General features: G+C 37.6%; 184 protein-coding genes, 6 tRNA genes and 5 pseudogenes (1 of these 195 running past the window's edge). 60 read left to right on the top strand and 135 right to left on the bottom strand.

From position 1 onward, the window contains the following. Window positions 1-390 precede the first annotated feature (390 nt). On the bottom strand, window positions 391-765 hold the full coding sequence (locus CVS95_RS06170) for a RidA family protein (protein ID WP_107695912.1): 375 nt from the start codon (window positions 763-765) through the stop codon (window positions 391-393). A 96-nt stretch (window positions 766-861) separates the two neighbouring features. On the opposite strand from CVS95_RS06170, the gene CVS95_RS06165 reads away from it, so the two are divergent. Then, window positions 862-1,335, top strand: coding sequence for a cysteine permease (locus CVS95_RS06165; protein WP_107695911.1), 474 nt, complete (start codon window positions 862-864; stop codon window positions 1,333-1,335). Window positions 1,336-1,367: 32 nt separating this feature from the next. On the opposite strand, the gene CVS95_RS06160 is transcribed toward CVS95_RS06165, so the two are convergent. The 3 genes from CVS95_RS06160 to CVS95_RS06150 all read right to left on the bottom strand — a co-directional run bounded on the left by CVS95_RS06160 (window position 1,368) and on the right by CVS95_RS06150 (window position 4,335). Continuing rightward, window positions 1,368-1,928 (bottom strand): Fe-S-containing hydro-lyase, encoded by a 561-nt coding sequence (locus CVS95_RS06160; RefSeq protein WP_072594997.1) that lies wholly within the window; start codon window positions 1,926-1,928, stop codon window positions 1,368-1,370. 9 nt (window positions 1,929-1,937) lie between these two features. Beyond that, the gene (locus CVS95_RS06155; protein ID WP_107695910.1) at window positions 1,938-2,783 is read right to left on the bottom strand and encodes a fumarate hydratase; all 846 of its coding nucleotides are present in this window, start codon (window positions 2,781-2,783) and stop codon (window positions 1,938-1,940) included. A gap of 241 nt (window positions 2,784-3,024) precedes the next feature. Beyond that, the gene (locus tag CVS95_RS06150) at window positions 3,025-4,335 is read right to left on the bottom strand and encodes a hemolysin family protein (RefSeq protein ID WP_223154647.1); all 1,311 of its coding nucleotides are present in this window, start codon (window positions 4,333-4,335) and stop codon (window positions 3,025-3,027) included. 201 nt (window positions 4,336-4,536) lie between these two features. On the opposite strand from CVS95_RS06150, the gene CVS95_RS06145 reads away from it, so the two are divergent. Further along, window positions 4,537-5,850 carry a sodium-dependent transporter gene (locus CVS95_RS06145; RefSeq protein ID WP_107695909.1) on the top strand — a complete coding sequence of 438 codons (1,314 nt, stop codon included), beginning with the start codon at window positions 4,537-4,539 and terminating at the stop codon, window positions 5,848-5,850. Window positions 5,851-5,893: 43 nt separating this feature from the next. Here CVS95_RS06145 and CVS95_RS06140 read toward each other — a convergent pair whose 3' ends face one another. Then, window positions 5,894-6,340 carry a DUF411 domain-containing protein gene (locus CVS95_RS06140; protein WP_103628579.1) on the bottom strand — a complete coding sequence of 149 codons (447 nt, stop codon included), beginning with the start codon at window positions 6,338-6,340 and terminating at the stop codon, window positions 5,894-5,896. A gap of 108 nt (window positions 6,341-6,448) precedes the next feature. Here CVS95_RS06140 and CVS95_RS06135 point away from each other — a divergent pair, with 108 nt between their 5' ends. From CVS95_RS06135 to CVS95_RS06120, 5 genes and pseudogenes are all read left to right on the top strand, one after another. Beyond that, window positions 6,449-7,417 (top strand): putative transporter, encoded by a 969-nt coding sequence (locus CVS95_RS06135; RefSeq protein WP_103624662.1) that lies wholly within the window; start codon window positions 6,449-6,451, stop codon window positions 7,415-7,417. Window positions 7,418-7,539: 122 nt separating this feature from the next. Continuing rightward, a complete protein-coding gene (locus CVS95_RS09880) occupies window positions 7,540-7,674 on the top strand; it encodes a hypothetical protein (RefSeq protein ID WP_265094519.1) in 135 nt (44 codons plus the stop codon). A 2-nt stretch (window positions 7,675-7,676) separates the two neighbouring features. Continuing rightward, window positions 7,677-8,480, top strand: a complete 804-nt coding sequence (locus CVS95_RS06130; RefSeq protein WP_107695908.1) for a M48 family metallopeptidase — start codon at window positions 7,677-7,679, stop codon at window positions 8,478-8,480. A gap of 131 nt (window positions 8,481-8,611) precedes the next feature. Further along, window positions 8,612-8,971 (top strand): annotated as a pseudogene (locus CVS95_RS06125) (N-acetyltransferase family protein); the annotation flags it as partial. Between the two features lie 37 nt (window positions 8,972-9,008). Then, window positions 9,009-9,096, top strand: a tRNA-Ser gene (locus tag CVS95_RS06120). Window positions 9,097-9,286: 190 nt separating this feature from the next. Here the strand turns inward: CVS95_RS06120 and CVS95_RS06115 are convergent. Genes CVS95_RS06115 through CVS95_RS06105 form a run of 3 tightly spaced genes read right to left on the bottom strand, consistent with a single transcriptional unit; the run spans window position 9,287 to window position 11,288 of the window. Next, window positions 9,287-10,096, bottom strand: a complete 810-nt coding sequence (locus tag CVS95_RS06115) for a class I SAM-dependent methyltransferase (protein ID WP_107695907.1) — start codon at window positions 10,094-10,096, stop codon at window positions 9,287-9,289. After that, entirely contained in the window at window positions 10,093-10,839 is a 747-nt protein-coding gene (locus CVS95_RS06110) for an ABC transporter ATP-binding protein (protein ID WP_107695906.1), read from the bottom strand. The genes CVS95_RS06115 and CVS95_RS06110 overlap by 4 nt, the downstream gene beginning before the upstream one ends. After that, window positions 10,839-11,288: a FecCD family ABC transporter permease gene (locus CVS95_RS06105; protein ID WP_234400034.1), complete on the bottom strand. Its 450-nt coding sequence runs from the start codon at window positions 11,286-11,288 to the stop codon at window positions 10,839-10,841. The genes CVS95_RS06110 and CVS95_RS06105 overlap by 1 nt, the downstream gene beginning before the upstream one ends. On the opposite strand from CVS95_RS06105, the gene CVS95_RS06100 reads away from it, so the two are divergent. After that, complete coding sequence (locus CVS95_RS06100; protein ID WP_159071264.1) at window positions 11,221-12,063, top strand: thiamine biosynthesis protein ThiG; 843 nt, start codon at window positions 11,221-11,223, stop codon at window positions 12,061-12,063. The genes CVS95_RS06105 and CVS95_RS06100 overlap by 68 nt on opposite strands. Window positions 12,064-12,282: 219 nt before the next feature. On the opposite strand, the gene CVS95_RS06090 is transcribed toward CVS95_RS06100, so the two are convergent. From CVS95_RS06090 to CVS95_RS06025, 14 genes and pseudogenes are all read right to left on the bottom strand, one after another. After that, window positions 12,283-12,816 (bottom strand): chemotaxis protein, encoded by a 534-nt coding sequence (locus CVS95_RS06090; protein ID WP_107695904.1) that lies wholly within the window; start codon window positions 12,814-12,816, stop codon window positions 12,283-12,285. A gap of 88 nt (window positions 12,817-12,904) precedes the next feature. Next, a pseudogene (locus tag CVS95_RS06085) lies at window positions 12,905-15,019 on the bottom strand (TonB-dependent siderophore receptor). Beyond that, complete coding sequence (locus CVS95_RS06080) at window positions 15,000-16,067, bottom strand: PepSY-associated TM helix domain-containing protein (RefSeq protein ID WP_234400021.1); 1,068 nt, start codon at window positions 16,065-16,067, stop codon at window positions 15,000-15,002. Before CVS95_RS06080 ends, CVS95_RS06085 begins: the two are co-directional and overlap by 20 nt. Before the next feature lie 429 nt (window positions 16,068-16,496). Next, the gene (locus CVS95_RS06075; RefSeq protein ID WP_103618671.1) at window positions 16,497-16,904 is read right to left on the bottom strand and encodes a tetratricopeptide repeat protein; all 408 of its coding nucleotides are present in this window, start codon (window positions 16,902-16,904) and stop codon (window positions 16,497-16,499) included. 135 nt (window positions 16,905-17,039) lie between these two features. Further along, a complete protein-coding gene (locus CVS95_RS06070) occupies window positions 17,040-17,867 on the bottom strand; it encodes an ABC transporter permease (RefSeq protein WP_107695902.1) in 828 nt (275 codons plus the stop codon). Further along, window positions 17,860-18,513, bottom strand: a complete 654-nt coding sequence (locus CVS95_RS06065) for an ABC transporter ATP-binding protein (protein WP_054197251.1) — start codon at window positions 18,511-18,513, stop codon at window positions 17,860-17,862. Before CVS95_RS06065 ends, CVS95_RS06070 begins: the two co-directional genes overlap by 8 nt. A 9-nt stretch (window positions 18,514-18,522) precedes the next feature. Next, the gene (locus tag CVS95_RS06060; protein WP_107695901.1) at window positions 18,523-19,422 is read right to left on the bottom strand and encodes a NapH/MauN family ferredoxin-type protein; all 900 of its coding nucleotides are present in this window, start codon (window positions 19,420-19,422) and stop codon (window positions 18,523-18,525) included. A gap of 2 nt (window positions 19,423-19,424) precedes the next feature. Next, window positions 19,425-19,886, bottom strand: coding sequence for a c-type cytochrome (locus CVS95_RS06055; RefSeq protein ID WP_072595068.1), 462 nt, complete (start codon window positions 19,884-19,886; stop codon window positions 19,425-19,427). Further along, entirely contained in the window at window positions 19,886-20,434 is a 549-nt protein-coding gene (locus CVS95_RS06050; protein ID WP_084109872.1) for a c-type cytochrome, read from the bottom strand. Before CVS95_RS06050 ends, CVS95_RS06055 begins: the two co-directional genes overlap by 1 nt. Further along, entirely contained in the window at window positions 20,431-21,108 is a 678-nt protein-coding gene (locus CVS95_RS06045; RefSeq protein ID WP_107695900.1) for a 4Fe-4S dicluster domain-containing protein, read from the bottom strand. The genes CVS95_RS06050 and CVS95_RS06045 overlap by 4 nt, the downstream gene beginning before the upstream one ends. Further along, complete coding sequence (locus CVS95_RS06040) at window positions 21,101-22,357, bottom strand: nitrous oxide reductase family maturation protein NosD (protein WP_107695899.1); 1,257 nt, start codon at window positions 22,355-22,357, stop codon at window positions 21,101-21,103. The genes CVS95_RS06045 and CVS95_RS06040 overlap by 8 nt, the downstream gene beginning before the upstream one ends. Then, a complete protein-coding gene (locus CVS95_RS06035) occupies window positions 22,350-23,105 on the bottom strand; it encodes a cytochrome C (RefSeq protein WP_072595072.1) in 756 nt (251 codons plus the stop codon). Before CVS95_RS06035 ends, CVS95_RS06040 begins: the two co-directional genes overlap by 8 nt. Before the next feature lie 83 nt (window positions 23,106-23,188). Next, window positions 23,189-25,777 carry a Sec-dependent nitrous-oxide reductase gene (nosZ, locus tag CVS95_RS06030; protein ID WP_107695898.1) on the bottom strand — a complete coding sequence of 863 codons (2,589 nt, stop codon included), beginning with the start codon at window positions 25,775-25,777 and terminating at the stop codon, window positions 23,189-23,191. 12 nt (window positions 25,778-25,789) lie between these two features. Next, window positions 25,790-26,608, bottom strand: a complete 819-nt coding sequence (locus CVS95_RS06025; protein ID WP_107695897.1) for an ATP-dependent protease — start codon at window positions 26,606-26,608, stop codon at window positions 25,790-25,792. 416 nt (window positions 26,609-27,024) lie between these two features. On the opposite strand from CVS95_RS06025, the gene moaC reads away from it, so the two are divergent. Genes moaC through CVS95_RS06010 form a run of 3 tightly spaced genes read left to right on the top strand, consistent with a single transcriptional unit; the run spans window position 27,025 to window position 28,991 of the window. Further along, complete coding sequence (moaC, locus tag CVS95_RS06020; RefSeq protein WP_199906342.1) at window positions 27,025-27,501, top strand: cyclic pyranopterin monophosphate synthase MoaC; 477 nt, start codon at window positions 27,025-27,027, stop codon at window positions 27,499-27,501. Further along, window positions 27,476-27,742 (top strand): DUF493 domain-containing protein, encoded by a 267-nt coding sequence (locus tag CVS95_RS06015; protein ID WP_021091143.1) that lies wholly within the window; start codon window positions 27,476-27,478, stop codon window positions 27,740-27,742. Before moaC ends, CVS95_RS06015 begins: the two co-directional genes overlap by 26 nt. A gap of 10 nt (window positions 27,743-27,752) precedes the next feature. Continuing rightward, window positions 27,753-28,991 (top strand): hypothetical protein, encoded by a 1,239-nt coding sequence (locus tag CVS95_RS06010; protein ID WP_107695895.1) that lies wholly within the window; start codon window positions 27,753-27,755, stop codon window positions 28,989-28,991. Window positions 28,992-29,100: 109 nt separating this feature from the next. On the opposite strand, the gene CVS95_RS06005 is transcribed toward CVS95_RS06010, so the two are convergent. From CVS95_RS06005 to rpsJ, 43 genes are all read right to left on the bottom strand, one after another. Next, the gene (locus tag CVS95_RS06005) at window positions 29,101-29,895 is read right to left on the bottom strand and encodes an undecaprenyl-diphosphate phosphatase (protein WP_107695894.1); all 795 of its coding nucleotides are present in this window, start codon (window positions 29,893-29,895) and stop codon (window positions 29,101-29,103) included. A gap of 57 nt (window positions 29,896-29,952) precedes the next feature. Beyond that, complete coding sequence (tkt, locus tag CVS95_RS06000) at window positions 29,953-31,863, bottom strand: transketolase (protein WP_107695893.1); 1,911 nt, start codon at window positions 31,861-31,863, stop codon at window positions 29,953-29,955. A 133-nt stretch (window positions 31,864-31,996) separates the two neighbouring features. Then, window positions 31,997-32,896: a polyprenyl synthetase family protein gene (locus CVS95_RS05995; RefSeq protein ID WP_107695892.1), complete on the bottom strand. Its 900-nt coding sequence runs from the start codon at window positions 32,894-32,896 to the stop codon at window positions 31,997-31,999. Further along, window positions 32,893-34,002: a PDZ domain-containing protein gene (locus tag CVS95_RS05990; RefSeq protein ID WP_107695891.1), complete on the bottom strand. Its 1,110-nt coding sequence runs from the start codon at window positions 34,000-34,002 to the stop codon at window positions 32,893-32,895. The genes CVS95_RS05995 and CVS95_RS05990 overlap by 4 nt, the downstream gene beginning before the upstream one ends. Further along, window positions 33,999-34,313 (bottom strand): YbaB/EbfC family nucleoid-associated protein, encoded by a 315-nt coding sequence (locus tag CVS95_RS05985; protein ID WP_002941513.1) that lies wholly within the window; start codon window positions 34,311-34,313, stop codon window positions 33,999-34,001. Before CVS95_RS05985 ends, CVS95_RS05990 begins: the two co-directional genes overlap by 4 nt. Before the next feature lie 3 nt (window positions 34,314-34,316). Beyond that, window positions 34,317-34,664 (bottom strand): aspartate 1-decarboxylase, encoded by a 348-nt coding sequence (gene panD, locus CVS95_RS05980; RefSeq protein ID WP_002941539.1) that lies wholly within the window; start codon window positions 34,662-34,664, stop codon window positions 34,317-34,319. Window positions 34,665-34,666: 2 nt separating this feature from the next. Further along, window positions 34,667-35,950: a UDP-N-acetylmuramoyl-L-alanyl-D-glutamate--2,6-diaminopimelate ligase gene (locus CVS95_RS05975; protein ID WP_107695890.1), complete on the bottom strand. Its 1,284-nt coding sequence runs from the start codon at window positions 35,948-35,950 to the stop codon at window positions 34,667-34,669. Beyond that, complete coding sequence (locus CVS95_RS05970; RefSeq protein ID WP_107687355.1) at window positions 35,928-36,482, bottom strand: histidine kinase; 555 nt, start codon at window positions 36,480-36,482, stop codon at window positions 35,928-35,930. The genes CVS95_RS05975 and CVS95_RS05970 overlap by 23 nt, the downstream gene beginning before the upstream one ends. Further along, window positions 36,469-36,744 carry a NifU family protein gene (locus CVS95_RS05965; protein WP_021091089.1) on the bottom strand — a complete coding sequence of 92 codons (276 nt, stop codon included), beginning with the start codon at window positions 36,742-36,744 and terminating at the stop codon, window positions 36,469-36,471. The genes CVS95_RS05970 and CVS95_RS05965 overlap by 14 nt, the downstream gene beginning before the upstream one ends. 206 nt (window positions 36,745-36,950) lie before the next feature. Beyond that, window positions 36,951-37,868 (bottom strand): NrtA/SsuA/CpmA family ABC transporter substrate-binding protein, encoded by a 918-nt coding sequence (locus CVS95_RS05960; RefSeq protein WP_103604577.1) that lies wholly within the window; start codon window positions 37,866-37,868, stop codon window positions 36,951-36,953. A 76-nt stretch (window positions 37,869-37,944) separates the two neighbouring features. Beyond that, window positions 37,945-38,637 carry an ABC transporter ATP-binding protein gene (locus CVS95_RS05955; protein WP_107695889.1) on the bottom strand — a complete coding sequence of 231 codons (693 nt, stop codon included), beginning with the start codon at window positions 38,635-38,637 and terminating at the stop codon, window positions 37,945-37,947. Then, window positions 38,634-39,383: an ABC transporter permease gene (locus CVS95_RS05950; RefSeq protein ID WP_107695888.1), complete on the bottom strand. Its 750-nt coding sequence runs from the start codon at window positions 39,381-39,383 to the stop codon at window positions 38,634-38,636. Before CVS95_RS05950 ends, CVS95_RS05955 begins: the two co-directional genes overlap by 4 nt. Continuing rightward, window positions 39,380-39,988, bottom strand: a complete 609-nt coding sequence (locus tag CVS95_RS05945) for a hypothetical protein (RefSeq protein ID WP_107695887.1) — start codon at window positions 39,986-39,988, stop codon at window positions 39,380-39,382. Before CVS95_RS05945 ends, CVS95_RS05950 begins: the two co-directional genes overlap by 4 nt. A gap of 123 nt (window positions 39,989-40,111) precedes the next feature. Continuing rightward, window positions 40,112-41,116, bottom strand: a complete 1,005-nt coding sequence (locus CVS95_RS05940) for a hypothetical protein (RefSeq protein WP_107695886.1) — start codon at window positions 41,114-41,116, stop codon at window positions 40,112-40,114. Between the two features lie 277 nt (window positions 41,117-41,393). Beyond that, entirely contained in the window at window positions 41,394-41,750 is a 357-nt protein-coding gene (gene rplQ, locus CVS95_RS05935) for a 50S ribosomal protein L17 (protein ID WP_002941584.1), read from the bottom strand. A gap of 11 nt (window positions 41,751-41,761) precedes the next feature. Further along, a complete protein-coding gene (locus tag CVS95_RS05930; protein ID WP_107695885.1) occupies window positions 41,762-42,778 on the bottom strand; it encodes a DNA-directed RNA polymerase subunit alpha in 1,017 nt (338 codons plus the stop codon). Between the two features lie 14 nt (window positions 42,779-42,792). Beyond that, on the bottom strand, window positions 42,793-43,419 hold the full coding sequence (gene rpsD / locus CVS95_RS05925) for a 30S ribosomal protein S4 (RefSeq protein ID WP_054197275.1): 627 nt from the start codon (window positions 43,417-43,419) through the stop codon (window positions 42,793-42,795). 25 nt (window positions 43,420-43,444) lie between these two features. Next, on the bottom strand, window positions 43,445-43,837 hold the full coding sequence (rpsK, locus tag CVS95_RS05920) for a 30S ribosomal protein S11 (RefSeq protein ID WP_107695884.1): 393 nt from the start codon (window positions 43,835-43,837) through the stop codon (window positions 43,445-43,447). A 22-nt stretch (window positions 43,838-43,859) separates the two neighbouring features. Next, entirely contained in the window at window positions 43,860-44,228 is a 369-nt protein-coding gene (rpsM, locus tag CVS95_RS05915) for a 30S ribosomal protein S13 (protein ID WP_002941610.1), read from the bottom strand. A gap of 3 nt (window positions 44,229-44,231) precedes the next feature. After that, on the bottom strand, window positions 44,232-44,345 hold the full coding sequence (rpmJ, locus tag CVS95_RS05910; protein ID WP_002941545.1) for a 50S ribosomal protein L36: 114 nt from the start codon (window positions 44,343-44,345) through the stop codon (window positions 44,232-44,234). A gap of 189 nt (window positions 44,346-44,534) precedes the next feature. After that, a complete protein-coding gene (infA, locus tag CVS95_RS05905; protein ID WP_002848031.1) occupies window positions 44,535-44,753 on the bottom strand; it encodes a translation initiation factor IF-1 in 219 nt (72 codons plus the stop codon). Between the two features lie 32 nt (window positions 44,754-44,785). After that, the gene (gene map, locus CVS95_RS05900) at window positions 44,786-45,544 is read right to left on the bottom strand and encodes a type I methionyl aminopeptidase (RefSeq protein WP_107695883.1); all 759 of its coding nucleotides are present in this window, start codon (window positions 45,542-45,544) and stop codon (window positions 44,786-44,788) included. A gap of 1 nt (window position 45,545) precedes the next feature. Further along, window positions 45,546-46,808 (bottom strand): preprotein translocase subunit SecY, encoded by a 1,263-nt coding sequence (gene secY, locus CVS95_RS05895; protein WP_107695882.1) that lies wholly within the window; start codon window positions 46,806-46,808, stop codon window positions 45,546-45,548. Beyond that, window positions 46,808-47,209 (bottom strand): 50S ribosomal protein L15, encoded by a 402-nt coding sequence (gene rplO / locus CVS95_RS05890; RefSeq protein ID WP_021089212.1) that lies wholly within the window; start codon window positions 47,207-47,209, stop codon window positions 46,808-46,810. Before rplO ends, secY begins: the two co-directional genes overlap by 1 nt. Before the next feature lie 15 nt (window positions 47,210-47,224). After that, the gene (rpsE, locus tag CVS95_RS05885) at window positions 47,225-47,668 is read right to left on the bottom strand and encodes a 30S ribosomal protein S5 (protein WP_002941646.1); all 444 of its coding nucleotides are present in this window, start codon (window positions 47,666-47,668) and stop codon (window positions 47,225-47,227) included. A 15-nt stretch (window positions 47,669-47,683) separates the two neighbouring features. Continuing rightward, on the bottom strand, window positions 47,684-48,040 hold the full coding sequence (gene rplR / locus CVS95_RS05880) for a 50S ribosomal protein L18 (RefSeq protein ID WP_107695881.1): 357 nt from the start codon (window positions 48,038-48,040) through the stop codon (window positions 47,684-47,686). Between the two features lie 10 nt (window positions 48,041-48,050). Continuing rightward, window positions 48,051-48,587 carry a 50S ribosomal protein L6 gene (rplF, locus tag CVS95_RS05875; RefSeq protein ID WP_021091127.1) on the bottom strand — a complete coding sequence of 179 codons (537 nt, stop codon included), beginning with the start codon at window positions 48,585-48,587 and terminating at the stop codon, window positions 48,051-48,053. Window positions 48,588-48,784: 197 nt separating this feature from the next. After that, window positions 48,785-49,180 carry a 30S ribosomal protein S8 gene (gene rpsH / locus CVS95_RS05870; protein WP_035169968.1) on the bottom strand — a complete coding sequence of 132 codons (396 nt, stop codon included), beginning with the start codon at window positions 49,178-49,180 and terminating at the stop codon, window positions 48,785-48,787. A gap of 9 nt (window positions 49,181-49,189) precedes the next feature. Next, complete coding sequence (locus CVS95_RS05865; protein WP_002941532.1) at window positions 49,190-49,375, bottom strand: type Z 30S ribosomal protein S14; 186 nt, start codon at window positions 49,373-49,375, stop codon at window positions 49,190-49,192. Window position 49,376: 1 nt separating this feature from the next. Then, entirely contained in the window at window positions 49,377-49,922 is a 546-nt protein-coding gene (gene rplE, locus CVS95_RS05860) for a 50S ribosomal protein L5 (RefSeq protein ID WP_002941643.1), read from the bottom strand. A gap of 5 nt (window positions 49,923-49,927) precedes the next feature. Then, window positions 49,928-50,164: a 50S ribosomal protein L24 gene (gene rplX, locus CVS95_RS05855; protein WP_107695880.1), complete on the bottom strand. Its 237-nt coding sequence runs from the start codon at window positions 50,162-50,164 to the stop codon at window positions 49,928-49,930. Beyond that, entirely contained in the window at window positions 50,164-50,532 is a 369-nt protein-coding gene (gene rplN, locus CVS95_RS05850; RefSeq protein ID WP_021091075.1) for a 50S ribosomal protein L14, read from the bottom strand. The genes rplX and rplN overlap by 1 nt, the downstream gene beginning before the upstream one ends. Beyond that, a complete protein-coding gene (rpsQ, locus tag CVS95_RS05845) occupies window positions 50,532-50,783 on the bottom strand; it encodes a 30S ribosomal protein S17 (RefSeq protein WP_021091107.1) in 252 nt (83 codons plus the stop codon). Before rpsQ ends, rplN begins: the two co-directional genes overlap by 1 nt. Window position 50,784: 1 nt before the next feature. Continuing rightward, window positions 50,785-50,979 (bottom strand): 50S ribosomal protein L29, encoded by a 195-nt coding sequence (gene rpmC / locus CVS95_RS05840; protein WP_087578020.1) that lies wholly within the window; start codon window positions 50,977-50,979, stop codon window positions 50,785-50,787. Beyond that, a complete protein-coding gene (rplP, locus tag CVS95_RS05835) occupies window positions 50,966-51,391 on the bottom strand; it encodes a 50S ribosomal protein L16 (protein WP_021091116.1) in 426 nt (141 codons plus the stop codon). The genes rpmC and rplP overlap by 14 nt, the downstream gene beginning before the upstream one ends. A 2-nt stretch (window positions 51,392-51,393) precedes the next feature. Next, window positions 51,394-52,092: a 30S ribosomal protein S3 gene (gene rpsC / locus CVS95_RS05830; protein ID WP_002941650.1), complete on the bottom strand. Its 699-nt coding sequence runs from the start codon at window positions 52,090-52,092 to the stop codon at window positions 51,394-51,396. Window position 52,093: 1 nt separating this feature from the next. Then, entirely contained in the window at window positions 52,094-52,426 is a 333-nt protein-coding gene (rplV, locus tag CVS95_RS05825; RefSeq protein ID WP_002941544.1) for a 50S ribosomal protein L22, read from the bottom strand. 11 nt (window positions 52,427-52,437) lie between these two features. Continuing rightward, the gene (gene rpsS / locus CVS95_RS05820) at window positions 52,438-52,719 is read right to left on the bottom strand and encodes a 30S ribosomal protein S19 (protein ID WP_002941639.1); all 282 of its coding nucleotides are present in this window, start codon (window positions 52,717-52,719) and stop codon (window positions 52,438-52,440) included. A gap of 2 nt (window positions 52,720-52,721) precedes the next feature. Beyond that, window positions 52,722-53,555, bottom strand: a complete 834-nt coding sequence (rplB, locus tag CVS95_RS05815; protein ID WP_021091121.1) for a 50S ribosomal protein L2 — start codon at window positions 53,553-53,555, stop codon at window positions 52,722-52,724. A 1-nt stretch (window position 53,556) separates the two neighbouring features. Continuing rightward, entirely contained in the window at window positions 53,557-53,838 is a 282-nt protein-coding gene (locus CVS95_RS05810; protein ID WP_002941535.1) for a 50S ribosomal protein L23, read from the bottom strand. A 1-nt stretch (window position 53,839) separates the two neighbouring features. Continuing rightward, window positions 53,840-54,454: a 50S ribosomal protein L4 gene (gene rplD / locus CVS95_RS05805; RefSeq protein WP_012140561.1), complete on the bottom strand. Its 615-nt coding sequence runs from the start codon at window positions 54,452-54,454 to the stop codon at window positions 53,840-53,842. Further along, a complete protein-coding gene (gene rplC / locus CVS95_RS05800; RefSeq protein ID WP_002941563.1) occupies window positions 54,451-55,029 on the bottom strand; it encodes a 50S ribosomal protein L3 in 579 nt (192 codons plus the stop codon). Before rplC ends, rplD begins: the two co-directional genes overlap by 4 nt. Window positions 55,030-55,049: 20 nt before the next feature. Beyond that, on the bottom strand, window positions 55,050-55,358 hold the full coding sequence (gene rpsJ / locus CVS95_RS05795) for a 30S ribosomal protein S10 (protein WP_009295257.1): 309 nt from the start codon (window positions 55,356-55,358) through the stop codon (window positions 55,050-55,052). Window positions 55,359-55,615: 257 nt separating this feature from the next. On the opposite strand from rpsJ, the gene CVS95_RS05790 reads away from it, so the two are divergent. The 4 genes from CVS95_RS05790 to CVS95_RS05775 all read left to right on the top strand — a co-directional run bounded on the left by CVS95_RS05790 (window position 55,616) and on the right by CVS95_RS05775 (window position 61,193). Then, complete coding sequence (locus CVS95_RS05790) at window positions 55,616-58,570, top strand: Eco57I restriction-modification methylase domain-containing protein (RefSeq protein ID WP_107695879.1); 2,955 nt, start codon at window positions 55,616-55,618, stop codon at window positions 58,568-58,570. A gap of 44 nt (window positions 58,571-58,614) precedes the next feature. Further along, window positions 58,615-59,709 carry an ATP-binding protein gene (locus CVS95_RS05785; RefSeq protein WP_107695878.1) on the top strand — a complete coding sequence of 365 codons (1,095 nt, stop codon included), beginning with the start codon at window positions 58,615-58,617 and terminating at the stop codon, window positions 59,707-59,709. Window positions 59,710-59,787: 78 nt separating this feature from the next. Continuing rightward, window positions 59,788-60,642, top strand: coding sequence for an S-adenosylmethionine tRNA ribosyltransferase (locus CVS95_RS05780; protein ID WP_107695877.1), 855 nt, complete (start codon window positions 59,788-59,790; stop codon window positions 60,640-60,642). Further along, window positions 60,642-61,193, top strand: coding sequence for a ribonuclease HII (locus CVS95_RS05775; RefSeq protein WP_107695876.1), 552 nt, complete (start codon window positions 60,642-60,644; stop codon window positions 61,191-61,193). Before CVS95_RS05780 ends, CVS95_RS05775 begins: the two co-directional genes overlap by 1 nt. 45 nt (window positions 61,194-61,238) lie before the next feature. On the opposite strand, the gene tpx is transcribed toward CVS95_RS05775, so the two are convergent. The 3 genes from tpx to CVS95_RS05760 form a co-directional block, all read right to left on the bottom strand. After that, window positions 61,239-61,763 carry a thiol peroxidase gene (tpx, locus tag CVS95_RS05770; RefSeq protein ID WP_107695875.1) on the bottom strand — a complete coding sequence of 175 codons (525 nt, stop codon included), beginning with the start codon at window positions 61,761-61,763 and terminating at the stop codon, window positions 61,239-61,241. A 14-nt stretch (window positions 61,764-61,777) separates the two neighbouring features. Continuing rightward, complete coding sequence (locus CVS95_RS05765; protein ID WP_107695874.1) at window positions 61,778-62,920, bottom strand: trans-sulfuration enzyme family protein; 1,143 nt, start codon at window positions 62,918-62,920, stop codon at window positions 61,778-61,780. Between the two features lie 216 nt (window positions 62,921-63,136). After that, entirely contained in the window at window positions 63,137-63,592 is a 456-nt protein-coding gene (locus CVS95_RS05760; RefSeq protein WP_107695873.1) for a DIP1984 family protein, read from the bottom strand. A gap of 99 nt (window positions 63,593-63,691) precedes the next feature. On the opposite strand from CVS95_RS05760, the gene CVS95_RS05755 reads away from it, so the two are divergent. After that, on the top strand, window positions 63,692-64,858 hold the full coding sequence (locus CVS95_RS05755; RefSeq protein WP_107695872.1) for a MalY/PatB family protein: 1,167 nt from the start codon (window positions 63,692-63,694) through the stop codon (window positions 64,856-64,858). A gap of 500 nt (window positions 64,859-65,358) precedes the next feature. Here CVS95_RS05755 and sodB read toward each other — a convergent pair whose 3' ends face one another. Further along, on the bottom strand, window positions 65,359-65,976 hold the full coding sequence (gene sodB / locus CVS95_RS05750; RefSeq protein WP_103576421.1) for a superoxide dismutase [Fe]: 618 nt from the start codon (window positions 65,974-65,976) through the stop codon (window positions 65,359-65,361). 442 nt (window positions 65,977-66,418) lie between these two features. Here sodB and CVS95_RS05745 point away from each other — a divergent pair, with 442 nt between their 5' ends. Genes CVS95_RS05745 through CVS95_RS05735 form a run of 3 tightly spaced genes read left to right on the top strand, consistent with a single transcriptional unit; the run spans window position 66,419 to window position 69,248 of the window. Beyond that, entirely contained in the window at window positions 66,419-67,411 is a 993-nt protein-coding gene (locus tag CVS95_RS05745; protein WP_087577416.1) for a DctP family TRAP transporter solute-binding subunit, read from the top strand. After that, window positions 67,411-67,953 carry a TRAP transporter small permease gene (locus CVS95_RS05740; protein ID WP_087586675.1) on the top strand — a complete coding sequence of 181 codons (543 nt, stop codon included), beginning with the start codon at window positions 67,411-67,413 and terminating at the stop codon, window positions 67,951-67,953. Before CVS95_RS05745 ends, CVS95_RS05740 begins: the two co-directional genes overlap by 1 nt. A gap of 11 nt (window positions 67,954-67,964) precedes the next feature. Continuing rightward, window positions 67,965-69,248: a TRAP transporter large permease gene (locus CVS95_RS05735; RefSeq protein ID WP_107695871.1), complete on the top strand. Its 1,284-nt coding sequence runs from the start codon at window positions 67,965-67,967 to the stop codon at window positions 69,246-69,248. 25 nt (window positions 69,249-69,273) lie between these two features. Here CVS95_RS05735 and CVS95_RS05730 read toward each other — a convergent pair whose 3' ends face one another. The 5 genes from CVS95_RS05730 to CVS95_RS05715 form a co-directional block, all read right to left on the bottom strand. Then, the gene (locus CVS95_RS05730; RefSeq protein WP_320205221.1) at window positions 69,274-70,236 is read right to left on the bottom strand and encodes a GGDEF domain-containing protein; all 963 of its coding nucleotides are present in this window, start codon (window positions 70,234-70,236) and stop codon (window positions 69,274-69,276) included. A gap of 82 nt (window positions 70,237-70,318) precedes the next feature. Next, the gene (locus CVS95_RS05725; protein ID WP_234400020.1) at window positions 70,319-71,398 is read right to left on the bottom strand and encodes a GGDEF domain-containing protein; all 1,080 of its coding nucleotides are present in this window, start codon (window positions 71,396-71,398) and stop codon (window positions 70,319-70,321) included. 46 nt (window positions 71,399-71,444) lie between these two features. Further along, entirely contained in the window at window positions 71,445-71,603 is a 159-nt protein-coding gene (locus CVS95_RS09640) for a hypothetical protein (protein ID WP_180997316.1), read from the bottom strand. A gap of 10 nt (window positions 71,604-71,613) precedes the next feature. Further along, window positions 71,614-73,458, bottom strand: coding sequence for a mechanosensitive ion channel family protein (locus tag CVS95_RS05720; RefSeq protein ID WP_107695869.1), 1,845 nt, complete (start codon window positions 73,456-73,458; stop codon window positions 71,614-71,616). After that, window positions 73,451-74,095 carry a carbonic anhydrase gene (locus tag CVS95_RS05715; protein ID WP_072595207.1) on the bottom strand — a complete coding sequence of 215 codons (645 nt, stop codon included), beginning with the start codon at window positions 74,093-74,095 and terminating at the stop codon, window positions 73,451-73,453. The genes CVS95_RS05720 and CVS95_RS05715 overlap by 8 nt, the downstream gene beginning before the upstream one ends. A 170-nt stretch (window positions 74,096-74,265) precedes the next feature. Here CVS95_RS05715 and CVS95_RS05710 point away from each other — a divergent pair, with 170 nt between their 5' ends. The 5 genes from CVS95_RS05710 (at window position 74,266) to frr (ending at window position 77,245) form a co-directional block, all read left to right on the top strand. Beyond that, window positions 74,266-74,964 (top strand): Bax inhibitor-1/YccA family protein, encoded by a 699-nt coding sequence (locus CVS95_RS05710; RefSeq protein ID WP_084109905.1) that lies wholly within the window; start codon window positions 74,266-74,268, stop codon window positions 74,962-74,964. Then, complete coding sequence (locus CVS95_RS05705) at window positions 74,957-75,340, top strand: thiamine-phosphate pyrophosphorylase (RefSeq protein ID WP_107695868.1); 384 nt, start codon at window positions 74,957-74,959, stop codon at window positions 75,338-75,340. The genes CVS95_RS05710 and CVS95_RS05705 overlap by 8 nt, the downstream gene beginning before the upstream one ends. A 66-nt stretch (window positions 75,341-75,406) precedes the next feature. Beyond that, entirely contained in the window at window positions 75,407-75,736 is a 330-nt protein-coding gene (gene secG, locus CVS95_RS05700) for a preprotein translocase subunit SecG (RefSeq protein WP_021091090.1), read from the top strand. Window positions 75,737-75,738: 2 nt separating this feature from the next. Beyond that, on the top strand, window positions 75,739-76,698 hold the full coding sequence (locus CVS95_RS05695) for a polysaccharide deacetylase family protein (RefSeq protein ID WP_084109907.1): 960 nt from the start codon (window positions 75,739-75,741) through the stop codon (window positions 76,696-76,698). Then, entirely contained in the window at window positions 76,688-77,245 is a 558-nt protein-coding gene (gene frr, locus CVS95_RS05690) for a ribosome recycling factor (protein ID WP_072595202.1), read from the top strand. Before CVS95_RS05695 ends, frr begins: the two co-directional genes overlap by 11 nt. Window positions 77,246-78,009: 764 nt before the next feature. Here frr and CVS95_RS09875 read toward each other — a convergent pair. The 5 genes from CVS95_RS09875 to CVS95_RS09585 form a co-directional block, all read right to left on the bottom strand. Further along, window positions 78,010-78,132 (bottom strand): hypothetical protein, encoded by a 123-nt coding sequence (locus CVS95_RS09875; RefSeq protein WP_265094518.1) that lies wholly within the window; start codon window positions 78,130-78,132, stop codon window positions 78,010-78,012. A gap of 81 nt (window positions 78,133-78,213) precedes the next feature. Further along, entirely contained in the window at window positions 78,214-78,621 is a 408-nt protein-coding gene (vapC, locus tag CVS95_RS05685) for a type II toxin-antitoxin system tRNA(fMet)-specific endonuclease VapC (RefSeq protein WP_103593421.1), read from the bottom strand. Next, complete coding sequence (locus CVS95_RS05680) at window positions 78,621-78,872, bottom strand: antitoxin (protein ID WP_087586665.1); 252 nt, start codon at window positions 78,870-78,872, stop codon at window positions 78,621-78,623. Before CVS95_RS05680 ends, vapC begins: the two co-directional genes overlap by 1 nt. 379 nt (window positions 78,873-79,251) lie before the next feature. After that, the gene (locus tag CVS95_RS09870; protein WP_265094517.1) at window positions 79,252-79,377 is read right to left on the bottom strand and encodes a hypothetical protein; all 126 of its coding nucleotides are present in this window, start codon (window positions 79,375-79,377) and stop codon (window positions 79,252-79,254) included. Between the two features lie 66 nt (window positions 79,378-79,443). Beyond that, window positions 79,444-79,665 carry a hypothetical protein gene (locus CVS95_RS09585; protein ID WP_141089894.1) on the bottom strand — a complete coding sequence of 74 codons (222 nt, stop codon included), beginning with the start codon at window positions 79,663-79,665 and terminating at the stop codon, window positions 79,444-79,446. Between the two features lie 403 nt (window positions 79,666-80,068). Here CVS95_RS09585 and CVS95_RS05670 point away from each other — a divergent pair, with 403 nt between their 5' ends. Next, complete coding sequence (locus tag CVS95_RS05670) at window positions 80,069-81,025, top strand: DUF3644 domain-containing protein (RefSeq protein ID WP_199906335.1); 957 nt, start codon at window positions 80,069-80,071, stop codon at window positions 81,023-81,025. A 127-nt stretch (window positions 81,026-81,152) separates the two neighbouring features. Here the strand turns inward: CVS95_RS05670 and CVS95_RS05665 are convergent, their stop codons facing one another. Beyond that, window positions 81,153-81,380 carry a hypothetical protein gene (locus CVS95_RS05665; RefSeq protein ID WP_234400019.1) on the bottom strand — a complete coding sequence of 76 codons (228 nt, stop codon included), beginning with the start codon at window positions 81,378-81,380 and terminating at the stop codon, window positions 81,153-81,155. A gap of 438 nt (window positions 81,381-81,818) precedes the next feature. On the opposite strand from CVS95_RS05665, the gene CVS95_RS05660 reads away from it, so the two are divergent. The 5 genes and pseudogenes from CVS95_RS05660 to CVS95_RS09990 form a co-directional block, all read left to right on the top strand. Next, complete coding sequence (locus CVS95_RS05660) at window positions 81,819-83,234, top strand: hypothetical protein (protein WP_107695867.1); 1,416 nt, start codon at window positions 81,819-81,821, stop codon at window positions 83,232-83,234. 457 nt (window positions 83,235-83,691) lie between these two features. Continuing rightward, window positions 83,692-86,415: a retention module-containing protein gene (locus CVS95_RS05655; RefSeq protein WP_107695866.1), complete on the top strand. Its 2,724-nt coding sequence runs from the start codon at window positions 83,692-83,694 to the stop codon at window positions 86,413-86,415. A gap of 166 nt (window positions 86,416-86,581) precedes the next feature. Continuing rightward, window positions 86,582-87,037 (top strand): hypothetical protein, encoded by a 456-nt coding sequence (locus CVS95_RS05645; RefSeq protein ID WP_159071263.1) that lies wholly within the window; start codon window positions 86,582-86,584, stop codon window positions 87,035-87,037. A 358-nt stretch (window positions 87,038-87,395) separates the two neighbouring features. Next, window positions 87,396-88,289, top strand: a complete 894-nt coding sequence (locus tag CVS95_RS05640; protein ID WP_107695863.1) for a hypothetical protein — start codon at window positions 87,396-87,398, stop codon at window positions 88,287-88,289. Between the two features lie 337 nt (window positions 88,290-88,626). Then, window positions 88,627-88,779 (top strand): annotated as a pseudogene (locus CVS95_RS09990) (hypothetical protein); the annotation flags it as partial. A gap of 1,495 nt (window positions 88,780-90,274) precedes the next feature. Here the strand turns inward: CVS95_RS09990 and CVS95_RS05635 are convergent. Next, window positions 90,275-90,871, bottom strand: a complete 597-nt coding sequence (locus CVS95_RS05635) for a site-specific integrase (protein WP_234400018.1) — start codon at window positions 90,869-90,871, stop codon at window positions 90,275-90,277. 98 nt (window positions 90,872-90,969) lie between these two features. On the opposite strand from CVS95_RS05635, the gene CVS95_RS09575 reads away from it, so the two are divergent. After that, entirely contained in the window at window positions 90,970-91,155 is a 186-nt protein-coding gene (locus CVS95_RS09575; RefSeq protein WP_159071262.1) for a hypothetical protein, read from the top strand. Window positions 91,156-91,171: 16 nt separating this feature from the next. After that, window positions 91,172-91,627, top strand: coding sequence for a hypothetical protein (locus CVS95_RS09635; protein ID WP_018137156.1), 456 nt, complete (start codon window positions 91,172-91,174; stop codon window positions 91,625-91,627). Window positions 91,628-91,922: 295 nt separating this feature from the next. Here the strand turns inward: CVS95_RS09635 and CVS95_RS05625 are convergent, their stop codons facing one another. The 7 genes from CVS95_RS05625 to CVS95_RS05600 all read right to left on the bottom strand — a co-directional run bounded on the left by CVS95_RS05625 (window position 91,923) and on the right by CVS95_RS05600 (window position 95,611). After that, window positions 91,923-93,542, bottom strand: coding sequence for a tyrosine-type recombinase/integrase (locus CVS95_RS05625; protein WP_107695861.1), 1,620 nt, complete (start codon window positions 93,540-93,542; stop codon window positions 91,923-91,925). 62 nt (window positions 93,543-93,604) lie between these two features. Continuing rightward, a complete protein-coding gene (locus CVS95_RS05620) occupies window positions 93,605-94,867 on the bottom strand; it encodes a tyrosine-type recombinase/integrase (RefSeq protein ID WP_107695860.1) in 1,263 nt (420 codons plus the stop codon). 157 nt (window positions 94,868-95,024) lie between these two features. Continuing rightward, window positions 95,025-95,114, bottom strand: a tRNA-Ser gene (locus CVS95_RS05615). A 59-nt stretch (window positions 95,115-95,173) separates the two neighbouring features. After that, entirely contained in the window at window positions 95,174-95,329 is a 156-nt protein-coding gene (locus CVS95_RS09630; protein WP_167496266.1) for a hypothetical protein, read from the bottom strand. Window positions 95,330-95,361: 32 nt separating this feature from the next. Next, window positions 95,362-95,435: transfer RNA gene (locus CVS95_RS05610), tRNA-Cys, on the bottom strand. 6 nt (window positions 95,436-95,441) lie between these two features. Continuing rightward, a tRNA-Leu gene (locus tag CVS95_RS05605) sits at window positions 95,442-95,528 on the bottom strand. Window positions 95,529-95,536: 8 nt separating this feature from the next. Next, window positions 95,537-95,611, bottom strand: a tRNA-Gly gene (locus tag CVS95_RS05600). Window positions 95,612-95,717: 106 nt separating this feature from the next. On the opposite strand from CVS95_RS05600, the gene CVS95_RS05595 reads away from it, so the two are divergent. The 6 genes from CVS95_RS05595 (at window position 95,718) to CVS95_RS05570 (ending at window position 100,164) form a co-directional block, all read left to right on the top strand. Next, a tRNA-Ala gene (locus tag CVS95_RS05595) sits at window positions 95,718-95,793 on the top strand. A 213-nt stretch (window positions 95,794-96,006) separates the two neighbouring features. Continuing rightward, window positions 96,007-97,128 carry a PepSY-associated TM helix domain-containing protein gene (locus CVS95_RS05590; protein WP_107695859.1) on the top strand — a complete coding sequence of 374 codons (1,122 nt, stop codon included), beginning with the start codon at window positions 96,007-96,009 and terminating at the stop codon, window positions 97,126-97,128. 71 nt (window positions 97,129-97,199) lie between these two features. Further along, window positions 97,200-98,222, top strand: coding sequence for a ribonucleotide-diphosphate reductase subunit beta (locus tag CVS95_RS05585; protein ID WP_107695858.1), 1,023 nt, complete (start codon window positions 97,200-97,202; stop codon window positions 98,220-98,222). Further along, a complete protein-coding gene (locus tag CVS95_RS05580) occupies window positions 98,212-98,703 on the top strand; it encodes a hypothetical protein (protein WP_103593398.1) in 492 nt (163 codons plus the stop codon). The genes CVS95_RS05585 and CVS95_RS05580 overlap by 11 nt, the downstream gene beginning before the upstream one ends. Further along, window positions 98,704-99,471: a carbon-nitrogen hydrolase family protein gene (locus CVS95_RS05575; protein ID WP_107695857.1), complete on the top strand. Its 768-nt coding sequence runs from the start codon at window positions 98,704-98,706 to the stop codon at window positions 99,469-99,471. A gap of 60 nt (window positions 99,472-99,531) precedes the next feature. Then, entirely contained in the window at window positions 99,532-100,164 is a 633-nt protein-coding gene (locus CVS95_RS05570) for a protein-L-isoaspartate(D-aspartate) O-methyltransferase (RefSeq protein WP_107695856.1), read from the top strand. Between the two features lie 35 nt (window positions 100,165-100,199). Here the strand turns inward: CVS95_RS05570 and CVS95_RS05565 are convergent, their stop codons facing one another. The 7 genes from CVS95_RS05565 to CVS95_RS05545 all read right to left on the bottom strand — a co-directional run bounded on the left by CVS95_RS05565 (window position 100,200) and on the right by CVS95_RS05545 (window position 107,484). Then, the gene (locus CVS95_RS05565) at window positions 100,200-100,784 is read right to left on the bottom strand and encodes a hypothetical protein (protein WP_107695855.1); all 585 of its coding nucleotides are present in this window, start codon (window positions 100,782-100,784) and stop codon (window positions 100,200-100,202) included. A 262-nt stretch (window positions 100,785-101,046) separates the two neighbouring features. Then, on the bottom strand, window positions 101,047-103,044 hold the full coding sequence (locus CVS95_RS05560; protein WP_107695854.1) for a TonB-dependent receptor domain-containing protein: 1,998 nt from the start codon (window positions 103,042-103,044) through the stop codon (window positions 101,047-101,049). Window positions 103,045-103,269: 225 nt separating this feature from the next. Continuing rightward, window positions 103,270-104,844 carry a single-stranded-DNA-specific exonuclease RecJ gene (gene recJ / locus CVS95_RS05555; RefSeq protein ID WP_107695853.1) on the bottom strand — a complete coding sequence of 525 codons (1,575 nt, stop codon included), beginning with the start codon at window positions 104,842-104,844 and terminating at the stop codon, window positions 103,270-103,272. Then, entirely contained in the window at window positions 104,834-104,956 is a 123-nt protein-coding gene (locus tag CVS95_RS09865; protein WP_257638069.1) for a hypothetical protein, read from the bottom strand. Before CVS95_RS09865 ends, recJ begins: the two co-directional genes overlap by 11 nt. 240 nt (window positions 104,957-105,196) lie before the next feature. Further along, window positions 105,197-105,376 carry a hypothetical protein gene (locus tag CVS95_RS09775; protein WP_234400017.1) on the bottom strand — a complete coding sequence of 60 codons (180 nt, stop codon included), beginning with the start codon at window positions 105,374-105,376 and terminating at the stop codon, window positions 105,197-105,199. 58 nt (window positions 105,377-105,434) lie between these two features. Continuing rightward, on the bottom strand, window positions 105,435-105,746 hold the full coding sequence (locus tag CVS95_RS09770) for an NAD(P)H-dependent oxidoreductase (protein WP_234400016.1): 312 nt from the start codon (window positions 105,744-105,746) through the stop codon (window positions 105,435-105,437). 103 nt (window positions 105,747-105,849) lie between these two features. Beyond that, window positions 105,850-107,484: a CTP synthase gene (locus CVS95_RS05545; protein WP_107695852.1), complete on the bottom strand. Its 1,635-nt coding sequence runs from the start codon at window positions 107,482-107,484 to the stop codon at window positions 105,850-105,852. A 125-nt stretch (window positions 107,485-107,609) separates the two neighbouring features. On the opposite strand from CVS95_RS05545, the gene CVS95_RS05540 reads away from it, so the two are divergent. From CVS95_RS05540 to CVS95_RS05525, 4 genes are all read left to right on the top strand, one after another. Then, complete coding sequence (locus tag CVS95_RS05540; protein ID WP_087580468.1) at window positions 107,610-107,825, top strand: DUF4492 domain-containing protein; 216 nt, start codon at window positions 107,610-107,612, stop codon at window positions 107,823-107,825. Window position 107,826: 1 nt separating this feature from the next. After that, window positions 107,827-109,362, top strand: a complete 1,536-nt coding sequence (locus tag CVS95_RS05535) for a cytochrome ubiquinol oxidase subunit I (RefSeq protein WP_107695851.1) — start codon at window positions 107,827-107,829, stop codon at window positions 109,360-109,362. Next, window positions 109,355-110,479 (top strand): cytochrome d ubiquinol oxidase subunit II, encoded by a 1,125-nt coding sequence (locus CVS95_RS05530; protein ID WP_107695850.1) that lies wholly within the window; start codon window positions 109,355-109,357, stop codon window positions 110,477-110,479. The genes CVS95_RS05535 and CVS95_RS05530 overlap by 8 nt, the downstream gene beginning before the upstream one ends. A gap of 266 nt (window positions 110,480-110,745) precedes the next feature. Next, window positions 110,746-112,515, top strand: a complete 1,770-nt coding sequence (locus CVS95_RS05525; RefSeq protein WP_107695849.1) for an aryl-sulfate sulfotransferase — start codon at window positions 110,746-110,748, stop codon at window positions 112,513-112,515. A 35-nt stretch (window positions 112,516-112,550) separates the two neighbouring features. Here CVS95_RS05525 and CVS95_RS05520 read toward each other — a convergent pair whose 3' ends face one another. Then, window positions 112,551-112,901, bottom strand: coding sequence for a hypothetical protein (locus CVS95_RS05520; RefSeq protein ID WP_107695848.1), 351 nt, complete (start codon window positions 112,899-112,901; stop codon window positions 112,551-112,553). A 74-nt stretch (window positions 112,902-112,975) separates the two neighbouring features. Then, window positions 112,976-113,179, bottom strand: coding sequence for a hypothetical protein (locus CVS95_RS09570; RefSeq protein WP_159071261.1), 204 nt, complete (start codon window positions 113,177-113,179; stop codon window positions 112,976-112,978). 242 nt (window positions 113,180-113,421) lie between these two features. On the opposite strand from CVS95_RS09570, the gene ilvD reads away from it, so the two are divergent. Both ilvD and rmuC read left to right on the top strand, forming a co-directional pair. After that, window positions 113,422-115,095 carry a dihydroxy-acid dehydratase gene (ilvD, locus tag CVS95_RS05515; protein ID WP_107695847.1) on the top strand — a complete coding sequence of 558 codons (1,674 nt, stop codon included), beginning with the start codon at window positions 113,422-113,424 and terminating at the stop codon, window positions 115,093-115,095. 80 nt (window positions 115,096-115,175) lie between these two features. Continuing rightward, window positions 115,176-116,744 (top strand): DNA recombination protein RmuC, encoded by a 1,569-nt coding sequence (gene rmuC, locus CVS95_RS05510; protein WP_107695846.1) that lies wholly within the window; start codon window positions 115,176-115,178, stop codon window positions 116,742-116,744. A gap of 29 nt (window positions 116,745-116,773) precedes the next feature. Here the strand turns inward: rmuC and CVS95_RS05505 are convergent, their stop codons facing one another. The 12 genes and pseudogenes from CVS95_RS05505 to CVS95_RS05450 form a co-directional block, all read right to left on the bottom strand. Next, entirely contained in the window at window positions 116,774-117,064 is a 291-nt protein-coding gene (locus CVS95_RS05505) for a DUF5339 domain-containing protein (protein WP_107695845.1), read from the bottom strand. 100 nt (window positions 117,065-117,164) lie between these two features. Beyond that, window positions 117,165-117,809, bottom strand: a complete 645-nt coding sequence (locus tag CVS95_RS05500; RefSeq protein WP_002940712.1) for a ferritin family protein — start codon at window positions 117,807-117,809, stop codon at window positions 117,165-117,167. 93 nt (window positions 117,810-117,902) lie between these two features. Then, entirely contained in the window at window positions 117,903-118,085 is a 183-nt protein-coding gene (locus tag CVS95_RS05495) for a DUF2798 domain-containing protein (RefSeq protein WP_413784120.1), read from the bottom strand. A 38-nt stretch (window positions 118,086-118,123) separates the two neighbouring features. Further along, on the bottom strand, window positions 118,124-118,684 hold the full coding sequence (locus tag CVS95_RS05490) for an NAD(P)H-dependent oxidoreductase (protein WP_107695843.1): 561 nt from the start codon (window positions 118,682-118,684) through the stop codon (window positions 118,124-118,126). A 15-nt stretch (window positions 118,685-118,699) separates the two neighbouring features. Further along, window positions 118,700-118,846 (bottom strand): hypothetical protein, encoded by a 147-nt coding sequence (locus CVS95_RS09565; protein WP_159071260.1) that lies wholly within the window; start codon window positions 118,844-118,846, stop codon window positions 118,700-118,702. Window positions 118,847-118,972: 126 nt separating this feature from the next. Further along, a complete protein-coding gene (locus tag CVS95_RS05485; RefSeq protein ID WP_107695842.1) occupies window positions 118,973-119,653 on the bottom strand; it encodes a putative quinol monooxygenase in 681 nt (226 codons plus the stop codon). 15 nt (window positions 119,654-119,668) lie between these two features. Further along, entirely contained in the window at window positions 119,669-121,105 is a 1,437-nt protein-coding gene (locus CVS95_RS05480; RefSeq protein ID WP_107695841.1) for a subtype B tannase, read from the bottom strand. 71 nt (window positions 121,106-121,176) lie between these two features. Next, on the bottom strand, window positions 121,177-121,947 hold the full coding sequence (locus CVS95_RS05475) for an SDR family NAD(P)-dependent oxidoreductase (protein ID WP_107695840.1): 771 nt from the start codon (window positions 121,945-121,947) through the stop codon (window positions 121,177-121,179). After that, window positions 121,944-122,582 carry an NAD(P)H-binding protein gene (locus CVS95_RS05470; protein WP_107695839.1) on the bottom strand — a complete coding sequence of 213 codons (639 nt, stop codon included), beginning with the start codon at window positions 122,580-122,582 and terminating at the stop codon, window positions 121,944-121,946. Before CVS95_RS05470 ends, CVS95_RS05475 begins: the two co-directional genes overlap by 4 nt. Before the next feature lie 28 nt (window positions 122,583-122,610). Then, the gene (locus CVS95_RS05465) at window positions 122,611-123,756 is read right to left on the bottom strand and encodes an iron-containing alcohol dehydrogenase (protein ID WP_107695838.1); all 1,146 of its coding nucleotides are present in this window, start codon (window positions 123,754-123,756) and stop codon (window positions 122,611-122,613) included. A 74-nt stretch (window positions 123,757-123,830) separates the two neighbouring features. Continuing rightward, window positions 123,831-124,505 (bottom strand): anaerobic ribonucleoside-triphosphate reductase activating protein, encoded by a 675-nt coding sequence (locus CVS95_RS05460; RefSeq protein ID WP_107695837.1) that lies wholly within the window; start codon window positions 124,503-124,505, stop codon window positions 123,831-123,833. An 84-nt stretch (window positions 124,506-124,589) separates the two neighbouring features. After that, window positions 124,590-126,872: pseudogene (locus CVS95_RS05450) on the bottom strand (ribonucleoside triphosphate reductase). A 331-nt stretch (window positions 126,873-127,203) separates the two neighbouring features. On the opposite strand from CVS95_RS05450, the gene CVS95_RS05445 reads away from it, so the two are divergent. Next, window positions 127,204-127,611 (top strand): hypothetical protein, encoded by a 408-nt coding sequence (locus tag CVS95_RS05445; protein WP_107695836.1) that lies wholly within the window; start codon window positions 127,204-127,206, stop codon window positions 127,609-127,611. Window positions 127,612-127,678: 67 nt separating this feature from the next. On the opposite strand, the gene CVS95_RS05440 is transcribed toward CVS95_RS05445, so the two are convergent. The 3 genes from CVS95_RS05440 to purB are packed head-to-tail and all read right to left on the bottom strand — an operon-like array spanning window position 127,679 to window position 131,976. Next, window positions 127,679-130,054 carry a ribonucleoside-diphosphate reductase subunit alpha gene (locus CVS95_RS05440; RefSeq protein WP_107695835.1) on the bottom strand — a complete coding sequence of 792 codons (2,376 nt, stop codon included), beginning with the start codon at window positions 130,052-130,054 and terminating at the stop codon, window positions 127,679-127,681. A 21-nt stretch (window positions 130,055-130,075) separates the two neighbouring features. Continuing rightward, the gene (locus CVS95_RS05435) at window positions 130,076-130,639 is read right to left on the bottom strand and encodes a hypothetical protein (protein WP_107695834.1); all 564 of its coding nucleotides are present in this window, start codon (window positions 130,637-130,639) and stop codon (window positions 130,076-130,078) included. Window positions 130,640-130,644: 5 nt separating this feature from the next. After that, a complete protein-coding gene (gene purB, locus CVS95_RS05430; protein WP_107695833.1) occupies window positions 130,645-131,976 on the bottom strand; it encodes an adenylosuccinate lyase in 1,332 nt (443 codons plus the stop codon). A 184-nt stretch (window positions 131,977-132,160) separates the two neighbouring features. Here purB and CVS95_RS05425 point away from each other — a divergent pair, with 184 nt between their 5' ends. After that, window positions 132,161-133,075 (top strand): pseudouridine synthase family protein, encoded by a 915-nt coding sequence (locus CVS95_RS05425; protein WP_107695832.1) that lies wholly within the window; start codon window positions 132,161-132,163, stop codon window positions 133,073-133,075. 276 nt (window positions 133,076-133,351) lie between these two features. Here the strand turns inward: CVS95_RS05425 and rlmN are convergent, their stop codons facing one another. Genes rlmN through CVS95_RS05405 form a run of 4 tightly spaced genes read right to left on the bottom strand, consistent with a single transcriptional unit; the run spans window position 133,352 to window position 139,195 of the window. Then, entirely contained in the window at window positions 133,352-134,482 is a 1,131-nt protein-coding gene (gene rlmN / locus CVS95_RS05420; protein WP_107695831.1) for a 23S rRNA (adenine(2503)-C(2))-methyltransferase RlmN, read from the bottom strand. Beyond that, window positions 134,479-135,159: a purine-nucleoside phosphorylase gene (locus CVS95_RS05415; protein WP_107695830.1), complete on the bottom strand. Its 681-nt coding sequence runs from the start codon at window positions 135,157-135,159 to the stop codon at window positions 134,479-134,481. Before CVS95_RS05415 ends, rlmN begins: the two co-directional genes overlap by 4 nt. Further along, window positions 135,159-135,914: an imidazole glycerol phosphate synthase subunit HisF gene (gene hisF, locus CVS95_RS05410; protein WP_107695829.1), complete on the bottom strand. Its 756-nt coding sequence runs from the start codon at window positions 135,912-135,914 to the stop codon at window positions 135,159-135,161. The genes CVS95_RS05415 and hisF overlap by 1 nt, the downstream gene beginning before the upstream one ends. Continuing rightward, window positions 135,911-139,195, bottom strand: a complete 3,285-nt coding sequence (locus tag CVS95_RS05405) for a DEAD/DEAH box helicase (RefSeq protein WP_107695828.1) — start codon at window positions 139,193-139,195, stop codon at window positions 135,911-135,913. The genes hisF and CVS95_RS05405 overlap by 4 nt, the downstream gene beginning before the upstream one ends. A 106-nt stretch (window positions 139,196-139,301) precedes the next feature. Between CVS95_RS05405 and rsmA the strand changes: the two genes are divergently transcribed. The 6 genes and pseudogenes from rsmA to CVS95_RS09985 all read left to right on the top strand — a co-directional run. Further along, window positions 139,302-140,144 carry a 16S rRNA (adenine(1518)-N(6)/adenine(1519)-N(6))-dimethyltransferase RsmA gene (gene rsmA, locus CVS95_RS05400; protein ID WP_107695956.1) on the top strand — a complete coding sequence of 281 codons (843 nt, stop codon included), beginning with the start codon at window positions 139,302-139,304 and terminating at the stop codon, window positions 140,142-140,144. Next, window positions 140,110-142,239, top strand: a complete 2,130-nt coding sequence (locus CVS95_RS05395) for a ribonuclease J (protein WP_199906334.1) — start codon at window positions 140,110-140,112, stop codon at window positions 142,237-142,239. The genes rsmA and CVS95_RS05395 overlap by 35 nt, the downstream gene beginning before the upstream one ends. A 9-nt stretch (window positions 142,240-142,248) precedes the next feature. Then, entirely contained in the window at window positions 142,249-143,202 is a 954-nt protein-coding gene (locus CVS95_RS05390; protein WP_107695827.1) for a KpsF/GutQ family sugar-phosphate isomerase, read from the top strand. A gap of 2 nt (window positions 143,203-143,204) precedes the next feature. Beyond that, window positions 143,205-143,978 carry a pseudouridine synthase gene (locus CVS95_RS05385; RefSeq protein ID WP_107695826.1) on the top strand — a complete coding sequence of 258 codons (774 nt, stop codon included), beginning with the start codon at window positions 143,205-143,207 and terminating at the stop codon, window positions 143,976-143,978. Between the two features lie 125 nt (window positions 143,979-144,103). Then, on the top strand, window positions 144,104-144,238 hold the full coding sequence (locus CVS95_RS09860; RefSeq protein ID WP_265094516.1) for a hypothetical protein: 135 nt from the start codon (window positions 144,104-144,106) through the stop codon (window positions 144,236-144,238). 26 nt (window positions 144,239-144,264) lie between these two features. After that, window positions 144,265-144,498, top strand: a pseudogene (locus CVS95_RS09985) (tetratricopeptide repeat protein); the annotation flags it as partial. A gap of 148 nt (window positions 144,499-144,646) precedes the next feature. On the opposite strand, the gene CVS95_RS05375 reads toward CVS95_RS09985, so the two are convergent. From CVS95_RS05375 to pyrE, 15 genes are all read right to left on the bottom strand, one after another. Then, a complete protein-coding gene (locus tag CVS95_RS05375) occupies window positions 144,647-145,156 on the bottom strand; it encodes a hypothetical protein (protein WP_107695825.1) in 510 nt (169 codons plus the stop codon). Next, the gene (locus tag CVS95_RS05370; RefSeq protein WP_107695824.1) at window positions 145,153-146,106 is read right to left on the bottom strand and encodes a hypothetical protein; all 954 of its coding nucleotides are present in this window, start codon (window positions 146,104-146,106) and stop codon (window positions 145,153-145,155) included. The genes CVS95_RS05375 and CVS95_RS05370 overlap by 4 nt, the downstream gene beginning before the upstream one ends. Then, window positions 146,103-146,771, bottom strand: a complete 669-nt coding sequence (locus CVS95_RS05365) for an ABC transporter ATP-binding protein (RefSeq protein ID WP_103559504.1) — start codon at window positions 146,769-146,771, stop codon at window positions 146,103-146,105. Before CVS95_RS05365 ends, CVS95_RS05370 begins: the two co-directional genes overlap by 4 nt. Beyond that, window positions 146,768-147,877 carry an ABC transporter permease gene (locus tag CVS95_RS05360; RefSeq protein ID WP_085658401.1) on the bottom strand — a complete coding sequence of 370 codons (1,110 nt, stop codon included), beginning with the start codon at window positions 147,875-147,877 and terminating at the stop codon, window positions 146,768-146,770. The genes CVS95_RS05365 and CVS95_RS05360 overlap by 4 nt, the downstream gene beginning before the upstream one ends. Then, a complete protein-coding gene (locus tag CVS95_RS05355; RefSeq protein WP_054197437.1) occupies window positions 147,867-148,052 on the bottom strand; it encodes a hypothetical protein in 186 nt (61 codons plus the stop codon). Before CVS95_RS05355 ends, CVS95_RS05360 begins: the two co-directional genes overlap by 11 nt. A 1-nt stretch (window position 148,053) precedes the next feature. After that, window positions 148,054-149,175 (bottom strand): nitrous oxide reductase accessory protein NosL, encoded by a 1,122-nt coding sequence (locus CVS95_RS05350; RefSeq protein ID WP_107695823.1) that lies wholly within the window; start codon window positions 149,173-149,175, stop codon window positions 148,054-148,056. A 79-nt stretch (window positions 149,176-149,254) separates the two neighbouring features. Beyond that, window positions 149,255-150,079, bottom strand: a complete 825-nt coding sequence (locus CVS95_RS05345) for an SEL1-like repeat protein (RefSeq protein ID WP_107695822.1) — start codon at window positions 150,077-150,079, stop codon at window positions 149,255-149,257. Between the two features lie 8 nt (window positions 150,080-150,087). Continuing rightward, window positions 150,088-152,703 (bottom strand): cytochrome c biogenesis protein, encoded by a 2,616-nt coding sequence (ccsA, locus tag CVS95_RS05340; RefSeq protein ID WP_107695821.1) that lies wholly within the window; start codon window positions 152,701-152,703, stop codon window positions 150,088-150,090. A gap of 14 nt (window positions 152,704-152,717) precedes the next feature. Then, the gene (gene nrfD / locus CVS95_RS05335; RefSeq protein ID WP_087584878.1) at window positions 152,718-153,683 is read right to left on the bottom strand and encodes an NrfD/PsrC family molybdoenzyme membrane anchor subunit; all 966 of its coding nucleotides are present in this window, start codon (window positions 153,681-153,683) and stop codon (window positions 152,718-152,720) included. Between the two features lies 1 nt (window position 153,684). After that, window positions 153,685-154,356, bottom strand: coding sequence for a 4Fe-4S dicluster domain-containing protein (locus tag CVS95_RS05330; protein ID WP_072595319.1), 672 nt, complete (start codon window positions 154,354-154,356; stop codon window positions 153,685-153,687). Between the two features lie 21 nt (window positions 154,357-154,377). Beyond that, window positions 154,378-155,136, bottom strand: coding sequence for an FKBP-type peptidyl-prolyl cis-trans isomerase (locus CVS95_RS05325; protein ID WP_072595292.1), 759 nt, complete (start codon window positions 155,134-155,136; stop codon window positions 154,378-154,380). Window positions 155,137-155,180: 44 nt separating this feature from the next. Next, window positions 155,181-157,247: a cytochrome C gene (locus tag CVS95_RS05320; protein ID WP_103559511.1), complete on the bottom strand. Its 2,067-nt coding sequence runs from the start codon at window positions 157,245-157,247 to the stop codon at window positions 155,181-155,183. A gap of 95 nt (window positions 157,248-157,342) precedes the next feature. After that, window positions 157,343-158,677, bottom strand: coding sequence for a DUF3365 domain-containing protein (locus CVS95_RS05315; protein ID WP_234400015.1), 1,335 nt, complete (start codon window positions 158,675-158,677; stop codon window positions 157,343-157,345). Window positions 158,678-158,759: 82 nt separating this feature from the next. Further along, window positions 158,760-159,449, bottom strand: coding sequence for a response regulator transcription factor (locus CVS95_RS05310; RefSeq protein WP_107695819.1), 690 nt, complete (start codon window positions 159,447-159,449; stop codon window positions 158,760-158,762). A 245-nt stretch (window positions 159,450-159,694) separates the two neighbouring features. Continuing rightward, window positions 159,695-160,303, bottom strand: coding sequence for an orotate phosphoribosyltransferase (pyrE, locus tag CVS95_RS05305; protein ID WP_107695818.1), 609 nt, complete (start codon window positions 160,301-160,303; stop codon window positions 159,695-159,697). A gap of 119 nt (window positions 160,304-160,422) precedes the next feature. Here pyrE and CVS95_RS05300 point away from each other — a divergent pair, with 119 nt between their 5' ends. From CVS95_RS05300 to thyX, 3 genes are all read left to right on the top strand, one after another. After that, the gene (locus CVS95_RS05300; RefSeq protein WP_107695817.1) at window positions 160,423-161,790 is read left to right on the top strand and encodes a Na+/H+ antiporter NhaC family protein; all 1,368 of its coding nucleotides are present in this window, start codon (window positions 160,423-160,425) and stop codon (window positions 161,788-161,790) included. Between the two features lie 119 nt (window positions 161,791-161,909). After that, window positions 161,910-164,354 (top strand): flagellar hook protein FlgE, encoded by a 2,445-nt coding sequence (flgE, locus tag CVS95_RS05295; protein ID WP_107695816.1) that lies wholly within the window; start codon window positions 161,910-161,912, stop codon window positions 164,352-164,354. 127 nt (window positions 164,355-164,481) lie between these two features. Further along, window positions 164,482-165,108 carry an FAD-dependent thymidylate synthase gene (gene thyX, locus CVS95_RS05290; protein WP_107695815.1) on the top strand — a complete coding sequence of 209 codons (627 nt, stop codon included), beginning with the start codon at window positions 164,482-164,484 and terminating at the stop codon, window positions 165,106-165,108. Between the two features lie 10 nt (window positions 165,109-165,118). Here the strand turns inward: thyX and CVS95_RS05285 are convergent, their stop codons facing one another. From CVS95_RS05285 to ruvC, 4 genes are all read right to left on the bottom strand, one after another. Then, window positions 165,119-166,225, bottom strand: a complete 1,107-nt coding sequence (locus CVS95_RS05285; RefSeq protein ID WP_107695814.1) for a DNA adenine methylase — start codon at window positions 166,223-166,225, stop codon at window positions 165,119-165,121. 1 nt (window position 166,226) lies between these two features. Then, window positions 166,227-166,742 carry an S-ribosylhomocysteine lyase gene (gene luxS / locus CVS95_RS05280; protein ID WP_107695813.1) on the bottom strand — a complete coding sequence of 172 codons (516 nt, stop codon included), beginning with the start codon at window positions 166,740-166,742 and terminating at the stop codon, window positions 166,227-166,229. Window positions 166,743-166,876: 134 nt separating this feature from the next. Beyond that, entirely contained in the window at window positions 166,877-167,566 is a 690-nt protein-coding gene (locus CVS95_RS05275) for an MOSC domain-containing protein (protein ID WP_107695812.1), read from the bottom strand. A gap of 17 nt (window positions 167,567-167,583) precedes the next feature. After that, entirely contained in the window at window positions 167,584-168,063 is a 480-nt protein-coding gene (gene ruvC / locus CVS95_RS05270; protein ID WP_178140253.1) for a crossover junction endodeoxyribonuclease RuvC, read from the bottom strand. Between the two features lie 122 nt (window positions 168,064-168,185). Between ruvC and dnaA the strand changes: the two genes are divergently transcribed. The 5 genes from dnaA to CVS95_RS05245 form a co-directional block, all read left to right on the top strand. Further along, complete coding sequence (dnaA, locus tag CVS95_RS05265; protein ID WP_107695811.1) at window positions 168,186-169,496, top strand: chromosomal replication initiator protein DnaA; 1,311 nt, start codon at window positions 168,186-168,188, stop codon at window positions 169,494-169,496. A gap of 154 nt (window positions 169,497-169,650) precedes the next feature. Beyond that, window positions 169,651-170,724: a DNA polymerase III subunit beta gene (gene dnaN, locus CVS95_RS05260; RefSeq protein WP_107695810.1), complete on the top strand. Its 1,074-nt coding sequence runs from the start codon at window positions 169,651-169,653 to the stop codon at window positions 170,722-170,724. A gap of 14 nt (window positions 170,725-170,738) precedes the next feature. Next, window positions 170,739-173,048, top strand: a complete 2,310-nt coding sequence (gene gyrB / locus CVS95_RS05255) for a DNA topoisomerase (ATP-hydrolyzing) subunit B (protein ID WP_107695809.1) — start codon at window positions 170,739-170,741, stop codon at window positions 173,046-173,048. 17 nt (window positions 173,049-173,065) lie between these two features. Beyond that, the gene (gene queF, locus CVS95_RS05250; RefSeq protein WP_234400014.1) at window positions 173,066-173,683 is read left to right on the top strand and encodes a preQ(1) synthase; all 618 of its coding nucleotides are present in this window, start codon (window positions 173,066-173,068) and stop codon (window positions 173,681-173,683) included. Then, a protein-coding gene (locus tag CVS95_RS05245; RefSeq protein WP_107695808.1) for an HD domain-containing protein crosses the window boundary here: on the top strand, window positions 173,683-174,304 show its 5' portion. 614 nt of this gene lie beyond the right edge of the window; only the first 622 of its 1,236 coding nucleotides appear in the window; the start codon lies at window positions 173,683-173,685; its stop codon lies beyond the right edge, outside the window. The genes queF and CVS95_RS05245 overlap by 1 nt, the downstream gene beginning before the upstream one ends.

The raw sequence follows: 174,304 nt of genomic DNA, 5'->3' as shown, positions 1-174,304 counted from the left end.
AACTTTTAGTTTTATTTATTAGTTTGTCTAATCTATTATAATTATAAAATAATAGACTGGCTCAATCGATCACTTGTTTAGATTTCAAAGATTGACTAATAGTTTAACAATTGTAAGTTAAAAGAACAACGATAAAAAGAAAAGGCTTTATTAACCAGTGAAGTTAAAGGTGGTTTCTCGTTTCGTGAGCTGGAATTATATACGAGCAATACTTAAAGATAGTTGAAATAATTAGGGAATTTGAGAAAAAATTGTTGGCGATTAAAAATTTTAAAGTATGTATTTTTATTAGTAGGTTTATAGGGTTTAGTTTTTGAAATATAAATTTGGAGAGTTTTTGCTCTCCATCATATTAAACATTAAAGTATATGAACTTTTACACAATCTCTATTAATAAGCCGCGATAAGCTCTATTTCCACAAGTGCGTCTTTTGGCAAGGTCTTAACAGCTACTGTACTTCTAGCAGGATAAGGCTCTTTAAAAAATTTAGCATATACAGCATTTACTTTAACAAAATCCGCCATATCTGCTAGAAATATTGTAGTCTTTACAGCATTATCAAAAGTAAGCCCTGCCTCAGCCAAGATATTTTTTAAATTTTCAAGCGATTGCTCAGCTTGAGCTTCTACGCTGCTACCTGCAAACTCACCCGCTGGTGTGACACCAAGCTGACCTGAGATAAACAAAAATCCATTTGCGCTAATAGCTTGAGAATATGGCCCAATCGCTTGTGGAGCTTTTTTTGTTGAGATTTGTTTTTTCATATTTTCTCCTTTTGAATTTTTTTAAAATCCTACTATAAATTTTCTAAATTTTTAGTCTCCAAAAGCTATAATGGACAAAATTTCAAAAGGATGAAGATGCAAAATATACTCGCACCAAATGAGTTTTTAGATGATTATGTGCTCGGTGCTGAGTTGGCTAAAAATGCTGGCATCTCATCAAATGCTTATCTTTTTTGGAAAAACGTCATAAGTGCTAAATTTGAAAACTCAAGAATAGTTTTTCTTAGAAAAAATAGCATTCCAGTCAAATTTCAAAACATTATAAAAACCTGTACGCCTTTAAATGGCCTTATTCCAACAGGCGTATTTTGCTCTTTTACCTCACTTGCTCCTTCTCATCTTGTAGCAAAAAATGGCTCTAAGATCTACAAGCTCTTTAAATTTTATGAGATTTGCGGCATCAAATTTATAGACTTGAAGAAATTTTATGATGATTTTAATCTTAGCTATTCTTATAGAATTTACATTGAGAAGTGCAAATTTTTCTCACCTGCACCATTTGAAAAACGCATAAAATTAACCGAAACGATGTGTCTTGGATATTATTAAAGTCCGCTAGCTAGCTTGCTAGCGGGATAAATTTATATCTTTTTGTAAGGTGCTTGGCCAACTTCATAGAAGTTATTACCTTCGCAGTCAATGGCAACTATTGCTGGGAAATCCTCAACTGTAAGCCTAGCAACTGCCTCTGGTCCTAGTTCTGGATAAGCCAGTACTTCATATTTTTTGATACTTTGGCTAATGAGCGCTCCGATGCCACCGATAGCAACCATATAAACACAGCATGATTTTTTCATCGCATCAACTACTGCGTCACTCCTGTAGCCTTTACCGATCATACCATTTATACCAACTTCATTTATCATAGTTGGGGTGTATTTATCCATTCTACCGCTTGTTGTTGGGCCTGCTGCGCCGATAGCTTGGTTTGGCTTGGCTGGAGTTGGTCCGACGTAGTAGATAGTCTCACCCTTTAGCTCAACTGGTAGCTTCTCGCCGCGTGCCAATGTTTCAGTAAGTGCCTTATGTGCAGCGTCACGAGCTGCTATGATAGTGCCTGATATTAGGACATTGTCGCCTGCTTTTAGGCTCTTTACCACCTCTTTATCAAATGGTGCTGTTATTCTTTTTACTTCTGACATTTTCTCTCCTTAAAGCTCAGCGTCTGCGTGGCGTGCAGCATGGCAGTTAATGTTTATAGCAACAGGAAGACCTGCTATGTGGGTTGGATACCACTCGACATTTACTTTAACAGCAGTGGTGTCACCACCAAGTCCTTGAGGACCAACACCAGTTTTACAAGCAAGCTCTAGTAACTCGTCTTCTAATTTGGCATATCTTGGATCAGAATTTTTACTATCGACTGAACGAACTGCTGCTTCTTTTGCCAAAAGTGCTGCCTTATCCATCGTACCGCCTATGCCAACGCCTATTGTTAGTGGAGGACAGGCGTTTGGTCCAGCATATTTTACAGCCTCCAAAAAGACTTTTTTTACACCCTCTATACCATCAGCTGGTACAAGCATTTTTAAAACTGATTTATTCTCACTACCAAAACCTTTTGGAGCTACTTTTATCTTTAGCTTATCTCCTGGCACGATTCTAGTGTGAATGACAGCTGGAGTGTTATTTGTGGTATTTTTTCTCTCAAATAGTGGCTCAGCAACGACTGACTTTCTTAGATAACCTTCAGTGTAGCCTTCCGCAATACCCTCATTTATCGCATCTTCAATATATCCACCCTCAATATGCACATCTTGGCCGATCTGCACGAAAATAACCGTCATACCGGTGTCTTGGCAGATAGGTGCAACGCCCTCTTCCGCAAGCTTAGCATTTTGTAAAATTTTGCCCAAAATATCTTTGCCAAGCGACGAGCTTTCGCTACTTTGAGCCTTTGTAAAAGCAGCCTTTAAATCTGGCGTCACAACATAACAGGCCTGTTTGCAAAGCTTGGCAACGACTTCTCTTATATCTTTTACATTTATTATTCTCATCTTTACTCCTCATAAAAAACAATTTTTAATTATATTAACTATATTTAAAATTTAAGATTAAATTTTACTGCTGTATATCTACTCGAAAAAATTTATATGAGTTTATTTTGTTTGGCCACAACTAGAAGACTTGTCTAAAACAAATTTAATGAAATAAATGGTGGCGAAATTGAGCCTAGAGCATCACAATATTGATAGAAATTTACATAACATGGCTTATTTAAGCCATAAATATATAAATTTAAGATTGAATGCTCTCCTCTTCATTTTTTATCTTTTTTCTAACTTTGACTCGTGATATGCTAGCTCCATCCATCTTTCTTACTTCGTAGTAGCAGTTTTCATCCTCGATCTTGTCCCCAACTACTGGCAAACGACCGATTAAGTTGAAGACATATCCACCGATTGTAACTTGATCCGTCTCTTCATCAAAGCTTATACCAAGAACCTCTTCAACGCTCTCTAGATCATATCTGCCTTGAAATTCATAAATATTGTCATTTATCTTTTTGTAGTGTTGATCAACTTCATCGTGCTCGTCATTAAAATCACCAAGCACCTCTTCCATTATATCTTCCATCGTAAGAAGTCCGGCTGTGCCGCCATACTCATCGACTACGAGTGCTGCTGAAATTTGCTCTTTATTCATCATTACAAGCACTTTTGAAATAGAAAGGCTCTCAGGCACGATGACAAATTTACGAACAATTGAGTCAAAACTCTTTTCTTTGTCTTTACTAAAGTGAAGTTGCAAAATATCTCTAATGTGTATCATGCCCAAAATAATATCTTTTGAGCCGTCTATATAAGGAAAGCGAGTGTATTTTGACTCAAATACGACTTGCAAATTCTCTTCAAAGCTCTTTTGTTTATTTATACAGATCATATCGCGCCTTGGTGTCATGATCTCTTTTGCGACTGTGTCACTAAAATCGACTGCATTTTTAATGATCTCGGTCTCAAAGCTATCAAGCACACCACCCTTTAAACTCTCGCCAACGATGATTTTTATCTCTTCTTCAGAGTGGGCTAGCTCATTTTCTTTAGCTGGCTGGATGCCTAAAATTTTAAGTCCAATGGTCGCTAAAATATCAAAAAGCTTAATTACAGGCGAAAATAGTACCCAGAAAAAGTGAAGTGGACGAGCAATTTTTAACACTGAAGTCTCGGCCTTCGCGATAGCAACTGACTTTGGCACAAGCTCACCCATTACAACGTGAAGTAGGGTAATAAGCGTAAATGCGATCGCAAAACCAACTGTATGAACTAAGATATCGCTAAAATTGAAGAAATTTTTAAGTGGAGCTTCTATAAGTCTTGCAACCGCTGGCTCACCGATCCAACCAAGAGCAAGTGAGCTTAGTGTGATACCAAGCTGAGTGGCACTAAGATAAGTATCAAGTTTGTTTGACATCTCAAAAGCAAGCTGAGCGTTTGGCTTTTTCTCTTTGATAAGCTCTTCAAGTCTAGACTTACGAACTTTAACAAGAGAAAATTCTGATAAAACAAAAAAGGCATTTAGTAAAATGAATACAATGGCAAGTATTACCATTAAAAGCGAATTATCGCTACTGGGGTTCAATTATGATCCTTAAGAGTTAAAAATTTTTGCTTGATTATAGCGAATTTATATTTAGCGGTCAAATTAATCGCGCTCAAAAGTAACAACATTTCTTAAATTTAAGATTTATAAAAAGTTCTTAAATCATATTTTGATAACATTATTTTCATCACTAAATTTATGGATTTTACAATGAGCAAAAAGAATTTTTCATCACGTTGGGCATTTATATTGGCCTGTGTTGGATCAGCAGTTGGCATGGCAAATGTCTGGGGCTTTCCTTACAAACTTGGCACAAATGGCGGTGCAGCGTTTTTACTCATCTATGTTTTTTTCATAGCTCTTTTTTCATACGTTGGTCTAAGTGCGGAGTATGCGATCGGCAGACGTGCAAAAACTGGTACGCTTGGATCTTATAAATTCGCATGGGAGAGTAGAAATTTAGGCATTGTAGGCAGCATTATCGGCTGGCTTCCACTTGCTGGCTCACTTTGTATAGCCATTGGCTACGCTGTCATTATCGCCTACGTACTAAAAGCCCTTACCCAGGCACTTACTGGCTCATTTATGAGCGTTGATACGAACGTTTGGTTTAACTCATTTGCACTTCAAGATTACTCGGTCTTGCCTTATCATTTTATTATCGTTGCTGGCACGCTTCTTACACTATTTTTTGGGGCAAAAAGTATCGAAAAAACAAATCAAATAATGATGCCACTATTTTTCGTATTGTTTAGCATCTTGGCTATAAATGTCGCGATGTTACCAAATGCATTTGATGGGTATAAATTCCTTTTTATTCCTGACTTTAGTAAGCTTACAGACCCGATGGTATGGGTTTCTGCGATGGGTCAAGCCTTTTTCTCGCTCTCTATCACAGGATCTGGCATGATAGTTTATGGAGCTTACCTTTCAAAAGATGAAGATATCGTTGAAAGTGCTAAAACTACGGCCTTTTTTGATACTATCGCAGCTCTTGTAGCAGCTCTTGTTATGATCCCAGCGGTCTTTGCCTACGCTATGGATCCAGCCGAAGGTCCAAAGCTACTTTTTGTAACACTTCCAAAAATTTTACAAAATATGATCGGCGGACAAATTTTTGCCATTATTTTATTTACAGCTGTTATCTTTGGTGGCATCACCTCGCTTCAAAATATGTTTGAAGTAGTCGCCGAGTCACTAATGCATAAATTTCCGCTCCTTAGTAGATTTTGGACACTCACGCTACTTTGTGCAGTTTGCTTTGGCATAGGAGCATTTATGGAGCCTATTAGCAGTTGGGGACCTTGGATGGACTTTGTGTCGATCTATATCATTCCGATCGGTGCGGTAATCGGTGCTATTTCTTGGTTTTGGATTATTAAAAAAGAAGAAATTTTAGACGAGATAAATTCTGGAGCAAATAAGTCTTATGGTAATTTCTGGTATTTTGTAGGCAAATTTATCTATGTTCCGCTAACATTTTTACTTTGTATCATAGCCGTAAGTAAGGGAATTTCTTTTTAAATTTAGCTCACTAAAAATGAGCTAAATTTAAAAATTTTTGAAGTTATCTTAGTTTTTTTGTGCCGATGTAAGTAGCAAAAATTTCTTGCGAGCCATCTTTTTTAAATAAAATAACATCGTATTGCTCAGCTTTACTGCCTTGCTCCATACCTTGACTCTCCATCGGCATGCCAGGTACTGCGATACCAACTACGTCTTTTGGCTTAAGCTCTAGTAGACGTTTTACCTCATCGGCTGGAACGTGACCTTCTATGATATATCCATCGATGATTGCTGTATGGCAGCTTGAAAGCTCTAGCGGTACGTTAAATTCTTTCTTAACTTTAGCTATATCATCTACTTTTATGACCTCTTCGCTAAATCCAGCCTTCTGCATCGCCTCACCCCAACTAGTACAGCATCCACAAGTTGGGCTTTTATAGACCTTCATATCAGCCGCGAATGCAAGTGTTGCAAAAAAGCCAAGAGCCAAAAATACTAATTTCTTCATCATTTTCCTTTACGTAAAATTTGCAAAATGATATAGCTCGCATTTAAATTTTATATAAATGCTTAATATTGCTTGCTATAATTCGCCAAAATTTACAAAAGGCACTTTATGTTTTCATCATTTTTTAAAGATAAAAAATGGGCACTCTGGGCTTATGGCGGAGCGATATTTATCATTTTGCTTCTTGTTTATCAAACACACCTAAATGTCCGTATAAACGAGTGGTATAAAAATTTCTACGACATCGTGCAAAACTCAAAAGATCATGATGTAAGTGAGTTTTGGCGAGAAATTTTTAACTTTATAAAAATCGCTATGCCTTACGTCGTGACTTACACTGTGATCTCTTTTTTTGCTAGCCACTGGGTCTTTCGCTGGAGAGAGGCGATGACGTTTAGATATCTAAAATTTTGGCAAAACTGCAAAAGTGATATCGAAGGTAGCTCGCAGCGTATCCAAGAAGATGTCTACCGCTTTGCCAAAATAATGGAAAGCCTTGGCGTGCAAGTTTTAAGGGCGATCATGACGCTAATTGCCTTTATACCAGTGCTTTGGGAGCTAAGTAAGAGCGTGAGTTTGCCTTACATCAAAGATATCGAGGGCTCGCTTGTTTATATCGCTTTAATAATTAGCATCGGTGGCTTAATTATTTCGTGGTTTGTGGGCATTAAACTCCCACATATCGAGTATAACAACCAAAAAGCAGAAGCGGCATTTAGAAAAGAGCTGGTTTACGGCGAAGATGATAAGTCTAAATTTTGCCAGCCAAACGTCATGCTAGAGCTTTTTACGGGTGTAAAGTTAAATTATTACAAACTATTTTTGCACTACGGCTACTTTAACCTTTGGCTCATCTCTTTTTCACAAATTCTTGTCATTGTACCTTATGTCATCATGGGAAATGGCCTATTTAGCGGCATTATAACGCTTGGTGTGCTTATACAAGCTAGCAACGCTTTTTCTCAAGTTAGAGAGAGTTTTAGCGTCTTTATCGATAACTGGACAACAATAACAGAGCTAAGATCTGTAAATAAGCGTTTGAGAGAGTTTGAGAGAAATATAAACTATAAGGCATAGGCGTAAATTTACGTACCAAATAAACTCTAGTAAATTTTAAAATTTCATGAGCGAGTAATTTCGGCTCTAAAATTTGAGCTAAGCTATAAGCGAAGCCAAATTTTAGTAGTCAATTCTTGCGAGTGAATGAGATTTTAAAATTTGCAAAAAAGCAAATTACTATTTTTGATATCACAAAAATTAAATTTCTCTCATCGTTTAACAATGCATATCCAACACAAGTTATAATACGCGAAATTTTAATCCAAAAAGGATAAAAATGAAAAAATTTTTACTTACATTGCTAGCGACTAGTTTGCTCTTCACTGGCTGCTCAAGCGTTACAAAAGCAGGCGTTGTTGGTGCTGATCGTAAGCAATTTATGCTAGTCTCATCAGAAGCTATGGAGCAAAGCTCAGCCCAAGCCTACGTCAAGACGCTAACAGCTGCTAGAAGTAAAGGCGAGCTAAATGTTGATCCTATCCTTACAAAAAGAGTTCAAGATATCGCCAAAAGGCTCATCGCGCAAACTGGTGTTTTTAGGGATGATGCTCTAAAATGGAAGTGGCAAGTAAATGTTATTAACGAAGATACGCTAAATGCTTGGTGTATGCCAGGTGGCAGGATAGTCGTTTATAGTGGCATTATAAAAAGGCTAAATTTAACAGATGCACAGCTAGCTGCGGTCATGGGACACGAAATCGCACACGCTCTTAGAGAGCACAGCAGAGAGCAAGCAAGTGCTGATCAGATGAAAAGTATCGGCATCTTTGCAATAGCCACAGCTACTGGCCTTGGCGATCTTGGAGCTAATGCTCTAAATTTAGCTAGCGAATACACCATATCTCTGCCGTTTTCTCGCTCACATGAGACCGAGGCTGATCACATCGGTACTGAGCTAATGGCAAGAGCCGGATACGATCCAAAAGAAGCGGTCGAAGTTTGGGTCAAGATGAGCAAGATGAGTGGCGGAAAGGTGCCTGAAATTTTAAGCACTCACCCATCAAATGAGAGCAGGATCAAGGACTTAAAAGAGATCGCAGCAAAGCTTGAATCAGTCTATCAAGCTGCCAAAAGAAGCTAGGCTTGATCGAGCGAGCAAATTTAAGCGACCTTGAAGCAATCACGCAAATTTACAATGACTACATTTTAGATAGAAGTGCGACTGCTGATATGTAGCCAGTTAGCACAAAGGAGCGAGAGCCTTGGTTTAACGCCCACGGCAGCTCGCGCCCTATCTTTATCTACAAAGAAAATGATAAAATTTTAGGCTACTGCTCACTGAGTGACTTTAATCCAAAAGTCGCTTACGATATAAGCGTAGAGATAAGCATCTATGTCGCTAAAAAGGCTCTTAGTATGGGCATTGACAAGCAACTTTTATCCCACAGCCTAAATAAAGCTAGAGAGCTAAATCTAAAAAATATTATCGCTTTAATATTTAGTGAAAATAAAGCAACTCTTAGGCTATTTTTAAAATTTGGCTTTGAAAAATGGAGTGAACTGCCTGGCATTTTCCTAATGGATAATGAGTACAAAAATGTCATTATCTTGGGGCTAAACTTTAAAAGCTAAGCATTAAGTAAATAAAGATATAATTCCACTTCTTCATGGGTAGATGTCCGAGCGGTTTAAGGAGCACGCCTGGAACGCGTGTGTGGGGCAACTCACCGAGAGTTCGAATCTCTCTCTACCCGCCATAAAACTATCTATAACTTAAAGTCTACTGACCTTTATTTTTATTGCTTAAAACATTGGTACTAAGCAAAAGACTACTTTTTAAAACTTACTAAAATCTTGCCAATTATCTTTTACTTTTGTCATAGTTAGACATATAACTAGCATCAAATTTGCTCCATTCTAGGAGAAATTTTAACTATATTCTTCAATTTAAATTCTATTTGCCTTATCGACAGCTACAAATGCCCAGTGCATAAATTCTTGTTTCGGTTTGTATTTGCCGCTGTTAAAATACTCCGCTAGCCGCGCCTCCTCCGCTTCGCTTAGCTCGCCGCCAAGCCCCCAGCGCGTCTTTTGGATGAGCTCTTGCGCGCTTGTTTCGGGGCCCGCATGACACTTAGCTTTTATGTAGCTAAGACTCGGCAAATAGCCCATTTGAAACAAAATGTTTAAAAGATAGACGAAGTCAGGCCTTTGCTCCACTTTGCGCCCTATCGCGTTCAAAATTTCATCGTCTACGAAGCTGCCGCCGACCTTAAAGGTTATATAGAGTGCCTTTTTGGTCTTTGAAAGAAGCTTGTTAAGTGCGGTTTTTAGATCGTCCACCTCAAGGCAGTGCAAGGCCAAAACTACGTCGCAAGCGGGCACGTCCGACCAGTCGTCCTCAAAGGCTTTTTGCGCAAATTTAACGTTTTTAACGCCGTAAATTTGAGCGTTTTGCCTGGCAAATTCTAGCATCTTAGGCGAAAAATCGTAGCCGTAAATTTGATCCGCCCTTTCCGCTGCCAACACGCTTAGCGCGCCCGCTCCGCATGCAAAATCAAGCAGCGTAGAGACGCCCGTAAAATCGACCTTATCTATAAATTCTCGCGCGTAGACGCTTTTCATCACGCCCTCGTTGAAGCTGGGCGCCTTTTTGTCCCAGTCCGCGGCAAATTTCTTACCGAATGAACTTCCTGCCTTTTGCGCCTTATAAAGCGCGTCAAAGTCGATCTCGTCGTAGTTTGAAGGTAAAATCATAATCTATCCTCGTATTTTTCATAGTTTATGCCGTAAATTTTATCAATATTTTCAGCGTTTATGAGCTGCTCGCTACGCCCGAAAGCTAAAATTTCGCCGTCTTTTAAAAACAACGTCAAATTTGAAACAAACTTCGGGTGACGCGGGTAGTGCGTCGTCTGCACGAAGGTGTAGTCCTCGTCGCCTAGAGCTTTTATCATCTCGAGCAGTTTGATTTGATTGCCAAAGTCCAGCCCGTTGGTAGGCTCGTCCATAAAGATCACTTTCGCGCCCTGCACCAGCGTGCGCGCGATGTACGCTAGCTGCCGCTCGCCGCCGCTGACCTTTGTGTAGGGCGTATTTTTTAGATGCGCGATACCCATTTTTTCTAGCGCCTGCTCGGCTAGCTTTTTATCCGCCGCACTAAAGCTAGAAAACAGCGTCGCCCTACACAGCGCGCCCATCAGCACGACGTCAAAGACGCTGTAGTCATAGGATGGCACGTGTGTCTGCGGCACGTAGGCGACGAGGGAGGCGAGCCCCTTTTTGCCATAGTCGCGCACGCTTTTGCCCGCGATTAGCACCTCTCCCTCAAATTTTAAAAATCCGAGTATTATGCGAAGCAGGGTACTTTTGCCGCTGCCGTTGGCACCTAGGATGCTTAGCGTATCGCCCGTCGCGACGTCAAAGCTGATGCCCTTTAGCACGGGCTTATCGCGGTAAGCAAAGCGCAAATTTCGCACTTCTATCAAATTTTCTCGCATCAAAAGCTCCTCTTAGCGCGGTACAGCACGATGATAAACATCTGGATACCAAATAGCGAGGTAATGATGCCGATAGGGATCTCAAAGGTAAAAATGAGCCGTGAGAAGCTGTCGCAAAAGAGTAGAAATATCGCGCCGATCATCGCCGAGCTAGCCAGAACCACGCGGTTGTCGGCACCGAAGATAAAGCGCGCGATGTGCGGCACGATAAGCCCGATCCAGCCGATGATGCCCGCGATCGTCACGCTAAGCGTGCTAACGAATGTGGCAACTAGGATGATGAAAATTTTAACCCGCACCGTATTTACGCCCAGGCTCTTTGCCTCCTCCTCGCCAAGGCTTAGCGCGTTTAGGTATTTGCCGCTAAGCGCTAGCAGCAAAATGCCCGCGCACATGGGCAAGATCGAAATTTGGATGAAGCTTTTGGACGCAAAGCCGAGGCTTCCCATCAAAAAATATGTGATCGCCGGAAGCGCGTCAAAAGAAAGAGTGCAAATGTACTTTGAATTTCTACTATGTATCGACGATACAGACGAGCTTGGCGGAGAAATTTTAACTGGAAGTTTAGCTCAAGAAATAGCCCTAGAAATTAGCTCATTTGCCAAAGTCTCTTTTATTACGCGCCATCAACTTTTACTAGATCCTCGCATCAACTACACCTCGCGCAATAGCTCAATGTGTTTAGTCGCTAAAATTTCAAAAGAACAAAAACAAAAGGCGCTTGACATTGCGCTTGAGCTTTTAACAAATAAATGCGCTAAAAGCGCTGAACCCGGTGTCGCAGCTGTTTTTAAAGACGACATAAAAGATACGAAAGGGCTAATAAATTTTGGCAAAAATGCAAAAAATATGCTCCTAACCACAAAGCAAGCTTTTGAGACGGCGCGCGAGCAAAATGTATTTTTAAAAGCTCTTACGCCAAATGCTAATGGTGTTATCGGTGCGCTTGCCGGTATAGGGCTTAGACTTAGCGGTGATGATGGCAAGATAAGGGGCAAATTTAATCTAAATAAGCCAAAGCTAAGCGTTGCTAAGCTCATAGAGCTTCCATTTATCGAAGCGGTTTTGGACGAGAATTTTAAAGAACTAGCAAAAGATGAGATGATGAATTTAGATGGGGCTTTAAAGCCTATATTCTGGGATCACAAGGCAACTTTACTTGTGCGAAAAGACAAAAATGGCAAGTTTAGAAATTTAAACATAAAAGAGCTTCGGGAATTTTGATGATGCAAAATTTCAATGAGAAAAATGAGTTTAAATACGGCAAATTTAACTACGAAAAAGCTCATCAAATAGCCTAAAACTGCGCTAAATTTAAGCTGGATAACGATGAGGAGGAGACAAGCTGCGGCGGCGAGCGGAGCTGCTATGACTACGCGTTTAGGCGATGGAGTAAAGATAGCTTCATCTGCATGGCGCAAACTAGCAAAGGCTAAGCTAGCTCTATGCGACCATTTTTTTATCTTTAAGTTTTCCGCCGCCTTTAAATTTAAGCTCGCCACAAAATCTCTTTCCAAATTTCGCCTCGATTATAAGAACTAGCACGAAAAATATCTTTTCATCATTCATTCGTGCGATCTGGCGTAAGGTTTGGCTAGTGTCATTAAATTTAACCCCATTTTTACGTAAAGTTTCGCAAAAAATGGCCTCGTCAAAGCCTAACATTTGCGAAATTTCAGTTATGCTATATGGCTCGAGTGAGGCGATGATGCGGTCCATATTGCAAATGCTTGGATTTTTACTGCGTGTTAGCACATCCATTGTTTCATTTATTAGTTTTACTAGCTTCTTTCTACGATTTATAACGTGAAGTGTTGCAGCAAGCAATATTAAAAAACCTGCGATTTTATGGGTATTTAATAGATACTCATTATATTCACCAAGTGCAAAATTTACACCAGAGAATGCGAGCATACAAAGCCCCAAAATAAGAACTAAAACAAGACAGAATTTATAAATAACCTCTACTTTAAACATGACACTCATCCTAAAATATATTTTTCTAATTATATACTTTAGGAGTTGAAATTTATCACCAGCTTATTTAGCTGGTGATTTAATTAGATTAAAAATTGTAGTTAAAGCTTAGGTTAAATGTGCGTGGATCGCCATAAACCATCAAGTTTTTGCCGATGCCCTCGTAGTACTTTTTATTAAAGAGATTGTCGATATTTAGCTGCACGTCAAAGTTTTTACCAAATTTATATCCAAACATCAAATTAGCTAAAGTGTAGCCTTTTTGTGTGATTTCATCTGCGCCTTTGCCAGTGTAAATTTTGCTCTTATACATAGCTCCAGCCCCTACTCTAAAGTCTCTGATCTCATACTTTGCAAATAAATTTGCCGTGCTTCTTGATGAGTCGGTGGCGTATTTCTCGCCTTTAGCATCTTTTGCGTTAAAATGCGTTGCACCAAAGCTAAGGCTTAAGCCTTTGGCGATTTCGCCGTTTAGATCTAGCTCGACACCCTTACTTGTCACACCCTTGCCAGATTCAAATATTTTGGCATTTGTCGCTGGATTTATCTTGCCAGTATCTATGCCAAGCTTGTCTTGCACGATCTTAAAGACGCCAAGACTTGCTTGAAGTGCCCCGTCAAAATACTCGCCTTTGATGCCCACTTCATAGTCCTTGCCTTGGATCGGATCAAGATACTTGTCATTTGCATCCTTTGCGGTTTGAGGTTTAAATATGCTCGTGTAGCTAGCATATAGAGTGTGGTTTGCTCCGATGTCATAAGTGATGCCAAGATATGGCGTGATCTCCTGAGTAAAATTTTTATTGTCTTTGCCACCTTCGATTTCATACTTGTAGTAGCTCATCCTAGCTCCAAGCAAGAGCTTTAGCTCATCAGTTAGCGAGAATTTATTTGCCATATATACGGCTTTTTGTATCGTTTTGTCTTTGTTGTTTTGATCTTCGTAAGGGAGCTTTGGATCATCAAGGTGTAAATTTTTAAAGTCTATCCTGCTTCTAGCCGTATAAGCAAGCCCAGCTGGCGTGGTCTTTTGTAGCCAGTAGCTACTTACCTTATCGCTACTTTTTTTATAGTTGTTATACATCGCGCCAAAGACAAACTCATGAGATAAATTTGCTATCTCATAAGGGATATTTGCGTATGCATCGACGTTGTGGATGTTCTCCTCTCTTTTGTTTGCATAGGCGCTAAGACCACCTATGTTGCCGGTGTCATCTAAATTTACTACTCCGCCGTAGTAGAGTAGATTTGAGTCGGTGTTCGCCCGCCTAAATGAGTAGCTTAAATTTAAGCTCGCTTCATTTTCAAAGTAGTGCTTAAAATCAGCGTAAAAATCAAGCGTTTTTATGTCCCACCTAGTCCAAGACTGAGAGAAAATTTCATTTTTGCCAAAATTTCTCCTAGAGCCATCTGTGTAAAATGCTGGCATACCGCCCCATCTAATGCCGTGACGTTTTAGCTCTTGATAAAACGCACCAAGACTAAGCCATGAGCTGTCGCCTATGTCACTATCTACGACGCCATAAATCGCGCTATTTTTGCGGTTGTAATAATCCATATAAGAGTGCGACTTCTCATGCATAAAAGATAGCCTTGCTCTAACGCTTCCGCTCTCATTTACAGGCGTTTGCACATCGCCATTTACGCCGTATCTATCGTATGAGCCAGCACTTACGCCAAAATTTCCTTTAAGCTCTTTTAAATCTGCTCTTTTTCTTATGAAATTTAAACTTGCAGCTGGGTTGCCAGCATCTGCAAGTAGGCCATTTGCCCCTTTTACCACCTCAACTCTTTCATAAGGTAGCAAGCTCATATCATTTGTGCCAAGGCTAAAGCCGCCAAAGCTAGGCATCGAATCAAGCAAGTAATAATCTATCGCAAAGCCACGAGCTGTCGGATATACGCGCTCATCCCATTTATTTAGCGTGACGCCCGGGACATTTCTAAGAAGCACTTGATAGTCCTTGATACCTTGATCTTTTAGCCTAGCCTATGTTAGCACGGTTAGTGATTGTGGCGTTTGACGAGAGGTTAAATTTAGCCTTATTGTGCTTTTTACAAGCTCTTTTGCAAAGTAGTTTGCATCATCTCTTCTCTCGCTTTCTACAACATCAATTGCTTCTAAAATTTTATCGCTTTGGCTAGCAAAAATTTGAGGTTGCATCAAATTTAATGCAACCAAACTAATTAAAATTTTTTTCATTTTTTCTCCTTTTAAAATTTCTTTTAATCCACAAATAAAGCCCTGAGATACTTAAAATAAGCGGTGAAATACCGACTAAAAACCAGATAAATTTTGTGATTTGGTTGTAGTTGCCAAAGTGCGATTTTCTAAATGCTGAGAGAATTTCTTCGCTTAGATTTGTATTTTTTATGTCCAAAATGCTTACTAATTTGCCGCTATTTTTATCGTAAGTTAATATGCTTGAATATTCGCTATGTAAGAAATTTTGATCTTTTACATAGCCAAAAAGGCGTATGTTTGCTCCTTGCATAAAAGGCAGTGAGATGAAGTGTGGCTCAAAGCCAGCAAGATCATTTTTTGAGCGGGCTACCAGCTCGTCAAGAGATAGGCCTTTGTTATAAATTTTTGCATCTATAACGAAGTCATTTTTAAACTCTGGCATGCGTGCCATTTGAAATTCCCACCAAACACCACTTATGCAAATGAGCAGTAAAATAGGCGTAGAAAAAATTCCTATCATTTTATGAATGTCGCTCATAAAAATATTTAGCCTATTTACACGAAGCCTAAGTAGTGTCAGCCAAAATTTTCTATAAATCACGAAACCACTTATGCAGATAAAAAACGTAAAAATAGCGGTTAGAGTAAGGATAATGTGACCGCTCTTTTCTAGAAATAGCGACTCATGAAGCTCGGTTAAAACTCCAAAAAAGCCCTCATCATGTGCGAGTGGCTCGCTCTTTATCTTACCGCTAAAAGCGTCAAAATAGATAAATTTCCACTCTTTTTGGCTGTCATTGTGCTCGATTAACCAAATTTTGTCGCATTTTTTAAGGTTTGCATCGATATTGATGCCAACCATCTCGTAGCCGTCAAGCTCGCTTGCGATGATCTCTCTTTGCTCATCAAAGCTGATCCTTTTGCTTAAATTTTCTTTGTTTAAATTTACATTTACGACATTTGGGGCAAGAAGGCTGTTTATCTCATTTTTATAAACGAGGATCGCACCGCTAAAACAAACTACTGCAAGTGGAATAAAAAATAAAAGAGATAAATAAGTGTGCACTTTATAAAAAAATTTTTGATTTAGAAATTTCACTTTGTTTTAAAGCCTTTTAATAGTAGGTTTTGATAATGGCTCGCAATCTTACACAAAATTTACTTTGATAATATTTAAAACTATTATCAATTATGATTTCAAAAAAGAAAAATTTTTATAGAATGTAAATTGAAAAAAAATAAATAGATTTGATTTTTAAAAGAATAAACAACTCCTCTTTGTGTATACGAAAAGCCAGAAAAGGGGGAAGCAAAGACTTATCAGTTACAAAAAGGAGGGTCCATTTAGGACGATAAAATAGTATTATTTAAGCATAAATTTTAATAAAATTTTTAGTTAATAAAAAAGAAATTCCAAGTAATACTAAAGTAAATTTAACTTTAAAGAAACTATATTTAAGAAATTTCTTTTAATTAGTACAAGCATAAAATTAGGCTAATTTTTAGGCACAAGCTCTAATACATTGCAAGCTCGTTTACTGCCCATCTTGCAAGCTTTATCAAGAGCGTTTGCAGAAAGATCAAAGCTTTGCTCAGTGCCATTTCCTTGAAGATACTTTATCGCTAGCTCATAGCAAGCTTCACTACTACCGTCATCACAAAGCGATTTAAATATCTCAAAAGATTTTTGCGTATCTTTTTCTGCACCAAGGCCACGCCCTAGCATATCTGCATAGATAAAGCAAGAAATTTTATCTTTATTCTCACACTCACTTGAAAGCTTTTTTGTAAAGCTCTCGCAAGCTTTAGCGTTACTTTTATTAATGCACTCTTGCACATTTATATCCCAGTTTGCATTCAAAGATAGAAGTGCAAATGCTAAAAACAAAATGGATTTTTTCATAAATTTCCTTGGAAGAAGTTAGCTCCCTTTGGGGGAAAGGGAGCTATTACAAAAAGGAGGTTTCTTGTTGGACAAGTGGAATAATACAAGTTTCGTCTAAATTTAAAACCAACTTTTCTTTAACAAAAAACAATCTCAAACCAAATCTTTTTTGCTAAAGGCAAAATAGCCACAAACTAGCAAAATAATGCCTAATAAGAGCGGATAAATAATCGCATAAGCTACAAATGGCGCTTTTGGAAAGGTGCTTAAAATAAAATAAGATGCAGTACCGATAACTGCTAAATTTGGATCAAAAAGACTAAGTGCTGCTATCCTGAAAAGCTCTATCGGATTTAGTATAGCAATAGCGTAAATAACGTACTCATCAACCGAGCTTCGCATAAGAAGCCCAATTAATGCTAGATCAATAAATGCAAGCATTATAAGCCAAAGTAAAAACGCCACACCTTGGCCTGTCTCTTGATTTTTAATCACGCTTGAGATAAAAAATCCAAGCGATAAAAAAATGATACTTAAGCTAAAAAGTAGTCCAAAATAAAGTGTTAATACACTCCAAGGTATTGCAACACCTTTTATAAAACCAACAATAATACAAAGCAAAAGAGCAAACAAAAGTGGTACAAAAACAACAAACGTTCGGCCCAGTGCCTTGCCAAAGTAATACTCTCTAAGGCTTAGTGGAAAGCTAAGGATGTATTCAAGCAAATTTGTATCTCTATCTTGATTTATGCTTCTTACGGTTGAGATGAGAATAAAAATAGGCACAATGATGACACAAATTTGAATAAACAAAAGCAGTGCTCTAGTAAGCCCAGAAAAGCCGAGCACACGTGAGTCAGTCACGCCGCTAAATAAAAATCCTATCATCAAAGCAGAAAAAAGCGCAGCATATATCACAAACCATCTTGAGCGAAAAGACTCTTTTACATCAAGCTTTGCTATTAAAAAAAGATTATTCACTCTTGCTCCTTAAATTTTCTTCTTTGATTATCTTGCCAAGATCCATATAGACGCATCTATCTAATAAATTCGCTATCTCATCGATACGGTGTGAAATAAAAACAAGTGTTTTGTTTTGCGTGAAGTTATCAAGTAAATTTTTAAAAGAAAGCCTTGCTTTTACATCAAGATTTGCCGTTGGCTCATCAAACATCAAAATTTCACTATCCTTGGCAAATGCGATGGCTATTAGCATCTTTTGTTTCATGCCGCCAGAGAGCTTATAAAATGGCTTATTTAAATTTGCATGCAGATCAAGTTCTAAAAGCTTGCTAAATTTTTCAATCTCTTCAAATTTTACATTTGAGCTTTTGCAAACAAACTCACAAAGCTCGCGTAGATTAAATTTAAGCGGTGGTGGGGTTTGTGGCACAAATGAGATAAATTTCAAAGCCCCTTTTCTATCTTTTAGAGTGTTTACGCCATTTATTGCGATGCTTCCGCTATTTGGGATAAACTCGCCTAAAATAATACGCATGAGCGAGCTTTTGCCAGCTCCATTTTGTCCAAGTATTGCTATTTTTTCACCAGATTTTACGTTTAGGCTAACATTATCAAGTATCCTTTGCGAGCCAAAAATTTTAGTTACTTCTTTTATATCTATCAAAAATTTTCCTTATATTAGTTTTTTAAAGCCGTTGTCAAATTTCAGCGCATCTTGATGACACACATCAATACACCTACCACAAAGCGTACAATCAGCACCAGCTATCCTAAAGATATTTTTGCTCTCGTCAAGTTTTGCTCCCTTTTTTGTCATAAAAAGTACGTGAGGCACTAGACAAACATCAGTGCAAACTAAGCAGTGATCGCATTTTTCTTTATCCCAGCTAACTTTTATGGCATTTGGTTTAGCTAGCACTGAGTAAGTAGCTCCAATAGGACAGACATATCTGCACCAAGCTCTACGTGAGAAGAAAATTTCAACCATAAGCATGGCCACAACAAACCAAATAGCATGAAAATAGCCATAGATAATAAATCTTGAAAAAATCCCAACAACATTAAAAATTTCAAATGTAAGACTTGCACTAGCAAAGCTAAGGGTTAAAAATAAAATGGTAAAAACATATCGCCACTTTGTGTCAAAAACTCGTGGTTTCACTATCTTTTTAGCGCGTAAATTTTCATGGATCTTCTCAGCTATTTCGCTTATTAATGAATATGGGCAGATCCAAGAGCAAAAGCCTCTACCACCAAAAATGATATAAAATGCCAAGATACTAAGTGAGCCAATTATTAAATTTACATGGATTTCATGTGTTGCCAAAAAGACTTGCAGGCTCATAAAAGCATCTGCTAAGTGAAAGCCAAATATCCTTGAGGCACTGATGTCGCCTTCTAAAATTTGTATATCAACTCTATATGAAAGCACAAATAAAAGATGAACTAGAATAATGCTAAATATGCGCCAAAAACGTATACTAGGACGCTTCTTGCCATCTTTTGTAGTTGTGATTAACGTGCTTAGAAAGCTTACATTTCTAACCGTCGCACGAGTGTTATATTTGTCCATTTTTACTTTTTAAATTTAGAAATTTCATCTGCAAGGCTTTCAAGCTCGCTATCACTAACATTTGTAAGTAGCCCCTTCATAAGTGAGTTTTGCACCTTGCCAGCTTTATAATCAGCCAGCTTTTTAAGTAATTCATCCTTACTTAGATGCGTTATATCAGGAGCAACGATACCTTTTGCATTTGCACCATGACACGGAGCACAAGTTGTTAGATACTGCTTGCTAACGCCTTCATTGTGCACTTTAGCCACACTTAGACTTAGCTCTTTTACCTTTTTTAGCTCATCTTCGCTAGCAAATTCTTCACTAGACTTTGGCTGCTCTTTTGTAAAATTTTGCTCTACTTTTGGCTGAGCATTAGTTGCTACTTTTTCCTTTTTAGGCGGAGTCTGGCTTAACATAAACACCATGATACCGCAAATCGCTACTGCTAAAATAATGGTTATAATCTTTCCTACTTTCATTATTTGCTCCTAAATTGTGTATTAAAATCACTGATTTCTTTAGCTAAATTTCTGATTTCACTATCATCCATTTTTTTAACAAGGTCTCGCATTAAAACATTGACTTTTTCTTTATTTTTATAAGCATTTATCATTGTATAAATTTCATTTTCGCTTTTTGTTAAAAGTGATGGCCCGATGATGCCATTTGCGTAATCATCGTGACAAGCTGAGCATTTTGTAATGAAATTTTTGCTAAGCCTGCCCTTTATAAGTCTTAAATTTATAGTTTGAAGAGGGGTTCTTACCATTGCTAAAGCACCGATTTGACGGCTTACGTTATTATCTTCAAGTCCAAATTTTACGCTCTTTTCGCCGTGCATATCGTATTTTATGAAGTCATTTTGTTTATTTGTGCTTTGGTTATTTTCTTTTTTTTCAACCTTTATGCTAGCACTAGTAGCTACATTTATTGGTTGCTCACTAGCTGCTTTTTGCGCTTTGTCGTCACTCTTTTCACAGCCGACAAATAGCAAAGCAGCAGCCACTAAAGACATTATTAATCTCATTCTTTCTCCTTATAAATTTCATCATAACTCATTTTTGGGGCAATATTTATAATTTTTACAGGGCAAACCTCAGCACACACCCCACACCCAACACAGCCATGCTTTATGAGTGGCAAATTTGCTTCGCTCATTACTATTGCGCTATCGCCAACTGGGCAAATGCTGACACAAAGATCACAAATTTGACCGATTTTGCCTTTTATCTTATCTTTTTCTGCCTCTTCTCTATCGTTATAAACTTTGCGAACAAGCAAATCTTCAACGCTATCTTCGCTTAGTTTTTCTCTTTTTAGGCACATACAGGCATTTGCATTACTCAAGACAGCAACACCCATTTTCACATCATCAATGACTTTTGTAGCATGATCTAACGCACCACTTGGACAGGCGAGCACACATGGGAAAAGATCACATAAATAGCAACCTCTCTTTTTAGGATCGATGTATGCTGTACCATTTGAATATCCATCTTTTATATCAAGCAAACTTATACTGTGATAAGGGCATACCTGCACACACTGACCACATTTAACACAAAGATCATCAAAGTCATCAACCGCACCTGGTGGTCTAAGATAGAGTTTATCGCCGCTACTTTTTGGCAAAATTTTACCTATGCCATATCCTGCGGCAGCTGCGACTGAGCCTAAGATTATAAATTTTCTTCTATCCACGTTTTGCCTTTAACGCGTTAAAATTTGAAGCATCAAGTGGTTTTATCCTTGGCGTGCTATCTTCAAGTAGCTTTACTGGCTCAGAAAATGGCGCGAGTTTGGCTAAAAAATTTAAGATACTAAAGACACTTGAACCATAGAAAAACTGCAAATTCGGATAATACTGCCAAAGCTGATCGGCATACGATAGATGCATAAACGGCGTATCTCCATAGCCATCTTTATCTCTATCAAAGCTCTCATACTCATCATAATAATTTTTACTCCACCGATTTAATGCCATTTTATCGCCTGGAGTATCGTTCGCAACGATATCCATATTGCCTATAAAATCATTATTTTCAAAGATGCTTGTCCCCTGAGTAGCGTGAAAATATACGCCAACTACGTTGTGTAAAATTTTATTGCCTAAGAAATTTATCGTTGAGCCTGGCTGAAACGGCGAGTTATCAAGCAAGATTCCTCTTGCATTATAGATAAGTGTGTTATTTTCGATAGTAAAATTTGAAACATCTTTTAGACCAATGCCGATACCAAAAGCGCCGTCACTATCCATAACAAGATTATTTTTTATATTTGAGCCAGCCGAATACATAAAAAACATTCCGACTGCATTGCCGATAAAATCATTGTTTTCGACTAAATTTTGATTCGCATACATAAAGTGAAGCGAGTATCTACCGCGGATCGCTTTATTTTTTAAAAATTTATTGTGACTTGCATACCATGCAACCATATCGCGGCTATCATAAATATAATTGCCTTCGATTAAATTTTCATGGCTATACCAGAGTCTAACAGCATCACCTCTAAAGCCAAGACTGGCCCCTTTTTTAGAAGTGATGTTATTTTCAGTGATCTTTGAGCTGCTGCACTCTTTGAAATCGACCCCAAAAAGCACATCACTCAAGTCATTTTGCGTAATCAAGACATTATTTGCTTTATCACAGCCAATGCCAGCATCTAGCTCACCAAGGTCATTTCCGCTACCGCTTATCTTTAAATTTCTAAGCGTAACATTTGAGGCAATAATCTTTACAACCGTGCCTTTACCATTTCCTTTTATGTGAGCATTTTTGCCCTCACCAACGATACTAAGCGGCTTATTTATAGTTATGCTTCCTTCATAGATGCCGTCCCCTAGCTTTATAACATCGCCAGGACTAGCGTTATTTATTGCATCTTGAAGGATATTTGCAGAGCTAAAAATAGGCAAGAAAGCAAGGGCAAAATTGAAATTTTTACGCATTTAGCTCTTTTTTCTTTGAGAATACTGCAAGTATGCAAAATACGCTCATAGCGATCATAACCCAAAATCCAATACTTGGATAAGAGTGCGTTGTAAATTGCGCGACGCTACCATCGCCTAAAACTGTTGGCATAAATGGTTTAATCTTAAATGCACCCCACTCTTGCATATTGTGTCCATACCAGTAAAGCCATCCTGCAAATGCGCTCATAAATAGCACAGGCGCGATAATCGTTGGAACCATAAGAAGTGAGTTAAATTTGCCGTTGTAATACAAAAATGCAAGCATACAAAGCGTTGAAATAAGCAAATAATAAGGCGCTATCGCTCGCTCTAAATTTCCGCCATGTTCCATAGGATACATACCGATGTAGTGATTTATCGTATTCATCTCATGCACATCGCCACTATATCCATCTACGTGAAAATATACAGGAATTCCATCAGGAAAGGCTGATTTTGGATAATTTGGAGCTTCAAGAGAGACGTACCAGATAGGAAAAGATGGCGTACCAATCTCTGCTTTTTGTTCGATCATCTTATGAAGATCGCTTGCTACATCTTTTGATAAAAGGTGATTTTTATACTGAAATGAGCTATAAAGATTATAGATACCGTAAGTATAAGATGGTAGTTCATCACCATCAGCTATACGCTCTTTTGCTCCGTGCCAACCAAGAACAGGCAAAGTAAAACAAACAGTCATTAAGACAAGTGCAACAATGGTATAAATTTTATATTTACTCATGATCTCTCCTTTAAATTTTAAAATTTCATCTGCTAAAAATAAAATTTTAAAATTTAAAAAGGGGCAAAGTGCCCCTTTAAAAACTACATACCAGCGTTTTCATCTACCCATTTTAGGTATTCGATGATATTTTTGATCTCTTCATCACTCATATGCTGATTTGGCATTCTAAGGTTAAAGTAATCAATCATTGATTTAATGTAGTCGTCACTATAGAACTTAGCAGGATCTTTGATAAATTCTGCTACCCATTTTTCGCCGTTTTCATGTCTTAATAAAACGCCTGTTAGGTCTGGACCTGAGCTTACTTGACCGATAACGTGGCAACCATTACAACCGCCTTTTAGATAAGCCTCTTCGCCTTTTGCAGCAGCTGGACTCATCGGAGTTGCGATCTCTTTAGCTAGGTTATTTTTAGCTCTTAAGCCAACGTCAGCTGTTTTAACCATGTATTGCCATACTTGGTACTCCCAAAGGATAGCACCATTTACGTCGCCTTTTTTGTAAGCTTCGTCAGCTTTAGCTTTTACCTCTTTGATGTGACCATATTGATCAAGTGCGTCATCAACCAAAGCTTTTACTTTTGGATATTTCTCATAATGTTTCTCTTTTAGGTATTTAACAACCTCTTGGATAACATCGTCAGTTGCCTTATTAGTTGCGATTACTTTGTCGTATTCAGCTTTTAATGCTTCTGGGCTTAGAGTTTTTAGCTTGTTATTTTTTGCAGATTCATATTTTTTATTTGGATCTTTAACAAGTAAATAACCCATCATCTCTAGGTGAAGTGCTGAACAAAACTCGGTGCAGTAGTATGGGAAGACGCCTTCCATATCAGCTACAAAATTTACTGAAGCGGTTTTGCCAGGCTCTAGTGAAGCGTGAATGTTGTAAAGGTCGATGCCAAATCCGTGAGTCTCATCTTGAGCGCGCTCTAGGTTTGTTAAGTGGATTGTTACATTATCGCCTTTATTTACTTCGATGTGCTCTGGGTTGATGTGGCTTCTGATCATTGTTGCATAGACAGTTACATTTTTGCCGTTTCTCTCAACTCTTTCTTGACCAGCTAGAGTTGCATATGGGCTAGCCTCGCCTGTTCTTGAGTTTGTACCCATGTTGTAAGTAAGCGCTGGACTTAATTTGCTAGCAGCTATTGAAACAACATCGTGTGGCTCACCAAGTGGGATTGGCATATCATAGATTAGATCCATTTTTGCACCAGTAATGTCTATTAGCTGGTGATTTTGTGGATGAAGTGGGCCAACTGGGCTAAAGCGATCGATTGAAAGTTTATCAAGAGCGATTGCATATTTGCCAACTGGTTTTGCTGATTTGCCTTCCATTGTATCAAGGTGGCCGATATTGTAGTGAACATTTATCTTATCAAGCACTTTTAAATTTTTATAGTCCCATTTTACGATTTGACTATCAACGTAAAGTGAAGTATAAAGTACGCCATCTTGTGAGTCAAATGATGTATGCAGTGGTCCAAGGCCAAGTTCGACTTGTCCGTGCATTGATTTTTCTCTATCTAAGATAGGAATTCCGTATGGGTCAGTGCCAGCGTACTCTTTTTTATCAATTAGCTCTTTGATCTTTCTAAAGTCATAAACTGATGCGTGAGTATCAAGCTTACCGCCAATAATTATGTATCTACCATCTGGGCTTACATCACAACCATGTGGGCTCTTTGACTCTGGGATCAAAAATAACGCACCTGCTTTTACAGCAGCGTCTATTGTAACTACCTTGTGGCCATTTATAACTTTATAGTTTTTCTTGTCTTGAACAAGTTTTTCTAAAATTTTCCAGTTATAAACGTGTAAGAAGTCAGTGTCATTTCTACTTGCACCTGCTTCAAATGGAGGAAGGCCTTTTTCGATACCGCCGGTATACATCTCAGTATTTATTGAGTTTGTAAAGCCCCAGCCGTAGCTCTCGCCCTTACCAGCATCACTTAGATCTTGCCAGTATGGTGGAAGCTCAAGAGAGAATGACTCTTTCTCATCGATCTTACCTTTTGGATAATCAAATTTCCAAAATGTTACAGCACCTCTATAAACTGCTTCATAGTCATCTATTGAGTGGTAGTTGTTATCAAGTGGAGCTGCATATTGGCTAGCTTCGATAACATACTCGCTATTTGGAGTGATGAAGCTACCGCCGTGCTCACTCTTCATAATAGGGTTTACAACGATTTGAGTTGTCTCAAAGTCATGCAAATTTATAACTGCGATTCTTGGGTTAGCTTTATCGTTGATAAATAGATAATCACCAACATACTCACCATTTTTCTCACTGAAATTTGGGTGGTGTGTATCGCCCCATGTTATCTCTTTGCCCCTGATGTTGCCTTGTTTCAAAACAGCTTTTGACTCATCGTCATAGCCATATCCTTGCCAAGGCTCTGGGGTGAAAACGCCGATGTATTTATAAATTCTCATCGACGGAACGCCATAAACTAGCACTTGACCGCTTTGCCCGCCAGATGAAAAGACGATGAAATCATCTTTTTTACCGCTAGGCTGATAAGTTTTAGCAGCTGCAAGGACATCTTTTTCGCTTAGCCCACGCTCTTTCATGACTTTTTCAAGGTCACTACTAGCAGCACAAGCAGTCGTTAAAGATAGCCCAAGCAACGCAGCACTTGCGACACAAAATAACTTTTGCATTTACTCTCCTTTTTAAAATGAATTTATCTCTAAACTCTTTATCTCATTGTCTAAATTTACGCCATTTAGGACGCCTTTATCTATAAAAATTCTTTTTATCTCATTATTAAAAAGAGCCTTTTGTCCTTTTAGTTTAAGATCTTTGTCAAATTTATAGACTACTCCATCCCCATCACCTATGAAAATTTCATCCTCCATACACGCAAGAGCTGAAATTTTAGATTTTAAAACTTGCTTTTTAATTCCACTTTTAAAATCTAAAATTTCTCCATCTCTAAAGCCAAGCAAAATATCATTCCTTTTAAATTTACAGGCACTAAGTGGAGCAAAGCCAACACGCTTTTTCTCTTTTAAATTAAGCTCTTTATCAAGCAAAAATGCTTTGCCATTAAAGCTTGTAAAAAATAGCTCGTCATCAATTGGCAAAAGGCTTGAAATTTTATAAACATCTTTATAATTTTTAGTTAAAAGCTTATTTAGATTTTTATCAAAAATGCCTATGCTGACTTCATTTGCCATATCGCAAGCTACGTAAATTTTATTTTTAATTGCCGTAATTTGTGAAATTTTACAGCCGACATTTGGCATGGCAAATAAAAAATCTCTCTCATTTGCTACCTTAATAATCTCATTGTTTAAATTTGCGATATAAAAAGATTCTCCATCATTTCCACACTCTTGATTTTTATAAATCGTATCTTTTAGATCCAAATTTTTAATCTGTCCATCTTTTATAAAAACGATGCTTTGGTTGCTTTCATTAATAAAGCAGCCTAATTGCTGGGCAAAAGCTGTTATCAAAAACAAACTTATACAAAGCAGAAATCTCATAATCCAAGGTACTTTCATCATAAATTTATTAAGCAAAAAAACTATACATACTTAACTCTTAAAAGCAAATTAGCGATTAATTTATTTTTTTAAGCTTTTAAAGAAAAATATCAATATTTTTTTTTAAATTTTATTATTTACATTAAATATATATTTGATTTTAATCAATACTAATATGGCTTTAATAAAATTTATTATCTATTAAATCGCTTATTTTTAGTGCTAATTTGAACAAAAATTTAAATTTGAATTATTTCTTAAGAAAATTATTTAAATTAGATAATTATATTAAGTAATGAGAAATCTTTAGTATTTAAGTAAAAAGCTAAATTTTATACATTTGATATATTTTTAGCTTAAAGCCATTGGTAATTTAAATTTGTTTAAATAAGTTATAATCCGCCAAAAAAGGAGAGATAATGCTAACGCATTTAGATGAAAAAGATCGTCCAAAAATGGTCGATGTGAGCCCAAAAGATCCTACAAAAAGAGTAGCAACTGCTAGCGGGATCATCAAAATGAGCAAAGAGGCCTTTAGAGCGATCAAAGAAAATACTGGCAAAAAAGGCCCAGTTATCCAAACAGCTGTCGTTGCTGCGATAATGGGCGCAAAAAAGACAAGTGAGCTAATCCCGATGTGCCATCCACTAGCTATTCTAGGTGTGGATTGTGATATCAAAGAGCTATCTGAAATTTGTGCTTTTAAGCTTTATGTGAGCGTAAAAATAGAGGGCAAAACAGGCGTTGAGATGGAAGCATTAACTGGCGTTAGCGTGGGGCTTTTAACGATTTATGATATGGTAAAAGCTATAGATAAAAGCATGGAAATAAGTAATATTGTATTAGAGAGTAAAACAGGAGGAAAAAGTGGCGAGTATATGCGATCTAAATAACAAAAAAGCAAAAATTGATTACCCAACACATTGGGAATATAAAATAATATTTGATGCAGATGTCAATGTAGAAGAAAAGGTAAAAGAGATAGTAAAAGATAGAGAATTTAAACTGGTCTTTTCAAAATTTAGCAAAGATAAAAAATACGCTAGCTATGACCTAGCCGTGCTAGTTTTGAGCGAAGAAGAGAGGCTAGAGATATTTTCAGCACTAAAACACGAAGCAAAATACGTTTTATAAGGTAAAAGATATGAACAATTTAGAGCAAAATTTACATGATTATAAAAGCAGCGATGGCTTATTAATAAGCATAAAAGCTCTTTGCAATAACTTCTTTCAAGATACTGCAAACAAAGATATAAATGCTTTGCCAGAAATTTTAAAGGCTAAAATGAATGAGCTTTATGACAAAATGAACAAAGAAGATCTCATAAATGCAAAAAATCTAAAAAGTGCCATGGAGGGAATAAATCAGGCCATTGTCGGCACTGAAGAAAAGGCACTTTACGAGCTACTTGATAAAAAAGATGAGCTAAATCGTGCAATAGAAGCAAAACGTGAAGAGATAAAAAATAGGCTCAAAATTTCATTTGAAGCAGCTGAAGAGGTCGTAAAAGATAGAAATTTTAGTGAAAAAGAGGAAATTTTAGAGCTTTTAAATAATGCGATCATTAGAGAAACAAGGCTTCTTGGTATCTTAAAAGAAAGTGCTCAAATCGCATTTTTGACAACTCTTGAAGGTGCAAAAGATGTCGAGGAAACAGCTGGTGCGATAGCTAAAAATATGACTTATGTTGCGATCATTGGAGGAGAGTTTAGCAAAGAGCGAATACTTGAAATTTCAAAAAACATCATCATAGCAGCGGCAAATTTAGCAGACGAGGGTCATATCTTTGCAAAAGAGCTAATAAGTGGGGCGATAAGTGGCACAAGAGATGGTATTTTAAGGGCTATAGAAAAACTTAAAGATGAGGCGAAATTTGCTCCAGATGAGCTTAGACTAAACTCACAGTTACTAAACTTAAAAAATATTGATGAAGAATTTATAGCCTTGCTTAGGGAACTTGAAAAGGAATTTGAAGGTGTAGCAAGAAATGAGATCGAAAATGTGATAAATAGCGAGCTAGATACAAATCTAGCAAAATTTAAACGCATTAGCGATCAAGCAAGAGAGCAGATCATTTCAAGGATAGAAGAGTTAAAGTCAAACGGCATGGCAAAGCTTATGAGTGAGGCAAATAATAAATTTGAAGCCCTAAAGCAAGAGCTAAACGACAAGAGTAAAAAGCTAAAGCTAAATTTTGATACAAATGACAAAATCGAAGAGATCAAACAAGAGATCGCTAATCTTGAGAAAAAAGCCAATGAAAAATTTGAAGACATCAAACAAATTGACATCAAATCAGAAGCCAAGAAATTTGGAGATAGGGCTTATCAAGCTGCAAAAGATCTGTTAAATGTTATTAAAAAAGATAAAAAAGAGGGTTAAATTATCAAGCTTATCTTGAAATTTTTCCTGAAAGATACTCAAGTTATATATTCTTGCCAAGTGTAAAAAATTTCTCCACACTTGGCTTTTACTTTTTAAAGCTTTAAAATCACAAAAATAGATAAAGTAAAAATGTTCCTAAAATCAAGCGGTAGATGACAAAAGGAAGCATTCTAATCCTTGAGATGATCCCCATAAATAGCTTAACGCAAACATAGGCACTAACAGCACTTATGATGACACCAAGGGCGATGTCGCTCCAAGGAAGCGCATTTGGATCTTTTATAAGCTTGATACTCTCAAGCCCACCAGCTAGGATAATGACTGGGATCGACATCAAAAATGAGAAATTCGCACTTCCCTTGTGGCTAAAGCCCAAAAATAAGGCCGCTGTCATCGTCACGCCTGATCTTGAGACGCCAGGGATGAGCGCCACAGCTTGAGCAAGGCCAATAATAAGCGCAAATTTTATGGTCATTTCATATTCGCTTTTATTTGATGAGCGAAGATCTGCAAAGTAAAGCGCTATGCCAAAGACGATCGTAGTAATAGCGATCACAACGCCGCTTCTTGCGTATTCTTCGATAATGTTGTTAAATAAAAGCCCAAAGATTCCAACCGGGATAGTGGCAAATCCCACGCACCAGACAAGCAAGCTATCGCCTACCATCTTTCTTTGTGCGATCGAGGCAAAAAAGTCACGAAGTAGCTTAAAAATCGTATCTTTAAAATAAAAAAGTATCGCACTTAACGTACCAACGTGCACTGCCACATCAAAAGCAAGACCTTGATCTGGCCAGCCAAGTAGCTTTGGCACCAAGATAAGATGAGCCGAGCTTGAAATGGGCAAAAATTCGCTTATGCCTTGCACCAAGGCCAAAACGATAACATGAGAAATTTCCATAAAATGCCTTTTTTGATTTTAGATTGCAGTTGGGGATTTTACTCCCCAAGATTAAATTTATATGATTTCGCTAGCGAAATTTGCAAGTTTTTGTGGCGTAAAGCCAAAGTGATCAAATAGCTCGTTAGCCTTTCCGCTGGCGCCAAAGCCGCTCATGCCATAAACCGCGTCGGCAAATTTATACCACTCAAGGCCAGTTGCGGCTTCGACTGCGATGATGGTCGTATTTTTATCTAAAATTCTAGCCACGTACTCATCTGGTTGCTCGCAAAGTAGGTCAAAACAAGGAGCAGACACGACGTTTGCGCCGATACCTTGCTCAGCTAGAAGTGCGGCTGCTTTTACACAGAGTGAAACCTCGCTGCCGCTTGCCATAAATGTGATCTTCGCATCTTTTGCTGAGCTTAGCAGATATGCGCCGTTGCTAACCTCACCAAATTCGCCTTTCGCAAGTGGCTCAAGCCCTTGGCGGCTAAGCACAAAGGCACTTGGAGCGTTTAAATTTAGAGCCGCTTGCCAGCTAGCTGCGTTTTCGTTACCGTCAGCTGGGCGGAAAGTGTAGAAATTTGGCATCGCTCTAAATGTGCTAAGCTGCTCGATAGGTTGGTGTGTCGGACCATCTTCTCCAACGCCGATACTATCATGCGTGAAGACAAAAAAGTGCTTGATGCCCATGAGCGCTGCTATCCTTGCACTTGGCTTTAAATAGTCGCTGAAAATAAAAAATGTTGCTGAAAATGGCAAGAAAAGGCCGTATCTAGCGATGCCGTTGTTAATAGCCGCCATGGCATGCTCTCTGATGCCGTAGTGGATATTTTTGCCATTTGGGAAGTCGCCCATACCCTTTAGCTCAGTCTTATTTGACGGAGCAAGGTCAGCACTACCACCGATAAAGCCAGGTAGTTTTTTAGCTATTTCATTTAAAATTACGTGGTTTGTATCTCTTGTGGCTAGCTTTTTGTCGCTAAAGTCAGGGAATTCGATCTTACTAAAGTCTGGATTAAGAAGCGAGTTTAGTAAATTTTTGCCTTCAATGCTTAGCGCCTCAACCTTTTTGTTCCACATCGCCTCTTCTAGATCGCCCTTTTCAACTGCGCCTCTAAATCTTAAAAGCACGTCCTCATCAATGGCAAATTTCTTCTCAGGGTCAAAGCCAGCTGCGGCCTTTGCCTTTTTGATGATCTCTTCGCCAAGTGGGGCGCCGTGGCTGTGGTGTGAGCCCTCAAGCTCCATTGCACCACGTGCTATGCGTGTGTTTGCGATGATGAGATATGGCGACTCTTTCTCGTTTGCTTGCTCAAGTGCAAATTCGATCTGATCGTAGTCGTGTCCATCGATGCGTGCGACCTCCCAGCCCTGCGCCTCAAACCTCGCTTTGACATCCTCACTAAAAGCTATCGCCGTGTCACCCTCGATCGTAATGTTATTTGAGTCGTAAATGAGCACAAGATTATCTAGTCTTAAATTTCCAGCTACCGAACATGCCTCGTAGCTTATACCCTCTTCAAGATCGCCATCACCGCAAAGGCAATAAATTTTATGATCGATTATTTTATTATCTGGCTCGTTTAGCACGTTTGCAGCGTATTTTTCTGCCATGGCTAGGCCAACTGCGTTTGCTACACCTTGACCAAGCGGGCCAGTAGCAACCTCAACGCCTGGAGTGTGAATTTCTGGGTGTCCTGGAGTGTTTGAGCCAAGTTGGCGAAAATTTTTAAGCTCGTCAAGACTTAGATCGTAGCCGCTTAGATGTAAAAAGCTATAAACCAAACTTGATGCGTGACCACCGCTAAAAACGAGCCTGTCTCTATTTAGCCATTTTGGATTTTTTGGATTGTGTTTTAAAAAGTTGCTTAAAACCACCATAATATCAGCTAGACCCATAGGTGCACCTGGGTGTCCGCTGTTAGCGTTTTGCACCATATCAGCGCACAAAAATCTTATAGTATCGGCTTGTTTTTTTAGCATATGATCTCCTTTTATTGTTTTGGATTATACAAAAAAGTGATTAAAACTTGCCTTGCGTTTTTGCCCAAAATGTCTAAAGAGTGATATAAATTTTTTAAATTTTTAACAGTAAAAAGCTAGAAATTTCTAGCTTTTATCTGAGGTGTTTATCTGTAAGCCCTAATATCATCTTTGCGATATTTGCATCTATCTGATTTAGTGCCTCTTCTATCTCACAAATTAGCTCATCTTTTTTCTTTTTAGCGCCTTCAAGGCCAAGCAAATTTGTAAATGAGTTTTTAGCTAGATCGTTATGCACGGGCTTTCCAGCGGCTGCTTCGTTGCTTGTAAGATCGATGATATCGTCTTGTATCTGAAAAGCAAGCCCAAGTTTTAGGCCGATATCATAAATTTTCTCGCACTCTATTTCGTCTAAATTTACTATCACAGAGCCCATTTTTAGGCTTGCAGCGATGAGCTTTGCGGTTTTGTAGATATGTAAAAAGACTAGTTCATCAAGGCTTAGCATCTTGCCAGAGAGGCCAAATTTAGCCTTTGCCCTTTTGATATCCTCTTTGTCTGTATTTTCAAAAAAACAATCCAGCGCCTGACCTAGCACCATGCCGCTAACGCCAGCATTCTCGCTTAAAATTTCCACGCATTTTATACGCGCCTCAGCACTCAAATTGGCACGTGAAATTTCATAAAAAGCATGCGTATTTAACGCATCTCCTACAAGTATCGCAGTTGTCTCGTCGTAGGTTACGTGAAGTGTTGGTGTGCCACGTCTAAGGCTTGCGTTATCCATAGATGGCAAGTCATCATGAATGAGCGAGTATGTGTGCATCATCTCAAGTCCCAAAGCCACTCTCATCGCCTTTTGCGTGAGGCTTTTATCCACGCTTTCCACCACGCCAAGAAGCAAAAGTGCCCTAAAGTGCTTGCCTCCAGCCTTTAGCATAACGCCAAGTGCCTCCTCATAATAAGGGTGAAAGCTAGGAGCCTTTGGCAAATTTGCGTTTAGAAATTTTACAAAGTCCTCAAGTAGGCTCATTTTGGCACTCTTACAAAAAACTGAAAGTCATCTCTAGTAAATAGAAGCGTAAAATTTTTTAATTCACCAAGATTCTCTAAAAGCTCTTCACGGCTACTCACGCTTTGTTTATCAAAACCCAAAATTTTATCACCGGTCTTGATGCCAAAAATTTCTGCATTTGACTTTGGCTCGACCTTAGTAACGACTAAATTTTTATCCACCGTGATACCATAATCCACCAAAATCTTATCATCAAGCATTGTTTGTGGCTCTTTTGGCATGATGTTGAAATTTGGTATGTCAAGGCTTGAAGGGGCGTCTACATCGAGGCTTTGGTTAAATTTCACATCCCCACTTACTGGCACCTGAAAGAGCATTTCTTGCTTATCGCGCTTCACGATGATGTCAAGCTTTACGCCCTTTGGAGCAAAAAGCACCATCTCATTTAGCTCTCTTAGGCTCTTTGGCTTGATGCCATTTACACTAACTAGTTCATCATCAACCATCATCATCTTGCCACGTCCCAAAGGATCAACAAGCCCTACAAAAAATTTATCCTCTTTTTGCAAGAACTTCACACCGATATCGCCGTAATAGACGTCATCGTAAGATACAAAGTGTTTTAAATAGCGATTTGGTATAAATTTATCAACTCCAACAGCTATGCCTATCATCTTGCAGCAAGGCGTATTTATCTCGCCAGTCGCGTTATACTCGAAGTTTAGCGTATCAAAATCGCCTAAATTTTGCCCTAAAGACTTGATGTGACCCATGACGGTGTTGTTTGCGTCATTTAAGATACCAACCCAAGTGCTCTTTTTGATGCGCTCCTCGTTGGTCTCATCAGCCATAACAACAGGACTTAGCTCCTTGCTAGAGCGGACTAAAAAGAGCTGTAAATATGGGTCAAATTTGACATATTCGCCAAGTGGAGCTCCCTCACTTTTTGGTACTGCGATTAAATTTTTAGTGATAGCTACACCAAAGTGTTTATTTACCGAGACGATTGAGTTTTTGTTCTTTTCAAAGCAGGCATTAAAGTCCTCTTGCGTAGGTCTAGGATCGGCGTTTAGGCAAAGCGCTGATAGCAAAAAAGCAAGGGCAAATTTATATTTTAGTCTCATTTTATCCCCATCGAAGCAAGGCCGCCAAGCATCCTTGAAGCGGTGTTTTTCTTATCAGCTTCAACTGATTTTAACACGTCATTTACGGCGCTTATTAGCAAAATTTGCATGCTCTCTTTATCTTCAAGCAAGCTATCATCTATGCTGATATCAAGTATCTCACCGCTGCCGTTTGCTCTCACGCTTACTAGTCCGCCACCGCTTTTTGCACCAAATTCTTTATTTTTGCTCTCTTCTTCCATTTGCTTGGCCTGCTTTTGCACATCCTCGAGCATCTGCCCCATCTTTGAAAAGTCAAATCCCTCAAACATCGCCTACTCCTTTATGATCTCGTTTTTGTTATTTACATGCACGATGGTTGGCTTAAATTTCTTAGCCTTTTTAAATTTCATACTAGCGTATGCCACGATGATGACCACGTCTCCTACGCAGACTTTTCTAGCAGCTGCGCCGTTTAGGCAAATTTCGCCTTTTTTGCCCTTTATCACATATGTGGCAAATCTCTCGCCATTATTTACGTCTAAAATTTCAACCTTTTGATTTTCTATCAAATTTGCAGCCTTTATAAGCTCCTCGCCGATGCTGATCGAGCCAACATAGTTTAAATTTGCGTCTGTTACGACGGCTCTGTGGATCTTACTAGCTAAAATTTCTATATTCATTTTTACCTCTTTAAAAGCTCTTTTACTACTTCTTTGTCGCTAAATGGGTGCTTGACGCCCTTTATCTCTTGATATGGCTCGTCGCCTTTGCCAAGTATGACAAGCGCCCAGCCGGGTTCTAGCTTGCTAATGGCTAGCGCGATCGCCTCTTTGCGGTTGGCGTTTCGTATCAAATTTTCATTTTGACTCATACCAGCGCAAATTTCATCGATTATGCTCTCTGGCTCTTCGCTTCTTGGATTGTCACTTGTGACGATGCAAATTCTTGCGTATTTTTGGGCTATCGCTCCCATTTTTGGGCGCTTTGTCCTATCTCTATCGCCGCCTGCACCAAAGACTGCGATCAAATTTAGATGTCTAAGCGAGTTTAGCACCTTTTCGATACCATCTGGCGTATGAGCAAAATCCACGATGACTAGCGGATCGGTGCTAACCACTTCCATTCTGCCACTAACCCCTTTAAATTTGCTTATCGCCTTTGAAAGCGCGGTCGCGTCTGGACGCTCTAGCAAGCAAACAGCGCCAAGGGCTGCAATTAGGTTGTAAAGATTAAACTCGCCTTGCAAGCTTGAGTCTATCTCCACATCGCCATTTGGCGTCTTGATAACCGCGTCTATGCCGTCCTTTAGTCCATAAACTACCGGCGCAAAGCTGGCTGGCTTTTTGAGCGAATACGTATAAGCGTTTTTTGGATTAAATTTAATGCCATTATCATCAGCATTTATAAGCTTCATGCCATCATCATCAAAAAAGCTAGACTTTACCCTAGCGTACTCCTCCATGCTCTTGTGGTAGTCGAGGTGGTCTTGAGTCAAATTTGTAAAAATTTTTAGAGTAAATTTCAAGCTCTCTATACGCTTTTGAGCTATCGCGTGTGAGCTAACCTCCATCACGAAGTACTCACAGCCCTGCTCACTAGCTGCTTTGAGGTAAGAAAGCGTCTTTAAAATGGCACTTGTCGTAAGCGCCTTGTCATCTATCTGCTTACCCTCTATAAATGCCCCTCTTGTGCCACTTAGGCCGCATTTTTTGCCTAAATTTCGCAAAATTTCATAAATAGCAGCAGCCGTTGTGGTCTTGCCATTTGTGCCTGTGATGCCAACTATCTTTAAGCTTTCATCGATTTTTAAAAGCTTTTTACACTCTTCAAGGCTGATTATCTTAGCGCCATTTTTTACCGCTGCCTCTGCAAATTTTGCGTTTGCAGCAGTTTGCACGAAAAATGAGCCATTTTCGCACTCGTTTGAGTCATCTGTTATGAAGCTATTTTCTACTGATATTTTCATCGTTTTGTCTTTTTTGTATCTCTTTAAAAAGCTGATCTATGCGCTCATCGCCACCAAACATCACCGCCGCACTCTCAAGATAGTTTATACTCATTTCGATGAAGTCATTTTTTATCAAATTTCCCAAAAATTCTAAAAAATCATCTTTGTTCGAGATCATTACCTTGGTTGAGAACATGATATTTTCAAAGACCTTTTTGAAGCTCCCATCCTTATAAACAGCCTTTTTAAAGTCCTCGTAGCTGATCGCGTCTTGCTCTTCAAAATACTCATCGCTAGCCAATCTTGATTCTAAAATTTTTAAAATTTCATCCATTCCTTCATCATCTTCGCCAGCTCTTAGTTTATCCATAAAATAGTCAAATAAAAGTTTTGCTTCCTCTGCATTTTTCTCGCCAAGGGAGCAAATTTGTATCAAAAATAGTAAATTTTTATCCTGTGTCTTTTCGTAAGCTAGAGAGAAGTAAAAGATCGCTTCTTTAAATTTAGAACGTTTGAAGTATTTAATGCCTATTTTTTTATAATCTATCAATGTCAAATTCCTCGCCAATCGGGATATTTACGACCTCAAGCTCTGGGTGAATATCCATACGAAGTTGTCTTTCGAGTCCATACTTTAGTGTAGTTGTACTAGCTGCACATCCATGGCAATGCCCTGTAAGCCTTACATAAATTTTGCCGTTTTTTATGCCAAGTAGCTCCATGCCACCACCATCATTTTCAAGCATCGGTAATACCTTTTGCAAACTCGCACTGACTGGTTTTAAAAGTTCTTCATCGCTAAATGGGATCATATTTTTTCCTATTAAATTTTTGGGCTATTATAGCAAAATAAAAATGCAAAAATAATGGCTATATTTTTGCTTAGCGCTAATTTTGCTTTGTAATGTAAACCCTTTTGACACACCTAGTCAGTTTTGATTATTAAATATTTGAGCTAAAATTTAGTAAATTTTTGATTATAAGTTTTAGGATAAAAGGGCAAATTTGCCCTTTTTGTTTAATCTATTAGAAGCGATTTTATATCTACTTTTTGTTCAATCATCTTACTCTCGAGCATAAATTCTTGCGTAGCCTCAAGTGCTTTTATATCTTCAGGCGTGATCTTTGGACTAAAGTCATACTGAGGATACATACTCTTTACCGCCTCTATGCTAAGCCCAGTCTCTTCAGCTGTAAATTTTAATGCCTCTTCCTCATTTGCTTTCATAAAAGCCAAAATTTCATCTTGAGCCTTTTTAAATTTTTCAACTATATCTTTATGCTTTTTGTAAAATTCTCCGCTTGTGGCAGTAACGATGACTGGAGTGATGACGCCCTTGCCTGTTGTTACAACACTAAGTCCTGATTTTTTAGCATTATAAGCAGCTGGTCCAGCAAGAAGTGCTGCATCGACGCTACCATTTTCAAGTGCAGCTTGTGCAGCTGGGATGCCCATAGAAACGAACTCTACGTCATTTATGCCTAGACCGCTAAGAGCAAGATACCTAACCAAAAGCTCATTTAATATCGTACCTTTTGGCCCTGCTATTTTTTTACCTTTTAGGTCTTTAGCGGTTTTTATGCCTTTATCTTTAGCAAATATTGCAAAAGCTTCAGGTGCTCTTGAATAGGCACTTATGATCTTTATGTCAGCTTTATTTGCCGCAGCAAGTATGACTGAAGTTCCGCCCACGCAGTTTAGAAACTGGAGCGAATTTGAAGCTAGAGCTTGAGTCTGCTTTGCACCTGATGTTATCTCAGAGTACTCTACCGGTACGCCAAAATATTTAGCATAAAAGCCTTTAAATTTATCGACGATTGAAGGGACGTTTAGTGGCGATTTGACATAGGTCATACCGATCTTATCTAGCTCACTTGCGTTTGCGACTAGACAAAGCAAAGAGGCTGCACACAAAATCTTAAAAAACTTTCTCATATTTGCTCCTTTAAAAATTTTCCAAATTATATAACTTTTTGCTTCGTTTTGGTTTTAATTATCATTTTATAAAATGCTAAATTTCACTTAAAATTTTACGCTTTAAATTTATTAATTCATTGCAAAGCAAATCTCTTGGCTTAGCTAGATTTGACAGGTCATAGTTTGATTTCATCCCGCCTTTTTCAAGCAAAATTATCTCATCTGCTAAATATAGGGCTTCATCGACATTATGAGTGACAAAAATGATGGTTTTGCCGGCTTGAAGCTTTAAAATTTCAGCCTGCATGCTGGCTCTCGTAAAAGCATCAAGCGCCGCAAATGGCTCATCCATAAGGATCAAATTTGCCTCGTACGCAAGCACTCTTGCAAGCGAAACACGCGAGCTCATACCGCCAGATAGCTGCGAAACAGCGGCAAATTTAAAGTCGCTAAGCCCTATCATTGATATGAGCCTATCTATCTTTGCCTCGTCTATCTCATGCTTTTTAAGCGCAAATACGATATTTTCATAGACATTTAAAAAAGGCATGAGCCTAGGCTCTTGAAAGACAAAGCCGATCTTTGCTTGCTCTTTAAATTTTATCTCGCCAAGACTTACGCTCTCAAGACCAGCGATAAGGCGCAAGAGCGTAGTTTTGCCACATCCGCTTCTGCCGAGTATGACGGTGATCTTATCTTTTTTTATGTTTAAGCTTAGCTCTCTTAAAACGTCGATCCGCTTTTCGCCTATAAAAAAATGCTTGGATAAATTTGAAATTTCTATCATTTCTCACCTCGCAAAAGGCTAAATTTAGATATCAAAAATAAAAATATCCTATCTATGAGTACGCCACAAATTCCAATCGTAAAAATGCCTACAAATATCCTATCTGCACGCGAAAGCTCCTCAGCGTCAAGTATGAGGTAGCCTAGCCCGCTTGAAGCTGCGATCATCTCCGCTCCCACAATCGCTCGCATCGCGTAGCCAAAACCTATGCGCATACCGACAAAAATATCTTTTATGGCATTTTTTAGGATGATTTTGTAAAAAATTTCAAATTTACTAAAACAAAAAATTTTACCAACCTCAATAAGCTTCACATCGCAGCTAGTTAGCCCTTTTGAAATACTTAAAAACATCGGGAAAAACGATGCTAGGATGATAATAATAATTTTTGGAGTTTCGTTTATGCCAAACCAAAGCACTAAAATAGCAATAAGGCTAAGCGGTGGAACATTTCTAAAGAATTCTAAAATCCACTCGTAATAAATGCTAGCTTTTGGAAATAGCGCCGCCACTCCGCCAAAAGCAAATGCCAAAATAAAAGCCAAAATATAACCAACAAATATACGCTTAAAGCTAATCATCACATGCGTTATTAGCTCGCCACTTAAGCTCATATCAAACATCGTTTTAAGTGTCGTAATAGGACTTGGCAAGATATAGGGCGTGAAAATTTCTAGCTCACAAATGACCTGCCAGAGAGCAAAGATCACTAGGATCAAAACGCTCTTTTTAAAAATTTCTATCACAGCCCATCTCCATTGTGACAGCCGTTTTCGCAGTATAAAAGCTCGATGATCTGATAGTTTTTAAGCTCGCTAAATTTATATGAAAATGCGTTTTGTATCTTTTCTTTACTGCATAAGCTTAGTGTTTTTATGCCTAAATTTTCAAAAAATCCAGGTGGGATCGGGCTTGATTCTATTTTGCTTATTTGTAAATTTATGTCGTTTAACTCTTTAAAATTTTTCCATGTTAAAAATGTAGTTCGCTCTAATTTTAAAGAATTTCCAAGCTCTGCCAAATCCTCACAAGGCGTTGTTATATAAAGCCACTCATCTTCTTTTAGCTTTGAGCTAAGCTCAATGGCGCTTTCTATTAAAATGGGATTTAAGCTTGAAATATCGTTTGAAAATTCTTTAAAATTTGATCTTATAAAATTTACAGCTCTTGGACAGCGACTGTCTAAAACCATACCTTTAGAGCATAAATTTTTATATGAATTTTTGATATCGCTAACATGATCTTTTTCGCACTGTACTATGTTAAAGCCCTTGTTTTGCAAGAGCTCCTTTAATGCAGAGAAGTCATACATATTTTTTACAACGGGATTTAGCCAAAGTAGCTTTCTCACGAGTTCTCCGTAATTTTAATAATAGAAATCAAGATTCTATCATTTAAAAATTTAAACCAAGTAAAAAGAGCCTCTTATGACTAAAATCATAAAAGATAGGCGGTACAAAAAGCTAAACTTAGCCTACACTTTTATATCTAGTTTATGTTTTTGCTCCACTTTTTCCATTAGCTTTAGTATATCAACTCCGTTTTTCTCAAGCTGCATTAGCTCCTTAAGATAGGCAAATTTCTCATCTTTGTTGATGTCGTAAGTAGCCAGTTTCTCGCTTCGTCCGATCACTGAAGCATAGACTTTGTTGCCATCAAGTTTGTCCGTATTTTGCATATTATAAAGCGAGAGCACGCCCTCTACCACCTCTTTAAAATCCGCCCCACTCTTCATGCCAGCTTTCATAAGCGTAAGAAATCTCTGTCTGCTCTCTTCGTCAGTAAAATTTATATTTTGTAGCGTCTGATACTCAACTGGAGGCTTATTAGTGCTTGTTAGCATAGAGATAGCCTTTTTGCCTATCGTAATGCTCTCCACGCCGACTCTTTCACCAAGATACTGCCTAAGTGCATAATCAATCCACTTATCTTTAAACTCATCTATGCTTAGGTCTTTATCAAGTATCTCAAACCCTTCCACGTGGCTCTTGTGACCAAGCCCGAGAAGTATGTTGCCATCAAGTTTTGACGTGTACTCTTTTGCAAAGAGATCAACATCTGTTGGATAATATCCTATGATCTCTTCGTGAGCTCTGCCAAAGCCAAGTGCTTTAGTCTGGTTGATAAAATTTTTGAGATCATTTATCTCATCTTGACTGACTTGTTTGTCATATCCCATGAGCTTGCCCCAGATGCTTATCTTGCCATTAGCAGCCATGCCTGATAGCGAAAAATTGCTAGCAAATGTTAGATTCTCACTATTTTTTTGAAATTTTGTCGTATTTGTTTCATTTAAGTTTATTGGCTCACCTCTAGTATCGGTATGACTTTTTCGTTCATCAACCAAACTGCTAGATAAATTATTTAAAGAATTTTTGTCTATATTGGATTTAGTATTTTTACTATCAAGCTCTTGCGCTCTACTACTTTGCGAGCCAACATAAAAATTTGTGCCAACTCCATTTACACTACCTATCATCTCAAATCCTTTGAAATTTATTAGACGCCTGAAACAAATATCGTCTTTATAAAATAAAATTTTAGCATAGAGTTCAAAGGTAAAAATTTAAAATATATGATTTTAGATTAAAGGATTTACAACTTTTAACTATTAAATTTATGATTTTTTGGTTAATAAAATTTGATAAATAATTAAAGAAATTTATAGCTTTTGAAAACTTTTAGAAGAAGGATTTTATTTTAAAAGTGGGGGTTTTATATAAAAAATAAAAAAGAGAGCCGAAGCTCTCTAATAATTATTCAGCTACTAGCTCTATATAAGCCATCTCTGCTGCGTCGCCTCTGCGAACACGAGTCTTGATGATTCTTGTATAGCCACCATTGCGCTCTTTAAATTTTGGAGCTACTTCAGTAACTAATTTATTTGTTGTTTCTTTGTCTTGTAAAGAAGCAAATACTGCTCTGTGAGCATTAGAGTCACCTTTTCTAGCTCTTGTGATTAGCTTTTCAACATAGCTTCTAAGCTCTTTTGCTTTTGGTAAAGTCGTCTCTATCTTTTCGCTTTTGATGATAGCTATCGCCAAATTTTTAAGCAATGCAGATCTATGAGATGACGTTCTACCAAGTTTTCGATATCCGTGTTTATGTCTCATCTATTGTCCTTTTATTCTTTTACACTCATTTGTGCTTTAAGCTCGGTTATTTTCTTTCTTAGTTGCTCTTTGCCATCTTTTAACACATCGGCACCAACTGGATAGCCTATCTCTTCCATAACCGCTTTAATCTCTTCAAGAGATTTTTTACCTAAATTTTTAAGCTCTTTAAGCTCATTTTCGTCCATTAATGCAAGCTCGCCAATAAATCTAATATCAGCTTTGTCAAGGCAGTTGAAACTTCTAGCGCTTAAATTTAGATCTTCTACGCTAGAAAGTAGCTTTGAAAACTCACCGCCTGCACTTGAGCTAGTAACTGGAGTACTAACATCAATATCTAAAATTCCTTTAAATACTGACATTTGTTGATACATGGCTTCTAAACAATTTTTAAAAGCCTCTATCGGACTAACTTGACCATCAGTTGTTATAGTAAATACAATCTTTTCATAGTCTGGATCATCCTCAACCAAGACATTTTGTATATCGTAAACTGCCTTTTTAACAGGTGTAAAAAAAGCATCAAGTGCGATATAGTCGTCTTCGATCTCTTCTCTAATCTCTTCACTAGGAACATATCCGATACCTTTTTGAATGATAACTGAAAAATTTAACTCAGCATCTTCATTTATTGTAGCAAGGTATGCGTCTGGGTTAACGATCTCAACTAGATCATTATTTAGATCAGCCCCAGTTATCTCTTTTGGTCCTTTAAAGCTATACTCTATAACTTCGCGCTCGCTAATGCTTTTTAATTTAAATCTGATTTTTTTCAAATTTATAATAAAAAAAGCTACGTCTTCTAGCATACCACGCATACTGTCAAATTCGTGGCTAACACCTTTTATCTTTACACCAATAGGAGCAAAACCTACTGTACTTGTGTAAAGAAGACGACGCAATGGGTGAGCCAAGGTAACAGCATAGCCCGCCTCAAAAGGATATGCTGTAATGTTAGCAACATTTTCACTAACACTTTTAACTTCAATTTCAGTTGGCATATAAGCTGATGTAGTAATCTTTCTCATCTTTATACCCTCTATTATTTTGAATAAAGCTCTACTATAAATCTTTCCTCAACAGGAATGATAACCTCTTCTCTTTCTGGATTTCTAGTGAAAATTCCAAATTTTTTCTCTTTTTCAACATCTACCCAAGCAACAATACCAGTTTGTGCTGTAAGATCTATTGCACGAACAATTTGTGGATTGTTTTTAGATTTTTCAACAATCTCTACTTTTGCACCTGGCTCAACTCTGTAAGATGGTATATCTACTCTTTTGCCATTTACTAAAATATGTCCATGAGTTACTAGCTGACGAGCAAAACGACGAGTTGTTGCAAAGCCCATTCTATAAACAACATTATCTAATCTTTGCTCTAATAGTTGAACCAAAAGAGCACCGGTATTACCTTCGCGGCGTGCTGCTTCTTGAAATAATCTTCTAAATTGTTTCTCAGAAACACCGTACATAAATTTAGCTTTTTGCTTCTCGCGAAGTTGTAAGCCATATTCGCTTATTTTTGCTCTTCTTTGTCCATGTTGTCCTGGCGCATAAGGTCTTTTTTCAAAAGCACTTTTACCAGCAAGTCTTCTTTCGCCTTTTAACGCAAGAGACACACCAAGACGTCTTTCTAATTTTTCAACAGGTCCTGTATATCTAGCCATAATAATTTCTCCTATTTTTCTCTAATTATACGCGGCGGCGTTTTGGCGGTCTACAACCATTGTGTGGTAAAGGTGTAATGTCTTTAAAGAAAGATACCTTAATTCCTTCAACAGTTCCTACACTTTTAACAGCTGTTTCACGTCCGCTACCTGGACCTTGAACCTTAATACCAACTTCTTTTATACCATGCTCTTTTGCTTTATTTAGAGCATCTTCAACTGCCTGCTGAGCTGCATAAGGAGTTGATTTTTTACTACCTTTAAAGCCTAAGCCACCTGCACTACTCCATGCAATAGTATTTCCCATTTCATCAGTTACAGTTACCATAGTGTTGTTAAATGTTGCACTGATATAAACGATACCTTTGGCTATGCTTTTTCTAACTACTTTTTTCTTAACAATTTTTCTTTTCGCCATTTATTATCCTTTAACCCTTGCCTTACTTAGTAGCTGCACCGACAGTTTTACGTCTGCCTTTTCTGGTTCTAGCATTAGTTTTAGTCTTTTGACCACGAACAGGAAGACCTTTTCTGTGGCGAAGACCTCTATAACTTCCAAGATCCATAAGAGCTTTGATATCCATAGCAACTTGTTTTCTCAAATCACCCTCAACGATATGATGCTCTTGAATTTCTTTACGGATGGCTGCCGCTTCGTCTTCACTAAGCTCATAGACTCTCTTGTCATAAGAAATTCCAGCTGCGTCAAGAATTTGACGAGATTTGTAAAGACCTATACCATAGATATAAGTCAAACCATACTCTATTCTCTTTTTGTTTGGTAAATCTACACCTGCAATACGTGCCATGCCTTATCCTTGTCTTTGTTTATGTTTTGGATTTTCGCAGATAACACGAATTATGCCACTACGTTTGACAATTTTACATTTGTCACACATCTTCTTTACAGAAGGACGAACTTTCATTTTAGTCTCCTAAAAATTTATTCCACTTTTTTAGGGGCTGCATCAGGTCTAAAGAAAGAATTTAGACCAACTATTTTCAAAATAAGTGGGGAACTTTGAAAATAATTCTTCATACAGCTTTTCGCAAAGCTTGGATTTTATCCAATACCAGCTTTAAATTTACTTAGCATATTTGCCAAGAGGCTAAATTTACTTATATCTATAAGTAATTCTGCCTTTATCTAGGCTATATGGCGTAAGTTCTACTTTTACGCGGTCGCCAGGCATTATCTTTATATAATGCATTCTCATTTTTCCGGCGATATGACATAAAATTATATGTTTGTTGTCAAGCTCAACTTTAAAAGTTGCATTTGGCAGTGCTTCAACAACATTTCCATCAATCTCAATGACATCGTCTTTTGCCACAAACTCTCCTTTCTTTAAATTTGCTATAAATTTTATGCTTGGCTTAAAATTTCGGCCTTACCATTAACTATCGCCATGCAATGCTCATAATGGCTGGTTCTCAAACCATCTTTTGAGGTTACTTTCCAGTTATCACTTCCTAAAACTGGCGTACCATCTTTTTGACAGATCATCGGCTCTATACAAAAAACCATTCCCTCTTTTATCTTTGGTCCGGCTTTTGGATTATGTCCCTCAAGGTAGTTTGGAATTTCTGGCTCTTCATGTGGCCTTTTTCCTATACCATGACCACAATACCCACGCAAAGGCACATAGCCTCTACCTAGTATAAATTTCTCAAGCTCGTAGCAAATTTCTTTAAAATGCATACCAGCTCTTATATAGTCAATCGCAAAATATAGTGCATCTTTTGAGCAAGCGATCAAGGCTTCATCTTCTTTTGAAATTTTACCAACCCCAAAAGTCCTAGCTGAATCACCAAAATAACCATCTAAATTTGAGCCAATATCAACACTAACGATATCGCCCTCTTTTAGTTTGTATTCATTTGGAATTCCGTGGATCACCACTTCATTGACGCTTATGCAAGCTGCATTTGGGAAGCCATAGAGCCCTTTAAAAGCAGGTTTTGCCCCAGCAGCCCTTATCATATCTTCACAAATTTTATCTATTTCAAGAAGTGAAATTCCAGGTTTTATAATCGTAGAAACGTGATCAAGAGTTTGAGCGACGATCTTATTCGCCGCTCTCATTTTCTCTATCTCAGCTGGTCTTTTTAGCGTGATAGCCATTTTATAGACCTACTGCACTTAGAGTTTGGTATTTGTTTGTATAAGACTGAGCTTCTATACGCCTCATAGTATCCAGAGCGACAGAGACCACGATAAGTACTGACGTGCCACCAAAATAAAATGGTACACCCATAGTTTTTACAAGTACCCACGGCAAAGTTGAGATGATGCCTAGATATAAAGCACCGCCCAAAGTTAGTCTGCCAGCCACTTCATTTAGATAATTAGCCGTACTCTCGCCTGGTCTAACACCTGGGATAAATCCGCCTTGTTTCTTTAAATTTTCACTTATATCTTTTGTGTTAAACACGATTGATGCGTAGAAAAACGCAAAGAAGATAATAAATAAAAACGTTAAAAAGTTAAACATATAGCCATTTGGACTTAAAAAGTCGTTGATAGCTTGGATGATCGGATTTGTACTAGCTTGTAAAATAGTACTAGGAAACATCAAAATCGCACTAGCAAATATCGGTGGGATAACGCCGCTTAAATTTACTTTGATCGGTATATAGTTCATTATACGTTTGTTTTGATTTTCCATTATCACTTTTCTTGAGTAAGAAATAGGGATACGCCTTTCGCCCATCTCGACAAATATAATAGCACCAATAGTAGCTAAGATAATCACCAAAATAGCGATAACTGTTAGGAAATTCATCTCGGAAGTATTTACTAAATTTACAGTTCCGCCGATCGCACTAGGTATGCCAGAGACGATACCAGCAAAGATGATAAGACTTATACCGTTGCCTATACCACGTTGCGTTATTTGCTCACCTATCCACATAAGCAGCATAGTTCCAGTTAGCATAGATACAGCAGATATCGCGATAAATAAATTTATATCTATCATGATAGCTTGTTCGCCACCGCGTCCACTTAAGCTTTGAAGTCCGATAGAAACACCGATTGATTGCACAAGAGTGATGACAATGGTTGCATAGCGTATAATTTGCATATATTTTTGCATACCGTCACGCTCTTTTTTCATCTGACCTAATTTCGGAAATGTTGCTGCTAAAAGCTCCATAATGATCGAAGCTGTGATGTAAGGCATGATACCTAAAGAGATAATACTTAAACGCTCAGCAGCTTTACCACTAAACATATTAAATAGACCCAAGGCATTGCTATTGTTTGAATTGAAAAATTCTTTAATTACGTCGACATTAACACCAGGAACTGGCACATAAGCCAGTATCCTGTATGCGAACAAAAATGCCAACGTGATTAAAATCTTGTTGGTCAGTGTTTTATCCATTATTTTGTTCCGCTAACGCTAACGTTCTCGTCTTTGATCTTTGAAGCAAGAGCTTTTGCGCTTGCACCGATTAGTTTTATCTTAGTAACGCTCTTTGAAATTTTATGAACGCTAGCTATTGTTGCTATTGAAATTTCAGCAAGCTCTTTTATAGCTGCAATTTTTTCGACATTAATAACATAAGGTTTTTCAAATTTAGAAGTAAAACCTACTTTTGGAAGACGCCTTTGAAGTGGTTGCTGTCCGCCCTCAAAACCTCTTTTCTCATTGTAGCCTTTTCTTGCTCTTTGGCCTTTGTTACCTTTGCCAGCAGTTTTGCCATTGCCGCTACCTTGACCACGACCTATTCTTTTGGTTGCATGAGTTGAACCTGCAGCAGGTGTTAATTTTTCTAATGCCATCTTAACTCCTTTCTCTTAGCTTTTTAGCAAACTAAGTGCTTTTATAGTAGCACGAACGACGTTTGCTGAGTTGTTTGAGCCAAGTGATTTAGTAAGGATATCCTTAATACCTGCAAGCTCGATAATAGGACGTGCACTACCACCAGCGATAACACCAGTACCCTCGCTAGCTGGGCGAAGTAGCATTCTACTTGCGTTGTATTTTACCTCTACATCGTGAGGGATAGTTGTGCCTTTGATCTTAACGTGGATAATATTTTTAAATGCGTCGTCAATTGCTTTTCTCATCGCATCTGGTACCTCTTTAGCTTTACCATAACCAAAGCCAACTAGACCATTTCTATTACCAACAACAACTAAAGCTGTAAATCTAAATCTACGGCCACCTTTAACAACCTTTGTAACCCGACCGATATCGACGATTACTTCTTCAAATTCTTCTCTATTATATTTTTCCATCGATTTTCCTTTGGGTTATAGCTTGATGCCATTTTCTCTTAAAGCTTCAGCAAATGCTGCGATAACGCCATGATACAAATAACCATTTCTATCAAAAACTGCAACATCTATCTTCTTAGCTTTTAAAGCCTTAGCAAATTCTTTAGCTAAAGTGACCGCACCTTCTTTATTTGCTTTTATGCCTATCTTTCTGCCATCAACCGCAGCTAGTGTAGTAGCTGTAACGTCGTCAATTGCTTGAACATAGATAGTTCTATTCGATTTGAAAATAGAAACTCTTGGGCAAGTTGCAACACCAGAAATTTTACCTCTGATTCTTCTTTTCCTCTTAATTCTAAGAGCGATTTTTCTTTTTAGTACTTTTGCTGTCATTTACCGCTCCTTACTTCTTAGATGTCTTGCCCGCTTTGCGGATAATACGTTCTTCTAGATATTTAACACCCTTACCTTTATATGGCTCAGGTGGTCTAAATCCTCTAACTTGAGCAGCCACTTGTCCTACTACTTGTTTGTCATCGCCTTTGATAGTAATAACGTTTTTCTCAACACTAGCTTCAACGCCTGCTGGTAGCTCATAGTTGATAAGGTGTGAAAAACCAAGAGAAAGCTCTAAAATTTTACCTTTTGCAGCTGCTTTGTAACCAACGCCGTTGATCTCAAGCTGGCGAGTGAATCCCGCAGTGATACCAGTTACGATATTATTAGCAAGTGCTCTATATGTTCCCCAGTAAGCTCTGCTTTGGCGATCTTCGCCTTTTGGAGCAAAAACTATATGACCATTTTCTATCTTGACATCAACGTGACCTTTTGTGTCAAGCTCTTTTATATGATTGCCCTTTTTAAATTTTAGGACATTATTTTCAACGCTAACGTCTACACCACTTGGGATAGCGATAGGCTGTTTTCCAATACGTGACATTTTTTTCCTTTACTTGTCTAGGGTGTTCCTACATTTACGAATAAACACCACAATGCCGTAAATTTTATCGTCAGATTTGACGAAACCTTCATTTGAATTTCTAGATTTAGCTTTGGCGAAATATAAAATTTCACCTAGCTAAAAAGAAATTTTAACCTTAAGTTATAAGGTCAAAATAGCGTTTTTAACGCAGTTTATTACCAAACGGTGCAAAGAACCTCGCCGCCAACGCCAGCTTTACTTGCCTCAATACCGCTCATAACGCCTTTGCTTGTGCTAACGATAACTGTTCCGTAACCATTTTTAAAACGCTTAATGTCGTCTTTACCTTGATAAACACGGCGACCAGGTTTTGAAACCCTTTTAAGCTCGTTTATAACGCTTCTGCCGTACTCATCATACTTTAAAACCACATTTATAAATTTTTTATTGCCTTCTTCGATAACGTTGTAGCTCTCGATATAGCCTTTTGCTGCAAGGATAGAAAGAGTAGCCTCAACAACCTTAGAATGAAGCAATTTAGCAGTCTCAAGTCTTCTCATACTTGCATTTCTAATGCGTGTTAATCCATCTGATATTAAATCGTTCAACATTTCTCTTCCTTACCAACTTGCTTTTTTAAGACCAGGTATTAGGCCTTCGTTAGCCATTTTTCTTAGGCAAACACGGCAAATTCCAAAATCTTTATAAACAGAGTGCGGACGACCGCAAATTTGGCATCTAGTATAGCCACGAACCGCAAATTTTGGCTTGCGCGCAGCTTTTGCTATCATTGATTTCTTTGCCATTTTACTTTCCTTTTGCAAACGGCACACCAAATAGCTCTAGCAATTTGAATGCCTCTTTATCGTTTTTAGCCGTAGTAGCAATCGTAATATTCATACCATGAGTTCGTAAAATTTTATCATACTCAACCTCTGGAAACATTAGCTGCTCGCTAAGACCAAAGTTATAGTTTCCACGTCCATCAAAGCCATTTTTTGGAAGACCACGGAAGTCTTTAACCCTTGGAAGAGCAACACTGATTAGCTTATCTAAGAAAGCATACATTTGCTCTTTTCTCAAAGTTACTTTGATACCAACAGGGAAACCTTCGCGAACTTTAAAGCCAGCAACTGATTTTTTAGCATCAGTGATAACCGCTTTTTGTCCAGCGATAAGTGAAATGGTATCAGCCATATTTTGAAGCACTTTCTGATCTTTCGCAGAGTCTCCAGCGCCTACACTGATCACGATCTTCTCGAGCGCAGGGATAAGCATTGGATTTTTGATGTCAAATTCTTTTACGAGAGCTGGCTTGATAGTTTCGTTAAATTTATCTTTTAATCTACTCATATCTCTTATCCTTCAACTTTCGCGACGTTTGATATGTCAATTGGCATCTCTTTATTTACGTGACCACCATTTGGAGTTTTTTCGCTTGGTTTAATAGCTTTTTTAGCTACTTTGCATCCCTCAACTATAACCTGACTTTTTTTTGCAAGAACTGCTAAAATCTTACCAGTTTTACCTTTATCGTCACCAGCGATGATCTTAACGGTATCGCCTTTTTTGACTTTAAATTTTACATTAGCCATTATAAAACCTCCGGAGCTAGCGAAACAATTTTCATAAAGTTAGCATATCTAACTTCACGTCCAACTGGTCCAAAAATACGAGTGCCGACTGGCTCTTTTTTGCTATCAAGTATAACAGCTGCGTTCTCATCAAAGCGGATTAGCGAACCATTATCTCTTTGAACCTCTTTTTTAGTTCTTACAACAACAGCTTTTACAACCTGTCCTTTTTTGATCTTGCCATTTGGAAGAGCTTTTTTAACAGAGCAAACTATGATATCACCAAGTGTAGCGTATCTTCTTTTGCTACCGCCAAGAACTTTTATACACATTAACTCTTTTGCACCACTATTATCAGCAACTGCAAGTCTTGTAAAACTTTGAATCATTACTCAACTCCCTTTGCCAATACAGCTTTTAAGCGAAAATTCTTGCGAGCTGAAAGTGGTCTGCACTCGATCGCAACAACTGTATCACCTGCTCTTGTCTCATTTTTCTCATCGTGAACTAAATACTTTTTAAAGCGTTTTACAAATTTATGGTATCTTGGGTGCATAACGCGTCTTTCTACCAAAATAGTAGCTGTTTTATCTCCAGCTTTTTGTAAAACAACACCTTGAATTTCTCTTTTTAATGCCATTTTACGCCCCTTGTCTTGTTGCACTAATTGCAGTGTTGATCTGAGCTATCTCTTTGCGAATAGCACTAATCTCATTAGGGTTGCTTAACTGCATAGTTTTTAGCTTTTGTCTTAAAGTAAATAAAAGCACCTTTTTCTCTTTTAGCAACGCGTTTAATTCTGCAACGCTCTTATCTTTTAACTCAGTATATTTCATTTTCACTCTCTCGCGTTACAAATTTTGATTTGAAAGGAAGTTTGTGTAGAGCCAAAGTTAGAGCTTCACGAGCTAACTCTTCGCTAACACCAGCCATTTCAAATATTATACGACCAGGTTTGATATTCATAACCCACTCTTCAACTCCAGCCTTACCTTTACCCATACGAGTTTGTAGAGGTTTTTTAGTAAGTGGCTTATCAGGGAAAACCCTAATCCAAATTTTAGCCTGTCTTTTTACGTGACGAGTTAGAGCTTGACGAGCAGCTTCTATTTGGCGAGAATTTATTCTACCAGCTTCAACAGCCTTAAGTGCAAATTCACCAGTTGCTAAAGATGCTCCACGAGTCGCATAACCACGGTTGCGACCTTTCATTTGCTTACGAAATTTCGTTCTTTTAGGCATCAACATAATTATTTACCTCTTCTTGCTCTACGTGTTTTCTTAGGTGCCTCTTCTTCAGTTTTCTCAGGTTGAACACCTTTTTGAAGAACCTCACCTTTAAAAATCCATACTTTAATACCTATGTTTCCATAAGTCGTATGAGCCTCAGCTACACCGTAATCAATCTTTGCTCTAAGAGTATGAAGCGGAACGCGACCTTCTAGATACCACTCGGTTCTTGCCATCTCAGCACCACCTAAACGACCAGCAACTGAAATTTTTATACCTTTAGCACCTGATTTTTGAGCACCTTGGATAACTTTTTTCATAGCACGTCTAAATGCGACACGCTTTTCAAGTTGCATAGCTACATTTTCAGCAGCAAGTTGAGCTGAAGCTTGAGCTTTTCTTTCTTCTTTGATATTTACATTTACTTCTTTGCCGATAAGTTTGCTAACTTCATTCTTTAGGTTTTCAACATCCTGACCTTTTTTGCCGATGATGATACCAGGACGAGCTGCAACTACGGTTACACGAAGTTTTTTAGCCGTTCTTTCGATAAGAATTTGGCTAATTCCTGCATAGTAAAGTTTTTTCTTTAAAAATGCACGAATTTTATAATCTTCACCGATATTTTCAGGAAGACTTTGTTTGGTTGGAAACCATCTAGATTCCCAGTTGCGGTTAATTCCTAGTCTAAGACCTATTGGATTTACTTTTTGTCCCATATTATGCTTCCTTCTTTTCAGGTTTAGATACTTCTACCATTACATGAGAAGTAGGTTTGCGAATTTTGCTCGCTGTTCCTCTTGCTCTTGGTCTAAATCTCTTTAATACAGGACCAGCGTCAACGCGGCAACTAGTTACTACAACCTCTTCTGGCTCAAATCCGCCATTTGCTACTGCTGAGCTAATAGCGTTTGCTATAAATTTAGCACCACGATTTGGCATAAATTGCAAGCTTGCAAGTGCTAGCTCGGCATTCATGCCTTGAACTTCTCTTGCTATAAGTCTTGCTTTTGTAGGAGAAAGTCTTACGAATTTTATAATTGCTCTACTCATATCATTTCCCCTTACTTGCCGATTTTCTTTTGCACTGAGCCTTTGTGACCCTTAAATGTGCGTGTTGGAGCAAATTCGCCAAGTTTATAGCCTATATGATTTTCTGTAACATATACAGGAATAAAGCTCTTGCCATTATGAACGTTAAATGTTAGTCCAATCATTTCAGGTACAATCGTGCTACGTCTTGACCAAGTCTTGATTGGTTTGTTATCGTTTGCATTTTTTGCGGCAATAACTTTTTTCATTACATGATCATCTACGAAAGGACCTTTTTTGAGTGATCTTGCCATCTCTATTTTCCTTTCCTTCTTGAAATTATAAGCTTATCGCTAGCTTTTTTACGGCGAGTCTTAGCACCTTTAGTTGGTTTACCCCATGGAGTAACTGGGTGACGGCCTGAATTTTTCTTACCTTCACCACCACCGTGTGGGTGATCAACTGGGTTCATAGCAGAACCACGTGTTTGTGGGCGGATACCGCGGTGGCGATTACGTCCGGCCTTACCGATAGTGATGTTAGCCCAGTCTTCGTTGCCAACTACACCGATACTTGCCATACACTCAGCTAGTACTTGTCTCATCTCGCCACTTGGCATTCTTAAGATAACATACTTCTCTTCTTTACCCATTAGCTGAGCATAACCGCCAGCTGAACGAGCTATCTGAGCGCCTTTACCAGGTTTTAGCTCTACGTTATGAACGATAGTACCAACTGGGATAAATCTTAGTTTCATAGCGTTGCCTGGTTTAATATCTAGTGAGCCCTCATCGATAGATGCGATAACGTCGCCAACATTTAGGCCATTTGGTCTAATGATATAGCGCTTTTCACCATCTTTGTAAGCTATAAGAGCGATACGGCAGTTTCTGTTTGGATCGTATTCGATCGCTTCAACTTTACCTTCTATACCAAATTTACGACGTTTGAAGTCGATGATACGATAAAGTTTTTTTGCACCTGCCTCTTTATGTCTTGAAGTTATACGGCCATTGTTGTTTCTACCGCCAGATGCAGGTATTTTAACAAGCAAGCTTCTAACGCTTGGTTTAGCTGTTATATCTTCAGAGCTTAGTCCAGTCATATATCTACGACTAGGTGTATATGGTTTATATGATTTTATAGCCATCTTACGCCTCCGTATTTTCTAGGCTTACGCCTTCAGGTAACTTAACGTAGAATTTCTTTATCTCGTCACGTTGGCCTGCTCTTCCTCTAAAACGCTTAACCTTGCCGCTAATTCTAAGTGAATTTACGCGAACAGGCGTTACTCCAAAATACTCTTGTAAAACCGCTTTTAAGCTGTTTTTTGTAACTCTTGGTGAAGTTTGGATAACAACAACGCCTTGTTCTTGAAGGCCTAGAGTTTTTTCTGTATAAATAATTGTTTTGATATCAGTTATATCCGCCATTTTAGCCCTCTTTTGTTATAGTTTTTAGTGCAGCTTTTTCAATGATAACCGAACTAAATGTAGAGACAAGATAAGCATTTACCTCATTTGCATCTACTACATAGCAGTTTGCTAAATTTCTAAAAGCAAGTAGTGTTTTATCGTCTAGTAGATCTTTAACGATAAGTGCGTCTTTTACTTTTAAATTTTTGATGATATTAGCTGCATCTTTTGTCTTTCCAGACTCGATTGAGATGCTATCTACTGCAAAAATTTTACCATCTTGTGCTTTTACTGCCAAAGCGTACTCAAGAGCTAGTCTTTTTTGTTTTTTATTGACTTTTTGAAAATAGTTTTTCTCGTTTGTTGGACCAAATGCAACTGCACCGCCTACCCAAACGTTAGTTCTAGTTGAACCCGCTCTTGCACCACCACGTCCTTTTTGTCTCCATGGTTTTTTACCACCACCGCTTACAAAAGCACGGCTTTTAGTATGAGCCGAATTTGCTCTTATACCAGCAAGGTAAGATTTTACATAAAGATATAGGTTGTGCGGATTTACTTCAGCGTAGCTTGCAGGAAGCTCTAACTCGCCTGAATTTTCAAATTTATCGTTTAATACGTGAATTTTACTCATTTTACAATCCTTATTTTACCCATTGCACCATTGTGACCAGGAACGCAACCTTTTACAACTACGATGCCATTTTGAGCGTCAAAGCTTATTAGCTCGTTTTTAACAGTAACTTTCTCATTACCCATGTGTCCTGCCATTTTCATACCTGGTTGAACACGACCTGGCCATTCGCAGTTACCAATTGAACCGTGGCGTCTGTGGAAACGTGAGCCGTGGCTTTTTGGACCACCGCCAAAACCATGTCTTTTTACCACACCTTGGTAGCCTCTACCTTTTGAGTTAAAGCTAACTTTTAAAATTTTAGCCTCGTTTAATGGTGTAAAGTCTAGGTTTCCAACTTCGCTATTAGCTACTTCAAGCGTAGCAAATTTGTTAAATTCTGCAGTCAGATTGTATTTCTTTTGCTGACCAGCGATAGCTTTGTTGTTTGCTTTAGTGTGGGCATACGCTACGATAGCACGTTTGTTTTCGTCGATCTCACATACTTTAGCCTCAACTAGCTTAAGTAGTGTAACTGGCGTACTCTTCGTGGCAATCGTTCTACTCATGCCTATTTTTTCTACAATATATTCCATACTCTTATCCTTTTGTCCGCTTATTTCATCGCACGAACTTCGACATTAACTTCTGGAGCTAGGTCGAGTTTTGTTAGGCTATCTACAGTTTCTGGAGTAGCAGCTACGATGTCAAGCATACGAGCGTGTATTCTCATCTCAAACTGCTCACGTGAGTCTTTGTTGATGTGTGGAGATTTTAAGACTGTATAGCGTTTGATCTTTGTAGGCATTGGTACCGGGCCACGAACGTCGGCACCTGTTCGTTTGACAGCTTCTACGATTGCTGCAACAGTGCGGTCTAGAACTCTATGGTCGTAAGCTTTTAGCTTTAACCTGATTCTTTCCATGTGTTTTCCTTTAAAAAGAACTTGTCGCAAACTCGCGACCTCTTTACATCAAAATAACCCGCATAGGATCAAGCGATCGTACGAGCAAAGACGCTTGTCTTTTCGTAAAGAGAACGCGATTTTACAAAAAAGCTATTATAGTTGTCAAGAAAAACGTTATTTTTTGATGAATTTTGATTAATTATTTCCTTTTAATAAGGAAGATATAAAATTTAAAAAGATAAGATTCCAAGAAATTAAAATTTTAAAGAGAAAAGATGCCGATCTTTAATACAAAATTCTTATTAACTCAAGAACAAGACGAGGAGAAGCTTAAAAAGCGTTATGTAAATTTACAAACATATCAGACAAAAGCTAGCGACATTAAGAGCTTCAAAGAAGAGAAATTTCAAACGCAGTTTCTAAAAGATATCTTTGAAAACTGCCTTGGCTACACTTTGGACACTACTAATCCTACAAATTTCAATCTTGAACGTGAGAAAAAGAACGAAACTGACGGCAAAAAAGCAGACGGGGCGATACTGATAAATGGCGAAGTTAGATGCGTGATCGAGCTAAAAGATCAGACCACACAGCATCTTGATAAAACTCCGTCCAACCGCGAGCTTAGCCCGGTAGATCAAGCCTTTCGCTATTTTATCTCGCATGAAAATGCCAAATATGTCGTTGTTTCAAATTTTAATGAACTGCGCTTTTACATCGGCAATAAAACAACATTTGAAAAATTTGACCTTCTTACGGCAAGCTTTGACGAGTTTAAAAGACTTCATTTACTGCTTAGCTTTGAGAGCATTAGCACGGATCTGCCGCTAAAGCTAAAAGAGAAATTTGCCACTCACGAGCGTGAAATTTCAAACAAATTTTATAAAGACTTTAGCGCATTTAGACTCACTCTTTTTAAAAATATTTGCAAAAACAATACTAGCATTGATAAAAATAGGCTTTTAAGCCTAACTCAAAAACTATGCGACAGGTTTGTTTTCATACTATTTGCAGAAGACCGCGGACTACTAAGGCTTCGCACGATAGCCGAGATAAAAGATAAATTTCAAAACCAAGTTACTGAGCTAAGCTTTTATGACTTTTACAAAATTTACTTTAAAGCCATTGATGAAGGTAGTGAACGTCTTGATATCAAACGCTATAATGGCGGTCTTTTTGCCACAGATACTGAGCTTGATGCGCTAAAGATAGACGATAGCGTGCTTGAAGCGCAGTTTTTAAGTGACTATGACTTTTTAAGCGACATCGGTGTAAATATCCTAGGACATATCTTTGAAAGCTCACTAAACGACCTTGAAGAGCTAAATGCGCAAATAAATGGTAATGAATTTGATGCCAAACAGAGTAAACGTAAAAAAGATGGCATATTTTATACGCCAGAGTTTATAACAGAATTTATAGTTGAAAATTCGCTTGGTGCGCTTTGTAAAGCTAAAAAAGATGAGCTAGGGCTTGATCTAAATGAGCTATTAGCACCAAAAAATCCCAAAAAATTAACCAAAGCAGAAAGTGAGATCAAAGACAAAATTTATGCTTACCGCGAATGGCTCTTATCCCTTAAGATACTTGATCCAGCTTGTGGCTCTGGTGCGTTTTTAAACCAAGCTTTAGAATTTCTCATTAGCGAGCATGGCGCATTAGACACTTACCGCAAAGTATATGAGGGCGAGGGCTTGGGACTTTACGATATAGAAAGCACGATTTTAGAAAATAACCTTTACGGCGTAGATATAAATGCCGATGCGGTCGAGATCGCCAGACTATCTCTTTGGCTCCGCACAGCTGCAAAAGGACGAGTTTTGACAGATCTTAGTAAAAATTTAGTAGCTGCAAACTCGCTTTTAGAATTTCCTTTTGACTTTAAATTTGATGTCGTTATCGGCAATCCTCCCTATGTTAGACAAGAGGCGATAAAAGAGCAAAAGCCAGCTCTACAAAAATATAAAGTTTATAGCGGCACGGCTGATTTGTTTGTATATTTTTATGAGCTTGGCATTACACATCTAAAAGAAAATGGGCTTTTAGGCTTTATTTGTTCAAATAAATTTTTCCGCGCCAGCTATGGTGAAAATTTACGTAAATTTATATTAGAAAATACGCAAATAACACATATTATTGATTTTGCTGGGGTTAAAGTTTTTGAAGACGCGAGCGTAGATAGCGCGATTACTATTTTTAAAAAAATAAGAGCCGGTGAAAATTCAAAATTTAATTTCCTAGCTTCAAGCACCACAAATTTAAAAACGCAAAAATTTATCCAAATACCACAATCCACGCTAAACGAAACAAATTTCACTTTCCTAGATAGCAGCAAATTTGAGCTAAAAAGCAAGATCGAAAAAGTCGCAAAGCCATTAAAAGATTGGGGTGTAAATATTAATTATGGTGTTAAAACTGGGCTAAACGAAGCTTTCATTATCGATAGCGACACTCGTGATAAAGTTTTAAGCACTTGCATTGGGGACGAAAGAGAACAGATGCAAAAGCTCATTAGACCGATCTTAAGGGGTCGAGATATAAAGCGTTATGACTATGAGTGGGCTGGGCTGTGGCTCATAAACATCCATAATGGATATGGCACCGAGCCTCGCATCAATATAGATAATTTTCCTAAGCTAAAACTATATCTTGATAAATTTGAGCCGAAACTTTCCAATCGTTCTGATAAAGGAGCCACTCCTTATAATCTGCGAAACTGCGCATATCTGGATGAATTCGAAAAAGAGAAAATTTTATGTGCCAGAATTGTGCAAAGCCCAAAATTTGCTTACGATACAAATAATAATATTCCAGACAATACTGCATATTGTATAACTGGCGAAAATTTAAAATTTTTATTAGCTTTTTTAAATTCAACAGGTGTTTATAAAATTTTCAACTTTTTTTATGCCGGAGGTGGACTTGAAGGCGAAATAAAAATAAATCGCTTAGAAATTTTGCCTATCCCACAAATCACGCCACAAAATGAAAATTTATCAAACGAGATAATAAATTTGGTCGATGAAATTTTAAAGGCCAATGGAAAAATCAAGCTTTACGAGAAGCACATGTCTGCTTTAAATCTTGATGAAAAGCTAGAAGCCAAAGAAAATATCGACGCGCTAAACGACAAAATCAAGGCAAGTGACGAAAAAATAGACAAACTTGTTTTTGAGCTTTATGAACTAACGAGCGACGAGATCGCACTTATAACGGGGGGGGGGTTCTGAAGGTATAGCAAAAATTTACATATACATCTTACAAAGGGGAGAAAATGAACCAATTAGAGCTTTATTACAATCAGCCGCTTAAATCAAGTAAATTTATCCCCAGAAAATACGAAATCATCTCGCCAAAGACGCTTATAATAGGCGCCATTTCAAGTGGCAAAACAGCCCTTGTTTATGAGTTTTTGAGCCATTATAAAAGCGAGGAGAGACTTTATGTAAATTTAGACGATCTAAGGATAGATAGAGCCTTGCTTTTAGCAAATTTAAAAGATTTTTTAGAAAAAAATACTCAGATAAAGGTTCTTGCGGTTGAAAATTTACAAGCCACTGATCTTATAAATTTAAGCTTTTTAAAGGGCGCAACACTTGAAAATATCATCCTTACAAGCAAGGAATTTTCACTCACGATTGACGGCTTTGCTCGCATAAATTTAAACTATCTCGACTACGAGGAATTTATACTATTTTTTAAGAAAAATTTGGACCAAGACCTGCTTTTTAGCTACTTTTTGGCTCACGGCAACGAGATAGCAAGTGCTTTTTTAGACTCTAGCGAGGTTATAGCGCACTTGCAGCAGCTCTTAAGAGCAAATTTAAGCGAGCAAAGCATTGCGATTTTAAAAGAATGTGCTCAAAAATGCCACGATGTGCTTAGCACTTTTGGTATCTACAAAAACCTAAAAGAGCAGATGAAAATTTCAAAAGATAGTGTCTATAACACAGTAGCCAGCCTTAATGAAAATGGCTTTATAGAATTAGTACCAAATTTAGATGAGAGCAGCACGAGCAAAAAGCTCTACTTTACAAATTTTGCACTTCGTAACGCTTTATACCTAAAAAAGGATTTTTTAGCTGTCTTTGCAAATGTCGTTTTTTGCGAGTTGCTTAAATTTAAAGATGAATTTTACTACACAAAAGAGATTGATTTCTTCCTTAATAAAAGGAAGATTGCGATCATCTGTGTACCGTTTTCTGCACCAGAGATCATCTTTTTGAAATTTAAAAAACTCCACGCAAGCTTAAAAGAGCTGGGTGTAAGTAAGCTTCAAATAATTAGCGTCGCAAACCAAGCTGAGCTTAGCTTTGAGGGCATAAAATGCGAAATTTTGCCATTTTCTAGGTGGAGTCTAGGTTTATAAATTTAAACCTTTATTTGATTATTGTTTTAAAAGCTTAAAGTAAAGAAGTTATAATCAAAAAAACTATAAAGGACGGACATGAGAGCATTTATTGGGATTTTTATACTTATAGTAGGCCTATTTGGCTATGAGATAAATCACGAAAACTGGGCAAAATTTTATAAATTTATTGGTGAGGCAAATGGTATAAAATTTGAAGTTTATATGAACTATTTTAAAGATGAATTTGAAAATTTTAAGCAAAGTAAGAGCTTTAAAGTACCGGCCAAGATAAGCGGACATATCTTTTTTGATGGTACAAAATACGACTACGAAAAAGGTAATCTTGAGCAAAATAGCAGTGAAATTTCATCGCTAAATGCTGTATCTGATAAGATAAATTTAGACGTTAAAAATGAAAATGGAGAGTTAAAGGGCAAAATAATCGTTAAAAACAAAGCCTATAATGCAACTATCAAAAAAGAAAAAGAGTATGAAATGCTAAATATTGGCATCCAAATGACTGAAGCAAATGGCACGAGATACGAAGCTATCATCAACGACATATTTACCAAAGAATCGGCTAAAAAAAATAAAAATAAATTACTCTCGACACTTTATGACCTAAAAAGTGAGCGTAAAAAATGGCCAAATAACCAATTTGAGAGCCTAGATAACATCTACTATATAAATGACAAAATAAAAAGCATCTGCACCTATAAAAATAACAAAACTAGCTGCGATGTCGTCTTGCTTAAAACCAACAAAAGGCTAAAGTTAAAGCAGATTTTTAAAGATATGAACAACCCTCATCTAAAAGCAATCCTCGCAACAGCAGGTGTTAGCGAAAATTTTGTACTTTCGCCACTTGGGCTTACCTTTTTAAATGAGGAGCAAATTAGCGTGCCGCTTGATGAGCTAAGACCTTACTTTAGCGATGAAATCGGGCTTTAATGGCAAAAATTTGTGGCATAGATGAGGCTGGACGTGGGGCTTTAGCTGGGCCTTTAAGCGTAGCGGCCTGCGTGCTTAATAAAGAAATTTCAGGTCTAAACGACTCCAAAAAACTAACCGCAAAAAAGCGTGAGGAGCTTTTTAAAGAGATCATAAAAAGCTCAAATTTTCTCATCATCTACTTCTCGAATGCGCAAATAGACGAACTTGGGCTAAGCGAGTGCTTAAGACGAGCGCTCAAAATTTTTAAGGCGCATTTTAAGGACTTTGAGATCATTTATGATGGAAATTTAGACTATGGCGTTGGTATCACAACGATGATAAAAGCTGACAGCAAAGTCGCTGGGGTAAGCGCTGCTAGCATATTAGCAAAAGTTAGTCGTGACAGTTTGATGAAAGGCTGGGATAAAATTTACTCAAAGTATGGCTTTGCTGGGCACAAAGGATACGGCACAAAGGCTCACCTAGATGCCATTGCCAAGTTTGGCTATTCAAGCCTTCATAGAAAAAGCTTTGTAGTAAAATCTTTTGAAAAATCTCTATTTGACTAAGATTAATTATCTAAGCATCAAATAGATGCTTAGATAACACCTTTTTTAATGGCAGCCACAACCGCAACTACCGCTACTTTTAATAGCATCAAATACAGCATCGTAGTTTGGCTCTTCTGTCACTTCAGGGACGATTTGTTTGTGAATTATTACGCCATCATTGATGACAAATACCGCTCTTGCAAGTAGTCCTTTTAGTGGGCCATCGTTCATTAAAACGCCATAGTTTTTAGCAAATTCTCCGTATCTAAAGTCGCTTCCAACATGTAAATTTGCTATGCCTTCAGTCGTGCAAAATCTCCCCATCGCAAATGGCAAATCATTTGAGATGATGCTAAGTTTTACACCATGTTTGCCAGCTACTTTTTCGTTAAATTTACGAGCCTCTGCTGCGCAAACTCCAGTATCAAGTGATGGTAAGCAAACAAGTACTTCTACGCCATTATTTCCGCCTACGCTAAACTCGCTAAGATCTTGCGCTACGACTTTTGCTTCAGGCGCATAAGAGCCTACAAATAGCTCATTTCCACTTAAATTTACCTCACTACCTTTAAATTTTGTAGTTGCCATATCTATCTCCTTTATTATTTTTTTGCTTTTTTAAATGCTTGATCAAGATCTGCTATTAGATCATCAGCGTTTTCGATACCGATTGCTAAACGAAGCAAGTTTTGTTTTATGCCAATCTTATCTAGCACCTCTTTTGGATATGCCTCATGCGTCATCGTTGCAGGCCTGCAGATAAGGCTTTCTACTCCACCAAGGCTTACCGCTAGATCAAAAATTTCTAGCGATTTTACAAATTTATTTACATCGTATTTTTCATTGAGCTCAAAAGAGATAAGAGCGCCGATGTCGCTTGCTTGAGCCGCTTGCATCTTTGCCTCTTGCTCGCTATATGAGCCGGCAAAATGCACCACGCTAACGGCGTCATTATTCTCTAAAAATTTGATGATTTTATGTGTATTTTGCGTTTGTCTGTCAAACCTAACGCTAAGCGTTTTAAGACCACGTATTAGGTAGTATGCGTCCATCGGGCTTATGATGCCACCAAGCGTGTTTTTAGCAAATTTTATCTTCTCAGCCAAAGCATCATCGTTTAGCGTAACGATACCAGCGATCACATCAGCGTGTCCACCAATATACTTTGTAGCGCTATAGACTACGATGTCAGCTCCGTGCTCAAGCACTTTTTGATAGTAAGGCGTTAAAAATGTGTTATCCACGATGACTAGAGCACCCTTTTTGTGAGCGATCTTTGAAATTCTAGCGATATCTGTCACTCTTAAGAGAGGATTTGACGGAGTTTCGATGAATATCGCTGCCACATCGTCACTTATATCATCTTCGCTCAAAAAATTTAGATCATCTATAAATTCGCTCTTTATGCCGTGGCTTTCAAAAACAGTCGTGACATATCTATAAGTGCCGCCATAAACGTTGCTATTTAGTAGGACCTTTTGTCCCGTTTTTATAAGGCTAAGTGCAGCTGCTGTCGCGGCCATGCCTGAGCCAAAACTAAAAGCGTATTTGCTGCCTTCAACTTTTGCAAAAATTTCATCAAATGCTTTTTTGGTTGGGTTGCTACCACGCGAATATGCAAATTCTTGAAAATTTTCAAGATCATCTTGCACAAATGTACTTGCTAAAAAAATAGGCGGAATGACAGCTTTATTTGGATTATTTTTAGCTTCAATGCCTTTTACGATCAAGGTATCAAGTTTCATAAATTTCCTTTTAAAATTTTATGAAATCTTACATAATAAAGATTAATCTTCCCCAAACCCACCCAAAACGTAGCTAAATCAGTAAGTGGTAGTAACATTTATTTTTAAGAATACATTTTTTAAATTGCTGGGATAAATTTAAGCTTTTGCTCTCTCCCCGCAAGCCTAATAAATTTTTCTTTTTACTCGCCTTTAGCTATATTTCCACCATAAATTTTACTCTACAAGATCAACTTGCCAGTTTGCCTCTTGCAGCTTCATATCTAGCTCTCTGATCTCTTTGGATAGCTCGTCTATTTGCTTTTGAAGCATAGCCACATCAACACTACTTAAAATTTTTATCTCGCTATTTGAGTAAAGATCGACCTTTTGGCTTGCGCTTTTGGCAAATTCCCTAAGCACGCTTGCTTTTTGGCTTAGTGTATCTTTTTTAGCGATCATTTCAGTTAGACTCACGCCTTCAAGTTTTGCACTTGAGTTTGTTAAATTTATAGCCAAGATCAGTCTAAATAGCTCATCGCTTAGCCTATCAAGCTCTTTTAAAAGAAGCTTTGGATCTTCGCTAGGTCTTTCATTTTCTTGCATTTTTGCATTATCAAGCAACCTACCTTTTAGCTGCTCTAAACGTTTTTGTGTATCGGCTCTTAAAATGAGAGCCTGAGCTAATTTCATCATTTTTCCTTTTGAAATATTAAATTGAGAGAAAATTTCAAATTATATTAGTATCTTTTGGGTTATAATTGATTTAAAATTTTATTTTAAGGAAAAGCTATGAAGTACGATTTTGATACGCTTATTAGCAGAGATGGCACCAACTCATCAAAATGGCGAATAAAAAACGATGTTTTGCCAATGTGGGTTGCTGATATGGATTTTAAGGCTGCACCTGAAATTTTAAATGCCCTACAAAAGCGTCTTGATAATGGCGTTTTTGGCTACTCATTTATCCCAAAAGAGTGGAACGAAGCGATTAAAGGCTGGTGGAAGAGGCGTCATGATGTTAGCTTTGAAAACGATTGGATGTGCTTTTGCACTGGTGTTATACCAGCGATTTCTACTGCGATTAGAAGATTTAGCAATCCAGGAGATCAAATTTTAGTTCAAGCTCCCGTCTATCACGTATTTTTTAACTGCATCAAAAATAATGGCCGTGAAATTTTATCAAATGACCTTGTCTATAAAGATGGCTCTTATGAGATTGATTTTGAAGACCTTGAGGCAAAGCTAGCGCAGCCGCTAACAACTATGATGCTTCTTTGCAATCCTCACAATCCAATAGGAAAAATTTGGGACAAAGAGACGCTTAAAAAAATAGGCGAGCTTTGCTATAAGCACGATGTTTTGGTTATCAGCGATGAGATCCACTGCGACATAACTGATCCTGGTCTAAGCTACGTGCCATTTATCAGCGTTAGCGAAGAGTGTAAAAATAACTCAATCACATGCATCTCACCAACAAAAGCTTTCAATATCGCAGGACTTCAAAGCTCAGCCATCGTCACGCCAAATGAGCAAATACGCGCCAGAATAAATGCAGCTGTAAATTATGATGAGATAGGAGAAGCAAACGCATTTGCAATAACTGCGACAATAGCGGCATTTAACGATAGTCAAACATGGCTTGATGAACTTAGGGAGTATCTCTTCGAAAATAAAAAGGTCGTTATAAATTTCATAAAAGAGCAAAATTTGCCAGTAAAACTCCTACCATCAAATGCGACTTATCTTTTATGGCTCGATTGCAGCGCTTTTTGTGAGGATTCGAGCGAATTTATGAATTTCTTGCGTGATAAAGCTGGGCTTTGGCTAAATGATGGCAATGCTTACAGGGGAGATAGATTTTTCCTCCGTATGAATATTGCAACCCAAAGAGCCAGAGTGCTTGAGGGGCTAAAACGCTTACAAAATGGTATAAATTTATACACTTCAAGAAAATAAAATTGACCAAATTTGGCTGGGTGGCTTTTGAATTTTAAGCTACTCCTGCCCAATATTAATACAGCTCGGGGCATTTTTGAAGCAGTGAATATTGCCCCAATATTTTTAAATATCAAATCAAATTGTACTGATAATTTTAAAGGTAAGATGACCTACACTAGTTTTTATTTGCTTGCTTAAATTTAAGTATATAACCTCTCTCAATCACGATATAGTAGATTAAAGCGAGCAATTTGTACCTTTTTGAAGTGATAAATTCTATACCCATGGCTTATAAAATTTAGCAGTGGTTTAAAATTTTCAACAAAGCAGAAATTTGAAGTTAAGATAGCTTATGCTGGTTTTAAATTTAAGAGAAATTGTTTGCTAAAACAAAATTTTGAGCCATTTTTGAAGTTACACTTTCTTTTAAAACAAGGTAGTTTTTGCTGATAAACTTGATGATTTTAAAAATTTAGATAAAAGTAGAAATTTAAAGGCGGGTAAGCCCCCGCCAGATATTATTTGTGAAGTTCTTTTGTGTAAAACTCAACTGAGCCTAGGCCCTCTTTTAGCGCCCACTCGTAAGCTTTGCTTACAAATTCCCAGTTTATATTCTCATAGAAAGTCTCTAGGTATTTTGGACGAGCGTTGAAGTTGTCGATGTAGTAAGCGTGCTCCCAAACATCAACGACTAGAAGCGGCACTTTGCCATCGCTCACTGGAGTTTTTGCGTTACTAGTTTGTACGATCTCTAGCTTTTTGTTGCTTGGATCAAATACAAGCCATGCCCAGCCTGAGCCAAAAAGTGTTGTAGCTGCCTTTAAAAATTCCTCTTTGAAATTTGCGAAATTTGCTTCGATCGCAGCTTTTAGCTCGCTTGACATCTCGCTTTTTTTAGCGATACAGTCCCAGTAAAAGTCGTGGTTGTAAACTTGAGCGACGTTGTTGTAAAGGCCACCTTCGCTATTTGTTAGAATTTCATAAAAAGATGCGTTAGCAAATTTTGTATCTTTTATAAGATTGTTTAAATTTGCTACGTAAGTTGCATGATGCTTGCCGTAGTGGTATTCACAGGTTTTTGCGCTAACTACTGCATTGCTATTTGCATCAAATGGAAGTTTTCTAAGTTCAAACATAATAATTCCTTAATAATAAAATTTGTTGTTTCGTATTATAGCCATAAAAAATTAATAAACAAAAATCTTTTAAATTTAGCCACAAAATATAGGTTAAATTTAAGCAAACTTAAACTTACATTTTTGGCTAGCTTTTAAACTTATAGAAAAGAAAAATTTAGAGCAAAATATCCCATACATTTGTTTAAATGGATTCAAAAATTTATTAAAAGTAAAAATAAAATAAATTTTATGTGTAAAAAAGTAACAAATGTACTTTAAAAGTTTAGTTATCGAAAAATTATAAAAATTTTTTGAAAATATAAATTAGCTTTTTGAAGTATATTTGTTACTAAAATACACATATAAAAATAAATAGCTGTGAATTTACGAAACAAAATTTCTAAATTTTTATTTTTGAAATTTATAATGCGTTTAACAAAACCATTACAAAGGATAAAAGATGAAATTCTTACAAGCTTTACTTTTCACTTGTGCCATCAGTGGCTTAGCATTTGGTGCAGACAAGGTCTATACGATCAAATTTGCTCACGTTGTCGCAGCTTCTACACCAAAGGGCAAAGCGGCTGATTTTTTCGCTAAACGTGCTGAGGAGCTAAGTGGCGGTAAACTAAAAGTTCAAGTCTTCCCATCAGCTCAGCTACTTGACGATGATAGAGTTTTTGGCGCATTAAAGCTTGGCAATGTTCAAATGGCAGCTCCAAGTTTTTCAAAATTTACGCCTATTGTGCCGCAGTTTCAGCTATTTGACCTACCTTTCATCTTTAAAGACGCAGAGCACCTTCATAAGGTCCAAGATGGCGAGGTCGGCGAGGAGCTAAAAGCCCTTGTTACAAAAAAAGGCTTTGTGGCACTTGATTATTGGGATGCTGGATTTAAACATTTTAGCTCAAGCAAAAAACCAGTTCTTGTGCCAGAAGATGCAAAAGGACAAAAATTTAGAATCCAAAGCTCAAAGGTACTTGAAGAACAAATTAAAGTAGTTGGTGGCAACCCACAAGTTCTGCCATTTTCAGAGGTTTACTCTGCACTTCAACAAGGCGTAGTTGATGCGACTGAAAATCCACTTTCAAATTTCTATAACTCAAAATTTCACGAAGTTCAAAGCTCACTTACCCTTTCAAGTCATGGATATTTAGGCTATTTAGTCGTTATGAGCGATAAATTTTGGAGCAAGCTACCAGATGATCTAAAAGCAAATGTAAAACAAGCTCTAAGCGAAGCAACAGCTTTCGAGAGAGAAGAGACAGCAAAAGAGGACGCTCACGTAATAGCTGAACTTGAAAAATACATCGCTGCTAGTAAAAAACTAGAAATTTATAAGATCGATGACGCACAAAAGGCCGAATGGCAAAAGGTTATGCAGTCAATCTATCCTAAATTTTATGATGTTATCGGTAAAGACCTCATAGAAAAGACTCTTGGGACAAAATGATGAAGAGCTTTTTTAATGTCCTTGATATAGCGATAGCCTCACTAAATAAAACTATCGCAGTAGTTGGGCTCGCAAGTGGAACATTGCTAGCCTTTGCAAACGTTATGGCTAGATATTTTTTCGATAAAAGCTGGTCATGGGCGAGTGAGCTATCAAACTATCTATTTATATGGTCGGCGTTTTTTGCCGCAGCATATGGCTTTAACAAGGGCATTCACGTGAGCGTAACTATCTTGGTGGAAAAATTTCCACCAGCGCTCGCGAAAGTATGCCTGCTCTTTTCACACATCTTAACAACTGTCTTTTTGATATTTATCGCAGTTTATTCGATTGATTATCTCAAAATTTTGCACGAGATCGAGCAGATGATAATAGACCTTGGCATACCTCAATGGGTCCCTATGTTAGTGCTTCCAATAGCCTTCGTTACAGCTAGCTACCGCTCGACTGAAAAAGCCATAAAAGTAGCTCTAACGCCTGCAGAAAATGTCGTAAGCAACGAAGCACATGAGCTAGCTCATGGTAGCGTAGTCAAAGATTAAGGAGAAAAAAGATGACAATAGCATTTTTATTTATCCTACTTTTTGCACTAATGCTAATAGGCGTACCTGTGGCTGTTTCACTGGGAACTAGCACTGTTTTAACGATGATATTTTTTACAGATATCGACATCGCTACGATCCCACAGCTAATTTTTGATGGTATCAATAAATTTTCGCTAATGGCGATCCCGATGTTTATCTTGGCTGGAAATTTACTAAGTAAAGGTGGCTCAGCAAGACGTATCATCGACTTTGCAAAGTCTATGGTCGGACACTTGCCTGGCGGCTTGCCTATGAGTGCGATATTTGCCTGCATCATCTTTGCAGCAGTCTCTGGAAGCTCACCTGCAACGGTTGTAGCTATTGGCTCAATTATGTTTGTAGCAATAAAAGAGGCTGGCTATCCAAAAGAGTACGCGGTGGGCGGCATAACTACAGCTGGCTCACTTGGAATTTTGATCCCACCTTCAGTTGTTATGATAGTTTATGGCGTAACAGCAGAGGTTAGTATAGGCAAGCTCTTTATGGCAGGCGTCATACCAGGTCTTATGCTAGGTGGCATGATGCTTGTGCAAACCTACGTTGGCGCAAAAAAGCTTGGCTTTAAAGCTACCAAGGCTGAGCCACTTAAAGTAAGAGTGCAAAAATTTGCTAAAGCATTTTGGGCGCTACTTATCGTTGTTGTGGTTATCGGCGGAATTTATGGAGGCATTTTCACTCCGACAGAGGCTGCTGCAGCGAGTGCGGTCTATGCGCTATTTATCTCGCTTTTCATATATAGAGATATAAAGATAAAAGATCTTTGGGATATCTGCCTAGACTCGGCTCTTACAACAGCTATGATATTTTTCATCATCGCAAACGCCGTTGTTTTTGCATATTTGCTAACTAGCGAGCAGATCCCTCAAGCTATCGCTTCGATGATACTTGATGCAAATATCGGTATGATAGGATTTTTGATATTTGTAAATATCCTGCTCTTTATCATGGGTCAGTTTATGGAGCCTTCAAGCGTCATCATGATCATGGTTCCACTATTGCTTCCGATTTCAACGCAACTTGGCATAGATCCGATACATTTTGGCATTATCTTAGTTGTAAATATGGAGATAGGTATGGTGACTCCGCCTGTTGGACTAAATTTATTTGTCGCAAGCGGTCTTACAAATATGAATCTAAAAGAGGTCATCATGGCATGCTTGCCGTGGACGCTTACTTTATTCTTTGGCCTTATCTTGGTTACTTATATACCACAAATTTCTCTTTGGTTGCCAAACATAATGTATGGACATTAAAATTTAGAGGCTCTTGCCTCTAAATTTATGCTTTTGGGTCGTAATCCGCACTCATAACGATATTTTTACCACTTCGCTTACCAGCATAAAGTAGATTATCAGCTTGTTTTATCATCTTTTCTAAGCTAAATTCTCCCGTACCATCATGAGCAACTACTCCAAAAGTCATAGTTGCATTGATCTTTATGTTTTCAAACTCAACTATATTTTTACTCAAAGTCTCTCTAACACGCTCTACGATACTTACAGCTGCATCTTTTTTTACACCCAAAACGACTGCTAAAAATTCTTCTCCGCCAAATCTAGCTACTCTATCTTTATCTCTAAATGTGCTTTTAAATATGCCTGATAAGCTTTTTAAAACGGCATCTCCTGCACCGTGTCCATAAGTATCGTTTATCTTTTTAAAGTTATCAATATCGCACATAACGATAGCAAAGTCCCTATTTTTATAAAGATCGTTTTGACTTAAAATTTTCTGCATCGAAGTACGATTTAAAAGTCCTGTTAATGGATCGTGATTTAAGATATTTTCAGCCATCTCTTTTTCCTCTAAGATGCTTAAAAATATAAATAAATTTGAACTTTCCAAAAGGTACGAAATAACAACCGAAAATATACAAACCATACTTAAGTTAAAAACAAAAAGTAGATCTTTAAAGCCGTCAAAATCTTTTACAGGCTGGCCATCTAAATATACATAGCAGGCTATGGATAAAATTATTTGCACTGCAACTATTATGTAGTTAAAAAATTTATATGTAAATGAAGTAAAAAATAGTATTAGAGACGACGCTAAAAACAATAACCCAAATCCATATCCCCATCCAAGTGTCAGCATACAAACTAATGCATGAAATAAAATTTCAAGCTGGACTATCAGCATTGCTATCTTGTTATTTTCAGGGCTATCGTAAATAAGCCTTAAAAGAAAAAGATAGGTTGCCACCGAAAATACATTCATAACCGCTAGAATTTCTTCTTTCATAAATAAAAAGATAAAAAAATAACAGACGTGAGTTAATAATATTGAAAATATGATAATTTTTTGAGCCGTATAGAGTGAAATTCTACGCATCCGAGCCCTTTTTTAAAATTTCTAATTCGATGCGGTCTTTACCATTTTGCTTGCCTTCGTAAAGCAGCTTATCTACTAAAGTTATGGCTTGCTCAAAATCCACCTCAATACCATTTGCACATATTAGCATGCCAAAGGTCATAGTAACTGGAGTTTTATCTGGAAGTTTTGCGTTGTTTATCTGTTTTTTAAGTCTTTTGCTCACTTCGTGGATAAATTCTATCTTTGTATCGGGTAAGATTATCAAAAATTCTTCTCCGCCCCAGCGGCAAACATAGTCTTTACCTCTAAATGATTTCTTCAAAGCACTGGCTACATCTTTTAAGACCTCATCACCGCAGTCATGCCCGTATGTATCGTTTATTTTTTTAAAATTATCAATATCGCCTAGCATTATGACTAAATTTGTATTACCGCTTCTTTCCTTGTTAGCAACTAGTTCAAATCTTAAAGTTTTTTCTATTGTTCTTCTATTTAAAAGCTGCGTTAAAAAATCATGCTTCGAGTCCTTTTCAAGCTCTTCCGTCTCTTTTCTTATTTGCTGATATCCGCTAGAAGTGATGACATCTGCAAACATTGAAAGTCTTAAAACAATAAAAAAAGCAAAAGCAATACTGCACACGACTATCGTCCCTCGTATAGCTGATGGGATCAGCAGCGCCTCATCTTTATAAATAAAATAAAGAAGTATAAGCAAGATTAATTCTAAAAATGCCATTATATAAGTAAGACTCTTTGAATCAAACGCTAGAAAGTAGTTTATAAAAATTACACCAACAAGTATTATCCAAATTCCAGTATTCCAACCCATAGTAGTAACAATAATAGTAACAAGCAATATGATATTTAAGTGAAATGCTAGAGATATTAATACTCTATATTTTATGTCAAATTTTATTCTAAGCAATATACCAGCCGCTATAAATAATAAGCACATAAAAAGTAGCGGTGTAGCTATGATCATGAAAAGCAACAAAGATAGTGCATTTGCAACTATCATAACGTCTAATATCGTTTTATAGATATCATCGATCGCTTTATAACTACTTTGATCTACAAAATCGTGTGTCAAACAAAACTCCCTGTAAATTTATTCCATTAAATTTCATTAAGTATTTCTAATAAGAGTCGTAACTATCCTCGTCCTCGTCACTATCTTCGTAGTTGTAGTCATTTTCATCGTAATTATAGTCATAACTATCGCTACTATCGTCCTCATCGTCATTAAATTCAGAGTAGTCTTCTTCTACTTCTTCATAATCAAATTCATCACTCATTGTTTTCTCCTTAAATTTTATCTTTGACGCTTTCAATATACAAGCTTTGGCTTGGGAATGCGAAATTTAGACCATTTTGCTTTAAAATATCCATAATCTTTAGCATTACATCTTGTTTGACATCTAAAAATTCTCCCCAAACGATAGTCTTTGCAAAACAATAAACTAAAATATTTATCGAGCTATCTGCAAAATCATCAACCACGACAAATAAATTTGACTTATATCCAGCGTAGTCATCAACTGAAACTATGTTTTGTCTATATTTTAGACCTCTTTTATTAGCCGCGATATCTTCGCTTTTAGCGATATCTGGGTGATTTATCAGCATATTTTTGATGTCATTTACACATTTTTTGATCTCTTCTGTAGTTGGTCCATACTCGATGCCAATAACCATTCTTATACGTCTGCCAACCTTTCTTCTGCTCCAGTTTCTAACAGGATCGCTTGCTAGCTTTGAGTTTGGCACGAAGATAAGGGCGTTATCAAAGCTTCTAACAGTTGTTTTTCTAAATCCTATCTCAACGACTGTGCCTTCGATGTCGCCACAAACTATCCAGTCGCCTTGTGAAAATGAGTTGTCAAAGAGCATCATAACAGAGGCAAAGAAGTTTGCGATGATGTCTTTAGCAGCGAAGGCAACGGCAAGACCACCGATACCAAGTGAGGCGATGAGTGCTGAGATATCAAAGCCAAGCTTTTGAAGGATCAGTAAAAGTGTGATGATTAGCACGATCACGTAGATGACTTTTAGTGCTAGGTTTATCACCTCTTTACGCTTGCTTTTTTGCGCGATCTTGTCGATTATAGCGATGCCGTAGCCATTTAGTATGGTTAGGACAAGCCACGAAAATGCGACTATATAGACGATCGAAAAGATATTTGCTACCGTTAGAGGCACTGGCACTGGGTAAAATCCAACGCCGATACAGATATTTAGCGCATAGATGATAAGAAGTGCTGAGATCGGCTTTTTCACGATATCAACGATTTGATTTTTAGCCTCTTTTACCCCTTCGCCTGAAGCGACGAGTGACATTAGCCAGTAGGTTAGTTTGGCTAAAATTCTAGTTAGCGAGACGAAAAATAAAAATATCGCAACGATAACAACGATCTTGCCGATGTTAAATTTACTTGAATTTATGGCTGTTGTTTTGTTTATGTACTCGACTGCATCGACTAAATTTAGCTCAGATAAGAGCATGCTTGAGCTTAGAAGATCAGCGTTATTTTTAAGATAGGTTAAAATTTCTTCTTCGCTCTCTTTTTTTAGCTCAAGGTCTAAAAACGCGTTATCGTAAGAGCCTGAAGTGTCATTTAACGAGTCTTTTAGATCTTTTATACTCACATAAGAATTTGTCTGTAAATTTAAAAGCCCATTATCTATCACTTCTTTTATAGAATTTGACTTTGCGCCCTTTTTAAAGATCTCTTCAAGGCTGACAAGCGCTGAGTAATAAGCAGAATCAACCTTCATCTTCTCAAGCTCGATGGCGCTTTGGATGTAGGCGTCTTTGTTTGACTGCTTCTCTAGTCTAGCTACCTTTTTTTCTAGCACCTCTTTTTGCAGATTAAATTTATTTATATCGCTTTGGGTTAATTCGATCTGCATGATATAGTTTGGTATCTTTTCTAAAAGATCGCTCTTTTTTTTGTGAAGGCTGGCTAAATTTGAGTTGTCAGCCTTTGAGTTATTCGTATCTTTTTGCTGTGCTTTTAAAATTTTTATCTGGCTGTTTAGGGTTTGGATTTGATTTGTTATGCTTATTATGTCTTCTTCTTGAGTTTTGTTGCTCTCAGCCGCAAAAGCAAAGGTAAAGTAAAGCAGGATAATGACTAGAAATTTACGCATTTTCGCCTCTTTTGTCCGCTAGAAGTTTAAACGTGCCTTCTTTTAAATCATAGCTAAAAATTTCGCCAGTTTCTATGATGTAGTGCCAGCCATAAATTTGAAGATTTCCTCTTTCATACTCCTCTTTTACATTTGGATAGGTCATTATATTTTCGATCGAATTTATCACATTTAATCTCTCAGTTAGCCACGCCATCTTTGCTGGGTCGTCGCTTGTAAATTTAAGTACTTCTCGTTTGATCGGCTCTATTAGCTTTATCCAATTTCTAACATTTGGCGTAGTTTTGAGCTTTTTTTCATCCATATAAAGTGCTGCACATCCACCACAGTCAGAGTGCCCGCAAATAATAATATTTTTGATATTTAAAAGCTCTAATGCATATTCGATAGCCGAAGTCGTTGCCAAAAATTCCTCGCTCACTCTATAAGGTGGCACGATGTTTGCAATATTTCGCACCATAAAAAGCTCGCCTGGAAGACAGTTTGTTATCAAATTCGGCACCACTCTTGAATCAACACAGGATATAAAAAGGGTATGTGGGTCTTGTCTATTTTGTAGACTTTTAAAGAGCTCTTCATGCTCTAAAAAGCCATCTTCCATAAATTTTACCGCACCTTCAAGTAGCGAGTCATCCATAGAAATTTATCTCCATTTTTTATATTTTTACGCGATTATAGCAACTTTTATTTAATCTAAAAAATACTTTAATATATAAATTTTTAACTAATATAATTTGTTAAAATTCTTTTTATTCATTGTTTAATTATTTTAGGTTAAACTCATTCAAAAATTCATAAGGAGATAAAATGAGTCTGTATGATAGGAACTACGCAAAACAAAATCAAGAAGAACTTGCGTACTCTCAAAGCTCACTAAGCACTTTTATAAAACAAACTTATCAACTTTTTGCAGCATCACTACTTTCAGCAACAGCTGGCGCTTATGTAGGTATTAGCATCGCTGGCGTTTTTGCGGCAAATAGATTTTTGTTTTGGGGACTTGTTATAGTCGAGTTTGCACTACTTTTTGGCTTAATGGCAGCTAAACGTAAAGAGGGATTAAATTTAATACTTCTATTTGCATTTACTTTTATAAGTGGCCTTACGCTAACTCCGCTACTTTCAGCGATCTTGGCTATGCCAAGTGGAGCTGGTATTGTAGCCCAAGCATTTGGACTAACAACAGTTGCTTTTGGTGCGTTAAGTGTCTTTGCAATGAATACAAAACGTGACTTTACAACAATGGGTAAAATGTTGTTCATAACCTTAATTGTTATCGTTGCAGCAGCTATTATCAATATTTTCGTTAAAAGTACAATGTTTCAACTTGTAATCGCAAGTATTTCATCGATCTTATTTAGCGCATATATACTTTTTGATACGCAAAATATTATCCGTGGAAACTACGAAACTCCAGTTGAAGGCGCAGTTGCTTTGTATCTTGATTTTGTAAATCTATTTACATCATTACTACAAATTTTAGGAATTTTTAATAGAAATGACTAAAGATGAGCGCATCTACCGAGTAATAGATGCGAATCTAAATAGGCTAAAAGAAGGGCTTCGCGTTGTTGAAGATATAAAAAGATACGTCTTTGATGACGCTAAGCTCGCCTACAAAATAAAATCCCTCCGCCACAAAGCAAAGATCTCACAAAAAGAATTTTTAAAATTTAGAAATTCACAAGAAGATGTTTTAAAAACTAGCACAAAAAGCGAGCAAGCTAGAGAAAATTTAGACGAGATAATCACTGCAAATTTCAAGCGCGCCCAGGAGAGTGCTCGCGTGCTTGAAGAGTGCTTTAAGCTCATAAATTTAGAACAAGCCGAGCTTTTTAAAGGCATAAGATACGAGCTTTATGAGCTTGAAAAAGAACTTTAACTAAAAATTTAAATCTTTTCTTGTATAATCGCAACCAATTATTTTTAAAAATTTAAAGGAAATTTCGTGAGTTTAATATTTTTGATCTTACAGTTTGCTCTAGCTGTCATCATAACTATCGCTGTTTTACTTCAAAAAAGCTCATCTATCGGACTTGGGGCATATAGTGGAAGCAACGAGAGTCTTTTTGGAGCAAAAGGACCAGCTGGATTTTTAGCTAAATTTACTTTTATCGTAGGTATTTTATTTATCTTAAATACACTTGCACTTGGATACTTCTACAATAAAGATCTAAAACGCTCTATCGTTGATAGCGTCGATAGTAAATCTCTAGTCATACCAAAGTCAAACGACGTACCATCAGCTCCTAGTGCACCACAGACTCCAGCAAAATAACAATGATAAAAACACTTTTAGCGTCATTCTTGACGCTAACATTTGCTTTAGCAGATGCTCATATTTTAGTCTATCATCGCTTTGACGATCCAAGACATACAAGCACTGATATTTCTATTAAAAATTTAAGAGAGCAGTTTGAATATTTCAAAAATAATGGCTATGAAGTCGTTAAACTCTCAAAGCTAGTCGATGCTGTAAATGCTGGCGAAAAAATACCTGATAACTGGATCGTCATCACTGTAGATGATGGTTATAAAAGTTTCTATGACAAGGCCCTTAGTGTATTTAAAGAGTATAACTATCCATTTGCACTAATGCTTTATGTGGAAGCCAGTGCAAATAAATATGGCGATTATTTGGATTTTGATCAGATTAAAGAACTTGAGGCTTATGGCGAGATTGGGTACCACTCATACGCGCACCCAAGGATGACGAAGCTTAGCAATGAGGCATTAAGAGAGGATTTTCAAAAGGGTGTAGAGACCTTTGAAAAACATATGGGCTATAAGCCAAAATATTTCGCAGTGCCGTACGGTGAGATTGATAACAGAGTTGTCTCTTTGGCAAAAGAATTTGGCTTTTTAGCGCTTTTAAATCAAAACTCAGGCGCAGTTTCAGACAAAAGCGACGTTTACGATCTTTACAGAACACCAGTAATGAACGGTACAAAAATAGCACTAACTTTTAATAGTAAATTTCTAAATGCCCAGTGGATATTTCCGGATAGCTATCCACAAAATAATGCAATAGATAAACTCATTATAAAAACTGATACAAACGCCAGTGAAGGTAGTTTTTTTATGACTGGCTTTAATGGCTTTAAAAAGGTACCCATGACAAATGGGGTTTTTGAGTGTAAATTTAACCCACCGCTTGATAAACGCAAAGTTTTAATATCACTAAAAGTAGATCATCAACGAAGTACAAAACTTCTAATAAAGGACATCAATGCTAAATAAAATTTACGAAACACAAAAAGAGGGTTGCGAGAAGGCAATAGCTTCATTAAAACGCGACTTTACAACGCTTAGAACGGGCAAGGTAAACATTAATATCGTAGATCATGTAATGGTTGATTATTACGGCTCGCCAACTCCGCTCAACCAAGTAGCTACTGTGCTTACAAGCGACGCTTCAACTATCGCCATCACACCTTGGGAAAAGAGCATGATAAAAGCGATCTCTTCAGCTATCCAGGCAGCAAATATCGGCGTCAATCCAAATAGTGATGGTGAGAGTGTCAAGCTATTTTTTCCACCTATGACCGTCGAGCAACGCCAAGAAAATGCAAAACATGCAAAATCAATGGGAGAAAAAGCCAAAGTTAGTATAAGAAACGTAAGAAAAGATGCAAATGATGAAGTTAAAAAGCTTGAAAAAGACAAAGCCATAACTGAGGACGAGAGCAAAAAGGGGCAGGATGAGGTTCAAAAGATAACTGATACCTACACTGCAAAAATCGATACTCTTGTAAAAGAGAAAGAGGCTGAGCTTTTAAAAATCTAAAATTTTTAGAAATTTTCCTTATCTAGCTACTCTTATGTGGCTAGATATTCTCTCAAAATAATATTTCAAAAAATATTTATCAGCAAGTAGTTTAATTTTTTGTCTGTTGTGTTTTTACCTATTAAATATAAAAAACCTAACTACATAAAACATAACCACCACTTTGTCTTTAAACTATTTCCATGAATTTTTAACTTAATTTCTTATTTTGAATTTGTCTTAACTTTTTCACTCAACATTATTAATTTTATGTATATTTATACACAGGATTACTACCTATTATGTATTTTGGATATACATTACAAATATTATTTTAAGAATTTAATGCGACTAAAAATAAAGAATAAAAACTCTTAAACTTTCCCTTATCTTACAATGTCTTACTTTAAATAAGAAATTTACTGATATTTTTAGTTCTAGTAAATTTTGGGCTGAATATTTATGGAAATTTTCTTATAGGCATTATGAATAATAAATCTAGGTAATGCTTTATAAAATAAACAAGGAATTAGATAGGTGGCCGGGAGATAGGGACACCTAGAGTGTAAAAACATTTTTCATTACTACAAGTACCTAAAAATGGGATTTCTATGGCATTTTTAAGAGTATAAATTTTGACTCTTTCTGGGTAAAAAGATGTAACAAGCCTATGTAACAAGTCTAGCACCATTAATTCCTTTCCTCTGCGATATTTTATATAAAATTTCGTCCAAAATTTTAGACGATTTTTATTTAAATATATTAATCGGCAACCGCCAGGTTACCTAGATACTTAGTCTTTTGCCTGACGCTATCGCACCTTCAAGCGTGCTTAGCGTTAGCGAGTCGTTGTCTGGGTTTAGTAGTCTATCAAGAGCGGCGCAACTGGTTTTCATGAGCTTAGTCATCTTTGTTTTGGCTGTACATTCTAGCTTTAAGCTAACCTCTGATATAACCAACAAAAGGCTTTGTATTTACCGTATATTATATCAAATGCTCCAATTTTCCATCCTAAGCCCGCTTATATCTTTAAAATCTTTTTCGTTATTCGTAACCAAAACAAGATCATTACTAAGCGCTACGGCGGCAATCAGCATATCCATATCGCCTATCCTTCTGTTTTTATTTTTCATCTCAAGCCTTATTTTGCCGTAGCTTGCCGCACATTTACTCGTAAAATCCAAAACACAGAAATTTGAGATAAAATCTCCCATGAGTCTTAAATTTAGCTCTTTTTGAGTGGAATTTTCTATGCCGTAAAACATTTCGGCTACCGTTATACTGGAAATAAAAATATCCTTTTTGCCATATCTAGTTAAATGGTTTAGTATATTTTGACTGTAAGGCTCGTTGCTAGAAATCAAGTAACTACAAATATTAGTATCAAGCAAAAACATTATTTAAATCCGAAATTTCGCTCTTGCGGCAAGCTTTGCTCGGCTCTTTCAAATTTAACTCCAGCATCTTTCAACTCATTCAAAGTCTTAAACAGTCCGCTCCATTCATCATCTTTAACTGGGGTTAAAACCACTTCGTTATTATCAAAACTCTTTAGTATAAACTCTTTGACGTTGTCTAAATTTAGGCTTTTTGGAAGCCTTAGTGCCAAAGAATTACCGCTTTTGAATACTTTTAATCTAGCCTGCATTATTACAACCTCTCGTATATATTTTTCTAAGTGTATACTGAACAAGATAAAAATATTCTTATATTTTGCTCGTTTATAGTGTCGGCATTGCAATGTTTTTTGATAAATCTTATGCAAAAGGTAAAAAAGTGAGAATGGGTAAAATGTGGAGCAAATAGCGTTAAGAGCCTTTTTGTATAGGCATGGACGTAAGGTAAAAAATGGGAACTTAAAATGCACAATTTGCAAAATTTAGGCATTTTTTAGCATTTTGAAATCCAAACTTCAATTTGCTTCAAAAACTTCAAAGCCCCTTTAAATCACGCCTTTTCTGATATACGCTACGACGCGCCCTATAATACTACAATTTTCTAAATTCTTGCCGTCGATTACGATGAGTTCATATTTTCTCGTTATCCAAAAATAGCGTTATAGCTCTTGTTGTCGGGTTTTTCTCTAACCTTTTAACGAACACGTCGCCTCCGTAGTTTATAACATATACGTTGCCGCTAGTGACGTCACCCACGTTTGCGGTAGCTATAAAAGCAGTTCGCCATTAGCGGTAGTGGGCTCCATACTGTTGCCTTTGGCATTAATTATATGGACTTTTGGATAGGTCGCCACCAATGCGCAAAAAGCTAACGCAGTCGACGCTTCGTCGGTAGTTTATCGCTCCATCTCCGGTGCTAAAATATGTATCTCTAAAATACGACACGGCCATAATGCCATTTTCTTCAGCGTTATCGCTTGATTTGTTTTGGGTTTTAAGATCAGGGGGGGGGTTATGACAGAATTTTGATGACTTACGACACAAGACTGCACCCATAAAAACGGGCAATCTTAAAAGAGATATAAGGGTATTCGAAGTAACCGCCGGTGAGGTAAAGGTAGGCAATACTCTAAAAGCAAAATACGCCAAATACGTCCACAGCGGCACGAGAGCGCACGTCATAAAACCCAAAAATAAAAAAGCTTTAGCCAATAAAAAGGCGGGGTTATTTTTCGGCAAAAAGGTAAAACACCCCGGCCAAAAAGCAAATCCATATCTACTAAACGCTTGGAATATCTATAAAAACGGCGGCTTGAAACGCGCTGGCGACGAGCTAGCAAAAGATATTAGCATACAAGTGGTTACAGAGTTAAAAGGAACAATTTTAAAATAAAAAACTCAAAACTCTTTTGCTATAATAGCTCTGAAATATAATATGAGGTTTATCTTGATACAATTACAGGAAAAGCTTGTTAATAAGAGTATAGAAGCATTTTTGCTTGCACTTGAAATTTACAATAAGCCAACTATAAAATATAGAGCAGAAGGTTTTAGTTTTTTTATGTGCAACGCATGGGAGCTTATGCTAAAAGCGGAGCTATTGCGTAGAAACGAGAGTATATATTATAAAAATAGCGCAGATAGGACAATTAGTTTAAACAACACTATATCAAAAATTTATACCGACAAACACTCTTTAATAAGAGTAAATTTAGGCTTTATAATCAAGCTAAGAGATACAAATACACACTTTGTTACAGAGGACTATGAGGCTACGTATATAAAACTTTTTCAAGCTTGTGTTATAAATTTTATGAACGAAATCAAGAAATTTCATGATATTGATATAACAAAATATATATCTAATAATTTTTTGATATTATCTATTAATTACGATACGCTTAGCAATGAAGAAATAAAAGCAAAATATACGCCGCAAATAGCTCAAAAGCTAATAGATTTAAATAATGAGATAGATATAGCTGCGGCGACTACTAAAAATGAAAAATTTGCTATAAATCTGAAACAAAATTTATATATTACAAAAAAGAAAGACGAAGCCGATTTTTGTGTAAAAATAGATAGCGCCGCAAATAGTAAAGTCGCTAAAATAAAAGAGTTAAAAGACCCATCCGATACGCATAAACATACTTATAATAGCGTTGTAGATACGGTTTGCCTTAGGCTTAAGCAGCAAAATATATCTATAGCCTATAAAAAAGGTTTTAACAAACATATATTAAGTTTGATAATTAAAAAATACAATATAAAAGACGACAAATCATATTCCTATGCACATACGATAGGTAACCAGCAGCGACATACTTATTCTGAAGCATTTATTGATTTTATTGTAAATTTGATAGTTCAAGAGCCAAACTTAGATATAGAAGATTTAAAATAAGATAACCCCAGGCACATATGGATGCTCAGCTTTCGCTTACCTCATTATGAGACACAGTGTTTATCCTTCACGAGTTATCATACTTGGATGATATCAAAAAAAATTATTTTTGTAAATAATTTTAACCTTAAATAATATACGCCTTACCTCTTTTATCCCTCACCTTTTCAAAGTAGCTAAGCGCGAGCGCAAGCGCCCAAAAGCGGTCTGCGTGGCCGTGTTCGTTTCGGTCGCTGTCGTAAATAAAGCTTTTAGCGCCCGCTTTTCGCTTTATAGCGTGAAGATCGGCTATTAATGCCGGGTCGTTACGATCGAGGCGCTTAGCGGCGAGATAAGCCGGACGCCCTTGGTTCAAGTCTCCCCCATGACACCAGAATACCCTATTTTAGGCACTAGCAGTGATGCTTTTGTTCTTTCCCTTTCTTTAAAATTTCCTTTAAGAGTGGGACACTTGGTTGCTAAAGTGGAACAGTCTCTTAAAAATGTAGCGATTATAAAGTCATCACCCTTTTAATGCCATAAAAATAAATTTGTTTTAAATTCTTGCTTCTAGCTTTTTATCCTGAATCCCCATAAATACGCACTTTTAATCTCCATCATTTTAATATTTTTAATTTTTCTTTTTTAAAAAATAAACTTTTTTACAAAATTTTGCATTTCTAGCTGAAATTTTTTCCAAAATTGGTGTAATTACTATAAATATCTTTTAAAAGGATAAAAATGAAAAAATTTTCATTAATAACAATTAATGCCGCTAGCACAAGAGAGAGTTTATATATTGAGGTGATTTGCCATGGCTAATGCATATATAGTAAATGATCACAACCTAGTTTTAAACGTGAGGTCAGGTTTTTTAACATATGGTAGAGCCATAGGTAGATTTGCACATGCGTGCCGTGAGAAAAATCAAACCGAGCATATAAAGTATCTCAACAAAACCCCAGCCACTATTAATCGTTACAAGCTCCTAAGCGAATTTAATGGCAATGGCAATATGAGAGATGCCAATAGCAAAGATGATGAGCTACATAATATAGTCTTTGTAAAGAAATTACTTAAAGGCTTTCAAGAAAGCTTTGAGAAAGACTATACCAAGCAGTCCTATACGCAAAAGCGAAATGGCAAAGAGACTCTTATAAAAAAGTCTTGGCGTAAAGATATGGATGGTTTTTGTGAGATTATCATCACATTTGGTACAGATAGGAAGAAAGAGCCAAAAGAAGGGCTAAACGACGAAGAGTCAAAATTTATAAATGAAAACATACATATGGATAGAGTAATGAGATTTGTAAACGCATACTGTGCGAAGTATGGCGCAAAGTGTCTGCTTATGGCTGAGCATAATGACGAAAAGACCAAACACTATCAGATCATCTTTACAAACTACAACTTTGAGAAGCATGCAAATTTGAGATTTAGTGGCAGGTCAAAAACAGCAAAATTTGGTAAAGAGCTACAAGATATGGGAGCAGAGGCATTTGAAGGTCAGGTGCTTCGTGGTAAGCCAAGCAATAATAGACACAAGAGCTTAACCCAAATGCACCAAATAGCAAGAGAATATAAGAGCGAGCAAGAGTTAAAAGAGAAAATTCAAAAGCTTATAGAAGCGGAAGTAAATAAGTATATGCAAAAGGAAAAGCCTTTGTTGGGCGACGAGTACTTTAGGTTAGGGCCAAATGAAAAAAGAGCTTTAATAGTAGGTCTTAGAAATTCTGTTTTTGAACAGCTACAAGAGAACATTACCATCACATCTAATGAGAAGCTAAAAGAACAAGTAGAGCTTCTTGCTGGGCAAATAATAGAACAAAGCAAGAGCATAGAGGAATATAAAAAGAAAAATGTAGAAGTCACAATGGAAAAAGAACAAGTAGAAAAAGAGTTGAGCGAACTAAAGGATATCCAAGCAAGCAAAGACCAAGAGATAGCTCAGCTAAACCATAGGCTAAAAACGTATACTAATCAGCAAACCAAGATAGATGAACAAAATGTATTGATAGAGAGTAAGAATAGAGAAAATCAATCTCTAACACGTAAAACCGAAAGTTTGCAAAAAGAAAATATCAGGCTAAGAGACTTTAATGACAAAAGCTTAGGTCTTTTACTAGAAATAGCAAGTACCAATCCTGGGTTAAGAGATATGATAGCAAATGAAATACCAGAGCTAAGGGGTAAATTTACAAAAGATGATGCTGGGATGGAGATGTGGTAGGGTAAATTTTCTAGAGATATCCAAAGTATAGTAGTAATATAAAATACCTAAGTTTTAGAGAGCTTATTTTCTAGAAGTTTGGTTAGTAGTAAAATTTTTTACTTTTTTATTGCAAATTTGGCTGAGTAAAATTCTCAGATAAAAGATTTGGTTAATCAAAGCGAATACGAGACACCTTTTATGCTCATAGTTGGCTTAGATAGCGACTATAAAAATAAAAACCCAAAATCAATTAAAAGATAAAACGCTATAAAAAGGTGATCAGGCGGTCATATATTCTAGGGATAGAAGTAATACGGTAAATAAATTTAGTTCGACATATAAAGTATCGCAATACCATTTATTTATATTATAAATATCTCTTATATCGTACCAAAGTACAATAGACAAGCCCTTTTAAAATTTATATAATTCTTCCAGTCTTAAATAAATCATACTCAAGAACAAGGAGAATGTCATGGCTAACGAAGCTGGAGTAGTTAAAAGTGTAACTGGGGGAAGCGTAAGAGCTATTAATGATGCAACTGGTGAAGTAAGACATCTTAGCGTTGGAGACATCGTCTACCAAAACGAAAAGATAGTCACAGATAGTGCTGACTCTAAAGTAACAATAACTCAAACTGATGGTAAAGATATAACCCTAATAGGTAAAGATACTATAACTCTAGATCAAGACTCTAACAATAACGAAACAGTAGCTGATATCTCAGCTTTACAACAAGCCATCTTAAAAGGAACAGATCTTAATGCTCTAGAAGAGACTGCAGCGGGCGGTCCACAAGCAGGTAATGCTAGTGGCGATGGTGTAAGCCTTGGTGCTGCTAGCTTTGCAGAAGGAGGCCACATTAGTAATATCTCTGCAAATTATAATAATTTAAGTGAATTAGGTAGAGATGAGATTAATAATGTAAGTGGTATTAGTGGTGGTGCAGCTACTATTAACGCAGAAGAGTTCAACACTAAACTTCCTACTACCGAAGTAACTATAACAGGTGGTAAGGCTAGAGAAAGTCTAGAAACTAGTCATTTGATATATCCAATGCATCCAGGCGAAAAGGTTAGAGAAAGCTCAATAGATAGCTATCTAGAATTTAATATGGATTTCAGTAATGCTATTCAAAATGCAAGATTAAATTTAAATTTCTCAGGTGCGAAACATAGGATTGACTATGAGCACTCAGCTCAATATTCACTTGATGGTGGAACTACTTGGCAAAATGTCGTAGATGGTCAAATAGAAGTTGGCAATACTCCAGTGCAAAACATAAAGGTCAAAACTAAAGTTATTGATGACTATGGACAAAACGCAGGTAATCAAAATGAAGGTACACTCGTAGAAGATCTTGGTGCAGCGATTGATCCAGCTATCAAAAACTATGGTGATTACAAACAAGATGTATCACTAAGTGTAACTTCAAGTGACTTAGACATAAGACAAAATTCAACATCAGGACAAGTGATAGATAATGACAATAACGTTACTATTGAGGGTAATCTGATTGGTAATGATTCTTCTTATAGTGGTTCAAAAAATTTAGACACTGGATATGGAGATGATACTATAAATATTAATAATGCAAATCTTAAAAATACATTTATAGAAGGCAATAAAGGTGATGATATAGTTAATATCAACAATTCAACTGTTGATCATAGCTGGATACATCCAAGTAGTCTTGCTATATATGAAGATGGCAAAGATCAGATAAATATAAAAGATAGCACAATAACAAATAGTTATATGGAGACTGGATATTATGGTGACGATTCTCTTAGCGTCAAGTCAAGCACAATCAAAAAGACTCAAATCAATATAAGCGATCAAGGAATGATCACTGCAACCGTAGATAAAGATTCCACATTAGAAGATGTAAGCATACGAACAGGTGGTGGTGGCACTGTTGATCTATCAGGAAAAAATTTAAAGAATGTTGATGTCCATGTTACAAATAATGACTTATACAATAACAATGGTAATCATGAGTATAAATCAGTTATTAATATACATAATAATGTAGATGGTGGATACTTTATGACAGGTCATGGAACGGATCATATAAATATCGATGAAAATGTAACTATAACAGATGCACCTATTCAAATGAATTCAGGTGATGATAAACTAGAATTTAAAAATGGTGTCACCTATAAGAATGGAAAGATATATCTAGGCTTAACAGATTCAAGAGATATCTCAGGTAGATATATATCAGATGATGATGAATTACATGTGTATGCAAATGCAACAATGGAAAATACAAAAGTAATATCAGGAGATGGAGTTGATGAGATAACTCTCTATAAAGGCTCTCATACAAAGGATAATACTTTCGAAACTGGTAGTGGTAACGATACTATAAATTTAAATGAAAGTACATCTGGTAATATAATGAGAATGGGAACAGGTGAAGACCATGTAAATATCACCAATGGCATAACGGTAAAAGATACTGAGATATATGGTGATCTATATGACGAAGGTGGTAATGGCTGGCAAGATGTAACTGGTAGCAAAGACACTATAAATGTTGGTGAAAATGCAACGCTAGAAAATGTAAAAATTTATGGAGATGCACTTTATGATCAGTATAAAACAGATCCTAGTTATTTTAGCCAAGAGGAGCGTAAAGCTATAAGTGGAGATGATGAGATCAATATAGCTGACAATGTAACACTGAAAGATGTAGAAATTTACGGAGACTCTGACTATGAGAAAGGCGACTTTTCTCACGTTACTATGACAGGTGGAAATGATACGATAACTATCGGCAACAATGCAAAATTAGATAACGTCAAAATTAATGGTGAAGTTGGAGATGATGTTATCTCTATCGGTAAAAATGCTCATATTCAAAATACATTTGAGATTAATGGCGGAACTGGCTTTGATACATTGAAAGTTGCTGATAATAGTATAGACTTCAGCCAAGTTAGTAATATCGAAAAACTAGATACAACCAATGGTGAAAAAACACAGCTAACTCTTAGTGCTGATGATATTCAAAATATCTTACGTGATAGTGACAAAGATAAGTTAAAACTAGATGGCGATAGCAATGATGAAATTACGCTAACTGGCGGAAACTGGATAAAAGGTGCTAGCAATGATGGCTATACATCTTATAGCGATGGCACAACCACAATCGAGATTAAAGACGAAGTTCAAAACGTAATCTGTTAATCTATTTAATGATGGAGCTTTTGCTCCATCTATTCTTTTAACTCAAAACTTATATTCCAGCCAAAGCATCAGCTTGCATCTGTTCATTAGCATCAGCATAAACCATTGTAGTTTGAATTCTTTTATGTCTCATATTCTTTTGAATGACCGATATATGGACATTTCTATGAACCATATCCATAGCAGAGGTCATATTTGTAATATAAATGCTCATATGGCAAGCAGAAATGTTGCAACTTCAGTAGGGACCGCATCATCTAGCGAGAATGCCTTTGGTGTAAGTGGAGGAAGTGGTGCTGGCATTGTAGCAACAGTGCCTACTTTGCCACAAGGAAGTATAAAAATTCCTCTATCAGCTTATATAAATAACGATATAAATGGCGGTTTTGTTTCTCATATGCGAAGCCTAGTAAATGATATGCCTAATGCCAGATCTACATTAAATGGATATAGTTTGGTTAGATGGTATGATGGCAGGGATTATTTTGTCCCTAATGCTGGAGTAAATAAATTTACCTTCCAAGACGGTTGGTTTAAAAGTAATAACGGCCTACTAGCTATAGAACAAGATAATACCAAAGACTTAGTACTAACTAATTCCCAAACCTTACTGGCAACATAGCTAAGATATTAAATCCTTCAAGTGATCTTAGTGTATTTGGCGGAGATAATAAAGGCAAGATTATTCCGGATTACACCGATATAGATACTAAAATTTATAGTAGTGAAAAGGCAAATAAGCTCAATATAACCTATAGAGTAGCAGGCAGTGATGACTCTCTTGAAAGAGATCCATCAACTAGAGAATATATAAGTGCTAAATCTTATATAGGAACCAGCTCAAATGCAGATGAATTAAATATAGCTCGTGGAGTAATGATAAGCAATACTATGATAAGTACTGGGGCTGGCAGGATTGCGTAAATTTTAAAGGAACCAGTACACCTGAAGGTGGGGTTAAATTTAAGAGATCTATCTTAATGACTGGTGCTGATGGTGATGAGATAAATATCGAAAATACTTATCTTGATGGAGCTGGATCAAGAGGTTGCGAAATAAAAACTGGCGATGGAGACGATATCATAAAAGCTAAAACATTAGTAATGAGCAGCGGCTCTACAATAAGTGGCGATAATGGAGATGATACCATTACCGTAGGTAAATCATACATTGGCTCAAACTCTACAATATCAGGCGGAGCTGGTAATGATGAAATTTTTATAAAAGATGGAACTAGAATTGATGGGCGATCTTCTATACTAGGCGATGGAGATGAAAATGCTGAAAATGGTCCTAAAGATATTATAAATATTAAGGGCGGAAAAATCATAACTAGTAGTGTTATATCAGGAAATGGTAATGATGAAATAACCATAGGTGGCAATGCTAATATAGACGGCGGAGATTATAGAGCCGGAAACGGAGAAGATGAAATAACAATAACTGACGATGCTAAAATAGAATGGCTAAATTTTAGCAGAGGTGAGAATAGCGATACTATAAATATCAATGGCAATGCCAAAGTTCAAGGTGGCTTAATTGGTGCAGGTGCTGGAGCCGATGATAAAATAAACATAAGTGGTAATGCCGAAGTAAGCAGTGCGTTTTTAAAACTAGGTGCTTCTTCGTATAACAGCGGTAAAACGACTGATAAAACTACCCTAAATGTGACTGGAGACGCTGTGATAGATGGCGTAACTATCTTGTCTGGTGAGTCTTTGGGCAAGCAAGTTATGAATTTCCACCAAAATGGTGAAGCTAAACTTATACAAATTGCTGGCAGTAATAATAAAGATGTTATGGATATTGCCGGAAATTTTACCGTTAGCAACAAGATAACAGGTAATGGCGCGGAGATGACGAGATACATATAAATTTTAACTGGCACAAGAATTTATACTGGTAACGGTAATGATACGGTGAATGTAAGAGGTGGTACATTTAGCAAAACAAAGATCGAACTAGAGAAGGATAAAAACATGAAGTAAAAATAAGAGTCTGGCACAGTGTTTGGAGACCAAGATGCAAGTCTTAATACCCTTAATAAGCCTAAAACGTATAATAGGATCAAATCATAGGGATGATTATAGTTCAGAAGATACCATAAACGTTAAAGGCTGGTACTACTGTCAAAAACGCCGAAATACAAACTTACGAAGTAGAAGATACTTTAAATATAAATGGTAAGGTTATAAATTCGAACATAAAAGTGGCTCAGGCAATGACACCGTTGATGGCGGAGCCGGTAACGATACGCTAAAGGTCACCGACGGCAGTATGGATTTTGGCAGGGTTAAAAATTTTGAAAAACTAGATCTAGCTAACGGCGAACGAACCGAAATAGCGTCTAGAGCTTTAGAATGACCGATAGTAGAAATAACCAACTATAGACGGCGATGGAAACGATAAGGTAGATATAGATAGCAACTTTACTTTAAAAGGTGATGCAAAATATGGTGAAGTAACTTACCATAAGTATGAGGCTACTTATATCGACGTTGATGGAAGTAACACCGTAACCTTAGAAGTAGTACATGAGATTTAAAATTTCAACCAAAACGTTTTAACCTCAAAGGAAATTCCTTTGAGATATTCTTTCCTATCATTAAATTTTTTCATATATTGTTTATCTTTTTAATCTATATAAAATGACCTATTTGTATATTTTTATATAAATTTTTCTGCAACAAAATATAAGATTATTTTAAACTGAAATGATTAAGCAAATTTGCAAATATCTAATAATAGTTTTTATGACTTATGGCCTGGTAAAAGCTGTTAAAAATCTAAATACTCCATAATTAATTGATATTCCACCTAACCAGCAACCTTCTTTCATCTTCGACGTTTAAATTTATAAAATCTATGCCAAAAAGTTTGGTTAAATTTTCGCCATTTAAAATTTGATCAGTTGCGCCCAATTCATATCCCAAGGAGCCGTTTAAAAGCAAGGTTTTATCCGCCGCCGCAAGCGCATGATCTTTCTCTGCATTTAAACTCCTTTAAAAATTATTAACGAGCGATTATACAGAAATATATAATGATTTTCAATATGTATAAAAAAGTGATATCGTATTTTATAAAGCCATAATTGCTATTTTATACTATATATTAAAACACTAAGATATATTAGATAACTGATAAAATTTTTCATTTTTTGTGTAGATGCAATATCTTGGATTGTGGAGAAGATAAAGCTAATCTATATTATGTTGATTGGCATGATATTTATGATATGTGCTAAATAGTACTTCATTGTATCCCAGCACAATAGACATATGCTTTTAAAATTTATATAACTCATTCAAAATTTCGAATAATATAACAATAATGGTTGAAGAAGTCGGAGTAGTTAAAAGCGTAAACAGAGGAATGGCAAGAGCACTTAATGATTTAACAGGAGAGGTAAGACAGCGGATAAATAAAAATTTTTGCCCGTCTGGCTAAGACCTTACAGCAAGCTCAGCCCGAGCTTGCTAAGTAAGTTTATCAACATTTTATATGTTGATGTTTAATAGGAGTGAATCTAGATAATTAAAATGTATGGTAGCATAATTTTACGTAATGTTACATAAGGTAAAACTACGTAAAACATGTATAGTGAAGTAAAGTAAGGTAAAACACGTATACTAAAGTAAAACTACGTAAAATAGGTATACTTAAGTATAGTAACGTAAAATACGTATAGTAAAGTAAATATACGTAATTTACGTATAGTGAAGTCACGTGAAGTATAGTTAAGTGAAGTTAGGTTAAGTATAGTAGAGTATAGTGAAGTAAAACAAGTATACCTAGGTAAAACCACGTAAAACACGTATAGTGAAGTAAAGTTACGTAATAAAATGTATTATGAGATATATTAGTAACTTACCATTTCAACTTTTGCTTTTAACACACTAGCATTTATATTTGCAGCATAGGTTCCTAATAAAATTTTATACTGCTTCTCATGCCCTACTATTTGAGCTATGATATTTGGCTCTACTTCTTGTTGGACAAGCGTATCTATAAAATAGTGTCTAAACGAGTAAAAAGTCTTTTGCTTGTCGCTACTTATTAGTTTTCGTTGTATTTGAGATCTAAAAATTTCTGAAAAGTCTTTGTTGCTTACTTTAAAGATGCTTTTGTTTGTACTAGCTCTTTGTTTTACAAACTCCATTAGTCCAAGCTCTATTAACTTACTATGAACAGGCACGAGCCTTATGGAATTTATATTTTTAGTACTCTTGCCATCATCTCTATTTATACTAAAGCAAAGCACGTTATTGTGCTGCACGATGTCACGTGCTCTTAGCTGAACTATCTCATTTATCCTCATGCCACTATATGCTGCTATCATGGTTATATAGTATAGATCATTTGCGTTTATCCGCTTGCTTGGTGACTTGTTTGTCTCTTTAAAATTTTGGACTATTTTAAAGATAGTGTTGGCTTCATCCTTGCTGTAAGGTAGCACCTTAAGCCGAATTTAGAGCTAAATTTAGCGCTCACCTAGCAAAGCATCCGATCGACTACGTCCTTTGCGACGAGACACAGGATATGCCGGCCAGATTTATGGGGGTTATTTACGAGGAGATAAAGGACTGCGTGTTTTTTATAGATGAGGCGCAGAAATTTTACCCCTATACGATGAATAGCATCGCAGATATCTTTCATCATCCAAAATTTGAGCGCATAGACATGAGAGGGCGGGTAAAAAATCTAAAAAAACGTCTACCGAATACCATCAAATATCGCTAGATGCGCATTTGAAATCTTGCAAAACGATAGTACCATAAATACCTACTATAAAAACAGCTTTTACCTAGATAAAAGCTTTTTGAAAGATATCGAATGCGTACTGCAAGACGGAAGCGTGAATATAAAGGCGATGGATGACTTTGCGCAACTTAGAGGCGTTTTAGAGTCCTTGCCCGTAAACGAAACTAGCGTAGTTTTAAGCAATAGTAAGAAATCGGTCGAGGGCATAAAAGAATACGCCTTACCAAAAGATAAAAACATAGATGTGCTTACGATGCAATCTATCAAAGGCCTTGAAGCGCAAAACGTCGTTATACACAACTTTTTGCCGTTTCTGCAAACGACGCTAAAAAACGACCGCAAGCTATTTTATAGAAAAATTTATGTTTTATTAACTAGAAGCAAGGAAAATTTATACGTTTCGATTCCAGAAAAGCTTGACGAAAATTTGCCTGCTGAGATAAAAGCATAATAGAAACGATAAAAAAATACGCAAGCATAGCAAAAGCTGCCGAAGGGCCGAGCAAAGACGAGAAAACCGCAAGCTCAAAAATAAAACTAGCCTCCATAAAACCCGTGCTAAGAGATATAAAAGACGGAGCCGAGCTAGTGATAGCCGGAAGCGAACTATTTGCCATAATAGCGGGGCTATTTGGGTATAGCTTTAAATTTGGGCTTGCGACTACCAGTCAAACCGAAAAACCGATTTTATACCCATGTCTACATACTAAGTTTTATCAAAATTCGGCAGATTACGGTGTCTTATCTTATTTTGCAATCATGGCGATGGGTTTATTTTTTGTTTTTCTAGATTTTCTAGGCTTTACGTGTCCGATTTGATTTTTTGGGATATTCAAATATTCAAAAATATCTTCAAAGACATTAAGCCCTCGTATTGCTAATATTTTTGGATCCGCATACTCGGATTGCGAGTATGTACCCTGTGTCATATCGGGTGCATAACCAAGTATAGTTTTGGTTATTTTATATTTTACTTGATCTTCGATATCGTCTTTCCTTAGCCTTTTCGAATGTCCCATTAAATTTTTTAAAGTGTCTTGATATTCGATAAAATCCCTAGAACACAAATACTCATCAATCGCGTTAGCAAAATTTCCCCTAAGTCTATGGACGCTTACCGTATTATCTTTTATTACCTTATCTATTTCGGCATTGAGAGCTTTGGACAAAGTTCCTTTATTTGAATATATTTTTTTAATTTTTGCAATCCAGTCGTATTTGTAGAGATCTTTTAATAATGTATGCAATGGTATGTTTCTATAAAATATCTTATCGGCACCTTGCTTCGCGGTTTTTACCTTCAAAAACGGATGATCGCAATCCGTATAAAAACTATCTTTATTTAAATTATAAAATTCCTCCGTCCTGACACCCGTTAATAATAAAAATCTTAAACAATCTAATAGCTCTTTTCGTATGCCGCTATTTTTACCGCTAAATAATTCTTTTAACTCATCGAGAGTAAAATTTCTTTTATCCGTTGTATTTTTATCCACTTTATAGTTGCTAAGTTTTTCAAACGGATTACAACTCACATATTTTTCTTGCACTGCGTAATTAAAAAATTTTCTTAGTCTGCCTATTATATTATTTGCATTTCCCTTACTGGTTTTATCTTTTATATGCTTTTGAAAATTTTGTGCACGCAGTTGCTTTAATTCATAGATATTGTTGTTTTTCATATATTCTACTAATCTTTCAACGTCCTTTTTGTATCTCCCCAACGTATCATCAGAATACATCTGTTTATCCCCTTCGTGCATCTCATACAACTCATATGTTTCAAGCAAATCTATCTCTGGCTTAAGTTCATTATTTGCAGGCAATAGTTGTTTTTTACTTTTTGGTATTTTTTTAAGTGTTTCGCTCTCTAAGTACCCCGCAATATTGTCGGGTACAAATTGATTATTGATAAATCTGCCGCCTTTTACTTTTTCATCCGTTAAAATGCCGTACTTTATTACTTCTTCTGGTATATCGTAATTTTTAAGATCTATTACGCCTGTTTTTGGCTCATTTTGCACATCAAGTTCGTTAACCGAATTCATGACGCTTTGAATTTTCATTGCAGTATCTTTGAAAACGACTTGAAGGTAATATTTGGTAGGTATTGAGTTGTTTAATTTTTTTAAAATATTCGCTCTTTTTCGCCATTTATCTTTGTCTTTTTTATTTCTGTCATAATTCTTTACGCAATAGTCCATATCTCTCTCAAGCTGCTCCTTATCTAGGGTGTTTCCGATAAAGCCCATCTTGATATTGTCTGTTTTGTTTATAAAAGCCTTTTCTATGCCAGAGTAAAACTCATAAAGCCTACCGAAGTCTGCGTTTTCTTCGTCAAGTAAATTTAAAATCTCTTTCTTCATATTTCACCTCTTTTTGCCAAATTATACATAACTAGCTAAAGATATTCAATAGAATTTCATCGCTAGAGACTGGAAAATATATTTAGACCATTCATAGCTTTTAACTTTGCTTTTAGCGAGATATCCTTGGCGTATACGTCTGTCGCTAGATCGGTAGCGTGCCCGAGTAGTACCGAGGTAACATCCGTAAAACCATTTTCTAAGGAGTAATTTTTAATAGCGGACGCAAAATTTGCCCTTAGCCTATGAAAGCTTACGTTGGAGTCCGGCAAAACGGCATGAATATGTTTGTTAAGCTTTTTTCCAAGATAATTACAATCGCTTTTACCTTTTTTTATTTTCGTTAACCACTTCATATCGCTTAGACGATATATATTTTTATGTATCGGCAGCTCTCTGAATTTAACATCTCCGCCTTTTTGCTTGGCAGTTTGAACTTTGATAATTTTAATACCGTCTCGCTCGCTTACGCTACTTTCATCTAAACTCCAAATTTCGCTAAGCCTAAGTCCAGTGTGCAAGGCAAACGCCATATAATCTTTAAGCTCTTTTTTATCCGTCTTAAAAATCTTAACCAGTTCGTCCATGCTAAAATTATCCTTCGGCGATTTTTGATCTTTGGAAATTTTAAACGAGCTTAAAAGCTTAAACGGGTTTTGAGATATAAGGCCTATTTTGATAGCATAGTCAAACATTCTACTTGCGTAGCACGTGTAGTTATTGATGGTCTTTTTGTTAAGCCTTTTATTATTTAAGAGATGTAATTGAAAATCCTCGCAGTCTTGGTAAGAAATTTGGGTTATCTGCTTGTGCTTAAAATAAATGTCAAGTGCTTTGGCTACCCTCTGATAGTATCCGGTATTTTTACTATTTGACTTCTTACTTTCGTTTTGAGCGTATCTGGATGCTATATCCGTAAATTTTATCGATTTTCGTGTTTTCTTTGCCCTATCGTTTTCTTGACATTCTTTTCTATCGATAAACATATCGTTGTCGGCTTTGGTAATCCCATAAATGCCCGATATAACTTTTTCAAATATTTCTTTATATTCGGTCGTCGGTAGTCGATGCGATTTGTTTTTAATATTTTTTTGAATGTTGCGTATCTTGTATCTTAACGGTAAATCAATAAATTTTTTGGTTTGAACAGAATTACGTCTGTTATCGGCTTCGTTTTTTATTTTTAAAGCGATGGCTTTGGCCTCAAACTCATTGTCCGTAAATAGACAATATTTGACGGTGATAATTTTATCATTTTTCAAGGCCTTATCGAAATAGTAGTAGCTTGGTCTATTTTTGATTCGAGTTATTAATTTAGAAGTCATTGCAAACTCCTAATCTAATAAGCAAACGATGTAACAGAAATCCAAATTCGGTGTAACAAAATAAAATCGTCCGAAATTTGAGACGAAAATATGGTGATATAGGCTGCTTAAAAATGCTGAAATACAGATATCTGAAGATATATTTTAAGAGTGGTTGTGGCCGGGAGATAGGGATTCGAACCCCAGGAGGCTTTCACACCTCAACGGTTTTCAAGACCGCCGCTTTCGACCGCTCAGCCATCTCCCGAATTAAAAGATTTGTGATTATAACCAACTTTGCTTAAAATTTACTATAATCTCTAAAATTTACTCTGTTTTTTCTTTAATATATGTAGCTCCATCATTTATCTTTTCTTTAGTCCATTCTTTAGCATTATGAGTATCTTCTTTTACGCCATGCCAAGTATTTGAACAACCAGCTACAAAAAATGCTATACAAGCTGCTAAAAATAAATTTCTCACTGTTATTCCTTTGAGTAGTTATTTTTGAAGTTTGGAGGCGACACCCGGATTCGAACCGGGGATCAAAGCTTTGCAGGCTCATGCCTTACCACTTGGCCATGTCGCCATATCGTGGTGCCCGAGACCGGACTTGAACCGGTACGGTAAAAACTACCGAGGGATTTTAAGTCCCTTGCGTCTACCATTCCGCCACTCGGGCTAAGTTAATGGAGCGGGAAACGAGATTCGAACTCGCGACCCCAACCTTGGCAAGGTTGTGCTCTACCCCTGAGCTATTCCCGCGTTAAAGTTTGCAATATTATCCAAAAATTGCTTAAAATTTTATTTTACTAAAACGAATTTCAAAATATTGTAAGCCATAAAAAGATAAAATATCAAAATCCACTTTGGGGTTATAGCTCAGCTGGGAGAGCGCTTGAATGGCATTCAAGAGGTCGGCGGTTCGATCCCGCTTAACTCCACCATAAATCTAAATACATCTATCACTATTTATTTTGCTAAAAATAACTTTTTACCAAAAAATAAGATGCCAATATGTAAAAATTTAATAAATAATTGACATTAAGACCCTTATCAACATTAGTAAAAATTAATAACTAAAAAATAATTTTATAAATTTTTATCTTGCTTTAACAAAAAATAAAATAATATTCGCTATTAAAATTTAAAGGAAAAAAATGTTAAAACGAGGAAAAATCATTTTCAACATCCACCTAATAATCGGACTAATTGCGGCTATTCCACTAATATTCATGACTCTTTCAGCACCATTTGCATCTTATAGAGAAGAGATCAAAAGTGCGATAAATAAAAATTTTATAAACTTAGTTCCTAGCGAAAAAGAAAATTTAAGCTTAAATGAACTCCTAGCTAAAGCAAAAAGTGAGATTCAATTTGATACGCTTGAAAGCTTACAAATAGGTGGAGCAAATGAAGCTTATCGTATAAGCATTACAAAGGATAAAAAGCAATTAAATTTCTTTATAGATCCAAGAAGTGGCGAGGTGATCAGTGAGGATTGGGGTGAGAAATTTCGTATCATTATCTTAAGCCTTCATAGAAATTTAGGACTTGCCTTGCTTGATAGTAAAGTACCAGCCAATATCGGCAAACAAATAGTTGCCATTAGCTCTATCATCATGGCTCTTCTTGCTATCAGTGGCCTCATCCTCTACGCACCAGCGATCAAGCGAAATTTCTTAAATTCGCTAAAAATTAAACCAAAAGCAAAGGGCTACGCCTGCTTCTACAATCTTCACACCAGCCTTGGCACCTACGTGGCGATCTTGCTTGTAGTGATGTCACTAACTGGACTTTACTGGTCTTATGGCTGGGTCAGAAGCAGCGTAAATAGTATATTTTTTGATCTAAAAACAGCTCCAATGAAAAAAAGTCTACCACAATCAAATTTACTCCCAATAAGCGATGAGAAATTTAAAGAGATCGAGACTGCGAAGCAAATTTTTAAGGATAACGTCACACTAGAGCTAAAATCGCTTACGATAAACGTGCCTGAAAATAACCAAACCACCTACACTATAAACTACGAAACTAGCGAGAGTCAAGTGGGTAAACTAAAGCTTGACGCGAGCGCTGGCAAGATCAAAGAGAATAAGCTAGTTAGTAAAAGTGAAAGCATCCCAGAGGCAAAAAAGGCTGGTCGCAAAGTACTTAGTCTACACACCGGTGAGATGTTTGGTGAGATCGGTCAGATCGTCTTTGCCGTATCATGCGTGATCGCAGTTTTGCTGATCATAACTGGCTTTTTGATGACCATAAAAAGGACTAAGGCACTCTAAATAAAAGTAAATTTTTACCTTGCTTTGGGTAAGATCTTGAGAAATTTTTACTACAAACAAGAGAGAAATTTATGAATAGAAAACGTATCTACAACCCAAGTTCAAATGAAAATTTGACCGACAGAAGAGTCTTTAACGGCAACCCACACGGTATTTTAAATTTTACCAAGGCAAAATACGAGTGGGCGTTAAAGCTTTGGGACCTCATGGAGGCAAACACCTGGTTTCCAAAAGAGGTCGATACCACTGACGACGTACGCGACTACGCCTACAACCTCACGCAGGCCGAAAAGCGCATGTACGATCTAGTTTGGAGTCAGCTCATCTCGATGGATAGCTTCCAGACGAACAACCTAGCCGACAACATCAACCCGTACATCACCGCGCCCGAGATCAACGCCTGCCTAGCGCGCCAAGCCTACGAGGAGGCCAACCACTCCAAGTCCTACGCCGTCATGGTAGAGGCCATCTGCGACAACACCGACCTGATCTACGAGATGGAAAAGCACGACGAGGTTTTGCGCGAGAAAAACGACTACATATCAAGCGTTTACGAGGAGCTTGCAGGCGAAGTAACGGACGAAAAGCTACTGCTAGCCATGGTGGCGAATCAAATTTTAGAGGGTATTTATTTTTACAGTGGCTTTACAGCGATCTACGCTCTAGCTCGCGCTGGCAAGATGCTAGGCTCAGCTCAAATGATCCGCTTCATACAACGCGACGAGATCACGCACTTGTTACTATTTCAAAACATGATAAACTCGGTCCGCAAAGAGAGGCCCGACCTTTTCACACCTGAGACTGAAGCAAAAATTTATGATATGTTTGAAAAAGCTGGAAATTTAGAGATCAAATGGGGCAAATATATCACTCAAAACCAAATAATGGGCTTTACTGATGATATCATCGAGCAGTACATCCACTATCTCATCGACCAACGCCTAGTTGCGATCGGCCTAAAACGCAAATATAACGTCGCTCACCCTATCAAATGGGTTGATGACTTTGCGAAATTTAACGACCAAAAGTCAAATTTCTTTGAAGCAAAGGTGACAAACTATAGCAAGGGAAGTATCAGCTTTGATGACTTTTAAAAATAGCATCTTAGCCCTTGCCTGCGTGCTTTTTGTGGGGTGTGCGAGTAGTAGCAGCCAGAGGGCGATCGACATAGCAAATAAGGATCTATTAAATAGTTTTAACCCTTACATACTTGTCAAAACAGACGAAACCAAATATGTTATCATCTACCAAAGCATGCCAGCTGGCGATGTCCGGCCAAGTCTGGCACCTATCGGGTCTGCTCTTTTTGTCGATGTTTTAAAGCAGATAAATAGGGTATGTAGCTTTAAATCCACCGACCTAAAAGAGACTAGAGTGGTATATTTTGACGATAAAACCTCGTTTTCTTACGAAGTCTGGGTCTTTAACGATCCGCTTTCACAGCGTGATAACAAGACCACAGCCATAACAGTTTTGCTAAAGCCAACTCCTGAAATTGGCGGGACGGATATGGATTTTAGAATTCCAGAAAATTGCCATGCGCCAAAGCAAACTATATTTGTATTTGGAAAATAAATGAGCGAAAATTTAAACCTAATAAGCCTAACTTTAAAGGCAAAAAATGCTACCGAGCGGCTAGAAGAGCTTGCAAATTTAGTTGAGGCTGCACCTGAAAATTCACTCATTCTTGCAAGTGAGCTTTGCATCAGTGGCTACGACTTTGACGGCTTTTTTGCAGGGGCGAACAAAGCGATGCTTGGTGGCATGATAGGCAGCTTTGATGCGATGCTGCTTGAGCGCTTGCAAGAGGCGCTTAGCCCAGATAAATTTCTTGGTTTTACGCACCTTAATAGCCTAAACAAAAGCGCAGGGCTCGCTCAAATTTCAAATTTAAATCCGCACCAACCAAAAATTTATAACGAATTTTTACTTCTTAACTCAAGCAATGTCTTTCATTCGCAGTTTAAGGCTGAGCTTTTTAGGCCAAATTTAGAGCATGAGATCTTTGCTGCTGGCGAAGTGAGCGATATAAATGCATTTACATTTAAAGGGCTAAAGCTTGGCGTGCTGATATGCTTTGAGCTGCGTGATAGCAGGCTTTGGGCAAAGTTAAAGGGGTGTGACATCATCATGGTGCCAGCCATGTGGGGCAAGGCTAGAAAGGACGCCTACCTTGGCCTTTGCAAGGCACTAGCCATCGCAAATAACTGCTACGTAATGATCTCAAGCTCGCTTGATCTTGAGACCGCCGGGGTCTTTTTGCCAGATGGCACGCTAGAAGCAAGCGCGGTTTTTGACGCAAATTTGATCACACAGATAAAGAAAAATTTAGGGCTTTTATAAATTTTAAGATAAGCTTTAAATCGTATAATAATGATTTAAAATTTGTTTAGGATAGAAATTTTGACCCAATTAGAAGCGATAAAATGCCAAAATTTAGCTAGCGATATAGCCGACGAGATCACGCTAAGTCCGCTTTTGTTCGATGCGATAGCCACTACTGAGCGTGAAATTTTTGTACCAATTACTGCACATGCTTATAAACTTGACGCGCAGCCCATACTGGGAAATCAATGGATCAGCTCGCCGCTAACTGTGGCAAAGATGACAATGGCACTAGAGTGTGAAAATATGGATAACATCCTAGAGATAGGCTGCGGTAGTGGCTATCAAGCAGCTATTTTAAGCAAACTTGCACATAGAATTTTTAGTGTCGAGCGAATAGAGAAACTAGCCATGGAGGCGAAAAAACGCTTTGATGCACTAAAAATAAAAAACGTGCATGTAAGATATGATGACGGCAACAATGGCTGGCGAAGCTATGCACCATTTGATCGTATCTTGCTCTCGGCAGCTGCTGATGAGATCTCGCCAAATTTATTTAAGCAGCTTAAAAATGGTGGAATTTTAGTAGCTCCAATGAAGAAAGATGGCAAGCAATTTATCGCTAAATTTAAAAAAGATAAAGATGGAAATTTAGAAAAAGAGTACTTGGATGAGTGCCTTTTTGTGCCACTTCTTGAAGGTAGAGAGTAGCCCAAAATAAGGCAAAGCTAAGCCTTGCCTAAATGTTAGAATTTATAAGTATAGCCTGTATAAATTCCTATAGTCGTATCTCTTAGCTGAGCTCCGCTATTTTTCTTATAAAAAGTCTTATCAGCTTTTAAGCCAAACTCGATCGCGTTATGTTCATCAAATGAGTAGATACCGCCCGCTTTTGCGCCAACTAGCAAGCCTTTGAAATTTTTCTTACTTGTTTCGTTATTAAATCTCTCTCTAACGCTCAAGTAGCCAAGACCTGTGTATCCGCCAAGAACGGCTTTAAAATTTTCAGTGATGCTTGGCGTATAATCAACGCCGCCTAAAAATTTATGCTTACTCCATTTTGCATCTGATTCACCAGCATTTTTCCTAGCTTTAAAGTCATAATAATAACCACCATAAGCTCTATAGTTGTCAAAATCATAACCGCCATAAAAGCCAAGACCATAGTGACCTTTTTTGAAGTTATTTCTCTCACTGTTTGCTATGTTTTTTGTTTTGATTTTTGAGTTAAACGAATAATCACCTTCACCACCAACAAATGCACCTTGAGCTAGTGCAGCTGAGCTTACCAAAGCTAGAATCAAGCTTGATTTTACAAGTAAATTTTTCATACCTCTCCTTTAAAAAATTTCTGAAATTTTACATCTAAGCTTTTAATCTATATAAAATTTAAATTTAATAAAGCCCTATTTTAATCATCCTTTGGCTTTAAAATTTAATAAGAAATTTTATACCAAGTGCCAATTTATTACTAATAGTAAATATAGTAAGTGTGAGTATTATTAAGAAGGTAAGAGCAAAAATACTTAAATTTAGCACGGCTTTAGGGCAAATCCTAAGCCCACAGCCATGCCAAATTTATTAAGTTACGTCCTAAAAATGTACCTTAAATTTTGCCCAAAAGCTTCTGCCAGGCTCATAAAGTCTCGTGCCATTCGGGATAGTCTCATATCCTGCGATACCGCCGCCGTAGCCGCCTTTTGAGTTATGATAGGCGTATTTGGCGTCGTTTAGGTTCTCCGCCGCTAGCAAGAATTGATAATTTTTATATTTATAGCCCGCGCTTAGCCCCAGCGTCCAAAAGCTATCGCTCTTACCCAGGTCCATGCCGCCCACGTCGCCGTAGCCTTTTTGCGCGCGGTTTTGCGACGCGTTAGTGTAGAAGTCGGCTTTGACGAACCAGTCGGGTTTTTCTAGCCCCGCGCTTAGCTTAAACGCTAGAGGCGAAACCTTAGGCAGCGCGTCGCCGTCTTTTAAGCCACCCGCGTTTTTAGTCACCTTGCCGTAGACATAGGATACGCCCGCCCCCAGCCTAAACATATCGGCTAGCAGCGTAGTGCCCTCGATCTCGCCGCCGTATAGCAAGGCATCGGTATTAAATACGTTTGATGACATGCCCATAGGACTATATTTTATCATTATGTAATCATCCATCTTAGAGACAAAGAAATTTGCGTTTAGTTCGTAGTTTTTATCTTTTAGCACGGTGCCAAAGTCTAGTTGCGTATTTCTTTCTTTATTTAGCTTAAGATTATCGTCTTTACTCGTTTCCCAGTGATCTGGCAACCTTTGTGCGTGGCCTAGTCCTGCGTAGAGCGTTAAATTTTGCAGATATTTTTCGTATCTAAAAAAGCCTGAGAATAAATTTTCTTTTCTGCTCTTATGCGTTTTTAACAGTTTTCTCTCGCCCGCGTCCAGCCTAAGTCCGCCAAAAAGCCCGTAGTCGTTTTCAAGAACGTATTCGTTTTGAGTGTATATCGTTTTATACGTTACCTTGCGCTCTTTTACGTGGGGCTTTGATACGGCGGCGTCCATTTCGGCTTTAGATACGCCCGCCATACCGCTTCCTGCGCCTCGCCATTTAAACGTATCTTGAGAGTATCCCGCGCCGATGAAGCTGGTTAGATTATCGAAATTTAACTCGCCTTCTAGCTTAAAGCCGTACATATCGCGTATCGGGTGACTGATGCTATATCCCTTGCCGCGTCCAACGCCCGGCACCACCGGACGCATAGTAAAGTTGTCCATTATGTGATCGATTTGATGATAGTATGAGCTTAGTCTAATCCTGTGCTCGCCGACGTCTTGTTCGAATTTTAGCCCGAAAGATTTACGGTCAAACTGCACGCCGTCCCTCATCCTATCGGCATACGCCGCTTCGCCATCGCCTAGATCCGCACTTAACTGCAAGGCGGTAGTATCTGTGGGCGTTAGCGTACCTACGATTGAGACGCTGTTGCGTTTATAGTGCGTATGCATTTTCTGTCCGTCGCCGCTTTTATAATCGCCGCTCTGGTAGTGTCCTCCGGAAATCTCTAAGCTGCCCAGCTCGTTGCCCGCCGCTACGTCCGCGGCAGTTTCAAATCTTCTAAAACTACCTCCCAGCACGCTTACGTTTCCTCCGAAGCTCGGTTTTGACAGCCTTGCTATCTCTCTATCGAAAAATATACCGCCACTAATGAGCGCGCCGTATCTGACGTCTTGCGGGCCTTTTACGATGCGAACCGAGCTATAATTTTGCGCCGAGATGTAGGTGATGGGCGTATCCATGCGCATGCCGCAGCCCCCATTTAGCGTGCTACCGTCGATTAGTACCGGCAATCTAGCCGCCGTCTGCGAGCGGTAATAAACCTCGCTGCCGCCTCCGCCCTTGCGCTCCATCGTAAAGCCGCTCAAATTTAAAAGCGATTTGGCGATATCGCTGTTTTCCAGTATCGCGACCTTGCCGACTATTTGGGCCTTTGTCGGTTCGTCAAGAACAGACTTTTGTATCTTTGCGGAAACGGTAACCGGAGCCAGGTCTATCGTTTCTTCAGCACCAAGCATTAAATTTGGTACTAAAGCAAATGCTAAAACGTAAGAAATTTTCATGTTTAGTCCTATGAAATTAATATTTAAAATTAAAATTAAGGCAAAAATAAACTTAAATAAAGTATAAATATTTATATAACATTAATTTTACAATACAGAAAATTAGCTCAAATAGTATTATTTTAGTTGGACTGCATTAAATATATAAAGAAACGATTTTGGTGAATTAAACCGAAGCAATCTCGGTTTCATTAAAATTTTAGCATTATAAAACCGAGATAAAATTTATAAAATCTCTTTTATGAGTAGCTGTGGGGTAACAAGTCCGCGGAATGAATTTTTTGATATACAAAAGATAATATCTATCATCTCGCCCACTCTAGCGTGTTTCGTAAAGTTAAAAAATAGAGCCTCAAGTGTTTTATTATCCTTTTGCAAGATGAGCTTTAGGTGATTTTGATCTCTTCCTATAAGTCTTTCGTTTTTAACAAGAGCATTTTTTATCTTAAAGACCGGACGAGGGTTTTTCTGTCCGTATGGCTCATAAAATTCTAAAATTTCAAGCAGCTCAAAGTCTATCTCGCTTGGCATTATGTCACCAAGTAGCTCGTCCGAGCTTTTGCACTCTTGCATATTTAGGCATGAGCAACTTTTATTTATTGCTTCTTTAAATTTCACCAAATTTTCAGGCGCAAGTGTAAGTCCAGCCGCTCCTTTGTGACCGCCGTAGCTTGTTAGTAAATTTTCGTGGCTTGCTATAAGAGATAAGATATCAAGCTTACCAATACTTCTAGCACTACCTTTTGCACGACCTTTATCGATGCTAAAGACGATAGCTGGCTTTGCAAAGTGCTTTGCAAGGCGGCTTGCTACGATGCCTATCACACCCTCATGCCACTGCTCTCCCCAAGTGATGATGACTTCATCGTCTTCTTTTACGTCCTTTAGCGAGCATTCAAAGAGTTGGCGCTCTTCCTCTTTTCTGGAGTTGTTAAATTCGATAATGGTATCAAGGTAGTTGTAAGCCTCTTCGATGCTCTTTGCACGCAAAAAGTTAAATGAATTCATTGCATCGTCCATGCGTCCGGCTGAGTTTATAAGTGGAGCTATAAGAAAGCTAATATCATCGCACTCAAATTTTTCCTTACCATAAAACTCTTTTATAGCGTGAAATGCGGAACGCTTAGACGCATTTAGCTTACAAATACCCATGCGAACAAGCATCCTGTTCATATCTCTTAGCTCCATCATATCAGCTATTATCGCGATGGCTAAAAGCTCTAAAAACTTGCTCATATCGTAGTTTAGCTTGCAAACATCCTTTAGCGCTCCAACCAAATACCAAGCCACTTCAGCACCGCAAATTTCGATATTTGGGAAGTTGCAGTCCTCTTGTTTTGGATTGATGATAGCGTAGGCTTCTGGTAGAACAGCTGGAGGCATGTGATGATCAGTGATAATAAGATCGATGCCTTTTTCTTTGCAGATAATGGCCGCATCGTTTGCAGAGATGCCGTTATCAACGGTGATAATCAGGCTTACATCAGCTGAGAGTTCGTCTATTATCTCAGGATTTAGCCCATATCCATCTTTAAATCTATTTGGAATTTTTACTAGGTAGTCTTTCACGCCAAGATCATCAAAAAACTCGGCCAAAATTACGCTCGAAACCACACCATCAACATCATAATCGCCCACAATGGCTATGCGCTCGTTTTTCTCGATCGCTTCTTTTATGCGATTAGCGCCTTTGTAGATATCTTTTAAGGCGCTTGGTGTCGGAATTTCACTAATTTTTTTATGTATGTCGTTACAAAATCTATGCGCTAGTAAATTCCTTATATCCTCTTTATTTAGCATGGTTTTGGCAAGAATTTTTAAAGAACTTACCAACTTTATTTAATGCCACTTGTTCACTTAAATTTACACCCATATTGCCAAAAATTTGGCTATAAAAATACTTCTTTTTCATCGCAATCTTTCGTCTTTATTTTGAATGCTTGGATTATATCTTTTTGAAATTTAATTTCTTATAATTTTAAATGAAAGTAGGATTTTAGGGCTAATGGCAAGCTTAAAAGCTTTGCTAAATTGATAGTCTTTACAAATTTAACCCGCCAAAAATAGTTAAGTATTAGCAAAAATTTATACAATTAAATTTATAAATTTTAAATAGTTTATACCAGAAAATTTAAACCATTTTTATAAAAATTTACTCCAAATTTCTCAAAAACTCCGCATATTCTCTGGCGCCGCGTTCTATTTCGCTGTCGCTTGATACGTAGTCCACGCCAGGAGTCTCCTCGGCACCGTAAAATGCGAAAAAGTCACGGTAATCGGCGTGAAAATAGTATTTAAATGCAAGTTCAAACGGCGTAAGAACCTCGCGCAAGCTAAAATGATAGCGTCCTTGCGGGCGTAGTCGCTCTTTTTGATGCCTACGGTCACGGCTAGAGCCACCTGCGCCCCGCTATGCCGTCTGCGCCGCGTCCGTAGGCAAAGCCGTGCGTCATCACCGCGTTGATCCATGATTTTAAAATCGGAGGGCAGGAGAAGTTGTGAAGCGGAAACTGCAAAACGAGGGCGTCGTAGGCTCTGATGAGCTCTTGCTCGTGCGCGGCGTCGATGTCACCGCCTGCGTAAACCTGCGTTAAATCATGAACGCTAAAGCGCTGCGGCTCTTTGAGGGCCTCTTGCAGCAGGCGCTTGTTTATGACCGAGTTTTGGATATCAGGATGTGCTAAGATAATTAGAGTTTTCATTTTTTTCTTAAAAATTTATAGAAAAAAGTGGGATTTATTTGGTAAATAATTGAATAAAACAGCAAAATTTTAAAAGAATTTTTAGAGCCAGATGGCTCTAAATTTAAGATTTGACGTTTTCTAAACTTGCCTTTATAAAGCCTAATATCACAGGATTTGGTTTAGTTAGACGGCTAGTAAATTCAGGATGGCACTGTACGCCCACAAACCATGGATGGCCTTTTAGCTCGATAGCCTCTATCAGTCCATCGCTCTCACCGCTTACCAAAAGACCATTTTTCTCAAAAATTTCTTTATATTTTGGATTTGCCTCGTAGCGGTGGCGGTGACGCTCTTTTACACTCTTTGCATTGCTATAAATTTCAGCTAGAAGCGTCTTTGGTTTGATGTCGCAGTTATATGCTCCAAGCCTCATCGTGCCGCCAAGTGGGCTTGTGTGCGTTCTTATCTGTTTTTTGCCGTGAGCGTCGATAAAGCTATCGATTAGATAGATGATAGGATTTTTGCACTCTTTGTCAAATTCCATAGAATTTGCATCTTCTAAGCCCAAAACATCCCTTGCAAACTCAATGAGTGCTAGCTGCATACCAAGGCAAATTCCAAGATAAGGGATCTTATTTTCACGAGCAAATTTTATAGCCTGCATCTTGCCTAAAACGCCTCTTTCGCCAAAGCCGCCAGCGACCAAGATGCCATCTACGTCCTTTAAAAGCTCATTTACATTGTTCTCTTCTATCTTTTCGCTATCTATCCAGCGTAAATTTACCCTAGCGTCTAAATTTGCTCCAGCGTGGATAATGCCCTCAGTTAGGCTCTTGTAGCTCTCTTTTAGATCGATGTACTTGCCCACAAATGCTATTGTAGTTTCATTTGTTGGAGCAATTATCCTTTTTACTAGGCTATCCCACTTTGCCATATCTGGTTTTAGCTCATTAAAGCCTAAATTTTCAGCGATTGGAGTTAGTATGTCTTGCTTTAAAAATGAAAGTGGAATTTGATAGATACTTGCGCTATCTAAGCTCTCTATAACACAATTTTTCTCAACACCACAGCTTGCTGCGATCTTATCTTTTAGCTCACGGTTTAGTGGCATTTCAGATCTGCAGATGATGATGTCTGGGGTTATGCCTATACGTCTTAGCTCGCCTACACTGTGCTGGGTTGGTTTTGTTTTTAGCTCGCCAGCTACTTTGATAAATGGTACAAGCGTTAGGTGGATATTTAGCGCTCTTTTTTTGCCAACTTCCACCCTTAGCGCTCTTATCGCCTCTAAAAATGGTAGTCCCTCGATATCGCCAACGGTTCCGCCGATCTCAACTATGAGTACATCTTTGCCCTCGCCTGCTTTTTTGATACGATCAACGATCTCGCCAACGATGTGAGGGATCACTTGAATAGTCTTTCCAAGGTAATCGCCTCTTCGCTCTTTTTCGATCACTGAGCTATAAACTCTGCCCGTTGTGAAGTTATTGTCTTGACTTAGGCTCTCATCTAAAAATCTCTCATAATGCCCCAAATCCAAATCTGTCTCTGCGCCATCATCTGTAACAAAAACTTCGCCATGCTCCAGCGGACTCATCGTGCCAGGATCTACGTTGATATATGGATCAGCTTTTAAAACACTTACTTTTAAGCCGGAATTTTTTAAAAGAGTCGCGATAGACGCAGCTGCGATGCCTTTTCCAAGTGAGCTTAAAACGCCACCTGTGATAAAAATATACTTCGTCTCTTTTGCCATTAAATTTCCTTAAATTTATTTATTTTTTAATTGCGGATTATACCCCTTAAATATTTAGTAAGGCATTAATCGTATAAATTTTAAAAATTATTCTTTAAGTCTTTTTGTTATAGACTTCACAAACTATGATAAAAAACTACCTAAACATCATTGCCTCTTTATATATAGACGGCTTTAAAAATATGAAAATAGGCAAAAAATTATGGCTTCTCATAATAATAAAGCTTATCATCATGTTTGGAATTTTAAAAGCCTTCATCTTTAACGAGACTCTAAATACTAAATTTCAAACCGACGAAGAAAAAAGCGAATTTGTAATTCGTAATTTAATAAAGGAATAAAATGTCTGAGATGGATTTTGTTGATTGGTCTAGGGCTCAGTTTGCGCTGACTGCCATTTACCACTTTTTGTTTGTCCCACTTACTTTGGGGCTAAGTTTTATCATCGCCATTATGGAGACGATATATGTTAAAACCGGCGATAAAGTCTGGCTTGAGATAACGAAATTTTGGCTAAAGCTCTTTGGTATAAATTTCGCTATCGGCGTTGCTACTGGCATCATCATGGAGTTTGAGTTTGGTACAAACTGGGCGAATTATAGCTGGTTTGTCGGCGATATCTTCGGTGCTCCTCTTGCGATTGAGGGCTTGCTCGCATTTTTCATGGAGAGTACATTTTTTGCCATTATGTTTTTTGGCTGGGATAAAGTCAGCAAGAAATTTCACCTACTTTCAACTTGGCTTGTCGCGATCGGTTCAAATTTAAGCGCGCTTTGGATCTTGATCGCAAATGGCTGGATGCAATACCCAATAGGCATGAAATTTAACCCAGATACTGCAAGAATGGAGATGAAAAATTTCTTTGAAGTTGCGCTAAATCCTCTTGGAATTAGCAAATTTTTACACACAGTAACTAGCGGCTACACTATCTCGGCTCTTTTTGTGATAGGAATTTCTGCCTGGTTTTTGATCCAAAAACGCCACATCTTGCTAGCTAAAAAAAGCATCGTCGTTGCTAGCGCATTTGGCCTTATCACTTCAGCATTTTTACTACTTAGCGGCGATGAGAGTGCATATTTTGTAGCTCAAAAGCAGCCTATGAAGCTTGCAGCCATGGAGGGACTTTATAAGGGCGAGAAAAACGCTGGTCTAGTTGCCGCTGGTATTTTAAACCTAGCTAAAAAGCTTGGCGACGAGAGCGATGCCTTTTTGCTTGAGATAAAGGTACCTTACGCACTTGGCATCATGGCAAACAGAGAGCTTGACTCATTTACACCAGGCATAAACGACCTACTTTATGGTAATAGCGAGCACAATCTAATAAGCGTAGAAGAGAAGATGGCAAAGGGCAAAGTAGCTATCGAAGCTCTTAAAAACTACAAAGAGGCTAAAAAAGCAAATGACGAGAGCCTAATGAAAACTTCTCTTTCAAATTTAGAAAGTAACCTAAATTTCTTAGGATATGGCTATCTTAAAGACGCAAAAGAGGCTGTGCCACCAGTTGCGCTTACATTTTATAGCTTCCATATCATGGTTGTACTTGGCACTTACTTCATAGCTCTTTTTGCTATTACGCTCTATCTAAATCTTTCAAGAAAATATAAATTTGAAAACATAAGAGCATTTTTGTGGATCTGCCTCTTTACCATACCGCTTGGCTACATCGCAGCTGAAGCTGGCTGGATAGTAGCAGAGGTCGGCCGTCAGCCTTGGGTGATACAAGATCTCATGACCGTTGGCGTAGGAGCTACAAATTTATCTGACTCAAATGTCAAAATTTCATTTATATTATTTGCTATTTTATTTACGGTCTTGCTAATTGCCGAGATCAAAATCATGCTTAAGCAAATAAAGATAGGATTTAACGACCATGCATAGTTTAAGCTTAGAAAATTTACAAATTTATTGGTGGTTTATAGTTAGCCTTCTTGGCGGACTTTTGGTATTTATGATGTTTGTTCAAGGCGGTCAGTCGCTCATTTTTAGCCTTGGCAAGGACGAGCTTAAAAAAGATATGCTCATAAATTCTATCGGTAGAAAATGGGAGCTTACATTTACGACGCTTGTTATGTTTGGTGGCGCATGCTTTGCGGCATTCCCGCTATTTTACGCTACTAGCTTTGGTGGTGCCTACTGGGTTTGGCTGGCTATTTTATTTTGCTTTATCGTCCAAGCTGTAAGCTACGAGTACCGCAAAAAGCCTGATAACTTCTTAGGAGCTAGAACTTATGAAATTTTCCTTTTCATAAATGGCTCACTTGGCGTTATACTTATCGGTATGGCTGTTAGTACATTTTTTAGCGGTAGCGCGTTTATACTAAATGAACACAACTTTGTCGAGTGGAAGACTCCTTTTCGCGGTCTTGAAGCTTTGGCAAATCCTTACTTGTACTTGCTTGGCATAGCGATGTTTTTCCTATCTCGCGTAGGCGGCTGCTTATATCTTATGAACAACATCGCTGATGGCGAATTTATACAAAACGCCAGAAAGCAACTACTTATTAACACCGTACTATTCTTGCCATTTTTTCTAGGATTTCTTGCTTGGGTGCTTACAAAAGACGGCTTTGCATACGACGCAAACGGCATAGTTAGCCTTATGCCTTACAAATACGCTATAAATTTGATCGAAATGCCTATCGTCGGTATATTGCTTCTTGTTGGCGTTGTTTTGGTGCTTGTTGGAATTTTCCAAGGGGCATTTACAAAAAGTATCCGTGGAATTTTTGCTTACGGCGTTGGCGTTACGCTTGCTGTAACCGCGCTATTTTTGATAACAGGACTAAATGGCACAGCATTTTATCCGTCATTTAGTGACCTTGCTAGCTCGCTAACTATCAAGAATGCAAGCTCTAGCCACTACACACTTGGCGTTATGGCCTATGTTAGCTTGCTAGTGCCAGTAGTGCTTGCTTATATCATCGTCGTCTGGAGAGCGATAGATAGCAAGAAGATCACGCAAGACGAGATCAAAAACGATCATCACGTATACTAAGGATAAAAGATGTTAGAAGCAGGAATTTTTTTGATACTTTGGCCAGTAACGCTATTTATTAGCTATAAATTTGTTCTTTTTTCTCTTAAGAAATTTGACGCAAATAACTAAGATTTAGGGGCATTTGCCCCTAAATTCTTCTTTTTTATTTTCACCCTTTAAAACAACTCTTTTATAAATTTATTTAAGCCACTTTTCATATAAGCGTTAGTTCTGTGTGAAATTTGGGTAGTAAGATATCATTAAATTTTATTAAAGGAGCGAAAATGAGCAAGAATTTCTTAGGTTCTGTTGCCCTTGCGGCTGTTTTGGTTAGTGGTCTTAGTATAGGCATCACGCCACTAGAGGCTGGAGTCCTGGCTCATCACGTAAAGATTCAAGGTGAGCTTGGATCAGTCTTTATAAATCCTTACGACGTATCGCCTCTAACTGCTATCATCGATAGAGCTGGCAAAGACATCAAAGATATCCATGTAAAAGTAAAAGGCAAGCCAGATGGCGGCATCGATATCGACTACAATGTTTCAGAGCATGCCCTGCTAACGCATGATGGTGTGCCTATTTGGGGACTTTACCCTGACTATCTAAATGAAGTAGTCGTAAGCTACACATTTAACGGAGCTAAAAAGGTAGAAACGTATAAAATTTACGCCCAGCCTATCGTCACATATAGCCGTGATTTTAGATTTTCTCACATGCAAAAGACTCGCGTCAAAAAGGTCGATCCTGCATTTAAAAATAGGCTCTATCTCATAAATAATACAATCACAAGCGTCTATAAACCGCTTGATTGGAAAAATGGCGGAGCTGCTAGTTGGAACGACTTTACCGAAAACTACATCGTAGATACCAAAGGTGAGGTTAGATGGTATCTTGACTATCAGAAATTTTACGACCGCAGCGAGAGAAGAGTGATGGATGGAGGCATGATGATGGGCTTTCATCAGCTAAAAAATGGCGATATCAGCTTTGGTATGGCTCAAAGATATCTTAGATATGATCTAATGGGAAAAGAAATTTATAATCGCCCGCTTCCAAGAGGCTACATCGATCTAAGCCATGAAGTTATGCCATTAAAGGATGATCACGCACTTCTTAGAGTTGGTAAATACAACTACCACCACAAAGATGGCAAAATTTCTCACACCATAAGAGATCACATCATCGAGGTCGATAGCACCGGTAAGGTGGTCGAAGAGTGGGATCTAAATGAAATTTTTGGCAACAACGTCTACCGCAGCAACCTCATAAAAGCGCTTGATGCAAGAGCTGTTTGCCTAAACATCGACATGGACGCAAAAGAGATAAAGATAAGCGACGATCAGCCATTTGGTGACATCACCTCTACTGGCACAGGCAGAAACTGGGCTCACGTAAACTCTATCTCATACGACGAGAGCGACGATAGCATTATCCTCTCACTTCGCCACCAAGGTGTCGTTAAAATAGGCCGCGATAAAAAAGTAAAATGGATACTCGCTTCGCCTGAGGGCTGGAGTGAAGAATTTAAAGCCAAAGTGCTAACTCCAGTCGATAGCAAAGGCAATAAGATAAAATGCGAAAACTCAAAATGCGAGGGCGAATTTGACTGGTCATGGACTCAGCACACCGCATGGCTAACGCCAAGATACGACAACAAAGGCAGTATAAAACACCTAAGCGTCTTTGACAATGGCGATGCAAGAGGCATGGAGCAGCCAGCCTTTAAAGAGGATAAATACTCACGTGCGGTTGAGTACAAGATAGATGAGAAAAAGGGTACGGTTGAACAAACTTGGCAGTTTGGCAAGGAGCGTGGCTTTGACTTTTATAGCGCAGTTACTAGCAACGTCGAGTGGCAAAAAGATAAAAATACCTACTTTATCTCAAGCTCAAATGTAAATTTACTCCGTCCTGACAAGACTATCAAAATGGTCTTAGTTGAGATCGATCCAAAGACAAATGAGATCAAATTTGAGATGGATGTGGACTCTGCTTCAAGAGATGATGTCGCTTATAGGGCGATGGTTATTGATCCGGAGGTATTTAGTTATTAGCAGTATCTGGTGTGAGATTTTTCTCGCACCAGCTTTTAGTTGTTGTTTTGAAATTTATAGATTGCTTCTTTGATTCTAGTAAGGTTAAAATTTATCGCTCGCTCTAGCTCTGGCAAGTCTATATCTTTATCCGCTTCGAATGCTTTTACCATATCGCTTAGCTCTTTTGTCTCATCACTTGCAAGGACTATGCTTTTAAAATTATCATCGTCTATCTGGTCAAATTTTAAAAAGATCGATACAAATTTATCTTTTAAAATTTCTTTATTTAGCTTTCTATTTTCCAAAGCTTTCTTTGTTCCGCCATTTTTATTACAGGTTCTAAATATCGAATCTATTGTTTCATTCACTTCATCAAGTAAAATTTCTATTTTTTCACTTTGCATATAAAACTCTCTTAACTATAAATTAAATTTAAAATAAAAGCTAATCGCTCTTGTTTTGGAGATTAGAAGTTGTTTTACTTCTTCGCGTAAAAAGGAAAAATTAAAGTTGTATTTGTGAAGTTATTTTCATAAAAGTTTGTGCCAGAATTTAAAATTTTAGTTTGCATTGGCATCACTTTTATGCCCTCTGTTTTTGCGATCATTTTCTCATCCTTGTTAAAAAATTTTATCGCATTGTATAAATTTTCATAAGTCTTGTAAATTGTACCAGAGTACAATAAAGCCCTATAAATCAATATTTATAACACATTGATAATATTTTTACGTTATTATTTTGTATACTGCTTTGATTAAAATTACCGAAATTTCATAGCTATTTAGCTCATCCTTTTTGGATAAATTTTAAAAATTTAATGTGTTATTTATGTAATAAAAAAATTTTAAATTTGCAAAAATTTTTTAAAATCTTTGATACTTTATATGTGATAAAATCCTCTCAAATTTTAAAAAAGGATCAAATTTGAGAAGCGACATAATCAAAAAAGGCTACACAAGAGCCCCACACCGCTCACTTTTACGTGCGACTGGGCTAAAAGACGATGACTTTGCTAAACCCTTCATCGGCGTTGCAAACAGCTTTATAGAGATCATTCCAGGGCACTTTTTCTTAAACAAATATGCACAAATTTTAAAAGATGAAATTCGCAAAAATGGCTGTATTCCATTTGAGTTTAACTGCATCGGCGTGGATGATGGCATCGCAATGGGACATGGAGGCATGCTATATAGCTTGCCTAGCCGTGAGATCATCGCAAACTCGATAGAGACCGTGATGAACGCTCACGCACTTGACGCACTTGTTTGTATGCCAAACTGCGACAAGATCGTCCCTGGCATGGTTATGGGTGCTTTAAGAGTAAATGTACCGACCGTGTTTGTAAGTGGTGGCCCAATGAAAAAGGGCTACACAAAAGATGGCAAGCCGATTGACCTTGCGACTGCATTTGAGGCGGTTGGTAAATTTGAGACCAAAGAGATAGATGAGGCTGAGCTAAGAGATATCGAGTGCAATGCATGTCCAAGTGGCGGTAGCTGTAGCGGTATGTTTACGGCAAATTCTATGAACACGCTTTGTGAAGCAATGGGCATAGCACTCCCTGGCAACGGCACTATCCTAGCACTAACTCCGGAGCGTGAGGAGCTTATTAGACAGGCTGCTCGCAGGATCTGCGAGATCGCACTTGATGAGAAATTTAAAATCAGAAACATACTAAATGAAAAAGCGATCCGCAACGCACTTGTCGTTGATATGGCGATGGGCGGTAGCAGCAACACCGTCCTTCACATGCTAGCCATATCAAGAGAGGCTGGCGTAAATTTAGACATCAAAGAGCTAAATAAAATCAGCCAAAACATCGCTCACATCGCCAAGATCAGTCCAAGCTTGCCAAACGTACACATGGAGGACATCGGCAGAGCTGGTGGTATGAATGCAGTGATAAAAGAAATTTCACGCAGAGATAATGGCATGCTAAATTTAGACAATCTCACAGTTAGTGGCGAAACTTTGGGAGAGCGTGTAAAGATAAGTGATATCAAAGATGAGAGTATCATTCACAAAGTAGAAAACGCCTATTCGCAAGTTGGCGGACTTGCCATTTTGTTTGGAAATTTAGCCGAGCAAGGCTGTGTAATCAAGACAGCTGGCATCGTTGGCGAGCGTAAATTTAGCGGTAAAGCAGTCTGCTTTAACTCACAAGATGAAGCCATAGCTGGTATTTCAAGCGGCAAAGTAGATAAAGGCGATGTCGTCGTCATCCGCTACGAAGGTCCGCGCGGAGGCCCTGGCATGCAAGAGATGCTAAGCCCTACCTCACTCATCATGGGACGAGGCCTTGGTGCAGATGTAGCGCTCATCACAGATGGTCGCTTTAGTGGGGCGACAAGGGGTCTAAGTATCGGTCACGTAAGCCCAGAAGCAGCCGAGGGCGGCATGATAGGCTTGCTACGAGACGGCGATATCATCGATATAGACGTTGATAAATACGAGATAAACGTTCGCCTAAGCGAGGCTGAGATCGCAAAGAGAAGAGCGGAATTTAAGCCAGTTGATAAACCGCTAACATCTCGCTGGCTAAGGCAATACCGCAAACTAGTCACAAACGCAAGCAACGGAGCAGTGCTAGAAGCATAAAAAATTTATTATAAAAGCAAGGAGTAGTCTCTTTGCTTTTATAAAAATATAAAAATTTCTTCACTTTTTAAGGATACCAAATGCAACAAGATTTCTATTTTTATGCTGCCATATTTTTAGGAGTACTATTTTTGATTGCGATATTTGTCATCTATTCATTTAATAGAGACAAACTCGAGCTAAAAAGAAATCTAACACAAAAAGAGCAAGAAAATTTTGAAATTTCATCAAATCTAACAAATTTAGTATCTAAAAATAGTGAAAATCTGCAGCTAATCAGCGAGCAAAAAGCAAGGCTTATGTCAAATCACGAGCGAATAGACGAGCTCATCAGCGAGATCGATGCACTAAAAACCAAAATAGTACAAAAAGACGAAGCTGAAGATGCGATGGAGCGCGTGATAAATGAGCTTAAAGAGAGTATCGGTACAGCAAATGAAAGGGTCAAGAATAACGAGGCAAATTTTACTGCAACACTAGCTGAGCTAAATCAAAACAAAAATGCTTTAGCTGAAGCGAGTGAGAGAGAAAATAGATTAAAACGTGATATGGCTGTGCTTAGAAATGAAATAGAAGCAAAAGAAAATAGCCTAAAAGAGCAAGAGAAAAATTTATTAAAAGTAAAAAATGAGTTAAATTTGGAATTTTCTAATCTTGCAAATAAAATATTTGAAGAAAAAAGTGCAAATTTCACACAAAATAGCCAAAATTCTTTAGATCTTTTACTAAAGCCACTAAAGGAGCAAATTTCAACCTTTCAAGAGCGTGTAAATGCAGTCCACGACGAATCAGTTAAAGGTATGAGCGCGCTAGGAACGCAAATTAAGCACATAAGTGAGATTGGTATCTCAATGTCAAAAGAGGCAAACTCGCTAGCCACTGCACTAAAAGGTAGCAATAAAACACTTGGAAACTGGGGCGAAATACAGCTTGAACGCACATTTGAGGCTTCTGGACTTATAAAAGATGAGCACTACTTGACACAACAAAATTTCAAGAACGAAGAAGGTAAACGTCTTATTCCTGATTTTATAGTAAAGATACCAGATGGCAAACACCTAATAGTTGATTCTAAAGTCTCACTTATAGCTTACGAAAAGGCTATCACAGCCAGCAATGAGGAGGAGCTAAATTTAGCATTGAAAGAGCATATTGCTTCTATGAAAAATCACATAGATAGCTTAAATAGCAAAAATTACGGTGAGATCGTACCTGATAGCCCTGATTTTGTATTGATGTTTATACCAATTGAGCCAGCATATATCGAGGCTATGAAATTTGATAGTTCCCTTTTTGACTACGCATTTCAAAAGCGCGTAATACTAGTATCTCACACTACGCTTATGCCTATTCTTCGCACAGTGGCAAATTTATGGCGCATAGAGCGTGGCAATGAAGAGGCCAAAAATATCGTAAAGAGTGCGATTAAAATTTATGATAAAGTCCGCAATGTGGCCGAGCATATGAATAGACTTAGCAATACACTAAATACTACGAATAAACATTTTAACGCCCTTGCATCAAGTTTTAGTGGTAGAGATGGTCTTGTTAGTAGACTTGAAAATTTTAAACGCTTGTCTCCAGACGAGCAAAAAGATATAGAAGTAAAAGAGATCGGCGTAAATAACGAATTAGAAAAAGAGGGTTAGGATATGGCTAGAAAAACTAGCCATAAAATTTATTTTAAAAGACCTTGTTTTTTCATTTGTTCCATTACTTGAGCAAACATCTCTTTAGCTTGTTTGCAAGTAGCGTCTTGTTGCTCTTTTGGAAGTGTAGCAAGTTGATCCATTGATTGTTTCTTTTGATCTTCATAAATTTTTACTTGTTGCTCTTGTCCAGCTTTTTTGTAAGCTTCAACCATCTTATCAATGTCTGAGAAGTAAGACTTGCAAGTATCTGTAAGATCTGCAGCGTTTAGGCTTAGTGCAAAGCCAAGAGTAGCTAAAACTAAAAGTGATTTTTTCATCTCTTTCTCCTTGTGAAAATTTGAAAGGATTGTATCATTTTTATAATATTTTATAACTTAAATTAATAGTCAAGGCAAACACCTTGACTATTTTGGCTTTTTAGCCTAAGAATTCGCGCTTAAAATACTCTTTTGGAGCCTTGCAAAGTGGGCAAGCGCCTGGAGCTTTTTTACCTCTATGAACGTGTCCGCACACCTCGCAAACCCAGATATCCTCTTCGTCGCTTTCAAAAAAGCCCTCTTCATCAAGCATCTTTTTAAGCTCTAGATACTCCCTCTCATGCTCTACTTCAACCTTGCCGATCGCGTTAAATAGCCTCTCAACATCTCTTAGCTCTTCTTCTTTTGCGATCTTTGCAAAGTCTGGATACATCGTAGTATGCTCGTAGTTTTCGCCAGCTGCAGCGTCAAGTAAATTTTTATCCATCTTATCGATCGGATCGTTCATCATCTCGTGATATTTCTTAAACTCAGCCCTTGCGTGCCATTTCTCGTTTTCAGCTGCTTCGTAAAAGTGTCTAGCTATTGCGTGATAGCCTGCTTCTTTGGCTAGATCGCCATAAAGCTCATACTTATTTCTAGCTTGTGACTCGCCAGCAAATGCCTTCATCAAATTTACAGCTGTTAAATTTTCAGTGACGCACTTCATCTCTTCGCCGCAACAGGTTAGTGTACCACCGCCAACCTTTTGCACCTCGATCTCGTTGCCGCATTTTTCGCATTTGTATGTTTCGTACTGTCTCATTTTGACTCCTATTTTGATAAATTTTGATTGGATTATAACCAAATAATTAAAATAAGTAAATAATAATTTTTATTGATAACGTATATTATTATTTTATTTTTTACATAAAATTTGTGTGAGTTTTGTTACAAATGGAGAGACTAGCAAAAGCACAGGATACGCTACTACAAAAGCTTTTACGTAAGCAGTTAGCCAAATTTTTACAAAGCCATCAATAAAACCAAGATTTAAATATGTCAGCACAAATGACATAAAAAACGCCATAAATGCTGACATTATAAACGCAAAAACATATTTATAAAATTTTGCTGGTATCATGAAATTTTACCTATCAGCTCCCCTAATCTTTTTGCATGGTCAAGCGCCTTTTGCCTCATCAAAGCAAGCTTTGCCTCATCGTGCCTACTCTGATACGATAGCCCTCCGCTATAAACATATCCTGCAAACTCCATCCCACAAGTATTTGTTAGTGCCTTAAGTGGCGGCAAAAATTCCTCTATCTCATAGCGCTGAAGTGCTTCTTTTTTATAAAGCTCTTCAGGCGAGCCAGAAGTAAATGAAAGCACCAGCTTCTTGCCACGTAGCTTATCTCCGCTGCTGCCATGAGAGAAGCCATGAACTAGCACGTCCTCAAACCACTTTTGCAAAAGTGATGGCACGCCGTACCAGAAAAATGGATAAACAAGCACAATCACATCAGCCTTTACTAGCTTTTCTTGCTCGGCTTTTACGTCTATCACGTAGTTTTTATAAAGCTCGCTTAGTATGTCAAATTTAGCCTCTGGCAAGTGCTTTTTTAGCTCACCTAAAATGATCTTATTTGCAAAGGAATTTTCAAGGTCAGTGTGACCTGATACGACTAAAATTTCACTCATTTTCTCTCCTTAAATTTACTTGCAAACAAAGCTACTTGCCTTGCTCGCGTCACCGCCCACGTATGTAGCCACCTTTGGATACGCACACACCAAAAATTCCTTGCCAGCGTAGGTCTTACTCTTAGCTAGCATGCTCTTTATCCTTTTCGTTCCACGCCGCATCTATCATCTCATTGTTTAAAATTTTCACATCTTTTAAACTCTCACACCCTGCCCTATCAAGGGCAAAAGCCGTGCTACTAATGAGTGCTAGTGCGCAAAAAAGTTAAATTTTCTTCATAGCATCTCCTAAAATTTTATCTTACTAAATGAGGTCTCGTTTTTTAGACCAAATCCGTCAAATTCATCTATCAGCCCAGCTCGCTCTTTGGCATAAGCTTTGTAGTTTTCGCTGTGACGGTAGCTCTCAAAGCTAGCTTCATCTTTGTAAATTTCAACCAGCACCCATTTGCTTGGCGCGTCCTTTTGACTAAAGGCAAACTGTGCAAAAGCACCCTCATCTACGCTTTTTTGCATATATTTTTTGATGATCTTTTCAAATTTCGTATCGCTCTTTGCTAAAAGGCTTAAATTTGTGATGTGAAAGTAGGTATCTTTTAGCCTCTCCGGCGTTAAATTTTTAGAAAACGCAGCCCTCTTTTTTACACCAATAGCCTTTTTGCTAGCCAAAATTTCAGCGCTTGCGCTTGCAAATTTCTTAAAATGCGCCGAGCTTATATGCTTTTTATAAGCCGCCTCGTCCTTGTAAAACTCAAGCAGGTAAAATAGCTCTGGCTTGCTCTTTGCGCTTACAAAAAAGATCGCCTGTGTGCCTGGCTCGCTCTTTGAGCTAAGGATATTTTCCCTGCCAAGCTGTCTCAGCAAGCTCTTGTTATTTGGCGTTGAAAGCAGCTCGTATAAGCTCACTTTCGCCTCCGCCCCAAAGGCAAAAGCTGCCGAAAATACTAATAAAAATAGCTTTTTAATCATCAAATTTCCTTAAATTTATTTCTCAACCACTCTTTTAATCCAAGCAAAAAGCTCGTCTAAATCGTAGTCGCCGCCATGTCCTTGTCCCCAGATCGCTTCAAAATCAACCTCTTTGCCAGCATTTTTAAGCGAAAGCGCGAGCATAGCAGGTACGGCAAGGGCTAAGTCGGTGTCGTTTGTGCCCTGTCTTATGCGGTAAAATTTCGCCGAATTTTTATTTTTGACGTAGTTCATCGCATTCATCATCTTTATGACGCTAGCCTCCGCCATCTCGCCCTCGCTTCGCTCTTTTGCAAATTTAGTAAAGTGCTTTGCAGGCGTTTTGCTATCGCCAAAAAGGTCATTTTCAGGATTTTCTAGCCCAAATCCGTCAAAGGCAACCACCGCTTTGGCGCGTTTTAGCGAAGCGATGAAGTCTTCTAGCTTAAACGTATATCCAAGCGAGCAGCCCTGCGTATCAAGCGTGATAAATTTAGGCGTGAGCGTGCTTTTGTCGTTGCTTTTTGTAGCGGTAAATGCCCTTGAGATGAGGGCGTTTATATACTCTTTGAAGCTGCCCTCGCCCTTTTCATCAAGGCTTAGCGCGTGGCCTTTGGCGTCTTTTAAATTTAGCGAGTTTAGATAGGCTGGGAATTTACTCTTTAGCTCGCGCGAGAGCTCTTTTTGCGTGGCGTTTAGCTCGCCTGTGATAGTCTTTTGCTTTTTGCTTCTGTTGTTAAAAGAGCTCACATCAAGACTTGTAAAATCAATCCTTTCAAATTTATCCAAATCCCCAAACATCCACTCATACGCCTCATCCTCATGTTCTAAATTTGTAACAGGGCAGTAGGCTGAAGCGGCGTAAATTTGATCGTCTGCTCTTGCAGCTCCTAGCTCTTTAAGATATGGCTCGTACTCTTTTGCATTTGCGCTTGCGCCAAGAAGTGCTGACATCGCGCCGCCTGCGCTCGTGCCGTTTGAGATGATCTTATTTGCGTCGCCTGGCATAAATTTGTCGTTAAATTTAAGATATCTAACAGCCGCTTTTAGATCGATTATCGCAGCTGGGGCTTTGCCGATAAATTTCTCGCTATCTTTTAGCGTTCTGCCTCTAGCGCCAACGCTTGCCACGACGTATCCTCTAAGAAGCGCCTCAAGGGTAGCATTTGGTTTTTCGTTTATGATTTCTGGCTTTGGTGGCATTGCGCTCATGTAGCCGCCGATCGCATTTGGCATAAAGATAGCCCCTTTTTGGTCGCTAAATTTCTCCTCTGGCACGTAAAAATTTAGCACCTCGTAGTCGCTAACTGGCTTTGCCACATAGACTATGCCTTCATAGGCTCTAAATTTAAGCGTCCTATCGCCAACTTGCACGCTTTTTAGCTCAAATTTGTTTTCATCAAATTTAAGCTCATTTCCAAAGCAAGCGCCTACTAAACAAACCCCTAAAATAGCAACTCTAACGCATTTCATGATCTGCCTTTTTATTTTATCCTACTTTTTTGCTTTACTAGCCTTGGCGTAGGCTACCAGGGCTTTAGCGCCTAGTTATCTTTTGGATCGTATTTGATCGCGTAGTCAAATTTTGGCTTGCTTAAGCTAAACTCAAAGCTATCTCTATCCACCGAGCCAACGCAGTAATGGCTATCATAAAGGCGAAGCAAAAACTCCGCCATTTCTTCACTCGTGTGGTACTTTTTAAACGCTTTGTCGTAGTCGTAGCTCTCTTTGCTAGTTGCCACCATGCCAAATTCTGTCTTTGTAGCAGCTGGAGCCAGCACTTTTGCTTGCATCTTTGCCTGCTTGTCCTGTACTAGCTCGTGGTAAAGCCCCTCGCTAAAGGCACTTACGAAAAATTTGCTAGCGCAGTACGTGACGGCGTTTGGCACGATCTTATAGCCACCTATCGAAGAGATATTTATAAGCTGCGTATCTTTGTCTTTATATTTTTTAGTAAAGAGCGTTGAGAGCGTGACAAGTGAGATGATGTTTAAATTTATCATCTGTGTGATTTTTTCTAAATTTTGCTCGCCGACCTTGTTATAGTCACCAAAACCAGCGTTGTTTATAAGCGCTTTTAGCTCAAATTTTTCTAAATTTTGCCAAAGAGAGAGGACATTTTCTTGCTTTGAGAGGTCGCAAAGCTCTATCATCACATCGACATCTGCAAATTTAGCTATCTCGCCTTTTAGCTCTTCTAAAAGCTCGCCACGTCTTGCAACAAGGATCAAATTCTCCCCACGCTTTGCAAATGCCTTTGCCACGGCCGCTCCTATGCCTGAACTTGCTCCAGTGATGGCGATGTATCTTTTCACTTCGCATACTCCATCGGGCTATAAATTTTCACGCCCTCGCTGTGATCTTGTGCCACTTCAACGACCACTTTAGCGATATCTTCTGCTCTCATTGGGCGGTATTCGTCAAAAAAGCCTTTTGGGATAAATTTAAACGCCTTTATCGCTAGATACTCGCCTAGTCTAAATTCTTTTCTATCAGCCTCGATAAGTGGCGTTCTTACGATCTGAAGCGAGTTGTAGCCAAGCTCTTGTATTTTGCTTTCTGCTTGTCCTTTTACTTTTAAATAAAATGAACCCGACCTTCTACTAGCTCCTGCCGCCGAGATAAAAACAAAACGTTTTACCCCACATTCCAAGCCAAATTTGGCAAAATTTATAGGATAAGTCGCATCCACCTTATAAAACTGCTCTTTATGCTTTGCCGCTTTCATCGTTGTGCCTAGTGCACAAAAGACTTCATCAGCAATAAATGGCACTTCATCTTTAAGCTCATCAAAATTTATTACTTTTACTTCAAGCTTTTCATGAGTAAATTCTAGCTCGTGCCTAACAAGAGCGATGACCTTACTATAATGCTCACTCTGGCATAAATTTTTTAAAATTTCACTTCCTAAAGCACCACTAGCTCCAGCTATAAGGGCGATCTTTTTCATACTTTTCCTTTATAAATTTAGATAAATTTTATCTCGCTAAGGCAAAAATTTCACTTATAGCTTCTTTTGTATAAATTTGCTCTAGCCTCCTACCTTTCGCATAGTCATAAACTAGAGCCATGATCTCATCTAAATTTGTATCATCAACTCCGATTTCAATAAGACTTGTTGGTGTGCCGATCTTGCTAAACCACTCTTTTAGCCTCTCTATGCCTGCGTCTGCGTCATCCACGCCAAAAATTTCTCTACCAAAACGCTTAAATGCCTCTAAATTTCTACTCTTATACCACTTCATCCAAGCTGGCATAACCACACTTAGCCCAGCTCCATGCGCGCAGTCCACGACTGCACCTATGGCGTGCTCGATCATATGATTTGGATATGAGTAGCCAGCCGTTCCGACGTAAGTTAGGCCATTTAGTGCCATCGTAGCAGCCCAGGCAAACTCGCCTCTAGCGTCGTAGTTTTCAGGCTCTTTTAGTAAAATTTCAGTCGTTTTCATGACCGTTTTGATGTTTGCTTCGATGTATAAATTTATGATCTCAGGCTGGATGCTCGCCGTAAAGTAGCCCTCGATGCTGTGAGCGATGATGTCTGAAGCTGAATAGACCAAGTACTCCTTGCTAACGCTTGCTTGAAGAAGTGGGTTTATCACCGACACTTTTGGGTAAAGACAAGCGCCGTGCATGGCAAATTTCTCTTTTGTGGCTTCGTTTGTGACGACTGCGCCGCCGTTCATCTCTGAGCCAGTTGCAGCTAGTGTTATGATGTCAAAGATCATAAGCGCTTCACTTGGATCTTTACCGGTAAAAAAGTCCCAAACGTCGCCATTATATTTAACTCCAGCAGCCACAGCCTTTGCCGTGTCAAGTACTGAGCCACCACCTATGGCTAGCACACTATCGACACCTTGCTTTTTAGCTAAATTTATAGCCTCATTTACCTTGCTTAGTACTGGATTTGACTTCACGCCGCCTATCTTACAAAACTCGATACCATTAGCACTTAGACTCTTTGCTGCGACATCAAAAAGGCCATTTTTTATGATCCTATCGCTACCATAGATGATAAGCGTCTTTTTAACGCCAAATTCTTTCATGTATCTGCCGATATTTTGCTCTTTGTCTTTGCCAAATTCTATTTTTGTAGGGTTTAAAAAGCTAAAATTTTGCATAGTTTCTCCTTATTAGTTTTAATGATTATAGTTTTGCAAAGCAAAAATTTTTGTTAAAAATAATGAGTAGAAATTTAAAAATTTCTTAGTTTGATAGGAAGTTTTGAGATGATTTTTTTCGGATCAAAGCTACTTTTAGCATCAACCAAATTTCCAAAATTTTCACCTGTGCTAAGGAATTTTTGCAAATAATAATTGCCTCTATATCCAAGGTCATAAAGAATTTCAGACATCAAAGAAATATCTGTTTCATCTAAAAAATCTGCATGCACGGTTGTTCTTACTTCAAAATCAAAATTTATCTCAAGCAGATATTTTAGTGTGCTAATAAATTTTTCATATAAATTTGAGCCAGTTACGCCCACAAATTTCTCTTTTGGTGCTTTAAAATCAAGTGCGATATAGTCAATCAGCCCTTCACCTATCGCCCCTTTTAAAATCTCAATATGAGAGCCATTTGTATCGACCTTTAGGCAAAAATTTCTTGACTTGACCTCTCTTGCAAGTTTTAAAAACAAAGGATTTGCCGTGCATTCGCCACCGCTAAAGACGATACCATTTAGCTTGCCTATGCGGCGGTCTAAGAAGTTACAAACCTCAGCCATTTCTATATTGCCATTTGAATTTACAACTTCTATATTGTAACAATACACGCATCGCATATTACAGCCTGCAAACCAAACTACCGCAGCCACTTTGTCTGGATAATCAAGCGTAGTAAATGGCGTTATACTAAAGACTTTATGCAAATTTATGGACCTTTTGAGATTTAAAAGGCACAGAAGATTGTGCCTTTTTATTTGAGTTTTTTATATTTTTATTGGCTGCGGTGATTATCTTTTGCAGCAACTTGCGTATTCATCAAATTTAATACGCTCTTTGTGCTCGCCTTTTTTACCAAGGTTAAAGCTCTCAACTGGGCGATGATAACCCATAACACGAGTATAGACTACGCATTTTGTGCGTTTATCTTGTACTTTTTCTAAAATTTCTTTTTCTGTCATTTCCTCTCCTTATTTGGAATTGTTTTTCTCTTTTTCTATTAATTCTGCATCGCAAAGCGGACAAAATTCATGTTCTCCAGCAATGTAGCCATGTTTTGAACAAACGCTAAACACAGGCGTTATAGTGATATATGGAAGCTTATAATTTGAGATTATGCTCTTTACAAGCTCCTTGCAAGCTTTAGGTGAGCTGATCCTTTCTTTCATATAAAGGTGAAATACTGTGCCACCAGTGTATGAAGTCTGAAGATCATCTTGCAAATCAAGCGCCTCGTAAGCATCATCTGTAAAATTTGCTGGAAGCTGGGTTGAGTTTGTATAGTAAATATTCTCTCCCCCACCTGCTTGGATGATGTCTGGATAGCGCTTTTTATCCTCTTTGGCAAAGCGGTATGTTGTGCCTTCAGCTGGAGTCGCCTCAAGGTTGTATAAATTTCCAGTCTCTTCTTGAAATGTCCTTATCTTGTCGCGCAAAAACTCGACCATCTCAATAGCAAAATCACGTCCAAATTTTGTTGAGATATTCTCCTTATCATTTGTGAAATTTCTAAGAAGCTCGTTCATGCCATTTATACCGATCGTGCTAAAGTGGTTGTTAAAGTGCTTTAGATATCTAGCCGTATAAGGATAAAGCCCTCTGTCATACATCTCTTGTATAAATTTGCGCTTCTTTTCAAGTGTCGATTTAGCAAGCTCCAAAAGATAGCTAAGCCTGTTATAAAGTGCGACTTTATCACCTTTGAAGTTGTAGCCTAGGCGAGCTAAATTTATAGTGACAACGCCAATAGAGCCTGTCATCTCTGCGCTGCCAAAAAGACCACCACCTCGTTTTAAAAGCTCTCTTAGATCAAGTTGCAAACGGCAGCACATAGAGCGAACATGTCCTGGTTTGTAGGCTTTTTCGTTTTCTATCTTATTGCCATTTTCGTCATAAGTGTATTGTGAGCCGATAAAATTTTGAAAGTAGCTTGAGCCCATTTTGGCAGTATTTTCAAAGAGTACATCCGCTACTTCACTATCCCAGTCAAAATCCTCTGTGATATTTACCGTTGGTATAGGAAATGTGAAAGGCTGCGAGCACTTATCGCCAGCTGTTAAAACCTCGTAAAATGCCTTATCTATGCGTGCCATTTCAGGCTCGAAGTCCTTGTAGGTCATATCGATCAAATTTTTTCTGCCACGCTCGTTTGCTTTTTTCAAAATTTTCTCGTCTTTTACGTTTGTAAAAAGGTGTATATCATCACTCGTTGGGATCTGATCTCTTAGATCGCTTGGGCATGTGATGTCGATGGTGACGTTTGTAAAAGGGCTTTGTCCCCAGCGTGCAGGAACGTTTAGGTTAAATATAAAGCTAGTTATCGCCTTTTTGATCTCGGCGTCGCTTAGATCGTCTTTGAAGACGTAAGGCGCAAGGTAGGTGTCAAAGCTAGAAAACGCCTGAGCACCCGCCCACTCGCTTTGCAAAATTCCTAAGAAATTCGCCATTTGATAAAGCGCCTCTCTAAAGTGCTTTGGCGCTTTACTCTCAACCCTACCACGAACACCGTTAAAGCCCTCATTTAACAAAGCCCGTAAGCTCCAGCCAGCACAATACCCTGTAAGGCAGTCAAGGTCGTGGATGTGGTAGTCGCCATTTCTATGAGCTAGGCCCTCTTCTTTGCTATAAACAGCGTCTAGCCAGTAGTTTGCTATGACTTTACCAGCGGTGTTGTTTATAAGGCCTGCGTTTGAGTAGCTTGTATTTGAGTTTGCAGAAATTCTCCAGTCAGTGCCGTTTATGTACTCATTTATCGTTTGAGTTGAATTTATGTAGGTCGTATCGTCATTTAGGCCTAAAATTTGCTCACGCTGAAGCTTGTGGGTATGACGGTAGAGCATAAAGCTCTTTAAAACGTCGAAATATCCGCTATTAAATAGCTCTTTTTCGATCGCATCTTGGATGTCTTCGACTGTTATTGCGCTTGATTTTTGAAAGATATCTTGGACAACATTTGTAAAAACTTTCTCATCATAAGCTAAATTTTCGCTAGCAAATGCCTTTTTTATCGCATCTACTATCTTATATGCTACAAATTCTTGTCTTGTGCCATCTCGTTTTAAAATTTCACGCATCGCCCACTCTTTCCGATTTTTTAATATGGAGTTTTAAAGTATAGGACAAGAAAGCTTAAACAATAGACAACTATTTTATTTTGTTTAATAATATTTATCAAAAAATATAAAATTTTATGAAGTTTTCTTAAAGAATAAATTTACGTTATTTAAGTATTTTAAATTAATTTTTGATTATTTTACTTAAATAATTATTTTAGTTTTACTTTTTAAAATAGTATATTTAAATTTTTCTTTCATATAGATCTTTATTTAATTTATGTCAATACTCGCCGGTTTTCAATAAAGGAGTTTAAATGAAAAAATCACAACCCTCGCTCTAGGTCTACTTTTGGCTGGCTGTACAGCATCAAACGGCGTAAAATCACCCGAAGATGGCATGATGAAAAGCTTTGCAAAGTGCGCCTTAAAATCAGATAGCACAGTCATTATGCTAGTACCAAGTCGTGGCTTTCTTGCTGACACGATAGCTAGCGCAACAACTAGTGTTTCAAACAATGACGGAGGCTTTTATAACAATCTAACAGCTGAAATGCAAAAGGGCGTAAATGCCTTTGTGATCTACGGCGAAAGCGGCATGAAAACGGAGTCACTTATGGCAAATGTCTTTACAAGGCTAAAAGAGCATAATGTAAATGGCATGCAGTTTTGCATATCAGCAGGACTAGAAAATAGCGAGAAGCTAAGCAAGCTAGCAGATGAACTTGGTATAAAATTAAGCTTTGTGACACTTCCTTAAATTTATAAATTATAAATTTAATAGACAATTTAAAAATTTAAGAGAGAAATTTCTCTCTTAAATTTACCTACTGACAACCCTCGCATTCGATCGAACGGTCGGCCACGTCGTTTAGTTTTTCGCTATCTGGGCTTTCAGAGCGTAGATAGTAGGTTGATTTTAGTCCAAGCTCCCATGCAAGTGTGTAAATTTCACTTAGATATCCGCCACTTGCTTTATCAAGACTCATAAATATATTTAGACTTTGACCTTGGTCGATCCACTTTTGGCGGATAGCACCTGCTTTTATAAGAATTCTCTGATCAAGCTCGTAAGCTGGCGTGTAAAACTGCCAAGTATCTGGGCTTAAATTTGGCACGACATTTGGGATCATACCGCTTAGGTTGTGCTCGAACCACTTGCGCTTATAGACTGGCTCGATAGTCTGAGTAGTGCCAACAAGGATCGAGATCGAGCTAGTTGGAGCGATCGCCATTAGGTAGCCGTTTCTCATGCCGTCGCGCTTGACTTTTTCTCTTAGCTTGTCCCAGTCGCAGACATTTTCGTCAAATAGCCCGCCTTTGTCGTTTAAAAGAGCCTTTGCATTCTCGTTTGCGGTGTCTATCGGCATGATGCCTTTGCTCCATTTTGAGCCTTCAAATTTTGGATAGACGCCCTTTTCTACGGCTAAATTTGAGCTAGCATAGATCGCGTTGTAGCTTATGTTTTCCATTATGCTATCAATGAGCGCCAAGTGCTCATAGCTGCCCCATTTTACGTTTTTCTCAGCTAGCATTTGCGCTTCGCCCATGACGCCAAGGCCGATCGAGCGAGATGATAAGTTTGTGTGTTTTACCTTTTTGTGCGGGTAGAAATTTAGGTCTATAACGTTATCAAGCATCCTAGTAGCTATCGGCACGACACGCTCGATGTCCTCTTTGCTGTTTATCTTGCTTAAATTTATACTTGCAAGGTTGCAAACTGCCGTTTTGCCCTCGATGCTCTCTTTTTCTACGATAAAAATTTGCCTGTCTTTTAGGCTATCAAGCGCGCTAAGCTTTTTGGCTTTTTTAGTTATGCCACTATCGACCGTGACGTCTTCTTCTTCGTCAAATAGCTCCTCGCTGCCATCTTCATAAGTGATCTTAATCTTATAGTAGTTTGGCGCTGTGTTTTGGAAAATTTCGGTGCATAAATTTGAGCTTCTGATGATGCCCTCATGGTCGTTTGGATTTGCTTTGTTGGCATTGTCTTTAAAGCATAAAAATGGCATGCCTGTTTCAAAATAGCTAGTTAAAATTTTTTTCCAAAGCTCTTTTGCAAGGATGGTGTTTTTCTGGATATTTTCGTCGTTTTCATACTCTAAATATCTCTTCTCAAACTCCTCGCCGTAAAGGTCGCAAAGGTCGCTTACTTGAGCTGGGTCAAAGAGGCTCCAGCGGCCATTTTCTTTAACACGCTTCATAAATAGGTCGTTTATCCAAAGTGCAGGGAAAAGCTCGTGTGCGCGGCGTCTCTCTTCGCCTGAGTTTTTACGAAGATCGAGAAAATCGCTCACGTCCATGTGCCAAGGCTCGATATAAACAGCGATTGCTCCCTTTCTAGTGCCTAGCTGATCTACCGCTACTGCGATGTCGTTTGTCACTTTTAAAAATGGGATGATACCGCCAGCTGCGTTTTTGTGTCCGTCGATACTACCGCCCATCGCACGCACCTTGCTCCAGTCCCAGCCGATACCGCCGCCAAATTTTGAAAGTAGCGCCATCTCTTTGTAGCTATCAAAAATTCCTTCGATATTATCAGGCGTACTGCCTACGTAACAGCTGCTTAGCTGGTGGCGTGTAGTCCTTGCGTTTGAGAGTGTTGGCGTGGCTAGCATCACTTCAAATTTAGAGATAAGGTCGTAAAATTTCTTAGCCCAGCCTTGACTGTCTAGCTCGTTTTGCGCTAGAAACATCGCGATCGCCATAAACATGTGCTGTGGTAGCTCGATCGGCATGCCATTTTTGTCTTTGATAAGATAGCGGTCATAAAGCGTTTTGATGCCAAGGTATGCAAACTGAAGGTCGCGCTCAGGCTTGATGTATGCATTTAGATCCTCAAGATCGTACTTCTCTTTTAGTCCAGGGATGATGCGGCCTATTTTTTCGCCCTTTGCAAGATAATCTTTTAGATGGTTGTAGCCGTTAAAGCCGGTCACTTTGTGATAAAGGTCGAACAAAAATAGCCTCGCAGCGACAAATGTCCAGTTTGGGCGGTCAATGTCGATCTTATCAACTGCTGTTTTTATAAGAGTTTGCTGAATTTCCTCAGTAGTTATCATATCTCTAAACTGGATTTTTGCGTCTACTTCAAGCTCGCTAAGGCTTACATTGCTAAGGCCAAAAACGGCTTCATTTGTATATTTTTTAATCTTACTTATATCAAGCTCTTCGGTTCTTCCATTGCGTTTTATAACTTTCAAATTTTTTCCTTATCTATAATTTTATAAGCCAAGTCCGGCAAAATACGGCAAACAAGCAATAAAGGCATCAACAGATTTATCGCCAAGCCATTTGACGACTTCCATTAGCTTTGATTTTTTTTCTTGATTGTCTTTGCAATATTCAAGCTCACTAAGTATTCCTTTTAATTCATACTTTAAATTTTTAGCAAAAATCTCATCTGGAATTTGATCTATTTTTTCCATCGCGCTTTTGATGCTAATATTTTGAGTGATATTGGCGTTAGCTGTATTTGTATTATTTATACTTATAGAACTTTGGGTATCTTTTTTAAGTACTCCGTTGGCTCCATCTTGAAGTTTAGCGGCGTATAATTCTAATTTTTCAATAAATTGTTGTAATTCGTCGGAACATTTTTCGTAATAAATTTCATCTGTTTCATAGTTTGATATATTGTAATAAGAAATATAAATTTCATCTTTATTATATTTATCAGCCATGCTACACAAAAATCGATACGTTTTTTCATCATTTTTTTCATTTATAACAATACGTGCTTTATCTATATCTCTTAATATTATTTCAACTTGTTTATCATTTGCCATTCAAATTATCTCCCAAACACTCTAGCAAAAATTTTATCTACGTTTTTGGTGTAGTAGTTGTAGTCGAAACACTCTTTGATCTCATCTTTGCTAAGGCTCTTAGTTAGATCCTTATCGGCTAGTAAATTTTGTAAAAATAGACTATGGCCTTGCTCATCAATCGCCTTCTTGCCCTCTTGCAAGTCCGCCCAGACCTTCATGGCATTGCGCTGAACGATCTTGTAGGCGTCCTCTCTAGAAATTCCGCGCTGTGGCAGTTGTAAAAGCACGCGCTGTGAAAAGACTAGACCGCCTGTTAAATTTAAATTTTTCATCATATTTTCTGGATAGACGACTAAATTTGCTATCAAATTTTTGATGCGAACCAGCATAAAGTCAGCCGTTATAAACATATCTGGCAGGATAAATCTCTCAACCGAGCTGTGACTGATGTCGCGCTCGTGCCAAAGGGCAACATTTTCAAGAGCTGGCGTGACGTATGAGCGAAGTACTCTGCAAAGGCCGGTGATGTTTTCACTAAGGACTGGATTGCGCTTGTGTGGCATCGCGCTTGAGCCTTTTTGTCCTGGGCTAAAATACTCCTCCGCCTCATAAACCTCTGTCCTTTGGTAATGCCTAATGGCAACTGCGATCTTCTCACAAGTAGAGGCTAGAACTGCGATGGCGCTCACCACATGTGCGTAGCGGTCACGCTGGATCACTTGATTTGACGCTGGGGCAGCTTTAAGGCCTAGCTCCTCACATGTTAGCTCTTCAAATTCCATCGGAGCGTGGGCTAAATTTCCCATAGCGCCTGAGAGTTTGCCGTAGCTGATCGTATCTTTTGCATCTTTGATGAGCTTAAGCGCCCTTGCGATCTCGTCGTACCAGATGGCAAGAACAAGGCCAAAAGTTATCGGCTCACCGTGGATGCCGTGGCTTCTGCCAACCATGAGCGTGTGCTTGTGCTCATTTGCCCTATCTTTGACCGCCTGCATGAATTCCTCTACGTCGCTGATGATGAGTTCTAGGCTCTCTTTCATCTGAAGCGCAACGGCTGTGTCGATGCAGTCGCTTGATGTCATGCCGTAGTGAACAAACCTGCTCTCCTCGCCAAGGCTTTCGCTGACGCTTGTTAAAAATGCGATGACGTCGTGCTTTGTCGTCTTTTCTATCTCATCGATGCGAGTTACTTCAAATTTAGCGTTTTTGCAAATTTTCTCGCAGTCGCCGTCGCTTATGAAGCCAAGCTTATTCCAAGCTTTAACGGCAGCCTTTTCTACCTTGAGCCAAGCGTCATACTTTGCTTGCATGCTCCACTTATCAGCCATCTCTTTGCGTGAGTATCTTTCGACCATTGTTGAACCTTTTTGTATTAGTTTTCTTTATCATAAAAGTAAATTTTAGCCTTGAAAGCTAAAAATCACATCGTATAATTTTATAAAATTTAAGTTTGGATTATATAAAATCCGTGCTGAAATGTCGGTTATATACTTATAAATTTGTGCTTAAGATAGCTCGCTCATTTTTAAAAGGATTACCTTGCCCTATGTAAATAAATTTATTGCCACTGCAAACAAACAAAAAGCGTATGAAATTTTAATGAAAACTGGCTTTAGTATGAGAGAAGCGCAACGCCTCATAGATAAAGGTAGGCTGATATGTGGCGGTAGTGTCGTGAGTGAGAAAAATGCCATTTTGTGTGGTAATGTTTTTTTGATCGACTATGAGGCGGAGCCAAAGGGGCTAAAACCGATCTTTGAATGTGAGAGTTTTGCTGTATTTGACAAACCAAGCGGAGTTCTTAGCCACCCAAATGGCAGACACTGCGAATACTCGCTAAATGATGAAATTTACACGCTTTTTGGGCGAGATGCGAGCGTGGCACATAGACTAGACTTTGAGACGAGCGGCGTGATAGTCGTGGGCAAAGATAGAAATTCTACGATTAAACTAAAAAAAATCTTTGAAAATAGAGAGGTTTCTAAAAGCTACGTCGCGATGGTACAAGGCAAGATCGAACGAGAATTTACGATCGATGCCAAAATGGATCTAGCAAACAACTACGACGATGTGAAAATGCGAATGCAAATTTGCGAAAACGGCAAGAGCGCTGTGACTAAAATTTTGCCGATCAGATATTTTGACGATATCAATATGACTTTGGTTCAGGCTATCCCACTCACTGGTAGACAGCATCAAATTCGCTTACATTTGTTTCATGTGAAACACAAGATACTTGGCGAACCACTTTATGGTTTGTCACGTCCGCAGATCGAGAAAATTTTAGATAAAGAGATGAGCGAGCGTGAACGAATAAATTTAACTGGAGCAAAAAGGCTCTTGCTTCACTCGGATGAAATTTCTTTTAAATTTGATAAAATTTTTTATAACATAAAAAGTAAATTTGACGCTGAAAGCGAGTTTTATAGATTTGCAAAAGAAGGTTTACTTTAGTCTAAAATTTTTTAATAAATTTCTATTTCTCATAAACCTTTACCTACGTTTTGCCAAAGTTTATCGCTTTTAAATACCACAATGATAATTTTGTAGTTTATGTAATTAATGCTCCACTTTATTTTTTATGAGAGCTAGATTTTATCTTGATGTTAAGACTCAGAATTTATGCCTATCTTTTTCATCTTTTAAAACTTTTAAAATAAGCCCTAATCCGAGTAAGACCACAATAGCAACAAAGACTATTTCGGCTATATCAAGCACACTCATTCTAACTCACACTGGCTTTACTATTTCTTCGAGTGACTGTGTTTTTGAATTTTTATTACCAGTAATAGCTTTAAATTTTGCATTTTCATTGCGTTGTTTTAATTGTCCACAAGCTGCACTTATGTCAAGCCCTTTGCTCTGTCTAATCGTACAAGTGACGCCATGATCTCTTAGATGTTCTTGAAATTTTAGCATGCTGGTAAGCTCGGGTCGTCCAAATTCGCTACCTTCATGTGGGTTAAAATATATAAGATTTACCTTCGCTTTTATGCCATGAAGTAGTTTTACAAGCTTTTTAGCATCACTCACGCTATCGTTTAAATCCTTGATAACAAGGTATTCAAACATTACACGCTTTCGCATATCGATAGGAAATCCCCTCACAGCATCCATAACAGCCTCGATGTTGTATGCCTTATTTATCGGCATTAGGCGGCTTCTAAGCTCATTAGTAACAGCATGAAGCGATATGGCCAATAACACGCCAAGATCCATCTCACCAAGCTTTTTTATCTGGCTACCAAGTCCGCTAGTTGAAACGGTTTGACGACGTGGTGATATGGCTAGACCCTCGTTAAGTGCTAAAATTTTGATCGCTTTACTAACATTAGTAAGATTATCAAGTGGCTCACCCATACCCATATAAACGACATTTATGCGCCTCTCATATGGTATGTTATTTTCTCTTTTTATCCATAAAATTTGTCCCACAATCTCGCCAGCAGTCAAATTTCTAACAAGCCCGCCCTTTGCTGTTAGACAAAAAGCGCATCCCATTTTACAGCCAACCTGCGAACTAACACAAACCGTATAGCGAGCATGGCGACTAATCTTTCCATTCTCATCACTAATCTCCTCTTTCATCGGTAGCAAAACACTCTCTATCTTTAGCCCATCTTTTAGCTCAAAAAGATACTTGATCGAACCATCACTACTTTGCTCAAATTTTACACATTTTAAAGGATCGATATAAAATTTTTCAGCCAGATCTTGACGCATATCTTTAGGTAAATTTAGCATTTGGCTAAATTCGGTTGCATTTTTTTTATATATCCACTCGTAGATTTGTGTTGCTCTAAATGGTGGAGAAACTAACTCTTTTAGTTCATCAATACTAAGATCAAGCAAATTTATCACATATTTTCCTTTATATATTTTGTTAGAATTTTCTTGGCCTCTGCGTGATTTTTTATAAAATCAGCATGTGCATTTTTATCACAAAAATTTGTCGCTACGAAAATTCCATAAGCTGGAATTTTAAAAATTTGAGCTACTTTTAGAACAGAAAAAAACTCCATATTTTCTAAAAAATAACCCTTTTCAAACATCTTATGAGCCAAATTTTTGTCTGTAGTTATGAAATTTGATGAATTTGTTTTGATAGTTCCACGTGAAACGATAGAAGAAATTTCACACTCAATCGGTGAATAAGATCTATTTTCTACGCTAGAAATTTCAATATTTGCCCCAACCGAGCTTTCATAAATTTGTAAAATTTCACCATCTTTATAAAGACCTGCCGAGCCAACGAAAACTATTTTTTCTGGCATCTGATACAAATTTCGTTCAGGATTTTTTGACAAATTTTGGCTTAGATTTTGTAGCTCTGGATTTGATGAGTTTGCAAATTTAGTTTCAATCTTTGTAAGATAGTGCGGATCGATATTTTTTAAATTTATACCCTTTTCATCCGCTCCAATACATGCTCGTTTCTGCAAAAATTTTGTCAAACTTATTGCCATATCAACTAGCCCCACACCCATTGGCAAAGCAAAGTCAAAAATTTCGTTTTTTCCAGCAGAGACAATCAACATCAGAGCCTAACCTCAACGCCATTTGCCTTGAGATACTCTTTTAGTTTTTTTATCTCGATTTCGCCAAAGTGAAATATCGAAGCAGCTAAACACGCATCAGCCCCAGCTTCAAAAGCCTCTTTAAAGTGCTCCATCTTACCTGCACCACCACTTGCGATAGTTGGTATAGAAAGCGTACTAAATATCTTTATTAGCTCAAGGTTAAAGCCCTGTTTGACGCCGTCATTGTCCATAGAGGTTAGCAATATCTCCCCTGCTCCACGCGACTCGACCTCTTTCGCCCAAGAAAAGGCATCTTTTTTGGTATCGATCCTGCCGCCATTTATAAAGACACTATAACCATTTTCGATCTTTTTAGCGTCGATCGCCACGACGACACATTGCGAGCCAAATTTCTTAGCCGCTTCGTCGATCAAATTTGGATCTTTTATAGCCGATGAGTTTAGGCTCACCTTGTCGCAGCCCGCATTTAAAAGGCGAGAGATATCATCGATCGTGCGTATGCCACCTCCAACGGTTAGGGGTATAAAAAGCTTGCTTGCGACCTTTTTTACCACATCAACTATCGTATCACGACCAAGGTGAGAAGCTGTGATATCCAAAAAGCAAAGCTCGTCAGCGCCCTCGTCGTTGTATCTTTTAGCTATTTCGACAGGATCTCCAGCATCGACAAGTCCTACGAAATTTACACCCTTTACGACTCTGCCATCTTTTACATCAAGGCATGGGATTATGCGTTTTGCAAAATGATTCAAATCTGTCCTTTATCTATTTTTCTAGCTGCTACCTCAAAATATGGCAAATTAGACCAATTTTCTCGGTTGCCAACTATATAAACAACCTCTTTTGTTCTTGTTAGTGCTACATTTAGTAAATTTGGCGTACTAGCAGCCCATGCTCTAGCGCCTTTTGTGGCACCGCCAAGAACAAAGATAACAACATCAGCTTCTTTGCCTTGCATGGTGTGAATGGTACCAGCCCCTTTTAAATTTTTACAAACATCTTTAAAAGGTGTTATTATTTTAACACTATCTTTTAGCTTGGCTAACTTACCATCTAAAAGCTCTTTAACGATCATACCTTCGGCTTTATTATAATTACCTATCCATTCATCACTACTAACGTCAATCCATTCTGTTTTGATATTAGGATCACTAAGTTTACTTTCACTACCTCTACCAAGTATCATCATATCATCATATGTTGTCTCGTTTGAAATTTTAAACATAGGGTTAGCGCACCTTCTATGAACGATAAGTGGCGAACCAACCCAAATGGACTTACCCTCTCCTTTTATACATGTACCAATATTTTGTACTTTATCGGCTCGAAGTTGAACTGATGATTTTAGTAGATTAAACTCATCCTTTGCATCACAGTAGCGTAAAATAGCGTTATTTAAAGCTGGTGGTAATGTTACAACAGGCTCAAGTTGAAGTGGATCGCCAACTACAACAGCCATGTTTGAACGAAGCAATGCGCCTAATGCGTTAGTTAAATTTGCCTGCCCTGCCTCATCTATTAAGAGCAAACCTATATCGCCATTTAGTAGCTCTTTAAAGCTATTATTAAAAGATGCAAAAGTAGAACTAACAACTGGCGTTAGTAAAAATAATCCTTTTATTATTTCACGTCTATCTTTAGCCTCAAGCCCGTTTTTCTCAGCCATTTTTTCATCATTAAATATAACACTAAGAGCTCGTAAATTTGTTCTAACAGCTTCTTTGCAAGCAAAGATAGTGGCTTTATGCAGATTAAGCGCTTCTTTAAAAAGCTTAATTCTTGCCTTAAAAAGCTTCGTCTTGTGGGGTTTCTCATCAAGATCACGCTCCATCATAAATGGCATACTCTTTTGCATATCTTCATTACTCTGATTAAAACTACCATTTAAAAAGCTATCAAGCTCTTCGCTTCTACCAATTAATTTTTGACGTCTAATAAAGTCATCATTAAGCTTGTTTAGATGGTCTATCTTGGTATTAAGTTCTAAAATTTTCTCTTCAAGCTGAGTTATTTGAGCTTTTAGTTCGTTTAATTTTACTTCATTCTTCTCTTTATTTTCACTATTTTGCTTGCTTGCTTTCAAATTTTGCTCAGCTATTTGGCGATTTATCTCACTAACTTTTTGCGCTTCATTGTTATATTTTTCAAAAGCTTGCGTCTTTAAAATTTGCTGGAAAATAAAAAACGATGGCTTTATAGGCGTACTTAGATACTCTTGCAAAATTTCATTTTGGCCAATAAGCTTTGTTAGCTCGTTAGCTTCAGCCACCTTTTGCTCTAGCTCATTTTTGCTCAAATCTAGCTCATCTATTAGTGGCCTTAAGAGCTCATCTATTTGCTTTGCTGAATTATAGTTATCAAGTCTTTTATCGATATTTATAAGCTCGCTATTTATACTTTTTAGCTCCTCTTCTTTGATCCTGATCTCACTAAAAAGTAGATTTACTTCGTGTAGGGCTTGATTAAATTTCTCCTTTGCCACGTCGTAGTCATCAACTCCTTCGCCGGTAGCCAAGTATTTGCCAAGCCCCATCAAAAAGCCATCTTGCTCTATAAATTCTTTAAATTCTTTTGAAATATCTTCAAACTGACTATGTGTTTTTTCGATCTTTACACCATTAATCGCGTTGAAAATAAAATTTGACTTATTTTGCTTTGAGCCAAGAGGTATGCAAAAAAGCCCCCATGCAGGTTTTGAGATAAAAGATTTTTCTCCAAAATTTGTCTTTTCATCAGCCGAGAGAAGCCTTGTAGCTATAAATTTAAAATAATCAATCTCGCCTGCATAACTACCAATACTTTTTAACTGGCTAAGCTCTTTACTTAAAATTTCAACCGCACCGTTATTGCAAGAGCTAACAACCATCTCATAGCCCTGAAGTTCTTTATTTAGAGTAAAATAAATCACCTTATCGCTACTATCTCGAACTGGAGCAAAGATATCATGTCTGCTCATTTGCGCGAGTTTCATCGCTCTAAGCGTAACAACTTCAGCCATTACGTCTTTTAAAAGCGTTGTTTTACCGGTTCCTGGAGTACCATTTACGCTATAAATTCCACCACTTTTTTCTTTAAATTTTTTAATGATGTTATTAACAGCAATTTGCTGTGAGAAATTTAAAGCAAAGTCGCTAGCAAAGGCCGATCTTGGATACTCTTCTGCTTTAAAAAAATCTCTAACAAGCCTTTTATTTTGCTCATCTCTTACATCAAGTCTTTCAAATTTATTCTCACTGCCCTCATCCAAAAACTGATCCGTTAGCTCGTGCGTCCTGCCTGACTCGTAAAATTTGATAAGCAAATTTATATCATCTATGAAAAAGCTATTTAAAAGGCTATCATTTTCTTTAAAATTTGGATTTATGATCTTTACTTCAAGCCTTAAGAAATCATTACAAAATGGTGTTTTAAGTGCACTTTTTAGCTCATCGTTGATAAGCTTTATATATTTGCCAAATTCCATTTTTTCTTTATAGATAGATAGCTTATCTTTTATACGCTCACACTCTTTGCTAAAGTCACTTTGGCTTATCTCTTTTAGATGATTTAGACGAGCCATTGCCCAAGGAGCTGTTGAGATGAAAAGATCATCAGATGAGCATGGCGTGAAAAATGGGCTTAGCTCATCATCTAAATTTACATCTTTTAAAGCAAAATTTTGATCATCTTTGCAAAATACCAAATCACCAGTAAGCTTAAATTTATAGCAAAACGCCTTATCAAAGCTCGTTTGCTCAGAGCGTAGCTCATCTAAAATTTGTTCTTTTTCAAATTTTACCTTTGCCAGCTTTGATATATAAATGGCAAGCAAGTCAGTCTCAAAAATACCACCATAAATTGAAATTTCTATACCATTTTTTAAAAGTGAGCTATCAAATGCTCTTAAAATTTGTAGAAATTTCTCATCGAAATTTGCGATGTCAAGGTCTATTGATTTTTTAAATTTCGTATTTGTCTTTTTTGGCTCGTCTAAGGTTTTTGGCTCCAAATATTGTGATAATAAAAAGTATTTTAAGGTATTTGCCTTGCTCAAATTTATGCCCTATTTCGTTATTATTTAGTGATTATAGTCCATTTTATATATGATTAAACTAAACTTGTAATCATTGTATAAGTAATTTTTGGCTAATATCGCGGCTATGATAAAGGCAAAAAAGCACTTTGGACAGAATTTTTTACAAGACAAAGCGACACTAAACAAGATCATCCAAGCGATACCCAAGGACGTAGCAAACGTCGTTGAGATTGGGCCTGGCTTAGGTGATTTGACATTTAGACTTTTGCAAATTTACAAGACAACCTGTTTTGAGATAGATTGTGAGCTGTTTCAAATTTTAAAGGCCAAATTTGCAAATGAGATCCAAAATGGACAATTAAAACTTTTTTGTAAAGATGCTTTAGAGCAGTGGCAGCAAGAGGGCGGACTAAGTAGCGAGAACTACTTTTTAGTCGCAAATTTGCCCTATTACGTTGCTACGAAGATGATACTAAATGCGATAGATGACGAAAAATGCCTTGGGCTTATTGTGATGATACAAAAAGAGGTTGCTCTTAAATTTAGTGCAAAGAGCAAGGATAAAGAATTTAGTTCTTTATCGATCTTCGCTTCACTGCAAGGCAGGTGCGAGCTTTTGTTTGACGTGGATGCAAAGCTTTTTAATCCACCTCCAAAGGTCACATCTTCAGTCATCAAACTACAAAAAATAAAAAAGATTTTTGGCAAAGACGGGATTTTCAAAGATGCAAAACAATACGAGGCTTTTAAAGTATTTTTAAGAGCTACGTTTGCTTTGCCAAGAAAGACGCTTTTGAAAAATTTATCCACAAATTTTGACAAAAATGCGTTAGAAGAAATTTTTGAAAGCCTAGGCTTAGCTCAAAATTTACGTCCGCACGAGCTAGATGTCGATTCTTATCTAAAAGTATTTGAAAGATTAAAGGAAGATAATGAACGACAAAAACGAAGAGAAAGTTGTAACTAACCAAAGCAAAAACAACAAAAGACGAAGATTTAGACCAAAAAATAAACCAAAACAAGAGGGCGAAACTACCGAGCAAGCTTTACTAGCAAGTAAAAGCGTAATAGATAATTTCTTTGCAGCAGAGCAAGCTGAAACTGAAACGCACGCCGAGCCAAAGAGCCAAAATTCTCGCCCAAAAAAGCCAAGAAACAACAAAAATCAAAACAAAAATGGCGAAAACAATAAGCTAAAAGAGCAAAAACAAGAATCACAAGAAACAAAAACCAAAACGCAAGAACAAAAAGAAAAGCCTAAAAAAGCTAAAAAGCCAAAGAAAAATTTACCAGCTAAGCTAAACGGCAATGAGCAATGGCAGCAAGATATCGCAAGTGCAATGGTGGCAAATAAGGCCGTTCACGAGCTTCGTCTGGAGCCGATGAAGTATCTAAACTCTAGCGAACACAAGATCCGTATAACACCTCTTGGTGGACTTGGTGAGATCGGTGGCAATATGACCATCTTTGAAACACAAGATAGTGCGATCATCGTGGATATAGGCATGAGCTTTCCTAGCGAAAGTATGCACGGCGTAGATATACTAATCCCTGACTTTGACTATGTTAGAAAAATAAAAGATAAGATAAAAGGCGTCATCATCACTCACGCGCACGAGGATCACATCGGCGCGGTGCCTTATTTTTACAAAGAGTTCAAATTTCCTATCTATGCAACACCACTTCCGCTTGGAATGATAAATAATAAATTTGAAGAGCATGGCCTAAAACAAGAGCGTTCGCTTTTCCGCTCTGTCGAGAAAAGAAAACCATATCTTATAGGTGATTTTGAAGTCGAGTGGATACATATAACCCACTCTATCATCGATGCTTCTGCACTTGCCATCAGCACAAAAGCTGGTACGATCATTCATACAGGCGACTTTAAGATCGACCATACACCGATCGACGGCTACCCAACTGATCTTGGCAGACTCGCATACTACGGCGAGCGCGGCGTGCTCTGTCTCATGAGCGATAGCACAAACAGCTACAAAGAAGGCTTTACAAAGAGTGAAAGTAGCGTGGGCAAGACCTTTGACGCGATATTTTCCAAAGCCAAAGGTCGTGTGATAATGAGTACATTTAGTTCAAACATTCACCGCGTCTATCAAGCGATCGAGTGGGGGCTAAAATACAACCGCAAAGTCTGTGTCATCGGTAGATCAATGGAGCGAAATTTATACACTGCAATGGAGCTTGGCTATATCAAACTTGATAAGAAAATTTTTATTGACGCAAATGAAGTTGGTAAGTTTAAAGATGATGAGGTGTTAATCGTAACAACAGGAAGCCAAGGTGAGACCATGAGTGCGCTATACCGAATGGCTACAGATGAGCACAAATACATAAAAATAAAACCAACAGATCAGATCATCATCAGCTCAAAGGCGATCCCTGGTAACGAAAATAGTGTCTCAACGGTGCTAAATTTCCTTATCAAATCAGGTGCCAGCGTCGCGTACCAAGACTTTAGTGAGATTCACGTCAGCGGCCACGCAGCACAAGAGGAGCAAAAGCTGATGCTTCGTCTTATAAAACCAAAATACTTCCTACCAGTGCACGGCGAATACAATCACATTGCGAAACACAAAGAAACAGCCGTAGCTTGCGGTGTAGATGAAAGAAATATCTATCTAATGAGTGATGGTGATCAGATGGAGATATGTCAAAAATACCTAAAGCGTGTAAGAACAGTAAAAACGGGCAAGGTATTTATTGACAATCAAATAAATAAACAAATTTCAGATGATGTCGTCATTGATAGACAAAACTTAGCTGAAGCAGGGGTCGTCATGATAATCGCTCAAATTTCACGTCATGGCGCAAAACTCATCAATAAGCCTCGCGTCATTAGCTACGGCCTTGTGGGCAATAAACAAGATGCTGAGTTTAGTAAAGAGATGCAAGAAATTTTGACGCAGTTTTTAAGCAACGTCAAAGAGGAGCTTTTAAAAGATGGCAGACTGCTCGAGGGGCAGGTGCGTCAGGTCATTCGAAAACACATCTTTAGAAAAGTCAAAAAATACCCGACTATCGTGCCTATTATCTATCTAATGTAAGGGAAATTTATGCAGACAATGAACCAAATCGCAGCCGAAGTTTTAGAGATAGAAGCAAACGAGCTTTTAAGGCATGCTAAAAATTTAGCCATAGAAGACGCTGTAAATTTGATATTTAACGCGAAGGGTAAGGTCATAGTCACAGGCGTGGGCAAGAGTGGTCACGTGGGTGCAAAGATCGCTGCTACGCTTGCAAGCACTGGAACGCCAAGCTTTTTCTTACACCCAACAGAGGCTATGCACGGCGACCTTGGCATGATAGAAAAGGATGATGTTTTGTTAGCCATTAGTTTTAGTGGCGAGAGCGATGAGCTTATCAAAATTTTGCCTCACGTAAAACGCTTTGGCGTGAAAATAGTCGCCATGGCAAGGAGTAAAACAAGCTCACTTGGTAAATTTAGCGACGCCTTTATCACTATCGACGTAGAGAAAGAGGCCTGCCCACTAAATGCTGCCCCAACAGCATCAACAACACTAACGTTAGCTCTTGGCGATGCATTGGCTGTTTGTTTGATGCAAAGGCGAGGCTTTAAAAAAGAGGACTTTGCAAATTTTCATCCAGGTGGCAGCCTTGGCAAGAGGCTATTTTTAAAGGTCAAAGATGTGATGAGGAGCGAAAATTTACCGATAGTTCGCTGGAATGCGAGCCTAAAAAAAGCAATCGATACTATGACACACGGTAAACTTGGCACGGTCCTAATCATCGATAAAGATGGTGTGTTAGATGCTATTTTAAGCGACGGCGATCTTAGACGTGCACTTATGCGAGAAGACTTTGATCTAGACGAGCCAGCAATGAAATTTGCAACATTGCATCCAAAAGAGATAAACGACAAGGAAATGCTAGCCGTGGATGCGTTAGCCCTCATAGAAAAGTATAAAATTCAGCTTCTTGCCGTTGTTGAAGATGGCGTACCTGTTGGAGTTTTACATATCCACGACCTTGCAAATTTAGGACTATAAAAATGGAAAAAACAAGACTAAATAAATTTATCTCACATAACACAAACTACTCACGCCGTGAGGCAGATGAGCTGATAAAAGCTGGCAAGGTTAGCATAGCAGGTCGTGTGGTTAATGACCTTGCTACAAGCGTGGATGAAGATGATAAAGTGCGTATAAACGGCCGTTTGATAAAGCTAAAAAAGGAATTTACTGTTATCGTTTATCATAAACAAAAGGGTGAGCTAGTTAGCAAAAAAGATGACCGCGGACGAAAGACGATCTATGATACGCTAGATAAGAAATTTACAAAATTTGTTAGCGTAGGACGCTTAGACTATGCAAGTGAAGGGCTACTTTTACTAACTGACGCCCCAGCGATCGCCACAGCGCTCATGAATAGCGATTTAGAGCGCGAATACTACCTAAAAGTAAAAGGCGAGGTGACAAAAGAGGTGATAGAAGCGATGACAAATGGCTTTTTCGCCAAGGACGCCACCAAAGGCGCACACGCAAAAACCACTATAAAATCAATGGAATTTAAGCCATTTCTAGCCTACAAAATCTTTGGCTCAAGTGGTGGTTACACAAAACTAAAGGTCATCATCAACGAAGGGCAAAACAGAGAGCTTCGCCGTTTCTTTGGATACTTTGACCTTGAAGTGATGGATCTAAAACGTGTTAGTTTTGGGCGTGTTAGCCTTGATATGCTAAAGCCTGGCAAATGGCGCTACTTTGAAAATAGCGAATATGAAGACCTAAGAGACTTTTTAAAGGTTAATAACGTTAGGTACTAAATTTGGCTTATTCCTCTAATAAAAGAAGACAAGCTAAACCAAAAAACAACAAATTTACAAAAATGGAGAAAAGGCTGTTTTTTATCCATTGTTTTACTAGCTACCAGTCTTTGTAAGGATCTTTATTGAGCTTAGACTTGAAGCTTATAATAAAGGCGAGTTTGATAAAGCTGCCAAGCAATGGCAAAAAGGTTGTAATGGCAATGTTGCCCGTGCTTGTCATAACTTGGGAATTTTATACGAGGATGCCAAAGGCGTAAAATAAGACTATCACAAAGTAGCCGAGCTGTATAAACGATCGTGCGATGGCGGATTTGCTGGTAGCTGTCTAAATTTAGGGGCTTTATGCATAAAAGATCAAGGCATAGGACAAGACTATATCAAGGCTATCAATCTATGCAAAAAGGCTTGCGACGGTGATGTCGCTCAAGCTTGCCATAATTTAGGTGTTTTATATGCGCTAGGCAAAGGCATAAATCAGGACTATCGCTTAGCAAAAAGGTATGTTTTTAAAGCTTGCACTCTAGGATATCAAGATGGGTGCGACTATCTTAATAAGATGATTGATAGCAACGCCACAGATTACAATGATGAAAAGATTGAGATCATGTTTAAAACTATGACTAAAACGATCAATCATCTAAAACAGATCAACTAACTTCATAAATTTATATCTTATTTTCTGAAAGCAAGATGTTTATATATGGATTTAGTAGCGTCTCACCACGTGCTGCGTATAGTAAGACCTCTTTAAAATAGTTGTCATTTATGCCATATGTGTGAAACTCGTACGCCCCTATGCCGTATCCCATGGGAGTTATATCAACCCTTGAGTACCACGCATTTTGTGCTAGTATGTAGCGGTTTGTATCTCTTGAATAGACATATAGTTTGATCTTATCTTTGCTCTTTTGCCACATATACCAGATGAAAGAATTTGTAATATCGTTAAAGAAGTAAATGTCGCCGTTTGGCATGATGGCTTGAGCCGTATCGTTATTATCAGCGATGAGTGTCCTACTCTCATAACATATAAATTTATTTGGCATAAGTTGCTCTATTGGCTCAGATTTGCCGTTATTTAAAACTAAAATTTTATCATCACTTATGTCTGCATTATAGGCAAGTACGGCTAAAACTAGGGCTAACAAACAGAGAGAAAAAATTTGCTTTATCAAAATAAAAATCCTCTTAACAAATAATATTTCAGGACATAAAGCGAGCATATCAGCACGCAAACACCTAGCCAGATCGATGAAAATTTAAGCTTGTGTGAGTAGTTTGTCTTTGTGATGATCTCAACAAGATATGGCATAAGGCCGTAGAAAACGCCCAGAAACAAGCTGCCCCAGATAAGGTAGCCAACATAAAAATAGTCACCTTTTAGCATGCAGTATGGGCATTTATGGTTTGGTTGCTCGTAAACGTAAAGGCCAAAAAAGTAGGTGATGGCATAGTAGCTAAGCACCAAAAACAATAAATTTGCCACAAAGCTCGCCATACTTTGCTTTAAAAAATTTAGCACCAAAATGACAAAAAATAGCACGTAAAATACGCTTACTAAGCCAAAATTTGTATAGCCAAATGGTAGCTTTGGAGCTTGAAAAGTGACAGAGCAGCAAAAGACCGGCACTTTTAGTGGAATATTGTAAAAAAACGAAATTTCTATACCAAGCTCAAGTAGTATCATGACAAAAAGGCAGATAAAAATGGCGTATTTTTTCTTTAGATAAGGAAAATTTAGAGCCTGCAAGTCAAGCTTATTTATAACCAGCCAAATGCCAAGCCCAAAGATCAGCAAAATTTTAGTGAGCATCAATATACCACCAAATTTATTTGAGCCAATCACGCCAGCTGAACACATAGCACCAGGCACAATATCAGAGAGTTCATTTAGGCAAAGTGCAAAAAATATAAACAATACGATCTTGATACAGACGCAAAAAAGTAAGATGGTATTTACAAGATAGTTTTGCTTTTCAAGCGAGTATTGAAGCGATGTTAGTGCATTGTAATCCCACGACCTCACGATCCTAACGACATAAAAGAGCGAAATGCTCATCAAAACTAAAAGCACAAACTCCGCTAACAAAAAGGCAATAACGGCGTTTGATAAAAAGACACTCATACTATCTCTCCGTTTTGCAAGCTGACAACCCTATCTGTTGCACTTAGCTCATCAAAAATGCTATCGTGAGTAGCGACGATAACACTCTTTTTTAGAGCTTTAAAAGACTCTAGCAAGCCTAAAAACGCACGTGCATTTTGTCTGTCTAAATTTGCCGTTGGCTCATCAGCTAAGATGATGTTAGCATCCATTGATAAAGCCCTAGCTACCGCACATCTTTGACGCTCGCCACCACTTAAATTTGATACGTTCTCATCTTTTTTATGAGCGATATTTGCGAGACTTAGAGCCTTTTTTATCATCTCATCTCGCACATTTGCCTTGAAATTTGTTAGGGCAAATGGAGCTAGTAAATTTTCATATACACTTAGCCCCTCAATGAGGTTAAAATTTTGGAAGATAAGCCCAAGTCTTTTGTGTCTAAGCTCAGAGCAAAAAGCATCAGGTAGCTTTGCAATGTTAGTGCCATCTATCAAAATTTCTCCACTAGTTGGCTTTTGAAGTAGGGCAATAAGCGAAAGCAAGGTGCTTTTACCGCTTCCACTAATGCCTTTTAGTATCACTAGCTCGCCGTCATTAATATCTAAATTTATATTTTTTAAAGCACAAAACTCATTTTGTTTGTTTTGGTTATAAACTAGGCTAACACCTCTTATATTTATCATTTTAGCCCCTCATTTATGTCGCTACTTGCTACTCTCCATGAAGGTATGAGCACAAACGCCAAAAATGGTATCACACCAAAAACAAAGATCAAAAAGAGCTTATCAAACTCTAAAATAGGCGTGAAATTTGTAAAATTTAAAAGCTCATCGCCTAAAAATATCCCTTTTAGAAGTGGAGCGTTTAATACAAAAACAAAGAGATAAGCCAGCATAACACCGAGTAAAAAAGCACTAACGCTCACGATGAAATTTTGTATAAATTTTAAAAATATAATGTCTTTTATACAAAAACCAATGCTCCTTAAAATAGCTATTTCACGCTTTTTACTACCATATGCGAGTGAAATTTGGTTTTTAAGCAAGACAAAGAATATAAGCATAACGCTAACGTAAATACTCATAAAAATTCCACCCTTATAATAGTAAAGGTGCCTAACCTTAGCCACCTCATCTTCTATACTAAGAGCGAAAGAATTTGGATATAAATTCTCTATCTTTAAAGCTACTTCACTGATCTCATCTGTGTTTGGCACCTCAACGTAGAGCTTTGTATACTCTTCATCTTTTAAATTTAATATAGCCCTTAGCGTATTTGGATGCAAAAATATAGCGTTATTTGTGATTAAACCACTTTGTGCCGGCATAGTCTTTAATATCTTTACTGGTATCATGCGCTCTTCAGTTAGAAAATTAAAGCTCTCGTCGTAGTAAAGCTCATTCATCGCTGCCTTTACACCTTCTCCGACAATCATCTCATCTTCTTTTAGACTATCATCTTCATATAGATGAAACCAAACACGCTTTTGAACGAAGTAGTACTCTCCATCAACTACGCCCCTTACATCACTTACGCCATCAATCTTTGAGATATCGTAGATATAGCCAGGGTGCATGAGATCATTTTTGCCAGCACGAAATGCGCTCACTACGATACTTGATCTATCTTTTACTAAATTTATAAGATCATGTTGGATCGATCCAGAGATGAAAAGCACCGAACTTAGCACAAAGATAATGAGTGCAAAGAGGCAAAAGCTAAAAAGGTGATCCTTCCTATCTTTAAAAAGCAGAACCACAGCATAGTTTATAAAATTTTTACCTATCATAGACAAAGCCTTTTTGCCCCTTTTGGTTAAAACTAAAAGCAGCATTTGCTCTTGTTATCTTAGAAATTTCTCTTAGCTCATCTTGCTTTGCTTTATGATCAAAGCTAAGATAGTGTGCCGCTAAAAGCGTATAAGAGAGTCCAAAAAATAACGCCAAAAAAACTAGAAATTTCACACTATTTACCAATAAAGTTCTTTATCTCGTCAAATCTTATGACACCTTTGCCAGCATGATCTTTTAAAAAGCTCTCTGCCTTTGCTTCATCTTTAAATGGGATAAACTCATCACCCATTGGTCCGTAAACGTTTGAGCCATGAACATAAAACGCATCTTTTGCATCAAGCTTTTCTAGCGTGTAATAATCGCTCACATAAGCGTCTTTCATTTTACCGTCCGCAAAATAAAATTGTGCCATATCTTTTACACCATCAAAATAATAATCCTTGCCATCTGCTTTGATAAGTGTCGCCCATGGAGAATTTTTGACGATCATGCCACATACTGCACATCTTGCACCTTTTGGCACGACTATTCTCTCAGGTTTTTTTATTTCTTGTTTAGGTTTTGAAGCTTGGTTGCTAGTACCTAAATTTGCTGGAGCGTCCCATAGATAAAGAGCAGCGGCTTGCAAGTACTTGTCGTACTCTGGAGCTTTGTTGGCCTCTTTTGCATCGCATACTTTTTTGAGATGAGCTTTTAGCTCAGAGATAGCCTTAAAGCTTTTTGGATCAGTTTTGTCGCAGTTTGCCTCGTAAAATTCCTTACCATGTGCGTAAACGCCGTCCTCACGCTTAGCTTTTATCATTTTATTATCACCCTCGAAATCCTGTCCAGCGATCTCGTAAGCTTTGGCAAAGTTCATTATCTCGCCGCCATTTTCTGCTTGAAATTCTTTTGCGTCAGCCTCGGTTGAAAAGGCGTATTTGCTATTTCTAGTCATTGTGCCTTTAACACTACTACCAACGACATAAAAAGCTTTATTTACGTCGATTAAATTTAGATTTTTAGTATCGACAACCTGCGCGTCGCTTGGGATCTTGCCTTCTGTTAGCTCGTATAAGCAGTGGAGTGATGCTACTTGCTTGCCGTTATATACGTGATTGGTCTTATAAAATTTGACCAAATTCATTCCACAAACGGCGCAGTACTCCTTGCCCTCGCCACTTCCTACTAGTGTAGCCCTGCTAGGATCCACGCTTTGAAACATCGGTTTCATTTTGACAGTTTGCTCATTTGTAGAAGCACTAAAAAGTAGGGTCGCCAGTAGTGCTGAACTCAAGATAGAACGTAAAATCATAATTATCTCCTTTAGTATTTTTTATTTTTATATTTATATTTATAAGCTTTAAATGCCACTGGGCTAACTTTATCAAGCATCAATGCTTTCCTAAAATTTCTAAATTCTCACACGCTTCTTTTAAGCCATTTTTGCAGCTTCTAGTGAAAATTTCACGTGCTTTTTCTACATCTTCTTTTACGCCTTTGCCTTCAGCTAGCATAATAGCGTAGTTGTTGCAGCCCTTTTCATATCCATATATACACGCTTGCTCATAAAGTTTTGTCGCTTTTGTAAGGTTTTGATCAACGCCTTGTGCATAAACATATAAAAAGCCAAGATTATCACATCCTATGCCAGCTTCGTTTGCACAAGCCATTTCGTAGTTTACTTTGGCTTTTGCATAGTCTTTCTCGACACCTTCACCTTGCGCGTACAAATAGCCAAGATTACTACATCCTATGCCGTCCCCTGCCTTGCAAGCCTTTTCGTAAAGCTCTTTTGCCTTTTCAATATCCTTTGTCACGCCGGTGCCATTTGCATAAAGCAAGCCAAGCTCTGTGCAACCCTCATTATCCTTACAAGCCTTTTCATAAAATTTAACTGCTTTTTCTAGGTCTTTTTCCACGCCTTTACCTTTTTCATAGACGTAGCCAAGGTTGCTGCAAGCCATAGAGAAATTTTGATCACAAGCCTTTTCATAAAGCATAGCCGCCTTTGCTTCGTCCTTTTTGACATTGCCGTCGCCCCTGCTGTAAAGCACAGCTAGGTTGTAGCATCCTGATGCCTTTTTCTCTTTATCACAAGCATCTTCATAAATTTGTGCTAGCTTGTTGTGATCTTCTTTTGCACTTAAAGCCTCTTTGATATAGCCAGCATTTAATAGTCCCAAACAAGCAAATAATAAAACTAAACTCTTTTTCATTATATCTCCTAAATCTCTTTTATATCCTTACCTCTATAAGCAAAGGCGATTAGCAAAGCCAAGAGCATTAAAAGCAAATAAAGCAAATTTGAAACGCTAAATCCATCGCCATTTGCGTATGAGTGAAGCCCGCTTAGATAGAAATTTACACCAAAATAGGTAAAAATAACTGAACCAAAAGAGAGCACGCTAGCTACTAAAAAGGTAAAAATATTTTTTAATCTTGGGATAAATCTTAAATGAAGCGCAATAGCATAAATAATTATCGTAATGTACGACCAGCTCTCTTTGCTATCCCAGCCCCAGTATCTACCCCAGCTCTCATTCGCCCAGACGCCACCAAGGAAATTTCCAATAGTTAGCAAACTAAGTCCTATGATGAGGCTTAGCTCATCAGTTGCAGCGAGGTATCTTATCTGCTCACTAAGCTTTTGCTCGTTTTTTTGATTTTTTATAGCCATTAAAAGAAGCCCAAGAAGCCCAAGCACAAAGCTAAAGCCCAAAAAGCCATAGCTTGCTGTGATGACACTTACATGCACGCTAAGCCAAAATGACTTTAAAACTGGGACTAGATTTGTTATTTGTGGATTTATAAAATTTAGATGAGCGACCAGCAAGCTCACACTTGCAAAAAGTGAAGCAGCTCCAAGAGCAAAGCTTTGATGTTTAAAAAATAAAACTCCAGCTAGTACGCTTGCAAGCGAGATATACACCAAGCTCTCATAGGCATCACTCCAAGGTGCATGTCCTGAGATATAAGCACGAAGAGCTAAATTTAACAAATGCACCGCAAAGCCAAAATAAAATGCAAGGCTAAGCGCTTTTTCAAATCTAAATTTCTTTCCAGAAAATAGCCTATAAAAGCCAAGAGCAAGCGAAACTAGCCCAAGGACCATGTAAAAATATATAAGAAATTTAAAAATTTCCATTTGATTATAAAGCACTTCAAGCTCCACCTTTGCCTCGCTTGGTGCAAGAGAGCCTAGAGTGCTTCTTTGATAGCTTGAAATTTTCTCCAAGCTCTTATCAGCTCCCTCACACTCGCCACTTTTTACGCAAAGGCTTAGATTTTCTATATAAGCGCCTAAAACGCTTTTAAGCTCGCTTGAAATTTCACTTGAGCCAAAGGCTTCATTTACGCCTAGCCATGTTAATTTATCACCATTTTTAGCTGGTATAAATTTTAAAATTTCTCCCTTTAGTGCAAGGTATAAGATATTTAATCTCTCGTCAAATTTGATCACGTCGTTGTCAAATTTATCTCTTTTTGAGGCGGATTTTTCATTTGCAGCTTCCACAAATTTAGCCAGCTTATACTCGCCATTTTCGTTAAAGACATCGTTCAAACTAGCAAATTTTTCATTAACACCCAAAAGCTCGCCTACGCGATCACTTGTGATCTTTACTATCCTTTTATCCATCCACTCTTTTGGCGAGATGGCAAAAGAGAGCATTAGCTCCTCGCTGCTAAGCCCAAATAGCGTAGTTTTGGTTGAAATTTTACTTATCACAGCTCTTGAGTAAGAGCTAGCTGGAGAGATTCTGCTGTCAGCTTGAGTCAAAATTTTGGCAAATTTGCCCGCATGTGCCTCTAAATTTTTATTATTTTCATTAGCAAAATTTGGAGTAGCATTTAAAAGCAAGATAGCCAAAAATGCGATTTGCGAACCTTTTATAAAATTTAGTAGCCTAAAAAATCGGCTCTTTTTACTAAATAAATTTGCCACAAAGCCAAGGCAAAGTAAAAAATATCCTATGTAAGTTGGGATTTTGCCAGGATCACGGCTGATCTCAAAAGCGCTTCCAAGCTCGTCAGGATCGTATGAAGACTGAAAAATTTTATAGCCATCAATCGTTAGTGGGTTATTTAGTGAGATGTCGTACTTGTCGCCAGCGATACTTACTTTACTTGTATAAGATGATGGACTATTTAGCCCTGCATATCGCTCTAAAATAAACTCGTCAAGCTTTAATGAAAATGGTAAATTTAAAGCCTTTGAGCTAAAGTAAAATTTCACCTCTTGTCCACCAAAACTTAGTACACTAGGCTCCAGCTCATATCCAGCTCCGCCTTTTAGTTTAATACTCTTTTTTTCGCCGTTAAAACTTATCTCTAAACTAAGCGTAGCTGGAGCGTTTTTTTCATCTTTTTTATATCCAAGCAAGTTAATTATAAATTCTTTGCCATCTATAAAATTTTTAAACTCAAAGTCATTTTTGCCAAATAAGCTTAATTTTAATGGATAACTAAAATTTTCTCCAAGTATTTCGACTCTAAGATAAGGCTTGACGCTTTGCATTACATTTGAGCTTTGCAGAGCTCTAAGATGCATAACGCCCTCTTCGCCAAAATACCTTGTAAGCGCAGCCCCGATGAAAATAATGATAAAACCAAGATGTATCAAAAATGCGCCAAATTTTTTATACATATTGGTTTTTACGATACTAATGGCTAAACAAATGGTGCAAGCAAACATAACACACTCGTACCAGAGTGCTTCATAAACCAGCACCCTAGCCGTTTGTGTGTCATAAAAATTTTCTAAAAAGGTCGCAAGTCCTGCACCAAAAGCAAGAATAAATAATAATATCAAAGACAAGCGGTAGATATTTAAAATTCTCATCGCTCGCCTCTACCTTAAATGCTATAAGTTTGTCCCGCATAAAGTATAAACACCCTAAGCAGTAAAACACCAATAACAGCCGCTAATGAACTGATATAAAAGCTAAATTTTAGGCTAGCTACTTTTTTGCCAAATGCAAAATTTAAAACAAAAGGCACAATGAAGCCAACTAGCACAACACCAAGCCAAAAGAAATTTGCCCAAACGCCACTATAAAAAGCAACAGCTGCATTTTGCTGATAACTTGAACCAAGCAAAAGCGATACAAAAAGCATTAAAATGAGTAAAATTTCAGCTCCCAAAACGCTAAATTCTACGCTATGAAGCGAGTGAAGGTCGCTTGAGTGCGGATCTTCTTTAAATAAAGCTGCTGCAACCAAGCTACTGCCACTTATGCCAGCACTTAGTCCTGAAGCTATAAATAAAGCTGGAAGCACAGCTGTGTTTAAGAGAGGGAATCTAATCAAAACTGAGATCAAAAATCCAGTATAAGCGCAAATTATTACAGCAAAAATGAGACAAATACGACTTAAAAATGGATAAAGCGGTATTAAAATTTTCATTATTAATGCAAAAAGAGTACTAAAGGATTTTAAACTTTTGGCTAAGAAATTTGAAATCTCATCATTAAATGCATAAAGGCACATCAAAAAGCTAAGCGGTATAAATACACAAAGTCCAGCAACACCGATAGACATAACTGATGTGAAATTATAATTAATCAAAATTTTCCAAAACAAAAGTGGCTTTTCAAGATCAGCTATCAGACAAACCATACCAAGCATGATGCTAACAAATGCTAAAAGCGAAGCAGCCTTGAAAAATGGGCTAAAGCTCTCTTGCTTTTTATAGTGTTTTAAAAGTATAGCAGCGATTAGCGCTCCACCACTCATACCAGCTAGCAAAAGATAAACAGCGATCGGCCAGCCCCACTCTACTCCATGCGAAAATGTTGCAGTAAAATTTAATGCACCATCCATCTTACACCCCCATTTTTACTTTAGGAATATATCTAAGGCTTGGTTTTGTGCCAAGCTCTGCTCTTAGCCTTATGCTATCTTTTACGGCTAGTAGCTTGCTGATGTGAGAATCTTCATCGTTAAGATCGCCAAAGACGATCGCCTCATATCTACAAGCTTCTACACAAGCTGGCTCTTTTTCGTCCTTTAAATTTGTATCTACGCAAAAGTTACAGCTTTGAGCTGAGTGCGTAACCTTATCAATATATCTCACATCATATGGACAGGCTACGATGCAGTATTTACAGGCGATACAATCATCTATGTTTGTAGTTTGTATGCCAGTTTTTTCGTCTTTATGACAAGCCTTGGTCGGACAAACAGCTACACAAGGCGCATCGACGCACTGCTGACAAGACACTCTTACAAATCTTTTATCGAGTAAATTTTTAGGATTAGTCTTATCTTCTATAAAAAGTCTCATCTGCCCTTTTGGGACTAAATTTACCTTTCTGCAAGCTATCTCGCAGTCTGTACAGCCAACACATTTATTTTGGTCAAATATCATACCAAAGTGTGGTTTTTTTACACTTTCTTCACTCTTAAAAGCAAAACCACTACTTGCCGCACCAGCACCAGCAGCCACAACTACCATGCTTTTTAAAAAGGCTCTTCTATTTTTTTGATTTTGCATTTTTAACTCCATTTTTATATCTTAATGAGGCTTTTTAATGCCCTCATTTAGTTCTTTCTCGTGAATTTTCTTTGCAGCCTCGGCTAACTCACCTGGCTTTAAGACCTTAACAAGCTCTATCTCAAAAACGATAGTCTCGCCTCCAGGTATGCCCTCCATGCCGCTATCGCCATACGCAAGTTCTGGCGGGATAACAAATTTAAACTTATCGCCCTCTTTCATGAGCATTAAGCCCTCTTCAAGACCTGGAATCAAATTTAGCATAGAAAGATGAGCTGGAGCCTCTTTTGTCTCATCAAAGACCTTACCATCGATAAAGCTAGCTTTATAGTTTGCTATGATGATACTCTCTTGTTTTGGAGTCGCTCCCTTTTTGCTTGATTTTAAAATTTCATATTGCAATTTTGATTTTGTCGTTTTTACATTTTTATTTTTTGCATTTTTATCCATAAAAGCCTTGCCCTGCTTTAAATTCTCTTTAAGTATGGCGGCTTCTTTTTCTTTTACTATCTTGTCTAAATTTTCAGCTCTTTTGTTTAGTAGCTTTGCTATCTCATCATCGCTTAGTTTTAGCTCTCCTTTTAGTGCATCACTAAAACCTTTGATAACGGCCTCAGCATCGTAGCTAATGCCTATTTGTTTTTGTTCAAGTAACCCTTTTAAAACATATCCACCACTTGTTGCTCCCATAGCATAAGACTCATTTGAATCTACATTTGCAAGCAAACCAGAAGCACTTAAGCTAAGAAGTAGCGTAAATTTTAAAACCTTATTTTTCATATCAAACCCTTAAGATTAAAGGGGCTAAAACTAGCCCCTAAATGCTATAAATTTTTATTCAAAATTCTTTGAGCTTCTTTTATATACTCTTTTGATGCATCGAGTTTTTGTTTAGTAAATTTAAATCCGTGCATACCCCACGAACCATCTTTTTCAACCATATCGATGATCTCTTGAGCATTTTGGATAAGCTCATAAACTCTTACTTTATCACTTGCATCAAGTTTTTTAGTCTCAAGTAGTGAGTAAAGCCCTTCAATACCAATCTTAACTTCAGAGAATTCATTCTTAACTGGAGTTTGCCATCCCATAACTTCATCATAAACTTGTTTTTGGTTTTTGAAGTGAAGTGTTGGTTTTAGCTCAGATAATACTGGGCTGTGGCAGCCTTTGGTATCTTTCATATCTTTATCAGCCCAAGATGTTCTAGCGCACGCCCACATTAAGTCAACGTAGTTATGGCCATTTTTATCTCTCTCAAAGTGCCAATCTTTAGCATCTCTTGGGCCTTTAGCAGCATCGCCTGGTACTAGAGATTTCTCTTTTGGATCAACCATAATCTTCCAGATATGAGATCTTCTTTGAGTATCAAAGCCAGCGTTGTCTTGGAACTGAACAGCGTAGAAATTCTCACAACTCATCATAAATGGCATGTGGCAAGATGCACAAGTGTTATCTTTGTGAGTATCTGCTTTAGATGCGATATATGCTTGAGTCTCGTGGCAATCTTTACACTCTTTTTTGAGTTTTGGTTTAGTATAGAATGAGCTTAGATAACCTTGCTCTGAGTTATAGTTCATGCCTTTTACATTTTTATCGCCTACAACTGGGCCTGTGTTGTCGTGTGGATCGTGGCAAGTTACGCATCTCATACCTTTGTCATAGTGAGCTGTAAAGTATGATTGTGAACCTTCAGAACCACATCCTGGTCCCATTGATTTAAATTTAGAGCTAAGTGAGAGATCAAGCTTACCGTTATTAAGAGGATTAGCACGAGCTAGATCTGGGCTAAAGTTAAACCTTTGGTGGCAGCGTTCGCAGTTTGATGTTCTAAAGTTTGTAGCTCCGTCAAGGTGACCGCCAGCTCCGTGACACTCCTCACAGCTTACGCCTTTTGAGATAGTGTGTTTTTGAAGCTCTTTAGCATTACCAAGTGCTGCATAAAATTCTGCTTTTGATTTGAAATCAAATTTAACTGGGTGACAAACTTCACAATATGATGAGTTTGCTTGGAAAAACATTGATTTTTTATGTTTTGCGGCGTATGAAGCAAGACCTCTAACATATCCGCCATTGTCGCCATACTCTTCAAGAGTGCCAGGAAATTCTGGGACAAGCTCTTTTATCTTTTTAACAGTTGCGTCGTCTAAATTTAACGCCCATGTTCTTTGCCATTGGTTACCACCAGCTACGATCTGACCTGTACCATCTCTTAGCAAACCGCCCTCAACGTAGTAAGTACCACGAAGTAGCCACGCATCAACGTAGCCCATTTTGGTTCTTAAGTGACCAACAGTTGCGTAGATAACATCTGGAGTAATACCTTTTGGAAGGATAGAAGCGGTATCTTTGTCAAATACTGGCTCAGTTAGGTTGTTATTAACCTCTGGGTGCTCACCAGGAAAACGCATAGTAGTTGCGTGGCGAGATCTGCTCCAAACTTCATACTGAGCTGGGTGACACTCACCGCACTTTTCTGGTCCTACAAATTTGTTAGGAAACTGAAGTGATGAAGTGGCTGGAATTCTATACATCATAGAACTATAGCCCTTACCGCCATCTCTTTTACTAAGCTTTGACATATCAAAGCCATGTCCCTCGGCAAGCCACTCTAAGCCACGGTCGTGAACGACCATTTTGCCGACGGTTTTACCACCATACTTTGTAAAAATAGGGTGGTTTTTAAATAACCAGTTATACATCTCTTGCTCTTCTACGACGTAGTCTTGCAAGGAGATAACACCTCTACTTTGCAGTGTGCCTTTAGGATTTGCGATAACATCACGTGCTTTATCGGACATCTGCATATTATGCTCTTCGCAACAGGCTTGTGAAGCGAAGATGCTAACACCCATGAGCAAACCAGCTAAGGCTTTTTGTAGATTTCTCATGTGCCCTCCTTTAAATTTTTATCCTAAAATCAAAATGATTTCATACTGATAATACTAACACCAAAAAAGGGCAGAAAAGGGGGAATTTTAATAAATTATAAATTTTCGAAACTAATTGTAAATGTAATACTATTTTCATCTACATTTCTAGCAAAGATTAGAGCGTTATTTTTACTAGCGATTAACCGGCTCATATATAGACCAAGCCCGCTGCCAGACTCTTTTGTGCTAAAGTGTGGCTCAAAGATAACCTTTAAAAACGAAGCTTTTATCGCTCCTGCATTATTTTGCACGCATAAATTTTTACGATTATCTTTTATGAAAGTATAAATTTTTATTACTCTTGGCTTTACATAGCTTTGTTTAAATGCATCTTTTGCGTTGTTTATAATATTTATTAAAATTTGGATTATTTCATTAAAATTTGCAAAGATTGTAAAATTTTCTATTATATCAATCTCTATTTCGATTTGATATTTCTTAAGTGAGGCGTTTAGAATTTTTATAGTTTGATTTACTACTTCCTCTACGCTAAACTCCCTTTTTAAAGTATTTGGTTTAAAAAAGTTTTTAAAATCATCAACCGTTTCAGACATAAAATTTATCTGCTTGCTAGTCTCTTCTATAAACTCATAAATTTTTGCTTCATCAAGCTTTTTCCGCTCCTGATAGAGTTCTAAATTTATTAAAGCTGAGCTGATTTGAGCTAAGGGCTGCTTCCACTGATGTGAGATATTGCCTATCATCTCGCCCATTGAGGCTAGGCGGCTTTGATGTATCATTAGCTGTTCAGTCTGTCTTTTGCTCTCTTCGCCACGCCTATGCATCTTATAAACAAGTAGCAAAAATATCCCAAATACAAAGGCTATCGCGCTCATTATGATGACAACCTCTTTTAAATGGTAAGAAAAAATGGCACGTAGTGGGATTTTAAAAGATAGCATTGCCATCATCTCACTTGCTTCAGAAATTTTTCCATTTGAAATTTCATAACGATCCAACATCTGTTTTGGAGCACTTTCGCTATTGTGACAGGCTAGGCAAGATGTATTTTGACTTCTTATAGGAAGCCCTACAAAAAATTGTGAGCCATTTTCATCTTTTATAATCTTTGAAAACTCACTAAATTTATTCTCTTTGAAGCCTCTTAACACCTGTGCCTCAAATTCATTTGGCTCATGAGCTTTATTTAAAGGTGCCATGGCGACTAGTTTGTAGTCAAAGTCAAGATTGTATTTTTTCTTTTGGATATTATAAATTTCACGGCTTATATATGAAGATGAAAGCAATCTCTCGTCAAAAAAATCCTCTTTTATAATGCCATCATGCTTTAGCTGCTCTATCAACGGACGCTGAACGCCTGCGATGTACTCTCTTACAGAATTTATACTCTCAAGCACATAATATGCCTCTTTTTTGGCATCTTTCATTGCAAGATTATTATAAAAATTTAAAACAAGTGCGGATATTAAGAGATAAACAAAGATAAAAACACTAACGATTAGCTGAAATTTATATTTCACAAAGATAACCTACACCATATAAATTTTTAATCACATCTTTGCCAAGCTTCCTTCTAAGCTCTTTTACGATCGTCTTTATCGCCTCTTTGCTTGGCTGCTCATACTCCCAAATATAATCAAAAATTTGTTCATAAGTTATAGTTTGATTTTTGTTGTTTAAAAAATACTCTAAAAGCCTGCTTTCGCTCTTACTTAGATGAGAAATTTCACCATTTATATAAAGTACTTTTTTGCCAAAATCGTATTCTACTTCATCATTTAGCCTAAGAGTCGGCTTGCGTCCAACAAGCTCTAAAGCAACGTCTTCTAGGGCTTTTATAAATGATTTTTTATCATATGGCTTTGCAAGATACCTTGTGATCTTTAGCTCAACTGCTCTCCACAAATACTCTTGCTCGATGTGGCTTGATAAGATCACGATAGGAATTTTTTGATTTATAGTTCTTACTTTTTTAGCGATCTCTAGACCATCGATATTTGGTACGCTTATATCAAGTACCAAAACATCATAAGCATCGCTCATCGCTAGCTCAAGTGCATCATAGCCATCTGTTACGCCATTTACCTCGGCAAAAAATAGCTCTAAAGAAGCACAAATATTTTTTAAAATCGCCTCTTCATCTTCAAGGCAAAGGACCTTTTTATTTGATAAAACGTCTAAAATATCATATTCTTGCATAGCTTCATCTCGCTTTTTGAGCAGATATTATCACTTGGTAGCTTAAAAAATAAGATTATCTAAAAAATAATTCATACCAATATAAAAGACAGATTATTTTTAAAAATTAAACTATAAATTTTTGTTGAAATGATTTGAAGTCTTGATTAAAATTTTTCTATAAGTACTATTTTTGGATTTTTCTAAAAATTTTAGCTATCGATCAATTTTAAAAAAGAAAGATAGCTATATTTATAGTATAAATTTTAGTTACCTCTGCTTCCAGGTTTGATCGCTTTGCTTCCATTTTTACAAAGTGGGCAATGCTCAGGCTCATAAATTTCAAACTCAAAATTTCCCAAAGCAAAAAATGGCTTATCACTTGGTAGTTTTGCATTTGGCTTAGCCTCATTGCCTAAATTTGCGACCTTACAAAAGCCACGATTTGCAAGCGCTGCAAAGCCAACTACCTCACCACCAAGGCTCTCTATTACACGTGCCGCTTCAAGTGCTGAGCCGCCAGTTGTGATGATATCTTCGCAGACGATAAATTTCTCGCCTTTTTTTACCTCAAAGCCACGCCTTAAACTCATTACCTTTTCAACTCGCTCTGTAAAGATAAAACGCTTCTTTGCTGCGCGAGCTAGCTCATAGCCAGCTAAAATTCCTCCAAGTGCAGGCGAGCAAACGCTATCAAATTTAATGCCAAATTTCTCTATCACACGGGCAAGCTCGTCGGCTAGTTTTCCAGCCAAAGCTGGGTCTTCAAGCACCTTTGCGCTTTGGAGATAAAACTGCGAGTGGTTGCCACTGCTTAGTAAAAAATGCCCCTCTAAATATGCCCCAGCCTCTTTATAAATTTTCTCTAAATCCATCGTTTTTTCCTTTTAAAATTTACTCAAAATCTTAACACAAGCCCACTTAAGCCACTCTTTTTAAAATTTAATAAGCCACACATTTGTATAATCTCTCAACACTCACAAAAAGGACGCTCATGCTTATATTTAACCCTGTTGTTTTTAGCATTTTGGTAATGACGATACTTTGTCTATTGCGTTTTAACATTTTGCTTTCTATCCTTATCTCTGCTCTTGTTGCGGGAGTAATGTATAAGCATGGATTTAGTGGATTTGAAAGTGGTATTGCAGGTGGGATCGATAGCCTCTTTACAGCCCTAAAAGAGACTACACAAAGCCTCATAAGCGGTATGCAAGGCAATCTTGAAACATCGCTTAGTTATATTTTACTTGGTGCTTTAGCAGCCGCCATCGCAAATACAAATTTAACTGCTATCTTGATAAATGCTTTGAGTAAATTCCTTAGTTCAAATAAAGTGATTTTTATACTAACTATTGCATTTATAGCGTGCTTATCTCAAAATTTAATCCCAGTTCACATAGCTTTTATACCTATTTTGATCCCACCACTTCTTGCTATTATGAACAAAATGGGGATAGATAGACGTGCCGTGGCTTGTGCTTTGACATTTGGTCTTCAAGCACCTTATGTAAGCCTTAGCGTTGGCTTTGGTCTGCTTTTTCACAATATCTTAAAAAAAGAGCTAGCAAATAACGGCATAACCACATCTATTTCTGATATCTCTTCTGTTATGTGGATAGGTGGCGCTTCGATGCTTATTGGACTTATCCTTGCCATACTTTTTTATGGTAAAAAAAGAGTTTATAAAACTTCAAAATTTGAAAAAGAAGAGCTTGATGAGATCGAGCGCGCAAAAAGCCTTGAGATGACTAAAAAAGAGTGGGCGGTTTTAGCTGGTGCAGTTGTGGCTTTTGGTGTGCAAATTTATACTGAGCTACTACCTCTTGGCGCACTACTTGGACTTTTGGTTATGGTTGTTTTTGGCGGTATCGAGTATAAAAAAGTAGATAAGATCATGGACAATGGCCTTGCTATGATGGGATTTATCGCTTTTATCATGCTAGTTGCTGCAGGTTATGGCACTATCTTAAGGGAGAGTGGCGGAATAGACGAGCTTGTAAAATACGCTAGCTTGGTATCTGGCGGCAAGATAGGTGGAGCACTTTTGATGCTTCTTATCGGACTTCTTGTTACGATGGGTATAGGCACTAGCTTTGGCACGATCCCTATCTTAGCTTCTATCTATGTGCCACTATGCGTTAGCCTTGGCTTTGGCGTACCAGCCATCATCTTGTTAGTTGGCATAGCTGCAGCTCTAGGAGATGCTGGAAGTCCTGCAAGTGATAGCACACTTGGGCCAACAAGCGGTCTAAATGCTGATGGTGAGCACAACCATATATATGATACTTGTGTACCTACATTTATATTTTTCAATATCCCACTTATCATCGGTGGCATCGTTGGAGCTATGATACTTGGATAAAATTTGGCGTTAATTACGCCAAATTTCTTTTTATTTCTTCTACTTTTTATCAATATAAATTTTGGAACATCTTTTGCTTTTAAAAATATAAAAATTTAAAATGCAAAAAGGATAAGTCAATGATGAGATCACTTTGGTCTGGTGTTTCAGGCCTACAAGCCCACCAGATAGCCATGGACGTAGAAGGCAACAATATCGCAAACGTCAATACTTATGGTTATAAATACAACCGTGCAAATTTTGCTGATATACTAAGCCAAACTCCAAGAGTTGCTACTGCTCCACAAGGTCAGCTAGGCGGTCAAAATGCTATGCAAATAGGTCTAGGAACGACTATAAACTCAACTACAAGAATTTTCTCACAAGGCACACTAACATCTACTGATAAGCAAACAGACCTTGCACTTCAAGGAAATGGTTTCTTTGTCGTATCTCCAGATGGTGGAACTACAAGATACTATACAAGAAATGGTGACTTTGTCCGTGATAAAGCTGGAAATTTTGTAAACAATAGTGGCTATATCGTTCAAGGCTGGACAAGAGATGAAGAGACTGGCACTATCGACTCAACTGGACCGATAAAAAATATCGTGATAAAAGAGGGTCTTACTACTCCAGCAAGAGCGACAACAGAAGTAAAGATAAAAGGTAACCTTGACTCAGGTAATACCATAGGACAAAGAAGCACGCCTATTTATTCACTAGACTCTGTTGCTGGTGGACGTGACTATAACAATGACGGAATTTTAAATGCAAACGAAGTTCACAACGAGAATGATACAAATAACGATGAGTTTTATACGAACTCAAGAAAAGAACAAAGCTTAACAGAGCGTGGCGTCGATCTTGGTGTTACATTTGACGAGCTTGGAAATGGCCTTGCTTTAAGAGATGGGCAAGGTATCTGGGTGAGCTATGCAAATGCTAAAACTGAAAAATTTACAGTAGGAAGTGGATTGCCACAAAGCATCGGACAGATAAACCCAGCAGCAACACTTGATATCACGATCAATGGCACAAACATCAAATCTCAAGCTAACACAATAACAAGTATAAGTGATGTTGCAGCTGCTATCAACGCCCAGTATAATAAAACTGGCGTTAGAGCTGAAATTTCAGAAGGTAATAAACTAACACTTATAAATAGAAATAACTCAGGCACCACTGAAGAGACAAAAAATATCCATCTAAAAGTAAATGGCGGAAATACTGTTACTGGTTTAGCTGATAAAGATATCATCACAGCTTATCAATATGTCTATACAAGCTCACAAACAACAGCTGTTCATCCAAATAACGATAAAATCGCAAGACAAATAACAACAACAGAAGATCTTCGCGCTGCTATGCAAGAAGATGCTAGAAACCACGTTGACTACAACGGCGACGGCCAAATAAGAGCAAACTCAGATGCACTTGATGCGGCGAAACTAGCAACCGCAGCACATAGAATAGCACCTGGAACTGGTGGAGCAGCCATAACTAACACTGCATATCAAACAGCTTATAATACAGCATATGCCGCTGCAGCTGGTACTCCAGATCAAAAGCACGCAGCTGGTATCGCAGCACTTCAAGCACTTGCAGGTGATGATACAAATGATGGAGTAAAGATCACTGTAAATAAACTAGGTCAATTTCAACTAGAAAATCCATCAAATGAAGTAGCAGATCATGCACTTTATATGACAACAACTGGTCTTACAAAGCCAGCTCAAGGTACAAATAATTCAGCTATAAATGAAAACGTTAGGCTCACAACTATCATGAAAGCACTTGATGGCGCACTAAGCCCAGGCCAAGCTCTAAGAGCAAGTGGAAAGATGATGATGTCAAGCCACGGCTCAACGGCAGAAATTTTTGACTCACTTGGCTCAAAACACACAGTTAGTATCAAATGGACAAAAACGGGTACCACAACAGATGGTGGAACTGAGTGGAGCATGGTTATACAAGTACCAGAGCCAGCTAAGATAAACTACACAGGTGAAGGTCCAGATAACGTTATAACTGGAACAGCTAGATTTAACGCAAATGGCTCACTTGCAAGTTTTCATCCAGCAACGATAACATTTTCAGCTAACAACGGCTCACAAAGTGGCCAAAACATTAGTCTAAATTTTGGTCTTGGAACTGATTTTAACGGCTTAACAAGCTTTGATAAAGACTCATCAACTGAGTCAATCTCACAAGATGGCTACACAGGCGGCACATTAAACGGCATAAAAATAGATGAGACCGGAACGATAATAGGCTCATTTTCAAATGGTCAAAGCTTTGGTCTAGCTAAAGTAGCACTTGCTACCTTTACAAATAACGAAGGTCTTCAAAGTGAGGGCGGAAACGTATTTTCACAAACTGCAAACTCAGGTGAAGCAGTCATCGGTGCAGCTGGTACAGGCGATAAGGGAACGATCGCAGCTTCAAAACTTGAAGCTAGTAACGTCGATCTAAGCCGTGCGCTAACAGATCTTATCGTAATCCAAAGAGGTTTCCAAGCAAACTCAAAAACTATCACAACAAGCGATGAGATGCTAAATACACTTCTTCAACTAAAACAATAATAACTAAAATAACTAAGACTTTTACAAAAGGGAGCGTTTGACTCCCTTTAAAATTTATGCTTTAAATTTACAAATAAAATCAGCCTTCTTTTTGTAAAATGTTAAAAAATTTTACAAAAGAGAAAAAATGCAAGTAACACTACTAAATCACACTCCACTAAATATCTGTTCTCACGCTATCCGCACATGCTGGCAAAGCTTTGAAAAAGGCGATAACGGCGGTGAAAAAGATGTTGAGCTAATAGATAGGGTAGGCAATAAATTTAAACACGCCTCGACCTTAGAGCACCTATACTACAACTTCTACATCCAAGGTATCTCTCGTGCGCTACTTCAAGAGCTAGCCCGCCACCGCATAGCAAGTCTAAGCGTCAAATCAACCCGCTACACGCTAAAAGAGCTAAAAAAAGAGGAGAAATTTGAAGTAGGGCAGTTTGATCGTGCGGCTAAATTTATCGTACTAACAAATGACGAACTAGTCGATAACGCAAGCATAAAAGCACTTGAAAATTTACGTGAAATACTAGCCTCAACTACAAAAAGCCTTGACATCGTCAAATACTGCTTGCCAGAGTGCTATAAAACTGAGCTTACATGGAGCATAAATGCTAGAAGCTTGCAAAATTTCATCTCTTTAAGAAGCTCAAAATCAGCTCTTTGGGAGATAAGAAATTTAGCAAATGCTATCTACGACGCCCTGCCCAAAGAGCATAAATTTATCTTTGAGAAGTGTCTGCCTGAGAATGAGGCTTAAAGCCTTAAATTTACTTTTTTAAAACGTAAAGAAGCTCGTCTACGTGGATGTTTCTAGCTTTTAAATTTCTGCTGCCACGGTAGGCATTGTATTTTTGACGAAGCAGATGAACCTTGCCCATTTTATTTAGGTTTTGATCAAATTCATCTTGGTTGATAAAGCCCTCTGAATTAAACGAGATAAGCACAAATTTCGCCTTTAAATTTGCTATCAGCTCGAAAAATGCCTCACTTGCTGACGATTTTTTATTAAAAACTGATCTGTTCCAGTCCTTTGCGATGCCTGAAACTTTTGAAATTTTACTTGGCTCCTCATAGCTTGCGATGAGATTTAGCATGAAGTAGTTTGAGCCGTATGGATGCTGGTTATAAGGCGGATCAAGATAGACTAGATCAAGGCCATCAAGCTCTTTTGCCAGTAAATTTGCATCCTTTTGATAGACCTCAAATGGCACGCTGAAATTTGAAAAAATAGGCTTAGTCAAATTTATATCAGAGGTGATCCTTGAGATGGCATTTTGTCCCCTGCCACCAAACTGACCGATGCCCTCTTTATTTTTATGAAAACCTTTAAAAATTCCACTCGTATTTGCATGCACGCTTGCATTATAAAGTAGTGGAGCTATGAAAAATTTTTTCATCTCCTCTGGCAATATCTCATCTATGAGTCTTCTTGCTGTGTCAATAAAAATGGCATTTTTTCTAGTATAAAAAACCCTCTCACCCTCGGTAATATTTTTATCATCTTGTGGGGCATAAAGTTTTGTTATAAAGCCTTCAGAAAGATTATCTTCTATCTCTTTTTCAAGCCTTTTTTGCCAGAAATTTATCTCATCTCTTAGCCCATTTGTAGCGTTTTGCAAATAGCATGAGTTTGTGATGAAGCTATAAAACTCCAAGTCGTTTGCGACTAGAAATTCACTATTTTGCTTTAAAAACCTAGCCACCACGCCACTTCCACTAAAGAGATCACAGCAGCTAAGCTTATCTTTTTTAAGTTCATCTTTTGCGTATTTTACGCCTAAATCTATAAAGCCTAAAAGAGAGCGTTTATTGCCAAGATAGGTTAAAATTTGCTCTTTTAAATAGGCTTGATTTTCTTGTTTAGCTGGCTTCAAATCAGTGTTTTTTTAGTCCCATAGCGTCAAGATCGAGCTTGATCTCTTCGTTGTTTATGATGACTAGACCTTGTGCTAAAATTTTGTTTGCTATGGCGTGCGCTTCATCAAGTGAGTGCATCTTGTAAGTGCCGCATTGAAATTTATTTAGCTCTGGTATTTTATCTTGATCTTTGACTTCCAAAATATCTTTCATAGAGGCTAGCCATGCCTTTTTTACGGCTTCTTCGCTAGGTGTGCCAATGACACTCATATAAAAGCCAGTTCTACAGCCCATCGGTGAGATGTCGATGATCTCTACTCCATTGCCGTTTAGATGGTTTCTCATAAAGCCAGCAAAAAGGTGCTCTAAAGTGTGAGTGCCCTTTTCTGGCAAAATTTCTTCATTTGGCTTGCAAAATCTCAAGTCAAAAACACTGATATCATCGCCTTTTGGAGTTTTCATACTTTTTGCTAGTCTTACTCCTGGGGCTTGCATTTTTACGTGATCTACACAAAAACTATCAAGTAATGGCATATCTTCTCCTTTAAATTTTTGGTAATTCTAGCGTAAAAAATGTTTAAAATTTAAAGGCTCATGCAAAATTTCACATAAGCCTTGTAATATCTGAATGTTTGTGGGTATTAAAATAATAAAAATTTTACTTACTATTATAAATTTCTCATATATTCTGTGCTATAAATACCTTGAATACGTCTTTCCATGTCACTATACCAACTTTTTGGAAGAGTAGTAAGAGAGTTAAATTTCTCTAGTAAATTTAAATTTTTATTTGGAGCGTAAAAAAGTCTATTTACTTCTAAAATGCTCATATGAACTGGATCTTTTTCTATAACTTCTATCACGTCGCCCACTTTGCACGATCCTGGTGTTATGACGCGGTAATACCAGCCAGTAAGGCCAGTTTCAAAGATGTGAGTAGCCATATTTTCATTGCCCCATCTTTTTGAGAGCTTAAAGCATGGTTTTCTAGGCTGCGAGACTTGAAGCACAAGCGAGCCAATCTTATGGATATCGCCCAAATAAACGCAGCTCTCATCAAGCCCATCAACACATAAATTCTCCCCCATAGCTCCATAAGCTAAATTTTTAAATCCTAAAAATTTTTCCCACTGGGCATAGTTTGCAAACGAATTTGCAAATATAGCTTTTTCAGGGCCGCCATGGTGCTTTGTATCAGCAACACTATCACCCTCAAAGCCAAGTTCATTTGCAAAAATTTCACCATTTTGAGCTACTTTAAATATAGCTGAACTCCATGGTGTATTTAACTTATCAGTTGCACTTTGAGAGCCATAGTTTTTCACCTCGCCAATTAGTAATGCTTTTAACGCTGCCATCTTTTTCCTATAAAAATTTAGCTTATTCTTAAATTATTCGCATGAGTTAGTGCGATCGCAATCGCATCGGTGATATCAAGTGGTTTTATCTCTTTGTTTATACCTAAAATTTTCTTCACCATAAATGCCACTTGCTCTTTATCAGCTTTAGCCTTGCCAGTGACAGTTTTTTTCACCTGAAGCGGCGTATACTCGGCAAAATCACCATGAAGCTGTAAAATTTTAAGGCTAAGTGCGCCACGAAACTGAGCGAGTTTTAAAACTGTCTTTGGGTTGTAAGCGAAAAATATATCTTCGATCGCAACCTCATCAAATTTATGATTTTTAAAGATGAGATCAAGCCCCTCGCAAAGCTCGGTGATTTGATATTGAAGTGTGTTTGGTTTTATTTTTATGAGTCCTGCTTCAAGAAGAGTAGTTTTAAATTTATTTTTTTCAAGTATCGCGTAACCGCAATTCTTCGTACCTGGATCGATTCCTAAAATTTTCATCACTATCTTTTCAATACTTTTTCACGACTTTTTCACGATGTGAAAAAGTTTGTTAGAGTTTAACAAAGGTTTTATTAAATTTAAGATAGTATCACTATAAAAATTCTCAAAATTTAAGGCATAAAAATTTGATAGCAGACGAAATTTTAGAAAATCTTTCAACACAAATTTCACCTGAAGAATACCAAAGTTATATCAAACAATTAAAATTTAACGAAAAGGCTTCAGACGATCATATTATAGTATTCACTGCACCAAATGAGTTAATGGCTAAATTTATAAATACAAGATATGCTGATAAGATCGCTCATCTATATGAAGTTAGAACAGGGATAAAGCCAAATATTGAAATTTCATCTACTAAAAGTAGCAAGGTATCAAAACAAAATCAAATAAATGTCAAACAAATAAAAACACAAAGTAGCATTTTAAATCCAAGCTACACATTTGAAAATTTTGTCTGCGGTGCATCAAATCAATACGCATTTTTAAGCGCAAAAGCAGCTGCTGAAAAACCTGGCGTACTTTATAATCCACTTTTTATCTATGGCACGACTGGACTTGGCAAGACTCACTTACTCCAGTCAGTTGGAAATCATTGTTTAAATAAAGGAAAAACCGTTATTTGCGTAACTAGCGAACAATTTATGATAGATTTTACTAGTCACATAAATAACCACTCAATGCCAAAATTTCGTGAAAAATATAGAAACTGCGATGTTTTACTAATAGACGACGTGCAATTTCTTGGCAAAACCGATAAAATTCAAGAAGAATTTTTCAACACATATAATGAACTTTTAGCAAAAAATGGTCAAATAGTTATGACTTCAGATCGACCACCAAAAACACTAAAAGGCTTTGAAGATAGGATGATTTCAAGATTTGATAAGGCTTTTATGGCTGATATTACGCCGCCTGAACTTGATACAAAGATAGCCATCATCATCAAAAAATGTGAATTTGATAAAATCGATCTAAATAAAGAGGTCATAAACTACATAGCTACAAACATGGGAGATAATATCCGTGAGATCGAGGGAGCTATCATAAATTTAAATGTTTTTAAAACTCTTATGAAAGAAGAGATAACACTTGATCTTGCAAAAAGTATATTAAAAGATCTGATCAAAGAAAAACGTGAAAATATAAATTTCGATACTATCGTTGAAATAGTTAGTAAAGAACTAAATATCAAACAAAGTGATATAAAAAGCAAATCAAGAGTTACAAATATTGTAGAAGCAAGACGAATCATCATATATCTTGCAAAGATACTTACAACAAACTCAATGCCACAAATTGCAAACTATTTTGGTATGAAAGATCACAGTGCAGTTAGCCATAATATTAAAAAGATAAATGAACTAATACAAACTAATGAAATTTTTAGTCTAAAAGTTACTGAATTAAAAAACAAAATTTTGACAAAAGGATAAAATACAATATGAAATTTGTGAATAAATGTGAAAAAGAAAATATAATTTTTCACATTTCAAATAGCTGTATTTCGATGTTGAAAAGCACTTTTCACTTTTTAACATCACCTACTAAAACAAAAAAATTAAATTTAAAAATAGAAGGAAGTTTTTAATGAAAGTTTTAATAAACAAAAATATGCTTGAAAGCATAGTAACAAATACAAACCCATATCTTGAAAAAAGAGATCTTAGTGCTATAACTTCTCACATTTATATCTCAGCAAAAGATGGGGTTTTAAATATAAAAGCAACTGATCATGAGATAGGATTAGCATATAAGTTAAGTAATGTAAAAATTGTTGATCAAGGTTATGCAACTGCAAATGGTAAAAAACTACTTGACATTATAAAAAGTCTAAAAGACGAAGAAGTGATGTTGGAAACTGTAAATAACTATCTTTATATAAAACAAAAAAACTCAAAATACAAACTTCCAATGTATAAATTTGAAGATTTTCCAGAATTTCCAACGATTGAGGGTAAATCAAAATTTGACGTTGACGCTGTTATGTTAGGAAGAAGTTTAAAGAAAATTTTACCAAGTATTGATAGCAATAACCCAAAATTTGAACTAAACGGAGCTTTTCTTGATATTAAAAAAGACTTTATAAATATCGTTGGTACTGATACAAGAAGACTTAGTGTATTTAGATTTCAAACACCAACAGAAAAAGAATTTTCACTTATAATCCCTAAAAAAGCTATCAATGAAATACAAAAACTATTTTTTGACAAGATAGAAATTTACTATGATGAAAATATCTTAATCGCTCAAAGCCAAAATTTTGAATTTTTCACAAAACTTATAAATGGCAAATTCCCAGATTACGAGCGTGTCATACCAAAAGAGGTCAGAAAAAGACTTCAACTAAGTAGAGATAAGATGATAGAGGGTATAAAAACTATCTCAATGCTAAGTGATACAATGAAAATATCCTTTGCAAAAGACAATATAACATTTGAAAGTGTTATAGAAGATAACTCTGAAGCAAAAACTACGATAGATTATCAAACTGGTTTAGAGCTTGGAGATGAATTTTTCATAGGTATAAAAAATAGATATCTACTTGACTTTTTAAGTAGCATAGAGGATGAAAATTTTGAGCTTGGATTTAATGAAAGCTCACTAGCATTTGTTGTAAATTCAAAAGAATTAACAACAGTAATAATGCCGATAAATTTATAAGATAAGGCAAGATTATGGAAAATAATTACGGCGCAGAAAATATCAAAGTACTAAAAGGGCTTGAAGCGGTCAGGAAACGCCCAGGCATGTATATAGGCGATACTAACATAAGTGGTCTTCACCATATGATCTACGAAGTAGTTGATAACTCTATCGACGAGGCGATGGCAGGATACTGTGATACGATAGATGTTGAGCTTACACGTGAGGGCTCAGCGATCATCAGCGATAATGGCCGTGGTATCCCAGTGGATATGCACCCAACTGAAAAAATTTCAGCTGCGACTGTTGTTTTAACTGTGCTTCATGCTGGTGGTAAATTTGACAAGGACACTTATAAGGTCTCAGGCGGTCTTCACGGCGTTGGTGTATCTGTTGTAAATGCCCTTTCTAAAAAGCTAGTCGTAAATATCAAACGTGATGGCAAACTTCACAGACAAGAATTTGCAAAAGGTATTCCACAAAGCGATCTTGAAGTCATAAAAACTACAAACCGTACAGGCACACAAGTCGAGTTTTGGCCAGATGATAGTATATTTGAAGTGACTGAATTTGATGATGAAATTTTAGTAAAAAGATTTCGTGAGCTAGCCTATCTAAACCCAAAGATAACTATAAATTTTAAAGATCAAAGAAATGGCAGAAGCGAGAGCTTTCATTTTGAGGGTGGGTTAGAGAGCTTTGTAACTGATATGAACAAGGCAAATGCTGTCAGTAAAGCAGTATCATTTAGCGGTGGCGAAGATGATGTTATGGTTGATTTTGCACTACTTTACAACGACACCTATAGTGAAAATTTACTAAGTTTTGTAAATAACATCAAAACTCCAGATGGTGGTACACACGAGGCTGGATTTAGAGCAGGCCTTACAAGAGTTATCACAAACTACGTTCAAGCAAATGCTGCTGCACGTGAAAAAGATACAAAGATAACTGGCGAAGATATCCGCGAGGGACTTATCGCAGTTGTGAGCGTAAAAGTGCCAGAGCCGCAGTTTGAGGGACAAACAAAGGGCAAACTAGGCTCAAGCTACGTAAAACCTATCGTTCAAAAGATGGTTTTTGACGTGCTTACAAAGTATTTTGAAGAAAATCCTATCGAAGCAAGAGCAATAATGGATAAAGCTCTAATGGCAGCTCGTGGTAGAGAAGCTGCTAAAAAAGCAAGAGATCTAACTCGCAAAAAAGAGAGCATGAGCGTAGGCACGCTCCCTGGCAAACTAGCTGATTGTCAAAGCAAAGACCCAGTAATTAGCGAGCTATATCTAGTGGAGGGCGACTCTGCGGGCGGTTCTGCAAAGCAAGGACGTGATAGGGTCTTTCAAGCAATATTGCCGCTTAAGGGTAAAATTCTAAATGTTGAAAAGGCAAGACTAGATAAAATTTTAAAATCTGATGAGATAAAAAATATGATAACAGCGCTAGGATGTGGCATCGGAGATGAATTTGACGCTGAGAAGCTTAGATATCATAAGATCATCATCATGACCGATGCCGATGTTGATGGTAGCCACATCCAAACACTTCTTTTAACCTTCTTCTTTAGATTTTTAAATAAAGTTGTAGAAAATGGCCACATCTACCTAGCTCAGCCGCCACTTTACCGCTATAAAAAAGGTAAGAAAGAAATTTATCTAAAAGATGAAAAGGCATTAAATGAATTTCTTATCGAAACTGGTATCGAGGGCGTTGATATAGAGGGTATTGGCAGTGCGGATTTGATTGATTTCTTAAAGATCGTTGCAGCTTATAGAAGTGTCTTAAAAGAGCTTGAAAAACGCTTTAACGTCCTTTCAGCGATCCGCTATATGATAGAAAATCCAGACATCGTTTCAAAAAGCTACAATGAAATTTTTGAAATTTTAAGAGACTTCTTAAAAGCTGAGGGTCACAACATCCTAAACCACTACGTTAGCGAAGATGAGATTAGAATTTATGTGCAAACTGAAAGCGGCCTAGAAGAGCTTGTGGTAAATGAAAATTTATTCACAAATCCACTTTACGAAGAGGCACTTTACATCAGCCAAAAGATAAAAGAGCGCGGCCTAGACTTGCATAGTGACGTTATAGACGTGCTTGATGAAGTAGAGAAAAATGCTAAAAAAGGTGCATATATCCAGCGCTACAAAGGTCTTGGTGAGATGAACCCTGAGCAGCTTTGGGAGACTACGATGAACCCTGAGAACAGAAGACTTTTAAAGATCAATATAAACGATGCTATAAGCGCCTCTGACACGTTTAATCTCTTCATGGGCGATGAGGTCGAGCCAAGAAGAAACTACATCCAAGACCACGCAAAAGACGTTAAACACTTAGATATTTAAAAGAAAAAGGATAAAAAATGAGCGAAGAGATGAAGTATGGCGAGAAAATTTTGAAAGAATTTGACGTGGAGAGTGACCTTGAGGTCTGGGAAAATAAGCAAACAAGGGACTATGTCATAAAGATTACTCTGCCTGAGTTTTGCTGCCTTTGCCCTCGCTCTGGTTATCCTGACTTTGCGACCATATATCTTGAATACATCCCAAATAAGCTAGTTGTCGAGCTAAAAGCGATAAAGCTTTATATAAATAGCTTTATGAACCGCAACATCAGCCACGAAGATAGTATAAATGAAATTTATTCTGTTTTAGAGAAAAAACTTGAGCCAAAATTTATGAAGATAGTTGGCGACTTTAACCCACGTGGAAATGTCCACACAGTTATCGAGATCAGCTCTGATCTAGTTGTAAAAAAGCCAGTTGAAGAGAAAGAATTTACTCCAAGAAGTAGGGAGAGAAGCTTTAGCGATAAACCACGTGAGAGACGAAGTACAAGTGATCGTGGCAGCAGCAGGGGCAGCAGAGATGATAAATTTAAAAAAGATGACAAGCCAAGAAGAAGCTCAAATAAAGATGGTTTTAGAAAGATAAGCTATGCCGATGATAAGAAGCCAAAAGTAGTCAAAAAGGATAAATAATGATAAGTGCTAAGCTTATAGAACATATCTTTAAAGCAGCATCTATATCACGTTGGAATGACTATCCAAAGATGGCAAATTTAGTCGAGCTTGATAAGCAGGCTCATAAATTTATCATCGCTTATTTCATAGCAAAACAAGAGCAAGACGCCGATATGAACTATATCATTGAGGCTGGAATTTTTGAGTTTTTAAGTAGGGTCGTAGTCACAGACATACGTCCAGACGTCTTTCACCACATCCAAAAGACAAAAAAAGAGCAGATAAATAGCTGGGTTTTAAGTAATCTTGATAGCCTTATTTCAGATATTGAAAATGGCGAGTTTTTAGAGAGATTTAAAAGTTATTTTAAAAGTGATAAAAAGCATGAAAAAGAACGCCTTATCCTAAAAGCAGCTAGCTATCTTGCCACTAGGTGGGAATTTTCTATCGTCTATCAAACGAGCCAGTTTTTAAGCGATATCGACGAGCTTAAGGCGAAGGTCGAGGAGGAGATGGAGGATTATTACGAGTTAATTGGCGTTAGAAAGATCGCTATGAATCAAAAATTAGCCCGCCTTGTAGATCTAAGTGGCAGGCTAAGGTTTCAAAAGCGATGGGCACAAACGCCTCGCATCCCTG

Source organism: Campylobacter concisus, from assembly GCF_003048905.1.
In the GTDB taxonomy this organism is placed as follows: Bacteria; Campylobacterota; Campylobacteria; order Campylobacterales; family Campylobacteraceae; genus Campylobacter_A; species Campylobacter_A concisus_V.
This window is presented reverse-complemented; position numbering and strand designations above follow the sequence as displayed.

Excerpts from the sequence above, each read along its gene's own strand:
- CVS95_RS05625 (WP_107695861.1), bottom strand. The coding sequence starts at position 93,542 with ATGAAGAAAGAGATTTTAAATTTACTTGACGAAGAAAACGCAGACTTC.
- CVS95_RS05435 (WP_107695834.1), bottom strand. The coding sequence starts at position 130,639 with ATGGCAAATGATAAACAAGTTGAAATAATATTAAGAGATATAGATAAA.
- queF (WP_234400014.1), top strand. The coding sequence starts at position 173,066 with ATGAGCGAAGAGATGAAGTATGGCGAGAAAATTTTGAAAGAATTTGAC.
- CVS95_RS05415 (WP_107695830.1), bottom strand. The coding sequence starts at position 135,159 with ATGTTGATTGTCTCTGCTGGAAAAAACGAAATTTTTGACTTTGCTTTG.
- rpsJ (WP_009295257.1), bottom strand. The coding sequence starts at position 55,358 with ATGGAAAGAATCAGGTTAAAGCTAAAAGCTTACGACCATAGAGTTCTA.
- CVS95_RS05745 (WP_087577416.1), top strand. The coding sequence starts at position 66,419 with ATGAAATTCTTACAAGCTTTACTTTTCACTTGTGCCATCAGTGGCTTA.
- CVS95_RS05470 (WP_107695839.1), bottom strand. The coding sequence starts at position 122,582 with ATGAAAAAGATCGCCCTTATAGCTGGAGCTAGTGGTGCTTTAGGAAGT.
- CVS95_RS05575 (WP_107695857.1), top strand. The coding sequence starts at position 98,704 with ATGAGCGAAAATTTAAACCTAATAAGCCTAACTTTAAAGGCAAAAAAT.
- CVS95_RS05520 (WP_107695848.1), bottom strand. The coding sequence starts at position 112,901 with ATGCAAAGTGAAAAAATAGAAATTTTACTTGATGAAGTGAATGAAACA.
- CVS95_RS06140 (WP_103628579.1), bottom strand. The coding sequence starts at position 6,340 with ATGAAGAAATTAGTATTTTTGGCTCTTGGCTTTTTTGCAACACTTGCA.
- vapC (WP_103593421.1), bottom strand. The coding sequence starts at position 78,621 with ATGTTTTTGCTTGATACTAATATTTGTAGTTACTTGATTTCTAGCAAC.
- CVS95_RS05680 (WP_087586665.1), bottom strand. The coding sequence starts at position 78,872 with ATGCAGGCTAGATTAAAAGTATTCAAAAGCGGTAATTCTTTGGCACTA.
- CVS95_RS06010 (WP_107695895.1), top strand. The coding sequence starts at position 27,753 with ATGAACAATTTAGAGCAAAATTTACATGATTATAAAAGCAGCGATGGC.
- CVS95_RS06135 (WP_103624662.1), top strand. The coding sequence starts at position 6,449 with ATGTTTTCATCATTTTTTAAAGATAAAAAATGGGCACTCTGGGCTTAT.
- rpsM (WP_002941610.1), bottom strand. The coding sequence starts at position 44,228 with ATGGCACGTATTGCAGGTGTAGATTTACCAAACAAAAAGAGAATAGAG.
- CVS95_RS05660 (WP_107695867.1), top strand. The coding sequence starts at position 81,819 with ATGGCTAATGCATATATAGTAAATGATCACAACCTAGTTTTAAACGTG.
- rplX (WP_107695880.1), bottom strand. The coding sequence starts at position 50,164 with ATGGCTAATGTAAAATTTAAAGTCAAAAAAGGCGATACCGTTAAGATC.
- CVS95_RS05940 (WP_107695886.1), bottom strand. The coding sequence starts at position 41,116 with ATGATAGGTAGTGTAAATGGAGTTGGCACAAATTTTTATGTTGGCTCG.
- tpx (WP_107695875.1), bottom strand. The coding sequence starts at position 61,763 with ATGGCAACTACAAAATTTAAAGGTAGTGAGGTAAATTTAAGTGGAAAT.
- rplC (WP_002941563.1), bottom strand. The coding sequence starts at position 55,029 with ATGGAATATATTGTAGAAAAAATAGGCATGAGTAGAACGATTGCCACG.
- CVS95_RS05715 (WP_072595207.1), bottom strand. The coding sequence starts at position 74,095 with ATGGATGACTCGCTACTTGAAGGTGCGGTAAAATTTATGGAAGATGGC.
- CVS95_RS05590 (WP_107695859.1), top strand. The coding sequence starts at position 96,007 with ATGTTAAAACGAGGAAAAATCATTTTCAACATCCACCTAATAATCGGA.
- rplO (WP_021089212.1), bottom strand. The coding sequence starts at position 47,209 with ATGGCATTAGAAAAATTAACACCTGCTGCAGGTTCAACTCATGCAACC.
- rplF (WP_021091127.1), bottom strand. The coding sequence starts at position 48,587 with ATGTCACGTATTGGAAAACAGCCTATCGCTATCCCAAGTGGTGTAGAC.
- rpmJ (WP_002941545.1), bottom strand. The coding sequence starts at position 44,345 with ATGAAAGTTCGTCCTTCTGTAAAGAAGATGTGTGACAAATGTAAAATT.
- CVS95_RS05365 (WP_103559504.1), bottom strand. The coding sequence starts at position 146,771 with ATGATAAATATAAGAGGTGTTAGCCTAGTTTATAACCAAAACAAACAA.
- CVS95_RS05955 (WP_107695889.1), bottom strand. The coding sequence starts at position 38,637 with ATGATAGAAATTTCAAATTTATCCAAGCATTTTTTTATAGGCGAAAAG.
- nosZ (WP_107695898.1), bottom strand. The coding sequence starts at position 25,777 with ATGCAAAAGTTATTTTGTGTCGCAAGTGCTGCGTTGCTTGGGCTATCT.
- CVS95_RS05540 (WP_087580468.1), top strand. The coding sequence starts at position 107,610 with ATGATAAAAAACTACCTAAACATCATTGCCTCTTTATATATAGACGGC.
- CVS95_RS05705 (WP_107695868.1), top strand. The coding sequence starts at position 74,957 with ATGACTAAAGATGAGCGCATCTACCGAGTAATAGATGCGAATCTAAAT.
- CVS95_RS06050 (WP_084109872.1), bottom strand. The coding sequence starts at position 20,434 with ATGAGATTAATAATGTCTTTAGTGGCTGCTGCTTTGCTATTTGTCGGC.
- rplR (WP_107695881.1), bottom strand. The coding sequence starts at position 48,040 with ATGACAGCAAAAGTACTAAAAAGAAAAATCGCTCTTAGAATTAAGAGG.
- rpmC (WP_087578020.1), bottom strand. The coding sequence starts at position 50,979 with ATGAAATATACTGAGTTAAAAGATAAGAGCGTTGCAGAATTAAACGCG.
- CVS95_RS05345 (WP_107695822.1), bottom strand. The coding sequence starts at position 150,079 with ATGAAAAAGAGTTTAGTTTTATTATTTGCTTGTTTGGGACTATTAAAT.
- CVS95_RS05740 (WP_087586675.1), top strand. The coding sequence starts at position 67,411 with ATGAAGAGCTTTTTTAATGTCCTTGATATAGCGATAGCCTCACTAAAT.
- CVS95_RS05995 (WP_107695892.1), bottom strand. The coding sequence starts at position 32,896 with ATGAGCCTACTTGAGGACTTTGTAAAATTTCTAAACGCAAATTTGCCA.
- CVS95_RS05320 (WP_103559511.1), bottom strand. The coding sequence starts at position 157,247 with ATGAGAAATCTACAAAAAGCCTTAGCTGGTTTGCTCATGGGTGTTAGC.
- CVS95_RS05545 (WP_107695852.1), bottom strand. The coding sequence starts at position 107,484 with ATGGCAAAAGAGACGAAGTATATTTTTATCACAGGTGGCGTTTTAAGC.
- rsmA (WP_107695956.1), top strand. The coding sequence starts at position 139,302 with ATGATAAAGGCAAAAAAGCACTTTGGACAGAATTTTTTACAAGACAAA.
- rplV (WP_002941544.1), bottom strand. The coding sequence starts at position 52,426 with ATGAGTAGAGCAATTATAAAATTCGTAAGACTTTCTCCTACAAAAGCA.
- CVS95_RS09865 (WP_257638069.1), bottom strand. The coding sequence starts at position 104,956 with ATGAAAAAGAAGTATTTTTATAGCCAAATTTTTGGCAATATGGGTGTA.
- CVS95_RS05350 (WP_107695823.1), bottom strand. The coding sequence starts at position 149,175 with ATGATTTTACGTTCTATCTTGAGTTCAGCACTACTGGCGACCCTACTT.
- CVS95_RS05865 (WP_002941532.1), bottom strand. The coding sequence starts at position 49,375 with ATGGCAAAGAAATCAATGATAGCAAAAGCTGCGCGCAAGCCAAAATTT.
- tkt (WP_107695893.1), bottom strand. The coding sequence starts at position 31,863 with ATGCTAAAAAAACAAGCCGATACTATAAGATTTTTGTGCGCTGATATG.
- CVS95_RS06105 (WP_234400034.1), bottom strand. The coding sequence starts at position 11,288 with ATGGGAAGCCTCGGCTTTGCGTCCAAAAGCTTCATCCAAATTTCGATC.
- CVS95_RS06100 (WP_159071264.1), top strand. The coding sequence starts at position 11,221 with ATGCCCGCGCACATGGGCAAGATCGAAATTTGGATGAAGCTTTTGGAC.
- CVS95_RS05530 (WP_107695850.1), top strand. The coding sequence starts at position 109,355 with ATGCATAGTTTAAGCTTAGAAAATTTACAAATTTATTGGTGGTTTATA.
- CVS95_RS06165 (WP_107695911.1), top strand. The coding sequence starts at position 862 with ATGCAAAATATACTCGCACCAAATGAGTTTTTAGATGATTATGTGCTC.
- CVS95_RS05720 (WP_107695869.1), bottom strand. The coding sequence starts at position 73,458 with ATGCGTAAATTTCTAGTCATTATCCTGCTTTACTTTACCTTTGCTTTT.
- CVS95_RS05490 (WP_107695843.1), bottom strand. The coding sequence starts at position 118,684 with ATGAGTGAAATTTTAGTCGTATCAGGTCACACTGACCTTGAAAATTCC.
- CVS95_RS06130 (WP_107695908.1), top strand. The coding sequence starts at position 7,677 with ATGAAAAAATTTTTACTTACATTGCTAGCGACTAGTTTGCTCTTCACT.
- frr (WP_072595202.1), top strand. The coding sequence starts at position 76,688 with ATGCTAAATAAAATTTACGAAACACAAAAAGAGGGTTGCGAGAAGGCA.
- luxS (WP_107695813.1), bottom strand. The coding sequence starts at position 166,742 with ATGCCATTACTTGATAGTTTTTGTGTAGATCACGTAAAAATGCAAGCC.
- CVS95_RS05965 (WP_021091089.1), bottom strand. The coding sequence starts at position 36,744 with ATGATCCCATTTAGCGATGAAGAACTTTTAAAACCAGTCAGTGCGAGT.
- CVS95_RS06110 (WP_107695906.1), bottom strand. The coding sequence starts at position 10,839 with ATGCGAGAAAATTTGATAGAAGTGCGAAATTTGCGCTTTGCTTACCGC.
- CVS95_RS05960 (WP_103604577.1), bottom strand. The coding sequence starts at position 37,868 with ATGAGAAAGTTTTTTAAGATTTTGTGTGCAGCCTCTTTGCTTTGTCTA.
- CVS95_RS05580 (WP_103593398.1), top strand. The coding sequence starts at position 98,212 with ATGACTTTTAAAAATAGCATCTTAGCCCTTGCCTGCGTGCTTTTTGTG.
- CVS95_RS05300 (WP_107695817.1), top strand. The coding sequence starts at position 160,423 with ATGCTTATATTTAACCCTGTTGTTTTTAGCATTTTGGTAATGACGATA.
- rplQ (WP_002941584.1), bottom strand. The coding sequence starts at position 41,750 with ATGAGACATAAACACGGATATCGAAAACTTGGTAGAACGTCATCTCAT.
- CVS95_RS05310 (WP_107695819.1), bottom strand. The coding sequence starts at position 159,449 with ATGCAAGAATATGATATTTTAGACGTTTTATCAAATAAAAAGGTCCTT.
- CVS95_RS06005 (WP_107695894.1), bottom strand. The coding sequence starts at position 29,895 with ATGGAAATTTCTCATGTTATCGTTTTGGCCTTGGTGCAAGGCATAAGC.
- CVS95_RS05275 (WP_107695812.1), bottom strand. The coding sequence starts at position 167,566 with ATGGCAGCGTTAAAAGCATTACTAATTGGCGAGGTGAAAAACTATGGC.
- CVS95_RS05370 (WP_107695824.1), bottom strand. The coding sequence starts at position 146,106 with ATGAGTGTCTTTTTATCAAACGCCGTTATTGCCTTTTTGTTAGCGGAG.
- rplE (WP_002941643.1), bottom strand. The coding sequence starts at position 49,922 with ATGAGTAGATTAAAAGATAAATTTAACGAAACTATCAAGCCAGCTCTC.
- panD (WP_002941539.1), bottom strand. The coding sequence starts at position 34,664 with ATGAATATAGAAATTTTAGCTAGTAAGATCCACAGAGCCGTCGTAACA.
- CVS95_RS06025 (WP_107695897.1), bottom strand. The coding sequence starts at position 26,608 with ATGAGATTTCTGCTTTGTATAAGTTTGTTTTTGATAACAGCTTTTGCC.
- CVS95_RS05585 (WP_107695858.1), top strand. The coding sequence starts at position 97,200 with ATGAATAGAAAACGTATCTACAACCCAAGTTCAAATGAAAATTTGACC.
- CVS95_RS05485 (WP_107695842.1), bottom strand. The coding sequence starts at position 119,653 with ATGATTAAAAAGCTATTTTTATTAGTATTTTCGGCAGCTTTTGCCTTT.
- CVS95_RS05760 (WP_107695873.1), bottom strand. The coding sequence starts at position 63,592 with ATGAAATTAGCTCAGGCTCTCATTTTAAGAGCCGATACACAAAAACGT.
- CVS95_RS05695 (WP_084109907.1), top strand. The coding sequence starts at position 75,739 with ATGATAAAAACACTTTTAGCGTCATTCTTGACGCTAACATTTGCTTTA.
- CVS95_RS05330 (WP_072595319.1), bottom strand. The coding sequence starts at position 154,356 with ATGCAAAATCAAAAAAATAGAAGAGCCTTTTTAAAAAGCATGGTAGTT.
- CVS95_RS05565 (WP_107695855.1), bottom strand. The coding sequence starts at position 100,784 with ATGAAAAATTTACTTGTAAAATCAAGCTTGATTCTAGCTTTGGTAAGC.
- CVS95_RS05360 (WP_085658401.1), bottom strand. The coding sequence starts at position 147,877 with ATGATAGGTAAAAATTTTATAAACTATGCTGTGGTTCTGCTTTTTAAA.
- CVS95_RS09640 (WP_180997316.1), bottom strand. The coding sequence starts at position 71,603 with ATGAGTGATGAATTTGATTATGAAGAAGTAGAAGAAGACTACTCTGAA.
- CVS95_RS09770 (WP_234400016.1), bottom strand. The coding sequence starts at position 105,746 with ATGAAAACTCTAATTATCTTAGCACATCCTGATATCCAAAACTCGGTC.
- CVS95_RS05775 (WP_107695876.1), top strand. The coding sequence starts at position 60,642 with ATGGCAAAAATTTGTGGCATAGATGAGGCTGGACGTGGGGCTTTAGCT.
- CVS95_RS06115 (WP_107695907.1), bottom strand. The coding sequence starts at position 10,096 with ATGATTTTACCTTCAAACTACGACGAGATCGACTTTGACGCGCTTTAT.
- CVS95_RS05315 (WP_234400015.1), bottom strand. The coding sequence starts at position 158,677 with ATGAAAGATGCCAAAAAAGAGGCATATTATGTGCTTGAGAGTATAAAT.
- CVS95_RS05790 (WP_107695879.1), top strand. The coding sequence starts at position 55,616 with ATGCCGATCTTTAATACAAAATTCTTATTAACTCAAGAACAAGACGAG.
- CVS95_RS09565 (WP_159071260.1), bottom strand. The coding sequence starts at position 118,846 with ATGCGGCGTGGAACGAAAAGGATAAAGAGCATGCTAGCTAAGAGTAAG.
- CVS95_RS05780 (WP_107695877.1), top strand. The coding sequence starts at position 59,788 with ATGAGAGCATTTATTGGGATTTTTATACTTATAGTAGGCCTATTTGGC.
- thyX (WP_107695815.1), top strand. The coding sequence starts at position 164,482 with ATGCAAGTAACACTACTAAATCACACTCCACTAAATATCTGTTCTCAC.
- CVS95_RS05930 (WP_107695885.1), bottom strand. The coding sequence starts at position 42,778 with ATGAGAAAGATTACTACATCAGCTTATATGCCAACTGAAATTGAAGTT.
- dnaN (WP_107695810.1), top strand. The coding sequence starts at position 169,651 with ATGAAAGTTTTAATAAACAAAAATATGCTTGAAAGCATAGTAACAAAT.
- CVS95_RS05985 (WP_002941513.1), bottom strand. The coding sequence starts at position 34,313 with ATGTTTGAGGGATTTGACTTTTCAAAGATGGGGCAGATGCTCGAGGAT.
- pyrE (WP_107695818.1), bottom strand. The coding sequence starts at position 160,303 with ATGGATTTAGAGAAAATTTATAAAGAGGCTGGGGCATATTTAGAGGGG.
- CVS95_RS05975 (WP_107695890.1), bottom strand. The coding sequence starts at position 35,950 with ATGAAAATATCAGTAGAAAATAGCTTCATAACAGATGACTCAAACGAG.
- CVS95_RS05710 (WP_084109905.1), top strand. The coding sequence starts at position 74,266 with ATGAGTCTGTATGATAGGAACTACGCAAAACAAAATCAAGAAGAACTT.
- rpsK (WP_107695884.1), bottom strand. The coding sequence starts at position 43,837 with ATGGCGAAAAGAAAAATTGTTAAGAAAAAAGTAGTTAGAAAAAGCATA.
- CVS95_RS05655 (WP_107695866.1), top strand. The coding sequence starts at position 83,692 with ATGGCTAACGAAGCTGGAGTAGTTAAAAGTGTAACTGGGGGAAGCGTA.
- CVS95_RS05465 (WP_107695838.1), bottom strand. The coding sequence starts at position 123,756 with ATGCAAAATTTTAGCTTTTTAAACCCTACAAAAATAGAATTTGGCAAA.
- CVS95_RS05765 (WP_107695874.1), bottom strand. The coding sequence starts at position 62,920 with ATGAAACTTGATACCTTGATCGTAAAAGGCATTGAAGCTAAAAATAAT.
- ccsA (WP_107695821.1), bottom strand. The coding sequence starts at position 152,703 with ATGAGAATTTTAAATATCTACCGCTTGTCTTTGATATTATTATTTATT.
- map (WP_107695883.1), bottom strand. The coding sequence starts at position 45,544 with ATGGCTATCACGCTAAAAAGACCAGCTGAGATAGAGAAAATGAGAGCG.
- gyrB (WP_107695809.1), top strand. The coding sequence starts at position 170,739 with ATGGAAAATAATTACGGCGCAGAAAATATCAAAGTACTAAAAGGGCTT.
- CVS95_RS06060 (WP_107695901.1), bottom strand. The coding sequence starts at position 19,422 with ATGGACAAATATAACACTCGTGCGACGGTTAGAAATGTAAGCTTTCTA.
- CVS95_RS06160 (WP_072594997.1), bottom strand. The coding sequence starts at position 1,928 with ATGTCAGAAGTAAAAAGAATAACAGCACCATTTGATAAAGAGGTGGTA.
- CVS95_RS05560 (WP_107695854.1), bottom strand. The coding sequence starts at position 103,044 with ATGAAAATTTCTTACGTTTTAGCATTTGCTTTAGTACCAAATTTAATG.
- CVS95_RS05390 (WP_107695827.1), top strand. The coding sequence starts at position 142,249 with ATGCAGACAATGAACCAAATCGCAGCCGAAGTTTTAGAGATAGAAGCA.
- CVS95_RS05395 (WP_199906334.1), top strand. The coding sequence starts at position 140,110 with ATGAACGACAAAAACGAAGAGAAAGTTGTAACTAACCAAAGCAAAAAC.
- CVS95_RS06055 (WP_072595068.1), bottom strand. The coding sequence starts at position 19,886 with ATGAAAGTAGGAAAGATTATAACCATTATTTTAGCAGTAGCGATTTGC.
- nrfD (WP_087584878.1), bottom strand. The coding sequence starts at position 153,683 with ATGGATGGTGCATTAAATTTTACTGCAACATTTTCGCATGGAGTAGAG.
- rpsD (WP_054197275.1), bottom strand. The coding sequence starts at position 43,419 with ATGGCTAGATATACAGGACCTGTTGAAAAATTAGAAAGACGTCTTGGT.
- CVS95_RS06170 (WP_107695912.1), bottom strand. The coding sequence starts at position 765 with ATGAAAAAACAAATCTCAACAAAAAAAGCTCCACAAGCGATTGGGCCA.
- CVS95_RS06155 (WP_107695910.1), bottom strand. The coding sequence starts at position 2,783 with ATGAGAATAATAAATGTAAAAGATATAAGAGAAGTCGTTGCCAAGCTT.
- rplB (WP_021091121.1), bottom strand. The coding sequence starts at position 53,555 with ATGGCTATAAAATCATATAAACCATATACACCTAGTCGTAGATATATG.
- CVS95_RS05325 (WP_072595292.1), bottom strand. The coding sequence starts at position 155,136 with ATGAAAAATAAGGTTTTAAAATTTACGCTACTTCTTAGCTTAAGTGCT.
- purB (WP_107695833.1), bottom strand. The coding sequence starts at position 131,976 with ATGGTCGAAAGATACTCACGCAAAGAGATGGCTGATAAGTGGAGCATG.
- CVS95_RS05785 (WP_107695878.1), top strand. The coding sequence starts at position 58,615 with ATGAACCAATTAGAGCTTTATTACAATCAGCCGCTTAAATCAAGTAAA.
- CVS95_RS06150 (WP_223154647.1), bottom strand. The coding sequence starts at position 4,335 with ATGGTAATACTTGCCATTGTATTCATTTTACTAAATGCCTTTTTTGTT.
- CVS95_RS05505 (WP_107695845.1), bottom strand. The coding sequence starts at position 117,064 with ATGAAAAAATCACTTTTAGTTTTAGCTACTCTTGGCTTTGCACTAAGC.
- rplD (WP_012140561.1), bottom strand. The coding sequence starts at position 54,454 with ATGAGTAAAATTCACGTATTAAACGATAAATTTGAAAATTCAGGCGAG.
- CVS95_RS05620 (WP_107695860.1), bottom strand. The coding sequence starts at position 94,867 with ATGACTTCTAAATTAATAACTCGAATCAAAAATAGACCAAGCTACTAC.
- CVS95_RS06035 (WP_072595072.1), bottom strand. The coding sequence starts at position 23,105 with ATGAGTAAATATAAAATTTATACCATTGTTGCACTTGTCTTAATGACT.
- CVS95_RS05755 (WP_107695872.1), top strand. The coding sequence starts at position 63,692 with ATGAAGTACGATTTTGATACGCTTATTAGCAGAGATGGCACCAACTCA.
- CVS95_RS09575 (WP_159071262.1), top strand. The coding sequence starts at position 90,970 with ATGGGGGTTATTTACGAGGAGATAAAGGACTGCGTGTTTTTTATAGAT.
- CVS95_RS09875 (WP_265094518.1), bottom strand. The coding sequence starts at position 78,132 with ATGACTAAGCTCATGAAAACCAGTTGCGCCGCTCTTGATAGACTACTA.
- rpsC (WP_002941650.1), bottom strand. The coding sequence starts at position 52,092 with ATGGGACAAAAAGTAAATCCAATAGGTCTTAGACTAGGAATTAACCGC.
- CVS95_RS05645 (WP_159071263.1), top strand. The coding sequence starts at position 86,582 with ATGAACCATATCCATAGCAGAGGTCATATTTGTAATATAAATGCTCAT.
- rpsQ (WP_021091107.1), bottom strand. The coding sequence starts at position 50,783 with ATGGCATTAAAAAGAGAAATTCAAGGTGTTGTTTTACAAAAAGCTGGA.
- recJ (WP_107695853.1), bottom strand. The coding sequence starts at position 104,844 with ATGCTAAATAAAGAGGATATAAGGAATTTACTAGCGCATAGATTTTGT.
- sodB (WP_103576421.1), bottom strand. The coding sequence starts at position 65,976 with ATGTTTGAACTTAGAAAACTTCCATTTGATGCAAATAGCAATGCAGTA.
- CVS95_RS06090 (WP_107695904.1), bottom strand. The coding sequence starts at position 12,816 with ATGTTTAAAGTAGAGGTTATTTATAAATTCTGTCTTGTTTTAGTTCTT.
- flgE (WP_107695816.1), top strand. The coding sequence starts at position 161,910 with ATGATGAGATCACTTTGGTCTGGTGTTTCAGGCCTACAAGCCCACCAG.
- CVS95_RS05535 (WP_107695851.1), top strand. The coding sequence starts at position 107,827 with ATGTCTGAGATGGATTTTGTTGATTGGTCTAGGGCTCAGTTTGCGCTG.
- CVS95_RS05810 (WP_002941535.1), bottom strand. The coding sequence starts at position 53,838 with ATGGCGGATATAACTGATATCAAAACAATTATTTATACAGAAAAAACT.
- CVS95_RS05495 (WP_413784120.1), bottom strand. The coding sequence starts at position 118,085 with ATGTCAGCATTTATGGCGTTTTTTATGTCATTTGTGCTGACATATTTA.
- CVS95_RS05385 (WP_107695826.1), top strand. The coding sequence starts at position 143,205 with ATGGAAAAAACAAGACTAAATAAATTTATCTCACATAACACAAACTAC.
- CVS95_RS05640 (WP_107695863.1), top strand. The coding sequence starts at position 87,396 with ATGACTGGTGCTGATGGTGATGAGATAAATATCGAAAATACTTATCTT.
- CVS95_RS06145 (WP_107695909.1), top strand. The coding sequence starts at position 4,537 with ATGAGCAAAAAGAATTTTTCATCACGTTGGGCATTTATATTGGCCTGT.
- rplP (WP_021091116.1), bottom strand. The coding sequence starts at position 51,391 with ATGTTGATGCCTAAAAGAACGAAATTTCGTAAGCAAATGAAAGGTCGC.
- rmuC (WP_107695846.1), top strand. The coding sequence starts at position 115,176 with ATGCAACAAGATTTCTATTTTTATGCTGCCATATTTTTAGGAGTACTA.
- CVS95_RS05730 (WP_320205221.1), bottom strand. The coding sequence starts at position 70,236 with ATGAAAGAAGAAATTCTAGCGGTTATGAATGTATTTTCGGTGGCAACC.
- CVS95_RS05990 (WP_107695891.1), bottom strand. The coding sequence starts at position 34,002 with ATGAGACTAAAATATAAATTTGCCCTTGCTTTTTTGCTATCAGCGCTT.
- CVS95_RS05500 (WP_002940712.1), bottom strand. The coding sequence starts at position 117,809 with ATGAGACAGTACGAAACATACAAATGCGAAAAATGCGGCAACGAGATC.
- CVS95_RS06040 (WP_107695899.1), bottom strand. The coding sequence starts at position 22,357 with ATGCGTAAAAATTTCAATTTTGCCCTTGCTTTCTTGCCTATTTTTAGC.
- CVS95_RS06075 (WP_103618671.1), bottom strand. The coding sequence starts at position 16,904 with ATGAAAAAATCCATTTTGTTTTTAGCATTTGCACTTCTATCTTTGAAT.
- CVS95_RS05480 (WP_107695841.1), bottom strand. The coding sequence starts at position 121,105 with ATGAAATGCGTTAGAGTTGCTATTTTAGGGGTTTGTTTAGTAGGCGCT.
- secY (WP_107695882.1), bottom strand. The coding sequence starts at position 46,808 with ATGGATAAAACACTGACCAACAAGATTTTAATCACGTTGGCATTTTTG.
- rpsS (WP_002941639.1), bottom strand. The coding sequence starts at position 52,719 with ATGGCAAGATCACTCAAAAAAGGTCCTTTCGTAGATGATCATGTAATG.
- rpsH (WP_035169968.1), bottom strand. The coding sequence starts at position 49,180 with ATGTTGAACGATTTAATATCAGATGGATTAACACGCATTAGAAATGCA.
- CVS95_RS05525 (WP_107695849.1), top strand. The coding sequence starts at position 110,746 with ATGAGCAAGAATTTCTTAGGTTCTGTTGCCCTTGCGGCTGTTTTGGTT.
- rplN (WP_021091075.1), bottom strand. The coding sequence starts at position 50,532 with ATGATTCAAAGTTTTACAAGACTTGCAGTTGCTGATAATAGTGGTGCA.
- rpsE (WP_002941646.1), bottom strand. The coding sequence starts at position 47,668 with ATGGAAAAATATAATAGAGAAGAATTTGAAGAAGTAATCGTCGATATC.
- CVS95_RS05735 (WP_107695871.1), top strand. The coding sequence starts at position 67,965 with ATGACAATAGCATTTTTATTTATCCTACTTTTTGCACTAATGCTAATA.